Source organism: Peribacillus simplex NBRC 15720 = DSM 1321, assembly GCF_002243645.1.
GTDB classification, from domain to species: domain Bacteria; phylum Bacillota; class Bacilli; order Bacillales; family DSM-1321; genus Peribacillus; species Peribacillus simplex.
In genome coordinates this window covers 655,172-885,857 of record NZ_CP017704.1, presented here as the reverse complement: position 1 = coordinate 885,857, position 230,686 = coordinate 655,172, and the positions used below count along the sequence as shown (strand labels likewise).

Sequence of the window (230,686 nt, the reverse complement as noted above, 5' to 3'; positions counted from 1 at the left end):
AATTGAAAAAAGAAAAAAATGTCGTCTACGAAGAAATCAAAATGTACGAAGACACACCCGATGACATTGTCCATGACCTCTTAAGCAAGGCAGTATATGAAAATCACCCCCTTGGCTATCCTATACTTGGGACGGAAAATACGCTTGAAACGTTCAATAGTGATACATTAAAAAAATACGTCCATGACATGTATACACCCGATAAAGTGGTAGTGTCCATTGCTGGGAATGTGGATGAAAAATTGATTCAGGAAGTCGAAAACTACTTTGGCTCGTATCAAGGAGGGGAAGACCGTCTTGAATTGGTCAAACCGTCCTTCCATGAAAATAGGATCACCCGTAAAAAAGATACGGAACAAGCCCACTTATGCCTTGGTTACAAAGGGTTGGAAATCGGTAATGATAAAACATACAGCCTGATTACCTTGAATAACATTCTTGGAGGAAGCATGAGTAGCCGCCTATTCCAGGACGTTAGGGAGCAACGCGGCCTTGCCTATTCCGTTTATTCCTATCATTCCAGCTATCAAGATAGCGGTATGGTGACAGTATATGGGGGGACAGGCACAAATCAGCTTGACAGCCTGTATGAAACCATTCAGGAAACACTGGATACTTTAAAAAGGGATGGCATTACGGAAAAGGAATTACGAAATAGTAAAGAGCAACTTAAAGGAAGCTTGATGCTCAGCCTTGAAAGCACGAATAGCCGCATGAGCCGGAACGGAAAAAATGAGCTGATGTTGGGTGAGCACCGTTCCCTTGATGATATCATCATCAAGATTGACGCGGTGACAGAGGATACCGTCAATGAATTGGCAAATCAGATCTTTACGAAACATTCCTTGTCATTAGTGAGCCCGTTGGAAAACTGGGACAAATAATAACGAACAAGTCTGCACCTTCCTTTTATTAATGGGAGGTCAGGCTTTTTTTCGTTGAATGTGGGAGGGTCCTATGTTATGGACAATATTTGGATAAATTCCTTCTAAGTTTACCTTTTTCGGATATAGATTGAATAGAAGGCGAAAAAGGGGGAACCAAAATTGAGGTTGAGCGAATTGAGCGGAAAGGAAATAGTCGATGTGAATAGGGCGGAAAGATTAGGAATCCTTGGTCAGACGGATTTGGAGATAGATGAAACTGGACAAATTACCTCGTTGATCATCCCATCTGTTAAATGGTTTGGCCTTATAAGGAATGGCAGTGAAATAAGAGTGCCATGGGAACATATAAAAAAAATCGGTGCGGATATGGTCATCATTGATTTTCAGGAAGGACTTTCACTTAAAGACGGAGAGCATATGGACGGTTAAATGACGCACGCCCCATACTCCTTGGAACTTTTCGAAATGCACTCTCGAAAACGCCTTAGCTGCCAATAGCTAGGGCGTTTTTTCTTTTCTTATCACCGTTTTTTAAGTGAAAACATAAGATGGCAGGGTAACTAGAGAATGTAGGAAAAACCGAATTGCTTCCTGAAGGAATTGTATCATGAGGCAAGGAATGTTTAGGATCTTTTATATAAAGAAGGTGACGGTTTTAATGCTCACAGGCTTGCAAATCGCTGTAATTGGTGGAGATGCGCGTCAGCTTGAAGTTGTCCGTAAACTGACGGAGCTTGATGCAAAGCTATTATTGGTAGGTTTTGAACAGCTCGACCATGCTTTTACCGGCGCAGTTAAGGAAAAAATGGAAGATATAAATTTCATGGAATTAGATTCAGTTATTTTACCTGTCCGGGGCACGGATTCAGATGGGAAAGTAGAAACGATCTTTTCCAGTGAAGAGGTTGTTTTGACTGAAGAAATGATAAAAAATACCCCGGCACATTGCATTTTTTATGCAGGAATCAGTAACGATTACCTCGATGAGATATTCAAGAAAGTGGATCGCAAACTCGTTCTATTGTTCGAACGTGATGATGTGGCTATTTATAATTCGATTCCCACTGTTGAAGGTGCGATCATGATGGCCATTCAACATACGGATTTTACTATCCATGGATCGAATGTAGCCGTTCTCGGACTGGGAAGGGTCGGTATGAGTGTAGCCCGGTCATTTCAGGCACTTGGAGCAAAAGTAAAGGTGGGGGCAAGAAAAAGTGAAGATATTGCAAGGATCAGTGAAATGGCATTAACCCCTTTTCATTTAAATGATCTTGCTGCAGAAATGAAAAATGTTGATATATGTATCAATACGATTCCTTTTCCGATAATTACCGCAAAAGTTATAGCTAATATGCCCGTTCATACATTAATCATCGACCTTGCTTCAAAACCGGGGGGGACGGATTTTCGTTACGCTGAAAAAAGGGGAATTAAGGCGCTGTTGGCACCGAGCCTGCCGGGTATAGTTGCCCCGAAAACAGCTGGTCAGATATTAGCGAATGCACTGGGACTATTGATTCAAGACGAGTTCTTGAAAAGGAAGGGGAAAATAATATGAGTCTCAAAGGGAAAAGGATTGGTTTCGGATTAACAGGATCACATTGCACATATGATGAAGTGTTTCCGGAAATAGAAAAACTTGTAAATGAAGGGGTGGAAGTCATTCCAATCGTAACATCGACAGTACAAAACACGGAAACCCGTTTTGGAAAGGGCGAGGACTGGGTCGAAAGAATAGAAAAATTGACGGGGAATCATGTCGTTGATACAATCGTCAAAGCAGAGCCATTAGGACCTAAATTGCCACTTGATTGTATGGTGATCGCTCCTTTAACGGGTAACTCAATGAGTAAAATGGCAAATGCTCTTACCGATTCGCCTGTACTTATGGCTGCAAAAGCGACGATGAGAAATCATCGTCCAGTCGTGGTCGCGATATCAACAAATGATGCACTTGGGTTAAATGGTGTCAATCTAATGAGGCTGATGGCAGCAAAAGATATTTACTTTGTTCCATATGGCCAGGATAATCCCACAGGCAAACCAAGTTCCATGGTTGCAAGGATGAGCATGATAAGGGATACGATCATATCGGCACTGGAAAGGGAACAGATTCAACCTGTCATCGTCGAAAGGTTCAAGGATGATTTAGCCTGAACAAGTTTCTGCCACGGATCCAGCTTTGTAACGACTGACATATATGCATAAATTTGTAGGTTGAAGTTATAAAAAACCACTCCACTACCAGAATATTTTGTTAAAGTGCGACCCTTTGGAATGTTAATGTGATAAAATAAATGATATTCTGAACAAGAAGTAATAAATCCAACAAATAACTAATTTAAGAGATAGAAAAGGAGTATGTATAAATGACTGAGACACAGGGATTGCGTATTGCAGTTGTGGGAGCAACTGGAGCAGTAGGACAACAAATGATTTCAACACTCGAACAAAGGGACTTACCGATTAAGAATATCATCTTTTTATCATCGGCTCGTTCTGCAGGAATCAAACTTACGTTTAAGGGCGAAGAAATCGAAGTGCAGGAAGCAAAACCTGAAAGCTTTGAAGGCATCGATATCGCTTTATTCAGTGCTGGAGGAAGCGTGTCTAAGGAATTGGCTCCAGAAGCAGTGAAACGCGGTGCGATAGTAGTGGATAATACGAGCGCTTTCCGCATGGATGAAAATGTGCCGCTAGTCGTTCCTGAAGTAAATGAAGAAGACTTGAAACAGCATAATGGGATCATTGCAAACCCGAATTGTTCAACTATCCAAATGGTTGTGGCATTAGAGCCTATCCGCCAGACATATGGCTTATCAAAAATTGTTGTTTCTACTTACCAGGCTGTTTCTGGTGCAGGTGCTGCAGCGATAAATGAATTAAAGGAACAAGCTCGCGACTTGCTTGATGAAAAAGAAATAGAACCGAAAATTTTACCGGTCAAAGGGGACGAAAAGCATTATCAAATCGCATTTAACGTCATTCCCCAAATCGATAAATTCCAAGATAACGGGTACACATTCGAAGAGATGAAAATGATTAATGAAACAAAGAAAATCATGCATATGCAAGACCTTCCAGTAGCTGCAACTTGCGTAAGGCTTCCTGTGGTTACAGGTCATTCGGAATCTGTATACATTGAAGTTGAAAAAGAAGGCATAGCGGCTTCTCAAATCAAGGATTTAATGAGAACGGCACCTGGAATTGTGTTAGAAGATGAACCGGAACAACAAGTATACCCAACTCCTGCTTCATCCGTCGGCAAGAATGATGTATTCGTCGGTCGAATTCGCAAAGATTTGGATGAAGATAAAGGCTTCCATTTATGGGTGGTTTCCGATAATCTATTAAAAGGAGCAGCTTGGAATTCCGTTCAAATTGCTGAAAGCCTTTTGAAATTAGGTTTGGTTACCGTTAAGTAAGAATTTGAACTCGACACAAAATTAATTTCCAATAGAGATAGAGAGTTTTTGTCAGCTTCCCGGATCGGGAAGCTGGCTTATATTTGGGGTGCATATTATGAAAATTATCGTCCAGAAATACGGAGGGACATCCGTTCGAGATGAGGCAAGCCGTTCATTTGCCAAGGGACATATAGAAAATGCGATTAAAGAAGGCTATAAAGTGGTGGTTGTGGTTTCAGCAATGGGAAGAAAAGGCGATCCTTATGCAACGGATACCTTACTTTCCCTAGTAAATGGAGCGAAAGCCAGCCTTTCAAAACGAGAACAGGATTTACTTATGTCAGTAGGAGAAACGATATCATCTGTCGTATTTACGAATATGCTCTTGGAAAATGGTATTGATGCAGTCGCTTATACTGGAGCTCAAGCGGGATTCTTGACGAATACCGACTATTCAAGTGCGAAAATAATCGAAATGAAGTGCGATCGTCTCATGAAAGAACTTGAAGTGAAGGATGTCGTCGTTGTAGCAGGTTTCCAAGGAGCTGCTAAAAACGGGGACATCACGACCATCGGCCGTGGTGGAAGTGATACTTCAGCTGCTGCATTAGGTGCTGCATTGCAAGCGGAACGGGTCGATATTTTTACGGATGTGGAAGGAATCATGACGGCAGATCCACGTATTGCCGATCAAGCTCGTCCATTATCAATCGTTTCGTATACGGAAGTTTGCAACATGGCTTATCAAGGGGCGAAGGTCATTCACCCGAGAGCCGTTGAAATTGCGATGCAGGCAAAAGTCCCGATTCGGATAAGGTCAACATACAGCGAAGGTTTGGGGACACTTGTTACAAGCGTGACCAAGGGAAGCCAGGGCAGTGACATACGTGAAAGGCTCGTAACCGGGATTGCCCATGTTCCAAAGATTACTCAAATCAAGGTCCGTGCGAAAAAAGATCAATATAATCTACAGGCAGAAGTTTTCAAAGCAATGGCCAATGCCTCCATTTCAGTGGACTTTATAAATATATATCCAAGTGGTGTAGTTTATACCGTTTCAGAAGAGATGACAGAACTTGCCCTCTCGATTTTGGCCGAGCTTGGTCATGAACCGGTCATAGAACGGAATTGTGCCAAGGTTTCAGTAGTTGGTGCAGGCATCAACGGAGTGCCGGGCGTTGCAGCGAAGATTGTCACAGCGCTTTCCGAAAAGGAAATTGCCATTCTCCAGTCAGCGGACAGTCATACGACAATTTGGGTACTCGTAAAAGAAGAAGATTTAATAGAAGCTGTTAATTCTCTGCACTATGCATTTCAATTGCATGAAAGTGAAATACATTAATCATAGGGTTTTTAATAAATAAAGGTTTTAAAGAGGTGTTAGATGATGATATTTGGTAGAGTATCAACCGCAATGGTCACCCCTTTCGATAGCAAGGGAAATGTTGATTTTCAAAAGACGACTTCATTGGTTAATTACTTATTAACTAATGGAACCGATTCGCTTGTGATTTCGGGAACGACAGGTGAATCTCCAACTTTATCTTCGGAGGAGAAAATTGCGTTATTGCGTCATGTTTCTAAGGTTGTTGAAAAACGTGTACCCATCATCATGGGTACAGGAAGCAACAATACGTATGCTTCCATCGAGTTGACAAAAAAAGCGGAACAAAATGGCGCCGATGCGATAATGCTAGTTGCCCCGTATTATAGTAAAACGAATCAAGAAGGTCTGTACCAGCATTTTAAGGCTATTGCAGCTAGTACGACTCTTCCTGTTATGGTATATAATATCCCTGGGCGCGCTTCGGTTAACATTGAACCGGAAACGATCATCCGCCTTTCGAAAATTCCTAATATCGTTGCCGTTAAGGAAGCGAGCGGGGATTTAAACGCTATGACCCAAATCATAGCCGGCACGGATGAAGATTTTGCATTATATAGTGGGGACGACGCTTTAACACTCCCAGTATTGGCGATTGGTGGTGTGGGTGTAGTTTCGGTTGCTTCACATATTGCTGGTAATGAGTTGCAGAAAATAGTGGAGGCCTTCATCAGTGGGAATTTGAAAGAGGCAGCCCGGCTGCATCAGGAACTGTTACCGCTTATAAAAGGTTTGTTTGCGGCGCCAAGCCCTGCACCTGTCAAAACAGCGCTTCAGTTATATGGAATTGACGTTGGATCGGTGAGACTTCCAATCGTGCCATTGACGGAGCAGGAGCGCCTTGCATTAACAAAGGTATTAAAAAAATAAAAAGACACGGAACAAGCTGATCGTTGAAGATTGGCTTGTTTTTACATAATGATGTATATGAATGGGATTTACTTTCCGATTTCGGGATGAAAATATTTGGATTTTTTTATGATCAATCGAAACTCGATAAAAGTACAAAGGATCTCTTACATAATAGGTTGTTTTTTTGAATTAAATGAAAAAGTCCCTCTGAAAATGGTAAGTGTTGTCATGTTTTTTGAACATCGGTTATAATGAAATCATTGGGAAATTATGAACGGGATTTTTAAGGAGGATATTCGATTGGGTAAAGATAAAAATAATGGAATAAAAGTGATTTCTCTTGGAGGACAAGGGGAACTTGGTAAAAATATGTACGTCGTCGAGGTGAACGAGGACATCTATCTTCTTGATGCAGGGTTAATGTTGCCAGAAGACGAAATGCTCGGAATCGATGCGGTTATCCCTGATATTTCTTATTTGATGGATAATAAGGAACGGGTGCAGGGGATATTCATTACTCATGGTCATGAAGACCATATGGGAGCGCTTGCTTATGTCTTGAAATATTTACCAGTACCTGTTTATGGAACAAAGCTTACACTTGCTTTAATCAAAACGAAATTAAAAGAAGATGGCTTTAACGGCAGGGCAACATTCACTGAAATCGATTCGGATTCTCTTTTAAGTTTCCCTCAAGCAGCCGTGTCTTTTTTCCGGACTAACCATAGTATTCCTGATTCCGTCGGAATCGTGATCCACACTCGTGAAGGTGCAATCGTTTATACAGGGGATTTCAAATTCGACCAAGCAGCAACAGATCTATATAAACCGGAAATCGGTAAAATGGCTAGCATCGGTGAAGAAGGTGTCCTATGCTTGCTTTCGGATAGTACCGGTGCCGAGAGGCCAGGTTATACGACATCAGAAGCAGTTGTGGCCAAAGATATTACAGAGGCTTTTCATGCTGCATCCGGAAGGATCATCGTTGCGTGCTTCGCTTCGAACATCAATCGGATTCAACATGTTTTCAATGCAGCGGCAGCAAGTCGCAGAAAAGTGGCAGTTGTAGGAAAAAGCCTGCAACGCGTTTATGAAACTGCCTTGAACCTTGGCTACTTAAAGGTCGAAGAAGAGCTGATAATCCCAATTAATGAAATTAGTCAGTATGACGACCGTGAAATCGTCGTGTTATCGACAGGTCATCAGGGGGAGCCCATTGCGGCACTTCAAAAAATGGCTAAACAGACCCACAAGCAGGTAACGATCAAAAAGGGAGATACAGTTTTGATCAGTGCATCACCCCTACAAGGCGGCGAACTTATTTTATCCAAAACCGTCGATTTACTATACAGGGTAGGTGCGGAAGTGGTATCTGCAAATAAATATAAAGTGCACGTAACAGGGCATGGCAGCCAGGAAGAACTTAAAATGATGATCAATTTGATGAATCCTAAATTCTTCATCCCTGTACATGGGGAATACCGCCATTTATATGCCCATCAAAAAGTTGGGATAGCCGCGGGGATTAAACGAGAAAACATCATAATTGCCGAAAAAGGTGATGTCATTGAACTAAAGGGCAATAAAATGGGTCTTTCCGGCAAAGTCTCTGCAGGAAATATCTTGATAGATGGCAGCGGTGTTGGAGATGTGGGTAATATCGTTCTTCGTGATCGGCGCTTATTATCCCAGGATGGCATTTTGATTGTAGTGGTCACGTTGAACCGTCAGGATAAAAGCATTGCAGCTGGCCCTGAAATCATTTCAAGGGGCTTCGTATATGTTCGCGAATCAGAAAAAATGATTGGGGAAGCAACTGAAATAGTAAGTGAAATCGTAAAGAAAAATGGGTCGCGCCAACCTTTTGATTGGTCCACGCTGAAGCAGGAAATGCGTGATGCGTTAAACCAATTCTTCTATGAAAAAACGAAACGACGCCCAATGATTTTACCAATCATTATGGAATATTAAGTAAGGAACCCCTGATTTGAACAGTCAGGGGTTTTTTTTTCTGTGTCAAACCTCTTTTATCTTGAAGAATGAAGTCCGAGACTCGAGACATAATAAAGCTATAGGCTTAAGAGAAAGGGGTTGGCATAGTGGATAATGCACCATTACCAAATGAAAATGAAGGCAAGCAGGAAGGTAAGAATTCAACTTTAATCGAAAAGATCCAGCAGCTGGGGGCTACTAATGTTCCGCAACTATCTCAGGACTCAAAAATCCATTGTTTGACGATCATTGGACAAATTGAAGGACATATGCAGCTGCCGCCTCAAAATAAAACGACCAAATATGAACATGTTATTCCGCAAATTGTGGCAATTGAACAAAATCCCAATATAGAGGGGCTGCTTGTCATTTTAAATACAGTGGGAGGAGATGTCGAAGCGGGACTGGCCATCGCAGAAATGCTGGCTTCCCTTTCAAAGCCATCCGTCTCCATTGTACTTGGCGGGGGGCATTCGATCGGTGTGCCGATTGCGGTTTCGTGTGACCATAGCTTTATAGCAGAAACAGCAACGATGACGATTCATCCCATTCGTTTGACAGGGCTAGTCATTGGCGTGCCTCAAACCTTTGAATACTTGGATAAAATGCAGGAAAGAGTCATTAAATTTGTTACGAGGCACTCTAACGTTACGGAAGAAAGTTTTAAGGATTTAATGTTTGCTAAAGGAAATTTAACCCGTGATATTGGCACGAATGTAATCGGGGCAGAGGCAGTTGAAATCGGTATGATCGATGATGTAGGAGGAGTAGGCCAGGCCATGAGAAAACTAAATAGCTTCATGGAAGAAAGAAGGCCCAAAATTGCTGGGGAAGAGGAGGGGCTTCTGCAATGACGCTTTATACGATCGTTCCTGAAGAAATAATTTTCCCTCATCACCATGAGAAGACGGCAAATTTAATAGAAATGATCTATAATGGTGTACATGTGATGGTTGAACATGACGGTGGCCGCACGTTTCGAATTGATCGAATTGTAAGCACGGATCCTGAAGATTATATGAATGTACACATTCAGCCGGGTGCTGTCATAAATGTGTTCGAACAGATGAATCCTTAGTAGTAACGACTAACTGAGGTAAATTATGATATACTGGAATGAAAATCAGCAGCCGCTTGGCTGCTTTATTCATTATATGGGAAAATTGTCCGCCTTAAGAGTAAATGGTATATATATCAAGGACAGGGACATATTTATTTGGTATAATCAGTGAGCGAACGTTTGTTTCGTGAAGGGAAATCATGTAGAGATGTTGAATAGGAAAGTTAGAATAGTTTCATGAAGAATCAGGTGATATTATGGCAAAGAAGAAACGCAGAAAAAAGAATAGTACAGAGAAGTTAAAACTAACGCTTAAATATGAATTGATTGGCCTAACTTTAATAGGTCTGGCCATCATTGCCATTGCCAAGCTTGGAGCAGTGGGAAATGGGACGGTCTTTTTAATCCGCTTCTTCATGGGGGAATGGTATATCCTCTTTTTATTGGGAGCAATTGCAGCTGGCTTCTATTTGATGATAAAGAGAGAGGTCCCTTACCTGTTAAAACGGCAATTCGTCGGGATGTACTTCCTTGTCGCGAGCATGCTCCTACTAAGTCATGTGACGCTGTTTAACATGCTTGCAGATGGAGGACCGTTTACGAAGCCCAGCGTCATTTCGAATACATGGGAATTATTCTGGATGGAAGTGACCGGCAAGGCCAGCACAAAGGACCTTGGGGGCGGTATGATTGGAGCAATATTATTTGCAGCCTCATACTTTTTATTCGACGAAGCTGGATCGAAAATCGTTTCATTCCTTTTTATCATTGTAGGTGCCGTCCTATTGACCGGGAAAACTTTAGGTGAAACCCTCGGGAAGTTTTTCATGGGTCTCGGCGGCTTTTTCAAAAAACAATGGTCCGCATTCAGAGATGATATGAAAACGTGGAATGAAGACAAAAAAGAAAAGAAAAAGAATCCCGTGAAAAAGAAGAAACGGGAAAAAGATCCGGATGAAGAAACTGTTCAGCCCCTTCATCAAGAAGAGGAAACACAGCAAATGGCGACGGAACGGATCATTTCCAGCTTTGCTGATAAAGCTTATAGCGACGAAAATGAAATAATTCCGGTTGTTCCGGAACCTGCAGCTGAAAGTACAGAGGACCAAGATGATGCCGTTCCACCTATGAATTTTACGGAAGTGGAGAATAAAGAATATCTTTTGCCGCCTCTTTCATTATTATTGCAGCCCAAAAAAACGGACCAAAGCGGAGAGTACCAATTGATCCATGAAAATGCGGCAAAACTTGAGCGCACCTTTCATAGCTTTGGAGTGAAAGCGAGGGTCACGCAAGTTCATTTAGGCCCAGCCGTAACCAAGTATGAAGTTCATCCGGATGTAGGGGTGAAGGTAAGTAAAATTGTCAGCCTATCCGATGACTTGGCGCTTGCACTGGCCGCAAAGGATATTAGGATCGAAGCTCCGATTCCCGGAAAATCGGCTATCGGTATAGAAGTGCCTAACTCCGAAGTGGCAATGGTGTCATTAAGGGAAGTATTAGAGGCCAAAGAAGTTGACAAGCCTGACGCAAAACTGCAAATAGGCTTAGGGCGGAATATTTCTGGTGAAGCGGTTAAAGCGGAGCTCAATAAAATGCCGCATTTACTAGTGGCTGGTGCTACTGGCAGCGGGAAATCCGTTTGTATCAACGGGATTATCACGAGTATTCTGATGCGGGCAAAACCGCATGAAGTGAAAATGATGATGATCGATCCAAAAATGGTGGAGTTGAATGTCTATAATGGAATTCCCCACTTACTCGCACCTGTAGTGACAAATCCAAAGAAAGCTGCACAGGCTTTACAAAAAGTTGTCAGTGAAATGGAAAGGCGCTACGAGTTATTTTCCCATTCCGGTACACGTAATATTGAAGGCTACAACGATTATATTAACCGGTATAACATAGAAGAAGATGCAAAACAACCGCTCTTGCCTTATATCGTAGTCATTGTCGATGAGCTGGCGGATTTGATGATGGTCGCCTCAAATGATGTAGAGGATGCCATCACACGTCTTGCACAAATGGCACGTGCAGCTGGCATCCATTTGATTATTGCCACTCAGCGGCCATCCGTAGATGTAATTACAGGGGTCATTAAAGCGAACATCCCATCTCGGATTGCTTTTAGTGTCTCTTCAATGACCGATTCGAGAACGATACTCGACATGGGCGGAGCCGAAAAACTGTTAGGCCGGGGTGACATGCTCTTCCTGCCTGCAGGAGCTTCAAAACCGGTTCGCGTCCAAGGGGCCTTTTTATCCGACAATGAAGTCGAGGAAGTTGTCACATATGTCATTTCACAGCAAAAAGCACAATATAACGAAGAAATGATACCGGATGAAATTGCAGAAACTTCAAATGGTGAAGTCGAAGATAGTTTATACGGGGATGCGGTGTCCTTGATCGTAGAAATGCAGACTGCATCTGTTTCCATGCTGCAGCGACGTTTCCGGATTGGATATACACGGGCAGCAAGATTGATTGATGAAATGGAAGCGAGGGGAATTGTCGGTCCATATGAAGGCAGTAAACCACGAAATGTATTGGTTACTAAAGATGAACAGGATGAAGCGCATTCATCATAGAAAAAAAAACCGGGCTGCAGCCCGGTTTTTTAATTATTCATCGCCTCGTTTAAATGTTTAAGGCAGAAGTCGGTAATCATCGCTTCTTCATCTTCTTCTAAATCGAATTCAAGTGCGCCTTCGTTCCCTTTTTCAAAAATATCATATTTAATCAATTTGCCTATTTGTTCTTCCACAGCAAAAAGCACCCGGATATATAAACCATTTTCTGAAAAGAGCTCATCCTCTTCAGGCACTTCAATATCCAAGAACAACTCGTAACGTTCCCCGGACAAAATACCAAATGGATCATTCAATTTTTCGATCGTGTATTCTGTAATCTTTAACATCTTGTGTACATCCCTTCAAAGAAGATAAATCCTATTATACAGGAAAACAGCATCTTGAACAGAGCTGCATTCATTTTGCATTTTCAAAAATTAATTTATCTGATTTAGGAGAATAATCGTACAAATTCCGCGGCCTTCTCTAGATTGAAAGACACAGGGAAGGGTAATTTCTCCTAAATTCTTTTAAAGTAAATAGTAAAACACTATTTATTTATATCAAAAAAAATGTTATATTATTTTCGATTAGTAGGAATGATTCAACATCAGAGGTCTGATGTCTTAAGAAATTAGCTGGGGGAAACTGTATGTCAATAAAATCAGATAGTCGACATTTATATTTGCAGGTCATTGATTACCTGAAGCAGGATATTGAAGCAGGGGTCTATCAGGAAAATGAAAAATTCCCTTCAGAATTCGATCTTGCAAAAAAATTGGGAGTGAGTAGGGCGACACTTCGAGAAGCGCTGCGAATTTTAGAAGAAGAAAACATCATCATTCGCCGCCATGGAGTTGGGACTTTCGTCAATCCGAAACCTCGGTTCACTTCAGGTATCGAGCAATTAAAAAGTGTCACGAACATGATTGAAGAGGCAGGAATGAAGCCGGGTACGATTTTCTTAAGCTCGACGGCCCTAGAACCTACAGAAGAGGATATACGCAGGTTTTCTTGTTCAACAGATGAACGCATCGTCATCATCGAACGTGTAAGGACAGCGAATGGGGAGCCAGTTGTCTACTGTATTGACAAAATTCCTGAATCTATACTATCAGAAAATTTTGACCGTAATGATGAGTCTCTTTTGGATATTTTGGAAAGAGATGCGCATCGAAAAATTACGCATGCCGTAGCAGAGATTGAGCCTATTGGATATCATGAGAAAGTTTCTCCTATCCTTAAATGCTCGCCAGAAGCCGCACTACTCGTTCTAAAGCAGATGCATCTGGATGATTGGGACCAGCCTATCCTGTATTCTGTTAACTACTTTAAAGCCAATATGTTCAGCTTTCATGTTCTTCGTAAACGTGTGTAGGCCTTGACCCTGCATACGGGTGAATGCAAGCGTTTGTTTCAATTCCGTAAAAGTCGATCAAACGCGTGCAAAAAAAATTAACGAGAAGTGAAAACGCAAACATAAATGACTTTTCAGAACATTCCTGCTCAAAAAACTATGTATATTAGGGGGATAAAAATTGAAAAAGCGCAAATTAGGTCTAGCTCTTTCACTTGTTCTTGCAGCCGGTACGCTACTAGGGGCATGTGGTAATTCAGAGAATGATGATAAAGAATCTTCAAATGGGAAAGACAAAAAAGATAACTTCACGGTTGCGATGGTAACTGATACTGGCGGCGTGGATGACGAGTCGTTCAACCAATCCGCTTGGAAGGGCATTCAGGAATTCGGTAAGGATAATGGTCTGGAAAAAGGTAAAGATGGCTATAACTACCTGCAATCTAAATCTGATGCCGATTACGCTAAAAACCTGAATACGCTTGTACGTGAAGATTACCAACTAATCTATGGTATCGGTTTTCTTTTAGCCGAAGCTGTTGGTGAAGTGGCTGACCAACGTCCGGATTCACAATTTGCTATCGTGGATACAGTTGTTGATAAAAAGAATGTAGCCAGCATTAATTTTAAAGAGCAGCAAGGTTCATTCCTTGTAGGAGTAATTGCCGGATTGCAAACGAAAACAAACAAGGTCGGTTTTATCGGCGGAGTTGAATCTGAATTAATCAAGAAATTCGAAGTTGGCTTTAAGGCTGGGGTTTTATCTGTAAATCCGGATGCGAAAGTTGAAGTTAAATATGCCGGAGATTTCAATAAAGCTGATATCGGTAAATCCACTGCAGGCTCCATGTATTCTTCAGGTATTGATATTATTTATCATGCTGCTGGCGGAACTGGAAAAGGTGTATTCACAGAAGCTGTCGAGCAAAAGCAAAAAGATCCAAAGAGAGAAATCTATGTTATCGGTGTAGATAGCGACCAAGCTAAATTAGGGGCAGTTCCTGGAACTGACGACAACATCACACTGACTTCCATGCTAAAACGTGTTGACGTAGCAGTTAAAGACCTTTCCGAGAAAGCGAAAGAAGGAAACTTCCCAGGCGGAAAAGTAATTGAGTACGGTATCGAAGAAAATGGTGTAGGCATTTCCGATACAAAAGATAACGTAACAGAAGAATCTTTAAAAGCGGTCGAAGAGTGGACAGAAAAAATTAAATCAGGTGAATTCGTAGTTCCGGGTACGGATGAAGAATTCGAAAAACTTGGTTTATAAGCTGTAATACCAGAAAGAATAGGGAGGCAGAATTGCCCTCTATTCTTTCTTTTCCCAATTGCCTCTTTGCAACTGAAAAATATCGAATGAAAAACTATGATAGAATCGTAGTTTTTCATTTGGTTTTTTTAAAAAAATCAATAAGCTAGTAGAAGCAATTAAAAAATTTAAGAATATTTACACTCATTCTAGGAGTTGATAATACGTGGAATATGTAATTGAGATGCTTAATATCCGTAAGGAATTCCCCGGCATCGTCGCAAATGATAACGTTACCCTTCAGGTTAAAAAAGGGGAGATTCACGCATTATTAGGTGAAAATGGCGCGGGTAAATCCACTTTGATGAATGTTTTATTCGGCTTATATCAGCCTGAGCAGGGAGAAATCCGTGTGAATGGCAAGCCAGTCAAGATTACCAGTCCTAACATTGCCAATGATTTAGGGATTGGGATGGTCCATCAGCATTTTATGCTCGTTGACCCTTTTACAGTAACAGAAAATATCATTTTAGGAAAAGAACCATCAAAAGCGGGTAAGATCGATTTAAAAGAAGCGAGCGAGGAAGTTAGGAAACTATCAGAACAATATCAGCTTCGTGTTGACCCCTATGCAAAAATTGCCGATATTTCAATAGGGATGCAGCAGCGTGTCGAGATTCTTAAAACGCTTTACCGTGGTGCGGAGATATTGATTTTTGATGAACCGACCGCTGTATTGACTCCTCAAGAAATCAAGGAATTGATTTATATTATGAAAGCCCTTATCAAAGAGGGTAAATCCATCATTTTAATTACACACAAACTTAAGGAAATCATGGAGGTTTGTGACCGGGTAACGGTTATACGCAAAGGGCAAGGAATTGGTACAGTGAATGTCAACGAAACGAATCCTAACGAATTGGCCAGCTTAATGGTCGGTAGGGAAGTTCTATTTAAGACGGAAAAAACGTCAGCTACTCCTTCGGATGTAGTTCTCGAAGTTCGGGAACTGGAAGTCATGGATTCCCGGGGCGTTTCAGCTGTTCGGAACTTGGATTTAACTGTCTGTGCAGGAGAAATTGTCGGTATCGCTGGTGTAGATGGGAATGGTCAATCCGAACTAATTGAAGCATTGGCTGGCCTAAGGAAGACAACAGCAGGTTCGATAAAGCTAAATGGAAAAGAGATCAGGAATCTTAAGCCGCGTAAAATCACTGAAGCAGGTGTCGGTCATATTCCAGAAGACAGACATAAGCATGGTTTGGTTCTCGATTACAGCATTGGGGAAAATATTGTCTTGCAAACCTACTATCAAAAGCCATTTTCAAAAGCGGGTATCTTGAACTCAAAGAAAATATTTGAAAAAGCCCGTTCATTGATCAAAAGTTACGATGTTCGCACTCCGAGTGAATATACCCCGGCAAGGGCTCTTTCTGGCGGGAATCAGCAAAAAGCGATCATCGGCCGGGAAGTTGATAGGAACCCGGATTTATTGATTGCCGCACAGCCAACACGCGGGCTTGATGTAGGAGCGATCGAATTTATCCATAAACGTCTAATTGAACAGCGTGATGCAGGAAAAGCGGTACTCCTCATATCATTTGAATTGGAAGAAATCATGAATGTGAGCGACAGAATTGCCGTTATATACGAAGGGGAAATCGTCGCAATTGTCGATCCAAAAGAAACGACTGAACAGGAGCTTGGCCTTCTTATGGCCGGCAGTAAACGGACGGAAGCAGGTGGAAAACAAAATGTCTAAGTATTTATCTAAATTAACGAGTCCGTTAATAGCAGTTATCCTAGGCTTAGTCGTTGGGGCCATAATCATGTTAGTAAGCGGCTATGACCCAGTTGCCGGCTATGGCTCCATGATAAATGGAATTATTGGTGATTCTTATTATGTAGGGGAATCCGTCAGGACAATCATCCCTTATATCCTTGCTGGTTTGGCAGTGGCTTTTGCTTTTCGTACGGGCCTTTTCAATATCGGTGTAGAAGGGCAATTAATTGTAGGTTGGCTGGCGGCAGTTTGGGTCGGAATCGCTTTTGATCTTCCAAGGATCATCCATTTGCCGCTTGCCATCTTAGTTGGTGCAGCTGCTGGCGCCTTGTGGGCATTTATCCCTGGTTATTTAAAAGCTAAGTTCCGTGTACATGAAGTAATCGTTTCGATTATGTTGAATTATACTGCTTTATATGTGACGAATTATTTAATTCGGAATGTAATGACTGACAAGCTGGATAAAACAGAAAGAATTGCTGATACAGCATCACTGCGGTCTCCTTTTTTTGAAAGCATTACGGATTTTTCCCGGATGCATTGGGGAATAGTGGTAGCGATTATTTGCGTAATCATCATGTGGCTCCTTCTTGAAAGGACAAAAACTGGCTTTGAACTGAAAGCGGTAGGTTTTAATCAGCACGCTTCCGAATATGCAGGGATGAGTGTAAATAAGAACATCATACTTTCCATGGTTATATCAGGTTCGTTTGCAGGGCTTGCAGGTGCGATGGAAGGCCTTGGGACTTTCGGTTATGCCGCAGTTAAAGGCGGGTTCACAGGTATGGGCTTTGATGGGATTGCAGTAGCCTTACTAGGAGCGAATACGGCTATTGGTGTTGTGCTGGCAGCCTTATTATTTGGGGGACTGAAAGCCGGGGCCTTAAATATGCCGCTAGAAACCGGAATACCTAGTGAAATTGTAGATATTGTCATAGCATTGATCATTTTCTTCGTCGCATCCAGTTATTTTATTCGTTGGATTGCCGCTCGATTTAAGAAAGGGGTGAAATAAGTGGATTTTTACCAAGTATTACAAATTATTATTCCATCTATGATTGCTCTAGCTGCTCCACTTATTTTTACTTCACTCGGAGGAGTGTTTTCTGAACGGGCAGGTGTCATAAACATCGGTTTAGAAGGATTGATGGTCATTGGTGCCTTTACAGGGATTGTTTTTAACTTAATGTTTGCTGATGTATTTGGGGAATGGACTCCTTGGCTCGCAGTCTTAGCGGCAATGATTGCCGGCTTGCTGTTTTCCATTCTGCACGCTGTGGCATGCATTACGTTCAGGGCGGACCAAACGGTTAGTGGGGTAGCCATCAACTTGTTGGCAGTAGGTCTGACCATGTTTTTGGTGAAGCTGATTTTTGACAAAGGTCAAACTGATAGAATCACAGAAACATTCCCAAGGATTGATGTTCCGTTACTAAGTGATATTCCATTTATAGGACCCATCTTTTTCGCAAATGGTTATTATATCGTATATATAGCGATTCTAATATCTTTTGTCGTTTGGTATGTACTTTATAAAACACCATTCGGGTTAAGGATCCGTGCAGTGGGTGAGCATCCCATGGCTGCTGACACGATGGGTGTCAATGTTACGAAAATCCGCTATGCCGCCGTTTTATTATCAGGTGCTTTTGGAGGTATCGGCGGAGCGATTTATGCTACCATCTTTTCGAATGAATTCAATCATGCGACAATCAATGGTCAAGGTTTCATGGCCATTGCCGCCATGATTTTTGGTAAGTGGCACCCGATCGGGGCAATGGGTGCTGCGTTATTCTTTGGGTTGGCTCAAAGTTTAAGTATCGTTGGCTCGAGCCTTCCCTTCTTCAAGGATATTCCATCGGTTTACCTCTTGATCGCTCCTTATGTTCTGACGATCATTGCACTGACTGGTTTCATTGGACGTGCAGATGCTCCAAAAGCATCCGGACAGCCTTACATCAAAGGGAAAAGATAAGTATTTAACCGGTCAGCAAATTGCGCTGGCCGGTTTTTTCTTTTGAGATTGAGCAGTAAGTGATGGTGAGCTGGTGAATAACCAAAAAAAGTAGCTGTAACTTGCATGATTTTTCCTTTCACATGTATATTTTAAGTAGATGTTTAAAAGAGTTCCAATCTACAAACAATAAGCTAATAAAGGTGATTTATATAATGAGGAGGATTATTCATGTCTATTGCTTCCGATACAATTACGGAAAAAAGCGGCTACAAGCTTCATGTGGTCCGGACGGATAAATATAAAACGAATACTCTAGTGCTGAAGATGAAAGCCCCGTTGACAAAAGAGGACGTTACATATCGTGCATTGCTGCCATATGTATTACAAAGCAATACAAGTAAATATCCTACAACACCCGAGCTTCGATCTTATCTTGATGATTTATATGGAGCAGGGTTTTATGTCGATGTAGCTAAAAAAGGAGAATATCAAATCATAAGTTTTACGATCGATATCGTAAATGAAAAATTCCTTAGTGATTCAACCCCGCTTCTCGAAAAGGCTTTTGGGCTATTATCAGAGGTGATCTTTAATCCGAAGAAGAACGGCGAAGCCTTTGACTCTAAAACGGTTTCCAATGAAATCCGTTCTTTAAAACAGCGGATTCAATCCATTTCCGATGACAAAATGCGATATTCAGCTACACGCCTTGTAGAGGAAATGTGCAAAAACGAACCATATGCTTTAGAAGCGAGCGGTAATCTTCAAGACTTGGAAACGATAACTCCAGAGTCCCTTTTCGCCTATTATAAAAAAATGCTGACTGAGGATGAAATCGATTTATATGTAATCGGTGACATCGATGAATCGGAAGTGGAGGCTCTAGCTGACAAGTATGTGTCGTTGCAAGAACGTGTGCCTGTGAGACTGCCAAGTAAGACGGGCAAGGTAGTGGAGAAGGAAAAAGAAATCATTGAGAATTCGGATGTGAAACAAGGGAAATTGAATATCGGTTATCGAACCCAAGTTGCATACGGTGATCCGGATTATTATGCTCTTCAGCTATTCAATGGGATTTTTGGTGGCTTTTCACATTCGAAACTTTTCATTAATGTCAGGGAGAAAGCCAGCCTTGCTTATTATGCAGCTTCAAGGCTCGAAAGTCATAAAGGACTTTTAATGGTCATGGCCGGCATTGAAAATGCCAACTACAAACAGGCATTGGATATCATTCATGCACAAATGAAGGAAATGAAGCAAGGGAACTTTTCCGAAGAAGAATTGGCACAGACAAAGGCGGTTGTTAAGAACCAACTCCTTGAAACCATTGACGTTTCGAGAGGACTTGTGGAAATTTTATATCATAATGTGGTTTCCGGGCAGGATATATCACTCGACGAGTGGTTTGCAAAAACAGAGCAGACCACAAAGGAAGAAATCATTGCAGTTGGTCAAAAGATTCAGCTTGATACGATTTATTTCCTAACGGAAGCGGAGGTGCAAGGGTAATGGAAAAAATAGCATTCACTCAATTGAAAGAAGAACTTTTCCATGAAAAAATGGATAATGGTCTCGAAGTATATATTCTTCCGAAAAGTGGGTTCAATAAATCATTTGCGACTTTCACGACGAATTATGGTTCAATCGACAACCATTTCAAACCATTGAATGAAACGGAATTCTCTAAAGTACCTGATGGGATTGCCCATTTTCTTGAACATAAGCTATTTGAAAAGGAAGATGGTGATGTTTTTCAGCAATTTTCAAAGCAGGGAGCATCTGCAAATGCCTTTACTTCTTTCACCCGTACAGCTTATTTATTTTCCAGCACGTCCGATTTCGATAGGAATCTAACTACCTTAATTGACTTTGTCCAGGATCCTTACTTTTCGGAAAAGACGGTAGAGAAGGAAAAAGGAATCATTGGGCAGGAAATCAATATGTATGATGATAATTCAGACTGGCGATTATATTTCGGGACGATAGCCAATATGTATCATCAGCATCCAGTGAAAATCGATATTGCCGGTACTGTGGAATCCATTGCAGATATTACGAAAGATATGCTTTATGAATGTTATAATACGTTTTATCATCCTAGCAACATGCTCCTATTCGTTGTAGGACCGGTAGATGTCGAAAGTACCATGAAACTGATTCGGGATAATCAAAATAATAAAGGGTACAACGAACAACCTGAAGTGGAACGTAAATTTGACGAAGAGCCGGAAACCGTTGCCAAGGATAAGGAAGTCTTAAGGATGAATGTCCAGACACCAAAAGTGATGCTGGGCATCAAGGCCATCAATGTGCACCAATCCGGATTACAGCTTCTGAAAAGGGAATTGGCGACCAATATTTATTTAGAAATGCTGTTTGGCAAGAGTTCACCTTTGCATGAGGAGCTATATGAGGAAGGGTTGATCGATCAAAGCTTCTCTTATGATTATACACAGGAACAAGGCTTTGGGTTTGCGTTAATTGGCGGGGACAGTGCCAAACCTGATGAGTTGACGGAGTCTTTATTTGGTATCCTGCAAAAATCAAAAGCCGGAACCGGCCTGAATGAAAAAAGCTTGCAAAGGACAATCAAGAAAAAAATTGGTTCTTTCCTTCGTTCCCTGAATTCGCCGGAATATATAGCGAATCAATTCACCAGATATGCATTCAATGACATGAACTTGTTCGATGTTGTATCGGTATTGGAAAAACTAACGATCGAAGATATCATGGAGGTCGCCAAGGACTTAATATCCGATCAACGGATGACTGTCTGCCAGGTACTTCCTAAATAATATAAAGGGGGCGGGAATGTGGGGAAACGTTTTGCCCTTATTACTGGAGCCAGTGGAGGAATCGGCAGGGAAATCGCTATAAAGCTCGCAGAGGAGAATTACTCACTTTATTTACATTATAACAGCAATGAAGAAGCGATACTTGAACTGATTGAAGAACTGAAGCCTCATCAAGTCGAACTTATTCCGGTTCAAGCGGATTTGGCTGCACCGAACGGCTACAAGAAATTGGCTGAAAGTATTTTTGCCCTCCATGCAATCGTCCTTAATAGTGGCAATAGCTATTATGGGCTTATATCGGACATGGATGAGACAATCGTTAATGAAATGGTCCAGCTGCATGTAACGAGCCCTTTCCAATTAACAAAGGAACTACTTCCAAAGCTTATGTACCAAGAACAGGCTGCCATCGTTGCGGTCACATCGATTTGGGGGCAGACAGGTGCATCTTGTGAAGTATTATATTCTATGGTCAAGGGCAGTCAAAATGCTTTTATCAAGGCTCTTAGCAAAGAAGTATCGCTTAATGGAATCCGGGTGAATGCCGTTGCCCCCGGTGCGATTTCCACTTCCATGCTCGAATCATTCAGTGCAGAAGATCTGGAGATCATCAAAGGCGATATCCCGATGGGCAGGATGGGGCATTCCAAAGAAGTCGCCGAGGCCGTATATTATTTGCTTTCCGACAAGTCGTCTTATATAACCGGGCAAATCTTAGGCGTAAATGGCGGTTGGTACACATGATTTTTTTTAGACATGTATAATTTTCTCGGTTCCTTCACAAAATATCTATGTACTATTTTGAAGGAAAGGGTGACCATTCATGTCTGTACTGGACAATTGGGATCAATGGAAAAATTTCTTAGGCGACAGATTAAATCAAGGTGAACAACAAGGTTTGTCAGAAAGTGCTGTTAACAACTTGGCTTTCGAAATCGGTGATTACCTGGCTAATCAGGTTGAGCCCCAGAATGATCAAGAGAAAGTGCTTTCCGATCTTTGGTCGGTCGCAAGCGATGAAGAAAAACATGCCATGGCAAATGTCATGGTCAAGTTAGTCGAGAACAATGGAACGAAGTAAAATATCAATCCAAAAGGCCCTGTTATTAATTAACAGGGCCTTTTGGATTGAAGTGGATGACTATTTAACATCTTATATAAAAATGAATATTTTTCTAGGGTTTTTCCTTTTAACTTATCACGAAATGCTATATTATAGAAGCTAGACAATTAATATTAAAGTGTTCAGACCTTGAAATTTACGATGGATAAGTTTTTTGCCCCTGAGTAGGGTAAAAGCTTTTAGGCTTAAGGAGTGTTATCGTGGAGAATAAAGAATGGTATTTTGAATATGAAATTCAAGTCAACCGTCCTGGTTTATTAGGGGATATTTCATCCCTTCTGGGTATGCTTTCCATTAATATCATCACCATTAACGGGGTCGATGAAGGCAGGCGTGGTTTACTTTTGTTGGCGAAAGACAGCCGTAATATAGAAAGATTCGAGTCAATCCTCCGTACGATGGATACGATTAAGGTTATTAAGCTTAGGGAACCTAAATTGCGTGATCGCCTCGCAGTCAGGCATGGACGTTATATTCAGCGCGATGCCGATGAGAAAAACACCTTTAGGTTTGTTCGTGATGAACTAGGCTTGCTTGTCGATTTCCTGGCCGAGCTATTTAAACAGGAAGGTCATAAATTAATTGGGATACGAGGGATGCCTCGTGTCGGGAAAACTGAATCTATCGTAGCCTCGAGTGTATGTGCTAATAAGAGATGGTTGTTTGTGTCATCGACCCTTTTAAAGCAGACTATCCGCAGTCAGCTTATTGAGGATGAATATAATAATGATAATTTGTTCATTTTAGATGGAATAGTTTCCACTCGCCGTGCAAATGAGCGTCATTGGCAGTTGATCCGCGAAATAATGAGGCTTGATGCTGTCAAAGTAATCGAACATCCGGATGTTTTTGTCCAAAATACGGAGTATACCCTCGAAGACTTTGATTATATTATTGAATTGCGAAACAATCCTGAAGAAGAAATAACATATGAAGTTGTCGACCAAAAAGACCAGTTTTCAGGGTCCGATTTTGGTTCCTTTGACTTTTAAAATGGCAGGTGTTTTATTTGACTGAGTTAGGTAATCGATTAAAGGAAGCTAGGGAAGCTAAAGGTCTTAGCTTAGAAGATTTGCAGGAATTAACAAAGATTCAAAAGCGTTACCTCATTGGCATTGAAGAGGGAAATTACAGTATGATGCCTGGAAAGTTTTATGTACGGGCATTCATAAAGCAATATTGTGAAGCGGTCGGACTGGATTCAGAAGAGATTTTCGAACAATATAAGAGTGAAATACCATCGGTCTATAGCGAGGAATTGCCAGAACAGCTTTCAAGGGTCCAATCCAGAAAAACGATACCGGCAGGGGATTCGAAGGTTGTAGAAATGTTACCGAAGATCTTGGCAGTCGTTTTAGTAATTGGTGCGGCCGTTTTGATTTGGGTGCTGGTATCGAACTATATGAGTAACCCGGATAATGATGATAAAAAGAACGCTAAAGAGAATGAAGCCGTGGGCTACAATAAAAGTGATGGGTTTAACGAAGAAAAAGAGAATGCAGACCAAAAACAGAATGAAGAAAAATCGGATTCATCTGATGAGAAGAATGAAGATGATGCAGTTGTCAAAGATGAAAAGAAAGAGCAAAAACTTGCCGTCACCAATTCCAGCGGTAAAAATAGTACGTATGAATTAAAAAATACCGATACCTTTAAGTTAAAGGTGACCTCCAAAGGTTCACCATGGGTCGGCATAAAAAATGGTGAAGGTAAATTACTTTTCCAGGGCACTATCGACAAGGACAAAAGCCAGGTAATTGATTTCACCAATGAAAAAGAAGCTGTCATCAATATAGGCAGAGCATATGAAACTGAGATTTATGTGAATGATGAGAAGCTGGAGTATTCCATTTCACCGACTGAAGTGAATACGCAATTGGTTACGATACAATTTACGAAAGCCGAATAGTCATCTTTTAGATGACTATTTTTGCTCTTATAATAGTAAGGCGACGGGAAATGGTTTACCCGGCATATAAGATTGGATTTTGAGTTAAATTATACATATAAGCATTATTTCAGATCTAAGACGCATTGCCCAAATGGCAGGCGTAAATTTTGGAGGTAAAAGTTTTGAATCTGCCTAATAAGATTACAGTAGCAAGAATCTGTTTAATACCCGTATTTTTAATCATCATGCTCGTTCCTTTTTCATGGGGAACGCTGACTTGGGGAGAATACAGTTTGCCAGTGGCGCACTTAGCTGGAGCCATCCTCTTTATTATCGCTTCCACTACGGATTGGATCGATGGCCATTTTGCCAGAAAATATAATATGATTACTGATTTAGGGAAATTTTTAGATCCATTGGCTGATAAACTTCTGGTTTCGGCTGCCTTGATCGTTTTGGTTGATCTAGATTTAATGTACGGCCAATCTTGGATTGCCATCGTAATCATAAGTCGCGAGTTTGCAGTCACCGGATTGCGTCTGGTGTTAGCGGGTACAGGGGAAGTGGTTGCAGCGAACCAGCTTGGTAAAATTAAAACATGGGCACAAATTGTTTCTATTTCGGCATTATTGCTGCATAACCTTCCTTTTGCCCTCATTTCACTTCCATTTGCTAATATCGCGTTATGGATTGCATTAATCTTTACAATCTGGTCAGGTTTGGATTATTTTATAAAAAACAAAGAAGTATTTGTTAATTCAAAGTAAAACGAATGGTGGTTTTGAAAAGATGGATGCAGAAATCATTGCAGTGGGCTCAGAGCTTCTTTTAGGACAAATCAATAACACTAATGGAAGATTCTTATCGCAGCAGTTTGCGGAAATGGGGATCAACGTTTTTTACCATACTGTGGTCGGGGATAACGACCGCCGTTTACAACAAGCTATAGAAATCGCTGAATCGAGGGCAAACTTGATTGTCTTTACCGGCGGACTTGGTCCTACCAAAGATGATTTAACAAAAGAAACGATTGCTCGCCATATAGGGAAAAAGCTCGTTTTTAATGATGAAGCTTTGCAATCCATTGAAGCTTACTTCCAAAAACGGGAACGGCCGATGACGGAAAACAACAAAAAGCAGGCCCTTGTCTTAGAAGGCAGTGAAGTGTTAGCAAACGATCAGGGCATGGCACCGGGAATGGTCTTGTCCAAATCTGGGATTACATATATGCTTCTGCCTGGCCCACCAAGTGAAATGGAGCCGATGTTTTTAAGTTATGGTTATGAAAAGATCATGAATAAATTGGAAAAGCATGAACGGATCGATTCCAAGGTTCTTCGGTTCTACGGTATAGGTGAAGCCGAACTGGAAACGGTGATTGAAGATCTCCTTGTCAATCAAACGAATCCGACAATTGCTCCGCTGGCAGCCGAAGGGGAAGTGACGTTAAGGATCACTGCTAAAGACTCTTCTAAAGAAAAATGCGAGGAGCTTATTTTAGAAGCGGAAAAAGAAATTCTCAGCAGGGTCGGCAAGTTCCATTATGGAAGTGATAATACTTCGCTAATAAAGGAACTTGTAAAAGAATTAACGGTCCGCAAGCTTTCAATCGCGGCAGCTGAAAGCTTGACCGGAGGGATGTTCCAAGAACAGCTGACAACCATCCCGGGTGCCGGTAAAGTCTTCAAAGGCGGAATTGTCTGCTATACGAATGATGCGAAGTCGAATGTCCTCGGCGTCAGTGATGATACGATATCTGAGCATGGGGTGGTCAGCGGTGAGTGTGCAATGGAAATGGCCTCTAATGTCCGGAGCAAGCTCGATGCGGATGTAGGCATAAGCTTTACGGGTGTTGCAGGGCCGGATGAACAAGAAGGCAAGCCTGTAGGGACAGTATTTATTGGCATTTCCTATCGGGATGGGAACACTCATTTCAAGGAGTTGAATCTTTCCGGAAGCAGGGCGCAAAACCGTATTCGGAGTGTGAAGTACGGCTGTCACTACCTATTAAGGGATTTATAAACGCTAAAAGCAGAGCTTTTTACAGCTCTGCTTTTTATTTGGTTTGAGAAGTTTGTTTCTTGAAAAATAGGGAAAAAAGAAAAAAGTTAATTCAATGAAAATGTTTTTTTTAGGGAGTAAGTGAAAGGAAATGGAGATTTCCTTAAGATAAAACGCTTTTTTACAAAGAATATCCCGAAAGAAAAAAACGAATGAATGTTCGACTTTTTGCTTGGCAAAATAGTAAAAAGAGTATATAGTAAAGATAGGTTTTGAGACAGGATACAAACCTTGATCTCAAATAATTGCTAACGTAAGTACAACTTTAATCGGACAGCCGATTATTTGAATATAGAGGAGGAAATTGAGTGAGTGATCGTCAAGCGGCTTTAGATATGGCGTTAAAACAAATTGAAAAACAATTTGGTAAAGGTTCCATTATGAAACTTGGGGAACAGTCTGATCGTAGAATTTCAACGATTTCAAGCGGTTCTTTAGCATTGGACGTAGCATTGGGAGTGGGCGGATATCCAAGAGGCCGGGTCATTGAGATATATGGACCTGAAAGCTCCGGTAAAACGACTGTTGCATTACATGCTATTGCAGAAGTACAAAAGACTGGCGGCACGGCTGCATTCATTGATGCCGAACATGCCTTAGATCCAGCATATTCAGAAAAACTTGGTGTGAATATCGATGAGTTACTGCTTTCACAGCCTGATACGGGTGAACAAGCCTTAGAGATCGCTGAAGCGTTAGTTCGAAGTGGAGCGGTGGATATCATTGTCATTGACTCGGTGGCAGCACTTGTTCCTAAAGCTGAAATCGAAGGCGAAATGGGAGATTCCCATATGGGTCTTCAAGCCCGGATGATGTCTCAGGCACTAAGAAAACTGTCTGGTGCCATTAATAAATCAAATACCATTGCCATTTTCATTAACCAAGTCCGTGAAAAAATCGGTGTTATGTTTGGGAATCCTGAAACGACTCCGGGAGGCCGGGCATTGAAGTTCTATTCAACTGTTCGTCTGGAAGTGCGCCGTGCGGAACAACTAAAACAAGGAAATGAAATTGTCGGTAATAAAACCAAAATCAAAGTTGTAAAAAACAAGGTTGCTCCACCATTCCGTCAAGCGGAAGTTGACATTATGTATGGTCAAGGGATTTCCCAGGAAGGTGAAATCATCGATATGGGTGCAGATCTTGATATCGTCCTTAAAAGCGGCTCGTGGTATTCATACAATGAAGAGCGTGTCGGACAAGGCCGCGAAAATGCGAAGCTGTTCTTGAAAGAAAATCAGGATATCGCTAAGGAAATTTCTCAGAAAATCAGAGATCACTATAATCTCGATGGAGAGCATGAATTACCACCAGAAGAAAATGAACCAGAAGAGCATTTTGAATTGCTTGATTAATGGTATGGCCTAAGCTTGTTCGCTTAGGCCTTTTCTATATATTTTGAGAAAAGTGCGAAATTTTAAGAGGATTAAATGGCATTGAAATCAGATTTACAGACTTCTTCCATAATGAATGCTGTACATTATGATGGTTAATATTAAGAAAACTTGAATAATCATTGATACATAAGGGACAAACGCTTGACAATAAAAATTCTCAACTATACAATTAATATGTATATTTTACAATTTTTCAAACTAAAATTTTGAAAATTAAGTGCTGTATATTGAATTTATGTGCAATGTACTTGCCGACAGTTCAACATTTTATGTAAAAAGTTCATAGCAAGGGGAGGTGAAACGATGGAACCCATGACAATCATCTTCACTTTGCTTGGCCTAATCGTCGGTGCAGTTGTTGGTTATTTTATTCACAAATCAAAATTTGAGAGTAAAATAGCAGGGGCAAAGGGCTCTGCAGAACACATCCTTGAGGATGCAAAACGTGAAGCGGAAGCACTTAAGAAAGAAGCCTTGTTGGAAGCAAAAGATGAAATTCATAAAGTTCGTGCCGATTCGGATCGGGAAGCCCGTGAAAGAAGGAACGAATTACAAAAACAAGAAAATCGGTTATTGCAAAGAGAAGAGAATCTGGACCGCAAGGATGAAACGTTAGACAAACGTGAAAGCCTTTTGGAGAAAAAAGAAGATTCTCTAAACCAAAGACAACAGCATATTGAAGAGATGGAAAGCAAAGTGGACGAGACGGTTCGTAAGCAGCAAACAGAGCTTGAACGTGTTTCCGGTTTAACTCGTGAAGAAGCTAAAGCAATCATTATAGACCGAATGGAAAACGAGCTGGCTCACGATGTAGCGCTTATGATTAAAGAAAGTGATACCCGTGCCAAAGAAGAAGCTGATAAAAAAGCAAAAGAAGTCCTTTCTCTTGCCATTCAGCGTTGTGCGGCTGATCATGTTGCAGAAACCACCGTTTCTGTAGTAAATCTTCCAAACGATGAAATGAAAGGACGGATAATCGGACGTGAAGGACGAAATATCCGAACGTTAGAAACGCTAACAGGTATTGACCTTATTATTGATGATACTCCTGAAGCTGTCATTTTATCTGGATTCGATCCAATTAGACGGGAAACGGCACGCTTGGCTCTTGAGAAACTTGTTCAGGACGGACGGATCCATCCGGCTCGTATTGAAGAAATGGTTGACAAAGCAAGACGTGAGGTAGATGAACATATTCGTGAAATTGGTGAACAAACAACTTTTGAAGTTGGAGTTCACGGTCTCCATCCAGATCTCATCAAAATACTAGGACGTTTGAAGTTCCGTACCAGTTATGGGCAAAACGTACTTAAACATTCAATTGAAGTGGCACAGCTTTCAGGTTTACTGGCCGCTGAGCTTGGTGAGGATGAAGTTCTTGCCCGCCGTGCAGGTTTATTGCATGATATTGGGAAAGCGATTGATCATGAAGTGGAAGGCAGTCACGTCGAAATTGGCGTTGAATTAGCCACCAAATATAAAGAGCATCCAACTGTCATTAACAGCATCGCTTCACATCATGGCGATACGGAACCAACTTCCATCATTTCAGTGCTTGTGGCTGCCGCTGATGCATTATCAGCTGCAAGACCGGGAGCTAGAAGTGAAACGCTTGAAAATTACATTAGAAGACTTGAAAAACTTGAGGAAATTTCCGAATCCTATGATGGAGTGGAAAAATCCTTTGCGATTCAAGCCGGACGAGAAGTGCGGATTCTAGTGAAACCAGAACAGATCGATGATCTTTCGGCCCATCGACTCGCACGTGATATCCGGAAAAGGATTGAAGAAGAGCTCGATTACCCAGGTCATATAAAAGTCACGGTCATCCGTGAAACAAGAGCAGTCGAATACGCCAAATAATTGTTAATGAAAGACGAAGTGGTGCAAACCACTTCGTTTTTTCTATTTCCGATATTAGTCGTTTAGCGTAATTCCTATAATTACCCCAAATTATGTTACAATACATACTTGAATAATTCATATATTAGGTGAATCTAGAAAGGATTTTACAATGAAATTGCTATTTATTGGAGATGTAGTGGGGTCTCCTGGTCGTGACATGATCCAAGAATACCTTCCTAAGTTAAAAGAAAAGTATCGTCCGCATATCACGGTCATCAATGGCGAGAATGCAGCAAGCGGCCGGGGAATTACTGAAAAGATTTACCGCAGTTTTTTAGAATGGGGAGCGCAGGCGGTGACCATGGGAAACCATACATGGGATAATCGTGATATTTTCAATTTTATTGATGAAGCGAAATATCTCGTCCGTCCGGCAAACTTTCCAGACGGGGCACCTGGGGAAGGAATGAAATTTTTAAAATTTAACCAGCATGAAATAGCGGTCATCAATTTGCAAGCGAGAACGTTCATGCCGGATTTGGATTGTCCGTTCAAAAAGGCGGAAGCACTCGTAGCGGAGGCTCAAAAAAGGACACCAATCATCTTTGTCGATTTTCATGGAGAAGCTACAAGTGAAAAGCAAGCTATGGGGTGGTTCCTGGATGGGAAGGTTACAGCCGTTGTCGGTACACACACACACGTCCAGACAGCCGATAACCGTATATTACCTGCAGGCACCGCTTACATATCAGATGTAGGCATGACAGGACCATATGATGGCATCCTTGGTATGGAAAGAGAGGCAGTCATCCATCGGTTCCTAACTAGCCTTCCTGTTCGTTTCGAAGTGCCAAAAGAGGGGCGGACCCTATTAAGTGGGGTTCTCCTTGAAATTGATGATAAAACTGGCAAGGCAAAAAAAATAGAAAGGATACTGATTAACGAAGATCATCCCTTTTATCATTGATTCGAACGGATGGACAGTAAAACTGGCCATCCGTTTTTCCATTAATTAATAAATGGTGTACAATCCCGGTTTTCTTTGTCATACAAGTTTTACTTGATGAATATAGTAGCAGTGGAAAGTGTTATAACTATTGAGCCAAGTTAGAATCGGCAGGGAAAACAAGGAGGACTAGGAATGGAAATATTAAAAGTTTCAGCAAAATCTAATCCTAATTCTGTAGCAGGCGCACTAGCGGGAGTGCTCAGGGAAAGAGGAGCAGCCGAAATTCAAGCAATCGGTGCAGGTGCGTTAAATCAAGCCGTCAAGGCAGTAGCAATCGCAAGAGGGTTTGTCGCACCTAGTGGAGTTGACTTGATTTGTATTCCTGCCTTTACAGATATACTTATTGATGGCGAAGAGAGAACGGCAATAAAACTAATCATTGAACCAAGATAATTTCATGTTTGGGTGTCCTGTTTGTCGGATGGCGAGCAGGCTCTTTTTTGTCGTGAAATCCAAATGACGAAAGACCAGTGTCCCTTTATAATGGAATATATAATCATAAAAAAGGTACAGGAAGGGGGATTACATTGGAGATTTTTGATGCACATTGTGATGTGCTGATGAAGATGTTCATCGATCCGGATATTTCTTTTACGAATAGTGATAAATTACATATAACAAAGCGGGGGTTATTGGATGAAAGGGGAAAAGTCCAATGTTTTGCAATATATATTCCTGAAAAAGTCCACCCTGATATGAGATTTCAAGCGGCTTTGGCGATGGTGGATATTTTTCATGAAAAGATTTTATCAGAGCCGGAAATGAAATTTATAAAGACCAAGGCAGACATCGAATCTTTAAAAGAAAAGGAAATCGGTGCAATGCTAACTTTGGAGGGGTGCGATTGCATTGGGAATGATTTGTTGAAACTGAAAACCCTTATTCATCTTGGAGTGTCCTCCGTAGGTCTAACTTGGAATTACGCTAACTTGGTAGCGGATGGGGCATTAGAAACAAGAGGGGGAGGCTTGACAGGATTTGGAACGGAGGTGGTCGCGCTATTGAATGAGAAGTCGATTTGGTGTGATTTATCCCATTTGTCCGAAGCTGGATTTTGGGACACCCTAAAGTTGGCGAAGTTCCCAATTGCCTCTCATTCGAATGCTTATCATCTTTGTCCTCATCCGCGAAATTTAAAAGACACCCAGATAAAAGCCCTTTTGCAGAAAAATGGGGTGATCGGCGTAACTTTTGTCCCGCAATTTCTAGCAAATGGTGATTCGGCTACGATAAAGGATATCTTGAAACATATAGAGCATATATGCAGTTTGGGCGGGGAAAGACAAATTGGATTAGGGTCTGACTTCGATGGAATCGATCATATGGTAGAAAATTTAATGTCATATAAGGATTATCATAACTTAATCAATGAACTGAACAGGCTTTATTCAAGTGAGTTTGTAAAAGGTCTACTTTTTGATAATTTCACTCGTAATTTTCCGCTTGAAAAGGAAATATCTTAAGTGATTTTCAATTCTTACTATATTGATATGAATAAATATTCTGAAAATATAAAAAATAAAAGCAAAAGGGTTGCAATTTAATGATTTAACCGATAGAATTGAAAGCGTTTAGTACACCTTTTCTAAAATAGAACGATTAATTATACATAGTTTAATGTTCTGAAGAGAGGTGCGGTTAAATGCATTTATATACGAACGTCCTAAAGGAGTGTAAGACATGATCAATCAACTTTCATGGAAAGTTGGCGGACAACAAGGTGAAGGTATTGAAAGTACAGGAGAAATATTCTGTATTGCCCTCAATCGCTTAGGTTATTACTTGTATGGCTACCGTCATTTCTCATCCCGAATCAAGGGTGGACACACGAATAACAAAATTCGTGTAAGTACTACTGAAACTCGTGCTATCTCTGATGATTTAGACATCTTAGTTGCTTTTGACCAAGAAACAATTGACGTCAATTATAAAGAATTACATGAAGGTGGCATCATAATCGCAGATGCAAAATTCAAACCTGTCTGCCCAGAAGATACAAAGGCGGAATTATATATTGTTCCATTTACGGAAATAGCAGCCGAATTAGGAACATCATTAATGAAAAATATGGTCGCCATCGGTGCGACATGTGCTGTTCTAGGAATGGAAATTTCCGTATTCAACGATGTGGTTGATGAAATATTCGGCCGTAAAGGTGAAGAAATAGTTAAGAAGAATATGGATGCCATTACTGCTGGCTATAAGGCAATGGAAGTGATGCTTGGGGAAAAACTGGGCGCAATGGAGCTGGAAAAGGCAGACGGCCAAAAACGAATGTTCATGATCGGAAACGATGCCATCGCTTTAGGCGCAGTTGCAGGCGGTTGCCGCTTCATGGCAGCTTACCCGATTACTCCGGCCTCGGAAATTATGGAATATTTAATTAAAAAACTTCCTCAATTTGGTGGGACGGTCATACAGACTGAAGATGAAATCGCAGCGGCTACAATGGCAATCGGTGCAAACTATGGCGGTGTACGTGCCATCACAGCTTCAGCTGGACCTGGACTTTCCTTAAAAATGGAAGCGATTGGTTTAGCGGGCATTACCGAAACGCCAATTGTAATCGTCGATACTCAACGTGGCGGCCCATCTACGGGACTTCCTACAAAACAGGAGCAATCCGATTTAATGGCCATGATTTATGGTACACATGGTGAAATACCTAAAATCGTCATGGCTCCGAGTACTGTTGAGGAAGCTTTTTATGATACGGCAGAAGCGTTCAACCTTGCAGAGGAATATCAATGTCCAGTTATCGTTTTATCCGACTTACAGCTATCATTGGGTAAACAAACGGTTCAGCCGCTTGATTACGGCAAAGTGGAGATAAGACGCGGAAAATTGGTTGACTTTGAAATTGAAGAGGCTGAAAACAAATCTTACTTCAAGCGTTATGAAGTAACGGAAGATGGAGTCTCACCACGTGTAGTGCCTGGTATGAAAAATGGAATTCACCATGTTACAGGTGTTGAACATGATGAAACGGGCAGGCCTTCTGAGACTGCATTGAATCGTAAATTGCAAATGGATAAACGGATGCGTAAGCTGAATAATTTAACTAACACATTCCAAACACCAGTATACAAAAACACACCGCATGAAGAAGCGGATTTATTAATTCTTGGCTTTAACTCAACACGCGGGACGATTGATGAAGCGATCGGCCGGTTAGAAACGGATGGAATGAAAGTGAATCATGCGCAAATTCGTTTGATTCATCCTTTCCCAGCTGATGAAGTCCTATCATTGGTGCAAAGTGCTAAGAAAGTAGTAGTTATTGAAAATAATGCGACTGGACAATTGGCTAATATTATCAAGATGAATGTCGGACATGTTAATAAAATTAAAAGCATCCTAAAATATGATGGCAACCCATTCCTCCCGCATGAAATTCACACACAATGCAAGGAGATGTTCGAATATGGCAACGTTTAAAGAGTTTCGGAATGATGTAAAACCTAACTGGTGTCCTGGCTGCGGAGATTTCTCCGTTCAGGCTGCCATGCAGCGTGCGGCAGCCAATGTAGGATTGGAGCCGGAGAATTTGGCCGTTGTTTCCGGTATCGGCTGTTCAGGGCGTATATCAGGCTACATCAAGTCATATGGTTTCCACGGCATCCATGGCCGCTCACTTCCAATTGCCCAAGGAGTAAAAATGGCCAACCGTGAATTGACCGTTATAGCTTCAGGCGGTGACGGAGATGGTTTTGCAATCGGGATGGGACACACCATCCATGCGATCCGCCGTAATATCGACATTACGTATATTGTCATGGATAACCAAATTTATGGATTGACAAAAGGCCAGACTTCTCCTAGATCCGCTGCTGGATTTAAAACGAAATCCACTCCAGAAGGATCGATAGAACAGGCTGTATCACCTATGGAATTAGCATTGTCAGCTGGTGCTACGTTTGTCGCCCAAAGCTTTTCCACTGACTTGAAAGACCTGACGGCGATCATTGAAGCAGGGATAAACCATAAAGGGTTCTCCTTTATCAATGTTTTCTCTCCTTGCGTAACATACAATAAGATCAATACGTATGATTGGTTTAAACAAAACTTAACTAAATTGAACACGATTGAAGGCTATGATTCATCAAATAAAGAACAGGCCATGCAGACTTTGATGCAACATGACAGCCTTGTGACAGGGATTATTTATCAAGACTCTTCACGCCCTTCGTACCAGGAATTAGTGCCAGGGTATGCTGAAAAAGCGTTAAATAAATCAGATCTGACACTGGATCAAGCGCACTTTGATAAGCTTGTTGCTGAATTTATGTAAAAAGTTAAAAGGTTCACCCCTAAAGATGGGGTGAACCTTTTTTGTAATTAATTGGAAATCTCAAGTGGAGAGAATCACTATACTCTCTAAATTAGCTTACCACCAACCGTTATTGAATCCACAGCCGAAGAAATTGCAACGATTCCTTCTACGACAACAATTGTGATGGCGGTCCCGATCACGGTCCCGATCACGGTCCCGATCGCGGTCCCGATCGCGGTCGCGCCTATTACAGCCCCTCACAGCACGACAAAAATCGTCTGCGATTCTATCGTTATCTCTGTCCCGATCTCTGTCCCTATCTCTGTCCCGATCGCGGTCCCGATCGCGGTCCCGATCATGATGATCGTGATTATTGCATCCACATGACATATAAGTCACTCCTTCATAATTTTGTTTTACAAGATATCTTATTCGAGAGCGGACAAGATGCTATAGAAACATGACCCATTTAACAAAAATGTACGAATGCCCTAAAAATCATCATTATTAATGTGAAAAGGTCGGTACAAAAGCGATTATGGTATTTTTGTGATTGATTTTTCATATCTTTACATATTAAGGTAGATGAAGAGAGCAGCCCTATTTCAGGGGGAATGTACATGTTGAGAGGTAAAATGAAAGCCGTCGTCAAACACCACCGAGGTTATGGGGCCCAATTACAAGTTGTCGATATACCGGATATTCGTGATGACGAGGTCTTGATTCGAGTGAAAATGACCTCGATCTGCGGAACGGATATTCATATTTTCACCTGGGATGAATGGTCACAGGGAAGAGTGAGTCCACCATACGTATTTGGGCACGAATTTGCTGGGGAAGTAATCGAGATAGGAGCAAGTGTCAGCAATGTTTCGGTTGGTGATTGTGTATCTGCCGAGACACATATAGTTTGCGGTACATGCAGGCAGTGCTTAACCGGTCAATTCCATATTTGTAAAAAAACTAACATTATCGGTGTTGATAAACAAGGGTGCTTTGCAGAGTATATAGCTTTGCCAGCCAAAAATTTATGGAAAAATCCAAGTGATATGCCACTCGATATAGCTACCATACAAGAACCGATGGGTAATGCAGTCCATTCAGTGCTAGCTGGCGAGGTGCTGGGTAAAACGGTGGCAATAATCGGCTGTGGTCCAATTGGGCTTATGGCGATTGCTGTAGCAAAGGCCGCGGGTGCTGATAAAGTAATCGCTCTTGATATTAATGATTATCGACTTCAGCTTGCCAAAAAGATGGGTGCTACAGACGTCATTCATTCAATTAAACAGGATCCATTGGAAATCACGAAAAGCCTCACAAGTGCGGATGGGGTGGATGTTGTTTGCGAAATGAGCGGTAATCCTGCAGCTATCCAACAAGGGTTCAAGATGGCGACGAATGGTGGAAGAATATCAATTCTAAGTCTGCCTACTAAGCCCGTAACGCTTAATATAACAGAGGATATTGTATTCAAGGGTCTTACTGTCCAAGGGATAACTGGAAGGAAGATGTTTTCAACCTGGCAGCAGGTTTCAAGTCTGCTTGAAAGTGGCAAGGTTGATGTAAAACCAATGATCACCCACCGGTTTCCACTTAGCGATTTTGAAAAGGGATTTGAACTGATGATCAAAGCTCAGTGTGGTAAGGTTCTCCTTATACCTTAAACATCTGAAAAGGTGGAAATTGCATTGTCTGCATTTAAAAAATCTTGAAAGGGGAAGGCGTCATCCAAAAATGATAAGAAGAGGCTAATTTCGTCATAGCCTCTTATTTCATGTTCTTATTTTCTGTATTTGTGAAAAATTTCTTACAATTGAGGAAGCCACGACAGAATGATTGTTTCTTGCTGTTAAAAGCTTTATACTATGATAATGTGGATATATCACACTTAATAGCTAATATTTACTGGTAATTCTTAAAAAGGAATCCGAATAAATCCATTTGAAGATAGGTCTTGAAATAGTTGGTGAAAGAAATAAACTAACTATTTTGAAAGGAGATTAACTATGAACGAGAAACAACGATTAGAATCACAAAAAGTACAGGCTGAGAATCCAGCGGACAAAAAATCCGAAAAGGACTTCAGTAAATACTTTCAAGCCGTTTATATTCCGCCTTCCTTAAAAGATGCGAAAAAGCGAGGAAAAGAAGAAGTAGAATATCATGATGACTTTGCCATTCCTGAAGGTTTCCGTGGAATGGGAGAAGGTAAAAAGTTTTACATTCGTACTTATGGCTGTCAAATGAACGAACATGATACAGAAGTCATGGCGGGCATATTTATGGCACTTGGTTATCGGCCGACAGACACGGTGGATGATGCTAACGTCATTTTACTTAACACTTGTGCGATTCGGGAAGGCGCAGAGAATAAAGTGTTCGGTGAATTGGGGCATTTAAAATCATTGAAATTGGAAAAGCCGGATCTATTGCTTGGAGTTTGCGGTTGTATGTCACAAGAGGAGTCAGTTGTAAAGCGGATCCTAGAGAAGCACCATTTTGTAGATATGATTTTCGGAACGCATAATATCCACCGCCTGCCGCAAATTCTTAATGAAGCTTATCTTTCCAAGGAAATGGTCATTGAGGTTTGGTCTAAAGAAGGTGATGTAATCGAGAACCTTCCGAAAGTGCGTAAAGGAAAAACGAAGGCATGGGTCAATATCATGTATGGCTGCGATAAGTTTTGTACATACTGCATCGTACCTTACACAAGAGGAAAAGAAAGAAGCCGCAGGCCTGGAGATATTATACAGGAAGTCCGTCATTTAGCTGCACAGGGTTACAAGGAAATAACTCTGCTTGGACAGAATGTGAATGCTTATGGTAAAGATTTTACGGATATCGAATACCGTTTCGGTGATTTGATGGATGAAATCCGCAAAATCGATATTCCGCGTATTCGTTTTACGACAAGTCATCCCCGTGATTTCGATGATCACTTGATTGAAGTATTGGCTAAGGGCGGTAATCTCGTTGACCATATTCATCTTCCAGTTCAATCGGGTAGTACGGATACACTTAAAATCATGGCCCGTAAATATACACGCGAACAATATTTAGAGCTAGTAAAGAAGATCAAGGAAGCTATCCCAAGTGCATCGCTAACCACTGACATCATTGTAGGCTATCCGAATGAAACGGAAGAGCACTTTGAAGAAACGATGTCTTTATACCGCGAAGTTGGTTTCGATGCAGCATATACTTACATCTATTCACCACGTGAGGGAACACCGGCTGCGAAAATGCAGGATAATGTACCGATGGAAGTGAAAAAGGAACGTCTGCAACGCTTGAATGCCCTTGTCAATGAAACGTGCGCATTGAAAATGAAGGAGTATGATGGACAGATTGTTGAAGTGCTCGTTGAAGGCGAAAGCAAGAAGAATGCGGAAGTATTAGCAGGTTATACAACGAAAAATAAGCTCGTGAACTTCAAAGGACCAAAATCCGCTATTGGCCAAATCGTAAAAGTGAAAATCACCGGAACGAAAACATGGTCGTTAAATGGGGATATGGTTGAAGAAGCAACGGCGATTGAGGTGGAGTAATATGACTAAATATACTAAAGATGACATTCTGAACAAAGCGGCCGAGCTTGCTGAAATGATCGCCAGCACGGAAGAAGTCGATTTCTTTAAACGGGCAGAAGCTCACATCAATGAAAACCAAAAAATCCGTGAAATGATCGCCAGCATCAAGAGCTTGCAAAAACAGGCTGTAAACTTCCAGCATTACGGCAAAGAGAAAGCATACAGTCAAGTTCAGGCCAAAATTGATGCACTGGAAAAACAATTGGATGAACTTCCGATCGTGCAAGAATTCAAACAATCCCAAGTGGATGTAAATGATCTTTTACAAATGGTCTCATCACAAGTTTCAAATAAGGTGACAGACCTGATTATTGAATCGACCGAAGGAGACATCCTTCGCGGTGAAACAGGTTCACAAGTACAAGCAGGCGGCGGAAGCTGTTCATGAATATAAAAAAGCCCTTCTGAATTCAGAAGGGCTTTTTACTATGCGGAAATCCTTATACAGTGCCCATTCGTGACACATATCCCAAAACATGCGCATAAAATAACCTAGGTTTAAAACATTACAGCAGTTTTCAAACAATTAAAATTCTACGCACAATAGACTTTTACCACGCATAGGATGAATGGAAACTGTATGAGGAGGGTTCGCTAGCATGTCACAATATAGAGAGATAATTACTAAAGCGGTGGTGGCAAAAGGACGTAAATTCACAAAGTCCTCTCACACCATTTGCCCGGCTCATCATCCTTCTAGCATTCTAGGTTGTTGGATCATCAACCATAAATACGATGCAAAGAAAGTCGGCAAAAAGGTAGAAATTCACGGCAGCTACGAAATCAACGTCTGGTATTCTTATAACCATAATTCGAAGACGGAAGTTGTAACTGAAAAAGTGCAATATACCGACGTTATTTCGCTGAAATACCGTGATCCCGATTATCTTGATGACCATGAAATCGCTGCAAAAGCTGTCCAACAGCCGAATTGTTTAGAAGCTTGCATCTCCCCATGTGGACAAAAAATCATTGTCCATGTGGAAAGGGAATTCTTTGTGGAAGTCGTCGGCGAAACGAAAATTTGTGTCGCTGTAAGTCCAGATGGCCGCTGTGAGGATGACTGGGGCTCTGATTTCGATGATGAGGATTTCGAAGATTTAGATCCGGATTTCCTTGATGAATTCGAAGACGAATAGAATATAGAAATTAATACCGGATGACATTCCCTTCATCCGGTTTTATTTAATTTGAAGCGGGACAAGTTCCTTGCTGGACTGGCGATGAGAAAAAAAGGAATGTAATGTTACTATATCCGTGCGTATGGCTTTGCAGATACAGCTAGCTCACAATTTAAAGGATAATTGATTTTCCATGCAATTTCGAATACAGGCAATGTTGCTTTCCCGTATGTTATAATGAAGGACATAAATGTGTAATAGATTTTAGTTTGGAAAGGTTTTGAAGGAATGGCTGGATATACTCCAATGATACAGCAATATTTAAAAATTAAGGCAGAGTATCAGGATGCCTTTTTATTTTTTCGTTTAGGCGATTTTTATGAAATGTTTTTTGACGATGCACTGAATGCATCACAAGAGCTCGAAATCACATTAACGAGCCGAGAAGGCGGTAGTGAAGAGCGAATTCCGATGTGTGGCATTCCGTATCACTCGGCTGCTAATTATATTGATATATTAATAGAAAAAGGTTTTAAAGTAGCTATTTGTGAACAGACCGAAGATCCGAAACAAGCCAAAGGTGTGGTACGCAGGGAAGTTGTCCAACTGATTACTCCGGGAACGAAAATGGATAGTAAGGGTCTTCGAGAAAAGGAAAATAATTATATTGCTACCATCACTTATTTCACGGATGGTCAGTTTGGCTTTGGATACAATGATTTATCGACAGGGGAAAACAAGGTCACTTTGATTGAGAGTTTTGAGGAAGTCCTGAATGAATTTGCCATCCTTGGTGCGAGTGAAGTGGTCATTGCCGAGGATTTCAATGAAGAATGGAAAAAAAAGCTGCAAGAACGGGGTGCTGCCGCTCTATCCCTAGAGAATAATTTGGTTCAAAGCGAGTCATTCGTTGCATTGCTTCATCTGTTAAAAGACCAGAAACTGGCGACAACGACCTCACGTTTATTGAATTATCTATACCGTACCCAAAAACGCAGCCTGGATCATTTACAGCCTGTGCTTGCATATGAAACTTCACAATATATGAAAATTGATTATTATAGCAAACGCAATTTGGAATTAACTGAAACAATTCGTTCCAAAGGTAAAAAAGGCTCATTATTATGGCTGCTTGATGAAACAAAAACAGCCATGGGCGGAAGGATGTTGAAACAATGGATTGATAGACCGCTCATTAATAAAAAACAGATCGAGCGGAGACAAAGCCTTGTTGAAACCCTGAAAAATCAGTACTTCGAACGGCAGGACTTACGTGAACGCCTGAAGGAAGTGTACGACTTGGAACGGCTTGCCGGAAGGGTAGCCTTCGGGAATGTAAATGCTCGGGACTTGATTCAATTGAAACGTTCATTGCAACAGGTGCCAATCATTCGTGAAATCGTGAAGTCAATGGCTTCCAATCAGGATATTTCAATTCTGGCCGATAAATTGGATCCTTGCGAAGAAGTGACGGATTTGCTTGAAACGGCGCTTGTAGAAAACCCGCCATTGTCCGTGAAGGAAGGGAATATCATTCAGGACGGTTTCCATAAGGAGCTGGATACATACAGGGATGCCAGCAGAAACGGGAAAACTTGGATTGCACAGCTTGAACGCGAAGAGCGGGAACGCACAGGGATCAGATCATTGAAAATCGGATATAATCGTGTTTTTGGCTATTATATTGAAGTCACACGAGCCAATTTGCATCTGCTTGAAGAAGGCCGTTATGAACGGAAGCAAACTTTAACGAATGCCGAACGTTATATCACACCTGAATTGAAAGAAAAGGAAGCTTTGATTTTACAAGCAGAGGAAAAAAGCATCAGTTTGGAATATGACCTATTCCTCAATCTTCGTGAAGAGGTCAAAAGCTATATCCCACGCTTACAGGATTTAGCGAAAGGCGTCAGTGAACTGGATGTCCTGCAGTGCTTTGCGACGATTAGCGAAGAACGCCATTACGTGAAGCCTGTCTTTTCTGATGATCGAAGAATCGTCCTGAAGGAAGGCCGGCATCCAGTGGTCGAGAAAGTCCTTCAATCACAGGAGTATGTCCCCAATGACTGCTTTATGGATGGAGACCGGGAGTTACTCTTGATCACAGGGCCCAATATGTCGGGGAAAAGTACGTATATGCGTCAGATTGCGCTAACATCGATTCTAGCGCAAATTGGATGCTTCGTGTCCGCAAGTATAGCTGAATTGCCTATTTTTGATAAGGTATTTACTAGGATTGGCGCGGCTGATGATTTGATTTCCGGTCAAAGTACATTCATGGTAGAGATGCTTGAAGCAAGAAATGCCATCATGAATGCGACAGAAAACAGTTTGATATTATTTGATGAGATCGGGCGAGGAACATCGACTTACGATGGAATGGCGCTTGCTCAGGCCATCATTGAATATATTCATGAGGAAATTGGAGCAAAGACACTCTTTTCGACTCATTATCATGAATTGACTGTATTGGCAGCGGATCTGCCAAAATTGAAAAATATCCATGTCAGTGCCATTGAGCAAAATGGAAATGTCGTTTTCCTTCATAAAATTAAAGAAGGACCAGCAGATAAAAGTTATGGAATTCATGTGGCTAAGCTAGCTGATTTACCGAAGCAGTTAATTGATCGGGCAGCGGCCATTTTAGCGCAGTTAGAGAATGAAAATGGACAGGCAAAGGCGTTACCTGAACAGCCGGCTGCTGCTGTAAAAGCACCTGTTGCCGAAGAAGCCGCTCCTGTAACATCCGTCAATGAGGCACAGCTGTCCTTCTTTGGGGAAGAGTCTCCTAAAGGCAGAGTGAATTCTTCTCCTAAGGAAAAAAAGGTGCTGGATGACATAAAATCTCTGGATATCCTTGAAATGACGCCGCTTGAGGCAATGAATACCCTTTATAAATTACAAAAGAAACTTAAATGAGAATTAAAGCGAGGCGATAAAAATGGGGAAAATCATACAGCTTGATGAGGCTTTATCTAATAAAATCGCAGCTGGAGAAGTTGTTGAACGCCCAGCCTCAGTCGTTAAGGAACTTGTGGAAAACGCAATAGATGCAAACAGTACCATTATAGAGATTGAATTGGTGGAGGCTGGACTTGGTTCCATTCGGATCGTGGATAATGGCGATGGGATTTTGGCTGATGATATAGAAGCGGCATTTAAACGCCACGCCACAAGTAAAATAAAAGATGAAAATGATCTTTTCCGAATCCGAACACTTGGCTTCCGCGGTGAAGCAATGCCCAGTATTGCTTCAGTTTCCCGTTTTGAATTGAAAAGCAGCACTGGCGAAGGTGTAGGAACGCGCATACTTCTTGAAGGCGGCATGGTTAAGGACCTCGAGGCTTCATCCAGCCGTAAAGGAACGGATATCCTGGTTTCCGACTTGTTTTACAATACTCCTGCAAGGCTGAAATATATGAAAACCATTCATACAGAGCTAGGAAATATTACAGATGTCGCTAACAGGCTCGCACTTTCGCATCCTGATGTTTCTATACGGTTATCTCACAACGAGAAGCGTATTCTGCATACGAATGGTAACGGTGATGTCAGGCAGGTGCTAGCCGCAATCTATGGTACGAATATTGCCAAAAAGATGATTCCGGTTCAGGCAAGCTCCTTGGACTTCAAATTATCCGGATATATCGTTATGCCTGAGGTCACCCGGGCTTCAAGGAATTATATTTCAACCATGATAAACGGCCGCTTCATAAAAAACTATGCACTTGTGAAAGCAATCCTGGATGGGTATCATACACTTCTTCCAATTGGACGTTTTCCAATTGCTTTGTTGAATATTGAAATGGATCCGATTCTTGTCGATGTCAATGTACATCCATCCAAAATGGAGGTAAGGCTCAGCAAGGAACAGGAATTGTACAGTCTTGTATCGGAAACGATTAAATCTTCGTTTAAAAAGATGTCTCTAATACCAAGTGGATATACACCAACAGCAAAGCCGGAACAGGTGAAAAGTGAGCAAACTAAGCTGGAATTGGACCATGTTGTGGAAAGCGGCAAGCGGGTCCTTGAAGAAGCCAAGAAAGAAGCTTCACTCTTGAAGGATACCTTGATTCGGGAAAAGCAGGAACAAAAGAGTTACGTGGATCATAATGAAGATTTCAATCTTGAACCAATAAAGGAAATAATCTATAGCAATGAACAGCAGCAAATGGAAGATGCCTATATACCGGTTTTACAAGATGATGAAAGCAAAACATATTTCGAGTCAGCTGAAAAGTATACAACCTACACTGTCGAAAAAGAGGAAGAAATCGAGGCGAATGAACCGGATAGCCGCATCCCTCCGATGTACCCGATTGGGCAAATGCATGGAACATATATTTTCGCCCAAAACGAAAAAGGTTTGTATATCATAGACCAGCATGCTGCCCAGGAACGGATTAAATACGAATATTTTAAAGAAAAGGTCGGACGTGTTGAAAACGAGCTACAGGATATGCTTGTACCCATAACCCTTGAATTTTCAACAGACCAATGTATCCGGATAAATGAATATCGGCATGAATTGGAAAAAGTGGGCGTCTATTTAGAGGAGTTTGGCTATAACGCCTTTATTGTCCGATCGCATCCACAATGGTTCCCTAAAGGAATTGAACAGGAAATCCTTGAAGAAATGATCGAACAATTGCTATCGATGAAAAAGGTCGACATCAAAAAATTGCGCGAAGAAGCAGCTATCATGATGAGCTGTAAAGCCTCCATAAAGGCAAACCGTCATCTGCGGAATGATGAAATCCAAGCACTATTGGATGAACTAAGGCGGACAACAGATCCCTTCACATGCCCTCATGGAAGACCTATCATCATCTCTTATTCCATTTATGAAATGGAGAAAATGTTCAAGCGGATCATGTAATTAAAAGCAATGGAGAACCCTTATGTAATGGGGTTCTCCATTTTCGATTCCGATTTTTTAGACTTCATCCATGAAGGTGTATAGGCTTTGAACAGGCCATGGACAGGGTCATCAATAATAATAATATGGGGGGGGAGGCTGGAATTGATAGTTGTAAGCCGGGGCAGTATACATTTGGTTATCATAGTGATTAATATATTGCGGATATTGCTGCATGTCTTCTTCGGCCGCTCGATGGCAGTTTGCTGACGGACCGATGAATGTTGAGGGTTGAACCGGTGCAATTGCTTTTTTCCATTGGTTTTCATCCATGCAATACGTATGTGCCATAATATTTGCAGGTGTCAATTTCAAGATATCTGAACCAAGGATTACCTCAGGTGTTGGTGCATTAAAAATGGCCAGCAGATGAGTATTATCAGTATTAGCCACTTCATAATGCCACCAACCTTGTGGAACGTTGGCTACTTGGCCAGGTTTAATGGGATAATTTTGTATTTGCTTAGTAAAAGGGTTCAGTAATGAAACGGTTGCCGCTCCAGAAATGCAATACACTAGCTCTGCAGCATTTTGGTGATAATGCGGTTCTACGACATTGTTTACACTAAGGTAAATATCTAATAAAGAAACATTTTCGAGTGTATTCAATTGTTTGATACCTAATACATTTATATAGTTTTGATTGTCTTTTTTCATTAAATTGCTTTTATTAACATCAAAAAAGTATTGTGTTGATGGTGAAGTATAGTCCATATAGGAGACCATGGATTTATCATTCCTTTTTTTAAGACTTGATTTTTCAAGATATGTTAGAGCTCATTTTAATGTGCAATAACCCAGTGGGTTATTTGCTTATGGAGCTAATGAAATGAATGAGATGCATTGATTTCGTGTAACGTATTAGCTATGTTATTAGATGAATATTATTTTTATATATTTTAAAACTAAAACTACTAATCTGAATATTTGATGTAATCAAACTTTTGATAAGCAGATTTTTCCCATTGCGTGACTTTAAATTACAGTGATATAATGTTCTCTGTGATTTTAAAGTTTAACATAGGAAGTGGCTAAATTGTCGAACAATTCAAAAGAGAGTAAATTCGTTCCGTACGTCTCTGCATCTAAATCTCTACCGGAATTAACTGCAACTGCAATCATTCTAGGGATCATTCTTGCAATCGTATTCGGGGCGGCAAATGCATACTTAGGCCTACTTATTGGTTTAACTGTCTCTGCTTCAATACCCGCAGCGGTAATTTCAATGGCTATCTTAAGAGGGGTTTTTCGCAGGGATTCAATATTAGAGAACAATATTGTGCAAACGATGACCACGGCAGGTGAGGCTATTGGTGCCGGTGCTGTATTTACCATTCCAGCATTGTTCATGTGGGACATGGACGTGAGTCAAGCATTCATCATTTTCGTTGTATTAACTGGGGGATTTTTAGGGGTCTTCATGATGGTTCCCCTTCGCCAGCTTTTGATTGTAAGGGAACATGAAACATTACCTTATCCGGAAGGTACGGCATGTGCCGAGGTCCTGAAGTCAGGAGAAAAGGGTGGTACAAGCGCCAAGCTAATCGGAGCCGGTTTGGTTATCGGCGGTGTGGTTAAAGGGCTTGGTGATGGGTTTAAGCTTTTCAAGACAGAGGTTGAAACAGGAATCACGAATTTTAAAAATGCAGTGGTTGGTCTTGATGCCTTTCCTTCCCTTTTGGGTGTAGGTTATATTATTGGACCGCGTGTTGCAGGACAAATGCTAGGTGGGGGTTTATTAGCCTGGGTCGTTCTAATACCAGCCATCAGCTTTTTTGGCGGAAGCAATGGTACAGCCATTTTCCCTTCTGATGTACCGATCGGTGAATTGGATGCATGGGGAATTTGGGATAATTATATACGCTATATTGGAGCTGGTGCTGTTGCAACTGGCGGATTGATCACATTGATCAAAACATTACCAATACTTTTCAGTTCAGTTTTTGATACTCTTAAAGGCGTAAAAGCCAATAAAGGACAACTAAAATCAGGTTCGATCCGTACAGAACAAGATATACCGGCTAAATACGTTTGGTTGGGAACGATCATCGTTATTTTAATCATTGCTTTCACACCTATAACAGATGTGGGAATCATCGGTGCGATTGCAATTGCGATTTTTGGATTTTTATTCGTGACAGTGGCTTCAAGGGTTGTCGGGATCGTCGGAAGTTCTTCTTCCCCTGTTTCTGGAATGACGATAGCTACGCTATTGATTGTAGCGATTGTCTATAAAGCTACTGGTTTTACTGGTACGACTGGAATGGTAGCCGCTTTAACTGTCGCTGCGATCATTTGTACAGCACTTGCGGTTTCAGGTGATGTTTCTCAAGATCTAAAAACAGGATATATCGTCGGCGGAACACCATGGAAACAACAAGTTGCCATGATGATCGGTGTTGTTGCGTCCGCTTCTGTCATTGGTTTTATCCTGGTTCTAATGGATAACGCATATACGATGGGATCTGCAGAACTACCTGCACCTAAAGCGGCACTAATGAAAATACTTGCTGAAGGTGTTCTTGGGGGAGATTTACCTTGGACTCTCATCTTTATCGGTGCGGCTATTTCCATCACATTAGAGTTTTTCGGTCTGAATTCACTTGTTGTTGCAGTCGGCATTTACTTGCCGGTTCATACTAGTGCCCCAATCATGATTGGTGGATTTATTCGATTCTTCGTTGAGTTCTTCTCGAAAACAAAAGAAGCGCTTAAAGCACGGGTTGATAGAGGTGTATTATTTGCCTCTGGTTTAATAGCGGGTGAATCATTGATTGGTGTACTTATTGCCATATTGATCGCAGCAGGTGTCCAAGTTCCGGCTGTGGCTAAATTAGCCAGTAATTTGCTACCTTTCCTACTATTCCTTGCTCTAGCTGGATTGCTATGGTTCGTATCCAGCAAAGGGAAAAAAGAAGATGCTTCGTAAACGCCAATCAAAAAAGCGGAACCTGTTAACCATGGTTCCCCTTTTGGAAAAACGCGTCACTATGGTACAAGAATCTTCGGAATCAACTTTTTTAGTCATTCAAAGGACCAATTTTGTGGAACGAATTACAATTCGTTTCTTTAAACAACCATCAGTCCGTAAAATCAAGCTTGATAAGTTTGGGGCATATGCCATTAAACAGATGGATTTCCAAAGGAATGTAAATCAGATTTCTGAAGCGATGAGTGAACATTTTGGTGAGGAAGCAGAACCAGCCTTACCGCGGTTGATGAAATTTCTGGAAATTCTTGAGGTTCATGATTGGATCATATGGGATGATGAAGAAGAAAAATGAAAAAAGCTGAAGCTCTTTTTGATGCTTCAGCTTTTTTCTGTTTTGGATTTGGTAAACAAAATTTTCATTAGGGTTACGACATTCTAATAATCTACATTTTACGGAAATGAACTATAAGTATAATTATTTGTAACAGCTTTATATATATTGTATTCTTGTACTGTTAGTCATGATTAATAAAGCAGTAATATTCAATTTTGAAGAGCAGGTGGGTTATTATGGGAAGAGTACAAGGTAAAGTAACATTAGTGACAGGTGGAGCTTCAGGTATAGGGTTATCCATATCCACGCTAATGGCTAAAGAAGGCGCAAAAGTTGTGATTGCTGATTTTAACGAAGCAGGAGCAAAAGAAGCAGCCGAAAACATTTAAAAACAAGGTGGGGAAGCAGCTGGAGTGTTCTTGGATGCTGGACAAGCAGATTCCATCCAGGCAGCAGTTGACTTTACAATTGAACAATATGGAACGGTTACGGTACTTGTTAATAATGTGGGTTTAACTAACCTACATAAAGATCTGGATGTCGTGAATTTAGATTTGGAAGAATGGGACCGACTTATGGATGTGAATTTAAAAAGTGTCCTATTGGGAAGCAGGTTTGCAATTCCTCACATGATTAAAGCGGGAGGAGGATCGATCATCAATACGGCCTCCATGGCTGGATTTACAGGTGACTCCGTACGTTCTGCATATGGTGCCTCTAAAGCGGGGGTAGTGAATTTGACCCGTTATATCGCTGCACAGTATGGTAAAGATCATATTCGTTGTAATGGAGTGGCACCAGGCCTTATTTTAACTCCTGCAGCGAAAAATAATATGCCTCCGGCCGTACTCGATATTTTTGCCAAATTTAATGCATTGCCATATCATGGTGAAGCGGATGATATCGGATATACAGTTCTATTCCTTGCATCCGATGAGTCCAAATTCATTACAGGTCAGACTATCCAAGTGGAAGGCGGTCACTATATGGCCAATCCAAGCATCTCTGATTTTAATGATTATGTAACTAAAGCAAAATCCAATTAATTGTCTGGACATTCATATATAAAGACTTTACCCTGGATAAGATCAACCTTATTCGGGGTTTTTAGTTAGGAATCCCTTTATCGAAAAAACCATGAAGCAGGTGCAGATAACAATGGAAGAAACGAATTATGATGAAATGCTGAACATCAAGACGGAAGGTGAACAAAAAAATTTCAATGATTCTTTGCATTATCACCGATACGAGCCTACGCCATACAGCGCATTAGAACATTTATTCAAAAAATATGCACTGAAAAGAAATGATCGCATTGTGGATTTTGGATGCGGTAAAGGACGCTTGAATTTTTTTATCCATCACTTATATCAATCATCTGTGGTTGGCGTGGAGATGAATGATAATTTCTATAAAGAAGCGATCGAGAATCTGAATGGATACATGAAGAAAAGGAAAAACAATAATGGCAATATAGAATTCCAATGTTGTTTGGCAGAAGAATATGATATTGATACGAAAGACAATCGTTTTTATTTCTTTAATCCGTTCTCGGTACAGATTTTCATGAAAATCATCAATAATATATTGCTTTCCTATGAAAAAGAACCGCGCCAAATCGAACTTATATTATTTTATGCTTCACAGGATTATATTTTTTTCCTCGAAAATCAAACCGCCTTCGAGCTGAAAAACGAAGTGATGTTACCTGGCTTGACTGAATCTAATCCTTTTGAGAAATTCGTCATATACCAATTGTTAAATTGATTGGATACTCGTTTTTGGGTGATAATCAAATAAAAGGCACCCAAGCAATCATTCATTGATGCTTGGGTGCAATGAGTAAACAAGCCAATAAAGGTGCTTAATTTACAGCATATTGTAAAAGCTTTTGGGGCTCATATTGTTTTTCTATATAAATTTGATGCCAAATCATAAAAGTTAAAATAGTCCAGAGCTTCCGGCTATTGTCCGCTTTATTATTTACATGGTTTTCAAGTAATTTCATAATTTGCGCTTTGTTAAATAGATAGTCAGTCGGGCTTTCCGGGATTAACCTTACTGACCAATCGTATAATTCATCCTTTAACCAATGGCGTATCGGAACAGGAAAGCCTACTTCTTTCTGCTCCATACATGTTCCGGAACTATCCCACGGGCAGCTTTTCGGAGCATGTATTTGGTCGTTCCATTTCTAACCTTTTGATCCATACTAAGTTTTGAAGCTGTATTGAAAACACAAGTGCACAAAAAAATGGGATGCCTTAATTAAAAGGGCATCCGTCTTATTTTATCTATTAATAATCAATAGTTCCGCTCGATGACAAAGTGTGCACGATCGCCTCTAAAGAGAGTTTTAGAGAATTCAATGACCGATCCATCATTCTCATATGTGTAAGTTTCTAAGGAAAAACAAGGTGAACCGTTCGGTACATCCAATTTATCAGAAATGGAATCGTCGGCAAGTGAAAACTCCAAGTGTTCAACCGTTTTTTTTACTTTTAAATTGAATTGTGTTTCAAGTACTTTAAAGAGTGATTTTTCACAGGCTTCGATATTAAGCCCGGGTGTTTTATACCAAGGGAGAAAGGCAATTTCATATTGAAGGGGGATGTCGTTTACGTAACGTATCCGTTCCAATTTGTTTACGGGGTCTCCAATATTTTGTTTAAAAAGCTTGGCAAGGGTAGCATTTGCTTCAATCACTTTTAAGCTAATGACCTTTGTAGAAGGGTTTTTTCCTTGCATCGTGACTTGCTCAGAGAACTTTTCAACCGTGCTTGTAAGAAATTGTTTCACTTTATTCTCCGAAACGAAGGTACCTTTTCCTTGAACACGGTAGATATAGCCTTCGACGTTCAATTGCTGTAAGGCCGTGCGAACTGTTGTCCTGCTTACTCCGTATATTTTACAAAATTCGGCCTCAGTCGGTAATTTCGTATTTGTTTGATATTCGCCATTTTTTATGAGATCGATAATCGATTCCTTAACTATGGAATGCAATGCCGCTTCTTTATTCATGGTCTCCACAGTGATTCCTCCTAAGTTCATTCCCATTATATACATATAGATTATCTCGGATAAGTACAATAATCAACTTTAATTCACAAATTTGTAGTAACAAATTAAAAATTGTGTTGATATTTTTTCGATTTGTAACTACAATGTATGTATGGAGGTAATAATACCCATTTCATATATCTTTTCAAAGGAAGTGATAAAACAAAGTAACATCCATTATTATAAAAGTGCGGTTTAGTCTTACTTAAAAATACTGAATAATCAATCATTAAAAGGGGGGTAATTTCAATGAATATCTTATTATGTTGTTCTGCAGGTATGTCTACTAGTTTATTAGTTACCAAGATGGAGGAAAGCGCTAAAAAACAAGGGATAGAATGTCATATATGGGCTGTAGGTTCTACAGAAGTGAACAATGAAATAGATAAGGCTGATGTGATTTTATTAGGTCCGCAGGTAAGATATCTTCTTTCCAAGTTACAGGAAGGCGGAAAAGAAAAGGGAATTCCAGTCGCAACCATCAATCCAATGTTCTATGGACTATGTAATGGTGAAGAAGTACTAAAACAAGCCACTACTTTAATAAAAGGAGAATAAGGATATGATGACTTTTATTGATAAGTATATTATGCCTGGGGCGGTAAAGGTAGGAAATAACCGGCATTTGCTTGCGATTCGTGACGCATTGATTGGAATGATAGCGATTACAATGATCGGGTCATTCGCCGTCCTGTTTAATAATCTTGGGCAAGTCATCAAGCCTTATGGAAGAATGATGGAGGCTATCTTCGGTCCTGCATGGAATACGCTGGGCGGTGATATTTGGTTTGGAACGTTTGCATTCATGACTGTATTCGCTGTATTCGGAATCTCTTATAAATTGGCACGATCATACGGTGACGATGGTTTTGAAGCGATGCTGGTTTCCGCAGCCTGTTTCTTTTTATTATTACCTCAAATCGGAAATGTCACTATAACTATCGATGATAAGGATGTTACAGGCGGGGCATGGGGTTTTGTAAGCGTGAACTATTTTAATGCTACTGCCCTATTTACGGGAATTGTCGTTGCCTTAATAGCCACTGAAATCTTTGTGAGACTTTCCCGAGTGAAATATTTAGTCATCAAGCTTCCTGATGGAGTACCTCCAGCGGTAGCCCGTTCATTTGCAAAGTTAGTGCCGGGTATGGCAACGATCTTTATCGCTGGTGTATTTGGACTGCTTTTCCGTAAAGTTACGGATGGGCAGGTACTGAATGACTGGCTGAGTAAAGTAATTGTATCTCCATTACAAAGTGCAGTAGATTCATTGCCATTCGCTATTTTACTAGTATTTCTTGTTCACTTATTATGGATGATCGGTTTGCATGGACCCAATATCCTTGGCGGGATAACGACACCGCTTTTTGAAAGTTCGGGAGTGAAAAATATCGATTTATATGCAAAAGGCGTCAAAGACATGGACCAATACGGGGTATTGGCGGGTTCTTTCCTGGATGCATTTGTTTATTTAGGCGGATCTGGTGCAACATTGGGCCTTATCATTGCAATGATCATTGCCGGTCGGAAACGGTATAAACAGATGATTGCACTCGGAGGGGCACCTGGAGTGTTCCAGATTAACGAACCCATTCTTTTCGGATTGCCTATCGTTCTGAATCCAATGTGGTTCATCCCATTTGTTCTCGGCCCGGTAATTACAACGGTGATCTCTTATATCGCGGTAAGCAGCGGAATGGTTTTCCCGATCGTTGCTAAGATTCCATGGGTTACCCCTCCGATTGTGGGTGGGTTCCTGGCCACAGGCGGGCATGTGTCTGGAGCGGTCTTGGCTGCAATCAACTTAGTCATTTCAACAGCGATTTATTTACCATTCGTTTATGCTCAAGTGAAGATAGACACCAAAAACAAAAAAGAGCTTACAAAAGATTCAGAAACGCTAAGCGTTTAAGAAAGTAGTGATGAAAATGGAAAAAGAAGAATTATACCAACTATCCTTTCAATTGATTTTATATAGCGGGAATGCGAGAAGCTTTGCAATGGAAGCGATGCAGGAAGCAAAGAAAAGGAATTTTGATTCTGCTCGCGTGAAAATAGCCGAGGCTGAAACGGAATTATTGCAAGCCCATAAATACCAAACCCAATTAATCCATGCTGAGGCGGGCGGGGATCATTTTGATCTTCCCATTATCCTGGTTCATGCACAAGATCATTTAATGACAGCGATGACTATAAAGGATCTTGCAATTGAAATGATTGATCTACGCGAAGAATTCTTACATGCAGATGCTGTGAAGGAGAGGACTGCTGAATGAGCAAGGGGCTGAAGATTGTCACGATTGGCGGAGGTTCGAGCTATACACCTGAGCTGATCGAAGGTTTCATCAAATATCATGAAGAACTTCCTGTGAGTGAAATTTGGCTCGTGGACATTGAAGCGGGAAAGGAAAAGCTTGAAATTGTCGGGAATTTGGCAAGAAGGATGATTGAAAAGGCTGGTGTGAATATTGAAGTCCATCTCACGCTAGACAGAAAGAAAGCGCTTAAAGGTGCTGATTATGTAACAACCCAATTGCGGGTTGGCCAGCTCGCAGCAAGGGCGCTTGATGAAAAGATTCCATTGAAACACGGAGTGATCGGACAGGAGACGAATGGACCAGGCGGGCTTTTCAAGGCTTTTAGAACGATTCCTGTCATTCTGGACATTGCTCATGAAATGGAGGAATTATGTCCGGAAGCATGGCTGATTAACTTCACGAATCCTGCAGGGATGGTAACGGAAGCAGTTCTGCGTCACAGTAATATTTCCAAAATCATTGGCCTTTGCAATGTGCCGATTGGTATGGAAAGAGGTGTTGCAGATTTGATGGATGTAGAGCCATCAAGAGTCCGGATCGACTTTGCTGGCTTGAACCATATGGTTTACGGCTTGGATGTATTCGTTGATGGCGAGAGTGTAAAAGATCAAATCATCCATTTGATTACAGATCCAGCTAAAGCTGTCACGATGAAGAACATCCATGCAATGGGATGGGAACCGGAATTCCTTAGAGCGTTAAACCTGTTTCCGTGTCCATACCACAACTACTATTATAAAACGGGAGATGTGCTAGCCCAAGAATTGAAGGATGCAGAAAATGGGGAAACACGTGCAGAGGTCGTTCAAAGACTTGAAGCAGGATTATTCGAGCTATACAAAGACCAGGATCTGGCTATCAAGCCGCCGCAGCTTGAAGAGCGCGGAGGTGCGTACTACAGTGATGCAGCTGTGCGGTTGATTTGCTCGATGCATACGGATAAGCGAGATATTCAAGCGGTAAATACCGTAAACCATGGTGCGATTGAAGGCATCCCTTACGGCTCGGCGATTGAAACCAGTTGCGTGATAACTAAGGATGGTCCTAAGCCAATCAATGTAGGAGAGCTTCCTGTCGCTGTCCGCGGATTAATTCAGCAAATCAAATCCTTTGAAAGGGTAGCCATCGAAGCTGCAATTTCAGGGGACTATGATACTGCGTTGCTTGCCATGACGATCAATCCACTCGTTCCAAGTGACCGGGTTGCAAAACTTATCTTAGACGAAATGCTGGAGGCACATAAAGATTATCTGCCGCAGTTTTTTGAAAAAAAGGAGTTGCAGGATAATTTATCATGATTGAAGTCCTTGTAAATGCAGATGATTTCGGGTTAACTAAAGCGGTGAATTATGGGATTTTGGATAGCCACAAATATGGAATTGTCAATTCGGCAACGATCATGATGAATGCGATAGCAACGGAGCATGCGATTGAAATCGCAAAGAAGACACCTTCGTTGAAGATAGGTATACACTTAGTGCTGACATGGGGTAAACCTTTATTGAGTGATGTTCCGAGTTTAGTAGACGAATCTGGTTTCTTTAAGAAGCAAGGGGAGGTATATGGGGATCCTACCGCTATTTCCTTGAGCGACTTGGAGAGGGAGTGGTCAGCACAAATCGAAAGATTCTTGGAATTTGGTCTATTTCCGACTCATTTCGACAGCCATCATCATGTACACGGGATCACAGCATTTCTACCTGTTATTAAAAAGCTGTCTGAGAAATACGGATTGCCAGTGCGTAATGCCGGAAGGCACCTTGCTGGGATTCAAACCGTTACAGATGTATTCCTCGATGATTTTTATGGAGAAATGGTGGTTGAAGATTACTTTCAAAACTTGAAAGGGAGGGTAATGGATGGGTCGAGCGTGGAGATAATGACCCATCCTGCTTATATGGATGAAGAATTGATGGAAGTCTCCTCCTATAATGATAAACGCTTAAAAGAAACCCGGATATTGACAAATGCAAAATTACCTGAGGGATTTTACCTTAGATTCAGCATCAACCAAGTTAAGATTTGATTTCTTTAAATAGCCCTTTAATTACAAAAGAGGACCATTCATCAAATGATGAATGGTCCTTTTAAATTCAATGAGTGCTTTATCTTAAAATTAATAAGCCAGGCTGAATAGGGCTTTGATGTGTGATAGATAGCGAACATTACTTGCTTCTTTCATCAATGTAGCCGGCAGACCTTTAAGGGACGTGTTATTTGCCCCAACGGTTGCCACCGCATCCTTACGTCCAAGGCTCGCAAGTGTACCTGAGTTTACAGGTGAAAATTCTTCAAGTTTCTTGCCTTCAAAGGCTGCATATAGGTTGTATCCAACAAGCTCACCCATTTGCCAAGCATTTTGTGCAGTAGGAGCGTATGGACGGCCGCCTTCTGGAGGGAAGGCAACGGCACTGTCCCCGACAACGAATACGTCATTATGGGATTTGGATTGCAAGAACTCATTAACGGTTGCTTTGCCGCGATCCACTTCAAGGCCTGATTCGCCTACGATAGGAAGAGCCGCAACTCCGCCTGTCCAAACAAGCGTATTGGCAGTTATCGTTTGTCCATCTTTCAATTCGATTTGATTTCCTTTAACACCCGTTACAGGCAGACCTGTCAAGAATTCAACGCCGCGTGCTTCCAAGCTTGTCATCGCACGTTCGATTAAGTGATCAGGCAGGACCGGAAGGATTTTTGGACCAGCTTCAACAAGCTTGATTTTCAAATCCTTGAAGTCCACTCCGAACTTTTTAGCGATTTTAGGGAAATGATCCACGATTTCACCGATTAACTCAACGCCCGTCAATCCGCCGCCGCCGATCACGATGGTTGCGTCCGCTTCATTATTGGTTTGTGCATATTCGCGGATGCGATCTTCGATATGTTTGTAAATCTTGTTTGCATCATTTACGGATTTCAAGACCATGCTGTTTTCCTCAAGTCCCGGAATGCCGAAGAATCCTGTTTGGCTTCCCAAAGCAACAACCAGGGCATCATAAGATAAAGTGGAACCATTGGCAAGTTTCACTTCTTTGTTATCGACTGAGAAAGACTCCACTTTGGAAATGATAAGGTCGATATCTTTTCCTTTGAAAAGCTTTTCCAAAGGAATGGAAACGGCTTGTTCAGAAATGGATCCGCCTGCAAGACGGTGCAATTCGGTGATGATTTGGTGCGTTGGAAATTGATTCACCACTGTAACCTGAACTTCATCTTTATTGTAATATTCACGTACGGATAAGGCAGATAGCAATCCTGCGTAACCTGCACCTAAGATGACGATTTGTTTTGACATAGTTAATCCCCCGTTCTTACTGAAAGTTTATCAAATTATTTTTGGTTTTTACGTTCTGAAGAGACTTCAAGAAAAGCTTGGGCGAAACGGAAAAGTTTTTGTGCTTGAGGATCTTTCATCATCCTTAACAGACCAAAAAGACCGATTACATCATTATTCACATCAGCACGATCCTTAGCTTCGATGGCATTAGCCGCAAGCCCTTTTACTGAATGTACTACAGGTGTCGCAATCTCCGAAATGGCGCTGACCGTATCATTTTTCAAAACATCATCAGTCGCAACCGATTGAGCGAAATCATAAGACTTTGTTAAAATATTCACTAACTCAGTCAGTTTTGGTAACTGCTCAACTAAAGTGTTCAATGATTCCTGAACCTCAGGCTTTAAAAGCTGATCAAGGATATCCAATTGTTCTTGGTTTGCAGAAATATTAAGTGTTTCATGTTCAGGTTTTGAGACTACATCTACCATATCTAATTCCCCTTTAAACTTAATTATTTTGATTTATGTGTTTTCCGCCGATACTACTAATCATACGACTCTAATCTCTTAATTTCAAATATTTCTTTTGTGATACGAATATAATTTTTATCGTTATAATAAAGAGATATTAGGTGGGCTTTATGATTTATCTTAATATTCCAAAAAAATATTAAGATTATTCTGGTTATAATACCTTAAATAAAGAGACATCCTATAAGATTACGAATCGGATTCACCGCATTTTTAAGAGGAACAACCTTGTCATTTCCTATAATAATAGATCTATAGGTTGTCCAAACAATAATGCCAGTTACCGGCAGCGATTACTCTGTGAATATGTAGACATCTTTTGTTTAGCATGTATGTTTGTTTTGCTATAATGTCCATAATCTGTGAATATGCCATTCCTGAATGAGCCTCAAGAATTTTTTATCCGATTTAGGGTAAATAATATTATCGGAATTGGAGATGATGCCCTTGGTAGAACGCAGGATGTTAAAAGTACGTGGTGAGATTATCGAAATATCCTCTAGGTATAATGAAAAGTATAGTAAATGGAATTGTACAGCTAAAATTCCCAATAGTTCCATCATTGCTTATTGTCGTGATAAGAATAAGCTTCGTGCTGAGACAGTTTCTATGAGCAGGTTATTAATTACTTATGATGACTATAAAGTTGTCTGAGATGTAATGGGATTAATTCATGGCGCACAACCTCGAAGATGATGGTTGGGCGCCTTTTTTTATTGAATATTATAAGGAAGAATGAATAATGCTAAGTTTCATTTATCTGCGAAATCGGGAATATATCTTCGAAAATGGACATATATCTACGAAAATACCTGATTTATCTACGAATTATACGATTTATCGATTTTTCGGTAAAGACTCTTTTTTAAAAAAAGCTATTTTCTTAATGAAAAGAAACGAAATTGTCAAAAAAAATATCAGAAAATACTGAAAAGGATAGTAAAATTATGTTAATATATTTAAAAAAAGTATTATTTTCTAAGTAATTATGAATAAATTATTTTTAAGGGATCTCCATTAAGAAAAGTAAATTTTAGATTAACAGAGTTGTAATGGAGTGTAGAACCCGGCCATTTTATAAACTGCAATTAGCAAGTGAAATAGAATAAGATTATCAATTGATTTTACTACAATAAAATGAAATGGAGTCGATACAATGGTGAATATTACTGGATATGGCAAAGCGACACAAGAAGCAGTGAATAATTTTCAGGAATTTGTGGGTTTTGAAATCCCTGCAGATTATAAACAATTTCTACTTAAGTATAATGGCGGCACAACTGCGGTTCAAAACTGTAAGTTTTATGTGGATGGATTAGACACACTCGTTTGCTTAAATGTACTTTATGGATTAGAGCTTCAAGATAAAGAACGGGATTTACAGAAATGGCATGAAGAAAACAGAAAAGACTTACATAAGAATTGCATTATAATAGGTAATGATACATGTGCAGGTAAAATCTTGCTGATAAATAACGAAGAGGAAAAGGGAGTTTACTTCTGGGATCAGGGTTGGTATTCAGATCCATCAAGCCAGGATGAAAATATTTATAAAGTTGCATCCAGTTTTAAATCCTTTATTGAGGGATTGAAAATCCCGGAGGAAATCTAATTTTATTGAAATCCCCTTGATTGGCTCATACCATTCAAGGCTTTTTATTTTCATTTCAAAAGTCAGATTAATATGTAGGATTGTCATGTTAATGAGGAGAAAAAGATGTATAAAATATTATTGGTTGAAGACGATTTCAAAATAGCTGGAATCTTGGTCAATTTTTTAAAAAGGTATGGGTATGAGGTTTTTGAAGTGAAGCAACTGGACCAAGTATTTGCGGAGTTCCAAGAGATAAAGCCAGATTTGGTTTTATTGGATATTAATCTGCCCTTTTATGATGGATTCCATTGGTGCCGACTAATAAGGACGGTGTCAAAGGTTCCCATTATATTCATCTCTGCAAGGACAGATGAAATGAACCAAGTCATGGCCATTGAATATGGGGGAGATGATTATTTAACCAAACCGTTTCATTTGGAAGTGGTACTAGCGAAAATAAAGAGTGTCCTACGTAGGGTTTATGGTGAATATGCGGAAATATCTTCATTAGACCACCAAATAAAGGAAATGGATGGATTAACGCTTTATACGGAAAAAGCGATGATTGAATATCAAGACAATCAGGTAACGTTAACTCAAAATGAGTTGAAATTATTGAGTTGTTTACTACGACAGTATGACACCATTGTCTCGCGTGAAGATTTACTTGAAGCATTATGGAATGATGATTCATTTGTTGATGACAATACATTGACCGTCAATGTCACAAGGGTACGGAGAAAACTAGAGGATATTGGCGTAAAGCATGCCATAACAACCAGCAGGGGAAAAGGATATCGACTAAAAATAGTGCAAGGTGAAGAAAAGTGAAGCTAAAATCCTTTATTATAGACCGTCTTTATTTTATATTTTATACCGTTCTATTGGTAAGCCTGCTTATTATTGCTTATTCATTAGCCGTTCTGGAAGCGGGGAATCACATATCGATTTCAAATATCATCTATTTAATTATTCTCGCGTTGTTTATGATGATTCTATTTTTAGCGGCCGATTACATAAGGCATTACCGTTTTCTTAATCAATTAGCAAGGATGAAGCAAGAACCAAGCTTGTCGTTTGAATATGTCGAAGCCTTTAGGGACCCCTTGTCAAATGAACAAAAGTTGTGGATGGAGCTTTTTCAACAAATGAACCAGGAAACAATTGGACAATTACAAGAACAAGTCAAACAGAAGGAGCAATATGAGCTGTTGATTCATCAATGGGTTCATCAAATGAAGACACCTGTTTCAGTCATTTCCTTACTGATTCAAGAAGGCAGAAGGACATTTTCGAATGAGCCGATGAAGGATTATCTTAAAGAGATAGAAGAAGAAAATGATCGATTTCGCAGAGGGCTGGAAATTATATTGCATGGAGCAAGGCTGCAGCGTTTTTCGGAGGATGTAAAATCGGAGCGGGTTGACTTAATTAATCTAGTCAAGCAAGTGATTAACGAGGAAAAAAAACAGTTCATCAAACGGTTCATATACCCCAGGCTTGAAACGGAGCTTGAGAATTTATATGTGCATTCGGATCGTAAGTGGCTCCACTTCGCCATTAGTCAGGTGATCTTTAATGCACTGAAGTATTCAAGGCAGGAAGAGCATGACAGCATAACGTTCAACTTTGTTGAAAAAGAGTCGGAGATTTTCCTAAGGATAACAGATCAGGGAATTGGAATTGCCCCACATGATGTAAAACGAGTGTTTGATCCATTTTTTACTGGAGAGAACGGGCGAGTCCAACAAGAGTCAACCGGAATGGGACTATATCTAGTGAAGGAAATCGTCAAGAGACTTGGGCATGGCGTTACCATTCAATCGACTGTATCCGAAGGGACTACTGTGGAATTTCTTTTTAAGATAAATACCTTACATGAAAGGTGACAGAATTGTAAGGGTGTTAAACGATTATGTAATAAACTTCGATGGGAGCCTCCCGCTTTATTCATTATACTTACGGTAAGAAAGGGAGGTATTCAGGATGTCGATTTTAAAAGCGGAACAACTATCCAAAACTTATTTTCAAAAGCAGGGGAATTTATTTCATAAAGCGTTACATAATTTCACCATGAATGTACAGAAAGGGGAATTTGTCGGAGTGATGGGTCCATCAGGCAGCGGGAAAACCACTCTGCTTAACTTAATGGCCACGATTGATAAACCCACCACAGGTAAAGTCATTCTAAATGATCAGAATCCTAATGAATTAAACAATCAGGACCTGGCTTTGTTTCGCAGGAGGGAAATTGGATTTGTATTTCAAGACTTCAATCTTCTTGATACACTTACCGTTCGCGAAAATATCCTTCTTCCTTTAGCGTTAGATCAGTATAAACTGCAGGAAATGGAAAATAGGATAAGCCAATTGGCGAACCTTCTTGGTATAGAAGGGATATTAGAAAAGCGGACTTTTGAAATTTCCGGAGGTCAGAAGCAACGAACAGCTTGTGCAAGAGCGATCATTCATGAACCTTCCATTATTTTAGCGGATGAACCTACTGGTAATTTGGATTCCAAATCTGCCAAGCAGGTAATGGATACCCTCACGACACTTCAAGAGAAAAAGGGAGCAACAATCCTCATGGTCACTCATGACCCGACTGCCGCCAGTTTCTGTGACCGGATTCTATTCATAAAGGATGGCAAGTTCTTTTCGGAGGTTCACAGCGGAGGGGAAAGACAGAGCTTCCATCAAAGGATTTTAGATACGTTAAGCGTTTTGGGAGGAGTCTATCATGAACATCCGACTTCTCGCTAAGAGAAATATCCAAGGAAATGCACAACGTTATCTAGCATATTTTTTCAGCATTGTCCTTTCCGTCTCCATTTTTTTTATTTACGCATCATTTATCTTTCATCCTGATGTGGTCCATGCGAATATCCCTGGGGGACAGCTAATTAGTAGGGGACTCATTGCAGCTGAAATCGTGATCATCATATTTTCAGTTTTCTTTATTGCTTATTCGAATGCAGCATTTATTCAGCCGCGAAAAAAAGAGTTTGGATTGCTGACACTGCTTGGAATGTCCAAATCCCAACTAAGAAAACTGATTTACCTGGAGCAAACGATGGTTTCCCTCATATCTATCCTGATCGGAGTAGGCTTGGGGTTGTTGTTCTCAAAGTTATTCTTAATGGCAGTTTCTAGGTTATTGGCTGTAGAGCAACCAATATCATTTGTCTTTGTCCCTGAGGCCTTTATTTATACCATTGTTGGTTTCGTTTTGCTATTTCAGCTATTATCGCTCCTTTCATTGTTCCACATTGGAAATGCGGAGGTAGTCGATTTACTAAAAGATAAACAAAAACCAAAAAAGACGCCCTTCGTTTCAAAGTGGTTAATTGCACTATCAGCAGTTTGCTTAAGCATTTCTTATTATTTGGCAGGCACGATGTCGTTGAACAATTCTTATATTCGAGTAATGCCCATTTTATTCTTCGTACTGATCGGCACCTATTTTCTATTCAGCCAAAGTATTGTCGCTCTATGCAGCAGGCTTTACCGGAAGAAGAAAAGCTTATATGGTGGAACGAATTTAATTACTCAAACAAACCTGATATTTAATATTAAGGACTATTCCAGGTTATTCTTTTTGACCTCGATCATTACAGCCGTGATTTTGACATCTGCAGGAACACTTTTCATGTTCAGTGCAGATTTAAAAAAGCAAGGGGTGGATAACATTCCGCAATCAATTGGCTGGGTTGAAAATGATGCTTCCATTTATTCCGTTATTGAACCATCCGCAGTAGAGAAAACATTAAAGGAAGATGGATTCAAGATCCTTTACGAAGTAAATATGACAGGTGTGCCGATTACTCACATGTTACCTGATATGAGAACGGGAGAAGCCAATGAAAATAGGTCATTATTAATCTCGGAATGTGATTATAACGATGCGGCTGCATTGCGAAAAATTGATCCAGCAAAGTTATCCGGAAAAGAAGCGTTATACATTTTTCCTTATGGAGGACTGGACTTTCAATTCGTCCAAAAGGGAGAACAAAAGGATCTTCACTATGGTAAACAAATCATACAGGTAACAATGACCGGTCAGCGCAATCAATCCATAGTCGCACCCATAAAATCAGCAACGACCCTGATGGTAGTCGATGATAAGCTGTATCATGAAATCACTGCTGATGTTCCTTTAAAAGAGATGGTAAGAGTACGAGGGTATGAAGTTAAAGATTGGGAAGATTCAATGGAAACATCTAGTGAAATCGAAAAAATGTCTAATAATCCTGATCATAATCAACTGCAAACAAGAGCTCCGATTTATCAAGAAATGAAACAGGGAAGCATGTTGATTCTTTTTATCGGCTTGTTTGTCAGTTTATTATTCTTTATCGTCCAAGGGAGCATGATGTATCTGCGAGTTTTTACGAATTTAGAAGATAAAAAAATCCAAATTCATGCCCTACATCGATTGGGACTGACAAAAAAAGAAATACGGCAAATTTTAAGTGCGGAAATACGTATCCTCTTTTTCGCTCCATTTCTGATAGGGATGATTCATGCCATAGTCGCCTACGTGGCATTAAGCAATTTATTGGGATCCAATTTGTTTGTCTATTCGGCTGTGGTCATCGTAACGTATTTTCTTTTTCAACTGCTATATTATCAAGTAACTAAAAAGATGTATGAGCGGGCAGTCATTAATTCGATTAAATAAAAGCTATCATATGTAAATGGAATCAGGGGATCAGGCTCTGATTCCATTTTTTTAATTAAGGAAATCTTCTCGTTAAAATGATGTTTTCCTTAATGAAAAATTAGTTAATATGCACTATTGAAAGAGGAGTAGTCCGCTATTTTTGTGCAATTTAATACAATAAATATTAATTATGGTGTGATTTTACATATGGAACCTCTATGTTCTTGTAATATTTTCATATAAAGGGTAAAATTATTTTTTTGAAGCGGAAATACCGAACACAACTCTTTTATTTTTTTCATTTTCTTATAAAAAGTTATATTGATATAATTAACTATTTGGGAATAAAAAGTTTTATTGGTAATAATTATTAGTTGATTTGGTGTAGATTAAAATATGAAAAGTTAAAGGATTGAAAATTAGTGGGTGATCTGTTAATTACTTGATTAATTATAGTATTATATGCCTGGGATGATAGAGAATATTAGATTTATCTCTATTTCTTTGTCCCTTTATATAGTAAACTCAGAATAGGTTCGTTAACTTTTAGCTGCTAGAGATGAGGTAAGTTTAATCCTATGAAAAATAAAAAGTTAAGGGCATTTCTTTATTTGACCATTCTTTTATTGATTGTTTTCATTCTTCTAAATATGTTTTCAACATATTTAAGCATTAAAAATTCTGTACAAAAATCTGTTGCTAATCAAAACTTGGTAGCTGCTAGATCTATTGCCGACTCGATGGATATAGAAGCCTATCAGCGATTTCTTAATAACCAAGTAAAGAGCCGGGATTATAGGGATATAAAAGCTTACTTAGAGGATGCCCGTGAAAAAATAGGAGCATTATATGTTTATACCATCATGATTGATAATCCGCGAGTATCTAAAGCTATGATTACTGGATTTTCTAAAGAACATAAAGGGGATTTTCCTATCGGTGGTGTATGTACTGTTCCGTCGGAGCAGGTCAAACAGGCGTATGAAGGGAAAAGCTTTATTACCGGGATTCTAGAAGATCCGGAATATGGCGAGTATTTGACTGTGGGAGTGCCAATGAAAAATCAAGATGGCACCATTGTTGGTTTTTTGGGCATTGATATGAGCGTAGAAGATATTAATGCCATTAACAGCAAGGTATTGAAAAGCAGCATTGCCATTCTTATTTATAATGGTGGATTTGTTATCATGCTGCTGGTTACCTTTTTTGTCATTCAAAAATGGTATCAAAAGGAACTGACACGTGAAGTGGGGGATACGGAAGATACGTATCAATCAGAATTTCAATCGCTCATTGCTTCAGTCCGCTCATTAAGGCATGATTTTTCCAATCATATTCAGGTGATACATGGACTGCTTAAATTAGAGGAGAACGCAAAAGCACTTGAATATTTAACCGGTCTTTCAAAAGAAGTGCATTCGATTGAATCGATGAAATTGGATGTGATTCATCCGGGCTTATCTGTCCTGTTAGAGACTAAAAGGCTCTCGGCTCAGAATTATAACATCGATATTGAGATTGATGTTTCAACCGAATCCTTCAATCGGGTCAAAACAATCGATTTGATAAAATTATTATCAAATGTTATCGACAATGCTATTGAAGCAACAATTGAATTGTCAGAGCAAGAACGCCGAATGAATATTGCCTGCAAAGCTGATGAAGAAAAGTATACGTTTATGGTCACGAACACCGGACCAATGATTTCAGAATTAGATCTGGAGAATATATTCGCCAGCGGTTTTTCAACCAAAAAGGCACAAAAGGGCAAAGTTCGCGGACAAGGATTGTTCATCGTTAAAGACTTAGTGAACAGATATGATGGAGATATTCATGTACAATCCTCTGAAAAAGAAACGACCGTTACGATGGTCATACCCGTAAATGGAAAAATTGGCTAAATTGATCCAAAGGAAACACAATTGATAAAAAGGTATGATTCCTCAAATGTAGAAGGAATCATACCTTTTTTTACGATTCTATTATCGGGATTATATTCCCCTTCTACAATGAGAAGGGGATTTAAAAATCACGTTTTTTCTCCATTGTCGCAAATGGAGCTGTGAGCTTCAAATGTATTTTTCAATATTTTAGACTCTGACAATCTAAGAGATATAAAGATGACAATTATTACGGGGAAAAAGTTGAATAAAAGTACCTGAATTGGACATAATGGGTTGATGTTTAGCTGCTTTCATCGAGATTATGATAAGATAGGGAAAAAATCATTTAAGGCAGTGAGATTGTGAAACAACAAAAAGGAAAACTTCTCGTTATCATTGGGCCGACTGCTGTTGGCAAGACAAAGATGAGCATTGAGATGGCAAAGTTATTTAATGGTGAAATTATTAGCGGAGACTCCATGCAGGTTTATAAGGGGATGGATATTGGGACTGCAAAAATCAAGCGGGAAGAAACAGAAGGAATTCCTCATTATTTACTTGATATTAAAGACCCTGATGAACCATTTAGTGCGGCAGAGTTCCAGGAGCGGGCTAATGCTTGTATCGAGGATATCCAAAGCAGAGGTAAACTCCCTATTATCGTCGGTGGAACAGGATTATACATACAATCGGTCATTTATGATTATCAATTTTCGGAGGCACCATCCGACCCGGTTTATAGAGAGGGCCTCGAAAAACAGGTAAGGGAGTTAGGGATTGATCCTGTTTTTGAACAATTACGCAGCGTTGACCCGGAAAGCGCGAATCGGATTCATCCTAATAATGTAAGAAGGGTGATCAGGGCACTTGAGATTTTTCATTGTACTGGTAAAACGATGAGTGAGCAGCTGAATGAACAGCCTACAGAATTGAAATATGATACGTGCATCATTGGATTGACAATGGAGCGTGAAAAGTTATACCAACGCATCGATCAACGTGTTGATGGAATGGTAGAAGAAGGGCTGATTCAAGAGGTGGAGTCATTTTATGAAAAAGGTTTGAGGGATTGCCAATCGATCCAGGCTATAGGCTATAAAGAAATCTATGATTTTTTTGACGGAAGGGCTTCATTGGATGAAGCGGTTGAAACATTAAAGCAAAACTCCCGTCGATATGCAAAAAGGCAATTGACCTGGTTTCGGAATAAAATGGATGTAATTTGGTTTGATATGACCGATCTCGAGGGTTTTCCAAAAAAAATACATGAAATATCTGGATTTATAGCAGGAAAGCTTTTCAGTGAAGGCGAATACATAAATTTAGAGAGAAAAGAGGAGGACTAATACATGAAACAATCAGTAAATATTCAAGATCAGTTTCTTAATCAATTACGTAAAGATGGTACGTATGTGACGGTATTTTTATTAAACGGGTTTCAGATTAGAGGACAAGTGAAAGGGTTCGATAATTTTACCGTTTTATTTGAATCAGAGGGCAAACAGCAATTAGTCTATAAACATGCGATCTCTACATTTGCTCCACAACGTAATGTTCAGATTGATTACGAAGTGAAGGAATAATCATATATATGAATGTAAAAAACAGGTTTAGCTTATAGCGACCTGTTTTTTTTTGCATGCACTTCTCTGTTCTTTTTCTAAGAATCGATAATTTTACGTACCTGTTTTGAATATATATTTAGGGACGGATTATTTTCCGGGAAACCGCAGGAAATGACATTAACCCATATAAATTGGTGAACGGGAATGGAGTTTGTCGTAACAAATCCTCCAAGGAAAAAATCCTGTCAGAATAAGTCGCTTTTCAAGAAGGGAATTAGGCTTAATCATGAAAAGAAATAAACGAATTTTCCGATGGGTTTGTTTTGGCTATGCAGCATATGCCTATGACCATCATAAATCGAAAATTGTGGTGTTAGAGTTAGGGTCCAAGATGGAGAGGTGAATGCATTGGAACAACCGATCCGTATGAAAAATAACGGGCAAATCAATATTGTGTTTAATGCGGAAAATAGAAAAGCGCTACAAAAGGATCTGCCGATAAAAGAAATTTTGGTGCAGGAAATCCCCCACCAGCATGTGGCATTGAAAGAGATTGAAGATGAGTTGAAATCGCTGGTCGGAATGGAAGAAATGAAACGGATGATAAAAGAGATATATGCCTGGATTTACATCAATAAACAACGTGAGGCAAAGGGGCTGAAGACTGGCAGGCAAGCGCTGCATATGATGTTTAAAGGAAATCCCGGAACAGGGAAAACAACGGTTGCACGTTTAATCGGTAAGTTGTTTCAAAAAATGAATGTACTTTCGAAAGGGCATTTAATTGAAGCGGAGAGGGCGGATTTGGTCGGGGAATACATTGGTCATACTGCCCAAAAAACAAGGGATTTAATTAAAAAGGCCATTGGCGGGATCTTATTTATTGATGAAGCCTATTCCTTGGGAAGAGGCGGCGAAAAGGATTTTGGAAAAGAAGCCATAGATACTCTTGTCAAGCATATGGAGGATCGGCAGCACGAATTCATTTTGATCCTTGCTGGATATTCGAGGGAAATGGATTATTTCCTCAGCCTAAATCCTGGCCTTCATTCCAGGTTCCCGCTTGTTATTGATTTTCCGGATTATACGATTGAACAGTTAATGGAAATAGCCGATCTGATGCTACAGGAAAAGGAGTATCTAATGAATCGGGATGCCGAAAGGAAATTAAAAGAACATCTAATCATATTACGTTCATTCCGGGGGCCTATTTCATTTTCTAACGGACGCTATATACGAAATGTACTTGAAAAGTCGATTAGGGCGCAGGCAATGCGGCTTTTACTGGAGGATTCGTTTGAAAAATCCGATTTACTGACGCTTACCAGCCAAGATTTGATTTTCGAGGATGATGAGAAAGAATGACATGGAAAAGCCCACCAAGATGGCGGGCTTTTCAAATTTATGTTTTAGGCACCCATTTTTTATTAGGAAGATGCCAATTATTGGTGTAAGAAAGGACTCGCAATATCGTGATGACGGCAAAGAGCGAATAAAGCTGCCATGACTGGGATAATACACCACTGCCTAAAGCCAAGCCTGCAATGATGGCCCATACTACATAGATTTCTTTTCTGAAGACCAATGGCTTTCTTCCGGCCAGCACGTCACGGATTATCCCGCCGCCGCATCCAGTTAATGCAGCTGATACAATGATGGCGCTTATTGGATGATTAAGTTCCACGGCATACATAGCCCCTTGGATGGCAAAGGCTGAAAGGCCAATGGCATCACTGAAGTTTCCCCATCTGTCCCAGTGCTTTGAAAGGTTTGTAGGAAAAACGAAAACGATGGTGATGGATACTAAAGCGATGACAAAGTAGAAACTTTGATCCCATAACGCTGAAACGGGGACACCGATCAGCAGATTACGGATTGCCCCTCCCCCAAAGGCGGTTATGATTCCTAAAATATAAACTCCTAAAATATCATACTCTTCTTCCATGGCGATGATGGTCCCGCTAATAGCGAATGCAATCGTACCTATTAAGCTTAATACTTCCCATGTCATATGAATGTCCCTCTATGTCTTTTCGATTTTGATAGTAAAGCCAAATTTGATTTTAGCATGTTATCGGAATTTTTAAAACGGTTAAAAGCTTCGTTTTGAGGAAATTTTTATATATTCAATTTTTTTGTTATGATTAACTAAAATCTTCGAGAAGGTGGTGCATTTGATTTGGAAGAAGCAATTAAGGAAACGGCCGTGTTGATTGGGTGTCAAACAACTGAGACCAATGAACGTTTTGAATATTCACTCGATGAGCTGGCTTCATTGGCGAAGACGGCGAATGGTGAGGTTTTAATGACCATTAGCCAGAAAAGGGAAAGTGTCGATCCGGCTACATATATAGGAAAAGGAAAAGTGGAGGAACTTCGGAATCTGGAAGAGGAGCTGGAGCCGGATTTATTTATCTTTAATGATGAACTATCTCCGAGCCAGATTCGGAACCTTTCAAAACAATTGGATGCAAGGATCATTGACCGGACACAGCTAATATTGGATATATTCGCTCAGCGGGCGCGATCCAGAGAAGGGAAGCTGCAAGTTGAACTTGCTCAGCTCCAATATTTATTGCCGCGTTTGGTCGGACAGGGTACGGCAATGTCCAGGCTTGGAGGCGGAATCGGCACCAGGGGACCAGGGGAGACGAAGCTGGAAAGCGACCGCCGCCACATTCGTGGGAAAATAGATGAAATCAAGCAACAATTAAGTGGCATAGTGAAGCATCGTGAACGCTATCGTGATAGAAGGAAACGTAATAAGGCATTTCAAATAGCCCTTGTGGGATACACGAACGCAGGTAAATCAACGCTGTTCAACCGTCTGACGGAGGCGAATTCATACGAAGAGAACCAGTTATTCGCTACGCTGGATCCCATGACACGAAAGGCGATTCTTCCTAGCGGATTTACCGTGCTGCTGACGGATACGGTTGGATTCATTCAAGATTTGCCGACATCTTTAATTGCTGCATTCCGTTCAACCCTGGAAGAAGTGAAAGAAGCGGATCTATTGCTCCATGTGGTTGATTCCTCAAGTACAGATTACTTTAATCATCAGAAAACGGTGCATGATTTACTAAATGACTTAGATGTCCCTTCCATTCCACAGCTAACGTTGTATAATAAGAAAGATAAGATTCACGCAGATTTTGTCAGGTCAGCCAGTCGTGCTTCATTAATGATCAGTGCCTATGAACAATCAGACCTGAATCTAATCATGGAAGAAATTGAAAAGTACGTGATTGAAGAAATGGTCCCGTATCATGTTTTCCTGCCATCGAGTGAGGGTAAACTATTATCACAGCTGAAAAATGAAACCATATTGCGCACTCTCTCCTTTAATGAAGAATCGGAAAGATATGAATGCAAAGGTTTTTGTCTAGCTGATCATCCAATAACCGGGCAGCTGGAGAAATATTCATTATAAAGGGGAATTTTGATGTATCAGCAGTTAACAAATGGAGAAGTGTTGAAAAACATTGCCCAGGAAGTGGAAGCAATGATTTCTCCGTTACATAAGCAAGTGGACGAACGAATTGAAGAAAATCAATTTCGTGTATTACAAAGTTATCAAGCACATAGAGTGAGTGATTCCCATTTCATCCCGACTACAGGGTATGGATACGATGATATGGGCCGAGATACGCTGGAATTGATATATGCAGATGTTTTTGGAGCGGAGGCTGGATTGGTGCGCCCCCAAATTATTTCTGGCACACACGCCATCTCAACCGCTCTGTTCGGCATATTGCGCCCAGGGGATGAATTGTTATACATAACTGGAAAGCCGTATGATACTTTGGAAGAAATTGTCGGTATCCGAGGATCGGGTATTGGATCTTTGCGTGATTTCCAAATAAGTTATAAGGCCGTTCCGTTAGCGGAAACTGGAACCGTTGATTTCGAAGCCGTCAAACAAGCCATTCAACCAAATACGAAGATGATCGGTATACAACGGTCAAAAGGGTATGCTACACGACCTTCCTTTACGATTGATGAAATAAGCGAAATGATTTCCTTTGTAAAAGACATTAACCCTGAAATCGTCGTGTTCGTGGACAACTGTTATGGAGAGTTTGTTGAGACACAAGAACCATGTCATGTCGGAGCGGATTTAATGGCAGGTTCACTCATTAAAAACCCCGGTGGCGGAATAGTGAAAACCGGTGGCTACATTGTTGGTAAAAAGGACTTGGTTGAAGCTTGTTCTTATCGATTAACATCACCAGGAATAGGGGCGGAAGCAGGTGCGTCGCTTTATAGTCTGCAGGAAATGTACCAAGGATTCTTCCTTGCACCGCATGTAGTGGGCCAAGCTGTTAAAGGAGCTGTATTCACAGCTGCCTTTTTAGAAAAACTCGGTATGAATACATCTCCTAAATGGGATGCGAAGCGAACTGACTTGATTCAATCCGTCCAATTTGATGACCGGGATAAAATGGTTGCCTTCTGTCAGGCCATCCAATATGCATCACCAATCAATTCGCATGTGACACCATATCCTGCCTATATGCCAGGATATGAGGACGATGTAATCATGGCTGCGGGCACCTTTATACAGGGGGCAAGCATTGAGCTGACGGCAGATGGTCCGACAAGGGCTCCATATGTTGCCTACGTTCAAGGCGGATTGACATATGCCCATGTTAAAGTTGCTGTATTGACTGCTGTGAATGCGCTAATGGACAAAAAGCTGATTCAATTGTAAATGAAATTAAGTTAGGTATGTAATGGGAATCCAGATACAATTGGATTTCTGTAAAAAACAATTGTCATAATATTTGAGTAGTATCAAATCATTTAATTTTTCTGATAAAAACACGTCATAAAATGTAACATCATATTGACAAGTTTAATAACATGATATATGATTATTTTAAGTTAAACAAAAGGAGGATGCTAAGAATGAGCGGCAACAACATTCGGCGTTCGATGCCTCTTTTTTCCATCGGAATCGTCATGCAGCTAACTGAGTTGTCTGCACGCCAAATTCGGTATTACGAAGAGCATCAACTTATTACTCCTATGAGAACAGATGGAAATCGTCGGGTTTTCTCTTTAAACGATATCGATCGACTGCTTGAGATTAAAGATTTAATCGAACAAGGAGTCAATCTGGCCGGCATAAAAAAGATTTTCACTGTAAAGGAACAGAATTTACCTAAAACTCAAGATTTAGAACAAGCGGAAAAAATAAGACAGGACCTTAGTGACGAGGAGCTTCGCAAGCTTCTGCGTGCCGAGCTTTTACAAGGAAGCAAGCATCGAACATCTCTTAGACAAGGGGATATGTCTCGTTTTTTCCAATAAAAAATATGATTTATGAATGATTATTAGGGGGAATAGAAATTGGCAAAGTTCACACGTGAAGACATCACTCGTTTAGCGAAAGAAGAAAATGTTAAGTACATTCGTTTACAATTTACTGATATTTTAGGGACAATTAAAAACGTTGAAATCCCAGTCAGTCAATTAGAAAAAGCACTTGATAATAAAATGATGTTTGACGGATCTTCCATTGAAGGCTTCGTACGTATCGAAGAGTCTGATATGTACCTATATCCTGATTTAAATACATGGGTTATCTTCCCTTGGACTTCCGAAAAAGGTAAAGTCGCACGTTTGATCTGTGATATTTACAATACGGATGGAACACCTTTTGATGGAGATCCACGTGCAAACCTAAAACGTGTTCTTGCAGAAGCAAGAGAAATGGGCTTCACAGATTTCAATCTTGGACCTGAACCTGAATTCTTCCTATTTAAACTGGATGCAGCAGGCGAGCCGACTTTAGAATTGAACGACAAAGGCGGATACTTTGACCTTGCACCTACTGACCTAGGAGAAAACTGCCGTCGTGATATCGTTCTTGAGCTTGAAGAAATGGGATTTGAAATCGAAGCATCCCACCATGAAGTAGCTCCAGGACAACATGAAATTGACTTTAAATATGCAGATGCAATCTCAGCTTGTGATAACATCCAAACATTTAAATTGGTTGTTAAAACAATTGCCCGTAAACATGGTTTACACGCAACATTCATGCCAAAACCATTGTTCGGTGTTAACGGATCTGGTATGCACTGTAACGTTTCTCTATTCAAAGGAAACGAAAACGCATTTTATGATACAAAAGGTAAATTGGAATTAAGTAAAACAGCTGAGCAATTTATCGCAGGTATCATTAAGCATGCTCCAAGCTTCACTGCGGTAACAAACCCAACTGTTAACTCATACAAACGTCTAGTTCCTGGTTACGAAGCTCCTTGTTATGTTGCATGGTCCGCTAAAAACCGTAGCCCATTAATCCGTATCCCAGCTTCACGTGGAGTAAGTACTCGCGTAGAGGTACGTAGTGTCGATCCAGCAGCAAACCCATACTTGGCACTTGCAGTTCTGCTGAAAGCTGGTCTTGACGGTATCAAGAACGACTTGACTCCTCCAGCTCCAGTTGACCGCAACATCTATGTTATGAATAAAGAAGAGCGTGAAGAAGTAGGTATCGTTGATCTACCAGCTACTTTGTATGCTGCATTGGAAACATTAAAATCTGATGAAGTAATCAAAGAAGCATTAGGTGAACATTTACTTGAACACTTCATCGAAGCAAAAGAAATCGAGTGGGATATGTTCCGCACACAAGTTCACCCATGGGAACGCGAACAATATATGTCAATGTATTAATATCTCAAACCCTTGGCACCTCTGGTGTCAGGGTTTTTTTATTTGGTGGGCAAATCTAAGTTAAATAAATGAAATAGATATTTGCCCACCATTTGTCCACCAAATTTATCGAAAAATTTAATCGATTATTGCCTTGGTGTATTCTTCAAACTTGTCCATGTTTTTCTTTTCGAGTTTTTTGCTTATATGGGCGTAAACATCAGAAGTAATAGCAAGGCTGCCATGACCTAATCTTTCCTGAACATATTTCATATCGGCTCCAGCTTCTAGTTGGAGCACTGCATGTGTATGACGTAAGGAGTGGATGGGAAGAGAAGGCAACTCAGCTTTTTTTAGGATACGACTGAATGCATTAAATAAAGTAGACTTTGGCATGAAGCTGCCATCATCCCTGCACAGTACTAGATTTAGATCATGGTGGTATAATTCATTCAAGGTAAGTTTATGTTGGTTTTGATGCCGAAGGTGATGTTGAAGCACTTGAGTATGTGTCTGGCTAATAGAAATAACCCGCTTAGAATTAAATGTTTTTGGATCGCCAAACAGTTCTTGTTTGGATTTAGCTTTAAAATCTAGAGTCTTTGTTATAGAAAATGGTTTGTTCTTTTAAATCTATATCTGTCCATCCCTTTTATCTTTTAAAGAACTTACGCACCTTGGTTGAACAGGATTTTTTTATTTATGTTCTTTAATTGGCATAAACCCAAAATCTAGATGCAAAAAAACCGGAATGGTAGATGGAGTGAATGTAGGTACCTCTACCGCACTCACTGCTATAACCAACTTTTCCTGGTTAGTCTGTAACATTACTCATATTTATGCCTTTTTTATTTATGCTGTAGGAGACGGGAATCTAGCTCCTTCAAAGCGAGTTGCTTTCCCTGGCAAAAGGACACCCGGAGTTGTACTTGAAGCAAAAACTTCTACGGTATCTCCGGCATTTAAATTCACTTTGGCACTAACTAGAGTGAAATCACCAGAATCGCCTCTAGTAAATTCATCATCAGTACCGACTGATGAACCATTAACTTGAATTTGAACTCGAACCTGATAAGGAACCCCGGTAGGATCAGGGGAAAAATTAAGAGATGTAATAAAAAGATATACACCTGAATTTTTTGCGGTGAAGGTAGAAGTAGATGGGTCATATTCATTTTCTAAGTCAAGTAGTTCATTTGGAAAAAATACCTTAGCTAAAGGAAGTGTTCCAGCTAGTGGTTGAAGAACGGTTGAACCTTGGGTAGCTGCACTAAAAGCTGAATTAGTTTGTGGAATAGAGCGGCCATTTGATGAAGTATCATTGGATACATTTACATTCACAACTGGATTACCTACATTTGAAATAGTATCGGTATCATTTTGAGTCTGGGCCTGAAGTTGAGCTTGGAATTGAGCCTGAAGTTGCTCTTGTTTTTGTTGCTGTTGTTGAAGTTGGAATTGAATATTTTCTAATTTACACTTACAATCATCGTGATGATCATAATCGCAGCGTTTCTTCTTCTTACAACAATCATCGTGATGGTCATAATCGCAGCGTTTCTTCTTCTTACAACAATCATCGTGATGGTCATAATCGCAGCGTTTTTCCTTCTTACAACAATCATCGTGATGGTCATAATCGCAGCGTTTTTCCTTCTTACAACAATCATCGTGATGGTCATAATCGCAGCGTTTCTTCTTCTTACAACAATCATCGTGATGGTCATAATCGCAGCGTTTCTTCTTCTTACAACAATCATCGTGATGGTCATAATGGCAGCGTTTTTCCTTCTTACAACAATCATCGTGATGGTCATAATGGCAGCGTTTTTCCTTCTTACAACAATCATCGTGATGGTCATAATCGCAGCGTTTCTTCTTCTTACAACAATCATCGTGATGGTCATAATCGCAGCGTTTCTTCTTCTTACAACAATCATCGTGATGGTCATAATGGCAGCGTTTTTTCTTTTTACAACAATCATCGTGATAAGACATAAAAATATTACTCCTTTTTTGCTATACTTTAAGTTACTTTTCAAGGTCGCATTCTTTTGGACAATTATCCCTGATTCCTATTATATGAACATTTTCAAAAAATGAATGAGCACTCTCCCTATTTTGATTTTTGATACTAAAGACAGGTGGGATTTATGTATGAAAAAATGGATTTATCAATAATTTTCCATTTGATTTTACATTATCTACCTCAGAGAATATTGTTTTATAAGTGTTACAATTATCTTGAGGTGGTAACTTTGTTTATTTCTCCAATGCTCTTGCACAAAACAGAGCAACCCTTCGAGGACAATGATTTCATTACTGAACTGAAGCTTGATGGAATTCGTTTAATTTTTTCTAAGTTTGATGATCAGATTAAATTGTATACTCGCCACAAAAATGATCTCAACGTTAACTATCTATGGCGACATTGGTGATTCATGTTGGAATGAATCTACTTCTGCAGTTGATGTTGAAAGGGAATTGAAAAACATCACATCAGATACCATTACAGTTAAGCTCAGCAGCGGCGGCGGAGATGTATTTGATGGGATAGCTATTTACAATTAATTGAAAAACCATTCAGCAGAAATTATCGTTCAAGTCGACGGGTTAGCAGCTTCATTAATTGCAAGGGCAGCTGATAAATTAATCATGAATACAGGTTCTATGATGATATGATACATGAAGCTTCTACAGTTGCCTGGGGAACCAAGGCTGATATCAAAAAGACCTTAAATGCTCTTGAAGGAATCGATAAGTCAATTGCTGATATTTACATGACGAGATTCAAAGGAGAACGTTCTGAAATTGTTACATTGATTGAAAATGATACATGGTTCACTTCTAATGAAGCTATGGATGTAGGATTAGCAGATGAAGAAAATGAAGTAAAAGAAGTAAAAGAAGAAACAGTTGATTCAGAGGAATACAAAAATAGTATCCTTGCAAGGTTGCGTAAAAAAGAACAACCGGCACCGGTTGCAGCAAGTACAAATAAAAACATATTGGAAAAATTCAAACGCCAACAATAATAGGCGTTTTTAATTTGTCTAAAAACAGGATGAAAACAAATGAAATCATTACTTAAACTAGATCTTCAATGCTTCACAGATGGGATTAAAAACTTAGATCGTCCTGTAATTGGATAATAAGGTAGAGCAAATCAAAGCGATGCAGAAAGCTTTTGAAAGTGGAGATTCCCAGATTGTTGCACAAAAAGTGGTAGAGAATTATTTTCCAATAGATCACGCATATAGATTTACTATGGAAGTTGTAAAATAATAAAAAGAATAAGAAATTAATTGTTCTAATGGGACACCAGAAAGCCCTAGCATACGACATAGACCACTGCTTGGGGGACCTCTTAGTAACTATAGCTGAAGATCGGAGCTGCCTTAAGGGGAGCCTTTTTCTTTTGCAACTATCGGGGTAGTTTTGAGGAAGAAGGATTCCCTCTTACTCACGAACAAATATTAGAAAAAGCATGTAAAGGTGTTACTGAAGAATTAATATAAGGATCTCACATATAGTAAAATGTGGAATTTTATATCTAAAAGGTATCCCTAAAAATATAGTTTTAATGTTGAAAGGAACCATCAGGTGATACTTGAATTTTAGGTAAAAATTAACATCAAATTCCTAGAGGAAACAAATTAGTAAAGGGTGTGATGAGCATACCACTCGGTTACCTTATTTCTGTGCTTTTTGTCGCTTGGTGCACGTATTTCGTAGTGGCACCATCCAACTTTCCTCGAATTTTTAATTCTTTAGGTTCTTACTTTGGCGTAATAAATGAGTTACCATTCTTTGCACTTTTCTGGTTGATTGCTTCAACTTCGTTAGCCTTTATTGAAGGCGACGTTCATTCTCCGGTTGGGTGGATGGCTTTTGGAATAACAATTTTGGCAGTGGGAATGCTCTTAGTGATTATCCATAGGGGATTAAAAACTTCTCCTGTAGTCAGTCAAGCCATGAATGATAGTCTGGAGAAAAAGTGGCGAACTACTATTAACCCTAAGATTGAGCGGCGATTACAAAAGAAATTTAGTTTCACAGCTTTACTCGGTCCATTCTTTAAAAGACGATACGATATAGAGAGGATTGCAAACATCAACTACGGTAATGCAGGGATGAGAAATCAACTAGATGTTTATCGCCATCGCTCTCATCCGACGGGCTGCCCCACGTTGGTGCATTTGCACGGTGGGGGATTTGTAGGCGGTAAAAAGAACAGCCAATCTCTCCCTCTTATTTACCAGCTCGCGAGCAAGGGATGGGTGTGCATCAGTGCGAACTACCGCTTAAGTTCTGACGTGAAATTTCCAGACCAATTGATTGACATTAAGAAAGTGATTGCTTGGGTACGCGAGCACGGGTCCGAGTACGGTGCTGACCCTACGACGATATTTTTAGCTGGTAATTCGGCAGGGGCTCATTTGACTGCTATGGCTGCACTAACTCCAAATTCCCCAACATTCCAGCCGGGTTTTGAGTTTGTGGACACGTCGATAACTGCCGCCATTTGTCTATACGGCTATTACGGCTATATCGATACAAAACCTGGTTTATTCTCTTCTCCTATGGCTTACAGTGGAAAAGAAGCACCGCCATTCTTCGTGGCGCATGGTGATCAGGACAGGTTAGTGTCCGTGGAAAATGCCCGACGCTTCACGGAGCATCTGCGTGATACCTCATCTAATCCGGTTGTTTATGTCGAACTTCCTGGTGCTGAGCACAATTTTGATTTGTATCATTCCATACGTACCGAAGCAGTCGTGCATGGCATTGAAGCCTTTACCGCTTGGGTTCAAGCCAATAACAAACATGATTCAAATAAAATCTTTCCTTAATTGTTTGCGAAAGTATGTACTTAAGCTATAGGGTACGTTAGCTTAAGATCAGAGCTGTCTATAAGGCAGCTTTTCTTTATGCAACGATCGGGGAAGGGGTGTTGAAGAAGATGATATAATCAATTCTATATAAATGAGAACTATCGGAGTGTCAATGGGAAGGAAAAGAGCGTTAATCCTTATTTGATCAACACTCCCATTAGTACAGTACCATTTAACGTTATTATTCTAGGATTGCTTTTATTAATAATGAAATCTTTTGTTCATCTGTATTTGAAATTTGTTCTAGCTGATTAACAATTAACTCTTCTTTGCAATGGATGATTTTGACTTAACTTTGCTTTCCCTTCTATTTTGGTGATTTTTATTTTGAATCCTTGAACTCCTTTGTTCATACCAGCGAGAAACTAAGCATCCATCTTGCAAACTGTATGAACTGTCAGGGGCTTCGTACTTCGATACCATATCAAGTAGGGAGCTCATTAACTCATTTTCATCCTCTTGCAGTTCGACTTCTCCGGAAACATGAACGGTCACATAATTCCATGTTGGTACTGCTTTTTCCGTCTCATACCAAGATGGAGAGATATAACAATGCGGGCCATGAAAATAGCTAAGACCGGTTGATTTTTGATGTCTTTCTAAGATAAGTCTATATTCATGACAACTTCTCATCTATACAATTCAGTCCTTCTATAAGATAACTTTCATGCAGTTAGCTTTTCCCTGATACAGCTCCGCTTTTTGATACGTGAGCATTTTTTCCTAAAATAACAGAAAAGACAACAATCACTGCTGTAACAAGAGTGAAAAATGTGATGGATTCATCAAGAAATACGGTTGCAAATAGAATCATCAAAAATGGTTGTAAGTATTGAATCTGACTAACTCTTGCTATCCCGCCCATAGCCATTCCGCTATACCAAGCAACATATGCTAAAAATTGACTAACCACTGCGAGATAAATAAAACTAACCCAAGCTTGGATAGGGGCATGGAGCATTTCAGTTGTAAGGTTTAGCCCAACTGGAATAATGAAAAATGGAGCACCAATCATTATTGCCCAAGCAATCACTTGCCAGCTGCCCAATTCTTTCGCTAATTTCCCCCCTTCTGCGTAACTAAGCCCCAGTATGATCACTGCTGTTAGTAAAGCTAAATCGGCAAATTGCAATTGACCGAATCCAAGATGAAGTGCATACATAATGACAGCTAAAGAGCCGATTATACTTGAAACCCAGAATTTAATTGAAGGGATTTCACCTGCTCTAAACAGAGCAAATCCCGCTGTCGCTAACGGTAACAGGGCTACTTCCACAGCTCCATGAGAAACAGGCAATGATTCCATTGCCCAAGAAGTGAGGAGAGGAAATCCTAAAACTGCACCAACAGCAACAATAAATAGACTTTTGAATTGGCCTGGAGAAGGCAGTTTTTCCTTTCGAACGATCAATACTACAGCTACTAAAATAGCAGCAACAACTGTTCTTCCTAAACCGACGACTGTAGTCCCAAAATACTCTACAGCAATACGTGTAGCGGGGAGCGTTAAGCTAAAACAAATGACGCCTACTAATCCCAACAATAATCCTAATTTCTCCCTGGTTACTCCCTGCATCTTATCCAACCCCAATCTTTATATTTTGTATCACATCTGTACCATTGTTTATTTATCATAAAAAACAGTTTTGCTATAATTAACATACTATGAGTACATACAATAAAAATAAACCCATTTTTTACCCATCTGTCCTGGTACAGTTCAAGGAGGATTAATTGATGAACTCAAAATATATTAAGATAATGGAAGACATTAAGCTTCGACTAGAAGATGGTTCGCTAATTGCAGGCAGTAAACTTCCTTCTGTTCGTCAGTTATCTGAGTATTTTTCATGTAGCAAAAATACGGTCATTAAAGCATACGTAGAACTTGAAAAAGAGCATTTAATTTATTCTGTTCCTAAAAGCGGTTACTATGTTGTGAATGAATATCAAAAAGCGACGGAAGAAAATGAGGTGATTGATTTTTTGTCTGCCGGTCCAGATAAAAACGTTATGCCTTATGTGGAATTTCAACATTGTATGAATCAAGCAATTGACCATTATAAAGAAGAGCTTTTTACATACTCTGATCAACAAGGGCTTTATTCACTACGAGTACAGTTGGTGAAATATTTGCAAAATTTACAGGTTTTCACTCAACCCGAAAGATTAGTCGTTGTATCTGGCTCGCAGCAAGCCTTAAATTTATTAGTTTCTATGCCATTTCCAAATGGAAAAAACAATATTCTAATTGAACAGCCTACTTATTTCGGAATCATTGAGTCCATCAATCTGCATCAAGCCACTACTTTTGGAATTGAATTAACAATGGAGGGGATTGATCTTGAGCGTCTGGAGTACATTTTTCGAAATAATGATATCAAGTTTTTCTATATTATCCCGAGATTTCACAATCCACTTGGACATTGTTACACGAATAGCGAAAAGAAAAAAATCGTTGAGTTAGCTGAAAAATACGATGTATATATAGTGGAGGATGATATTTTAGGAGACCTTGATCCAAATCCAAAATCAGATCCTTTATTTTCTTTTGATCCTTCTGGGAGAGTGATTTATATTAAAAGCCTTTCGAAAATTTTTCTCCCAGGGTTAAGGATTGGTACTGTCGTTCTTCCTGCATTAATGATTAACATTTTTTTACGATATAAATTTAGTTCCGATTTTAATAGTTCAGCACTTTCTCAAGGTGCGCTAGAAATCTACTTAAAAAGCGGTATGTTTAATAGCCATCTCAAAAAAGTTAAAGAGGTATATCGTAATAAAATGCAAATCCTTCAAGAAGCATGTGAATTATTGCTGCCGGCTAACACTTCTTTTTCTAAACCGACTTCAGGATTCTATCTATCCATTAGTTTGCCCGAGAATGTGAAAGCAAAACAGGTAGTTCATATGCTAAACGAGCAGCATATATATGTTGATGATGCCTCTAGAATGTTTTTAGCTGAATATAAAAAGGAAAATCTCGTACGATTAAGCATCTCTCAAGTGAACGAGAGTCAAATTAAACCAGGGGTAGAGCAATTGGCTCACTGTATTGCTTTAATTGACAGTAGAAAAAATCGTATTACTCCAAATAACTTTTTACTTATTTAGAAAGTGTTGGGTCTTTCCCGTCAAACGTACTTCAATGAAATATAACCACAATAGATCTTTAGAATAATTATGTGTATTTCCATAAATGATTTTAACTTGTCCCTCCCTTAATTCCTTAATTCCTTAATATAAAGTTATTAAAAAGTAACTTGTTAATAAGGGGAGGTTCTGATATGATTGTTTGATAAATTTTTTAAGGGGTTTAGAGAGGGTGAGTCAATTGACTAAAAACCTTAGACAATTGAAAAACGTTTCAGTGTTCCAAACGCTTCTAACTTAGAAAAATAATTTAGAAGCGAGGAATAATTATATGAAAAATCAAAGAATCTTTAATAAATCATTTCTTTTTTTATTTATAAGCAACTTTTTGGTTTTTATTGGGTTTGAAATGTTACTTCCTATTTTGCCTGCCTATATGTTAAGCATGAATGCATCTTCCATTCAGGTTGGTCTAGTAACATCATTATTTACGATAGGTGCTGTTTTAATCAGACCTTTTGTAGGTTACTATTTAATTGATAACCAAAGGAAAAGTCTAGCCATTTGTGCAAGTGTGGCTTTAATGATCATTACAATACTGTATCCGTTTCTTAATATTATATGGCTTCTTCTATTGTTACGACTTTTCCATGGTGCAGCGTGGGGGGTATCAACAACAGCTAATAGTACAATAGTAGTGGATTTAATTCCTAAGACACGCTTAGGAGAAGGAATAGGGTATTTTTCTATATCCACAACGGTCGGGGCTATCGTTGCACCGAGTATAGGGATCCTTATCTATGACTCTTTTTCCTTTGATATTTTAATATGGTCATCAGTAGTACTGAGCCTATTGGCAGTAATTGCGCTTCAATTTATATATTCACCTACTATTGTAAAGCGTGAGAAGAAACCATTTCGATTTTTGGATATGATTTTTGAAAAAGACGTATGGTTCCCAGCGTTACTTACGGTTATTACAACACTTGGTTTTGGAGCGATCATTACATTTTTAGTTCTTTTTGGAAAACAAAAGGAAGTAGATCATATTTTTCTATTCTTCCTTATCAATGCAACTGTCGCAACTTTACTACGTCCGTTTACCGGAAAATGGTATGACAAAAAAGGACCTTGGTCTATTATCATTATGTCAGCTGTGTTAGGATTTTTTTCACTTGTTATACTGTCTTATACGACAAATGATTCTCAACTTATCATTGCGGCGATTTTATTTGGGGCAGGTTATGGAACTGTTATGCCATGTTTACAAACATGGACTGTTCAAAAGGTAAGGGAAGAAAAAAGAGGAGCAGCCAATGCAACCTTTTTTTCCAGTTTTGACGTTGGTGTTGGAGTTAGCGCATTTGTATTAGGTATTTTAGCTGAATGGATCAGTTTAGAGATAATCTTCAGGTTTGTTAGTCTAAGTTTTATTGTTGTTGCTGTTTTAGTCTATAAGGATTATATAAATGAAAAGATAAGGCATAAATAAATCGCTCTAAAACAAATCCACCTCTATGTTAATAGAGGTGGATTTGTTTGCTGGATTATAATATGGCTTTTACGAAGGCTATTCAAAAAAACAAACCTTTAATACCAATACGACTAAAACTGGAATACATCTAGTTCAACTAGTACGCATATATGGGATGTTTAAAAAGCAATGACCTAGTCAGCAGGACAAGTGTTAAAAATCAACGATTCATTTTTTATTTGACCAATTCTACAGTAATTTTCTTGCCAGTAGAAGTGCTTTGATTTACGAATCTCAAGCTCCACAGCTTATACTAATTACGTTAGGTACGAAGTTTGAGTTATAATAGTAAAAAACATCCGTATTTATAGGATACATGTAAGTGAGCTTCTTGATTGAAATACATAAAAAGGATTGGTGAATAAGAATGGCAATAGTTGATGTAACGGTTATTCCTGTCGGCACACAAACTCCAAGTGTTAGCAGCTATGTGGCAGATATTCAAAGAGTATTAAAGCAATATGAAAATAAGGGAGAAATTCGTTTTCAACTGACTCCCATGAATACAATCATTGAAGGCGACCTGCCTAAATTGTTTGAAGTTATCCAAGCGATGCACGAAGTACCTTTTGAAAAAGGTCTTGCTAGAGTTTGTACGAATATCCGAATCGATGACCGTCGTGATAAAGAACGCAAGATGGAAGACAAAGTAAAGCGAGTGAAGGGCATGCTTGAGGAATAACAGCTTCTGTATGTAATGGGTCTCGCAGAATGTAATGTGGAATAATCCACTTGTTATTTATCCAGGATTTAATGGGAAATAAACATCTAGAATTTACTATAAACAGATTAAATTAATAAAGTTATTGGATTAATGTCAATGTATTAATAGCTTTAAAGCCTTGGTATTACTGATTTTTCAGTTACCAAGGCTTTTTTTATTTATTATATTATGAAAGGGAACCAGCTATTTTGATCACATTTCACACTACCCCATATTAAATGAGCATTATCCATGTATTTAAATAACCATCTACACTTTTTTCTTCGAGTACCTTTGACACGCGAGCAATAGATATCTGCTTCTGTATGTATCCTACCGTGTCAAAGCGCTCTTGTATATATTTCATGCTTTACCGGCTTCTATCTAACTGCATGAGAATGAGGATAGGTAGTGTGTGTAGATAACTTATAAACGTTCGCCATAAAGTTCTTTTTCTTCAATTGGATGAAAAAGAGTGAATCCTTTTGAACAAAACACAAACCTTCTATCTATCTCGAATCCAGCCTTATTCAAAATTTCAACTGTTCCATGTGAACCAGGTCCAGGATACCCGCAACTACAACCAGATAGGTGTAGCTCATTTCCTTTTTTGTCTATAAGGATGAGATCGCTATGAAGCAAAATATTATCTTTATTAATTTCTTTAACAATTTTTGCAATTTTAAAACGGTCAAAATGATCTTTAACTGCTTCGAATACCGCAATACTTTTATTGGTGATACCGCGGTCATCACCGTAATCTTTTATGACGAATACTTCCCGCTCATATGCTTTCTTAAATAGATGGTACTTTTGGTAAGTGACGTCATTAATTTTACAAATAAGTGGACTATTACTATCCAGTTCTTGATTAAACATTGCACGCCTCCTAAATAGTTAGTTTATTAAGTTTATTAGGAGAAAAAGAGATTAGTACTAAGAACCGGATAAGAGGCAAAATTTTTTCATTTTTGATTCTCGTTTGTTTAATTAATAGGAATGAAACGTGATACCTATAAGGTATGAATGAAGCTGTTAGGAGGAAGTGAAATTGTGAAGTCAAATTAAAAAGCACCAAAATAGGTGCTTCCTAGTTATATATCTTCTTAAAGTAATGAACAAACATAATGTTCATCACAATTTCGACTATAGCATTAATAATTACATCGATAATATTAGTTTCCTCAAGTGAATGATAAGGGGCAAATAAGACAATATAAATAGAGCAATGATAGTTAAAAGTATGGTCCATAAGCTGTTACGTAAAAATAGTGGAATCATTAAGCTAAAAAAGGGCAAGAAGAAATCTAATTCTTTTCTACTTCTCTTTTTATAAATAACTATTAAAAGATAGATTGCAATCACATTGATAATAATAAATAAAATTAGATCAATAACATCATATCTATTCATAGATGCAGGGGTATAAACTCCAGGCAGTGAAAACACTGTAAGAGCAACTAGTACCCAAAAAGTTATCCGGTATCTTTTCTTTTGTTTGCCAGTAATTGTTTCTGCCTGTAACGCCATGACGAGTTTGTTAATATTCCAAATATACATTGTTGTCTCCTTGTGTAGATTATCAGACTAATTATAGGGTAGGGTCCACGTAAAAGCCATCTTTATTAAAATTTCCTGTCCATACTTATTACATGTTTCGAAACATAAAAAAATCCGGATAAGGGACACTTTTTAATGTGTGTCCGTTATCCGGGATATAATTCAAGGTTATACTAGAGCTCTTTTTTATTAACTTGGGTGGAGTAGTTTTGTTCACTTTGTTTTTTTTCCATATATTTTTTTCCCCACTCTCCCATAATGTCCAGTACTGGGATAAAGCTTTTCCCTTGAGGTGTTAGCGAGTATTCTACTTTAGGAGGAACTTCTTTATACACTTCTCTGTGAACCATTCCATCCTCTTCCAATTCTCTCAGTTGTCTTGTCAATATTCCTTTTGAAATGCCCGGTAACAACCTTTGAAGTTCGTTAAATCTTCTTGTTTGTCTACTTAGATGCCATAAAATAACAATTTTCCATCTTCCGGCAATTACATTTTGAGTAAGTGTCAAAGAGCAAACTTCTTCTTTTTCTTCAGGAGGCGGTTCTCCTTGAAAATTGAATCGAGCCATTGATTGTATTTTCCCTCTCTCTCATAATGGTACTATTTTTGTGACTATGTCATAAAAAAATGCCTACTTTTATTATTGTGACTGTGGATATAGTATATACCTGTACTAAATAATTCAACAAGTACAAGTATATTTCTGAAAAATGAAGGGGGCTATATCAATAAACTCACTTTAAAAAGTTTTTTTACTTTGTTGAACGAATTATTAAGATTGCTATTATCGACTTTCTAATACGAAAAAATTAATTGGAGGAAAAAAGATGAAAATATTAGTTACTGGTGCAACAGGAAAATTAGGATCAAAAGTTGTAGAAACGTTATTAAAAACTGTACCGGCAAGTCAATTAGCTGTTAGTGTTCGAAATCTAGAAAAAGCCGAAGATTTACGAGCTCGCGGAGTAGAAGTTCGACATGGAGATTTTGATCAACCAAAAACATTAGATTCTGCTTTTTCAGGAATTGATCGGCTTTTAATTATATCTACAGTTGGGGATGATGAAACAGTAATTAGACAGCATTCTAATGCTGTAGCTGCTGCTCAACGTAATCAAGTTAAATTTATTGCTTATACTAGTGTAACAAATGCAAGTGAAAGTAACTTATTCCTTGCCTCAGCTCATAGAGCTAGAGAAGAAGCTATTTTGAAAACAGGTATTCCATACTCGTTTTTACGAAACAATTGGTATTTAGAAAATGAAATTGGGAGTATACAAGGTGTGATGGCAGGAGCACCTTGGATTACATCTGCAGGAACAGGAAAGGTGGGTTGGGCACTTCAACAAGATTATGCGGAGGCAGCAGCAAATGTATTAACCGGGAGCGGACACGAGAATACTGTTTACGAGCTTTCCGGCAAGCTTATGACTCAAGAGGAATTAACATCTGCTCTTGGAACTGTATTAGGAAAAGAAGTACCTGTACAACAAGTCGATGATGCTACGTATACCGATATTATGAAAGGTGTAGAGGTACCAGAAACCTACATTTCTATGCTCGTAAACATGCAAAAAGGCATTAGAGATGGTGAATTAGAGATAGCGAGAAACGATTTAGAAATATTACTTGGTCGCCCTTCTACACCAATAAACAAGGCCTTGAGCCAAATTGTTAGTCAAAGCATCCAAACAGGAAAGTAAGTTAAATCAAAAACGACCTCCTCATATTTTAGAAGCTTATTATGTCCGATACTAACAGAAAGCAGTTTTATTAAGAAAGACCTGATGCAGAAGAATATGACAACCTCTCTTTGTCATACCCTTTAGAAAAAGATAAGGGTGTGACAATGCTGAGTAGCAAGAAAAACAATCAAATCGTTATTTATATAATAAAAGGCTCAACAATTAAAAGGTTTTTAATCCTAGATCTAATTATTGGATCAGGAATTTTTTATGTGGTTAAATTCATTTCTTCAAGCGTATTAATAGCGAGTGCGAGCAGTTTTATTGGAACAGAAGGAATTAAAAAGGCACCGAAAGTTCTAAAAAATGCAATTAGATTAATATTCTAAAGTCTAATGCATTCCACATAATGGTGCGTTGTTTAACAAGAAGTAAAAGGAGAATACATATTATAAGCGTCTAATATGTATTCTCCTTTTTATTCAATAAAAGCACCCGGTTGTTCAGAATGATACAACGTTGGCATGGATTTAAAATGGAAGAACAGGAAGGAAAACAGTTAGTCTTTTATGGTAGAAGGCATACGGGTTAAATTTTAAGCTGTTTATCCTTATTGTATTTGCTTAATAGTAAGTGGTTTTGCAATGCCGGAAATGCTAATGGAGATAGATGTAGAAGTTATGATTATTAGTGAAGGAAGCAGTGAAAATTAATAGACTAATGCTATCTGGATTGAATGCAATCAATCAAAACGCAAACCCTTGAAATGTAAGGATTTGCGTTTTTTTTATGTCAGGAATGGATGTAAACATTACAGTGAAGTTACAACGGTTACAAAAGACATCACAGATTTATATTATGAACATGTAGCGTGCGGGAGTTTTAATCCCCTCTTTTTATAATCGATATATTAATAGGAAGAAATACGTCTTTATTACCGCAAACAGATGTATATGCTGTTAAAAAGTTTGTTAGCAAAGTAAGTAAAATAGGAATTTTGACTTATTGGAAGAAATAACTTCATTGTTAAATTATTGTTATTATATTATAATTTTCTAGAAACATATGAAATGTTATGAATAGGAGAAAAGTATGAAAAAACTGTGGACCATTTTAGTTTCATTTACGTTGTTAATTAGCTTATTCCCGCAATTAGCATCGGCAGCACCAAGCAAAAATTTTGAGAAAGAACTTACAAAGTATTTAAAAGAGATAAGCCTTGTTAGGGGTTTTGAAGTGACAAAGGATGATATTGAAACATCTCTTTCTTTTTACGATGAAAGTATTAAAAACTTTGAATCTATTGGTGATCTAAAAGATGCCTTGGGAGAAGTTATTAAAGCAGATTTAAGTAATTTAGATACCATTTATGAAGATTATAATCTAACTAATGAGAGCCTAATTAAACTATTGCGCGAAAATGGCGAAGAACTAGACGATTATATCTTTATCTGGGACCTCGATGAAGCTGTTTATTTCTATACAGAAGAGGGCGATTTTGAACGCGATCCAAACTTTGACAAAGAATTAGTCAATTATTTAGCCAAGGTTAGTAAGGAAAGAGGCTTCGAAGTAACAAAAGAAGATATCGAAGCGTCATTGGAACTTTATGATTTTAGCACGGAAGAATTTGAATCTGTCGAAGAGCTTAGTGAATTCTTAGGTGACGTCATAAAGGCAGATCTAAGCAACTTAGATTATTTTAATGAGAATTATGGAATGGATAAACAAGCCTTGCTCCAAATGTTGGAAGAAAATGGAGAAGATATTAACGATTATATATACATAGATAATCTTGAAGAAACTGTTTGGAACCTTTCTGATGGGGCGTTGGATGGCGAAGTTGCCGAGGATCTTCTTCCTATTTTCGAGGAAGAACTCGGTCTAACGGAAGAAGAATTACAGAGGCTTGAAGACCACTTAATGTCTTTGGAAGACCACCTTTCCAATCCGGAAACAGTCAAGCGACTTGAAGAATTGGGCAACCGCATGATGGCTTTCGAGGAATTTGATGTAGCAACCGAGCTTACAGCTGAACAGATAGCTGAAATGGCATCAATCTATGAAGAATTACTTTCCATCTTTAAGCTTAATGTATCCTATTCCCTTGTGAAAAGTGGCTCGGAATCACCTGTATCCCTTTTGGATTTAATGAAATTGGAAGAACTGAAGGGCGCTAACCTAAAAATAGCTATATACTCTACTGACGGGAAGTTCTTGGCTGATCTTTTAATAACAGGTGATATGGTCGATTCTGACACTCTTACTAACGCAGGCGGGCAAATAAAGGAATCTGCAAAAGAGGTGCAAAAAACCATTGAAAAGGCACCGGTAGCTAAACCAGTAAAACAAAAGATCAGCACTCATACTAAATCGGAACATCAAACGGTAAAAGGGGCTAAACTGCCAAACACCGCTTCCGATTATATCCCTAATGCCCTTTTAGGACTATGCATTATCCTGTTCGGAAGTTTGATGTATCGAAAAATTAGGAAAGCTTAATATGAAACAATTAAAGAAAAGGCGGTTGCTACTGATTTCATGTACAATTGCCATCATTTTATTTGGGGTTTGGTTTTCCACATCCAATATGTATAAGTTTGCAAAAGGCTACTTTCTTTATAAGACTCATGCTCCAAGTAGCCAAGTAAATGAAACAGTACAGAAACCACCAAGTAATAAACCACCAAGTAATAAAACAACAAAGAAAGAGCTATATCCTGTCCGCCCTGAAACGGGTGAAGAAATCGGGGAACTGTATATACCCAAATTAAAAGCAAAACTCCCTATTTTCCATGGCACAAATGAGGATGAATTGGAAAAAGGCGTTGGTCACTTTGCAGGAAGTGTGCTACCAGGTGAAAATGATAATTCCGTTCTTTCCGGTCATAGAGATACGGTATTCCGTAAACTTGGGCAAGTTGGTGAAGGAGATTTGTTGATAGTAAGAACGTCGGCAGGAGAGTTCACATACAAAGTCAGCAAAGTTCGAATAGTGGATGAGGATGATCGAACCGTAATCGTACCAAAGCCACGGGCAACGCTAACCGTAAGTACCTGTTATCCCTTTGATTATATCGGGGCGGCACCTGAACGCTATATACTTGTCGCTTATTTGGCTTCAAAAAAATTAAGTTAATCAGCTAATGTTCTAAAACAAGCGTCCCAATAAGGAAAACCCTATTGGGACGCTTGTTTATTTTATTTCTACAAGTTCTATTTAGAAAATGAAATCGAAGTTGAAAGCATATATCATTCCCTCATCTTTTAGAGAAAAAACACCGATCATCGGTGTTTTTTCTTTGCCAATTCATTTATATTTTTAAGCTATCCTTATTGCTCAATGTAATGTTCGATGTAGCGGATTTTAATATTTTATGATGGTAAATATAAGAGCCGGCTATCAAAATATATCCAATAATGAAAAGCAGCCATCCACTGGCAGGGTCGCCCACTGAAATGCTTGAATACATAGCACCCGTCAAATCAAATACAAAACCGGCATAAGCCCATTCCTTAATTCTCGGAAAACCTGGAATAAGTATTGCCACGACACCTAATAATTTGGCAATTCCAATAAAGGGTAGGAGGTAGGTAGGATAACCTAAATGATTAAATAAAGCGACTGCATCGGGAACAGACATTATATCTGGAATAGAACCTAAAACCATTAGTGCCACCAAAAGCCCTGTGAAAATCCAATATATAATTTTTATTTTTTTCATTTATTCTCATTCCCTCCCTTAGATTGACATTTTAATCATATTCCATTTTCCTTTTATAAATGCATTCTATAAAAAATTATTGCACTTCAACAGTCGTGTCGCGATTATTTAAAAATCGCTTGACTGTAGGCTAACTCGAAGAAAAGAAAGTTTGCCTACAGTTTTTTCTTAAAAAATATTCGGTTGATTTCAGAAATCCGCTCCCTTTCCAATGCCAATAGCAGTGGTGGTACTTCTTATTCGTCCGTTGAAGAATGGAAGAAATTATATCCCTTCTTAGGTTTTAGACGGATATAGAGAACGGAGGAACAGTGTATGGAGCCAACCCAAAAGAAAAATCTCATTTTTCTCATTTCATTAAAAAGGGAGCCGTAAGAATAGAAACTCAAGGATCTTGGACTGGAAATACGGTTGCTTTTAGAAATCCAGAGGGATCTACAGTTATTGTTTTATCTGATCCATTTAATGATGAAAGAGAGCTATTTCTAAATGATGGTTTTACAACAAATTGTTTTATCTTAGAACCTAACTCATTTAATACAATTATCCTTTCATAGATGTAGGGACGAAAACAAATAAGAGAGGTCTTTACTCTAGGTAGAGAAAGACCTCTCCTGTTACCTTAGGAAAGATATTCAGACATCTATCATCTATCCTCTGATATAAATTAGCTTGTGGTAACATTTAAAAAATGATCGATCACAATTGAAACAGCTCCTAATGCAGGTGCATTTCTTCCTAATGAAGAGGGCAATAGTTCACACGTACTTTCTAAATGAGAATATACCCTAGAAGAAACCTCATTCTTAATGGTATTTAACACAATCGGGTGAGATTCGATAATGTTATTTCTCAGAATAATAGCCTGTGCGTCAAATGTATTGAGAATATTAGTTAAGCCAATACTGACGTAGAAGCCAAATTTCTGGAGTGCATTTAAGACGGCTACATCATTTTTATTTGCACGTTCAACAATTTCTTTTCGTAACCTATTCTTTTCGTCTATAGAAAAAGAATCCAGTAATGCTTTTTCTGAAGCATATAATTCCCAGCAGCCTCGGTTCCCACAGCTGCATTTGGGGCCGTTAAAATCTATCGTCATATGACCCATTTCTCCAGAAAAGCCATTTACTCCTTTATATAATTCATTATTAATAATAATCCCGACTCCAATTCCTACGTTAATACTGATGTAAATGATGTTTTCATAGTTTTTAGTAACCCCAAACACTTTTTCACCGCATGCGCCTGCATTAGCCTCATTTTCAACAAAAACAGGTACATTGAACTCGCTTTCAATTAAGAGTTGCAAATCTTCAATATACCATTCCAAGTTGGGCATAAAAATAATTTTTTGATTGCTATCCACAAGACCTGGTACACAAATACCTATTCCCACCAAACCGTAAGGAGAGTCGGGCATATGAATTATAAAATCATGAATAAGTGCAAACAGAATTTCTTTCACTTCACCAGCTGAAGGACTAGACAAGTCAGAAGCCTTTTCAAGGATAATGTTGCCTTCTAAATCGGTTAGAATTCCATTAAGGTAATCAACACCTATATCGATGCCTATTGAATAGCCTGCATTTTTATTAAAAATAAGCATCACAGGTCTTCTGCCACCTCTAGATTGTCCTGCTCCAATTTCAAAAATAAAATCTTTTTCAAGTAATGTATTTACTTGGGAAGAAACAGTAGATTTATTTAACCCTGTAATCTCAGAAAGGGTTGCTCTTGAGATTGGAGAGTTTTTTAAAATTTCATTTAATATCAACTTTTGATTCATTTTCTTTACTAAAGCTTGATCTGCTATCGGAATGATAATCGCTCCTTTGTTTTACCATTGAACTAAGTGTTTTTTTATTTTTAACTAAAATCCAGTATAGTAATAGTATATTTCATATTATAACTAAATTTTCTAAAAAAAACATTGAAATAAATATTTATTTTGTATATCATGAAATAAAGTTAGTTTATTGACACAACAAACTTTCTAAAATGATACTTTTAAAAATATTAATTTGGGAAGTTTTTCATTTTAATTAAAGGGGGAAGTAACACATGATTCAAACTGATACTAATAAAATTAATTATTTTGAAAGCGTAAACAAAGTCTCATATGAGGGAAAAGATTCTAAAAATCCTTTAGCTTTTAAATACTACAACCCAGAAGAAGTAGTAGGCGGTAAAACAATGAAGGAACAACTGCGTTTCTCAGTTGCTTACTGGCATACATTTACAGCTGATGGGACAGATCCTTTTGGTGCAGCTACGATGCAAAGATCATGGAATAAATATGATGGAATGGACTTAGCAAAAGCTAGAGTAGAGGCAGCTTTTCAACTTTTTGAAAAATTAGAGGTTCCTTTCTTTGCGTTTCATGACCGAGACATCGCACCTGAAGGAAACACATTAAAAGAAACAAATAAAAATCTTGATGTAATCGTTAGCATGATTCAAGAGTATATGAAAACAAGTAACGTAAAGTTATTGTGGAACACAGCTAATATGTTTACAAATCCTCGCTTCGTTCACGGTGCAGCTACTTCTTGTAATGCAGATGTATTTGCTTATGCAGCAGCTCAAGTAAAGAAAGGGCTTGAAACGGCAAAAGAATTAGGAGCAGAAAACTATGTGTTCTGGGGCGGCCGTGAAGGCTATGAAACACTGCTCAATACAAATTTAAAGTTAGAGTTAGATAACTTGGCTAGATTTATGCATATGGCTGTAGATTATGCTAAGGAAATTGGATTTATAGGTCAATTCTTAATTGAGCCAAAACCAAAGGAACCAACAACGCATCAGTATGATACCGATGCAGCTACGACCATTTCGTTCCTAAGACAATACGGATTAGATAACCATTTTAAACTAAACCTTGAAGCTAACCATGCTACTTTAGCTGGGCATACGTTTGAACATGAATTACGCGTAGCCAGAGTTCAGGGCTTCTTAGGATCAGTGGATGCAAACCAAGGTGATCCTCTTTTAGGATGGGATACCGATGAGTTCCCAACAGATTTATATTCTACAACTTTAGCAATGTATGAGATCCTCCAAAATGGAGGATTAGGTAGTGGAGGATTAAATTTTGATGCTAAAGTGCGCAGAGGTTCCTTTGAACAGGAAGATTTAGTATATGCTCATGTGGCAGGGATGGATGCGTTCGCTAGAGGTTTAAAAGTGGCTCATAAATTATTAGAAGATCGTGTTCTTGAAAACATCATTGATGAACGCTACAGCAGTTTCAAAGAAGGAATTGGTCTTGAGATTGTTGAAGGAAGAGCCAACTTCCATACACTAGAGCAGTATGCATTACAAAATCCAAACATTACGAATAAGTCAGGAAGACAGGAACGATTAAAAGGCATCTTAAATCAATATATTTTAGAAGTTTAATGGATAAAAGAGAGTAGAAACAATTTCTACTCTCTTTTATAAAAGTGGAGGAATCAAGATGAAATATATTATAGGAATTGATCTAGGAACGAGTGCTGTCAAAACTGTTTTAGTTAATACGAAAGGTGAGATCTGTGCAGAAGCTTCTAAAAATTACCCTCTTCTGCATGAAAAAACAGGATATAGTGAACAAAACCCAGAGGAGTGGATTCAGCAGACTGCTAGTGCTTTAAATGAGTTAATCTCCAAATCTGATGTAAGACCAGAAGATATAGAAGGAATTAGTTATTCTGGACAAATGCACGGTCTAGTACTGTTGGATAAGAATCATAATCTTTTACGTCATTCTATTTTATGGAACGATACAAGGACGACAGCACAATGTCATCAGCTATATGAAATGATTGGAGAAAAGCGTCTTTTAGAAATAACAAAAAATCAAGCTTTGGAAGGGTTTACACTACCTAAGCTGCTATGGGTTAAAGAGCATGAACCAGAGATATTTGATCAAGTAGCTGTATTTATGCTGCCTAAAGACTATTTACGCTTCAAAATGACTGGCTTTATTCATAGTGAATATTCAGATGCTGCCGGTACATTATTGTTGAACGTGAGTGAGAAAAAATGGAGCGAAGAGATTTGTCAATTAGTGGGCATTGATATCAGCATTTGCCCATCGCTAGTGGAATCTAGTGAATGCGCTGGAACAATTAATGAAGAATTCTCTCAAAAATCTGGGATAACATTATCGACTAAGGTATTTGCGGGTGGAGCTGATAATGCTTGTGGAGCAATTGGAGCTGGCATTCTATCATCAGGAGAAACGTTATGCAGCATCGGAACATCTGGTGTCGTACTTTCTTATGAGGAGCGAAATGATAGAGACTTTGCTGGGAAAGTGCATTATTTCAATCATGGAAAAGAAAATGCTTTTTATACGATGGGAGTTACATTATCTGCTGGCCACAGTTTAAGTTGGTTTAGAGATAATTTTGCTGAAAATGAGTCATTTGAAGAATTACTGGCTGATATAAACAATGTTCCAATTGGCTCAAATGGGCTTTTATTTACTCCATACTTAGTTGGGGAACGAACACCACATGCAGATGCTACTATACGCGGAAGCTTTATAGGAATGGATGCTTCCCATAAAAAGAGGGATTTTACAAGGGCAGTTATTGAAGGAATTACCTTCTCATTAAATGAATCAATTGAAATTTTTCGAGAAAATGGAAAAGAAATTACGTCTATTGTATCAATTGGCGGGGGAGCAAAAAACGATAGTTGGCTTCAGATTCAAGCAGACGTTTTTAACACAAAAATTATAAAGCTATCTACTGAGCAAGGACCTGCACTAGGGGCAGCCATGTTAGCCGCTTATGGTTGTGGGTGGTACAACTCATTAGAAGAATGCGCAGATTTATTCATTGCTTCTTCAAAAACATATCATCCTAATTTAGAAAATGTTCCAGTGTATAAACAACTTTATGCTTTATATAAAGAGGTATATTCCCAAACAAAAGACTTAAGTAAAAAGCTGAATCAATTTAGCAGAAAGTAACAGGTTGCATTTGAATCATGCATCCCTTTCTTCGAAAAGGAGATTAACATGAAAATAGAAGAGGGAATTTTCGGTGAAATAAATAGAGAACTGGTAAAGTCTTATTCAATCATGAACAATCAAAACATTAAAGTAACCTGTATTGATTTTGGATGTACGATTACTAGAATCGATGTACCAGACAAAGAAGGGAATATAGAAAATATCGTGTTAGGATTTGATTCTGCAGAAGATTATTTACATTATTCCCCTTATTTTGGTGCAGTAATCGGTCGAGTGGCAGGGAGAGTTAATCCACCAAGCGTTGATATAGAAGGCTTTACATACCTCCTCCCTGAGAATGAAGGGAGAACTCATTTACACGGTGGACCTGATGGATTCCATAACGTGGTCTGGAAATCCTCTACTAGTGAGAGTGTAGATGAGGCTAGTGTGACATTTACTTATATGAGTCCTGATGGAGAAGCTGGTTATCCTGGAAATCTTGAGGTAAGTGTCGTTTACACTCTCACTAATAATAATGAACTTATAATAACCTATCATGGTATTTCAGATAAAAATACGTTATTAAATTTAACCAATCATACTTACTTTAATCTGAGTGGCAATTTAAAAGAAGATATCTTACAGCATGAATTAACTATGAAAAGTGATAAGTTTTTAGAGCTTGATCCGTCCTTACTGCCTACAGGCAATTTAATAGACGCTGAACATACACCTTTTGATTTTAGAACAGGAAAGCGAATTATTGAAGGAGTAAAATCCACACATAAACAAAATGAAATAGTTGGAAATGGGTATGACCATCCATTCTTATTAAGTGAAAATCATCAAAAAGAAATTTGTTTGGTTAATCCTTCTAACGGACGGAAAATGATAGTGGAAACAGATGAGCCATATGTTGTTTTATATACGGGAAATATGCTAGAAGATACTTTTCGAATTAGAGGAATTCCTTGCCAAAAACATCTTGGCTTATGTCTCGAAACTCAACATCCGCCAAATGCCATTCATAATCAGCAATTACCTTCTATTTTATTAGAAAAAGATAAAGAGTATCATTCTAAAACTCGTTTTACTTTTACCGTCGTTTAAAAACATTTGGTTTTCATTGGTTTAATGTTGTTTTAGTGAAATGAAAATCTACAATGGAAGGGAGGATAAAAGCAGTTAGTAGAATGGGTGAGGGAAGAGATGTCCTTCATGTTCATTAATTTTGAAAGCGCAACCAAAAGTATGCGCTTTAATAATAAATAGACTTTCCCCCATCCCGTCATTCTTAACTGTTTTTAGTAGAACATGAAGCAAAAACGAAACTCATTATATATCTTTTCTATTACATTAGTGGCCGCAATTGGAGGGTTACTGTTTGGATATGATACAGCCGTAATATCTGGAGCTGAAAAATCATTAAAGGTTTATTTTATCGATAGCTTAGGGTTAGGCTCTTTGGCACATGGCGTCACCGTATCAAGTGCTTTAATAGGATGTATTATCGGAGGATTAATATCCGGCTATTTTGGATCAAGACTAGGACGTAAAAAATCACTTATACTTGCAGCAATTCTTTTTATAGTATCAGCATTAGGTGCTTCTTATCCTGAATTTTTATTTTTTACAAAAGGTGAACCAACACTTTCTTTATTACTAGCTTTTAACTTTTATCGAATTATAGGGGGAATTGGTGTTGGATTAGCGTCAGCTATTTGTCCAATCTATATAGGAGAAATTGCTCCGGCAGATATTCGCGGCAGATTGGTATCATTTAATCAGTTTATGATTATTTTTGGTATGTTAGTCGTTTACTTTGTAAACTGGGGTATTGCAAATGGTGAAACGTTAGAATGGATAAATGATGTAGGGTGGAGATACATGTTTGCTTCAGGAGCTATACCAGCTTTACTCTTTGCTGTACTTTTGTTTTTAGTTCCTGAAACACCTCGCTATTTGGCAATACAGAATCAAGATCAAAAAGCTTTAGCTATACTTACAAAAATTAATGGATCTTTAGAAGCGAAAGCGATTCTGGGTGATATTAAACAATCGACTACTATCAATATTTCTTCTGAAAAATTATTCGCTTATGGAAAATTAGTTATTATTGTAGGTGTACTGCTTTCTGTATTTCAACAATTTGTAGGTATAAATGTAGCTTTATACTACGCTCCGCGTATCTTTGAAAGCATGGGAGCAGCTAAAGATTCTTCTATGCTGCAAACTATTATTATGGGATTAGTAAATGTTATCTTTACAGTTATCGCGATTTTAACAGTTGATCGATGGGGAAGAAAGCCTTTATTAATAGTAGGTTCTATTGGAATGGCAATTGGAATGTTTGGTGTAGCAAGCATGGCTTTTTCTAATATTATTGGAATAGGGACGCTTGTATTTATCATTATTTATACAGCTTCATTTATGATGTCGTGGGGTCCAATCTGCTGGGTGCTAATTTCAGAGATTTTCCCTAATAAAATTCGAGGTCGGGCTGTAGCTATTGCTGTAGCTGCCCAATGGGCGGCTAACTATTTTATTTCTTCTACATATCCTATGATGATGGAATATAGTGGGGGACTAACATACGGTTTCTACGGTTTAATGAGCGTGCTTTCTGCCTTATTTGTTTGGAAAATGGTTCCTGAAACCAAAGGCAAGACTCTTGAACAGATGGAGAATATATGGAGAAGAAATGTCAAAAATTCAGAAGATAGTCAAATTATTTAAATAGTAAAATTCACTTAAACTGGACACATAAGTGGATAGGTATAATATAAAAGGAAAATTTCTTAATTAAATTTTTTCTTATTGTTGGGATAGATGAATGGGGATTATAAACAGGTTAAGACCAATACCAATGCAAAAACTTGAAAAAAGCAGAGTAACAAACTTTTTCATAAAGCATTCCCCTTGTCCAAATCATTATCTTAAAATATATGAGAGGAATGCAAATTTATACTCAGCTGATTGAAAGTTACTATTGATATTTGTGTATTGTTGGCTTTGTTCTTCAAATAATGTTCTGAAATTTAGCCACACGCGAGTGCAGCAGGATTAAAATAAAGGCCGTCTCCTTGAGGCCATGAAGTAATTAGGGCCAAAAAAAGAGACACTCATAAAAAGTGTCTCTTATTTTTGCATTTATATGTCTACATGGGGAAAGTCAGTTTAATAATATAAGAATTTTTTTTCCTTGGAAAATAGGTTGAATTTAGCTTTGATTATTCAGCTGCTTTTTTTGATAGGCGATTTGTAATGGTATCTTCTTGTGGTGAAGTTTGCCGTATATAAAAGGCCAGTATGAATGCAATAATGGTCAAACCTGTTGCTATCATGAATGCATCATCCACTCCCATTACGCTGCCTTGTTTAATGGCCATGGCCATTTGTGATGTATTATCTGCCGATATGTTTCTTTGAGATAAGATTTCCTGAACATGTTTCGTTCCCTGGTTTGTCATGATCGAAACAAAGAATGCCATGCCAACAGCGCCTGCTACCATTCTCAATGTATTGACCATTGCTGTTCCATATTTATTTAGGCTAAGTGCCAATTCATTTAATCCAGCTGTAAAGATAGGCATCATCAGTATCGACATTCCGAACATTCTAATTGTATATACCCACACTACATAAGAATAAGACGTATCTGTTTCAAGCCGCGTTAAAAGATAGGTTGTAATGATAGTGATGGCAAGTCCGCTCACCGCAAGCCATCTCGCACCAAATCGATCAAACAGTTTACCCGTGATAGGAGACATGATCCCCATTAAAATCCCGCCTGGCAATAGCATGAGACCGGATTCCATTGGAGTAAACCCACGGATATTCTGCATATAGATTGGCATGATGATCATTCCGGAGAACATACCCATAGTTGCGATGATGTTGATGATTGTCGTTAAAGTGAACATCCGATACCGAAAAATTCTAAATTCCAAAATAGGATGAGATACAGTAAATTGCCTCCAGACAAATAAAACTAAACTGATTCCTCCAACAAGGAACATCGTCAGTACTTCGGGACTGCCCCAGCCCTTGGTACCGCCTGTAGCAAATCCATATAGAACACCGCCGAATCCGATAGTGGATAGGATTACACCCATTTTATCGAGTTTAGGCCGGCTGGTTTTCCCCACTTTTTTAATGATGAAAATTGCAAAGATGAAGTCAAGCAGGGCAAATGGGAAAATGATAAAAAACAGAACCCGCCAAGAATAGTTTTGTATAATCCATCCTGATAACGTCGGTCCTACAGCTGGGGCAAAATTCATCGCGATACCAAATATGCCCATTGCGAAGCCGCGTCTGTTAGGTGGAAATAATGTGAAAATTACATTTGTAATCAAAGGGAATAAAATCCCCGCACCTGCAGCTTGAACCACCCGTCCGATCAATAAGACGGAGAAGCTGGGGGCAATTCCACATAAAAAAGTTCCTAATGCAAAGAGTCCCATTGAAGCAAGATATAATTGTCTTGTATTAAATCGTTCCATTAAGAAAGCAGTAATCGGGATGACAATCCCATTGACCAATAAGAAGATAGTAGTAAGCCAATTAGCTGTTGCAGCCGATATTTCAAAATGAGTCATTAATTGAGGCAATGCGATATTGATTAAAGTCTGATTTAAGAAAGCGACTAGAGCACCAGCTAACATCACTGCAAACATGGGGCCTGTACGAATTTTAGTGATTGCTGTTTTGTCGTGATTCATTATTAGGGAACGTCCTTTCCGCTAGGGTAGTACAAATTGTACTGCCTGCTATTTTTTTAAGTTATAGAGTTTTTAAGTGAATCAACCTATAATTTCCAATAATATACACCATCTTAAGGAGAGTAACCTCAATTTACGGCTTTTGGAGGTGTTTATTCTTTATTAACAACTCACTCGACAATATTTCAGGATATATTCTCTTGTTTAAGAAATCCCCCAGTTAACATCCATTCTACATGTATATCATATTTCGAACAATAATCACCAATATAAGACTTACTTTATGTAAAAGTGAAACAAAAATCGGATCTTTAACTCCAGGGTTACTGCTATCGATTTACGAAGGAATGCTGTTTCTCCTAATTTTATGAAAAAATCAAGGATCTAAAATTGTGGTGGCCACTTTAGGTGAAAATGGTTCACTTGCCTATGATGGTATTCAAATTTATCAATGCGGTGTACTCGAAGCGGATATGGTGGATACTATGAGAAGGAGGGGAATCCTGGATGATACCTAATTCTCGGATTTTAAGAAGTGAGGTCATACCAGCACCAAATGATATTGCAGGTCATCTCCTCATTGATGAAGGAATTCCCGTTCTCGAACTTGAGCGGCTCATGTATGTAAATGATCGTCCGCTTTTCTACGATACAGCTCATTATTCGTTAATTCGTTTTCCGGATTTAGAAAAGAAGATTGCAAGGGATGAATCAACATATAAAATCCTTTTGGAAGATTACCATACAGAAATAGTCAGTAACGATAAAATTATAGACGTGATTGGTGCTACAAAAAACTATGCTGAATTTTTAGAATGTGATATTGGCGCCAATTTATTTAGAAGATTAAAGATTGCTTTCGATGCAAACGACCAACCTGTGCATCTCTCAACGTTCATGTGTGAAACCAACATGGTCAATCTGACTGTTCTCGGGCAAAATAGGTCATGCCAAATTATCGGCATGACCTATTTTGAAGTTTTGAAAAATGTTTTCAAACTAGCTGTTATAACTCATGAAAGAATTGCCGAAGCAACTCCCTTAATGAAGTGAAACTTTTAAGGTCAATCAGACACTCAACTCATTTTGATTTGGTGTATTACTCCTTCAACTCTCCTCTTCCAATCTTTCTTCTTTGACCATTGCATATAAAATTTCCTTACATTTAAAACATAAGATTTTCTTGTTATCTAACAGAATACCGTTCAGAAAACCAGCCGTACAATATACATCATTTGCACAGTGAACACAAGAGCCAACTAGTTCATCCATCGATACATCCCCCTATTCAGGAAATGGTATATAGTTTGGTGTTCTATTTTGAATAAAGATAAAGGCCATAATCTTGCATAACGGAAGTGTGCCCCATTTGCCGCAACATGGTAGCTATATTGCCGCGATGATAGGAACCGTGAGTGACAACGTGTAATACCGATTCGGAAATGGAAGTTTCAAGCAACCCAGCATATGGGTTATCCACGACAATTACCTTTTTCATATCCTCTGTACTCAGAAGTGCTTTGTTTCTTTCGAATAGGTCTATGAATATTTTTTTCATTTCCTCAATACTTTTCTTCTCCACCTCTTCTCTTAATTGATTAGAAGATGCCATTGCTTCATCCATACTTTTACCTGAGATAATGTCAAACCACGCATAATCTGTGAGATAAATGTGAGACAACACTTTTGATACCGACGAAAAACCACTCTGAATTTCCTTATGGTAAATGTGCTGTGGAAGTTCATTTAACCGATCGATGATGACTCCATTTGCCCACGCGTGATAGTTATACATTTCTAATACTTGCTCGGGATGATTCATTTAAAAAACCTCCAGATACCCTAGTTTTTTCGTATTGAACAATTTATGCAGTTAGAACAAAAAAAAGTTGGGTGAATTCAATAAAGTATATGTTGTTCTCTTGTATATATAACAATTCCTCCTAATGATTCTTCTATCGGTATGTGTGCACAACGCGAATGTACAATGTATAAAATAAGTGGTTTTGAGATAATACGAACTACTTATCATTCTGATTATAAAAATGAATAGTTAGTGGAGCACCACATAAGGTCATTTATTCTTGCAGGAAAATAGCTCCTTATATCGAACTGATAGTAAAGGAGATGGTAATATGAATCTGAGGATCAAATATAGGCTTTATATCCAAGTAGACGGAAAACTTATTCCAGAACAGTATGACCGATACGAGATACTAAACGTCAAAGAAAGTATAGATCCAAATGATACTAAGGATTACCAAGAGCTTATTAAAAAATTGAGTAAATCGATTAATCGGCCCGTAAATGAATTTGAAATAAAAAACTATGAAACAATGTAGTTGCATCCCTTCAGGGGTTGAACGAATGTTACGTATTCAAAATTTTCTCCTTCATTAGAACGAAATTCTTAAAGTTTAAAAGTGAAAATAAATAAAGAGAACCTCTGATTTATAAGTAGCGTGCTAAATGAGCCTCCTCCTTATATTAATTAATGTAAGGAGAGAGGAGATTTAAGATTATGCGCATATTCAGTAGGTGCAGTGGTGATTGGAATAAAGAAATTGGGTTTAAATATCAAGCAAAATCTTCGTTTTCATTGCAAAAACCTTTTAAAGTTTTTTGAATTAAATGAAAAGTAAGTTGTGGTTTAGCAATAAAGTTTAGCTGCGTTTAAAGCTAAACTTTACTAGTAGGTTTCTGCGCACGGTTGGAAGTGTCTTTAAAAATAAGGGTTTTGTTTATTTTGAAATAGACCACGATAGAATATGTAATGTAAACAACATCCACAAATAGAAAGGAATTTCAGCCCTTTGCTCGGGTAGTGGAATTGACGAATTATTGAGCTAAAGTTAATAAAATATGACGCTATATTTATTTCTTCTCCACTGAAATTTTTACAGGAAAAGGTAAAAAAGTGCTTCCTTTTCATTGGGAGATGGGGATGATTTAATTGTATGTTAAATTCCTTCTAAGAAGGTTATAGATTGTTTGTTTCATGAATGAAAAGGTGTGAATATTTTGGTGTTACTTGGCAGTTTAGCTAATGCAATAGGTATAGTGCTCGGAACACTAATTGGGCTTTTGTTAAGAAGAATTCCAGATCATATGAAACAAACGGATGATTGCTATTGGTGTGGCTGTTTTAGTTCTTGGTCTTGAAATGGCATTGAAGAGTAACGACTTTTTTATTGTAATTGTTAGTTTAGTAGTGTGCGCTATAATTGGGGAATGGTATTGGCATTCGCTCCATCATAGTTTAATAAGCTGCCCGCTTCGGTGAACAACCTTAGCGATTTCCACAATTTATTTTTCAAAAAGTCCAAGGGTATTCGGATTTGTCAACATTAGCGCAGCTGTATCAGGTCCTACATGTTTCTTTAATTCTTCAAGGTTAACTAATCCATTTTTATCGGATGGGATCGTGATCGTTTGAAAACCAGCAACACTTGCACTTGCAGGATTTGTACCGTGCGCGGAGTCTGGAACAAGTACTTTCGTTCTGGTTTCACCTTTTTGGACATGATACGCCTTAGCCATCATTAAACCTGTCCATTCCGCTTGAGCCCATGGAGCTATAAAGAAGGAATCCCTGTCGTAATTTTCTGATTCCTGTAAAATTTACCTTACGGAAAATTCCGCCCAGAACAATTATTATTTATAGCCACATTGATAATTCTATCTGTTTAATAAGATCTATGTAAAACTCTCTTGTATCAAGAGAGTTTTTTGCATGAAAAGTTATTTAGCTAACCGGGAGCTTTGTTAACGACGAGCTAAAAAGAGAGGTAAAAGGGTGATATGTTTGAATAAAAGTTGTTCACATTCTCTTTTATAGACTTGCATATACTTGATCCTGTTTGCGGACTGTTGTTAATACTTATGAAGATAAAAGCTGATGAGTTGGAGAAATAAAGAGTTGATTTACAAAATCTTAACATTTGGTTTATGTGGAATTAATGTTTTCAGATTATGATTAAACCGTAATAAACAGTAATAAACATTAAAGATTCCACACTAAATGGAGGCACTTTTTATGAATCGCACATTCAAGAAGAATTGTTACAAGTCTATTCAAGCTGTGATGTTAGGAGTGAGTGTACTGGGATTAGCTGCTTGTGGAGCTACTAATGAGGAGGCTGCTCCAGTGGTTAAGGATCCAAGTTCGTTAACCTTGAAAGAAATTGAAACAAAGGCAAAAGAAGAGGGGACTATTAATAGTGTCGGTATGCCTGATTCATGGGCTAACTGGGGAGAAAATTGGAATGAAGTGATGAAAAAATATACATTGAAACACAATGATACAGATTTGTCCAGTGCCGAAGAGATTGCCAAAATGGAATCTGAAGGAGAGAGTGCAACAGCTGATATCGGCGATGTAGGGATTTCCTTTGGGCCAATCGCGGAACAAAAAAAATTAACGATGCCATATAAAACTTCCTATTGGGACGAGGTACCTGAGTGGGCAAAAGATGACAATGGAGATTGGGTTGTTGGCTACCAAGGAACGATTGCATTCTTTACTAATAAAGAATTAGTAGATAACCCGCCTAAATCTTGGGATGACATATTAAAAGGGGATTATAAAGTAACAGTTGGAGATGTTCAGCGTGGTACACAGAATCAAATGGCCGTACTTGCTGCCGCTATCGCTAACGGCGGTGATGAAACAAATCTCCAACCAGGAATTGACTTTTTTGCTAAGCTTGCCAAGCAAGGCCGCCTTAGCTTAACTGATGCCAAGCCAGCTAACATCGAAAAAGGGGAAGTGGAAGTTGCCCTTGTTTGGGATTTCAATGCTCTTGGTTACGCTGACCAAATTAACCGAGATCAATTTGAAGTCACCATTCCAACTGAAGGTTCAGTCGTAAGCGGCTACGCAACTATTATTAACAAATTTGCAAAGCATCCACATGCGGCGATGGCAACTAGAGAATATATCTTAAGCGATGAAGGACAAATTAATTTAGCTAAAGGATTTGCCCGTCCAATTCGCGATGTAGAACTTCCGAAAGAAGTAGCTGAAAAAATGGTTCCAGAAGAACAGTACAAAAATGCAAAACCAATTGGAGATTACAAAGCTTGGGAAGAAACGGCTAAAAATTTACCGCAGATTTGGCAAGAAGAAGTGTTAGTCCATGTCAAATAAAGTAATAGCAATTGTTGTTGATGGTATGAGATATGATAAAGCATGTGAGACACTTGGATTTATTCAACATCTAGTTGAAACAAATCAGGCAGCACTTTACAAAGTAAAGTCGGAACTCCCAAGTCTTTCCCGTCCATTATATGAAGTGTTACTAACGGGTACACCGGCATCAGTGAACGGAATTACGTCCAATCAAGCCGTTCGCTTATCTACAGAGAAAAGTCTCTTTCATCTTACGAAAGAAAATGGCTTAAGAAACGGAACGGTATCTTATTACTGGGTAAGCGAACTTTATAATCGCGCGCCATTCCATTTTATTGAAGATCGTGAGCAAGAAGATACATCCAATCCTATTCAATACGGAAAATTTTATTGGGACGATGACTATCCAGACAGTCATGTGTTAATGGATGCAGAAGCTTTGCGTAGAAAGTATGACCCACACTTTTTATATATTCATCCGCTCGGTGTAGATGTAAAAGGAGAAATTTTTGGCTCGGAATCAAAAGAATATCGTGAGCAAATCCTAAAAATGGGAAGCTTGTTGGCACAACTTTTGCCAATTTGGATCAAAGAAGGTTACCACATATTAATTACATCGGATCATGGCATGAGTGAATATGGCAACCATGGCGGCATAACTGATGGTGAGCGTGATGTACCGCTATTTATCATTAGTTCAAAAGGTGAGCCTGGCGTTTACAGTGAAGTGGTTCCGCAATTAGCTTTTGCACCGCTCGTTTGTGAACTTTTAAATATTGAGCCGTCCGATAAAATGATTTCATATCAATTTCCAGGTCTGAAAGGAAAAGTTACCCTTTAAAAAAGACACACTATTCAACATTAAAATGAAGAATGAAGGTTGACTGGAATTGGTTTAACGAACGTACTGTTAAACCAATTCCCAAATTGTTAGAGAACATAGAGGAGCGAGAAGTCTTGCGAAAAATAAAAAAACAAAAAATTTACTTATTAGCTCTTTTACTGCCATTTATTTTGTTTGTGATTGGATTTGAAATAGGCCCATTAGTGGCAATGATTAAAAATAGTTTTTATGCAGACGATGGAATTCAAGTTACGCTTAATCAATATATCACCATATTTAAAAGTGAATTTTACTTACAAGCCATTCAAAATAGCCTTGTCATTTCTTTAATTTCTGCTGTAATTTCAGTGATTGTAGCAGTCATTGTAGCCTATTCGTTTACAAAGTTCTCACAAAAAATAAAAAATCGCTTACTGATGATTACCAATATGGCGTCGAACTTTGAGGGGATTCCCCTTTCATTTTCATTTATTATTTTACTTGGAAACAATGGGTTGTTTACGTTGCTTTTTTCTAAGATTGGTGGGGATGTGTTTGCGGATTTTAATTTATATTCATGGACAGGCCTCATTCTTGTTTATATATATTTTCAAATTCCGCTTGCTATTATGCTCATCTACCCGTCTTATCAAGGAATTAAGAAACAATGGAAAGAAGCCTCTTCATTATTAGGAGGATCAACATTATCATTTTGGCTTCACATTGGGATTCCAGTTCTTTTACCTAGTATTGTAGGTACATTCAGTATTTTGTTTGCTAATTCGATGGGAGCTTACGCTACAGCCTATGCATTAGTAGGCAGCAACTATAACTTATTGTCATTGCAAATTGCCTCACTAGTTGCTAGTGACGTTGCATTAAAGCCACAGCTAGGTAGTGCGTTGGGAGTTCTTCTAGCAGCGACAATGATAGGGGCGATGTGGTTCAATGAACGAATGATGCGCCGCATTAGGAGGGATTTACGATGAAATCTTCATTGACTTTTCATAAAGTGATTGTTGGGTTACTAGTTATATATTTATTAATTCCGCTTGTAGGAACATTTTTATTCTCGATTGCCGGTAAATGGGATCATACCATTTTACCTGAGAGTTATACAATGAAATGGTATATTGAATTATTTCAAGATGAACGGTTTTTTGATGCTTTTCGACGAACGCTGTTTTTAATTGTCATGTCTGTAGGTCTTAGTGTTGTTATTATGCTTCCGACTATCTTTATCATCACGGTATATTTCAGTAAATGGGAAGGATTACTTCAAGCAGCAGCTATGCTTCCTTATGGAATTCCTCCCATTGTTGGAGCTGTTGGATTAATCAAGGTATATTCAGATGGACCGATTCAAATTGCCGGAACACCCTGGATTTTAATAGGTGCTTATTTCATAACGATTCTGCCATTTATGTATCAAGGTATTCGTAACAGTCTTCGTACGCTTAATGCTGTGCAGCTTGTTGATGCAGCTGAATTACTCGGTGCTACAAAATTCCAGGCATTTCGCACAGTGGTGTTTCCAAATATTATATCTGGTATTTTAGTGTCTACCTTATTATCAGTCGCTCTTTTATTTAGTGAGTTTGCTTTTGCCAATTTGCTTGTCGGGGGCCGATTTGAAACCCTTCAAATTTATCTTGCCGACAAACTAAACAGCAGTGGTCACTTAACAAGTGCAATTGTTATTACTTATTATTCAATGATTTTACTTTTAACGGGGACTGTATTAAAACTTACGTTTAAAAACGAAAAAAATCCTGTCGGGTCAAATAAGAAGCGAATTCTTTCATTTTTAAAAAAACATAACTGTAATAAAAATACTGCTTTAGAAGGTGAAAAATAATGAGCTATGTAACCATCGATCAAGTGACTAAGGGGTATGAAAATCAAGTCGTTTTAAATAACATTTCTTTAACATTAAAAAAAGGAGAATTTGCTACACTTCTTGGGCAAAGCGGATGCGGAAAAAGTACATTATTACGTTCCATTGCGGGGCTTGAAGGTGTTGATGTAGGAAGAATCTTAATTGATGGAAAAGATATTACTAATTTATCACCGCGTCAGCGTGAAGTCGGTATGGTGTTTCAGTCTTATGCGCTTTTCCCGAATATGACCGTTTTTGACAATATCGCGTACGGCCTTAAAATGAAGAAGGTAAAAAATATTAATTCAAGAGTGAAAAAGATGATTGATATGGTTGATTTAATAGGAAAAGAAGAGTCTTATCCTCATCAGTTATCTGGCGGACAACAGCAGAGGGTTGCTCTTGCCCGAGCGCTTGTCATGGAGCCGAAAGTACTGCTTTTGGATGAGCCGTTAAGCGCATTGGATGCTAAGATTAGAAAAAGTTTGCAAAAAGAATTAAAGAGAATACAGAAAGAATTAGATATTACAACTATTTTTGTTACTCATGATCAGGAAGAAGCAATGACGATGTCTGATCGAATTTTTGTCATGAATAAAGGAAAAGTTGTACAATCCGGTTCTCCATCAGAAATTTATACTTCTCCAGTCAATACATTTGTTGCAAAATTTATCGGAAATTATAATGTTTGTAATATGGAAGTTTTCCATAAACTTGTTCGCAGCACAGAATTAATAGGGAATGAAGTCGCCATTCGTCCTGAAGTTTTACAATTAGTTTCTGTTGTTGAGGATAGCTTGGATTTACAAGAAAACTGGGGAATTAAAGGGTTTATTAAAGATATTACTATGACAGGGAATGTTTTAAGATATGAAGTAGAAACAGAGGAGTCCGCTTTTCATGTAGACTATCTTCACCACCGTGGGGAAATGTTTGAGCAAGGAGCACGCGTTCAAATTCTTGTACCTAAGAAAGAATGCATTATTTTATAAATTATTAATGATCGAGGTGGAGAAATATGTCTGTTTTGCCCGAAGAAAGAAAGAATGAAATTTTAAAAGAACTTAACAAAATGGGAAAAGTAAAAGTTATAGAATTAGTTGATCAATTTAATGTTTCCGAGGAAACGATTCGACGCGATTTGATGATATTAGAGGAAAAAGGACTTTTAAAGAGGGTTTACGGTGGAGCGATTAAAACAGTCTTTGAATTTGAGGAGCCTCCATTTACACAGCGTACAACGGTGAATCAAGAAGCGAAAATCAAGGTTGGGAAAAAAGCAATAGAACTCATTTCTAACGGAGATGTGATTGTCATTGATGTAGGGACAACCATGCTTGAATTTGCCCAGTGTATTGAAAATAAAAAAGACATTACGATTTTAACCAATTCTCTTCCTGTGTCGTCTGTGTTAACCGAATTGCTCAATCAAAATAAGTTTACAGGACAAATTCTATTACTAGGAGGACAAATTGATCCAAAGCATCAATCTATATGCGGCGGTCTCACTGAACAAATGTTAAATCAATTTAATATTGATAAAGCGTTCATTTCAGCTGGTGGTGTTTCCATTCAAAGTGGGGTTAGTAATTATCATTTACGTGAAACATTAGTTTCACGCAAGATGGTCGAGGTATCAAAGCAAGTTATATTGCTAACGGATTACTCTAAAATTGGTGTCGACACATTTTGTAAAGTTTGTCCTCTAGAAAAAGTCGATGTGATTGTCTGCGAGCAACCCTTTCCAGAGGAATGGAGAAATCATTCAAAATTAGAGGAAGTCAATTGGATTCAAGCATAGCCCATAAAAGGGAAGAGGGAGTACTCTCTTTTTTGATTAGATATTTATTGATAGCAGGTAAAAAAGCTAGAAAGAGAATTTAATAGATTGAATGAGAAAAGGAGCTATATAGCATGAGTTTCATTGCGATAGATTTAGACGGAACATTATTAAACGACCAGAATGAAATTAGTGAAGAAAATATAAAGGCGATTCAATATGCCCAAGATAGAGGCTTTGAAGTAGTTATTTCAACAGGACGAGCTTATTTTGACGTTCAAACAATTTGTGAAAAAGCCGGGATTTCCCCATTTGTAATCGGGACAAATGGCGCAACCATTCATTCAAAAAGCGCAAAGTGCATTTCTTCTATTACCATAACTAAAGATCGTGTCGAATCTATTCTCCAATGGTTAGATGAACGGAATTATTATTACGAAGTGTTTACTGATAAAGCCATTTATACTCTTAAAAAAGGAAGAGAACATTTTCATAATGAGATTAAAAGTTTGAAAAGCGCAGATTTGAATACAGATATGAAAGAATTAGTTGAAGTAGCAGAAAGGCAATTTGACCAGTTTGGATATGTTTTAGTTGAAAACTATCATGATATCTTAAAACAGGAGGAAGAATTCTATAACATTTTAGCATGTTCTTTTGATGAAAAGAAATTAGAGGAAGCCTGGAACCAATTCAAAAAGTTTGATGAGTTGATGGTTGTTTCATCTGCTGATCACAACATTGAAATTACTAGTAAAAGAGCTTCAAAAGGAATGGCCCTTGAAAAATTGGCTTTCTTGATGAATGGCTCATTAGATAAGGCTATGGCAATCGGGGACAGCAACAATGATTTATCCATGTTCCAGAAAGTTGGATACAGCGTAGCGATGGGAAATGCAAAAGATGTCATAAAAACTGTTTGTACAACGACAACCCTTAAAAATGATGAAAATGGGGTAGCTTATGCGATTTATCGATATATGGAGAACTTCGTGGTTCAAAAATAAGTGTCAATGCCAAAGGAGAGAGCGATAAAATGGCATGGATATATATCATAATGGCAGGACTTTTGGAAATTGTCTGGGTGATCGGTCTTAAATATTCACACGGATTCACGAAAATTATACCTAGTACAGTAACGGTAGTTATTATAATCTTTAGTTTCTTTTTACTTTCAAAAGCTTTACATTCAATACCCTTAGGAACTGGTTACGCCATTTTCACTGGATTGGGAACAGTGGGAACTGTAGTAACTGGGATGCTTTTTTTGGGTGAGACCATTAATCCACTGAAAGTATTTTTTATGGCTTTAATGATATTAGGGATAATTGGAATAAAAGTCACTCCAGCACAACCTAAACATTAAAGGAAATGAACTGATTTATACAAGGTTAGGGGATAATTCAATGGCTTGGTTTTTTCTTATTATTGCCGGATTTGCCGAGATTGGTAGTGTTATAAGCCTGAAACGTGCAGACGGGTTTAAAAAATTGCTACCCTCTGTAGCGTGTCTTTTTTTGGGAAGTTTAAGCTTTTATTTTCTATCCTTGTCATTAACTTCACTTCCAGTGGGTACTGCTTATGCAATATGGACTAGTATCGGCTCTGTTGGAAGTGTTTTAGCAGGAATGATCTTCTTTAATGAACCCAGAAGTTTAAGATTAAACCTATTCATTATGTGTATCATTGCAGGGGCTATAGGTATCAAAATGACTTCTGGACATTAATCAAAAAAGACCTTTAATTTAAGAAGCTAATAGATGACTCCCATATGTTGCGGGAGTCATTATATTTAGGCTTCATTGGTAACGAATTTTATTCTTCCATATATTCTTAAATTGATTAGTATAACTCATCAAAATTACCAAAATGGTATGTTAAGCGGACCGGTAGGCGATTTCTTGCTGATAAAAAGTTCAAATCTCCATCTAAATATTTGAGGGGGGTTTTTGCAGCATCGATCATCGGAATGATTATATTTATTCTCTTACCTCATCAAACTCTTAATGTATATGTTGGTGTAACCTTTTCGCCTACGGTTCGATTATCATTACTCAAAGAGCTGTATTCTTTGCTCCTATTGAAGAAGTAGGAATCCCGCGAGAAATAAGTGGTGCAGCAGTTTCTATAGCCTGCTTAGTTGGATATGCCCATTCTATGTTTGCATTTATTCTAAATGGAAGCATGTTAGATCAATCACCAGGAATAGAAGGCAAAAGACTTGTCTTTTTGACAATGATCGCGTTCGCAGTCAAAGGTTTTATTATAAGCAGCTTAGTTAAAATCGTAAACAAGAAAAAAGAAATAAATACTTAATTAAAGGTGGGGAAAAAAATGAAAATTGGATTAGAAACAGAAAGCTATCACTTGCAATTTATTACAGGTCGAATGGATATTTTCGGTTTTATCAGAAAAACAGCTGAATTGGGATTAGACGGAGTCATGATCAATATTGTTCCATGGCCAGGGTTGCCAGGATGGGGCACTTTAGAATCATTTGAACCGGAATATTTAGAGAGAGTAAGAAAAGAAATTCAAAAGTATGGATTTTTCGCTGAAATAGACACAAATGGAAGCGATCCGGAACATCTAAAAGAGGTAATTGAGGCAGCATATAGAATCGGAGCGGATGTGATTCGCACGTATACATGCTTAGGAGAGTATGATCCGGAAAGATTGAAAAAAGCACCAGGAGATATCAAACAAATTGTACCATTATTAGAGAAATACAGGATAAAACTAGCTGTGGAAAATCATGAGGAAGAGTTAACAGATGAGGTTATTCAAATTATTAATGAAGTCAACAGCCCTTGGGTTAGCGCTCATTGTGATGTGGGCAACGGAATGATGGCATGGGAGGATCCGGTTGAAGCTGTAAGAAAATTAGCACCATATGCATTCACAACCCATTTTAAAGATCATATTATCATTCATGATGGCGAGGATTATAGGGTATGTGGTGTACCAGTAGGGACAGGCAATATTGATACAGAAGAATGTTTTAAAATACTGGTTGAGAAATCTACCCTAACTAGAATCAACGTTGAAATGTGTTTTCCATATGCCATCAATTTTAAGAGAGAGCTTGGTGCAGGCGGAGTCTTTGCGGTTGGAGAAGGAGCTTTCAAAGTTGAACAACCTCCTTATGATTTAAGTGTCATTAAACCATTGGATTACTATTATCCTCCAAAAGAACTTTTAGAACAAATGATTGAAGATCAAGAAAAAGGTACAGAACAATCGGTTAAGTATACCCTTGCTTTACGCGATAAATATTGCCGATAAATTATATGCAGAAAGTTGGGGTCAAGAGTAAAGCTTCATTGCTTTACTCTTGATCATTTTTACAAAGTGAAGGAGGATGCCTTATATTATCCCATAATCCATTGTTAGTTGTTCGAAATAGCTGATTGTTGTATAAATTTGTTCATATAAAGGTGATATGTTTAAAATTAGTGCAGCAGTTCCAGCTTATACTCTCTATTGGTTCGTTAGAGAGACTCTTTTGATTGCCATCATTACTGTCACTTTGCTTTACGAATTTCAACACACGGTTCTTTAATAAGTGTCGCATGTCTTGTTGAAGTAACGGGTACGTAGTTCAATAAGACATTAATAACTAACGCTTTAAACCAGCCCCTCTCAATTAAGAGAGGGGCTTTATCTTATTCTCAAGTGATTTTTGACTATTTCTACACTTTTACTGATTCAGTATATACTTATGATGTTTCATCCTGCCGTGAATTTTTTTGTAAAAGATCACGGATTTCCTTTAAATATTGCTCGGATGCCGGTACCGCTTCCAATACCTCTTCCTCGTTCGCTTGTTTTTTTCTAATAAGAGAATTCGCTACCTTCATAAACATGAAAATCGCAAATGAAATGATCAAGAAATCAATCACAGCTTGGACAAATTCACCGTATTGAACAACTGCGTTTCCAACTGTGATAGATAACGAAGAAAAATTGACCCCTCCTAATAAAATTCCTATTAGCGGTGTGATAATATTATTGACTAGTGATGAAACGATCTTCCCAAAAGCAGCACCCATTACTACAGCTATTGCAAGATCGAGAACGTTTCCTTTGGTAATAAACTCCCTGAATTCCTTTATCATCGTAACTACACCTTTCTTTTTTTAATTGATAAAAGCATATCAGAAACATGGTGAAAATTGAATAGAGTATGAGGCATCCATTATTTCCAAAGATAGGACCATCCATCCGTTTAATCATTTGAATCCGTTAATATAATGCAATGACGGCACTCCGAACAAGGGAAATAGAACGCTATTTTCCATTCAAAAAACATTAAAGAGCCGTTATAATAGCAGGTCTTATTGTAGAAGGATTTAAGAATGGGCATAGAACAAATCAAAAAAAGTAATTGAAGGCAGAGGGGGAACGACTAAGGCGTCAATTTTCAATGTCTATAAGGCAAAGGCAGGTAAAGCCGTTTTCAACCACTTGAGGAAGGGGGTGAATATAAATGTATTCGTTTGGCGATAATTATATTATTGTACTACCCCCTAAGTGGTACTCCTCCATTGTTAAAAGCCCTTCTCTTAATCGAGAGGGCTTTTTTTGTTTAGCACTTTGTTAAATAATTTTTGTTTATAGGAGCTTTTTGGACTGCAATTAGATTGATTTGGATTTTTTATACTTCTGTCCAACCAAAAATATCAACGGGGAACCTATAATGCTTGGAAGAAACCAAAAAATTAATGGGTTCCATTGATTCAAGATAGTTATATTGGATACATTTACTACAAGAATTGCAGTACAAATAGCGATATAGGAACCGAGCATCCCGCTTATATGAGAGGCAATCCAGTTTTTCCATTTCTTCTTAGCAGATACATAGCCTAAAAATGCGAAAGAATATGAAAATATCCCAATGAAAAATAAATATGCGCTGCTTTCCCAATTCAATATTGCCATTGTCAGGGATGTGACAAAGACTACAACATATGCACTGTGATAAATTTCACCACAAATTGTATGCATACCTCTTTTTTTCTTTGAAGACATAGCACCTATTCCACTAATAAGACATGTTGCTCCAGTGCAAATGTGAATGTACAGAATGATTTCAAAGATAAGCAACCTTCCCTTCGTTAAATAATCATTTTCATAACGTAACAGATTAAATATTTATTTTATTATAATACAAATATTTACCAAAAATATGAATGTTGATTTGCAAAGAACAAAATCAATTCAGTTATGGCAGATAAGTTTCCATACAATGGAGCACCCTTTGCAAAAATGGTCAGGCGCTGTATTCGTTGCGGGAAATCGTCAGTGAATCTGGTTTTTATGTGTTAATTTCTATATTTGGAATAAAGGGTCAGTGCGGTACTCAAAAGGGTAGTGTGTATCGTCCTTTTTAAGGGAAAAGGAGGATTTTACGTTTCGTTTGAAGAATGTTTTGACGATGGGGGTGGAATAATTGCGACAACATAAAGAACACGACTTATCTAAAGAGGACATTTTTAGAATGATTGTTAAGCACCTTGATGTATTTCCATTGACAAGTCTAGAGGCTATCAAAGAAGTGATTAGAAGTTCATTAAAACAACGAGGCTTGATAGGGGGGATAACCAAACAAACAGGAGCCGCTCCTGTAATATATAACCGGAAAATATCAGACCAGGATATCCAGTTAATAAATGATTGTATATGTGACCTTTTAAATAGCTGTGTTATCCAACCTGGTATTAATGATGATAATCTGGATTTACCATGGATTCATGTTTCTGATAAAGAGAAACTTAAAACATTGGTGAACTCCCTGTCTTAACTTTTTACATATAAAAGCCCTTCTCTAAATCGAGAGGGGCCTATTTTAGGTTAGAATTTTTTTATCCGATAATTGCAATTTTCTATATCAGTCATACTCAATTAATTGTATTTTTATCCTGTAAGATGGGATTCAAACATATCGATAATTTCAAGGAAACGTTCGGCTTCACGGAAAACATGATCAGCCAATAGTGGATGGATAATGCTCTTGATTTTGCATTCTTCGATTAAATCTCTGGCGGTTTTCTTAAAGTCTCGAAGTGATACGACGGAAACACGGTTCTGATCTAGAAATTGATCCAAAAGAGGGGCCGTTTGAGATTGAGGTTTCATGGACTCTAAGTCTACTGCTTGAAAGACTAATTGATCAAAATCATTACTAAAGTTTCGCGCCATATCCACCAGCTTTCTTTCCGATGGATCAAGGAGATGTCCGATGAATTTTGCATGATCCGCCATGATCCTTAAAAAGAAAACATTTTCTTTGATGATGGCATCTGCAAGTGGTTTCAATTTACCCTCATTTAATTCTTTTAATCGTTTTCTAAAATAATTGGCTTCCCTGCTTGTATGGTCGACTAAAAGTGGGAAGTTGTTTGCACCAGGCAATTTACAGGTGAGTATTAATCCTAATACCTTCCTTTTAAATAAAAATATGCCTGTAGCAGCCTGTTGCACTTCCGCATTAAATCTTCTAATCTGTTCTGGATCAGTTTGACTTGTAAATGAATGGGATTGCTGTTCTATCCGTTCAAATAAATGATAAAACTGATTAGCTTCCTCAATTAGCTGTGTATCTTCACATCTAAACCCTAGTCTTAGAAATAACGAATGTTCCTTCATTATTCTTGACCAAAAACGAATCTCATCTAAAGAGCGTTCAACAAACATTCCAAAGTTATTCCTCATATTAGCTTCCTGTGTGTTCTCACTCATAACTAAAGCCTCCTTTAATAAGACACAACCACCATTTAAATCTTATTAAAAAGGAGTCATTAGTATTCTAATTAATCTGCATATAAGTCAAATCAATTCAAATACCATGTAACTTTCTTGGAAAAACTTCGGCAGACACTCTGTATCTGAAAAAACCCTTAGAGTTAATACATTCTAAGGGTTCCCGTATTTTAATCCAGCAGTTTCATTAAGTTACTTTTGAAAGTCATTTGTCACAAAGTTCATTTATTTTTTTCGTAAGCTCATTAAACTTCTGGTCGAGTTCTGTGTAAGCTTTATCGTTTGGAGTCATAAAGCTAAGCTTTCCCAAAACTTCTTGTCTTTCTGTTTCAAGTGTTAATCGTAGTTCTTCCAGATCATCTCTTTTTGAGGAGGATGATTCATACAATTGCTTTTGTATGTGATTATTCGAAATGATGAGTTTGCTGCTTGTCGTTTTTTCGAGAAAATATCGATCATGCGAAACGACGATTAGCGTTCCAGTATACTGTGCTAAGGTATCTTCAAGTTGTTCCCGTGAAGCTAAGTCCAGGTGATTTGTCGGCTCATCCAAAATGAGCACATCTTTTTCTTCCAAGATATATTCCATTAACTTACATTTAACTCGCTCACCCATACTCATATTCTTAATGGGTTCTGTCCAATGAGATGCCGTGAAGCCTAAATGCTTCATTAAAGTTTGAACGTTCCCTCTCGACTCGAAAGTTTCTTTATGAAATAGCTGGGAGGGTGTTAGTTCAAGTGGTAAATCAAACACTTCTTGCGTCAAATAGCCAATTTTTGCAGATGGTGAAATCCATATATCGCCCGCAAAAGTTTCATGTCCAAGAATTATTTTTAATAATGTCGTCTTTCCACTGCCATTAGGACCTATTATGGAAACCTTCTCACCATGCTGAATCGTGAAATTGACGTTTTTAAATAGTGTTCGCCCGTTAAAAGACTTAGTTAAATTCTTAACTTCCAAAAAACGTTTTCCCGTCTTGTTTTTTGCTTTAATTGAAAAGCGTACAGTATATTCTGATTCAACAGGTTCAACTTTTGCCTTTTCAAGCTCTTTTTCAAGACGCTTTTGTTTAGATTTTACTTGTGCATCCATTCGCTTTGCTTTTACGCGATAGTATTCCTTAACTCCTTCCTTTTTCGTCGATTGGGAATGGGCTTTTTTTGACCAAGAATTGATTTCATTCATTTGTCCCTCGATCCGTTCAACCATTTTTTGCTGTTTTTCATATTCACGTTGTTGTGTAAGTCTTTTCTGTTTACGAACCTCCATATAACTAGAATAATTCCCTCTGTGTTCAATTAGCTTTTTATCTTCAATCGACCAAATTTTCGTTGTTACAGCATCCAAAAAATAACGATCGTGCGAAACAAAAATAATGGTGCCTCTATAATTTTTAATTTGTCCTTTGAGGAATTCTAAACTTTCCTCATCAAGATGGTTCGTCGGTTCATCTAATAGTAAAAGGTCTGCATCTTTAGAAAGACCTTTTGCAAGTCGGGCTTTCAGTTTTTCTCCCCCGCTTAATTGTGGGAAGTCATGGCTTGGTACATGCATCTTATCTAGTAATTTAACTTCGGAAGAGGTCTTTTCTTCTGAAGAATGCGACTCGACTTCTTGTTCTACCATAAAAACTTTCAAGCCTTGCTGCAGCCATTGGAATTGTCCATGTGCAGGCTCTAAATCATTATTAATTAATTGCAATAACGTAGATTTACCGGTACCATTTTTACCAATGATACCGATGATCTCCCCTTGTTGAACACTAGCGTTTACATTTTCAAAAATGTTAAGGTCCAATAATTCATAGCTAATATTGGTTAATTTTAACAGTTCTTTCATATAATCTATCCCTCTCCTTAAAGGGAGAACAAAAAAAATCCTCCCAGTTCATATGGAAGGATTAGTCATACCTGTGCATTATCAAATAAGAGCTATTGTGAATATAGCTCTGTAATTTATAGAAAATGGGCAGACTAATCCTATTTCGTATGATTTGAAATATGTGATTTCAAATTTTAAAAATAAGATTAGTTAATCATCGGCCACCCATCATCCCTTCTGATATTAATAAAATCAGTATAGCATAAAATAATCTTTGAAAACAAAAGGAAGCAGCATAATACTTTGCTTTCAATCTAATTTTAAAGATTTATAATTGTTTTAACTCGATCAAATACCTTATTATAAGGTGGGCAATAGTACAGCATATTTCCTATATGATGTGTTTATAAGGGCTATGATAAAATCATAAACATTTACCACCATAGGGTTGTTTCCTTGAGGAGGACATTAATATGGAATATATAAAGGGAATCGATGTTTCACATTGGCAAGGTGCTATTAATTGGGAGGAAGTTGCAAAGGCAGACGTGAAGTTCGTGTTCATTAAAGCAACAGAAGGAACGAGTTATTCCAAGCTATCCTATTTCAAAGAAAATGCACCACAAGCATTGGCAGCAGGATTGAAAGTCGGGGCGTATCACTATGCAAAGTTTGCAACTGTTGCAGAAGCAAAGGGTGAGGCTGCTTATTTTTTAGATTCTATCAGCTCTTTTGCTTTAAATTACCCTGTTGTTCTTGATCTTGAAGAAAATAAAAAAAAGGCAAAGAAAAAAACTCTGACCGATGCAGCAATAGCTTTTTTAGAAGCTATTGAAGAGGCTGGATACACGGCTATGCTGTATACAGGTAAATACTTTCTCGAAAATACTTTAGATGAATCAAGGTTGACGAACTACGCTTTGTGGATTGCCAGATACAACAGCACGTTGGGACGTAGCACAGATATTTGGCAGCATTCTGATTCAGGTAAGATAAGCGGGATCAGCACAAAGGTGGATTTGAATATAGCCTATAGGGATTTTACAAATACAATAAATACTTTTAGGACGCACAACACCCGTGCATTGAAAACCGAAACATCCACAACTTATACTGTAACAAAAGGCGACACGCTTAGCTTCATTGCAAAAAACCATAAAACAACGGTAAAATCTCTTGTTAGTCTTAACGGAATTAAAGACCCCGACAAAATTTATATCGGTCAAAAGTTAAGGCTGAAATAAGTAAAGGCTCTTCTCATTACGAGAGGAGCTTATTTTTGATATTCCTTATATTTCTTTAAGTTCGTCAATTGCTACTTCTGATCTTTCCTCTAATGGTCCTCTTAGATGAACTGTAGCCGTTCTTCCATCTTCATTTATATTATCAATCCATACTGAAGTGCCATTATATCTCACCTCAATGTCAGATGAAGAAGAAAGTATTTGTTTTACACGCTTTACATCCACATATATCCCTCCCTGCTAATTGGTCTACCTATTATTTGGGGAAAGGCTTAATTTTATTCGTTTATTCAGGGGATTAATATTGCAACTAAATCATATAAGGCGCAATGATGTTTAATCTTCCAGGTTATCCGTCGTGAATATTTAAAGTAAGTGCTTTTTGAAAAGGTGAGAATTCTTAATCTTAAAAATATTGAGTTTATCTGCTAGAATGGATAGGATTGTAAAAAAAATCTTTGAGGTGATGAATTTGAAAAAACGTAGGCTTCTGGCAGTCCTTTTAATACTTTTTGGAGCAACCGTATTATTTACATGCATGCAACAGCCAAGTGGAGCCAATGCCGCCAAAGAGAAACTCAACATTAAGAAGCTCGATGTCGATGAATTTTTTGCTGAACGTGATGGAACTTTTATATTACGTGAGGTGAAAAAAGGCAAGACTTTTATCTATAATAATGAACGGGCCGAACAAAGATTTGCGCCGCAATCGACTTTTAAGGTGCCTAATGCACTCATCGGATTACAGGTAGGGGCTGTCGAGGATGAATATGACATTAAATATTGGGATGGAGTGAAAAGGGAAATCGAGATATGGAACCAGGATCATACGCTTGGATCTGGTTTAAGGAACTCCGTTGTTTGGTATTATCAAGCAATGGCCCGTGACATTGGAGAAAGTCGAATGGAGAAATGGATTCATAAGATTTCCTATGGCAACCAAGATATTAGTGGAGGGATTGATCAGTTTTGGCTAAGTAGCTCCCTCAAAATTTCTCCTATTGAACAAGTGGATTTTATGGAAAATTTATATAGAGAGAATCTTCCTTTTGATAAAGATGTCATGAAAACCGTTAAAAGGATGATGATTCAGAATGAAGGGGACAACTATACACTTTACGGAAAAACAGGGCAGGGGTCCAACATTGGCTGGTATGTTGGTTTCATTGAAACCAAGGAACGTGACTATGTTTTTGTAACGAATATCTCCGGTACATCGGCAGACGCCAGGAACATCACAAAGGACATTTTACAGAAATACCATTTAACGAAAGAGTAGGGAGGAATTAAAGTATTTTGAAATAGGTCGAAGATTTAAATCCCACTTTTTCTTAAATGGAACGAAGTCTAAGCATAAAAGAATAATATAGAGCTTACGGATGCTTTACTATCAATAGGGGAGTTAAATGGGTACCTCCTATTCATATGGAGCTAATGGAACGGAAGGGTTGAATAATGATGTAGATAAGATGGGACAATATTGGAGGAGAAAGTGTTGTTGGGTTTAAAGTCATATACGCATTTTACATGCTTTAGGGGGGTATCATGGAACTATCGTTATTATTGGAATATGGCTGGGTGTTAATTATTCTAATTTTTTTAGAAGGTTTATTATCTGCTGATAATGCATTGGTTTTAGCCATCATGTCAAAGCATTTACCAAAAGAACAGCAAAAAAAAGCGATTAATATTGGGTTGCTTTTGGCTTTTATATTTAGGATTGGTGCAATCTTTATTATTTCGTACCTTTTCCATGTTTGGCAAGTTCAAGCAATTGGGGCTGCATATTTGATTTTCATCGCATTAAAGCATTTACTAAAAAAGGACCACGGGGAAAAAGAGGAAAAAGGGAAAAGCTACCGTATGACCGTTGCGCAAATTGCATTAGCTGATATTGCTTTTGCTATTGATTCCATTTTAGCTGCAGTCGCTCTTGTCATTGCCTTGCCAGATACACCAATGGGTGATATAGGAGGTATGGATGGGGCAAAATTCATTGTTATTTTATTAGGAGCAATTGCAGGTTTAATCGTCATCCGGTTTGCAGCAGGGTACTTCGTTAAGATACTGACTGAGCGACCTAGCCTCGAAACGGCAGCCATGTTAATCGTTGGTTGGGTAGGGGTTAAGTTATTAATGCATACCCTTGCGCATCCAGCCGTGCACATTATCCCTCACGATTTTGTTGAAGGACCGATTTGGAATATAATCTTTTGGTCAGTCATGCTTCTTATTGCTATAGGCGGATGGTTTTTATCTGGAAAAACGGTGAAAAATGATAAGCAAAATGACTAATGTTATCAGAAGAAAAAGAGTTGAGATACCTTGGTGTTGATTTTGTAAACCTTATGTTTGCGAGGATTTTAAGACCGACTTCCAATTTCGGTCTTTTGCCTCCAGGCACTTGCTTTCCGTGGCGGTCCGGGAGCCTCCTCGGCTCCTGCTGGGAAGCAGGAGTCAGGCACATCTGTTCCAATCAACATTGTATTAACTTTTAGAGAGAACCCTTTTGCCTACAAACTGAGGAGACCACAATAAGTGGTCTCTTTTATTAATGTTTAACAAATCCTTTTTGTAAAACATGTATGAAATAAATAACCTTGATTTATTTATCCATTGCTAAAATCTGTGTAATGTGCACTATGCGATGATGAGGATACTAGAAGATTTATGGGTAACGTTCAAAAAGACCACAGGCAGCACTGCCGAAATGTAAGGAAGGGCACAGCATCGTTTTTATATCCCCCCCGATGACCAGCTCTGATCGGCTAGTATCTACTTTCCATCCTTATGGCACCGCCGAAAATCCAAATGAATAAGCCCACTTATATTTATGATATATTTTTTAATGAATCAATTATAAAGGTCTAAATCTTTACAGTATTTCCGCACTAACCGTGATGCTTTTGATTGGCTAATGGATAAATGATGAGCGACTTTCCTTGTATTCCTGAATTTTGTATAAGAGGTAACAATCAGGTTTCTTTCAAGTTCCTCTAACGCTGTATCTAATGAATAATCTTGGGGCATTTGACTTGATTTGTTCTGGATTGTGCTGTTTTGACTAAGTGACATTTCTTGACTTGGGGTTTCTTGAGCATTTTTTTGTTGCAGTATTATCGGTAAATCAGATACTTGAATGATAGCATCACTCGTTACAACTAAGCTTTCTATTAAATTCTCTAATTGTCGTATATTTCCAGACCATGGATATTCATAAAAAATATCGAGGACTTCCTTCGATATAATACGATTAACTTGATACTTTTTATTGAATACTGAAAGAAAATAGTAAGATAGCGGGATGATATCTTCTTTTCTTTCCCTTAATGGCGGTATTTGTAAATTAACCACATTAAGTCGATAATATAAATCTTCCCTAAATCGTTTTTTCTGCACCATCTCAACTAAGTCTCGATTGGTAGCGGAAATAATACGAATGTCCACTTTCTTTAGTTCTCTGCCCCCGACAGGAAGAAATTCAAGGTCTTGAATAACCTGTAAAAGCTTAGCCTGAATATTAAACGGGATTTCTCCTATTTCATCCAAAAATACGGTACCGCCGTTTGCCATTTCAAGTAGTCCTTTTTTTCCGCCTTTGTTTGCCCCGGTAAAAGACCCATCCGTATATCCGAAAAGTTCTGATTCTATTAATTGTTCCGGTATGGTGGCACAGTTAATTGATAAGAAAGGGGAATTCCTTCGAGGTCCTCTATTATGAATGTATTTAGCTAACACTCCTTTCCCTGTACCAGACTCCCCTTGAATCAAAATGGTCGCATCAACCATAGAAATCTTATCGCATACCTCCATTACATTGTTCATCTGTTCGTTGTTCGTAATTACGCTTTCTTTATAAGCATTCTTTTCACTTAGTACTTCTGGTTCCTGTTCCTCTGGAATGTATAGCCCTTTATAGTTTGGTTCTTGTGCTGTTGTAATAATTAGTTCAATTTCCTGTTCATCGTTGAGTAAAGGAATAGCTGTTGTAATCATTTCCTTGCCAATATATGAAACTTGCTTGATTGTAACCGGTTTCTTTTCTTTCAAAACAAAGGGTAAAATACTTGGTTTCCAATACCCTTTGGAGAATATTTCATTATTATGTTTTCCAACTATTTCGCTTAACTGCTTTCCATAATGCCTTTCATAAGCTTTATTTGCGTAAATAATGCAGGCATCTTTGTTAAGAACATAAATCTCATTAGGTGAATGATCTAAAATTTTTTTCAATATCTCAGTACTCATTTCAATTTTTTCTTCATTATTCATTAAGTTTTGCATGAGTTAGCTCCCTTCATTACCTTTTAAGATGTTAAATGAGTCTATATTAACTAGAATGAGTCTATTATGGTTAAATTGAGTCAATTATAAATCATATTTATACAATAAAGAAGGGGGAATAGTAAAATATCGGTAATAATAGGGAGCTGTTGAATTGGCATTATCCTTGCATAAGAGTTAAGTAAAGCATGCTATAGATATAAGGAAATATGATGCCAATTGGCAGAGGAGGTTTAAAAGTAATATCTGGATCCTTATTCAGAGCAAGTCTTTATAATTAAAAGGAGGAACTGCCATTATGTCTACAAAAGAAGATATGAAAAAGTTGGACTACACACTACCTTATAATCATTATGTGGATCCTGAAGTCATGAAGGAGGAAAAGGAAAATATTTTCTACAAAAACTGGATTATGGTTGGGCATACAAGCCAGGTAGAGAAGGTTGGAGACTTCTTTACATTTGATTTGGTCGGGGAGCCGATTATTGTAACACGGGGCAAGGACGAAGAGTTGCATGCTTTTTATAATATTTGCCCTCACCGTGGTGCGATAGTCGAGCGTACAGAACAGGGCAATAAAAAAATTCTCCAGTGTATTTATCATGGATGGACATTCCATTTAGATGGTAAGGTGAACAGGACTCCAAATTTCAAAACAAATGATATAGAAAAACCTAGCTGCATGACTCCAATTCGTTTAGAGGTACATCAGTCGATGATATTTGTAAATCTAAATCAGGATGCACCTGCTTTCGAAACAGATTATGAATCTTTTTTAAATAACATAAATGAATATACATTTCTTAGTTCCTTAAAAAAGGTCAGGGAAAACCGTCGAATCGTTCAAGCTAACTGGAAATCGATCATTGACAATTATTTGGAATGTGATCATTGTCAAATTGCACATCCTAGCTTCTCGAAGGCCTTCGATTTAACTAAATATAGTATTACCCCTTGTGATAATTTTTCCTATCAGTGTACAACAGCTAGTGATGAAGAAGAAGGTCCTGGTGCACGTTTTTACTGGGTTTGGCCGAATACCATGATAAGTATATACCCAGGTACTGGAAATATGACGACGAGCCATATCATCCCGGTTGATGAAAAAAGTTCATTGGCAATTTATCGTTATTATTTTGCTGATGAAAACTTGACTGAAGACGAGGAAGATTTAATAAAATTTGTAGATCAAGTACGGGAAGAAGACTTCGAATTAGTTGAGTTATTACAAAGTGGATTACATTCTAGGGCTTGTGGAAGAGGAGTATATTCTCCGACCGAACACGGTTTGAAACATTTTCATCAATTAGTCACAAAGGCGATGCAAAGCTAGTCTGTAATCTATAAATGACCTAATGTTTGATAAAATGAAAGCGCTTATATGTTGGTCATTCGTTAGGTGAATTATATTAAAGCTGGAGCTGAAAGTGTAAGTTATCATACTATCAAAAAGCAATGAAAGAGGGGTTCTTTTATGAAACAATCAAATGTTGATAAAGCAATCTTTTGGCCGGCTCTAGCTATTCTTGCTGCTTTATCAATTCCTGTACTATTAAATCCGAAACAAGGGACTGCAATCCTCGGAGACCTTCATCATCTAATCGCCGAGAGTTTGAGTTCATTATATTTATGGGCTGTGGTGGCGGCTTTAGGTTTCTTGATTTGGCTGGCATTTAGTAAATATGGAAAGATAAAATTTGGTGAGCCTGATACCAAGCCGGAATTTTCGACATTCAGTTGGTTAGCTATGTTATTTACGGCGGGAATTGGTGCAAGTATCACGTACTGGAGCGCGATTGAATGGGCGTATTATTACACTGCTCCGCCTTTTGGGGCCGAACCAAAAACAGCGGCTGCGGCAGATTGGGCGTCTACATATGGATTATTTCATTGGGGCTTTAGTGCATGGGTACTATATTGTCTACCTGCTTTGCCGATTGCCTATAACTTATATGTGAGGAAAAATCCGAGTGTGAAATTGAGTACAGCGTGTGAAGGTGTTCTCAAAAAGGGAGCAAATAGCTGGTTAGGAAAAGCGATTGACGTTTTTTTCATGGTTGGCCTGGTTGGAGGAATAGGAGCTGCTCTAGGCTTGGGACTTCCGATGATTTCTGAAGGTATTTCTGAATTATTTAATATACCACGAAGCTTTATGTTAGATATGTCGCTAATAGTAGTCTTGACATTAATCTTCTGTGTTAGCACGTATTTTGGTCTGAAAAAGGGCCTGAAAAGATTAGCTAACATCAATACGTACCTTTTTTTAGCACTTTCTGCATTCGTTCTTTTAGCTGGTCCAACTTTGTTTATAATATCCAGATTCACGGATAGCGTTGGGATTTTGTTACAGAATTTCTTTCGTATGAGTTTCTACACCGACTCTGTTGCCAATTCTGGCTTTCCAGAAGCTTGGACGATATTCTACTGGGCCTGGTGGTTTGCTTGTGCTCCTTATATGGGCATATTTGTAGCGAAAATCTCGAAAGGAAGAACGATAAGACAAGTCATTTTTGCTGAATGTATTGGAGGAACAGTAGGGTGTTGGGCGGCGTTTTCCATCATGGGTAATACAGGTCTTTACTTTGAACTTAATAAACTTGTTCCTGTCATTGACATATTAGAGAAAAAAGGTGGGGAAGCAGCCATTGCTGCCATTTACCAGGGGCTTCCCGGCGGCAGTGTAGCCTTGCTTGCGATTATGATTATCACCCTTATTTTTCTTTCTGCTACACTAGACTCTTCATCATTCACATTAGCAAGCGCAGCATCAAAAAAGTTGTCAATAGATCAAGAGCCAGCTGGATGGCACAAAATATTTTGGGCATTGGTCATAGAGCTTGTAGCGTTTTCCATGATGTTCGGTGGAGGACTTCATGCTCTTCAATCAGTAGTAGTCATTACTTCCGTTCCACTCATCTTAATAATGGCGATGGCATCGATATCGCTCATTAAATGGATAAAAGAGGATCAGGCAGGAAGCAGCAGTATAGAAAAAACTATCAATGAAGAACCTACAAAGCTAACATCTTAAAGTATCAATCAAACTGGGAGGATACAATATAAGGGAGAAATGCAAACAGGCACCAGCTAAAAAACAGCTGGTGCCTGTTGGGCGTTCGATGAAACCGTACAAAACTTTTCTGATTTGTAAACAAAAAATGTCTCTCTAAATTATTTATCGCAAAGCCATAAATGGCAGTTGATTCAGCGGAGCTTCTTGACGGGAGGGGACGTTCAAATACCTATCTGTCCATTAAAGAATTGATGCACCGTATGAATAAAAACAAAAATGCCTCCTCATATTAAAAGAGAGGGGATGTGTCACATGATAAAAAGTATATCTACTTTTCAAGCGACAATGGTGCTGATTCTATCTATTGGGTTGATGAACCATGTTATCGTTTTGCCTTCACTGCTTGGGGCATCCGGAAGAGATTCATGGATCAGTAATTTAGTCACCGGGATGCTTTTTCTTTTATGGCTTCCCATGGTTTATTGGATCATAAATAAAACAAAACAGCAGCATATCATTGGCTGGCTTCATACTCACAGTCACCCGCTCGCCGCCTGGTCCATAAAAATCCTTCTTTTCTTCTATATTTTATTAAACTTGTTTGTCACTTTATATAGCACATTTTCCTGGGTAAACAGTACTTATATGATTCAAACGCCAGAATATATATTATTTATACCTTTCATCATCCTATGTTTTATTGCTGCAGAGGCTGGAATCAAAACAATAGCCATTGCCGGAGGATTGGTTTTACCCCTTGTTGTGGCACTTGGATTTATGATAATGACGGCAAATATACAGTATAAGGATTACTCCTTGCTTTTCCCTATTTTTGAAAATGGAATTACACCTGTTTGGGACGGGGTCGTAATACTAGGTGGAGGTTTTACAGAGATATTTCTTCTCGTTTTGATTCAACAGTTTGTAAAGACAGAAATAAAGTTCAGGAGTTTACTTTTTTTAGGTTTATTTCTTTTGTTTATCAGTATGGGACCCATAATAGGCTCTATTACAGAGTTTGGTCCGGTACAGGCTGCAAAAATCAGCAATCCTGCATACGCTCAATGGCGGTTACTAACCATGGGTAAGTATTTGAACCGGCTGGATTTTTTATCAATATACCAATGGCTTTCAGGTGCATTTATCCGTGTATCGTTATCGATATTCCTAATGGGGGAACTGTTTCAAATTAAATCAAGGAAAATAAAAAATATTGTATTGCTTGCTATATCAGTCTCCTTAATCATTGCGCTTTGTATACCAATCGACATTCCAGCATACAGGAATTTTACGGAACGATATTATTTTAAATTGAGTGTGATTAGCATTTTGGTTATAACCTTTTTTATTAACATGGTCATTTTTTTGAAAGAAAGGGTGAAAAAGAATGGAGCCTCTATTGAACAAGGTAAATAAGGGGAGTTCTTCGGAGATCCAACTAAAGACGGAGTATTTCAATGAATTATTCGGAATGAGCTCGGATGTAAAATTCAAAAAGCATACCATTACATCTGAAGGGAAAACCGATCCGCCCCTTATTTGCACTTTGATTTATTCAGAGGTGTTGGTCGATGTCAAAAAGTTGTGGGAATCAGTAGCACGGCTTGAAGGTAGTGTATTCATAAATTCTAAACTGAAGGAAGAAGAGGTTATAGAGGATCCGCAAGACGAATTTAAAGTCAGTAGGGTTTTCCCTTCCTCCACTTTAAAAGAAAATGTGGAGGAAAACGTATTTTCCGGGATGGTCCTGATGCTATTTGAAGAATTGGAATTATTATTCATGTTTTCCCTACCAAGCATCCCGAATCGAAGTCCCGAGGAAACAAGTAGTGAAATTTCCATCCGAGGTCCACGTGATGGATTTATTGAAGATATCTCTGTTAATTTAGGGTTGATCAGAAAAAGATATAAAACTGCATCACTCGAAAATCAAGCATTTACCATTGGCAAAAGGAGCAAGACAAAAATCAATTTATTATATGTGAAGGATGTTGTAAATCCAGAAACCATTGAAAAAGTAAAAAGGAAAATCTCCTCAATAAACACAGATATCTTGTTGGGAACTACTGAACTTGAAGAATTTTTATCAGGCAGTAAGTTCAACCTGATCCCGTTATTTGATTATACAGGGAGGCCGGATTATGCTGTAGCCAGTTTAAATAATGGGCGCTTTGCCATTTTAGTGGATGGGTCACCAACAGTCTTAATTGGGCCAGGTAATATTACACTCTTGTTAAAAGCCGCGGAAGATCGTCATACTCCATCTTACTATACAAATTTCGAATATTTCTTTCGCATTATCGGACTGGTGGTATCAATATTTCTGCCAGGTTTTTATATAGCACTAATATCATTTCAATTAGACCAGCTCCCCTTTCCATTTTTGGCGACGATAACCGTATCTAGATTTGGGTTGCCTATATCACCTCAACAAGAGGCTTTCTTGATTTTGGGTTTATTTGAGTTGTTTCGGGAGGCAGGGATCACACTCCCAAAAGCAATCGGTCAATCACTGGCTGTTGTGGGTGGATTAATTATAGGTGATGCGGCAATTAGGGGCGGGATTACATCCCCGACGATGTTGGTGGTGGCAGGTACTACTGCGGTAGCCACCTATACATTAATCAATCAATCTTTAGGTGGAATTGTAAGCATGGCCAGGTTTTTTGTATTATTTCTCTCTTCTGTTTTAGGTTTATTCGGATTCTTTCTCGGTGTATTCTCTATTGTCCTTTATTTATCAAGGCTGCAGATTTATGGTTTACCCTACTTAGCGCCTATATCACCACTATCCTTGAAAGATCTTCTAGGGGGCGGTGTCTTTGTGAAGCCATATCTCTTTAGAAAGAAACGAGCCGAAATGCTGAAAACTAAGGACAGAACAAAAGGAAATCGCTAATGAAAATGATCCTTAGAATTATACTATTTGTATTGAGCCTTGCTCTTTTAAGTGGCTGCTGGGATACCAAGGATATTCAAGATATTCAATATATAAGTGCAATGGGTATAGATTATCAAAATGGTCAGTATGTCATTTATGTGCAGGTGACGTCTTTTGCAGGTGTGGCTAAACAAGAAGGCTTGGAACCAAAACCAACACCTGTTTGGGTCGCCAAAGGGCGAGGGAAAACAATGAACGAGGCCATGAATGACATTTATAAAAGGTCAAACCAGTATATTTATTGGGCTCATGTTAAATTGATCATTTTCTCTGAAAGCTTACTAAAACATGGATTGGTAAACGTAAATGATCCCATTTTAAGATTTCAACAAATTAGGGAAACAACTTGGTTATATGGAACCGATGATTCCTTAGAAAAGATTCTCTTTGTCAATAGTCTATTCGGCTCATCAGTGCAAACAAGCATTTTCAATCCGAAGGATATTTATAAATTAAGATCCTTTGTCGAACCCATCCGGATCCAAAGATTTTATACGCAAAATTATGAAACAGGAATGACAATAAAACTACCGAAGATTTCGTTAAAAACTGAGGTATGGAAAGCAAAAGAAAAAACACAGAACACCGTAAAACTATCAGGGGCCTATTTTATTAAAAATAATCAGCTAAAGGGGGAGATAGCAAATAAACATCTTGGGGGGATGAGATGGTTAACAAAATCAACGGTAAGGTCCCCGATTGGAATAAAAATCAACAAAAACAACTATGTTCAAATATCGCTAATGAGGCCAAAATTCAATATAAAGCCAATCAATGTAAATGATGAAGTCGAATTCGATATTTCAATTGAAGTAGAAGGTGCCGTAATGGATATGGAAGAAAACATCTCCTTAACCCACCTTAAAGAAAAAATACAGAGGGCATTAGAGAAAGAAATTAGGGATACTTACAAATATGCTCTTAAAAAAAATATAGACATCTATAATTTAGAAGGAGTTATCTACAGAAAGGATTTGAAAAAATGGAAAGAAGTTTCTAAAGAGGATTTTAGCCTTAATGAAGAATCCATTCGTAATATTCAGGTGGACGTTACTATTAAAAAAACAGGCGATTATAAATATGAGTACATGAATTGATACCTACAGAAGTGGATCGCAGGCTGCCATGACAGAATCTTTCTTCAAAGTCGTTTCCAATGATTATGATATGGCAGCCACTGTAAATGATATATTCAACAACTAACTATGTAAGGATTTATTTTGACTTACATAACGATTAAAGGAAATCAGATTTTACTTTAATAGACCAAAACGAAATCCATAGACTACGACTTGTGTACGGTTCTTGGCTTTAAACTTTGTCATTAAACTGCTTATATAATCCCTTATAGTATGCTCGCTTAATTGCAATAATTCGGCCATCTTTTTATTGTTAAACCCCTCCGCCAGCAAATTTAAAACCATGGATTCCCGTTCCGTCAATTGTAGATCTATATCAATGGATACCTCATCATCCTTTCTTGATAAATATAAGCCTAACCGTTTTCCGACCTGTTCAAGTAAAGTTAGTTCATCTTTTGAATAATCGAATTCCTCTCCTAATTGATCAAAGGTCAGCCAGCCAAAAACTTGCTGGTCATGAACAATCGGCACAAATATAACAGATGAAAGATTAAACAAGGCTATATGTTCCTTTTTAATATAATGATTGGGATTCTTTAAAAATACAGGCTTTTTTGAATTGAAAACAAAGGATTGCTTCAAGCTGAGTTGTCCTCTCATGCTTTGAACCTTAGGCAGCTCCAATCCAATGGTGCCATAAAATTGATTGGACCAAGGAATATAAGCATAAAAAACACATCTTTTATAGTGAAAGAACTCTTCACATTTTTTTAGGATATGAGCAAAATCCTTAATTCCTGATGAGTTAATTAGAAGCTCATCCAACTGGTCTAATAGTTGCAGCCTTTTAAGTTCAGCATTTTCTTCGTGGGTTTTTGAAAGTTGCATTGGTTCGACATCCATCCATTTGTTATAGCTATGGATGAGATGAGAGAAAATGGATAATAAGAACATTAGAATGGAAATGGTATGGGCATGTTTCAGGTTGGCCATTAAGGTAACGATGGACTTTTCAAAGATTAATCGGAACATGCTGAAATGGTTCACATTTAAAATGGGTAAATGTGATTGAAGCCAAGTTTCCAGATACTTATCGTACGTTTCATTTATGTCTTCGATTTTTGGAGCGGATAAAAATAGTAGAAATGATTCCAGTAATGTTTGTATCACCTTCCGTTCATTTTCTAATATAAGGGGCTCTAGATTTAAATAAATATTGATATTTTCTTCAATCTGTTTGTTATGGCTTTTTATGAATAAGATGAATTGCTGAAACGATATCTCTTCATAAGCATGAGAGTGCTGGGTCATACGAGTCTCTTCTCCTTAAACAAAATAACCCTATATAAGGGGGATACTTACCCAATTATTATACAGCATATTATAGGATAGTATTTCAAATTACGAGGAGTAAAATAAAGGCATAGACAGACAATGAAGCTTTTTTAGCGGCATTCCATTTAAAGGGGTGGACAATTGTTAAAGTCAGCTTTATTTACTTGTATAGGAATACTTGTCTAGTGAGAACCTCTAAGGTTGGCAGTATCAGTAAAATAAGTAAAGGAGATCTGATGAAATCATGAGACTTGAAAACAAAGTGGCAATCATTACAGGCGGGGGTACTGGAATCGGGAAAGAAACAGCTTTGCTATTTGCTAGGGAGGGAGCAAAAATCGTCATCACAGACATAAACCAGGAATCCGGTGATCAAGCTGTGAAAGACATTCAGGCAATCGGCGGGGAGGCCCTGTTCATCCGTCATGATGTCAGCAATGAAGAAGATTGGAAAAAGGTTGCAAAGGAAACGATCGATACTTTTGATAAGGTGGATGTTCTGTTCAACAATGCGGGTATTTATATCATTAAACCGGTTGCGGAGATTGAACTGGAGGAGTGGAATCGTCTCATGTCGATAAACGTGACCGGCGTATTCCTGGGAATGAAGCATATTATGCCACTGATGGCGAAACAAAATAAAGGTTCAGTCATAAACGCTTCTTCCATAGCAGGCTTGATTGGAGCCCCTGGTCATGTTTTATACGGTGCAAGCAAGGGAGCGGTCCGGACAATGACTAAAGATGCTGCTATCGAGTATGCTTCAAAAGGGGTCCGTGTAAACTCGATTCATCCAGGATATATCGATACCGGGATGGCGGACTATGCATCTGAACAAACGGGCAGTTCAAAAGATGAATTGGGTAAAGAATTCCCGTTGGGACATCTGGGCAGCGTCAACAATGTGGCGAATACAGTGCTTTTCATTGCCTCGGACGAATCTTCCTATACGACGGGTACCGAATTTGTGATAGATGGCGGAGCAACTGCTCGCTAAAATGCCTACTATTCTAGCGGATATAAAAAACTAAAACCAAGGAGTGTTTAAATATGAGATTGGAAAATAAAGTGGCGATCGTAACAGGGGGAGCAAGCGGAATTGGTGCAAGTACGGCTCAATTATTTGCAGAAGAAGGAGCAAAGGTGGTCATTGCCGATTTTGCTGATCATGGACAAGCTGTATCAGATGAGTTAAATGGAAAAGGGTATGATACTCTTTTTGTTAAAACTGACGTGACGAATGAAAATGACGTAAAGAATATGATCGAAGAGACGGTTAACAAATATGGAAAACTGGATATCATGTTCGCAAACGCAGGGATTGCAAGAGACGGAAACATCCATGAGTTAAGCTATGAACAATGGCAAAAAACAATTGATATTAATTTATCCGGTGTCTTCCTATCCGATAAATATGCGATAGAGCAAATGCAAAAACAATCTACTGGCGGCGCCATTGTCAATACAGGCTCCATCCATAGTCATGCAGGGAAACCGGGGGTAACAGCCTATTCTGCTGCGAAAGGCGGGGTCAAACTATTAACACAAACGTTAGGTTCGACTTATGCCAAAGATGGCATTCGTGTCAATGCAGTTTGCCCAGGATATATTGATACACCACTTATTGCGGAAGCACAAGGTGAAATAAGACAAGGTTTGATCGATTTACATCCAATCGGCCGTTTAGGAAGAGCGGAAGAAGTGGCGAAAGCTGTTCTCTTCCTTGCAAGTGACGATGCATCTTTTGTTACAGGCACAAGCCTTATTGTAGACGGCGGTTATACGGCAGTATAAGTTTTTATTCGCTGGTTCAGAAAATGAATAAATAACAAAAGGCGTACACGATGTACGCCTTTTATATTTATTTATTAGCCATAATCTTTTCGAAAACACCCTTTATTTTAGAGATTTGATTCGGGTATAGTCTGTGATTTTAGCTTGATGTTTACAAACAAAATACTAATCAAAATAAGCAAAAGACCAACTAATAAATTTAGTGCAATATTTTCATGCAACAAAAAAGAACTGAAAAGGATAGCGATAAGTGGGATGAGAAACGTAAAAGAACCAACTTTGCTCGCGTCTCCTGAATTTACAAGTGTAAAGAATGCAAGCCACCCAAATGCAATTACAAAGAAAGAGATGAAGAGTAAATTTATTATAAACGGCATTTCCCATTGGATATTTGACCAGCTTTCGACACTTGTACCTACTATTAATAAAAAAAGACCTCCCATAATAAGTTGTAATGTAACCATCCAAATGGAGTCAACACGATCACTTGTTTTCTTAATAAAAACCGTACCTAGTCCCCAGGATAATGCAGAGCCAAAGGCTAGAATAATAATAAAAAAACATATACTTGTTTAAAATAACCAATTGCTAAACCATACTGAGCTGTTATGCATAGTACTGACACGTCTCAGTGAGATTTTTCTTCCTTTAGGTAAGCGTGTATATTCTTTGTAAACTAGGCATACATTCTTACATGTTCACTAACAGTTAACGTTCCTTAATAGTCTTGTGAATAGATTAGATTGAATAAATACCGGTGAATAGTCCCTTTTGTCGAATTTAGTAGTCAAATAGGAGGGAATGAAGAGTATGAAAATTTCAGACGTAGGATTTAAAGGTCAAGTTTTTGGATTTATAAAGTTCACACCTTTTGTTGAAAGTTTCTTGTCTGGAGATTTATATATGAACAATTTCAAAAAGTATATTGATATGGAGAGCGCTTCGGGAGAAAAAGGTGTAGGAGACAAATTTGAAGCTGCACATGTTTTTACGGAATTAACAATGAATTTCTTTACTCAAGATACCCATGAATTAATAATGTCAGGTCGAACTAAAAAGATGAATTTCAGAAAAAATATAAATGAAAAAAGACCATTATATTGTATGTTTGCTATTGTCGGCGATATGTTAAAAGTGGTTATGGAGGATGAAAAGTATTACTATACCAAATTTGATTTACCTAAAGAACAAATCGATAAAATGATCAGCGAGTTCGGAGATAGATTAATTTTTGTTACCCCATCGCAATTTATTGACAGACTTACTAAAACACTCAATGAAAAAAGGTATGCTTACAGAGGTGGGTTGGTAAAATATGATGATTATAACATCAATTCCACAGCTAGGATGAGATCTTATAAAAATCAAGGGACAGATATTTATTTTTGGAAAGATAAATACTTTGAAAATCAATATGAATATCGCATAGTTCTCACAGATCAAGAAGTTGATGAAGCTTTAATTGTGAACGTAGGCGATATTTCAGACATTAGTACTATATTTAATGCCAATGAATTTTTCAGTGATAAATTTGAAATAAGATTACGAAAGAAAGGAAATCTAAGCATCCATTAAATGGGGTGCTTTTATTTGTAGGAGGGAAAAAGATGTTGAACTTTTTAAAGAATGAAATAGAAGAGTTAAAATAACCGCAAAGTCTAGGATTATTGTATCCACATGGTTAAGGCAAAAAACATGAATTATAATAACCCATTTAAATTCACTAGTATTGTTATCGGTAATTTAAAACGAAAAAAAGGAAAAACTTACCTAATGGGTAAGTTTTTCGGATATAAAGTTATTTTTTATTCCTATACACATGCCTTTTTAATCTGAAAGTATCCGTATATCTAGTTTTAGAATAATAATTGTAAGTCCTCGCACACGAACCTTACGATGCATATGCTTAAAAAGAATAGGTTCATCAAAAGGTGAACTCTGCATAAAGTCAAAAACGATCGAGGTTACTTTTTTTCGTTACTTCGAGAGATAAACGCGCGCTTCATAAGGTTTTAATGTATTAGAAGAAATTTCATCACTGTTTTGATCCGCGTAGTTATTGATTAGCAGTTGGCTAGCTTCACAGCTAATGTGTTCTGGTAATTCAAAGTAGGCTGCTTCCCCTGTAAAGTTGCAAATAACAAGTAATGTTTCGTTATCTAAAGTACGTATATACGCATAAATTTGCTCATTTTCTTTTAAAATAAGATCATATGCACCGTACACAATTACGTCATATTTTTTTCTTAACTTAATTAGTTTTTGATAGTAGTAAAAGATAGAATTCGAGTCTTCTAATGATTGTTTCACATTAATTTCTCTATAGTTTGGATTTACTTTTAACCAAGGAGTACTTGTTGTAAAACCAGCATTTTTACTATCGTCCCATTGCATAGGAGTTCTAGCGTTATCACGGCCTTTAATATAAATGGATTCCATTACTTTAGCTTTATCCTCTTGACCCTCTATAACTTTTTCACGGTACATATTCAGAATCTCAATATCCTTATAATCATCAAGACCAAATTTAACATTTGTCATACCTATTTCCTCACCTTGATAAATATAAGGCGTTCCCTGCATCATATGAAGGAATGTTCCAAGCATTTTTGCGGATTCTACTCGGTAAGATGTATCATTGCCAAAGCGAGAGACCATTCTTGGTTGATCATGGTTGTTTAAATAAAGGCTATTCCATCCTTTTCCTTCCAATCCTTTCTGCCATTTTGTCATGCATTCTTTAAGATCGTCCAGCTTTAAAGGCCTTACATCCCATTTTCCGCCTGGTCCTGAGTCTAAATCCATATGTTCGAATGTGAAAATCATATTTAGTTCAGTACCTTCACTATTCGCATACTTAGTGGCATCTTCAACGGATGCCCCAGGACATTCACCGACTGTCATCATGTCATATTTCGAAAGTACCTCACGATTCATCTCTTGTAGATACTCATGCACACGAGGACCATTCATAAAGAAATCGCCACCCCAGTCGTATCGCTTTCCGCCTGGAGTGCTGGGCAATCCTTCCGCTTTGGAAATGAGGTTAATCACATCCATTCGAAAACCATCAATGCCCTTATCAAGCCACCATATCATCATGTCATGAATTTCTTTTCTTACTGTAGGGTTTGCCCAATTTAAATCAGGCTGTTTTTTGCTAAACAGATGAAGGTAGTATTCATCTGTTTCTTTATCATATTGCCAAGCTGGACCACTAAATACTGATGTCCAATTGTTTGGCTCTTTTCCATCTTTGCCGGGGCGCCAAATATAGTAGTCTCTGTACGGATCATCTTTTGATGATCGGGATTCAATGAACCATTTATGTTCATCTGATGAGTGATTAACAACTAGATCCATCATTAATTTCATATTGCGTGAATGTAATCCTTCCAAAAGTTCATCCCAGTCATTCAGGGTACCAAACTCATCCATAATGTCTTGATAGTCACTAATATCATAGCCATTATCATCGTTTGGAGATTTGAAAACAGGTGATAGCCAAACGACATTAACTCCTAATTCATTTAAATAATCAAGTTTTGAAATAATGCCACGTAAATCTCCAATTCCGTCCCCATTACTATCCATGAAACTCCGAGGATAAATTTGATAAACAACACTTTCTTTCCACCATTTTTTCTCCAATTTCATCTTCCTTTCACTTCTAATTTGTTTCTTAATCAGTCTCATATTCCCCTTATTTAACAGCACCTTTTGTCACACCACTAATAATCCATTTTTGAGCTATGATATAAACAAGGACCATAGGGGAGAGTGCCATTAAATAGGAGGCAAATGCTAAGTTATAATTTGTTGTAAACTGTGACTGGAATACATATTGAACAAGCGGCAATGTCATCGAATCACGATCACTTAAAATAACAAGTGGTAACATAAAATCATTCCATGCCCACAAACATGTTAAAATTCCGACTGTTGCGTTTATTGGGCTTAATAATGGAAAAATAACTTTCCAAAATACTGTCCAAATACTTGCTCCATCTACATAAGCTGCTTCTTCTAATGACTTGGGAATCGAACGTATATAGCCCACATAAATAAAAATATTAAAAGCCAAACCGTATACAATATACAGAAAGATAAGTCCTGTCATATTATTTAATCCGAATAGGCTAGTTTGCTTTACAACAGGCAACATAATGATCGGAAAAGGTACAAACATCGCACTAACAAAATAGTAATAAAGCAACTTAAAGAATCGTCTATGCATATTCCGTGCAATGGCATAAGCCACCATCGAATTTGTCAGTAATGTAAGAGCAACTGTAAAAACTGTAACGATAAAGCTATTTTTAATAGATTGAAAAAAATTCGTCAGGCGAATGGCTTCAGCGAAGTTTTCCCATCTTAATGTATGAGGCAGAGACAAAAGGGATTTACTCATTTCATCTGGTGACTTGAATGCTGTCACGACTGTTAGGTAGAGGGGAAATAAGATAACCAGTGAGCAAAAAATTAGCAGTATGGTTATAGGCCAATTTACTTTTTTACTTTCCATTACATATCCACCTCACGTTTTTGAAGGAATTTAATTTGCAGGATTGATATAACCACAATTAAAATAAAGTAGATCACAGAATTTGCTGCCTGATAAGCGAACTCCCCCCCTGAGAAGCCCCCTTTATATATCAATACCGAAATGGCTTCCGTGGATTGACCTGGACCTCCATTTGTCATTGCAATAATATGGTCAAATACCATCAAAAAGTTTTTCATTGCAAGCACCATATTTATGGTGAAGAAAGATGCAATAAGTGGAAATGTAATGTGTTTAAAACTTTTCCATTTTCCCGCACCATCTAAACTAGCAGCTTCGTACAATTCAGTTGGAATCGTTTGTAATCCTGCTAAATAGAGAATGGTATTAAATGCAACGGCTTGCCATACAGCCACAATCACAATTCCAACCCATGCTAAATCTGGGTTACCAAGAATATTTTGTGTTAAAGATGTGATGCCCAACTTTTCAGCAATTTGAGGGATAAAAAATGCAAATAAATAATTAAAGATAAACCCAACGATTAATACGCTTAGAATATTCGGCACGAAAAACACAGCTCTAAGTGTATTTTGAAATTTAATCTTTGCATTAAGTCCTATGGCAATTGCCAAACTAATGATATTTACGAGTAAAGTGGAAACAATGGCAAATTTAAATGTAAAGCCATAGGAAGCCAAAATACGTTGGTCTTGGAATAAATTCACATAGTTTTTTAAGCCAACAAAATTAAAATCCCCATACCCTTTATAATTTGTAAAACTATAAATCATTCCTTGAAAAACTGGAACTGTATGAAATACAAAAAATATTAAAAATGCTGGAAGCACCATCCAGTAATAGGCTTTGGATTGTTTAACCACTCGTTTTTCCCCCTTGTTATTCTCTCGCTTTGACTTTATTCCACTCATCATCCAGTTTTGAAAGGAACGGTTTGACTTCTCCTTTAATTAGAAAATCCTGTACTAAATTGGCTGCTTGCATACTAGCAGGGAAATAGTGTTCCGGAAAACTAGTGATTTTTTGTTGTACAAAATAAGGGTTTAACTCTTTTAAAGCTTCATCATTTTGTAAAACATTTTTAACTGCAGAAAAACTGTTTTGTTCTTGAATGTAATACTGTGAATTTTCCTTTTCTAATAAAAAATGAATAAACATTAACGCTTCTTTTTTATGTGGTGTATCCTTTGACATCGTTAATGCAGTATCTACACCTGATACGAGTTTGTTTTGAGATGAATCATTGGATGCAGGTAAGGGAAAGGAACCGAGTTTTATATTTGGGTTAATTGCTTTAATTGATGAGATTGCCCAGCTTCCTTGGATATACATAACTGATTCACCATTTGCAAACGCCCGATTGCCTGCATTATAGTCACGGCCAAAATTATCCTTATGACCATAATCGAGCAATGTAAGCATTTTTTCTAAAGTTTCCTTGTAATGCTCTGTAAAAGTTGTTTTATTGGAATTGCGATCCTGGATAAAGTTGTCACCTTGCAAGTTTCCTGCTAAGGCATTAAATGAGACCATTGCAGTCCAAGCATCTTTATACGTAAAATAAAAAGGTAATTCTCCTTGTTTTTGAATCCGTTTTGAAACGTTAATTAGCTCATCCCATGTTTTGGGAACTTGTAACCCTAACTCTTTAAATTTATCCTTGTTATATAAAAGCATATTTGCATTCGTCGCAAAGGGAATTCCATTATCCTCATTATTCGTTCTACCTAATAAATTAAGCATATTAACATAGTCTGGTATAACTTTATTGATGGCTGAATCCTTTGAAAAATCATAAAATAATCCTTCTTCTGCAATATCGCCATACGTAGCATTGCCTCCGATCGCTAAAAGGTCTGGTACATCTTCTTTCACCAATCTCGTCCGTAATACCGTCTCGGAATCAGGAACGTTATTCTGTTCAATATCAATATTTGGGTGCAATTTTTCAAACCTTTCAATTAAATGATCAAATGTCGCTACAGCTTCCGGCTTATTTTGAAAAAATTCAATATGGATTTTTTCATCAGCTGTTGTTTGATTAGTACATCCTGTAAGTAAACTGGCTATAAATGCTGTAGTACAGAGGTAACGCCACTTATTCTTCATATACGTATCTCCCGTCTGAAAATTTCGTCTATTTTATGCATAAGTAAACGTTTACTCTAATGGAATCATCAATGATAGTAAACGTTTACGTTAAGCCGTTTATAATTGGAGTGATAATAGTGTAATCACCCCAACTTGTAACTTAACCTTTATTCGCTATATGAATGGACTGTATCACGTTCAGCAATATGATGAGGATAAAGCTGGTTTATTTTTAAAGATGGATCCAATAAAAGTTGAATGGAATCTTTACCCATCTTATATAAGGGCTGCGCTACCGTCGTAAGTGGGGGAATGGCCTTCTCAGCTGTAGCTGTATTATCGTATCCTATAATGGATATACTTTCCGGTACTCTGATTCCTTTTTTATATAAAAGTGATAAGGCTCCTACAGCCATTTCATCGCTTGCACAAAATACAGCTCTTACTTTTGGGTAACTTTTCAATAAATCGTCCATCCCCTCAATACCACTCTTGAAAGAAAAATCTCCATACGTGATCATTTCATTGGTCACTGTTATTCCCACGTGATTTAATGCGTCTGTAAAGCCTTTTACACGTGGAGTTGTCGAAATGATATCGCTTTTTGTTCCTGCAATCATTCCAATATGTGAATGCCCTTTTTCTACTAAATAGGTCGTGGCATCGTAAGCAGCTTGATAATCATCTACTTTAATAAAGGGAAGGGGATAGTCTGATTGTGTTGCCACTAATACAACCGGTACATTGTTTGTTTCAATCGCTTTATAGTAATCTAGCGTGATAAATTCACTGACGATAATAATTCCATCCACCCGTTTTTCATACAATGCCTGCAAGTAGTTGATCGTTCGTTTACCATCATGATTGGTTTTACATATCATTACACTGTAACCAAACTCATGAGCTTGTTCCTCAATTCCGGCTAAAACCTCACTTGCAAATAAATCAGATACATTGGGAACGAGTACACCTATCGTTTTTGTTTTGCGATTAATTAAACCTCTTGCAACGGCATTAGGTTGATAACCAAGTTCTTTGATTACCTTTTTTACTCGTTGTTGTGTTTCATCCGAGTAGCCAGGCAAATTATTTAAAATACGAGAAACAGTCGCAACGGATACATTTGCTTGCTTTGCTACATCTTTAATGGTAATCGACATGTTTCACCAACTTTCTACGTAAACGTTTTCTAAAAAACCTTAACATATAAATAAAGCGTTTTCAATACAATTTATTTCAAAATTTGAATATTCTAACTTCCGTCAAACGACTTGTTTCATATGTAAACATTTAATCCGTTAATTTCACGATTATGTGAATGAAAAATATATGAAGCATATATTTTGAAAAAAGGGTTAATAGAGGTGGATGTAGATGTAAATGAAGGTTTTCGAAAACAAATGCCTCAGATAGAAAACGAAAACATAATATGATGTGATGTTACACACATACACAATGATAAATATACAGTTGCAAATAGTTGGAGTGAAGAGAGGTTAACATAAGCGAAATCAAAAAACCATTCACAGAAAACCGAAATTACCAACACAAAATAGGCGACTATTTCTGCCATCTTAGGGGAGAGAAACAGACTCGTTGGAGATGGGAAATGAAAGAAATCATAGGAAGCACAGCCTATAAAAAGAAGAGTCTCCAGGATAGAAGATGTGTCTTTAGAAAGCCGAAGTTCGTGGATAAAAGTAAGCGCGACTTCCGAAAGTTCACGTGAGATAGTTAAAAGATTGCTAATGCTAATTGTACAGGTAAAACAACATTCTTTCAGCTAACGGGCGCGGGTTTTATTCAAGAAGGAAGAAGCATAGTTTATCCGGACTGATCATCAATCGAATAAAAAATTTTTACCTTTGAATCTAAGCCCCAGATAAGTCATTCTATCCTTTGATTTGAAGTAGCTATTTGTGCAAGAATAGTTCCCCTTTTTATAGTAATTTTTCTGTCTGTACATGCTTTTCAAGCTTAGACACTCATTTTCCATAAACACTATACAAATATACCCATAAAGGGGTGATACCACTTTTTTTTGCAGTAACAGAATATCTTATAAAATAAATAAAATTCAAAAATATCTGAAAAATCGTTGAAAAGGTTTTACACATGTGCTAGTGTGTTTTTAGAAAACGTTTACGTAGAAAGTTGGTGGAAATTACAATTATTGATGCAGCAAAGAAAGCCAGTTTTATCTGTTTCTGGCATTCAGAAAAGTGATTGACGAGATTGGTTATCAGGCTAAGGCTGTTGTACTAGATATATTGCTTACTGGTTCTCAAAGTATCGAAATAATTAACAAGTGAAGTTTTAACAGGAATTGATGTTGGGATGAATGCCGGAACAAAAGGAGATTTCATTTCGACAATTCCTCGTGTAAATGGATTTAAGGACGCTATAAATGATGTTGGTGTTACGGTAACCATTCAAATGAGTACATATGGGTATTATGGTCTTCAACGTGGAATAGAAAGGGTGGTTCAAGTTTGGACTATCCAACATTTACAGCCGTATTCTGTTCAAGTGATGTAATGGCTGTTCCACAACTCACGGGCATTGACAGCCGTTATCCGCTATCCGCTATGAGGAAGACTACAGTACCATTAACGTAAACGTTTACGTTGTTTTTAACGACTTAATTCAGTGCAGTCCATAGAGTGATAGGTTGGCAGGCAGACCTCTAAAGCAAATACTTTAGAAAGCGGTTGGGCAGTCAAATCGACAGCTTATGTATTGTGAAGTTGGAGATTTACGGATAATAATTTCAATACATCAAATCAAAATGAGAGGGAGTATTTATGATGGTAAAAGTAACTGTATGGAATGAAAATCGACATGAACAAAAAAATCCAGTTGTAAGAGAAGTCTACCCTGAAGGTATTCATGGTGCTATTGCAGCATTTTTAAAAGAAAGCGGATTTGATGCAAAAACAGCTACATTGGATGATCCCGAACACGGTTTAACAGATGCTGTATTAGAAGAAACAGATGTGCTGATTTGGTGGGGGCATTTAGCTCACGATGAAGTAGACGATGTAATTGTTAAAAAGGTAAAGCAGCGTGTATTAGATGGAATGGGCTTAATCGTATTGCATTCAGGCCATTTCTCCAAAATTTTCAAAACATTAATGGGTACAAGTTGTGATTTAAAATGGCGCGAAGCAGATGAAAAAGAGCGTCTTTGGGTAACAGATCCTAGTCATCCGATTACTGAAGGCATTTCAGAATATATCGAGCTAGAACGCGAAGAAATGTACGGGGAACATTTTGATATCCCGGCTCCAGACGAATTAGTCTTTACGAGTTGGTTCGAAGGTGGGGAAGTTTTCCGCAGTGGTTGCACATATAAACGAGGCAATGGAAAAGTCTTTTATTTTAGACCAGGCCATGAAACGTATCCAACATATCACAATAAAGATATTCAACGTGTCATTATAAATGGCGTGAAATGGGCACACCCAGTTGACAGAAAACGTCCTATATACGGAAATGCAACACCACTGGAACGAATTGCAGTGAAAAATTAAGGATATTAAAGGGGAAACTGATTATGAAAACAGTAAAAGTAGGGATTATAGGTTGTGGAAGTATCGCTCAACTTCGTCATTTACCAGAATATAAAATGAATAAAGAAGTAGAGATTGTAGCAGTTTGTGATATAGATGAACAGCGCGCCATTGAAGTTTCCAGGCAGTATGGTGCAAAAGTATATAAAAATTATGAAGAATTACTCGCAAGCGAAACGGTAGATGCAGTGAGTGTTTGTACACCAAATTATTTGCATGCGCCCATATCAATCGCAGCTTTAAACAAAGGCGTTCATGTATTGTGTGAAAAACCAATGGCTACGTCAAAAGAAGAAGCTCAGGCTATGATTCAAGCAGCAAAAGAAAGTGGCAAAAAACTTATGATCGGTCACAATCAACGCTTCGTTTCATCCCATCAAAAAGCACGTCAGCTTATTGAATGTGGTGAAATTGGAAGAATATATAGCTTCCGTACCGCATTTGGTCATGGAGGACCTGAGCAATGGAGTGTTGACGGTAAAGAGAGTTGGTTCTTTAAAAAGAATGAAGCGTTTATTGGAGCCATGGGAGATTTAGGTGTGCATAAAACAGATTTACTTCGTTACATTCTTGGTGAAGAAATCGTTGAAGTAGGTGCATTTGTGCAAACGAACGCTAAAGATTTTGCTAATGTCGATGACAACGCAGTATGTGTGTTAAAAACAGAAAGTGGAATTATTGGAACGCTCGCATCTAGTTGGGCGTACGTGGGTCAAGAAGATAACTCCACGATTATTTACGGTGAGAAAGGAATTCTTCGTTTAGAAGATCATCCAACGTATTCCTTAATCGTTCAATACGCAACAGGTGAGGTTGCAAATTATGAGCTTGGCAAAATTCAATCAAACGATGAGGGCGGCCAAGACAACTCACATGTGATTGAACAATTCGTAAATGCTATCGTAGAGGATAAAGAGCCAGCCGTTTCAGGAGAGGAAGGGGCAAAATCTCTATCTGTTATTCTAGCCGCTATTGAATCTCATGAAACCAAACAAATTGTAAGTACCTTTTTAGCGATAAAAGAGCCAGCAGTTTAAAATCTGCTTTATAAAAATATCTTACCATATTAAGAATTTGGGACCTATAGGAGGAAAACAACGTGAAATTGGGTGTATTTACTGTTCTATTTGCAAACTATTCATTTGAAGACATGCTAGATAAAGTGCAAACAGCTGGGTTACATACCGTGGAAATTGGGACAGGCTGCTATCCAGGAAACCATCATTGCCCGTTAGATGAATTATTAGAAGATGCGAATGCGAGAGAAAGCTATAAAAAGAAAGTAGCGGATCGTGGATTGACGATTAGTGCATTTAGTTGTCACGGAAATCCTATCTCACCAGAAGAAGGGTTTGCAAAAGAATCCAATGAAACCTTACGTAAAACGATTAAGCTGGCATCTTTACTTGATGTACCTGTTGTCAACTGCTTTTCAGGAACAGCTGGTGATCACGAGGGGGCTAAATACCCAAACTGGCCGGTTACTCCATGGCCAAATGAATATGGTGAGATCTTAACTTGGCAATGGGAACAAAAGCTCATTCCTTATTGGAAAGAGGTAGGAGAGTATGCAAAAGAGAATAACGTGAAAATCGGATTAGAATTGCACGGAGGATTTTTAGTTCATACACCTTATACCTTGTTAAAACTTCGAGAACAAACATGTGATGCAATTGGAGCGAATTTAGATCCAAGTCACTTATGGTGGCAAGGAATTGATCCAGTGGCAGCCATTAAGATTTTAGCCAAAGAAAATGCCATTCATCATTTTCATGCCAAAGATACTTATTTAGATCAAGAAAATATTAATATGTTTGGGTTAACCGATATGCAACCATATGGAGAAGTTCGCTCGCGGGCATGGACGTTCCGTTCAGTTGGTTGTGGACATAGTTTAAAAGAATGGTCAGATATGATGAGTGCATTACGCACATACGGGTATGATTATGTGGTAAGTATCGAGCATGAAGATGCGATCATGTCTATTGATGAGGGATTCGAACGTGCAGTGACAAACTTACAAACGGTTTTAATTGAGGAATCACCTTCACAGATGTGGTGGGCATAACAAGTTAATTTTATTGAAAGATCGTTGTGGTATGAATCTACTTGATCCATATCACAATATTTATTCAAAATCAAATTATCATAAAATTCTAATCTATTACAAATTAAAAAATCTGATTCAAGAAGGAGAAAACAATGGCCGAGTTAAGTTTAAATCATATTTATAAAATCTACGATAAAAACGTAACAGCAGTGAAAGATTTTAACCTTCAGATTGAAGATAAAGAATTTATTGTCTTTGTTGGTCCATCTGGTTGTGGTAAGTCAACTACTCTTCGCATGATTGCAGGACTTGAAGAGATTTCAAAAGGCGATTTTTTTATCGATGGTAAACGTGTCAACGACGTGGCACCAAAAGACCGAGATATTGCAATGGTCTTCCAAAACTATGCTTTATATCCCCATATGAGCGTCTATGACAATATGGCATTCGGTCTGAAATTACGTAAATTCGCGAAAGAGGAAATTGATCGTCGTGTACAAGAGGCTGCCCATATCCTTGGTCTAGAGCAATACTTACAGCGTAAACCAAAGGCCCTTTCGGGTGGGCAACGTCAACGTGTTGCTTTAGGTCGTGCAATCGTTCGTGATGCAAAAGTATTTTTAATGGATGAACCTTTGTCCAATTTGGATGCAAAACTGCGTGTCCAAATGCGTTCTGAAATTGCTAAACTACATCAACGCTTACAAACCACCACAATTTATGTAACGCATGATCAAACAGAAGCGATGACCATGGCAACTCGTCTTGTTGTTATGAAAGATGGAATTGTTCAACAAGTGGGTGCACCAAAAGAAGTATATGACGAACCTGCAAATGTATTTGTTGGCGGGTTCATTGGTTCTCCTGCGATGAACTTCTTTAGTGGTACCTTAAAAGAGGGTATCTTCCATATCGGACCGGTACGTATTGAGGTGCCAGAGGGAAAAATGAAAGGATTACGTGAGCAAGGATATATAGGTGAACAAATAATTTTAGGTGTACGTCCAGAAGATTTTCATGATGAGCTGATTTTCGTTGATGCCTCACCGAATACAACAATAAATATTAAAGTGGAAGTGGCAGAATTAATGGGTGCTGAAATAATGGTTTATTCACAAATTAATGATCAGAACTTTGTTTCGCGCGTGGATGCTCGTACAGAAGTGAAAGCAGGTCAACAAATGAAATTAGCTATAGACATGAACAAGGTACACTTCTTTGATAGTAAAACGGAGACTCGTATTCCACTTCCTATGAAAACACATAAAAGAAGAGAAGCTGGTGTCTTATAACAGATGTATGAACTACGAGAAATAAGTTTTTTAATTTCAATTAAAAATATAGATAAATTAGTAAGGGTAGAGTAAGGATTAATGGTAGAAAAAAATTGACGTACTTCTTCGTCATGGACTCCAATCTCGATCTGGTGCTGAAATTTGTAGGAAAAGCATCATCTTTTAACAGTGACATTAATATTGTGAAAAAGGAAAAAAGGTAGTTGAGAAAAGTAATATCGGGGGAATGGCCCTGACAGTTAGACATGGCAAAGGAGTTTAAATTTACTGCAGATGGAGACGATGAACAAAGGGCTATCGTAGCTCTAGAAAAATTTCGATTGAACAAGGAAAGATAGGAGTTAAACTTCTTAATTACTATATAAAAAAGTAAAGCTGTATAGTCGATAGCTAGTACAAGATTAACGAATTTAATCTTAACTTGCCGTAAGGTGAAGGCATACAGTTCCTTGCCAACTTGAATGAAAAAGGGTGAGTATTGATGGATGAAAAATGGTTAGTGGGTGCAGATATAGGCGGTACAACTATTAAAATGGCATTTATCAATCAAAATGGTGAGATTATATATAAATGGGAAATCCCTACCAATATAAATGAAAAAGGGAAAAATATTCCTAAGGAGATGGCTAAATCAATAGATCAAACATTAAGTGAGTTGGGGCAAGAAAAACAGAAGTTAATTGGTATTGGGGTTGGAGCACCCGGTCCTGTTAACTTGGGGAATGGTTCTATTGATGTCGCAGTTAACTTAGGGTGGAATAACTTTCCTTTGAAGGATCTTCTTGAAATGGGAACATCTTTGCCAGTCATAGTTGATAATGACGCAAATGCAGCAGCCATTGGGGAGATGTGGAAAGGTGCTGGACAAGGGTCAAATGATTTATTATGTATCACCTTGGGAACGGGCGTTGGTGGTGGAATTATTTCCAATGGGCAAATTGTACATGGAATAAATGGGGCAGGTGGCGAAATAGGGCATATTACCTCTCTCGTAGAGGATGGGGCACCTTGTAATTGTGGGAAAACGGGATGTATTGAAACCATAGCATCTGCCACAGGTATTGTTCGTTTAGCGATTGAAGAATTATCTTTTACCGAGACACCAAGTAGACTGAGGGATTTTTACAATGAACATCAAATATTATCATCTGAGCTAGTATTTGAAGTAGCGAATGAGGGTGATGAATTAGCTAATAGAGTGATTGGGAAAGTTACCCTTTATTTAGGATTAGCATTAGCTCATCTTGCGAATGGTTTAAATCCTGAGAAAATTATCATTGGTGGAGGAGTTTCCAAAGCAGGGGATGCACTGTTAGTACCTTTAAAAGAGCAATTTACTCGTTTTGCTTTTCCAAGAGTATTGCAAGGAGTGGAGTTAGCCAATGCCACGTTAGGAAATGATGCAGGAATTATGGGAGGCGCTTGGTTGGTGAAAAAAAGATTACTAAACAGGAATGGAAATACACCTTTATATTTGTGATAGCACAATGAAAAGGTATAAGAATCAGAAAATAATAAATAATAATTTTATTTTTTACTATTTAAAGAGCATCGGTATTTTCAAAGTGCTCTTTTTTAATTTCAGCACAAAACTTATATTCTACAAGGGGATACAATGTAAATGACGAAATGGGTAGGGAAGACTAAAGATAAGAACACTCTGGCCATTCATCAAGCGGTAACCTACTTTATAAAATGACATTATCCTTAGTTGACAATATTTATACAAGAAGAAACCGAGAAACGAAAAATTACTTGAAAGATGAGATCATATATAACCAAGGATAAAATAGTCTTGGTCCTACGAATGTATGACAGTAAGGAATACTCCATTAAAGGAATTATTTCACAGGTTTTTTTATACAGAGCTATTCAGAAACGGACCCTATAAACAACATAAGGAGCATACACTTTGCTCCTGTGTTCCCCATCATCTCTCTACTTATCTGCTACTTTGCGGTCTGTGACAGCAACCCTATGACCAGGCCAATAGAAAGTACATCAATTGCAGCTGGTTCTTCAAAGGAAATCCCCTTTTATTTTGTAGGGAAAGTAATTATTTAATGCCGACTTTATTGCTTTCATTTTAACAGCAAATAAGTGGATATCTGATGTAAATTCGTGTAATCTACAAAAGTATGTTTTTTTCCTAATCGTAAAGGGGGATCATAATTGAGTTCAACAAATAGTAAACAGTCAACAATTGTTGCCCTTTTGCTCGCGGGTACATTTATTGCGATCTTGAATCAAACATTAATGATTACCGCGATACCTCCTGTAATGGAGGAAATGAATATTACGGCAAATAGTGCACAGTGGCTAACAACCGTTTTTATGCTGGTCAATGGGATCATGATCCCTGTGAGCGCGTTTTTACTGGAGCGCTTTACCACCAGACAGCTCTTCCTTTCAGCCATGGGGATTTTTGCTACTGGTACATTGGTAGCGGGGCTAGCTCCTAATTTTGGAATGCTGCTGCTAGGAAGGGTGATTCAGTCGAGCGGAGCCGGAATTATGCTCCCGTTAATGCAAACAGTCTTCCTAATGATTTTCCCTGTTCATAAACGGGGTGCAGCTATGGGACTGGTCGGTCTGGTCATTTCCTTCGCGCCGGCTATTGGGCCCGCTTTGTCGGGATTGGTTACCGAGACCTACTCATGGAGGGTGTTATTCTTTATCATTCTTCCAATTGCTATTATTGATATCATAGTTGCGTTCTTCGCTTTAAAAAATGTAACAGAAGTTACACGGCCAAAAGTGGATGTGCTTTCGATTGTTTTATCTTCCGTGGGTTTCGGTGGATTATTGTATGGATTTACAGCTGCTGGTAATTATGGCTGGACAGACGAGAGTACTATCATATCCCTAGGCATTGGAACAATTTCACTTGTTTGGTTTATCAAAAGGCAATTGCGATTGAAGCATCCAATGCTGGAGTTCCGTGTGTTCACGTATTCATTATTCCCGCTTGCCATTATTATTGGAGCCATTACCTTTATGGGTCTGATAGGTGCCGAAACGCTTATCCCACTATTTATGCAAAACATGCGAGGATTTACTGCGTTTGAAGCTGGATTAGCCATACTCCCTGGAGCACTTATTACCGGAATAATGTCCCCGTTCATTGGACGTATTTTTGACCGGATTGGGGCCAGGTGGTTGGTTATTGGCGGATTACTCCTCATAACCGCTTCCTCCTTTACTTATATAGATGTTGGTCCTTCGACAAGTTTTACATTTATTATGGTAATGTACAGTGTTCGGATGTTCGGATTAGCCATGGTTATGATGCCTGTTTCAACGGCCGCCTTAAACCAGCTGCCTAAACGGTTAATTGCCCATGGTGCAGCAATGGATAATACGATGAAAATGATTGCTGCATCTGTAGGTACAGCAATACTTGTTACTGTAATGACATCAGCTACCGAAAATGCTCAGCAGCGTCCCGAGATAGTCCATCCTGATATGTATGGCGCGCAAATTTCATTTATTGTCATCGCTGTACTTTCGATAATTAGCTTCCTCATTTCTTTTAAAATAAAGGATCAAAAATCAGCAGGAAAAGAGTTCGGAGAGAAGAATTAAAGATTTGAATCCGAGTTTTTTAAATTAAATATTAGAACTCCATTTTTTAACTTGTTATGAACATTTTCCAACGCCGCCCCTGGTAGCTTTTCCTCCCAGGCCCTATCATTCCTTCGTCATGCCTACCTAAGGGATTCTAAAAAAGAGGGAGAACAAGTCATCCAGATGATTTGTTCTCCCTCTTTCATTTTTTCTTTCTTTATAAAAAAAGTAAACATACATGAATTAGATGTAGGTGTGGAATTATCTTTTATTAAATCTGGACTTTTGATCCCCTATAACGTTCCGTTCGCACGGTTAGGTAATCTTTTATGTCCTGCATAGACGGAGGGGATACTGCCACTACATCCTTTTTTCCACCCTTACGTAAAACGTGTATTTGTTTTTCCTCAAAATCCAAGTCCCGTAGCCTTAAGTTGGATAACTCATTTACCCGGATGCCGCTTCCTAAGAAGAGGGATAAGATCGCAAAATCACGTTCCTTGTCCCTTTTAAAATATATAAGTTTTCTGGACTTTTCAGGTAGCTGCTTTTCATAGTTATGCTTCACGAATTCAAGAAATCGCGCATCCTCATCATTGGGGAAAAAAATCATCCCTATATTAAATACCCTTAGATTTTGAAAAAATCCCTCTTGTTTTATTGGATAATTTTGAATTCGAGGTTATTGCTAATCTTTTCAGCCGTTTCTAAGACGCAGGGGGGGTTCATTGATTACTTTATTAATGTCTACTCTTCCGGAATGTGTTGGGCATTTTACCGCAGCAACAATTTCTCCTCGTAAAATAAATTAAAATGGGATTCCCTCCTTTGAAAGAATAGAGGCAATCCCATTTTTTATAGGAAAGGCAGAATAAAACCGACCAATTGGTATTGGTGTTTTATGCGTATATATACAAGTCGTAGTTCATAATTTCGGATAGTTTAAACTGTTTTGTGGATTGTTTAGAGGCTAAGTTACCAGTAAAGTTAGGATATAACTAAAAGGGAGTGTGGGAAATGAAAAAAAGTATAAGCAAAATCATATTTTTATGTTTATTGTTAGCGCTTTCACTAGCGGCGTGTTCATCGGACGATAAGTCGAGTGATGGGAAAAAATCAAATGAATTGACGGTATATTCTCCACATCCGCTTGAATTCACAGAGCCGTTGATTAAGGATTTTGAAAATGAAACCGGTATCAAAGTGGAATTGATCTCTGCTGGTTCGGGTGAGCTGTTGAAGCGGGTTGAATCAGAAAAGAATAATCCTTTATCAGATGTATTTTGGGGTGGTTCCATTTCTACGCTGGATTCGAATAAAGAGTTGTTTGAAAAGTTTACTTCAGCTAATGACGACCAGGTAGCTGATGAGTTTAAAAATAAAGATGGCTATATTACTAGGTTTTCTGTCGTTCCAAGTGTGATTATGGTGAACAAGAATTTAATCGGTGATATTAAGATTGAAGGATATGAGGATTTACTCAATAAAGAGCTAAAAGGTAAAATTGCCAATGCAGATCCGTCAAAATCTTCTTCTTCATTGGAGCAATTAATCAATCAATTATTTGCGATGGGAAATGGTGATCCAGAAAAAGGATGGGATTATGTTACTAAGCTGATTAAAAACTTAGATGGCAAACTGCTAAGCGGATCATCCGCTGTCTATAAAGGGGTAGCTGATGGGGAATATACCGTCGGATTAACTTTTGAAGAAGCAGCACTGAACTATATTAAAAATGGTGCACCTGTAGAAATTATTTATCCTAAGGAAGGTGTCATCGCGAAAGCTGACGGCATGGGCATTATCAAGAATGCCAGCAATAAAGAAAGTGCTGAGAAATTCGTAGATTATGTAACAAGCAAGGAAGTTCAGCAGAAACTTACTTCTGAATTAAACAGACGTTCAATCCTTAAAGATGTAAGTATTGATAAAACGACTGGAATGAAAGACTTAAGTGAAATTACAATCATTAAAGATGATGAAGAATGGTCCAATGCACATAAAGAAGATATGTTGAATGAATACAAAGATATTTTCACCAGCAACTAAGAAAAAAGAAAGTTGAGCCGTCACTCTCTCTTTAGAGCAAAGGCGGCTCTTTAATAGGAGGAAAACGAATGCCGACACAAATAACATTTGATAATGTAACCAAAAAATATGGAGAACTTACAGTGATTAGCCAGCTTTCGTTAAAAATTAAAGAGGGCGAGCTCTTTACCTTGCTGGGGCCTTCTGGCTGTGGAAAGACGACTTTGCTTCGGATGATTGCGGGCTTTCATAGTGTGGATGGAGGCAGCATTTCGTTTAATGAACAGATAATTAATCATATTCCAGTCAATAAACGGGACATTGGCATGGTGTTTCAAAGCTATGCAATTTTTCCCCATATGTCCGTTAAGGATAATGTGAAATACGGATTGAATGCGCGTAAATTATCTAAAGTAGAAAAAGCGAAGCGCTTAGAAGATATTCTTGAAACTGTGCAAATTACTCAGTACCAGGACCGTCTGCCGGCCATGCTTTCAGGGGGACAGCAGCAGCGGGTAGCTTTGGCTAGAGCTATTGTTATTCATCCAAAGGTCTTATTAATGGATGAACCGCTGTCAAATTTAGATGCTAAGTTGCGAATAGATATGCGGCGTGCCATTAATGAAATTCAACAAAAGATTGGAATTACAACGGTTTACGTGACACATGATCAAGAGGAAGCGCTAGCCATATCTGATCGAATTGCGGTCATGAACAACGGGGTCATTCAGCAAGTCGGGGCACCAACTACGATTTATCTGCGTCCAGCAAATAAATTTGTGGCGACTTTCATTGGTCATTCTAATCTATTCAAAGGAAAAGTGAAGAAAGCTGCCGGCAAAGATATCATCATTCTTGAAGGGGGCTTTAGCTTTGAAATGACTAACCTAAGCAGTGACGTTGAAGATGGTCAGCTTGTTACTGTTGCCGTTCGTCCAGAAGAGTTTGCTATTGCAGAGTCGGATGAAGGGATTGATGGGAAAATTGTTTTCAGGAATTTCCTTGGTAAATACATTAATTACGAAATTAAGCTGCCTAATGAAAGCAGAGTTGAGCTTAGTCAGGATACTAATACAGCCAAGCATTTCTTTGATGTAAATCAATCTATTAAGCTGGCCTTATTAGTGGATAAAATAAATGTATTCACGGAGGATGGTGAGCAAAGCCTTATCGAAGGAGTGAAGAAATATGAATAGAAAGAAATTTAAAATCAATTTAGATTTTTGGAATATCATGATTATCCTTTGTTTAGCTATCTTTATCATTTTCTTGGTTTATCCCTTATCCTCACTCATTATAAATAGCTTTAAGGATCCAGCGAATAACACCTTTACATTTGCAAACTATCAAACCTTCTTTGAAAAGAAGTATTATTACGAAGCATTGCTTAATAGCTTTTCCATTACCATTTTAGTAACGATATTGGCAGTTTTACTTGGAGTTCCTTTGGCTTATTTAATGACTACGCTAAAAATCAAAGGAAAATTTATTCTTGAAATATTAATTATTATTTCGGTGCTTTCGCCGCCGTTTATCGGTGCCTATTCTTGGATTCTATTATTAGGGAGAAGCGGGGTGGTCTCGACTTTTTTCAGAGAACACTTCAACATTCATACACCCAGTATATATGGCTTTGCCGGAATCTTGATTGTTTTTACCTTTAAGCTGTTTCCTTTCATTTATCTATATGTATCGGGTGCGCTTAAGAAAATGGATTCATCATTGATTGAAGCAGCTGAAAGTCTTGGAACCACGGGGATTAGAAAGGTATACACATTGATTCTACCGTTAATCCTGCCGACGATTCTTGCTGGTGCTTTACTAGTCTTTATGAATGCGTTAGCTGACTTTGGTACACCAATGCTGATCGGTGAGGGCTTCTCCACGATGCCTGTTTTAATTTATTCGGAATTCATTAGTGAGGTTGGCGGTAATGCATACTTTGCTGCTGCATTAAGCTCAATTATGATTGTGATTACGGCCGTTTTTTTCATTGGACAAAAATATATCGTTAATAAAAAATCCTTTGAAATGAGTTCGCTGCGTCCAATTAAGCCAGTGAGAATAAAAGGTATGAAGAATTTTCTTGCGCATGGTTTTATCTATCTTACGATTGCGATTGCGATCATTCCACAGGTTACGGTTATATATACCTCATTTCTAAAAACACAGGGTTCCATTTTCGTTTCGGGCTACTCATTTGACAGTTATATTACAGTCATGGACAGAATGGGTGATTCAATTTTGAATACGTTTCTGTATGGCGGGGTAGCCATTATTATTATCATTATTTTAGGAATGCTGATTGCTTATGTTTCTGTAAGAAGAAAAAATGTTTTCACTTCGTTATTGGATACGATCGCGATGTTTCCATACATTATTCCTGGATCTGTTTTGGGGATTACCCTTTTGGTTACCTTTAATGATCAGCCGCTTATGCTCAGCGGAAGCGCAGCTATATTGATCGTTGCTTATGTAATCCGGCGTCTTCCCTATACCATGCGTTCAAGCGCAGCGATTATTTATCAGTTAAGTCCGAGCCTTGAAGAAGCATCTATAAGCCTAGGTTACTCTCAATTTAAAACCTTCATTAATATTACAGCAAAATTAATGATGCCAGGCGTCTTAGCTGGTGCTCTCCTGAGCTGGATTACGGTCATCAATGAGCTGAGTTCCTCAATCATCTTGTACACAGGACATACAAGGACTATGTCAGTCGCCATTTATTCCGAAGTTATACGAGCAAGCTATGGGACAGCCGCGGCTCTGTCTACTATTTTGACCGTAACGACGATCATTACCCTATTAATCTTCTTTAAGTTTAGCAAATCGAAGGAAATTAGTATTTAGAGAAAGTAGGAGGATCAGTATTGAGCTATTCCATCATTGAACAATTCACTCAGGCGAAAACAGGGAACGAAGTAGATAATGAAGATAAAATAGTTATAACAGACTATTTTGTAGCAGTAATTGATGGAATGACACCTCTGAATAAGAGTCTTTATTCTGGGGTGTCTCCAGCTAAATTATGTACCGAGCTGTTAGCTGATTGTATTAGAGGGTTTTTAAGCATGGTAACTTGTTCTGAAGCGGTTGCACAGTTAACAGATTACGTCAAAGGATACTATGAAAAAAATGATATCCTTGAGGAGGTTTATACTTTTCCTCATAAGCGAATGGGCGCAAATATAATCATTTACAGTCACAAAAGGCAGGAAATATGGTTTGTGGGGGATTGTCATTGTCTGATTGATAGCAGGCATATTACCAATGAAAAATTGGTCGATACGTTATTAGCTGCCATGAGGAGCTCCATCATTCGTGAATATTTATTGACCTGCGACATCTTGGATTTACTAAATGAGGACTTAAGTAGCAATGATCTTAAACCGTTCCTTCAGCAGCAATACCGGTACCAAAACAATCAGCTATCATCTCCGCTATCATACACAGTAATAGACGGATTTCCCGTGATAACGAATATGATTAAAGTTGTAGATGTTAGAAATGCCTCAGAGATCGTATTAGCAAGTGATGGTTTTCTGATTTTGAAGGAAAGTCTTCGAGAATCTGAAAACGCTTTAAGACACTTATTAAAAAATGATCCGTTATGCTATCAACTCATACCAACTACAAAGGGATTAAGAAAAGGAAATGTATCCTTTGATGACCGTTCTTATATTAAACTCATAAAATAAAGATATATTTAATATTTGGATATAGCATTATAATGAAGTGAAGTGTTGACACTTGAATAAGAGCAAACTTGCTGTTTGGAGCTTTTATAATGAAAGAAAATATGTCTCTAAAAAAAATGTATCGAGAAAAACTCAGCCGTTCTCTTTTACTATTTGCTATTATCCCAACAATTCTGGTGACAGTCTTGTTTTTTCAATTATTCTTTTCCATTGGTAACTATTTCAGTAATCAAGACTTAATAAAAAGAAATAAGGAATTATCCAATTTTCTCACAAAAGAAATCACTTCCTATAAAGAAGATATGCAAATTCTGCAAGCGAATCCATCCTTACCTACAGTCTTTCAAAGTGATGATTTACATACACAGGTTTATACTGAGTTGTATCAGATTGTGACGAATCATCGACTTAAAAGCAAGTTTTATATTGTGAATGTAGATGGCGATATTTTATTAACCAATTCTTATAAAAACAATGCTATTCAGATCTACCATAAGAAATATCTTTCCTCTCTTAATTTAAAACAAAAAGAGGATATTACCATATATAAAGAAAAGGATAATGAGCAGTTAGATTACGCCTTTTTGAAGCTGACTACACCGATTTATCAAGGGAATGAAGTGAAGGGTTTTATCATTTTTGATTTACAATCCACTTACTTAAAGCGATTCTTCGAAGAATCCAATTACACGGATATTGTGATAACGGATCCTTTTGGCTATCAGTTGTTCACTTCGAAGAAATCCCTCATTCTCAATAATGGTAAGATGAGGGCATTTACTAAGAAAGAATATAGTGTCGTTTCAACCGATATCGTAAATGAGGAATTAAGAGTACATACAATTCGGTATATGGGTTTATTCAACAAATTATATATCATTGGCTTTTTAGGATTATTGGTGATTAGCGCAATTCTTATAATGATTACGAGATTATTTGCTAATCATGCTGCCAAAAGAAAAACAAAATCAATTGACACAATCCTCTCAACCATTTCTGATGTAAATGAAGGGACATATAAAGGATATAAAGAGTTAGAAGAAAATGATGAATTGGAGTATATCAATTATTACTTAAATGAAATGATTCAGTATAGAGACAGCTTATTATCGGAAAATAAAGAAATCCTTATTCGTAAGACTGAGGCCGAAATTAAGGAACTTCAAATGCAATTCAATCCTCACTTTTTATTTAATACCCTAGAAAACATAAAATTTATGATTCGATTGAATCCCAGCTCAGCTGAGAAGTTGCTATTAATGCTATCTTCCATACTTAGATATTCAATCAATAATACTGAACAGGACAGTCCGCTTAAACATGATTTATTGTATATTAAGGATTATTTAGAAATACAGAAATATAGATTTGAAGAACGTCTGGATTATTCAATCGACCTTCCTTTAGAGCTCGAAGACTGCTTGATTCCCAAGCTGATTACGCAGCCATTAGTTGAAAATGCGATTAAATATGGAATTGATGAAGTAAGTGAACTGACTATTAACATTAAGGTATCAAGAACAAAGAAAAGTTTGCTTTTCATCATTGCCGACACCGGTATAGGGTTTTCAGAAGAACGCCTTCAAGAGATTCGTTCATTATTAAAGACATCTAATAACCATTCAAATCATATTGGCATCTATAATGTGCATAGAAGGATTCAGCTGAAATATGGAAACTCCTATGGAGTAAGAATATTTAGTTTACAAGATAACGGAAGTCTCTTGCTTATTAAGCTCCCCATTAGAGAGGAGGCAGAATTTTGATAAACTTATTAATTGTAGAAGATGAACGAATGATTCGGCAAGGTCTGCTATATACAATTGATTGGACTGCACTAGGCGTGTCCATTATTGGAGAGGCAAGTAATGGGCTGGAGGGCTATGAGAAAATTATCGATCTGAAGCCTGATATTGTCCTGACAGATATAAAAATGCCCAAAATGAATGGAATTGAGATGCTCGAAGCAGCAAGCCAGTCGCTGTTCTTTCACAAAATCATTTTGTCCAGCTACAGTGACTTTAGCTATGCACAGAAGGGAATCAAATTAGAGGTTTTTGATTATATTTTAAAGCCTGTGGATGCAAGGATCCTAAACGAAACAATAAAGAAGCTGACAGTTAAGATAGCCAATAATCGTGAAATAGAAAATAGAGCAAAGAAAATGCCTTACTTTGAAGAGTTGCTTGAAGGTGCCGGTTATACTAAGGATTCGATGAATATCTATGTGAAGCAATGCATTGAATATATCAGAGAAAATTATGCTGAGAAAATCAACAATGAAGAAATGGCTGATCGCTTAAACGTCAGCTCCAGCTATCTCAGCCGAGTATTCAAGAAAGAAACAAGCCATACCATTACAGATTACTTGAATCGTTACCGAGTTATGAAGGCCATTTCGCTCCTGCAAACCAATCATTATCGGATCTACGAAGTCGCCTATCGAGTAGGATTTTCCAATTATAAGCATTTCTGTACGGTCTTCAAAAAGTATGTTTCCTATTCTCCCAGTGAGTTTATGAATAGGGAGGGTAAATGATAGCAGTAATAAGGAATAGAATAATAGGTGCAGAGGGCTGCACCTTCTTTTTGAAAGGATAATGATAATCTGTATCAAAAACTGAGAATTACCGAAATGGTAAACTTAAAATATAACCTATATAGAAGAATAACTCTCGGAGGAAAAAGGGAGTACTCAATCTTCCGCCATGAGGAGATCCTTAGCAATTATTACAGGCATTTAGCTACCATTTATATAGCCTTACCAAGTGAAAGAAGTATAGATGGTATCTTATGTTTTCATTTCTACACACATACAAAAAAGAAAAGACTAGAAAATCTTCTCCTTTTTCAATCAATCCTTTTCACGAAAATTGACTCTTCTCTCTCCCAGCTGTTTCGCAGCCTTTTTAGCCTTCTCCTGCTCAGGAATAGTATAGAGGGCAGCCGTTGTGGTTGAAGTATGACCAAGTTGAGTCATCAGCAAATGGATGTCTCCTGATTGCTCCATTAAGTTCGTCCCGTATGTATGCCTAAGTTTGTGTGGGGACATGGATTTATTGGACTTAAATGCCTTCGTGTATTTCTTTACTAGAGCCTCGATGGCGCGGTTGGAAAGAGGGGTGGCTCCATCATTCACCCTAGTCAAGAATACATAGGCCGTATCATCATTTGAGCCCCTATAACGTTCCGATCGCACAGCTAGGTAATCTTTTATGTCCTGCATATACGGAGGAGAGACTGCCACTACATCTTTTTTTCCACCCTTACGTAAAACGTGAATCTGTTTTTCTTCAAAATCAAGTCTCGTAGCCTTAGATTGGATAACTCATTCACCCGGATGCCTCTTCCTAAGAAGAGGGATAAGATCGCAAAATCACGTTCCCTAATTAATCTAATGGAGGAGTGTTAAGACCTATATCTGGTGAAAGGGAAATGGATGTACCAGTATCGTGCAGTAGAGTCCGAAGGAAGGACTGCAATCTAAGTTTTTATTAATGTATAACTTTGGTAAAATTAGATTATAAAAATAACCAATGTTCTTAGGGAGGAAGCAAATGAAGGTAAAAAAAATACATCATGTAGCTATAATTTGTTCCGATTATGAAAAATCAAAAAACTTCTATGTAAACATTTTAGGATGTGATATTAAGCAGGAAACATATCGGGCAGAGAGGAAGTCCTATAAATTAGATTTAATGGCGGGAGGGGAATATCAGCTGGAATTGTTTTCATTTCCGGATAGCCCCCATCGTCCAAGTTATCCTGAAGCAAGAGGGCTTAGACATCTTGCTTTTGAAGTGGAAGATATTCATCAAGCGATTGAAGATTTAGAAAAAGAAAAAATTCCAGTCGAACCTATCCGTGTTGATGAAATAACAGGAAAAAGGTTTACGTTTTTTTGCGATCCTGATGATTTGCCTCTTGAACTATATGAAAAGTAATAATTACAGTAGGGTTATGTATATTTTGATATAATAAATCGTGGTACCCTAAAACCAAAATAGTATTTAAAACGAAAATGGCAATCATTTTGTGATTTCCATTTTCGTTTCTTTATTTTTTAGGTCATAAAATCCGAATTAACCTATTGTATTTATTTTTCCTTTACCTGGAATGAAGATAGGGTTAACATCTTCTCCGACAAATGCTTTCCCTGTACGGGTATTTCCAGTCATAACTTTCTTGATTGATTATATGTAAACATTTGATGTAGCCTTTTACTGCTAAAAAAATAAGAGAACCCCTTTGATCAAATGCCACGCCATCTACCACAGCATAAAATCATCCAATATGAATTTTTGAAAATTATCATTTTTTTCCATGTATATTCCGATTACTTTGCCTTCAAGTATAGTACCTGTATCGTGCAGTGGATTCCGAAGGTTAAGGTTTATCTAAGTGAATCCAGAGATAAACAAGCAGCCCAATGCTTTCTCAAGAAAGTATTGGCTTTTTTGTCTGTTTCCAGACCCCTGTCATACCAGTGGATAAAAAACCAGCGTATCCTGTAGCCATTCATGAGTTAAAAGAAGAGAAGAGTAGCCCGAAGGCATACAAATAAGGCAAGTTAGATATCTCAACAATATCGTGGAGGAGGATTATCGATTTATTAAAAAGCGTATTGCACAAAATGCTTGGCTTAAAGTTCTTTCGAACGGCTAAACGGATTATTGCGGGGATTGAAGCTATGCACATAATCCAAAAAGGACAAACGATCCAAGGGGAGAAGTCTGTCCAAAATCAGGTGAATTGTATCCACGAGCAGTTTGGATCAACCGCATAAAGTAGCATTCCGTTAGAAATCCTATTAGTTTTTTCAAATTCACATTATGTTTGCACCAGAACTAAATCCCATTAATTGAATCTTTTCTTCTTTTGCAAGTGCAATCAAACTTACGTTCTTTTTTAGGTTATTGATTCTTAATTATTTGTACAAATAATAGAATTGGGAATTCTTATAGAAGGGAGTCTTTATCTCAATTAGTAGATTAAGGGCAGTTCAGCAGCTGAAATTTAGGTTTAATTCTTTATCTAGGAATAAAAACCATAAAACTTTTTTACTAAAGCTTTACGGTTTTTATAGCTGTTAGGCAAGCATCAGCCTAGTTTTCTGTGAGAAAGAATTCTTACCCTATAACTTTTTGACAGACATATTATTCAGTGAATTAATATCTTCTATTGATTCAGGATATACAAAGTTAGGCATCGTAATTTCAAGAAAATTTTTAATCACCAATGCACACGCACCCAATTCACATGCTTTTTCTCCAATTGAGGATATTAATAATTCTCGATAATGAATTGTGGAGGAAGAAAGATTTTTCTTAATTTCATTTATAGAATCTGGGTATAGAGAAAGTAATTCACTATCAATTATTAGAACTTCAGGGTTATATATGTTGATGATATTATTCAAACCGATTGAAATATAATAGAGGAAGTTTTCCATTTGTCTATGTAGTTCAGTATCGTTTTGATTAAGCCATTCTTCAATATGTTTATAAGTTATATTACTAACTTGTTTTTCTTTAGAAAGTTGTTTTAAAAAGATAGACTCAGAAGCATATCTTTCCCAGCAGCCTTTGTTGCCACAAGCACAAAGGTCTCCTCCTGGTTGGATAATCATGTGACCAATCTCTCCAGCATAGCCATCATGTCCTTTAGATAATTTGTTATTTATTAATATACCAAGGCCTATACCTGATCGAAGTGTTATGCATACCAAATTATCTGATTTATGATATGTGTAGGATCGTTCAGCAAAAGCTGAAAGATTTGCATTATTTTCAAGATATACGTTAACGTTTAACTCTTTTTCTAAATCATGCTTTAAGTCCACATCATACCAGTTTAACCGAGGAATATAATGAATGAGTTCATCTGTAGAGACAAGACCATGAATTGAAATTGCTACACCAATAAGTCCGTATCTAGACTTAAGGCATTCATTTTTATATTTATTAATTTTTTCAACTAGTATATCAAAGATATCCGAATAACTTGTCGTATGTATTTTAATAGTATCTGACGAAACAGGATGACCAAGAAGGTTAGAAAGAGTGAAAGAGATTTGACTATAATCTAAATCAATACCTAATGCATATCCTGCTGCTCCATTTAAAGATAGCATTATAGGTTTTCTTCCAACTTTTGAATGATCCTGCTGTGTCTCAATAATAATATCTTCATCAATTAAGCTTGCAATCTGTACTGAAATAGTGGCTTTTGTTAATGTTGTAATCTTAGACAATTCTGCCCTTGAAATTATTCCTGCTTCTACAATTTTACTAATAATTAAAGATCGATTTAATTTCCTGATATAAGCTGCATCACCAGTAGGCATAAATGTGTCCTCCAAATCTTAACTGACATTGTTCTTTATTATAGCATTTTCATTTGAAAAATATTGACACTTAAATTAAAGAATTTTAATTGACTGAATTTTATAAACATGATAAATTACTTCTTATAATTAATTAGTTTACTAATCGAACAAATTAAATTAACCAAAAATGAAAGTGTTTACATTGAGAGTTTTAATCTTATAAATTTAATTTTATTCCCCTAGGAGGAAAATAATATGAAATATTTTTTAGGAGACGATTTCTTACTTTCCACACCTACAGCAGTTCATTTATATAAAAATACTGCAAAAGAAATGCCAATCTTTGATTTTCACTGCCATTTAGATCCAAAAGAAATTTTTGAGAATAAACATTATGAAAACCTTACTCAACTATGGTTAGCAGGCGATCACTACAAGTGGAGAACTATGCGAATGAATGGTATAGGGGAGCATTTTATAACAGGAGAAGCTAGTGATTGGGAAAAGTTTTTTGCTTGGTCTCAGACGGTACCATGTTTAATTGGAAATCCACTCTACCATTGGACTCATATGGAATTAAAGAGCTTTTTTGACATTGATAAAAGACTTAGTCCCGATACCGCGCTGGAAATTTGGGAAGAATGCAATAAAAAATTACAAGATACGGAGTTTACACCTCAATCTTTTATTAAGAAATCTAATGTGCAATTTATTGGTACTACAGACGACCCTATATCTACTCTTGAATACCACCAATTATTAAACCATGATTCTACGTTTAAAACAAAGGTTGTACCAACCTTTCGACCTGATGGAGCACTGTTTATTGAACGTCCAACTTTTCAAGATTGGTTAAAGGAGCTAGAGCAAGTAGTTCATCAACGAGTGACATCTTTAGCAGAATTAATTAAAGGACTTCAATACCGAGTTGACTTTTTTCATGCAAATGGAGGCAGGGCAGCCGATCACGATATTCCTTACATGGAGTATAAAAAAGTAACTCTAGCAGAGGCAGAAACAATTTTTACAAAACGTATGAATGGAGAGTCGCTTTCACTAGAAGAATTGATCAAGTATCGATCTTTTCTTCTAAAAGAACTAGGGAAAATGTACGCTCAAAAACAATGGGTGATGCAATTACATATTGGGGCTATGCGAAATAATAATACAAAAATGAAAAATCTTTTGGGCTCGGATACAGGGTTTGATTCAATTGGAGAAGCAAACATCGCACGAGGATTATCACATCTTCTTGATGCGCTTGACCAAGAGGATGCGTTGCCAAGAGTCGTATTATTTAATTTAAATCCTAAAGACAATCCGGTATTAGCCTCCATGATGGGGAATTTTTATGAAGAAGGCGTTCCAGGAAAAGTTCAGTTTGGTACAGCTTGGTGGTTTAACGACCACATTGATGGAATAGAGAAACAAATGAAAGATTTAGCTAACGTCGGGTTACTTAGTCATTTTATCGGTATGCTGACAGATTCTCGCAGCTTTCTTTCCTATGAAAGACATGATTATTTCCGTCGTATCCTATGCAACCTAATCGGGAAATGGGTAGAACAAGGAAGGGTTCCAAACGATAATGTGCTTCTTCAAACACTGATTGAAAATATTTCCTATTACAATGCAGAGAAATACTTCTTACAGCGTTAATAGAGGAATGCTCTTTTTGCTTATTAAAGATATTGCAAGCATCAAAGGGGGTGATAGTGCTTAAGGGTTAAAATAAACACTATTTCTGCTTCTTTATGAAAAGGTTTACAATACAGGGGTTATATATGGGAGAAAGAAGGGGATGGTTATATGGGATTACCAGTGGATCCAGTTAAAAAGACAGCGGTCACCGCTTCTAAAAAGCTCACTTTTAAAGAAAAGGTGTCTTACGGTTTTGGTGATATTGGTAACGGTCTTATGTTTGATATGGGACAGTTATACCTTCTGAAATTTTATACAGATGTTTTAGGAATCTCCGCTTACTGGGGAGGCTTGGTGTTTTTAATTTCAAAAATTTTCGATGCATTTGCAGATACAAGTGTTGGTGCATTTGTAGATTCAAGAACAAATATCTCAAAACGAGGAAAGTTCCGCCCGTTCATTTTATGGGGAACTGTTCCACTGGCATTAATGACGGTCATCTCATTCTTAGCTCCAGACTTTTCGGATAATGGGAAGATTGTGTGGGCGTTTATCACCTATATGGGGTTTGGTCTAGCTTATTCAATTGTTAATATCCCGTACGGATCATTATCTGCTGCCATGACGCAAGATCCAATTGATCGAGCATCTTTAGGTTCATTTAGAGCAATTGGTAGTCAAATGGCACTTCTTATTTCTGGAATGGCAGTTATTCCCATTGTAGTTCAGTTTGCTAATAAAGAAGTAGGATACATCGTTGCTATATCTGTAATGGTAATATTCGGAATATTATTTCATCTTATTTGCTATCACAATACAACAGAAAATGTTATTAGAGCACCAAAAAATGAAAAGGTACCGCTGTCTACGTTATTCAAGGCATTGGTTTCAAATCGACCTCTTATTGTATTGTGTTTAGCAGCTTTGTTCATGATTACTTCATCCAATATTCGCAACGCTGTTCAATTGTACTACTTAGAATACAATTTAAAGAATCCGGAACTTATGTCAATACTATCATTTTTAAGTATTGGGCTCGCTGTAGTTGGTTCAATGTTCATTCCAACAATGGTAAAAAGAATTGGTAAGAAAAATACCTTCATGCTTGGACTTATGGTTTGCATTGCTAGTGATGTATTAAATTTTGTATTGCCAACCAGTACGGCTACGTTTTTAACTATTTTCTCTTTGGGAAACTTTGGGTTATCGTTTGCACTTGGTCTACCTTGGGTAATGATAGCTGATTCTATTGATTATCATGAGTGGAATTCAGGAGAACGTACAGAAGGGATTGTTTATTCAACGTACAGTTTCTTCAGAAAGCTTGCACAGGCTCTCGCTGGTTTTATTCCAGGGGTAGCACTAGGGCTTATTGGATATGTTCCAAATATTCAACAGTCTGCAGATACACTGCTAGGTCTTAAAGGACTGTTATTTCTCGCTCCAGCAGCCCTCAATATTATTGGATTAATTATTCTATTTTTCTTCTATAATCTTACAGATAATTTATACAGTAAAATTGTAGCTGACTTAAAAGAAAGAAATAAAGATAATCAGCTTGACTTAAACTAAACCTAAGAGGAGACGTGATGAAAAAATTTCTTAATTATTTTTGTATGCGTTTTATTAAAGGCAGTACTTTATTCTTGCATCAAATAGCTATTAGAGAGCATCTCTGATATTAGCTTAATCTTATACTATTTGATCTATAATATACACACAGAGAAGGAGATATCAAATGAGCATTAAGGAGAACTATCAGTTTACTTTCATTAAAGAGAATAACAATATTCTTGACTTTAAATTACTAGATGGAAACACATATGCAAAAATTATGGTGCTTGAAAAAGACATCATTCGAATCTTAATTACAAATGGAGAAAAATTAAAACTTGATAAAACCTGGAGTGTGGCACCAGGACAAGCAGACGTTCCATTGGAGGGCCGTGATCGATTGGATACAAGCGGTTTTTCACTACCAAATTATGAATTTAGACAAGATGATGATGAATTCATAGTAGAAACTTCACGCTTAAAGATTCAGGTGAAGTTAAATGGATTTAAGATCAGCTGGTTTTATCGTGAGAATTCTGAGTGGGAGAACTTTGCGAATGATCGACAAACTCAGGCATATAACTTTGATGGCTCACTTTGTAAGGACATAGTTCATTATTTAAAGCGCGATTTAAATGAACAATATTTCGGATTAGGTGAAAAAACGGGCTCAGTTGATAAGCATGGAAAGCGCTATCGGATGCAGACAATTGATGCGATGGGTTACGATGCAGAATATAGCGATCCCCTTTATAAACATATTCCATTTTATATTACTCGACAGAAGAAAACTGGATTTTCATTTGGAATTTTCTACGACAATTTGTCAAGCTCTATTTTTGAATTAGGTACAGAGCTTGATAATTATCATGAGTTATACAGATATTATCAAGCGGAACATGGTGATTTAGATTACTATATCATCGCAGGTCCGAAAGTTAAAGATGTCACTCGCAAATTTTCGTGGTTAACTGGACAAACAATCTTTCCACCAAAATGGAGTTTAGGCTATTCTGGATCGACAATGAGTTACACTGATGCTCCGGATGCGCAAGTGCAGTTAAATAAATTCCTAAAGCTTTGTGAAGAACATGATATTTTATGTGATTCGTTCCAGTTGTCATCAGGATATACATCAATCGGCAATAAACGTTATGTGTTTAATTGGAACCGTTCAAAATTTCCGTCTCCTAAAGAGATGGTACAGAATTTTCATGATAAAGATGTACGATTGTGTGCAAATATTAAACCATGTTTATTAAAAGATCATCCTTTATTTAATGAGTTAAAAGAAAAAAAGATGTTTATAACAAACAGTAAGACAGAAGAACCTGAAATGGCACAATTTTGGGATGATATCGGCGCTTATTTAGACTTTACAAACAAAGATTCGTATGATTGGTGGAAAAGTCAAATAAAAGAAAAATTGTTGTATTATGGAGTTGATTCAACTTGGAACGACAATAATGAGTTTGAAATTTGGAGCAAAGACGCTACTTGTCAAGGCTTTGGCAAAAATAAAGAGTTTGAGCTAATTCGTGCGGTCCAGCCCCTCCTTATGATGAAAGCTTCTTATGAAGCGCAGTTAGAATACAATCCTGAATTGCGCCCATATCTAATATCACGCTCTGGTTCTGCGGGAATGCATCGTTATGTGCAAACATGGACTGGAGATAATCGTACCAGTTGGAAAACATTGAAATTCAACATTAAGATGGGAATAGGGCTAAGCTTATCAGGTATTTACAATTTTGGCCATGATGTAGGAGGATTTTCGGGTCCTGCTCCTGAACCGGAGTTGTTTGTGAGATGGGTGCAAAATGGAATTGTTCATCCAAGGTTCACTATACATTCTTGGAATGACGACCAAACAGTTAATGAACCTTGGATGTATCCTGAAACACTGGAATCGATCAGCGCATTGATTAAATTTAGAACAAAGATCATTCCATATCTATATACTGCTCTGCACGAAGCCTATGATAACTATCAGCCTATCATCCGACCGACGTTTTACGATTTTGAACATGATGAAACTACCTTTGAAGAAAACGATGACTTTATGCTAGGCGAGTCACTCTTGGTTGCATCTGTTGTCGAAAAGGGGAAGAGAGAGCGGGAAGTTTATTTACCTAAGAATCCTGATGGGTGGTATGACATTCATACGGGAAAATGGTATGAAGGAGGGCAAACAGTTGTAATTCCAGCGCCTTTATCTTATACGCCATTACTAGCCAAAGCAGGATCAATACTTCCAATTAATCAAGCAGAAGCCACTTTTGCAACTAAGAAAGAGGATGAAAGGGGATTTTTATTATTTCCTTCTAAAGGAATAGGAAAGTCCTCTTACAAATTATATGAAGATGATGGTTTAACAAACAACTATATGCATACATTTGCCTACATTAATGTTGAAATGGAAGCTGAAGAAAGTGAGATTCAAGTGACAATTCATAAGAAAGGATCCTATAAATTGCCATATGATCAGGTCACATTCCACCTCCCAGAAAATGAACAGAGAAAATTAATCGTCAATGGAATAGAACAGGACCGTGATAAAGGCAATTTTAATTATAAATTAAACTAGATTTTCGCTGAATACTTTATCAAACAATCTAAAGTTTATCATCCTCTTATAACGATTATGAGTTTATATTTCGTTTTTTTATTTGGATGCCTACCGGCATCTTTTTGAACTTTATCTTTTTGATTTTCCTACAATAACCCAAATTGGCCCTTTATTTTGCTCTAGTCAGTATATATTATTGCTTTTTGAAGTGACTGGTCTACGGCGATTATTTTAATGGTTATTCAATTTCTTTTATGAAGTACATAAGAACATAGAAAAAGAATTCCTATCGAATGCTATGTATCATGAAATTAGATTGATGAACAATCAGCCTTAAAAAGAGGTATCTCACTGGAATATCCATATGATAAGGATCAAAAATAAAGAATGAAATTTAACTCCTAGCCTCTAGTATGCTGGGAGTTAATTTTATTTCCTAAAATTAACAGCTTGATCATAGGTTAATTCTTGTAGGTGTAAGTCAGAAGATTAAACCCAGTTATGAAGAAACATTCATTCTTTGTTCGTAAAAGGACACTTTTGCATACGGTTATGTTTTATGTGTCACATTAGGAGTTATTTTACACTTATTTTGCACTATAAGTAAATATAAAAAAAGCGATTATATCTAACGGGGTAATCGATCTCCATTTGCATATTCCATATATCAATCCGAATGAACCTAACACTCAATGATTCTAAATGAGTGTTTTTTTGTACGGGAATCCACTGAATTATCTAAATTTTCCAAAATTACAATTGACCATAATGGGACAGCTGATTTAGAATTGATATGTATATGAAATTAAGTTTCGTATATAAAACAAAAAAAGGAGGAAATATTGATGTCTAATGGACAATTTTTTATTGTGTTCTCGAAGTTAGGAATTAAGTAGAAAAAGATTTAGGGAGGTAAGTTATATGTTTAAGAATAAATTATTGGTTCTACTTTGTTTGGTTTTTATGGTATCTGCATGCAGTTCAAGTGACGAAACAACTACAGAAAATAAGGGGAATTCAGGAGGGAAAGCGGTCAAGCTTACTTTTACAGAACCTGCACGGTTATTGTCAGTTGCCCCTTTATATGTAGCCATTGAGCAAGGATTTTTTGAAAAAGAAGGAATTGAAGCTGAGATTGTATCTGGTGGTGGTGGAGCACAAGTAATTGCTTCTGTATTATCAGGTGAAGCTCAATTTGCGGTCTCAGGTCCTCGAAGTATGTTTACTCCTCTTGACAAAGGTGAAGATTTATTGGCGATTCAATCTTTAAATTCGGCGCTAACCTATCAAATTACTCTCTCTAAACAATATCAAAAGAAAAAGAGTGTTTCTAAAGACTCATCATTTGAAGATAGAGTTGCTTCATTAAATGGCGCAACTATTGGTACAAACCTTGTTGGTGATTCTGGAGATGTATACACTCGTTATTTAATGCAATTACATGGTGTGGATCCTGATACTCTTAAAACCGTTAAATTGGCAGGTGATGGTTCGAAGATTGGCGGTATGCAGGAGGGGATTGTTGACGGGGGTATAGCATCACCACCAATGGGTTTACAAGCGGAAAGTAAAGATGTTGGTGAAATTGTAATCAATACAAGTGAAGAGCCAATGTATGGGAATATGGTCTGGGAAGCTGTTTTTGCTAAAAAAGAATACTTAGAAGAAAATCACGAAACATCTTTGAAAGTAGTTCGGGCAATTGGGAAAGGTATGGAATTTACACGTAATAATCCAAGAGAGGCAGCGGAATCAATCGAATCTTATTTTGATGGAATTGATGTTGATATTCTAGAGGAATCTATAATCGGATTGAAAGACACTTTTAAAGGCTATGGAGAAATGAATCAAGAAGCTTGGGATAATGCCCAGGATCCATTAGTTGAATTTGGCAAGTTATCAGGCGTTTCTACTAAACAGGATACAACTGAAGATGTTATTTGGACAAATAGTTATATAGAAGAGGCTTTTAAAAAATAATTAGAATAGAAGGGAGATGATAATGAAGATGGAAAATGCACAACTGGAAAATTTCAAATTGTCTACTCGTTTTTTAGACGTTACTTACGTAAATAATAAAACTGGTGCAGAAGTGATTGCCCTACAGAATATTAACTTAAATATTAAAGATGGTGAATTTATATGTATTGTTGGGCCAAGCGGCTGTGGAAAAACCACTTTTTTAAATACTGTAGTTGGATTACTAAAGCCAAGTAAGGGAGAAATTCTATTAGATCAGCAAAAAATTGATGGACCCGGCAAAGACAGGGCAATGGTTTTCCAAAACCCGAGTCTATTACCATGGAGAACAGTTTTGGAAAATGTTCTCTATGGAGTTGAACTATTAAAGCAAGTAACCGCAAAGAAAAAGAAAGAGGCCAAAGAATTTATTGAAATGGTCGGTTTAAAAGGTTATGAAAATCATTATCCCCACGAATTGTCAGGGGGGATGCAGCAAAGGGTAAACTTGGCTCGAGCATTAACGGTAAACCCGTCATTGATATTATTGGATGAACCATTTTCGGCATTGGACGCACAAACTAGGGAATTTATGCAAGGTGAGTTACTTAGAATATGGGATGAGACAAAAAAGACAAGTCTTTTTATTACACACCAAATTGATGAAGCGGTATTTTTAGCTGATAGAGTTTTTGTTTTTGGGGCAAGACCAGGACGTGTAGTGGAGGTTGTGGATGTTGATATACCTAGACCGAGAGATCTCCATGTGAAGCGGAGCCCAGAATTTTTAGAGTTTGTAGATCATATATGGTCCATTATTGAACAGGAATCTTCAAAACAAGGTTTCGATAATAAAGAAAAATAATAAGGTGAAAGGAGAATAATATGACAAAGGGTACTATCCAACTTACACAATCAAAGCACAAGATAAAAAAGGCGAAGAAAATAAAAAAAGAAAAGAAGTCATTTTTTATCAGTGTTGCTTCTGTTTTAATATTCCTGTTGCTTTGGGAAGTTGCCTCTCAAAATGAATGGATAAATCCATTGTTTATTAGCTCACCAATTGAAATTGCACAAGCGGCAGTTTTAATGGTCCAAGAAATTTCTTTTTGGGAAAATATGAAAGTAAGTGGTTACGAATTTGTTGCAGGCTTTGTTTTAGCAATACTTATTGGAATTCCAATTGGTGTGTTATCGGGCTGGAATTCTAATTTTAATGCAGTAGTTAACCCTTTCATTTCAGGATTATATGTAACTCCTAAAGTCGCTCTTTTACCAGTGATCATAATTGCATTCGGAATAGGACCAGCATCAAAAATTGTTATAGTATTTTTGATGGCCTTCTTTCCAATAGTGATGAGCGCTCAAAAAGCTATGTTAACATTAGATCAAAACTTAATAAAAGCAGCAAGAACATTTAGTGCAAGTGAATTTCAGATTTTTAAAACAATTGCTTTGCCTTCGACGGTACCATTCCTTTTAAACGGTATTCGCTTAGGTATTGGTCAAGGATTAATTGCTGTAGTTGTAGGTGAATTATTCGCTTCGACAGCTGGTATCGGATATCAATTGACAAGCAATGGTCAAAATCTACAAACAGATCGTATGTTTGTTGGAGTGTTGGTCATTACCATTACGGGAATCATTCTTACTTCATTATTAGGCATTATTGAAAGACGCTTTTCATCTTGGAAACCAGAAAATAGTTAAATAATTTAATAATGTTAACTTAATTTAACAGTATTGCTGCACAAAACTGTTACAGAGTAAAAGCCTCAAGACAATATTTCAAGTAAGCTTAAATGTGGAAAAGATAATTGTAAACGAGTTTGTAGACAAAAGGGGTTCCATCTGCAAAGTTGATTGGAACGGAAGGTACGAGACTCCTGCGGGAAAAGCGCGTCCAAGGGAGACCCCACAGGCGCCAAGAGCGCCGAGGAGGCTCCCGGACCGCCCGCGGAAAGCGAGTGCCTGGAGTGGATATCAACGTTCATATTTTACACTCCCTCAAAAAAATGTAGGCAATCTTATTATCGAGTTTGTCTACAGTCTGAACAAAAGGTGCTTCCTATACGAAGCACCTTTTGTTTAGCATGCTTTTCAAACCTAATCCATCTTTAAATGAAGATTTCCAATCCAATCCAATCCCATATGGAATAGAATTTCTTCAGCGTTGATTACATCTCAGAATGTACTCTAATTCGTTATTTTACTGTGATACTTCACAGCGAGATAGAAATTTTATTGAAGTTCTCACGTATCCATGATACCTTCAGATTATAGTGAATGGTTGGGAGGAATAGGTTTTGAACACTAAGGCATTTTTATTGGCATCAATTACAGTTATTATTTGGGGATCTACATTCGCTGCTATTCGTGCAAGCTTACATGGCGGGTATTCAGCTGGCCATTTGGTACTTGTTCGTTATCTTATAGCATCAGGGATTTTTGTCCTTTATGCTCTATGGCCTGGGGTGAAATTTCGACTCCCGAAAAAAGAGGATTTGTTGAGGATATCGATCCTTGCATTTATTGGTATAAGTATTTACCATATCGGGGTGACATTCGGGGAACAAACAGTTTCGGCGGGAACGGCTGGAATGCTGATTGGTTCAGCACCTGTCTTCATCGCGATCATTGCTGCTTTCGTTTTAAAAGAACACCTCGGCCTATTCGGATGGATTGGTTTAGGAATAGGATTCACAGGGATCACCTTAATAACATTAGGTACTGCAGGCCCTTCCCTGAACATTTCTGAAGGAGCCTTTTTAGTGCTGATGTCAGCTATCGCTTCTGCGGTGTTTTTTGTTTTCCAAAAACCTCTGTTTAGTCGCTATAATCCGATTGAATTGACAGCTTATTTCACTTGGATCGGTACAATACCCTTTTTAATATTTATTCCTGGGCTATTTCAAGAAATTCAAAATGCTACAATGGAAGGTCATTTATCAGCGATTTTTGTCGGTATTTTCCCTGCGGCCATCGGTTATGTAACTTGGGCAGTCGCACTATCATTAGGAAAAGCCAGTACCGTTTCTAGTTTGTTATACCTTGAACCTGTGATTGCCATTTTCGTCGCTTGGGTTTGGCTGCGGGAAGTACCTAGTACTCTTTCGGTCATTGGCGGCGGAATTGCGATATTAGGAGTTCTTGTCGTTAATGGGTTAGGAAAGTATAAATCAGTAATGAAAAAAGCAGCATGATAGTTGTTTAAACCAACTAGAAAAAATCGTAGCATTATTGATTCATCATCAAGAATGAACGTTTATCCTTCTTGTACAAACACATAGGAGGACACCAATAAAGGAATTCACCCAGGTGTAGAGATCGAACAGGTACACCTGGGGAATTGGATTTTTTCCTCCTCTTTTAATTACCTAAAATTAAATCTATTTTTAAAGTCCCAATCCAATTTAAATGAATTATTTTCACCTGTTAAAAATTTATAATCGATATAGGATTTTTCTTTTTTAGACATTTCGTCGACAAATGGGGAATAGGTACGGAATACCAATCCATTTTTCTTTTCATCAAATTCTACAAGTCTTAGCCAGCCATTCCCCCCTCGATAATTCGTTTGGTAATTGACCAGCATTTGTATGACATCATTTCCTGCAGAGTTTTGTTTTACCCGATGTGCTATCCCAAAATAATGTCCATTAACCGTCATGAACACTTGATTATGGTCCTTTACGAGTTCATCCCAAATCAGCCGGCCATTAGACGACTCGACGGCAATGGTTTTATCATCCTTAACCTTCGGAAATATAATATCATGCGAGACGAGGATTGTCGGTTTATCTTTATGCTGATCTAGAACCTTTTTTGACCATTCAAGGTCCTTATGCAGATTTTTCATATCCACTATTAAAATTAAGTATTCATAACTCCCAGCCTTCGCGATTGCATATGAACTATACCCAGAGTGAGAAGACCCCTTATAGTATTTTTTATTCAAAAAACGCTGCGGCCCATAATGTGTTAAGAAAGGATCTCCGTCCGCATAGTCATGATTCCCAGCCGCCATCATATATGGAACTTCCTTTTTATCCAAATGGGAAATGGCTTCGAGGGAATTCTGCCATTGTTTTTCTGAATCACTATCGACAATGTCCCCAACAAATGTATTCATGATAATATTGTTCTTCTTGGTGTTATTGGAAATCCAGTTCATTTGGCTATTGAAAATCTCTGGATTTTGGCTTGAGTATTTCTGGGTATCTGGTACAAAAAGAAAATTATAATTCTTTTTATTCGTTAGAAAGGGTAAAGTTTTGTTTGATCCTTCGAATGGTTCATCGTCACGAGCATCCTGCACAAGCCATTCTTTTTCAGTTAAAGCCTTATTAGCAATTCGTATTTCCTGGATATTCCCTTTGAATAGTGCATTAAACTTATTTCCCCACTCAGATGCTCCGATGTTCCAGCCTTTACCTTTAACTGCTGCAATACCTATTACTTTTTCTGATTTTCCGTAATCACTAACGCCATTCAAAGTTAAAGTCGTCGTGTTACCATCATTAACAACCGCCAAATGGTACCATTCATCAGCATTTAATGATCGAGACCAATTGCTTACATTATAATTTAAATTGGATGGATGGCTGGTCCAGTGAATTTTTTGATCACTGGATACAGTTAAAGCAGAAAGGATTTTCTTCTCGCCTTCCATTTTATTAAGATCGGCAGCCTGTCCTTGTCTAGAAAAAAGCCCCATGACACTCTTGGAATCACTTGGCAACTTAAATATCGCTTCAATGGTAAAACCCTTATCGAATTTCTCCGAATTGATAGGTGAACCCTTTTTGGTTTTGAAATACCTTCCAGAAGGGGCGTTTTCGTAATTAGCGAACTCCAAGCTATCCACTTTTTCTTGATCATGATAATCTTCTTCAGACCATTGAATCATATTTTTTAATTCAGTCGAGGCAGGATCACCAATCGTCACTAGCTCTAAATCATTTCCATGTTTGCTTGTATCTTCTATAATTAAATTACCTTTATCGATTGAACCGCTTTTAACATGTTGTTTTGTGAATTTCCAATTTGCCACGATATTGCTACGGTTATTTTCAGCAACGGAATCAGCCGATTTGGCAATACCAGGAACAATCATACATAAGAGTGAGAGACCTATTAATGCTTTTTTCATTCTCATAAAACATTCACCCCATTACATTTTGATTAAGCGATATACATTTATCCTTTTACTACCTGGATTAATTTGTAGCGAACTTAGCCTAGGTAGATTCCGTATAGCTGTAATATGGTATAGTTTGCTTATTTTTTTATAACTTATTAAGGATGAGTAAAAAAGTCTTATTCCTAAAAAAGACATTAGGAGATAAGACCTAATTCGTACAATTTACAACTAATCGTCAAAAGAGATCTATAGGAAGTATTGTTGTTTGAAGGAATTTGAACTTAAGATGAGGAGTTGGGAAAACAAGCAGTGGGTTAGTAAAGGGACAGTGATTCATCAAAAAAATGAGGTGAAACAGATGGTGAGAAGGAGATAGGTAGCCTCCTGTAATAGAAGTGGTATTAATCTTAGGAGGCTATCTTGATTTATAGGAGATGTATGAATATGAAACAAAACAAATATGATGATGCAAATTTTTTTTTTGCGTATGAGCAAATGCGACGATCAGTCAAAGGACTTGAAGCTGCTGGAGAATGGCACATATTAAAAGATCTATTGCCAAATCTGACGCCTAAAAATCCCCTTTTTTAAATTTGAAAATGAACAAGAGTTTTTTCAGTTCTATGAAGGCGTTAAGTAAGCTTTAAAAGTTCTACTTCAGCTATTTTTATCCCCTCTCCTCCTCGCCCAATTCAGGTATATTTCCCCTATTACAAGGTTATCCTAATCAGCATATGTAAGCGTTATTAATGAAGGAGACCTAGAAACCAAAATGGCAATTCAACGTGGTCTAATAAATGAAAATATTGAACAATTTAAGGTATATCTAGAAAAAGAACTAGGGGCTAATTCAGACCTTTTAATTAGAGAATTTCAATTACATAACCGTGTAGATTTAATCATTGTCTATATTGATGGAATCTGTGATAAACAAGTGATTGAAACTTCTATTATCAAACCTATTTTGGAAGTATGTAACGATTCTTTTTATTTCAATGAACCTAATAGAACAACTGATTTAAACAAATATCTAAAAGACCAGGTATTATCTGCTTCAGAAGTAGAAATATCGTCTACGTGGGATACTATTTTATCTTCTCTTGTTTCAGGAAATACAGTTATCTTTTTTAACAAGAGTTCAGAAGTGTTAGTGATAGGGACTAAATCGATTGATTCTCGCTCCATTAGCGAACCTACTACACAAGTTCTTGTTCGCGGTCCCAAAGACAGCTTTACAGAAAAAATCCGCACGAATACGTCTCTCGTGCGTTCACGTATTCAACATCCTAGTTTACGCATTGAATTTTCTAAATTAGGGGAAAGGACACAAACGGATATAGCTATCCTTTATATTGAGGATGTTGTAGACGCATCTATATTAAAAAAAGTAAAAGAAAAAGTAAAAAATATTAAAATAGATGGCATTTTGGAATCGAGATATATCGAAAGTTTTTTAGAGGATGAAACATACTCTCCCTTTCCCCGTACGTTTAATACAGAACGGCCAGATGTAATGGCTGGTAACTTGTTAGAAGGGAGAATAGGCATTTTAGTGAATGGGACACCATTTGGGCTTATCTGTCCTACGCTATTAATGGATCACTTCAAAACCGCAGAAGATTATTATGAAAAGTCTGATATTAGCTCATTCATGCGCTTATTGAGGATATTTTCTTTTATTATCTCATTGTTAACACCAGGTGTGTACGTAGCTTTAGTGACACATCACATTGGAATGATTCCAACTAACTTAGCTGTTAGTATTGCAGCACAACGAGAAGGAGTACCTTTTCCAACTGTTGTCGAAATCTTTTTACTTGAAGTGACATTTGAGATTCTAAGAGAAGCAGGCATTCGGATACCCCGAGCTTCAGGACAGGCAGCATCCATTGTAGGTGCGCTAATTATTGGGCAAGGAGTAGTAGAGGCCGGATTTGTTTCTTCTGTTTCAACAATTATCGTAGCTTTAACGGCAATCAGCAGCTTTGCTGTCCCTCAATATTCCATTGGAGCAACGGGCAGAATCTTGCGATTTGTTTTTTTATTTATGGGAGCTTTTATAGGTTTATATGGTATTATGCTATCTTTATTTTTTATTGGTTTTCACATCGCTAAGCTAAATTCTTTTGGTGTACCTTATTTATTACCTGTGACTCCTTTTAATCCTGCTGCTCAACAAGATAACTTCATTCGAATGCCTTGGCGTCAAATGAAGCGAAAAAATAATAAGATAAGAGATGAAAAATAAGAGGTCTAAAAGAGATGGTGAGAGTCATGATCGTAACGTTTTCTAAAGGGTTTAAAGTTCTGGCAATCATTTCGTTATGTAGTTTTATTGCAGCTTGTAGTGATTATAAAGAAGTAAATCAGATTAGTTTTGCAATCGGTGTGGCCTTGGATAAAGAAAAGGACGGAACATATAAGGCTACTCTACAGGTGGTCAATCCTTCCAATGTTACTTCAGCTAGCAGTACAGGAGGACAAGGTCCGGCCATATTAAATTATCAAGGACAAGGAAGAACCATAGGAGAAGCTATGTGGAAGAGTTTCGAGAAACTCCCTCGTCCAGCTAGTTTTCCTCATTTAGAGATAGTGGTAATAAGTGAGGAGATAGCGAAAGAAGGTTTACTTAATGCTCTAGAGTTGTTTGATCGAGAGCCCGATGTCCGTTTATCAACGGCTGTGACAGTTTCCCATAATGCATCTGCACGTTCTATTTTAAATGCGCTCACACCTTTAAATAAGATACCAAGCAACTCGTTAATTTCTAATCTAGAGAATATTAAAAAAGTAGCAGGTACGGGTCAATCGTTAACTATTAGTCAAATTATTCAATATATTAAAGATGATGGGCAGGAAGTAGCGATCTCAACTGTAGCATTACCTAAAAAGCAAAAAAGTACAGGTGATTTATCTAACCTAGAAAAAGCATCTCCTACTTCTCCTGAGATAGATGGGACAGCCTTTTTTAAAGAAGATAAATGGGTAACATGGAGTAAGAATCATGAAATACGTCCTGTATTAATAGCTTATAATGAGATGAAATCTTCGTATATAACCGCCTCTTTTGAAAAACATAAATTTGTTACCGCTCGTTTACTAACTGTAAAATCTAAAAAGTACACAACTGTCAAAGATGGCATACCCTACCTTAAGATGGATGTAAAAGGGATAGCAGAGATAGAAGAGATAAAGGGCTTATATACCTTAGAGAATGATAAAGACCTTCAACCTATTGAAAAATGTGTAGAGGAAGAAATAAAGAAGGAAATAAAAAAGATGATTGCCCTTACCCAGAAATATCAAACAGACACATTAGGATTTGGTAAACAATTATCCTTTCAACATCCTTCTCAATGGAAAAATTACCGTAAATCATGGAGTTCTCTTTACCAAAAAGCCCAAACAGAAGTTCACGTTGATATTTCGATTAAAACAGCAGGATCACGTACACATTCAAACCAATTCCAAAGGGGTGAAACACAATGAAAGAGAAAATAAATACGATTCAATTTTTCTGCCTCATTGTGTTATTTGAAATAGGAAGCGCTCTATTGCTTGAAGTAGGGCGACCTGCGGGTAAATATGGATGGATTGCCTTGATGGCTGCAGGCCTATTAGGGTGTTTACTTTATCTAGTATACACAAAGCTTCATACCTATTACCCTTCCTTACCTCTTACTCAATATACTCAATTAATCTGGGGGAAGCATATTGGAATAATAATTAGCTTCCTGTATGTCCTCTATTTCATGTACATGGCGGCACGTATCTTGAGAGACTTTACAGCCTTATTATTAATAATGGCCTATCGTAATACTTCTCCAGTTATACTTGCAGCATTGATGATGGGAGTATGCATGTATGGTATTAAACAAGGGATACAAACAATAGGAAGAGTAGCTTTAGCTGGATTTGTTCTTCTTTTTTCTATTTTATTTTTAATCATTATCTTTCAATGGATTAATGGGTTATTGGAAGTAGATAATGTACGGCCTATAATCCCAAGAGATTGGTCTCCAATCCTCCATACAATTTTCCCAACAGCGTTAACCATTCCATTTGGAGAGATGATTGCTTTTTTAATGATTTTTCCTGTTCTAGATCAGAAATCGAAAGTAAAAAAAATAGGATTATATGCCATTATAGCTAGTTGTCTCTACTTGGCTTTTTCCTCTATTGTTAATATTATGATATTAAATGAAGATATTGTAGAATCATCTATTTTTCCACTTCTATCAGCTGCTTCTCTTGTGGATATTGCTCATTTTATTACCCGTTTGGAAGCGCTAGTTGTTATTACATTGGTTACGTTAGGGATTTTTAAACTGTTGGTTTTCTTCTATTGTACTGTTATTGGAATAGCAGATATCTTACAGATAAAGAACCAAAATAAATTAATCTTACCTATAGGACTTTTAATTTTAACTTTGTCATTTGCTATTGCGCCTAATTATATTGAACATATTTATATTGGAGTTCATAAAGTACCTTATTACCTACATATTCCTTTGCAAATTGTTGTGCCTATACTACTTCTTTTGACAGCTTTTATAAAGAATAGAAAAAAAACATAACTATATTATCTTTAAGAACGTAGTATGTGCTACCCATTTTTGACTACAATATTTATAAAAAAATATTGTATCCATTACCTTTATATAGAATGTGTATTATCATTTATCTTTTTCGATATTATGATTTATCATTTTAGTCTACATCCAATAAAACTATATTTTGTACACAATAAATAAAAAAGTTACCTCGGGTCGTCAGGTGGTATGCTCGCCTTATAGCAGACAAGTAAAAGAAAGTTACTGTCTACTATGGAGGGTTTTTTTTATGGGGAAAAAGAAGAGAACGTTCGACATTGAGTTTAAGAAAAAAGCAGTTGATTTATATCCTTGGGGTGGTATGAGCTTTTTTATTATTTCATTCTCAGCTTCTACTCGTTTTATTTTCGTTTCTGTATTCTGAATAAGTAGGTGAATGCCCTATTGTGGGGCCTTTTATTTTTCCTCGTTTTTCTTCAAGGCCTTTCATGCCTTCAGCTTCAAAGTGTCGAACCCAACTCACAACGGTTGTAAGATTTATCCCTAATTCTTTTCAAACGGCCTAACAATACAAGACAGTTAGCCCCCATAATAGACCTACTATCCTATTGATTATTATCTAAATTTAATGAAAGTAGGGACGACTTTTATTTATTATCATCAATTCTTAAGCAATAAAGCGTTGATTATCGGCTTTAATTAGGTAATGATTAAAACAGTAAAATATGGAAAAGAGGACTTTGGAGGAGGGAAATAGGATGGAGAAGGTATTTCCGCTTATTGAAACACGACGATTGATTTTAAGGGAAGTAACAATTGAAGACGCGGGTGATATGTTTAAATATCTATCTGATACGGATGTAGTGAAGCCAATGGGGTTAGATCCATGCCAAACAGTAAATGACGTATGGGATGAAATTAAATGGTACGAATCTATATTCCAAGAAGGTTCGGGAATTAGATGGGGAATTACATTAAAAGATTCCAATAGGGTTATAGGAAGTTGTGGTTTTCTGAATATGGTCACCAAACATCATCGAGCTGAAATTGGGTATGAATTAAGTAAAGATCATTGGGGAAAAGGCATTGCTAGTGAAGCGTTGAAAGCCGTTGTTATGTATGGTTATCGTCACTTTCACCTAGAAAGGATTCAAGCTTTAATTGAACCTGATAATCACCCATCCCAAAAACTAGTGGAAAAACAGGGGTTTAGAAGAGAAGGATTGCTAAGGCATTATGAATATACTTGTGGCAAATTCGATGATTTATATATGTACTCACTCATAAAAGAAGATCTAAATGACATGTCCTTTAATTAATTATCATGATTTTAAAAGAAAACTTGGTTATGTTTTTTACTTTTGATGGTTTATAAAATTTGAACGTTGATTGGAACGTAGGGCACTCGCTTTGCGCGGGCGGTAGGGGAGCATCCTCGGCGCTCTTTGCGCCTGTGGGGTCTCTCCACTAGGTGCGCTTTCGAAACGTTTATTAAAGAAAAAACTGCAGGCAAACTCGCTTTTCTTCGAGTTTGTCTACAGTCTGAGACCGCTAAAAAAGCGGTCTTTTTCAATGGCTGAAATGCGTAAAAAACCATGTATGTACATGAAAACTTAGTTTCCTTATTTGCTTGTATAATCCCTTTCAACCTTGCAAATTCGGGTTGAGTATGACGAGTACCAATCTTTCATACCTTTTTCTTGTGCCTTTTTGTGAGCAGCATTTTCTTTCCAAAGCTTTATGGCATCCAGGGACTTCCAATAGGATACTGTAATTCCTAACCCGTTTTGATCTCTTACGCTTTCGACGCCTAAATAGCCATCTTGTTGAGCGGCAAGTTCGTCCATGATTTCCGCGGTTGAATTGTAGCTTGCGGCATCCTTATCGCTTCTTTGAGAAGTGAAAATACAAGCGTAATAGGGTGGTTCGGGAGTATTTGCAAGAAACATGAAATGATGCCTCCTTTTAACTTAATATTCAAAATAATACCACATAGGCGAGAATATGAATAGATGCCCGGTAAAGCGGGACCTTGATATCCAGCCAAGAAAACAAGGAGGTAAGAAGCAGTATAAATCACTGACACGGCAATACTACGGAAGGATTTTATTCCTGATTCACGAATATATATTACTTTGACGATTTTACAAAAAAAGGAGATGGTTTTGTGTGCGGGATTCGTTAGCAAACATATAGAAAGAGATGTATTTTTACCGAAACAACGCGATATTCTTTTGGAAAATGCATTTAAAGATTTATCAGCAGATACTGATGTTTTGGCTATTTACCTAGCCGGTTCCTTAGCAAAAGGAAACGATGATAACTACTCTGATATAGATTTGCACACCATTGTTATTTCAGAGCGGCAAGCAGATTTTTTAAAGAGAAAAAGGAATAGAGCCAATAATTGGGGAAATGTTACATTTTACGAAGACTACAATCCTTCTTCACCGTATGTCGTTACTCATTATAATACCTTTGTGAAAGTAGATAGCTGGTATCACGCACCTGAGGAAATTGTTCCCTCCATCTGGTTAAAAGAGGTTGAAGTCATTTATGATCCTTTTAATATTATGAGTCATGTTATTAAGGAATCCGAAAAGCTAGTTTATAAACCTTCACCTAATGAAGTTGAGCATTGGAGAGGAAAGGTGCTTGCTTTTGTCCATGAAACCTACAGAGCCGTTATGAGAAGAGAAATGTTATATGCACTATCCAATCTTGATAGGATACGGTGGCTGATTGTGTCTGGGTGGTATATGGAAATGGAAGAACATGTAGATGTGCCATATGGAGTATGGACAAAAATCGAGGGCAATAGAAGTAAATTAGATGGAACGCAATTATCCCTGTTGGAAAGTTGGGATTGTGGCCGCAATTCAAATGAAATTATTAAAACGTTGAGACGTATGATCCCGGAATTCCTTAGACTTAATAAATACCTATGTACTCAAGTGGGTGTCGAAACAAATGAAGACCATATCAAAAGAATAATGGATATGGCTATCTGATACCTTTTATAAAGATTATGGGACATCGTTCATATGAGGCTAATGAAATTACGTCAATGTAAAATGTGTAATCACTTTTGGAGGGATGACTAAGTGGCAGAATTGGTATATCATGTAGCCGTTTCACTGGATAATTTCATTGCCGACCAAGCAATGTTCGAAGGGAATATCAATAATTCTTTTTTCTTATTTGAAGGAGATCATGTCCCAGACTTTTTATCCGATATCCAACAATATGAAGCGGTATTGATGGGAAGTAAAACATATGAATTTGGATTTCAATTCGGAGCTAAACCGGGTGAACCAGGTTATAAGGGTTTGAAACATTATATATTTTCAAGCTCCCTTCAGTTTGAATCGAATGAGGAGGTAGAACTTATCGAAGGAAACGCCGTTGCGTTTATTGAAAACCTCAAGCAGCAAGGTGACGGAAAGCTATGGCTTTGCGGGGGCGGAGAACTGGCTGGAACGTTATTAAAACATAAACTCATTGATCAATTGGTGCTTAAAGTGAATCCAGTAATAATCGGTGAAGGCATCCCTCTTTTCGGCAGCGTTAAGCCAAGTCTAAAATTAGATTTAGTTGAAATGAAACAATATCCTAACGGAGTGATTAAACCCACATATAATATTATTTATACTTAGGAATATGGTAGAGGGCTGCTAATACTTCATTCGTAAATTCAGGGGGGCTTTCCTTCAATAGTTAAGGCTGCGCTTGGCGCAGCTTTTTCTAATGTAAATTCACTGGTCATTGATCATTGTCGTTAAAATTTTTCTTAAGTGAAAAGTGTAAATATAAAAGAAAATTAATTAGAAATTTATTTTTAACATATATCCTTTCTGTATCACTTGAAAGGAGTTTTCTATATGGGAAAAATGTTGAAAGTATCAAAGAATATATTTTTTACCTTCATTGCTATTATCATATTTGTGGCAATGGCTGTTTTTATTTACCATAATTATCAAAAAGGCAAGGAATCATCATTAATTAGTGAAGGAATGTCCGTTGATTTTAATAACAAAGAAATTAATGTATATACTGAAGGCAGCGGTGAGGATGCATACGTTTTTATGTCAGGTTCCGGGATTGCTGCTCCTGTTTATGAATTGAAAGGGTTATATAGTAAGTTTGCAAAAGAAAATAAGATTGCAGTCATTGAAAGAGCTGGATATGGATATAGTGATGTTTTTCATGATGATAGGGATATTGATACAATATTGGAACAAAGTAGGAAATCGTTAATTGAAAGTGGAAATAAACCTCCTTATTTTTTGGTTCCACACTCAGTATCAGGTATTGAAGCTATTTACTGGGCACAAAAATACCCAAGTGAAGTAAAGGGAATTATTGCTTTGGATATTGGTTTACCGCACCAATATGTAACTCATAAAATGGGTATGGTAGATTCATTGACTGTAAGAGGAGTGAATATGTTAACGAAAATGGGTTTGCACCGTCTTGTTCCTTCTGCTGTTTATAATCCCGAAGTGATTCGGCAATCATTCTTAACTGACCATGAAAAGGAAATGTATAAAGCACTATCATATAAACAGTTTTTTAATGATGATATGGAGCAAGAGCTTTTCCAGAGTTACAATAATGGTGAAAAATCAGTTAACTTGCCGATTCCAAAAGAAACACCCATTTTATTTTTAGATGCGATTGCCGATGAAAATAAAAATTCAAAATATACAAAACAAAAGAATGAAGATTATGAGGAGTTTGCAGAGAAACTATTAAAATCGGATGTAATAAAACTGAAAGGGACGCACAGCATTTATTTATACGTGCCTGATGAGATATATGATCTTGCCATGGAATTTATCAAATGAATTGAACAAAGAAAGGCCCTGTGATGAAAAGATATAATATTTTAATTGTTGAAGATGATTTGATGATTGGTGATTTATTGAAAAAAATTTTGCAACGTGAAGAGTACAATGTATGTTGGGTGAAAGAAGGAAAAGATATTTTAGATATAATCCATGAGGTGGATTTAATCATTATGGATGTTATGCTGCCAGGAGATGATGGCTATCAAATAACAAATAAAGTAAAAAGTCTAGGATTAAATATTCCAGTTATTTTTCTATCCGCCAGAAATGATATGGATAGCAAACTCCAAGGCTTGGCAATTGGTGAGGATTATATGACTAAGCCTTTTGATCCTAGGGAGCTATTACTAAGAATGCAGAAATTGCTGGATAATCAATATGGTACTTTTACGCAAATTAAACATTTATATATTGATGCTGAACATAAAAAGGTATTCAATAATGACTTGCATCATGAAGTGGTTTTTACTGCGATAGAGCGTAAAATATTTTTTTATTTATATGAAAATAGGAATCGGATTTTAACGAAGGAACATTTCTTTGAATATTTATGGCAGCTCGAAGATAGGAATCAAAATATCATTAATGTACACATCAAAAAAGTTAGAACAAAAATCAATGATAACACCGGTGAGATCATCCAAAATATATATGGAGAAGGGTATAGATTGAATACCTATATAAAGAAATGAAATTAAAGAAAAAATACCAGCTATTGTTATTTATCGCCGTTATTAGCGTGCCATTTATATTACTGTTAATCAGTATCCTTATGTCAGTAATTTATGATTTGGCCTTTAAAACCAAAAATAATGACATTCCTTTTCATGAATCCTTTGCATACCCTACAATGCTGGGAGTATTTATTTTATCATTATTATTGTTAGCCTTCTTATTTTCCAAATCTATTAACTCGCTATTAAATAAAATAAATCTATTGAATGAAACCATCAGGAATTTAGCTAGTGATGAGGAGGTTCCGAATAAATTAGAGATTAAAAGCAATGATGAAATCGGGAACTTAACTAAATCGGTGAACTTACTAATTGAAAGAACGACCTATCGAGAATTGGAACTAAAGCAACAAGTGGAAATGAAAAAGGAACTCTTAAATAAATTAAGGCATGACATCAATACACCTTTAACAGCAGTAAGATTACAATTATTTTATTTAGAAGGTCAATATACGGATCAAGCTCCACTATTACAATCACTATATCAACAAATAGATTATATTTCAGAATTAACAAATGAATATAATATTCAATCCACAGATGCGTTAGATAATTCTTATATCTTAAATGATGAAGTGAATATGAACGATTTATTAGAAATGATGGTAAAAAATGGGGTTATTTGTATAACATGAATGGTATTGAATTAATATATCATCCATTAATTGGAGAGCTGGAATGGATAAGTAATGACTTGTGGCTCCAAAGGTTATTCGATAACGTTTTCCAAAATGTGTTGAATCACTCGAGGGCTGATAAACTTGTAATAACCATTGAAAATAATGTGGTCAGTATCAAGGATAATGGGATTGGTTTTGATATCGATAGTAAAAGTAAGGGGCTTGGCTTAAAAATAATTAAGGATATAGCTAAGACACTACATATAAAATATATTTTGCAATCAAACGAAAGCGGAACTTTATTTTGTTTTACAGTCGAAAAAACGATATAAATCTCACTTAATTCGTTATTTTGCGGCATTGACATCCGGGGATTTTATCAAGGGTTTATCAATATTATTCTTTTCAGATAGTTTGCCTTATGCAACATAGTTATATATCACTTACTTATATAAAGCGATACAAAAAGGTTGCTATAGACCCACCCATTTTTAAGTTGATATGATATTAAGGTACTTAATTGTGGGGGGAAGTTGAATGGAAGAACAAAAATATAATGACCTCAAATTAGGCGAACGTGGTGCAATCATTAGTATAATTGCTTATATTTGTCTATCAATCATGAAGCTGGCTATCGGATACATAAGCGACTCAGCGGCCTTAAAAGCGGATGGTTTGAACAACACGACTGATATTATCGCGTCCATTGCTGTACTGATCGGTTTAAGGCTAGCTCAAAGACCCCCCGATAAAGATCATGGTTATGGTCATTGGAAAAGTGAAACCATTGCTTCGATGGTAGCTTCATTTATCATGTTTGCTGTTGGTGTACAAGTTTTAATAGATGCAGTTGCTTCCATGCTTAAAGGTGGTAAGGAATCACCTGACATTATTGCAGGGTATGTAGGTGTTTTATCAGCAATAGCCATGTATTTTGTATACCGATATAATAAAAAGCTTGCTATAAAAATTAATAGTAAAGCTGTTATGGCAGCTTCAAAAGATAATATTTCCGATGCTTGGGTAAGTATCGGAACAGCTATTGGGATTTTCGGTTCCCAATTAAATATGCCTTGGCTTGATTCCCTTACTGCCATCATTGTTGGATTATTAATATGTAAAACAGCCTGGGATATTTTCATTCAAGCCTCGCATGAACTTTCTGACGGGTTTGATGAAAATAAAATTCATCTATATAAGGATGTAATTACAAAAGTGGATGGAGTCAAGGGAATAAAAGAAATTAAAGGGAGAAATTACGGGAATAATGAAGTGATTGATGTTGTCATCCTTGTCAATTCTACCTTGGATATTAAAGAAGCACATGATATAGCGACCCATGTAGAGAAAGTAATGATGAAAGATCATGGAGTGTATGATGTTCATGTCCATGTTGAGCCCAATTAGTTCTCTCTTTTTTATGATATTAATAAAAAAGGGAATAAATCCGCTTTACAAACATATGAATAATATGTAATCATTAATTCATTACATTGGAAGGAAAAGGTACCTCATACAATGAAGCAGTAATCTTATCAAATAAACAGTAAATCTAAATCTATTTCAATGGGTGTAATCGGTTAGATATGTTCAATGAAAATACGCTTCACTATGTTTTGCTTACCGGATTTATTGGTGAGTAAAGTGAATTCACTTTTTCATTTGAACAAGAATCTTTTTAGATACCCTTGTGAGATTTTTAATGATTATGTTTAGAGATGGGATTCGTCTGTTCGTTTATAGGTACTAATTCATATACAACTACTTTTTCTGTTATCAAATCAGATGAGGTATATTTGGTTTATGTATATTAATTTAGTAACAGGCGATCTCTCTCTAGAAAAATAGAGGGGGATTTTTTATGTTATTTTTAAAAGCGAATGATTTAAAGAAATGCTACGGGAACCGTGAAGTGATTTCCGTTGATTCACTTCATCTTTACAGTCATGACCGTGTTGGTTTGGTTGGTAGGAATGGAGAAGGAAAAACGACCCTTCTTTCTATACTAGCGGGGTTTAGGGAACCCGATTCCGGTCATATAGAGAGCTATGGAACAGTCAGCTATATCCCGCAAATAGAAGAAACTGAACAAGAAATAAGCGGGGTATTGACGAGCATATGGAAACTGCCCAATGAGAATCAAGAAATCATAAGCGGCGGTGAACGTACTCGAAGAAAAATCGCCGCAGCTCTGTCTTCCAATGCGGATGTATTGATTGCGGATGAACCTACCAGCCATTTAGATATATCCGGAATTGAACAATTGGAAAAGGATTTAAAGTCTTTTAATGGCGCTATTTTGCTTACTTCACATGATAAAGCATTCTTAAATCATCTGTGTAATACAATATGGGAAGTTGAGCAAGGAAAGGTAACTGTATATGAAGGGAATTACGAAGCGTATATCAAACAAAAGCAAGCAAAAACAGAAAAGGAAAATAAGCAATATGAAGAGTATACCCGCGAAAAGAACCGGTTGAAACAGGCTGCACAAAACCTCCAAGCCAAATCTGATTCAATTAGGAAAGCCCCTAAACGAATGGGCAATTCAGAAGCAAGGCTGCATAAACGCAGTGCTGGGAAACAGAAGGCGAAATTAAACCGTTCTGCTGAAGCGATTGAAACTCGAATCGAAAAATTAGCAAAAAAAGAAAAACCGAGGGAAGATCCCCCTATCATCTTTGATATTTCCGAATTTCCATCTTTGCATAGCAAAAGGGTCATTCGATTTAATGGTTGTTCCCTAAAAGTAGGATCAAGGATGCTGAAACAACATATTTTGGGAGATGTCCCCCTAGCATGCAGACTCTCCATCAATGGTCAAAATGGTTCAGGAAAAACGACATTATTGAAAAAGATAGTAGAACGGCACCCAGATTTATATGTCGCGAAGCCAGCAAAGATTGGATTTTTTGCCCAACAACAAGAAAATTTGAATGAAAGTAAAACGGTTCTTGAAAATATATTGGATGACAGTCCCTACAATCAAGCTTTTATTCGTACGCTATTATCACGATTAGCTTTTAAAGGAAATGACGTTCACAAACAAATATCACTTTTAAGCGGTGGGGAAAGAGTCAGGGCTTCCCTAGCAAAAGTTTTTTTGGGAAACTATAATGTACTGGTTTTGGATGAACCTACAAATTATTTAGACATTCATACTAAAGAGGCTTTAACCGAAGTGTTAAAAGCATATCCAGGAACCATCGTTTTTGTGACTCATGATCGTTCATTGATCCAATCGCTTGCAACCCATTCACTTTCATTTGAAGATGAACCTCCGAGAGTAAGTGCGATCAATCAGGAATCAACAAAATTGGCTACTCGCAAGGATGGTCATCAAGATAAACAGGCTGAACTTCTTATGATTGAAGTGCAAATCATCGAGACACTTGGGAAACTGTCCAGTGTTATGAAGGAAGAGGAAATAGAGGAATTGGATAGGGAATATCTCCAACTCTTAAACAAGAAGAAGGAGCTTGAAAGTTAAGTGCAATCCATTAAAGGCCCCTCTCAATCGAGAGGGACTTTTTAATGGATAAAGAGCGGTTAAAGTAGGTAGAGAGTTATTTTACACTTAAAATACTAATAAAATGGATTAGTAAAATTAATGAAAAAAAAGATGGGGAATGTTAAAATTAACCAAGTGTATGAAGGAGGGACTCATTGATTAGGACTCGTTAAATTTGATCATTTTAGATTGACAAAAAATTTGTTTACTTTGATCTGGTTTGAACTAAATGCATTGGTAACCAATAGAAGGAGAAAGTAAGTAAGAAGGGGGGGCAATCATGAAACCACGTATTACTGTAATTACATTAGGTGTGGATGATTTGGAAAAATCGCTGGAATTCTATCGGGAAGGCCTTGGATTTCAAACAGAAGGAATAGTGGGCAAAGAATTTGAGCATGGAGCTGTTGCCTTTTTCGACCTGCAAGGTGGCTTAAAGCTTGCCATATGGAATCGAAGGGATATAGCTCATGAGGCCAAGGTTCCTTTGTCTCCGACAAGTTCTACTGAATTTACCATTGGTCACAATGTAGGTAGTAAAGAAGAAGTGAATATTGTGTTGGAAAAAGCAAAAAAAGCTGGCGCGATCATAACCGATCCGGCACATGACACTTTCTGGGGAGGATACTCTGCACATTTTCAAGACCCTGATGGACACCTTTGGGAAGTCGTTTGGAATCCGCAGTGGGACATTAAAGAATAATGAATGCCTGAGTTGGCAGCGTCATCTCCAGAATAAGGAGAATGCAGAAAGCGAATGAGGTAAAAAATTAAAAAAAGCACTTTACCTAGGGGTTAAGTGCTTTTTTTTTTGCAACAAAGCATGACTTTTGGTTGGTCCCTCACACTGTCAAGGTTTCCTAACATTTTTATCAGTTACGGCGGCATCTACCGTTCCAGCTTATCTTTCTTCTTTAGTAATCGCATATTTCGCCAACCTGCGCATAAATAATGACTGAGTAACGCCCAGTGCTTTTGCCGCATCGCGGGTTGTTTTATGATGATGGAATGCTTGTGTGATCATTCTTTTTTCGACGCTTTCCAAAACTTCATGTAAAGAATTTCCTGCATTTAAAGAGATTGAAACGTTTTCGCAGACTGAATCGATCAAGCGTTTTGGCAAATCCTGAATTGCAACTTCATTCTCTTTTGCCATAATGACAAGCTGCTCAATTATATTTTCCAATTCTCGTACATTTCCAGGCCAATGATAGTTTTGAAGCACTTCGACCACTTTTGTAGAAAGCACTCGTTTATGGTTATGCAAGTAATTAAACTTCTCCAAATTATACTGAAGGAGACAAAAGATGTCTTCCTTCCGCTCACGAAGCGAGGGTACGCGGATCGGTAAAATATGGAGGCGATAATATAAATCAGCCCGGAATTTCCCTTCTTTGACCATATCCTCCAAATTACAGTTGGTAGCTACAATGATACGCACATCGGCTTTTACCGTTTGGGAAGCTCCAATCGGCATGTACGTTTTATTTTGCAGCAATTGAAGGAGTTTGGGTTGTAAAGAATGTGAGAGTTCGCCAATCTCATCTAAGAAAAGGGTGCCTTTCTCCGCAAGTTTGACAAGTCCGGTTTTGCCGTTCGCATTTGCTCCGGTAAACGCTCCTTTTTGATAGCCGAACAGTTCGGATTCCAGGAGCAATTCCGGAATCGCTGCGCAATTAAGATGGATAAACGGACGATCTTTCCGGTCACTCAGATGATGAATACGTTCCGCTATAAGCGTTTTTCCAACACCTGTTTCCCCTGTAATAAGAACGGTCGTTTCCACACAGGCAACTTTTTCAATTGTTTCCTTGAGCATATCATAGACCCGGCTTTGTCCGATAAAAAAAGGGACTTCTTTGGTCCGTACAAGTTTCGCTTTGAGTTTTTGTAATTCTTGTAAATAATACCGAAAAGCAGAATCCAATTCTTCAATTTTAATTTGAGAACTATAACCGACGAAATCTGGAATATCATAACCCAATGTGACTGCATATTTTGGTTCATCATTCTTGTCCAATATGAGATGTCCTGTAATTACCCCTGTTCCTTCTCCACCTTGTTGAATGACGCTGACATTTTGTTTCTTATCTAAAACTATTTTTGCAACAGACGGCTTGAAGAACCCCTCTTTTTCCAATTGTGAGACGTTTTTTCCGATTAGCTCCTCTTTCTTTTTCCCAATCAGCTTACAGCTCATGTCGCTAACAAAAAGAATCATACCGTTCTTATCGGTTATATAAATAGGTTTATTCATAAAGTTCATGATTTTGAATAAATATTCCGGTTCGATGGTTGACATATTCTGATTCATCACTTGTCTCTCCTTTGATAACGGATGGATCCACCGTTTATTTTGAATCGAAAATAATTCAAAGTTCATCATTATTTTGAGTAGCGTTGATTCAATTTCGATTCATTTGAATCGATTCATAAAAATTATACTCTAAATATTTAGAAGATTCACATAAAACAACCCGTTTACGTCCTTTTTTTATTGTAAAGTGATCTTTTTCTTGGCATAAAACTTGCATAAACAATTTGGTGTAAAGGAGGTTATGAGATCCATAAGAAAACAAAAAATAATGCACTTGAGTTAGTAAATTCGTAAAGAACTAAATTGAAGAACTGTCGTAAGAGGAAGTTGCCTTTTTACAGAAACTTGGTGCAAGCTGCAATCCATTATTTGCTGGGCATCATAAAGGGGAGGTTATGATTTGTGAAGCGTATGGCTGTTCAAGGGGACAACAGGAAGTTCATTTTGTCTCTCCTATTTGTGGGTTATATGGTTTCTTATATGGACCGGTTAGTTATGACTCTTGCTGTGGTACCGATCGGTCAAGAATTCAATCTTAGTCCGGCTGCCACGGGAACAGTAATCAGCGCCTTCTTCTTGGCTTACGCCATCATGCAAATTCCGGCCGGCTGGCTGACAGATCAGTTGGGTTACCGAAGGGTGATTATTTTTTCTATTGTCCTCTGGTCGCTTTTTACAGTCTTCACCGGTTTCGCTTGGTCGTTTACCGCTTTAATCGTGATTCGTTTTTTGTTCGGAATTATGGAGGGGGGATATCCTGCTGCCTGTGCAAAAGCCATCGCTGAGTATTTCCCTCAGAAAGAACGAGGTAAGGCACAGTCCATCTTAATGTCATCGAATTCGTTTGGCGGTCTAATTACGGGTGTTCTTGTGCCAACACTCCTGATCTGGTTAGGCTGGAGGAACTTGTTCTTTGCTCTTGGAGCAGCAGGTGTGATTATTGGAGTACTGCTTTGGAAATACATTCGGAGTCCGATTCAATTGGAAGAAGCAAAAGAACAACAACCAGTAAACAAGGATTCCATGCTCTCTTTATTGAAAATTCGTCAGACATGGGCATTGGTCCTAACGTGGTTTTCAATCAGCATTGCTTCGTGGGGCACGTCTTCATGGTTGCCCATGTATATGGTAACAGAACGCCATTTAGATTTGGTTTCCGCAGGGTTGTTGGGACTCCTTCCGACTACGGCCGCAACTCTGGGAACGGCAGCGGGTGGTTGGTTGCTGGTCAGATTTTCCGGTAGGGAGAAAATGTACTTTTTAATGAATGGACTTTTTTACACAGTATTTTTATTTTTAGCACTCTTCGCACCTAATGTTGGAATGGTCTTTACCTATTTAACACTGTCATCAATCTTTTATGGTTTTGTGTTTAGTGCAGTATACGCACTCCCTCACAAATTGTTTGACAAGAGTGTGATTGGTTCCGCCATTGGAATTATGAATTTGGGATCGATGATTGGTGGATTCATTGCACCGATCATGATGGGTGTACTCATCTCAGCATTAAAAGGTTCTTATGACGGCGCTTTCTGGTTCTTAATTGCGGCTGGTTTGTCCTCCGCGCTGTTCGGACTAACCATTCGAAACAGCAATCATGTTTCTCACGGGGACGTGGCTGATCAAATACAGTCGAATGTCAAAGTAAAATAGTGGTCTTTGGCTAATGGGAATACAAATTTAGTAAGGTGGAATGGAAATGTTGATCACGAATATCAGCAATCCGATGGATTAATGCTATAACAAATAACGGGGTGATAATGATGCTAAAAAACTTATTTAGTAGACTTCAAGGGGTATATCCGGAGTTGGTTAGATTTCGCAGAGATCTTCATATGTATCCCGAACTATCCTTCCATGAGGTAAATACCCCAAAAAAGATCGCTGATGTATTAACAAACTTGGGATTGGAAGTAAGAACTGAAGTTGGCGGAAGAGGAGTAGTTGGAATCTTGAGAGGAGGGAAACCGGGCAAAACAGTAGCGCTGCGGGCGGATTTCGATGCATTGCCGATATCAGACGAGAAAGACGTGGAATACAAGTCCCGTATTTCTGGGGTGATGCATGCCTGCGGCCATGATGTTCATACAGCTGCTTTGATTGGAGTAGCCAAAGTATTAAGCGAAGTGAGGGATGAGCTCGAAGGAAATGTTGTCTTTATCCATCAGTTTGCGGAAGAGGTAATTCCAGGAGGAGCAAAGTCCATGATTGAAGATGGCTGTCTGGATGGAGTCGATGTCATTTATGGAGCCCATGTATCTTCCATTCTCCCGCTTAGTATTGTTGCAGTTGGAGAGGGATATATAATGGCGGCCGGGGATACATTTGAAATTGAGATTTATGGGAAAGGCGGGCATGGAGCAGCTCCTCATTTGACGGTAGATCCAATTGTGGTGGGCAGCCAACTGGTGCTCAATTTGCAGCAAATCGTAAGCCGCCGCGTTGATCCATCTAAAACAGTTGTTGTCTCGGTTGGTTCTTTTCAAAGCGGACAGGCTTCTAATGTCATTCCCGACACGGCCAAAATTACCGGAACGGTACGAACCTTCGAGGAAAGCGTTCAAGATTTGATAGAAAAAGCCATTGGGCAAATTGCAACATCCACCTGCGAAGCCGCAGGAGCCACTGTGAAATTTAAGTACGAGAGAGGATATCCCACTTTGTGGAATCATCCGGATGAAACAATAAAAGCGGACAAGTTAGCAAAAAATCTTCTGGGAGAGGAAAAAGTGATACAAATCCCGCCGTATACGTTAACGGGAATGGAAGATTTCGCCTTTTATCTGCAGAAGGTTCCTGGAACATTTTTCTATGTGGGAGGTGCGAATCCGGCGATGAATGCGATATACCCGCATCATCATCCGAAATTTGATGTAGATGAAGAGTCAATGTTGTACATCGGAAAAATGTTTATTGCATTGGTTTTTAATTATCTCTCAAACAGTATTATTGATGCTGATTATATGACTCAAGTAGAAGCTTAGTAGAAATCAATTACGTTTTGTAGGTTGAATTGGCTGAAAAACTAGAATCCCACAAAGCATAGTCATTAGAACTTGTTTATAGAAAAATAAGAGGTGATCGTATGTTTGCTGATGTTGTATTTTTAAACGGACAAGTCATTACCGTCGATTCGGGCAATCGGATCGCAGAAGCAGTTGCCGTTAAACGTAACCGAATAGAAGCCGTCGGAACAAACAAGGAAATCAAACGTTGGATTGGAGAAAGCACCAAAGTGATGGATTTGCAAGGTAGGACTCTACTGCCAGGATTTATAGATTCGCATTTGCATCTACTCAGTTATGGACTTACAAGGCTAGCGATTAATTGCAAAGACGCATCGATTCAATCCAATGCAGATCTTATCGGTGAATTGAAACGGAAGGCGGAATCTACCCCTGAAGGAGGGTGGATCGTAGCAGTAGGTTACAACGAAATGTTCATGTTGGAAGGGCGGTACCTAACCCGCAATCAGCTGGATGAGGTGTCGACGGAACACCCGATTCTAATTGTGCGACAATGTGGCCACATTATGATTGCGAACAGTAATGTGTTGGAATTGACAGGTGTAAACGACCAATCGGTCGATCCGGAAGGTGGAGTGTTCGGTCGGGACGAGTCCGGGAGATTAAACGGGCTACTAGTGGAAGCAGCCATGGATCCGGTAAAACGTGTCATGAATCCGACGGAAGAGGTCTTGGCCAGAGCGGCGGAAATCGCTTCGCGCGATTTCGTATCGTTAGGCATTACGACAATTCATGATGCGGGTGGGTACGAGCCGGTCAATCTTCGCATCCTGCAGCAAGCGGTTCGTTCTGGCCGCTTAAAGGTTCGAGTGTATGCAATGGTCGTTCACGAGCCTAACTTTATCCGAATGAGAGAGACGTGCCTGTCCACTGGGTTCGGCGACGATCGATTTCGTATCGGTCCGGCGAAAATCTTTATAGACGGAGCCAGCACCGCGCCGACGCTTGCGACGCGTCAGCCATATGAGACGAATCCGGAAGACAGCGGCATTCTGTACTACACGCAAGTGAATATGAACGACGCGCTCATCGCAGCCCATCGAGATGGTTATCAAATTACGGCTCACGCCCAGGGCGATCGGGCGATCGAGATGTTGTTGAATACGTTTGAAGAAGCGCTTAGACAATATCCGCGACACAATCACAGACATCGAATCGAGCATGCCGGTTTGGCGATGCCCGATCTCATCGAGCGAATGGCTAAATTGGGCATAGTGACCGTTCCTAACCCGAACTTTTTCACTGAATTTGGAGATATATACATTAAACACTTCGGCGCTCGCAGCGACTATTTTTACCCAATTGGAGCCTGTTTAAAAGCTGGCATTGTCGTAGCAGGCGCCTCGGACAGCCCGGTCTCGAACTGCAATCCGCTTATCGGCATTCATGGGGCGGTCAACCGACTGACGCCGTCCGGCGCGGTCATTGGGGAAGAGCAGAAAATTTCCGTCATGGAAGCGATTAGGCTGTACACTTGGAACGGAGCCTACGCAAGCTTCGAGGAAGACCAAAAAGGAAGCATCGAGGTAGGGAAATTAGCCGATTTGATTGTGCTAAACGACCGAATATTGGATGTAACAATCGACAGTATTGATCAATTACGGGTTGAAATGACGATGATTGACGGGGAAATCGTTTACGAGCTGGGGAAATCTCCGGATGCAAATGATGCGTTGGAAGAAACCATTAATTTCATTATGTAAATATTCAACTACGCTATATCATTCTATTTTAAAAAGTGTAAAGAAAATATATGAATTTGATACTAGGAAAAGAAAAAAATGAGCTCTAGACTAGGCTAGTCTAGGGCTACAGATTGTCATAAAAAATTCCTTTTAAAAAAATGTGATTTCAAAAAAGAAAGCAGGAAATTGACAATGATCAATTTCCTGTTTTTTTTTAGTGTTCTAGGGGAAGCCACGAGAACACCTCTTTTTTCAGCAGAGGCTAATTAACTGCACTATGTATTCCTATGATTTAAAAGTTTGTAACAGAAACCATATTTTCAATAAAAATATTGACATAATCAATATAACGTTATAATGTTTATTTATTGTAATTGTTTGTTTTTTCAGACTCTTATTTAAAAGGAGGAAAAGTTATTGAATAATTTTATGGGGATACTAGAAATGAAAGTGCTTCCAGTTGCAAACAAAATTGGTTCACAAAGACATCTACTGGCAATCAGGCACGGTGTTCTAGCAACACTTCCACTGACGATCATTGGCTCATTTTTTGTTATTTTGTTAAATTTTCCAATTGATGGATATGATGAATGGATTGCACCTTATCGTGCTGCTTTGGATGTTCCGTTTCGGTTTACAGTGGGAGCAATGGCTTTATATGCAGCTTTTGGGGTGGGATCAGCGCTTGCTGGCCATTATAAATTAGATCAGCTCAGTGCAGGCCTTCTATCAGTCTTAGCTTTTCTGATTACATGTGTTGTGCCTACCCAAGTCATGGAATCCGTTCCAGGAGTAATAGAAGCGGGTCGCTGGTTACCTATCAGCTCTTTGAGCGCAGCCTCATTATTCGGAGCAATAGTAACATCCTTGATTTCCGTAGAAATTTTTCATTTTCTTATTAAGCGGGATATAAAAATCAAATTACCTGAAAGCGTTCCGCCAATGGTTTCGAATTCCTTTGCAGCCCTTATTCCAACATTAGTCGTGGTCCTTCTTTTCTGGGGCATTCGTTATGGTTTAGGATTTGACATTAACTCGATCATCACTACATTGGTGTCACCTCTCAAAAATTTATTGGTTGGTAATAGTTTAATAGGAGGTCTGCTTACAGTCTTTCTCATCGTTTTCTTTTGGTCGCTGGGTATTCATGGACCAGCAATATTAGGTCCGATCATACGGCCAATGTGGGATTCGGCGATTCTCGAAAATATGGATGCATTTGCAAGAACAGGTAATGCGGCGAATTTGCCCAATCTATTTACCGAACAATTCATTCAATGGTTCGTATGGATTGGTGGGGCAGGATCAACTTTATCACTTGTTGTACTGTTCTTATTTTCAAAATCGAAGTATTTGAAAGAGTTGGGTAAACTGTCATTTGTTCCAGGGATTTTTAATATTAACGAACCTATCATTTTTGGAGCGCCAATTGTTATGAACCCCATTTTAATGGTTCCATTCATCATTGCCCCATTGGTAAATGTCATAGTTTCTTATACATTCTTTCAATTAGGATTAATACCGATGATAATGGCTAAGCTGCCGTTTACGGTCTTTAGTCCAATCGCAGCTGTCATCAGTACAAATTGGACGATCATGGCCGGGGTTCTGGTTTTATTGAACTTCTTCATCTCATTAATGATCTATTTTCCATTTTTCAAGATGTTCGAGAAGCAGCACTTGCGTGATGAAAATAAAATAGAAGAAGGACCAGAAGAAAAAAAAGCAGGCATTAAATATGCTTGAAATAATATTCGCAATCCTATCATTTGTAGGAGCCCAAATCATTTTTTCCCGTACTGGGCTAGGTGAAAGTTTAACACCCTGGAAATCAGTTGGCCTGTCTATTTTAATCATTAGCTTTTCTATCTTTTTGTTTACCGTAATGGGATCAACTTATTATTTAATTGTCATTGTACCAACGATTATTTGTTCTGTAATGGTATCCTCCCGCTACCGTGATTATTTAATGGGTTTACAGGCTAAGAGGGCTCAATGGAAAGAAAGTAGAAAAGGAGTGAATGAAAGCTTATGAGAAGATTAGGTATTTCAATTTATCCGGAACACTCTACACCGGATAAAGACAAGCAATATATTAAACTTGCACATAGTTATGGTTTTGAACGAATATTCACGTGTTTATTATCGGTTTCAAAACCATATGAAATTGTCATGGAAGAATATAAAAATATTATTTCTTATGCGAAAGCGCTACATATGGAAGTCATTCTTGATGTTGCTCCAGCTGTTTTCGACAAGTTTGATATAAGTTATGATGATTTAAGTTTTTTCGCAGAAATGGGAGCTGACGGCGTTCGTTTAGATCTTGGATTCGATGGCTTGAAAGAAGCTAAAATGACATATAATCCTTATGGATTGAAAATCGAATTGAATATGAGTAATGATGTTGATTATTTATCGAACATTCTGACGCATCAAGGGAATAAAAATCAAATGATTGGCTGTCATAATTTTTATCCCCAAAAATTCACAGGTCTCCCTTATGAATTCTTCATCGCCTGCAGTAAACGTTTTAAAGAACAGGGAATTCGTACAGCTGCATTTGTTACATCACAAACTGGTGATATAGGTCCTTGGAGTATTAATGATGGATTATGCACATTAGAACAGCACCGTGAACTTTCAATTGATGTACAAGCCAAGCATCTGTGGGCAACGGGTTTAATTGATGATGTCATCATCGGGAATGCTTACGCGAGTGAAGAGGAACTAAGAATGCTGGGGTCCTTACAGCGTGACATGATCGAGTTGAAAGTGGATCTCCATTCAGATGCGTCACCAATTGAGCAAAAAGTTGTGTTGAATGAATTACACCTTCGCCGTGGTGATATCAGCGAGTATATGGTCCGTTCAGTGGAGGTCCGTAAAAAATATGCGAATGAAGATTTTGCAATCCGGGAAAGTATCCCACAGCGAAAAGGGTCCGTTTTCATCGGCAATGATACTTTTGGAAAATACAAAGGCGAACTTCAAGTCATTTTAAGGGATATGCCATTGGATGAACGAAAAAATGTAGTCGCCAATGTTGCAAAAGAGGAACTTTTTTTGCTGGATTACATTAAACCTTGGGGCACATTTAGATTGATTAAATAACCTGAACCTAATTTTTAAGGAGGAATAATGATGAATATACTATTATGCTGTTCTGCAGGAATGTCCACTAGTCTATTGGTTAATAAGATGGAGAAAGCGGCGGTGGAAGAAGGATTGAACGTGAAAATCCAGGCTGTTGCCACTATGGAAGTAAGAAACCATATAGATGAGGTGGATGTTATTCTTTTAGGTCCTCAAGTTCGTTATTTACTTAATGATATAAAGAAAATAGGGGATGAAAAAGGAGTACCGGTAGATACGATTAATCCAATGCATTATGGATCATGTAATGGCAAGGAAGTATTGCGTACGGCCCTCCAATTAATTTCAAAATAACTTACTATCAAAAATTTTAAGGGGTGTTAATATGGCGAAAACGAAAGAGGATCTATCAGAATTATCATTTCAATTAATTCTCCATAGCGGGAATGCCCGCAGTTGTGCAATGGAAGCCATCGCCTTGCAAAAACAAGGTAAATCAAGCGATGCCCAAGATAAATTAAAGGAAGCGGAACAAGAGTTTGTTGCGGCACATAAAATCCAAACCGCATTGATTCAACAAGAAGTGAATGGTGAGAAATTCGATATTCCAATGCTCCTGATCCATGCTCAAGATCACTTGATGACATCCATGACAACAAAAGATTTAGCAATAGAAATCGTGGAATTACATGAGAAAACACAAAAGAACTAACAATATTCAGGAGGTTGCTGCGGCAGCCTTTTTCTTATGTTCTTAACGTGTGAACTTGCACGAGAAGGCGGCGATATATTTCTTCATGAACCTAAGCTAAAAAAATATGGCATAAAAGGGTCACTCAAGATTAGGATTCTCCGAAATTTTAAATTATACTAAGGTTCATGGTAGCAGCGAATGATACTGACACAAATTAACCCAAGGATAATCATGATAGAAAAACAAACAAACAATCAATTAGCAAGATCAAAGGGGAGAAAAACATGCAAAGAGTCAATCTAACTGAAGAGCTTAGTCTTTCACGCATTGTACACGGTATGTGGAGATTGGCAGATTGGAGATTTTCTACCGAGGAAATCCTATCTCTTATTGAACACGGAATGGATCGGGGCGTCACTACATATGATCACGCCGATATATATGGAAGCTATACGTGTGAGGAGATTTTTGGGAACGCTCTTTCATTAAAGCCATCTTTACGCGATAAAATGGAAATTGTTACGAAATGTGGCATAGTTCTTCAATCAAAAAACCGTCCATCCCATAAAAGTCACCATTATGACACTAGTAAAGCCCATATCATAAAGTCTGTTGATCAATCTCTTATGAATCTTAAAACGGATTATATTGATCTGTTACTTATTCATCGTCCGGATCCCCTGATGGACCCGGCGGAAACGGCTGAAGCGTTTAATCAATTAAAAGAATCAGGAAAGGTCCGTAACTTTGGAGTATCGAACTTCAAAAAACCGCAGTGGGATATGCTTCAATCTTATCTAGAATATCCGCTTGTGACGAATCAACTTGAGCTTTCTGCATACAATCTGGAAAACTTCGAAGACGGAACCATGAACTTATGTCAGGAAATGGGCGTTGCACCGATGGCATGGTCACCGCTTGCAGGAGGAAGCATTTTTGAGGAATCGAATGAAAAGGCTGCCCGCTTAAGAAAAACGTTAGAAATCGTAAAAGAAGAAATCGGGGCCAATGGAATAGATGAAGTGATGTATGCCTGGCTGTTGAGACATCCTGCAAAAATCATGCCGATCGTTGGATCAGGTAAGAAAGAACGATTGGACAGCGCCATTGATTCACTAAACCTAAGCATGGAAAAAGAGCAATGGTTTAACATATTAACAAGCTCGATGGGACATGATATTCCGTAATGAATTGTACCTTTGAACAAGAAACCTTGCCTTCATTAATGGGGACCTCCGTAAAGAGGTCCCCATTCTTAAATTTCAAACAATGACGAGATGGACTTTCACTTTTCAAAGCATGATTTTTGGTGAATTTTTTTTAGTGCTATTAAGATTTTGCCATATAATAAAAATACTATTTGATTTTCGAGGTGAAACAACATGAAAATCGGGGTAATAGGCTCAAAGTATTTTGTTGGAATCCATATCAATCCACTTTCCCATGTTTCCTAAGGTACAATTCATTTCCTTTCAATATGTTATGTGGAAGAAAGCAGTCTATTAATAGAAAATGCGGGAAAACAAACCGATCTATTAGTTTTCAGGTTCCATACCTTTTTTATGGATACGAAAAGGTTAAAAGGAACTTAATAGAAACTATTTATGTCCCATCTTCTGGACTTTCAGATAATTCTTGCTCAATACCTTCTATTTGACTTTCACTAACTGTGGTCTTTGTGGCATTCTTCAATAATTTTAAATATTTTTGAGTATTACACTTCCAGGGTTCGGTCAAATACTAAACAGTAAATTTTTGCATCAAAACTCTTGTGACAGTCGTTTTTCCATTTCTGTTATTGAAGGAAGGGCAGACATTTTCAATGATGGAATCTCCTGATTATTCAAGCCAGTAGCAATGATAATTACTATAAAAGTTCATTGAAATTACCTTGTTCCAAACTATTCAAATATGTAGCTGAAACACTCATTCATTTTATTCGAAATGTTTTGTCTTTCTTATATTTAGATTTAGCTAAAGAAGAAGGCATTGTCGTTTGCAGTCCCGTAAAGGAGACTTCTAACGACAATGCCTTTCATAAAGACCTTCTATTATTTGTTAAAATTAAATGGGATGTACAATGACCTGCGCGTAAGCGGGATTTTGCTGGGGATTGCCATGGGTTGGTACGGTAAATAAGCACCGTGCTGGATCCATTCGTATCCGCCTTATACGCTACGCCCAGAATCGCCTTGCTGCCGCTGCTGATGATTTCTTTCGGATTGGAATGGGCTCAAAAATTGCCTTTATATTTTTGGGATTGATATTTCCTATCCTGGTAAACACCGTTACGGGATGCGAACGGTCGATGCCGATTTGATCAAAGGCGTTCGATCCTTCGGGGCGAAGGATCAGCAAACCTTTCTGACGGTCGCTTTTCCCGCAACGATTCCAGTAATCTTGACTGGCTGCGCTTAGGATTGGGGCATACCCTGATCGGGATTGTTGTTGGGGAACTCTATGCGGCAACCGCCGGAATCGGGTTTATGATGGCGGTCGCCGGATCGACCTTCCAAACGGATAAACTGATGGTAGGCATTCTCATCATGCTTTGTCTGGGGTGGCTTTGACTGAAGTAGTCCGCAAGATTGAAAAAAGATTTGAGAAATGGAGGCAATAGTCCTACAAGAAATCGCCAAACAAGTTGGGTTTGTACAGCGATCTATTAAGTATCAAGCAGATGAACTCATCTCTCTTTGTGTGTGGCTCAGCCAAGAAGCGTTCGTCATCACTTATGCAAATATGTAGTCGATTAGAGGCTTCGACGGGTGTACTATAGAAGAAACTCGTCAACAAAAAGTCTTTGCTCATTAGAGCAAAGGCTTCTTTATATTCTAAAAAATTTATCGTTCTCTGATAATTCAATAATTTTAGCTTCTTCGATTAAACCTTGGTCAATACTTGACACTCATTCTCTTAAAATAAGGACTATGTATTGTCTCTTTATATCTTTTGATAATTTAAAAATAGTATCAAGTTTTTTAATAAGTAATATAATCAGGTTTTTACGCATATAAAGAAAAAACACTATGTTCTCTTAATAGTCCATACAGCAAATCCTTCCTCCGCTTGTGATTTTATTGTGGGATTTAAGAAAAATGATAGGTAGAAGGTGACAAATATGGAAGCAATCGTCCTAGCTGCTGGATATTCCAGCCGAGCGAATGCATTTAAAATGACTTTGCCGATGGGGCAAATGAGCGTGTTGGAGCAAACGATCTCTAAATTTGAAGGATTATGCAGCAGGGTCATCGTCGTAGCTGGATTTCAAGCGGAAATCATCCAAGAGGAAATTGTCAAAATTATCAGTGAAAATGCCTATTCATTTCAGATCAAGTTTGTTTATAATGAAAACTTTAACCAGGGAATGTTTCATTCCATTCAAAAGGGCTGCAACGAAGTAAATGCCCCAACCTTCTTTATAACACCCGGCGATTGTCCGCTTGTAAAAAAAGAGACTGTTCAGCTACTAGCAAAACACAAAGGAAACGTGGTTATTCCCAGCTTTGATTATAAAGGCGGCCATCCCATTAAATTATCAAGCGAAGTGAAACAGAAAATTCTCGAAACCAATCCAGAAAGTAATTTGCGTGTGGTACTGGGCGGTTACGAAAAGCAATACATGAATGTAGATGATGCGGGAGTATTAATGGATGTTGATACACCGGAGGATTACCAAAAAGCCATTGATTATGATAATGCTTTAAATTTCTCGAAGTAAAAATAAAAATAAAAACTACGAAAATCTTGAATAGAAATGAATCATAAAAGATCATTCTCATTGATAAAATCATAGGAAGAGGTTTCTATTCAGAATATGTCCCATTAAAAAAATGAGTCGAAGGGTGTTGTTGCAATGAATCTCAAAGACATAAGCACCTCAGTGCCCAAAAAGGACCATAAAGGTAAAGTATCGGGCCAGTTGCCCTATATTAGTGACGTAAAAGTGGAAAATATGGTTTATGGTGTTTTGTATCGATCGCCAATTGCTTATGGAAAAATAATATCCATTCAATTACCTAACCTTCCGGAAGGGTATGAAGCTGTTGGAGCAGAGCATATCCCGGGACCGAATTATGTCAAAATTATCAAAGAAGATCAGCCCATTTTTGCCAATGAGTGGGTCAATTATATTGGTGAGCCAATTCTCATGCTCACGGGCAAAGACCTGGATATCCTATACAGTTTGTTAAATGAAGTGAAGGTTGAATTTGAAGAACATCAGGCTATCTATACATTGGACGAAGCGATCAAGCAAAAATCAGTATCCTTAGTTTTGGCAAGCTATGAATTTGGGGAAAGCTTAGAAAACATTTCAGCTATCGAGCAGGGAGCCCATCAAATCATCGAAGAAGAATATGATACGGGTTATCAGGAGCATGTCTATCTTGAGCCGCAAGGAATGCTCGCCGTTTATAAGGATGATGAAATTGTCGTCCAGGGATCGATGCAATGTCTTTATTATATAAAAAATGCATTGCTAAGCGCATTAGCCTGTGGTGACGATGAAGTCAGAGTTGTTCAAAGTCCTACCGGCGGAGGTTTTGGCGGCAAAGAAGATTATCCTTCTATGATGGCTTGTCACGTAGCCGTTGCTGCAAGAGCAGTCAAAAAATCGGTAATGCTCGTGTTCGACCGTTCTGAGGATATGCTGGTAACGACGAAAAGGCATCCGGCCAAACTCAAATATAGGACGGCCCTTGATAAGGAAGGAAATATTTTGAGCATGTGTGTTGACATCTTTCTCGATGGAGGGGCAAATGTTGGATTGAGCTCTGTCGTGCTGCAGCGCGCATTAATAAACAGTGCCGGTGTTTATAAAATTCCGCATTTTCATGCAAAAGGCTATGTCTTAAAAACCAATACCGTTCCGAACGGCGCCTTCAGAGGCTTTGGTGCTCCTCAAAGCTTTGCCGGAATCGAAAGTCATATTGGACATCTTAGTAAACTGGCAAAAATAGACCCGCTTGAATATAAACGAAAATACCTCGTCAAACAAGGAGACCCCACCATCACCAAAGGTAAATTCCGCGACTCGATATTAGTGGAAGAAATGATTGAGGACGTACTCAACGTGTCAGAATACAACAAGAAAAAAGAAGTCTTTCAGCGCTTAAATCAACAAAATCAGCGCTATAAAAAAGGCATAGGAACTTCGCTGTTCCTCCACGGCTGTGGATTTACTGGCAGTGGCGAAAGAGATCATATTAAAGCAAAGGTGAAACTGGTTAAATCAAAGGACGACCAGGTATCACTAAAAATCTCAAACTCTGATATGGGACAAGGTATTTTGACGACGTTGTGTAAAATTGTCGCCAAAGAACTTAACCTCCCGTTCGAAGATATTTTGTACCCTTATCCCGACACAAAAGAGGTTCCCGACTCGGGTCCGACCGTAGCTTCCAGGACGACGATGATTGTCGGAAAATTGCTTGAACGGGCCGCAAAAAAACTTAAGAATCAGTGGCAAACAGGGGTGGAACAGGAAGTAGTTGAGCACTATGTTCACCGTGAAATGATTCCTTGGGACGAGAAAACCTTCACTGGAGATGCCTACCCGGCTTATTCATGGGGCGTTAATATCGTTGAAGTAGAAGTTGATACGTTAACAGGTAATTTAAAGTTAGAAAAAGTATACGGCAATTATGAAGTTGGGAAGGTCATCGATGAACGGATTATGAAAGGCCAAATTGACGGTGGTTTGGCTCAAGGGCTAGCTTACGGTTATCTAGAAAAGATGACGTCAAAACAAGGTAGAATCCAACAAAAAAGCATATCGGATTATGGACCGCCGACTTCATTGGATATTGTTTCAATTGAAAGCAAGGTCTTTGATAACCCCTATGCTGATGGTCCATACGGGGCGAAGGGCGCAGGTGAATTGACTTTAATCGGAGGCGCTCCAGCAGTCCAAGCTGCGATTGAGGATGCCCTGCACACTTCTTTTCAGCAAATTCCGATTACACCGGAAGTCATTATTGAAAGTCTTTGGATGAAAGAAGGTGAAGAGGGTTGATTAAATTCACACTAAATGGAAGAACGGTAGAAACTGACGCCCCTGCTACAGCAAGATTACTAGATTTATTAAGAGATGAGTTTGAGTTAATCGGAACAAAGGAAGGCTGTGGTGAAGGGGAGTGCGGAGCCTGCAGTGTTTTTGTGAATAACCTCCTGCAAAACAGCTGCCTTATTCCAATTGGCTCGATTGCTGGTGCCGATATTCAAACGATCGAAGGCATCATTGAAACGGAACAATTTAAAATTTTAGATGAAAGCTATTCCATAGCCGGGGGAGTGCAATGCGGCTATTGCATACCGGGAATGATTATGGCAAGTGCAGCTTTGTTATCTGAAAATCCTCATCCTTCAGAGGCTGAAATTCGTGAGGGTATCTCCGGAAATCTGTGCCGATGTACGGGCTACAATATGATTGTTGAGGCGATTAACCTAGCAGCTAAAAAAGGTGATGGCTTATGATAGAGAAAATAACAGCGTATCGCTTCGAGCGTTTAGACGAAACTTTGAGCCAATTGAATAGAGAAGATTGTGCAATCATAGCCGGGGGCACCGATGTTATGGTTCTTCACAAAAGTAGAAGGGGAGTACCTCCAAAAATCCCTAAACCGATTGTTTTTATTAATCATCTTTCCGAATTAAAGCAGGTGTATCAACATCACAAGGATCTCCACATCGGGGCCTGCTGTACCTATAGTGAATTACTTGAAAATCCGTTGATTCCTTTTGCTTTAAAGAATGCAATTAAAACAATTGCTGCCCCGGCAATTAGAAACCGGGGAACATTAGGTGGTAATATTTGCAACGCCTCTCCAGCCGGTGACATGCTTCCTTTATTATATGTATACAATGCAAAGCTTCTGTTGCACTCCGTAAATGGTGATCGCATGGTTGCGATTAGCGATTTCATTCAAGGTCCACGACAGGTTCAACGCTTTCACAATGAAATAGTAACGGAGATTATTCTGCCGTTCGTATTAGGAGATTCACATGTCGTTTTCGAGAAAGTCGGCAACCGCAACGCAGATGCCATTGCCAAAGTATCGTTTGCGGGTTTCGTCCGGATAAGCAAAGATCGAATCGATGACATTCGATTTGCCTTCGGGGCGGTCGGACCTACGATGGTTCGTTCCATTGATATTGAGAAGAAGCTGGTTGGAAAAACGATACCATTAGCCGATGCAGACATCGCTGAAATTGTGGCAGCCTTCGATAAGATCATTAGACCAATCGACGATCAACGCTCCACTGCGGCTTACAGAAAAACCGTTGCGTTACATCTTTTACGTTATTTTCTTAGCATGAAGCAATATCAACCGAATTAATGTTTAAAGATAGGGGGGAGCTTTTCATGCAGCTGATGGAAAAAGTGGCCATGCTGACGCGTCAAAACGAAACCTTTGCTTTAGCCATGATTATTGAATCAAAGGGCTCGACTCCCAGGCATGTTGGAAAAATGATTGTCTACCGGGATGGTACCATTGAAGGGACTGTCGGAGGAGGCTTGGCTGAACACTATGTGATCGAAGATAGTGTAAAGGCGATCCAAAATGGCCAATCGAAAATCGTTGAATATAAATTGAATAAACATGCAAAAGACGGAATTCAGATGAATTGTGGCGGCACGTTACGGGTCTTTATTGAAGTCTATACAAGCAGGCCTGAACTCATTCTGGCTGGGGCCGGTCATTTAGGCCATGCGTTGGCAAAGCTCGCTGATTTCCTCGAATATCCTTATTGCATTGTCGATGATCGCGTTGGTTATTGTACAAAGGAACGCTTTCCGAATGCGACAAACCTTTTTGTGAACGAGGATATTGGAAAGGCTTTGCTCGCAGCCAACCTAAATGAAAAATCATATGTGGTAATTGTTACAAAAGATTGTGATGATATTGTATTAAAAACGGCACTGCAATTTCCGATTGCATATGTTGGGATGGTAGCCAGTAAACGCAAGGTCATAAGCATATTTGAAAAGTTAAAAAGTGAAGGGGTCACGCAAGAACAGTTGGAGCAGGTCCATTCTCCAATCGGATTGGAAATTGACTCGGAAACATCAGAAGAAATTGCCATCAGTATTATCGGTCAAATCATCAAATTAAGCAAGGAAAAAAAGCCTGTAAAAGTGAAACAATTAAATAGATAAGTAGAAAGGTCAGATAAAGCTAAAATCAAAATGTCTAATAGACAATTAGGTCAGTCCCCACTGTGTTAAAGTATTAACTCAGTGGGACTGACCCTTTTTCTTTGATAAAAGCTAGAAGCAGGCCCTTGCTCTTCAGAGTGGGCTTTTTGTCGTTTTGATTAATTCATTAATATGGTAGGAATATTTTACTTTATATGCTACTACTATCATACTATACACAAAGGAAAACTCCGGGAGGGATTTTGTATGGGGATATTAGATGGACTTATGGGAAATGGGTTCTGGTGCAAAGATTACATCCATTGGAAAGAGGTATATAGATTCCTATAGAATCAGCTATTATGCAGCCATTCCAAATAGTGATGAATGAACTTCACTTGATTTTGGACAGACTTGTTCTGTAAAGTAAGCTGTCCTTTTTTAATGATATGTATCGCTCTATGGATGAGAGTGCATAACATAGTTTGAAATGATAGCTGATAGGTAGTGCAAGTATCCAAAAGCAAATTTAACCTGAAGAAAAGAAGTGAATTAAATGGCTGAGCCTTTAAAGGATTTATATAATGAAACGTTCATTCGTGAATTCGGTGAAAAAGTAAAGGGTGTTCATCCGTCCTTCTCTACTGAATCGTTTATAGGGGAAGTAATTGATGAGCATTGGGACGAGAGGAAGTTAAAAGAACGGATAAGGCACATTTCCATTACTCTTGGAAAGCATCTTCCAAGTGATTATCAAGAGGCTTTGGATATTTTGTATCGGCTTGATAAGGATTGTGAAGGGTTTAGATATTTATTTTTCCCGGATTTTGTAGAGGTACATGGATTGAATAAGAAAGATTGGCCGTTATCGCTAGATGCGTTGGAGCGTTTTACAGCAAGGTCATCCTCTGAGTTTGCAATCCGTGCTTTTATCATGCTTGATCCCGTTTTAATGATCGAGAAGATGAAGGAATGGACCAATCATGATGATGAGCATGTCCGCAGGCTGGCTAGTGAGGGATGCAGGCCCAGGTTACCTTGGGGGCAAGCTTTACCGATGTTCAAATCCGATCCGGCACCCGTCTTGGAATTACTTGAGAACCTGAAAAACGATCCATCCCTATATGTTCGCAAAAGTGTTGCCAATAATTTGAATGATATTGCCAAAGACCATCCGAAAACCGTAATAGAAACAGCCAAGCGCTGGCATGAAAGCGGAGAACCCAACACTATTTGGATTATTAGACGGGGATGCAGGACCTTAGTTCGCCAAGCAGATCCAGAAGTCCTTTCTTTATTTGGATACACGGATATATTGAATAATTCGAATATCATTATAAACGCATTTATTAGAAATGAACCAGACTCGATTTTTATTGGGGAAACGAGTGAACTTCATTTCGGCTTTCTAGTTCAAGAAAAGAACTCTGTGAAACTTCGCATCGAGTATGCCATCGATTTTGTAAAAGCGAATCAGAAAACTTCCCGTAAAATTTTCCTTTTGGCAGATAGGGATTTCTCAGATGGTGAAGGAGTTGAAAGAGTGAGGATTCACAATTGGAAAGACCTGACGACACGTCGACATTACATGGGGATCCATCGAATATCACTCCTTGTGAACGGTGTGGAAGTTGCAGAAACACAAGTCAAACTAAATGATGGTTGATAAAGGTTATTGAAAAGTGTGGGAGATCTTAATAAGAATACCAGCACTTATAGCTGACAAAAACGAGGAGCCTGAGCGTTCCTCGTTTATTATTTCATGATAGTGAAACATTGCAAAATTATGCTTTATCTCATAACACATTAAAAGCAATCAAATCCAAAAAGTTGGATAGCTCCGATTGCTGCGCAAATTATTAATTAACAATGCCAGTAAAACGATTATCACAGCACCAGTTAAAACAGGAGTAAATAAATAACTCCAGCTATACTGGCCAAGCATGACTACAAGCGGGTCTGCTCCAGCTGGCGGGTGCGTCGTTTTTGTCAGCATCATCACCGCAATTGCTAATCCGACAGCCAAGCCGATTGCCCAAGGTTCATCGCCAAAAAAATGATAGGAAGCTAAACCTACGAATGTTGAAACAAAATGACCGCCTATAATATTCCGCGGTTGTGATAATGGTGCGTTCCACAGACCGAACGCCAGCACACAGCTGGCACCAAATGGAGCCATTAACCACACTGCTGATGTTATTTTTGTTAAGAGAATTAAGGCGAATATAGTTAAAAATCCCCCAATCAACCCCGTTATTGCGTCCTTTACATTTATTTGTAAAGGGCTTCTTCCTTTTCCCTTCATCTTCGATAAATAATGAATATGAAAATAGCGTTTTTCTTTATGCCTCGCGGCTGAAATACGGTCCAAAGTGAACCCTCCTTTTTTATATAATTAGACTTTATATGAAATAAACTAACCTGTCAAAATTATTTTTAGTGGTTAGTTTAAAAATCCATAAAAAAAGCCAACTCAATGTGTCGACAAGAGGAGGTTCAGAATAGTTTCATCCCGAATCATTTTACTGTTTTATGAAATCCTAAATGGATTTGAAGAAATTTACGACACTCCTGCCGAATGACTGGCTAGCCAAGACCCCACAGTCGCTCGCTTTGAGGAGGCATGGCAGACAGTCGGCGGAAAGGGATTGGATCTCTGGGATTAACTGGAATGATTTTATAATGAATAAACTGGCAGGCAACCAGCTTACTTCAAATTTGTTTACATTCTGACAAACTTATTTAATAAGGTAGATTTTCATTCATCATCAGATTTCCGGTGTTGAAATCTGGCTACCTTTTTCCTATTCCCGCATATTTTCATTGAACACCATTTGCGTCTTCCGCTTTCATCGATAAATAACAGGACGCAATCATCATTCGAGCATCGCTTTAATGATGACAGCTTATTTTTTTCAATTAAAGTTAATGAGTCAAAGGCAATATAAGATTGCAGGATATCTTCCGCTTCTCCAACAGGTATGGGAACCAGTTTTTGATCACTTAATTTATATGTGAAAGGCGATTTTTCGATTTTTTTTTCTAAATAGGCGATAAACTCATCCGGAATCGGATTCCCATCTGCTATTAATTCAAATTGTTTTCTTAAAATAGTACGCATTTCTAGAATGCCTGCAAATACTCGTTGAATTCTCTCTTTAATTTTTGAGGATAACTGATTATCCAAATATGAGTTATTCCCTTTTATTACAGTAAGCCAGTCCAGCACATCACGTTCTGATAGTAATAAGTCTTGCCGTTGGCCACGACTGACCAGTTCCGTATTCACTAAATCCAGAGAAAGATTACCTGATATAAGTGGAAATTTATTAGTTTCAGACATAAGTTCATCTCCCATTTCCCTGCTAAATTCTAACCATTAAAATATTAATTGAGAGGTTATATCTTCATTATACCTTATTTCTGAATTTTTCAGCTACTCGTCTTAAATTACGGGATAATATGAATGCTATCAAAATCCAAATGAGCAAGAACAGAATCGTAAATGAAAGTCCATGATAATCAATTCTTTTAAAGTCAGGGAAAAAGTTCTTGACATAACCTGTACGTACAGGATAATATGAAAGCGTATACAGAACCTATACGTACAGGTTATAAAATCAACTATATTTTGCTTTCTAGGGAAGGGAAGTATTGGAATGGGTAAATACACAGAACCAGCAAGGGATTTGCTCCAACATGTCGGAGGGAAGGAAAATATTGCGACGGTTACGCATTGTGCGACAAGAATGCGATTTGCGTTGAAAGACCCCGCTAAGGCGGACGTAACGAATATTGAATCGATTAAGCTAGTAAAAGGAACCTTTACACAAGCTGGCCAGTTTCAGGTCATAATCGGGAATGAAGTATCATCATTTTATAATGAATTCGTTTCCATGGCTGGTTTACAAGAAGCGTCAAAAGAAGATGTGAAAAAAGCGGCTAAACAGAATATGAGCTGGCTGCAGCGTATGATTGCACATCTAGCTGATATTTTTACCCCACTGATTCCTGCCATAGTCGTTGGAGGTCTCATTCTTGGATTCCGCAATATCATTGGCGATATTAAAATGTTCGAAGACAGTACGAAGACTCTTGTTGATATTTCACAATTTTGGGCAGGGGTCCACGCCTTCCTTTGGTTGATAGGTGAAGCTATTTTTCATTTTCTTCCTGTTGGGATTACATGGTCCATCTCGAAGAAAATGGGCACAACTCAAATTCTCGGCATCGTCCTAGGTTTGACCCTGGTTTCTCCACAACTTCTTAATGCATATGCAGTGGCAAACACAAAGGCAAGTGACATACCCTTTTGGGATTTCGGTTTTGCCCAGGTCGATATGATCGGCTACCAGGCTCAAGTTATCCCAGCGATACTTGCAGGGTTCGTCTTGGCGTATTTAGAACGGTTCTTGAGAGATAAAGTGCACAATTCCATTTCCATGATCGTCGTTCCATTTTTCGCTTTACTTCCAACTGTAATCATTGCCCATACCATTTTGGGGCCATTAGGCTGGAAAATCGGTTCAGTCATTTCAACGGTTGTATATTCCGGACTGAATTCATCAGTTGGCTGGCTATTTGCTGCCGTCTTCGGCTTTGCCTATGCACCACTTGTCATCACAGGCCTGCATCATATGACAAATGCAATCGATCTTCAGCTTATGAGTGAACTAGGCGGAACGAACCTATGGCCAATGATCGCTTTATCTAATATTGCTCAAGGCACGGCCGTGCTTGCGATGATTTACATCAACAGAAAGGATCAGGAGGAAAGACAAGTTTCCATCCCCGCCACGATTTCATGTTATCTAGGTGTAACAGAGCCAGCCATGTTCGGAATTAACCTGAAATACGGCTTTCCGTTTTTAGCCGGTATGATCGGTTCACTTTTCGCAGGCATCATTTCAGTCGGATCTGGAGTAATGGCAAACTCAATCGGTGTTGGGGGGATCCCAGGTATCCTTTCCATCCAGCCAAAGTACATGGGAATGTTCGCGCTCGCGATGCTGGTTGCTTTCGTTGTGCCATTCATTTTGACTATAGCATTTTCCAAGCGTCCTCAAATGAACTTGAAAACAAGAACGAAAACAACGAAATTAAATGCGTAATAATGCGGAGGGTGAGCATTCTCCCTCTTTTTTATCATAGAGACAAAAAGATACATCCGGGAAAGCAGAGGAGGATTTACAATGAAGGATTTTAAAAAAAGTACCATCTATCAAATATATCCGAAGTCTTTTAAGGACTCCAACGGCGACGGCATCGGGGACATAAATGGTGTTATAGAAAAACTTGATTATCTGAATAAACTGGGAGTGGATTATATTTGGCTGACCCCATTTTATCGTTCACCTCAGAATGATAATGGATATGATGTAGCGGATTATACTTCCATTGATCCTGTTTTTGGGACGATGGATGAATTCGAAAGATTGGTGAAGGAAGCTAATTCACGGGATATCCAAATCATGCTGGATATGGTATTCAACCATACATCAACAGAGCATGAATGGTTCCAAAAAGCATTGGCTGGAGAAAAAGAATATAAGGACTATTATATTTTCAGGAAATCGAAAGATGGAGAGGCTCCTACGAATTGGATTTCGAAATTCGGAGGCCCTGCATGGGAATATGTAGCCGAACATGATGAATATTACCTCCACTTGTTCGATCGGACACAAGCTGACCTTAACTGGGAAAATCCCAGAGTAAGGCAGGAAATCTTCAATGTAGTAAACTTCTGGATGGATAAAGGTGTCAAAGGATTCCGTTTGGATGTCATCAATCTTATTTCGAAGCCTGACTTCTATGAAAATGACAATGATGGAGATGGACGATGCTTTTATACAGATGGTCCCAAAATTCATCAATTCCTTAAAGAGATGAATGAAGAAACTTTTGGGAAGGATGAAGAGGTGATGACTGTAGGGGAAATGTCATCGACGACCATTGACCATTGCATCAAATATTCATCTCCAGTTGAAAAGGAGCTGTCCATGGTATTCAGTTTCCATCATCTAAAGGTGGATTATAAGGATGGGGAAAAATGGTCACTTGCAGATTTTGACTTCAGGCAGTTAAAGGAGATCCTAAGCAGCTGGCAATATGGGATGCAAGAAGGAAATGGGTGGAATGCCCTGTTCTGGTGCAACCATGACCAGCCGAGGATCGTATCAAGGTTTGGGAATGATCAAGAGTATCAAAAGGAATCTGCCAAGATGCTGGCAACAGCCATTCATATGCTTAGGGGAACCCCTTATATTTATCAAGGGGAGGAAATAGGGATGACCAACCCGAAATTCAATGATATAGGACAATATCGGGATGTGGAATCGATTAATTATTACAATATTTTAAAAGAGGCAGGCAAGGATGAAAAGGAAATAATTGAAATCCTTCAAGCTAAATCCCGTGATAACTCGCGAACTCCCATGCAGTGGGAAAATGCGGAGAATGCAGGCTTTACAATAGGGACGCCATGGATTTCAGTACCTGATAATGCTAAGATCATCAACGCTGAGCAGGCAATGAAGGATCAGGATTCCATTTTTCATCATTACCAAAAACTTATATTCTTACGCAAGAATCATGATATCATTGCATATGGGGACTATCAGGAAATTCTTGGTGATCATGACCAATTGTTCGCTTATATACGCAGTTATGAAGACGAGAAACTTTTGGTCATCAATAACTTTTATGCAAAAGAAGCATCCTTCGAAATACCAAAGGATATAGGCCTATCCGGATACAACTCAGAGCTCCTTCTCTCAAACTATATCGATTCGAATGAACTTGCAGGTGCTTTTATCCTCCGTCCCTATGAATCGGTTGTCTATTTGTTGAAAAAGGACGAGTAGCAGACTAAGAAAAATATATTGTGGTGATGAAATGAACAGCAAATATCTATCGCTATATGGTGATATCGTTTCAAAAATTGAAGAAGGAACCTTTCCGACAAATTCAAAGCTTCCTTCTGAAAGCAGCTTTATGGAAGAGTATGACATATCCAGGGATACTGTGAGAAAGTCCTTACAGTTGCTTGAACAAAATGGATATATCCATAAAATCAAAGGTAAGGGTTCCTTTGTCTTGGATTTCAGCAAATTTAACTTTCCTGTAGCAGGGTTGATTTCCTATAAAGAAATGGTGGAAAAGTTGAATTTGCATTCCAAAACGATCATTCATAAATTAGAGCTTGTGACCCCCGACTCAAAAATGGCCAAGCTTCTTGACTCAACTGATGATGGTGAAGTATGGAAAGTATTCCGGGTAAGGCAAATCAATGGGAAGAAAATCATACTGGATAAAGACTATTTCAAAAGCGAGTTCATACCTAATCTGACAAAGGAAATTTGTGAGGATTCGATTTATGGATATATCGAAAAGGAACTCGGTCTCCAGATTGGTTTTTCCAATAAGGAAATTACCGTGGAGCCATGCAGTGAAGAAGATAAACAATTATTGGACATTGAAGACTTCGATATGGTGGCAGTTGTGAAAAGTACGGTCCATTTAATCGATGGAAGCTTGTTTCAATATAGCGAATCCAGGCATAGACCCGATAAATTCAAGTTCACGGACTTTGCACGAAGGACTTGGTGAAGGCTGCTAAGAAAGAAATGAAAAGAACAATTAGGTTTATCAAGGAAAATGACTGAGGAATTATATTCAATTGAAGGACTGATTCTCGAAAGTTCAGCTCCATTCAAAAATAGAAGGTTGCAGTGGCGGCCTTTTCTAATGTAGTTCAAGGTATCGTGTTTTTCTTTTAGACATGTTTATTTTTGAATGAGCGGGGGGAGGAGGAGAGTCAAACCATTAGTTTGACTCTCCTTCTGCTTGTTTGGGGGTATGGGAAGCATTTAGTAAAACCACTCCCCCAATGATTAATACTAAGCCACCAAATGTAGTGATACTAAATGGCTCATTCCATAATAGTACGCCAATTAATGCTGTTAAAGCTGTGCCTATTCCTGCCCAAATGGCATATGCTAAACTTAATGGAATTGTTTTTAGGCATAAAGATAAGCTATAAAATGCTATTCCAAATCCTATTATAACCCCTAATGAAGCGAATAAATGAGTGAATCCTTCAGACAACTTAAGCATGGTCGTACCAAATACTTCGCTTATGATAGATATTCCTAAAGCTATGTATCCTTTCATAATATAACCTCCAATTACTAGTATGTTAATGGGAGCTCCCACTTGAGAGTTTCAAAACAACCACTCCTCCTATGATCAGGACTAAACCTAAAAATTTTTTCAGGTTAAAGCTTTCTTTATAAACGATAACTCCCACCAAAGCAGTTAAAGCTGTGCCTATTCCCGACCAAATGGCATAAGCCGTTCCAAGCGGAATGGTTATTAGAGATAACGACAAGCAATAAAAAGCCAAACCCATTCCTATTACCACACCAATGGAAGGGAATAACTTTTTAAATCCGTTTGATACTTTTAACATCGAACTGCCAAACACTTCACTTAGGATGGCTATTGCCAAAAATGCATAAGGATTCAAGATGAACTCCTCCTAAATATTGATTACTATTTTCAATCACTTCCCCCAAGAATCTTATCATCTAAAGGGCTCATATTAAACTAATACCACCTATAAGTTAGTCTCATATTTTCTATCATTGCAGAATATATCCTGTTACGTTCAAAATTAGGCTGAAAGTGATACAATAAGCCACTTTAGTCTTGGAACCTGATAGCAACATATAAGAAGGACAAACAGGAATTTTTAGCATAGCTGCAAAAGAGTTTTATAAGAAACAAAACTTTAAAAAGTATAGTGAGTTTGCATTTAGATGGTTGTAAATCCTTTGAATGTCAATTTTCAAAGGTTGAAGGAAGGAATTAATAAAAACCCCGAATGGGGGTTTTTTAATTAATATCTTAACATTTTTCTCGAAAAACTAGGGGGTTGAGGAACTCCACAAACAAAGCTTTGGGTATAACACTCTTTCACGATACTTCGGGTATGCGGTATATATGTGGTGAAGTATTTATTCACGGTAGTTGTATGTGTCGGGTGAAAAACCGGAATCACAGTGTTAATGACATTAGTTTTAACATTTTGCTTTGTAGGGGAGATTTGAGGAGGATTATACTGAGTGGGCATTCTGTGCGGTGGGCAATATTGTGGTGGACATTGACCGCCTTTCGGATGCCCCCAGGGCTTATTATACATTTAAACACCTCCTGGATTTCTTTGGAAGTCATTGTTAGTTTATGAAAATAATTGAAAAAGGGACTGGTATAAATGCCTTTATCAAAAATTCTTGGGCATATCAGATCTTTCACTCATTATAAAAAAATTGAATAAACATTAATTTAAACGAATTCGGTTAATCGCTTGACGAACAAATGACTTGTGTCTTTTCCGCCAGTTATTTTCCTTGCTTTTTTCCAAGCCCCATTCAGGAAATGTAGATAACCGTAATGCGGCAAATAATTGCCAGAAGGGTAAGTTTGTAAAATTCACCTCCGGCATCATGGATTTATATTGATTGGTGAATTCATTCATTGCTTGCATTCCATAATGATATGAAATTTCGAGTTGACTATTGGCAAGGTCAGCCAAAGGGTCCCCTAAGCCTGAGTCTTCCCAATCAATTATGGAAACTAGTTTACCGTCTTTCCATAATATATTTCCTGGCCAATAATCACCATGAAGGATCACTTCTTTATTGATGGAGCGTAAAGGCATGATAGATTTTAACAAATCTCTAATCAAGCTCAGATTTAATGTTTCGTCCAGGATTACCCTATCTTTATTATTTAACATCTCGACATATGTATTTTCTAGTTTAGGCAGAAATGATAAAGATAGATTTGCACAATCAACACGATGGATTTTTGCTAGATTGATTGCCAATTGTAAGATATGATCATTAAGATTTGAGGGGGTGAATTCTGACTTACCCTCAATAAACTCGATAAGTATGCACGGCTTGGAAAAAAATTCGCAGGATTGCTCGAAGTAATATGGCATCGGTACAGGCAAACCGGCAGCTTTCAATATCCCTAAGAGCTTGTATTCATCTGATGCAATATTTGGATTCCGTTTCAAGTCATTATCACCATGCTGACGAACGATCATTTTTACGATCCGCCCTGAAGATTGTAATATTTCAAGTCCTGTCACTTGTGCAGAAATACCACCTTTTAATTCCCATGCACGAATTAGCTTATTTCCTTGATCAAACTTTTGAACCAATTGTTCAAACTTACCATATTCATTTATCATACGATCTCTCCTTTTAAAATCCAGTTCAATGTTTAGGAATTTAAGTTCATTTTATCTATGGGGTAATTGTCCATTTTTCCAATAACTTTCTTAAAAAAGAATACATTTAGCATTTGTCTAAATCTTCAATAAATGAAACCAAAAGCTTGATACACACGTAAAGCAATGTAAACAAAGTGAGGTGTGCAGACATTGAAAATAGAAAAATATAAAGTGGAAACACCAAAAGGGACGTTACAATATAATATTAGTGGAAACGGCAAACCTAATATAGTTTTAATTAACGGTGGTTCGGGACCGATAGAGGGGTGGATAAAAATCCTACCTGCAATTTCGGAATCCTCATCAGTATTTTCCTATAATCGTTTTGGTGTTGCTGGCAGCGATAAACCGAAGGAAAGCCAAGACGGGATAAATATTGTTAACACTTTACGTGTAGCATTAACAATCGTGGGGTTTGAACCTCCATACTTATTGGTTGGACATTCGCTAGGCGGATTATATGCTAATTTATACGCCCGACTATACCCAAATGAAGTAGCTGGAATCGTTTTTTTGGAATCCAGTACCCCGAAAGATATTAGCCTTAATGAATATCAAGGCAAGGCAGTTAAAACCATTAATAAGATGTTCAAGATGTTTGATTCCTTATCTTCACATAAACAATTCAATGAAGTTAATTTTGTGGAAAAAACCGTGAATCAAATCCATCAAACTGATACGTTTCCCGAAATACCTGTATTTGTCATTACTGGTGGACAGGAAAATCGAATGATGCCAGAGGAAGTTCGAAGAAAACGACTTGAGAATCAATTGGAATTACTTTCATTGTCAAGCAACAGCAAACACATTGTCGCTGAAAAAAGTGGACATTTTCCGCAATTATCAGAACCAACTATAGTGATTGACTCAATCAAAAATTGTGTAGAAGTAATAAATAAAACAAACAATAACCAATAAATGAAAAGCTGTTAGAGTATTTTTGTTGATGTTGACTTATTTTAAAAATCTCTCTATCTTCTTCCATCACTTTGTTTATAGATGGGTAATGCGCCAATAATTCCTAATACCAAAGTGAAAAAATGAAAGAAAGCTTTTTCAAAAAGTTCTCGTCCATTGGGCGAATGTCTTAATATAATATGCCATAAACACCTTTAGGGGTGTATTTTTTTTGGAACGGCAGCCAAGAAGAAGAATTCTATATTATTTTGAAATTTCTTTAATCCGATAGTTATGTGTACAAGCATTTGTTAATACGTAACATAAGATTAATAGAGGTGATAGAAATGGTAAAAGTATTTATTGATCCCGGCCATGGCGGTACGGATTCAGGCTCGGTGGGGAATGGATTGAGAGAAAAGGATTTAACTTTATCCATTGCAACTCGAATCAAAAACATCTTATTAATAGAATATAATAACGTTTCTGTAAAAATGAGCAGGACCCAAGATACGTACCCCTCCTTAAACGATCGTACAAATGCAGCGAACGCGTGGGGAGCTGACTTTTATCTCTCCATCCACATTAATGCTGGCGGCGGAACTGGGTACGAGGATTACATTTATACGTCCTCTAACCAGATAACGAAAACGTATCAAGATCATATTCATTCAGAGGTCATGAAGCTTATCAACATCCAAGACAGAGGACAAAAAACAGGAGATTTACATGTGCTCCGTGAAACGGACATGCCTGCACTCCTGACTGAAAATGGATTTATCGATAATGTCAATGACGCAGCCAAATTGAAAGCGGCATCATTTATTGAATCACTGGCTCGCGGACATGTAAACGGTTTAGTTAAATGCTTCAATCTTACAAAGAAAAGTACAGCTGTATACCACACTGTTGTAATTGGGGATACCGTATATTCCTTAAGCATTGCTTATGGCAGTACGGTTCAGCAAATTAAAGATTGGAACGGTCTTGACAGTCAGTACACCATTACAGTAAACCAGAAATTGCGGGTGAAATGAATAATTAATAATTGACTGGCTAAATTATTCATAACTTCAGAAAGCACACCACGCAGGAAGCCCTTCTCAAAAAGAGAGGGGCTTTTCTTGGTTCAGGAATATGCATGTAATGAAATAATCATGTACATTCTACCGTCCTGATTTGATCCATTACTTCGATAATAGCGGAAGGAGTGTAAGGGAATATTATGACCAAAATATTATTAGCCTCTAATATTAAAATATAATTCTTAAAACTGATATACGGGGAAAAGATTTAAGAACTGACATAGATACTAGCATCCTCACAAAGGGAAAATAATGAATTTGCACAGTAGGCAAAAGTGGACTTTGTGCAAATGGGAGTCACTTTCTGGCAGTATATATAATTGCAGTCTATCAGGAAAAAAGCCTCTGACGGGATTCGAACCCGCACTCCTTTCGTAAGCATAGGCTAGGGGAGAACACGCTTCCCTACGGATTTTCACCAGCAGGAATTCCACCTGCCTCAGCTTATTTGCTTTTCGGTGCTTCTGAAACCCTTACCTTGCGACCCGGTGGCTACAATGTTTTCCGGCGCTCTTCCCTTCTAGAGCTACAGAGGCAAATGCTTATCGTTCAATTATAAGATTTTATATGAGATTGTGAACCCAATAATAAAAATATGATAATTTGATTACCCAATATAGGAAATTTTATTCTTTCTGCATGTAAAGAAAATTCACTGGAAAAAGCGTCCTAGGACGCATATAGTTTCCAAATACATTCACTCAATGTAATCTGGGGGAAAATACTAAAAAGCACAAACCATGATGGCTTGTACCTAATATGTAGAATTGAATCTATGTAGTGTTGCTCATTATTCATTTATTTTCATTTCCGTAAAGAAACCCGAGATGGATATTAATCGTATATTTTAATGGCTTGAACCACTTTTCCTAAAATTCGGACCCTATCATTTTTGATGTTATAGGTTTTTTCTTCATAAAAAGGATCCGTGCTGCAGGGAGTGAGTGTGATGTTTTCTTCATAGATATTCACTTTTTTGACCGTAGCATCGTGACCATTTACTAAAACCACACCAATTTTTCCGTTTTCGACGTAGGTTGTTTTTTCAACGAGAATCAATGACCCGTCTCTGAATTCTTTGTTCATGCTATTGCCATTCACTCTAAGGAAAAAATATTCTTTATTCGATTTTAGCATCGAATTTAATGTCGGCATATAGGCTTCTATATATTCGTTGGTAAAATTAGGATCTCCAGCAGGGATACTTCCGTAGACACCAATTAATCTTACATTCTTTTCATTTAGAAATTCCATTCCAGGATTATTTCTAACGATGGGTGCTCCTTCAATGAGGTGGGATAGCGGTATTTCAAAGCATGTCGACATCATGCTCAATTTATCCATTAAAGGTTTATTCCGTCCGGATTCCCAAGCGGATACCGCCGTTGGGGCCACTTTTAATATATTTGCCAAATCTTCTTGTGTCATTTTTCTTTCTTTTCTTAACATTTTAATCCGTTCACCAATGTGCATATTTCTTCACCTCTTACTTGAATATACACTATGAGTGAAAGTGAGTAAACTTAAAGTGCGTGAATTTTGCGAAAAATTGTTGGTAACTATACTTCAAGTGTGATATTATTTTTTTAGACAGGTGGTGACAAGATATGACAAACGTTAAGTTCACACTTAAACAAGCGAGGAAGTATAAAGGATTGACTCAAGATGAAATGGCTAAAGTGCTGAAGATGGCCAAGAGGACTTACATTGACTATGAGCAATATAAGATTCCTTTGCGAATCGATAAGGCTTATTTATTTGCTGAATGTGTAGGATTCTCGATCGATGATATCATTTTTTTTGATCCTCACCTACACTTCAAATGTAGTTGAAGGTTCAAGTGTACCATCATTTCTTTACCAGATTGGCCATTCGGAATGTAAAGTCTAATCAATACAATCCTAACTTACATGGTACAAGATTCAAGAAATGATGGAAAGAAGGTGAAAAAAGTGGAAAGGGAAATTAATTCTTTTGAAGTTGCAGTAGGAGCTGCTGCCGTTAGTATATTTAAGATTGGAAAGGAAATTCGTGGAGAGGTCATTGAGGATATTATCGTACACGACGGTGTTGTCAAATTGTACAATCGGAAGGACGAGCTTATCACTGAAATTATTGATACTGTTCTCAGGGGGAATACGGGGATGTAGGAGGGGGGATTGCTTAAAGGAGAAAAAATCCAAACTTCTCACGTTCTTAAAAAAAGGGCCAGCTGTATCCCCTAATTGGAGCATGCTGATATTTTGTATAAAATAGAAGATTGCTACTGAGATCCTCATGAATGACAGCCGATTGCTGTGAAAGAATTTTATTTACTTAATGTATAGGACGGACTTCAAAACACCATGAATAGGAGCAATTGGACAATGGCATATTCGAAGGGAAAAGTCAATATGGATGAACAAGCCCTCTATCCTTTGCAGGATAAGGGCTTGTTCTCTTTTTTCGTGAATTTGAAGCATTCGATTTAATGATTTCCTCCGTAAGTACGTCTTCATAAACGGTAAAAGACTGCATCCATAAATGAATTGAAGGTTAGTCTTCATACTTTATCTCCATTTTTAATGAACTTCTTCTAGTTTTTTTCTCCCATCTTTATGAAGATAGCAGGTAATGGTATGCAAACGTACAAATATATACTAATGAAGGCCTGGGAAGGAGGGGATTGATAATAGGATGAGTTCGAAAAAATACCACAGGATATTGGAGGAGATAACAATTGAAAAGGAATGTAATCAATTATGTCGTTTTTCTTGTCCTCATTCTAACCATAGTAATTATGGCTAAGCCAGACATTTCCTCAGCAGGAAAATTGAAACCGCCCTCCGAAACCTTCAGTCCAGGGGATTGGTTTCTAGGCAGCATTCCTCCCAATCTTGACACAGAGAAACCACCGATCGTGTTTGTTCAAGGGAAAAACAGCAGTTCAACCAGCTGGTACGGTGAAACGGAATATCATGGTGTCAATGATATGTATACCAAGGCGTATGAAGCAGGCTACCAAACTGTTTTTGTTCAGCTTCATGATTCAGCTGGAAACGGATCAGTGAGCCAATATGCTAATGGAAGGCTTTTAGCTCAAATGCTTTCAGAAATCAGTAACCATTTCGGGGGCGAAAAAGTAAATATTATAGCTCACAGCAAAGGAGGGCCAGACACCCAATCGGCTCTAGTGCACTATGGAGCACACCAATATGTTGGAAGGGTCATCACTTTAGCTTCCCCTCATCATGGTTCTTACCTAGCTGATTTGGCTTATAGCTGGTATGCGGGCTGGCTTGGTTCCTTATTAGGTCAAAAAGATGAAGGAACTTATTCTTTACAAGTTGGTAAAATGGCGGAATTTCGTTCTGTCACGGATAACCATGTTAACTCACGTAAAAACATGTATTTTACTGTGGCAGGTATGAACAGAGGCCCGGTTCTTTCAGCTTTATCAATGGGGGGACAATATTTATCTTCATATGGAGAAAATGATGGACTAGTGAATGTATGGAGTACAAAAATACCCTACGGAACACATTTATTTACGGATGCCAACTTTGATCACGACAATATTCGAGTCGGTTCAGCTGTATTTTCAAGAATTGAACCCTATTTAAGAAGCACTTCCATCGCTGGGGTTCCTGAATTTAATGTCAACTATAAAGAACGAGTAGAAGATGATGTCATCACAACCGAACTCGCTCAAACCGTTTTGGGTGATGTCCTGAAACAAAATGTCTGGATCGAACAAAGTTTCCATGTAAATGAAGCAGCCCCAGGTAATATAACCATATATACAGCCTCAAATGATGTTGAGGTTGAATTAATTTCTCCATCCAATAAAAAGTATTCACCTTCCTTAAAAGTTCATTCAGCCAAAAATGAAACTTCCTTTTTTAATGGCGCAACCATCCAATCATTCTATAGAAATAACCTTGAAATTGGGGACTGGAAAGTGCGAATGAAGACTAAATCGCCAAAAGACGCCTACTTGTTCACAGCACAATTTAACGAAAAGCATCCCATTACATTAAGTATGGCCGGTAAAGTTAAGCAAAAAGATGCAAAATTTTTAATAAAGAACCCAATGAATGATAAAAAAAGGCCGATCAGCACAACATTTTTGGTTCATCTAATAGATGAAAGCGGTAATGAAATTAGTGAAAAAAGCTCCATTAAGGTAATGGATACCGAAAATTTTACTGGTGCCCTTCCAGAAGTACCTAAGTCAGGTGTTTATAATGTAACAATTGATGTCAAGGAAAAAAATGTGGATGGTACTGAAAGAATCCGGACGCTGATTCGTTCGGTCTATATTGAGAAATAGGTGAAAGGCCTTCTCTTAATTGAGAGGGTATCAGAATGTAGACAAATTCGCAGAAAGTCTGTTTGCCTACAGTTTTTTTCTGAAAAACATTCCAGTTGATTGGAACGGAAGGTACGAGACTCCTGCGGGATAAGCGCGTCTATGGGAGACCCCACAGGCGCATAGAGCGCCGAGGGCGGACCGCCCGGGAAAGCGAGTGCCCTACGTTCCAATCACGTTCAATTTTAAGAAACCCTCAAAAAAAATTCCAGCCGTTTTCAGAAATCCGCTCCCTTTCCGCCAACTCACTGCCAAGCCTCCTCGCCGCATGCGTCTGTGGGTCTCGTATAGCCAGATATTCGGCAGGAGTGTCACAAATTACTTCAATCGAGTGGGGGTTTCCTCAGTATAAACGAGTAAAAAAACATGAAGGAAGTTTACTTTTAAAATCATGTTTCGAGGTGAGAGCATTCCGAACCTCCTTTTGTCGACAAACTGATACCTTCTCTTAATTGAGAAGGTGTTTTTTGGATGAAATGAGAGGGAGGTGTGAAATGATAGGGTTAACAAGGGTGATGGCTATTCAGCCAAAGGAAACAGCCAAGTCGTAATTGTTAATTAATGTGTTAAATTTATGGGCGTTATATGGGGATATAAGCAAGTCAGGTCTCCTAGCAATAAAATAGATTGATGAAATGCAACGAGGATAACCTGTATAGATTTAATCCGCCTTTGGATAGGATTCTCTATATGACAAAATACCAGTTTTGAGTGCAGCATAATTGCCTATGCTTGCATAGCCATAAAACCAGCCCATGAAAATTCCAGCAACCAAATGATGACGATGGCTTATGAAAATGGAAATGAATAAGCCAAGTCCCAAAGCGATGCTTGGGATGAATTTAGGAGGAATCCGAAACATGACCTTTATAAGTTGAGTAAGAATCATGATGGTAGGAATGGCTATCACTGCATCCCAAAAGTTTGTATGGATGGTTGGGAAGTCCATAATTTCACCACCTTAACACTGAAAGTTTTTAAAATTAATTTTTACTATTTATCAAGGTTTTATACCATAGTATATGAATACATATTTAAAAATTAATTATTGAAAGGTTTTACAAAATAAGTTTTGAAGATTTTCAGAGTTCAATTTAAAATCCATAAATCCATTGATTTTCTGGATTGACGTCTTTTTCTGTAATGGTTTTAATAAGACGCGGAGCGAGCCACTTTAGGTAAATACAATTTTCCGAACTTTCTTTGTTGGACAAGCTGTAACTTTCCCATAGTTTAGAGTAAAAAATAAAGTGATTCTAATAATGGGAGGTTCTTATGAGCAAGGAAACGTTTATTAAGGAAATTGCTCCTTATGCCCAGAAATTCAAAAGGAATTTAAAATTTTACCTTCTGTTGTCATTGCACAAGCTTGTTTGGAGAGTGGAAATGGGACAAGCTTATTAGCAAATCAAGGAAAAATATATTTGGTACAAGGTGACTTTAAGGGAGAGTCTGTCATTATTCAAACAATGGAATATGTCAACGGTGTGCCCGTTCAAGTATGGAACAAATTCAGAAAATACCCAACTTGGGAAGAAAGTCTTCGAGATCTTGCCAATCTATATGAAAAGGGGACTTCGTGGAATAGAGGTCTATATACTGCTGTCATTGGAGAAAAAGATTACAAAAAAGCACTCAAAGCAATATTCGATTCGGGCTACGCCTCGGACCCGAAATATATAGAAAAACTGGTAAACCTAATCGAAACAAGCGATTTAACTAAATATGATGTAAGCATCGAAGAGGTTTATCATATTGTCAAAAAGGGGGATTCAGTCTCAGGGCTTGCAAAGGCATATGGTTCGACACAAGTGTAGATACAACAGTGGAATGGCTTGATCGACTTTAACCTTATTAAAGTGAACCAAAGATTAAGAGTGAAATGAATTTTGACTGAGAGCGGTAATTTACCGCTCTCCTTTTTTATTTGAAATAGGTTTTCTTTCGAAAGTACATATATCAAGACACCTTTCATCCGTTATAAAGGAGGTTAATATTCCCATGGAAAACTTGATTCTATTAAAAAATATTTCAAAATCTACTCTTCCATATGCATATTGAGAGAATTTGGGACATAAATTAAACAAACAAAAAAAGCGCGGTTAGCGCTTTTAGTGTATTTGTCTATATAAGCCTATTACTTTTCCAAGTATCGAAACATCTCGTAAAATAATTGGTTCCATATTTGAGTTCTCAGGCTGAAGCCTTATGTAGTCCGGTTCCTTAAAGAATCGTTTTACAGTGGCTTCATCATCTTCCGTCATGGCCACGACGATATCTCCATTATTGGCACTGCTTTGTTGTTTCACGATGACATAATCTCCATCATGAATTCCTGCTTCGATCATACTTTCACCCATGATTTCCAGCATGAATACATGGTCATCATGTGGAACCATGCTTTCGGGAAGCGGAAAGTATTCTTCTATGTTCTCAATGGCGGTTATTGGCATGCCCGCTGTTACTTTTCCAAGTAACGGCACGTTCACGACATTGGCTTTGGGAATATTGTTCGCTTCCTCCGAATTCATTATTTCAATGGCCCTTGGCTTGGTTGGGTCACGTCTAATCAGGCCTTTACTTTCCAGGCGGGATAAATGTCCGTGTACTGTTGAACTTGAAGCAAGTCCCACTGCTTCGCCAATCTCCCGTACGGAAGGTGGATACCCTTTTTGGCGGACCTCTTCTTTAATGAAATCAAGAATATCTTGCTGCCGTTTTGATAGTTTAGTCATTTGTGCACCTCTTCCCCAATGTTCTTTGCTACATTATAGCATGGCCCCCAACTCTATACAAACATAAGTTCGAATTTTGTTGTTGACTGAAACAAACGTTCGTATTATAATTTTACCATAACATACGAACGAACATTCGCTTTGGAGGGATATTTATGAAAAAATTATACAAAAATTATATTTATACGATTCTATTAGCGGGATCAGTATTCATCTTTTCAATTTTATTCTCTTGTACATTGAACAATGATCAAAAAAAAGATTTCCTTTCTATAGAAGTAAGTGAAGGTGACACCTTATGGGGAATTGCCGAAGAATATGAAGAAGCAAATTTGACAAAAAAAGAATTCATTGGTTGGATAGAAGAGCATAATGGAGTCATGGCGGATTCGATAAAACCTGGTCAAGTCATCGTCATACCGGTTAAAGGGGAAGAACTTGTCCAGAATTTGGCCAGTGAGCAGTAAGTAGTGAAGGTAGGGTATTATGAAGGCGGTAATCTATTGTAGGGTCAGCACAGAAAAAGAGTCACAGGAAACATCATTGGCAAGGCAGGAAGATGAATTAGTCAAATTGGCAGAAAAGATGGATGTGGAAGTTGTTTCCATAATTAAAGAACAGGCAAGTGGTTATGAGTTGAATCGGGATGGTATTTTTGACATGCTCGAACTATTTAAAACCAAAGAAGCTGAAGTACTATTAATCCAGGACGAAACAAGACTGGGAAGAGGGAATGCCAAAATAGCCCTTTTCCATGTCATCCTTAAAGAAGATGTGAAAATTTATACGCTCTCACACGATGGGGAGCTTGAGTTATCGGATTCGGATGCCATGGTCATCCAGATAGTCGGTATTGTAGAAGAATATCAAAGGAAACTACATAATCTTAAAATAAAGCGCGGGATGATAAGAGCCGTTGAAAAAGGGTACCGTCCTCAAAAAAATCTTCATAATCAAAGGAATTCCACTGGAAGGGACCGCATGGAGATTCCTATTGAAGAAATTATTAAACTTCGGGCCAATGGATTGACATTCTCAGAAATCGCAGCCACATTAAGGGGCTTTGGATACAATGTATCTAAGGCTACTGTGAACAGGCGTTTTCTCGAACATCAAATGAATACAAAGGAAAGTAAATCATAGAACTTGTAATTTCGCTTTTTTTTTAATACCATGACAATATCCGCAGATTATGAAGGAGCGAAATTATGTTATCAAAAGAAAAAATAGCCCGTATTAATGAACTTTCTAAAAAGGCAAAGGCTGAAGGTTTGACGGAAGCTGAGGCGAAAGAGCAAACTCAATTGAGAAGTGAGTATTTGGAAACTTTCAGAAAGTCCATGACCGATACGTTGGAGCATGTGAAAGTCGTTGATCCAGAAGGTAATGACGTCACTCCTCAAAAGATAAAAAATATAAAAGAAAAAAGAAATTTACATTAATTCTTGGATTCTTCTGATGGAAAATTCCCTTTGAGGATTCTATTAGCATTTAGGAATGAAAAGAGAGTGCATTCATGTATGTATTCTCCTATTTAGTTTAATCTAAATAGGGGACTTCTCTTATTTCTAGAAAATTGTAATATTAGGGCAGTAAATGGTGATTTTAGTTGTGATATTATGCTTGTCACTATAATATAAAGAGGTACATTACAGGAAGGGATGTTTTTACGATATGTTAGATAAATTAGATGCACTTTCTATTAATACGATTCGTACATTATCGATTGATGCAATTGAAAAGGCTAATTCTGGCCATCCAGGTATGCCAATGGGTGCAGCGCCGATGGCGTATAAACTATGGACCGAATATATGAACCATAACCCTAAAAATCCAGATTGGTTTAATAGAGACCGCTTTGTTCTTTCAGCTGGTCATGGGTCTATGCTGTTATACAGTCTTCTTCATTTATCGGGCTATGGCTTATCTATCGATGATTTG

Annotated in this window: 201 protein-coding genes and 17 pseudogenes (2 of these 218 cut by a window edge); 168 read left to right on the top strand and 50 right to left on the bottom strand. The window is 38.0% G+C overall.

Annotated features, from left to right (window positions below; genetic code table 11):
- From BS1321_RS04025 to BS1321_RS03975, 11 genes are all read left to right on the top strand, one after another.
- Window positions 1-884: the 3' portion of a M16 family metallopeptidase gene (locus BS1321_RS04025; protein ID WP_063231829.1), read on the top strand. Its footprint begins 343 nt before the window's first position; 884 of the gene's 1,227 nt are visible here — the last part of the coding sequence; its start codon lies beyond the left edge, outside the window; the stop codon is at window positions 882-884.
- A 162-nt stretch (window positions 885-1,046) separates the two neighbouring features.
- Window positions 1,047-1,316 (top strand): YlmC/YmxH family sporulation protein, encoded by a 270-nt coding sequence (locus BS1321_RS04020; RefSeq protein WP_063231828.1) that lies wholly within the window; start codon window positions 1,047-1,049, stop codon window positions 1,314-1,316.
- Between the two features lie 229 nt (window positions 1,317-1,545).
- Window positions 1,546-2,448 (top strand): dipicolinic acid synthetase subunit A, encoded by a 903-nt coding sequence (gene dpaA / locus BS1321_RS04015; protein ID WP_063232124.1) that lies wholly within the window; start codon window positions 1,546-1,548, stop codon window positions 2,446-2,448.
- Complete coding sequence (locus tag BS1321_RS04010; RefSeq protein WP_063231827.1) at window positions 2,445-3,047, top strand: dipicolinate synthase subunit B; 603 nt, start codon at window positions 2,445-2,447, stop codon at window positions 3,045-3,047. Before dpaA ends, BS1321_RS04010 begins: the two co-directional genes overlap by 4 nt.
- 212 nt (window positions 3,048-3,259) lie before the next feature.
- Window positions 3,260-4,315 carry an aspartate-semialdehyde dehydrogenase gene (asd, locus tag BS1321_RS04005; RefSeq protein ID WP_063231826.1) on the top strand — a complete coding sequence of 352 codons (1,056 nt, stop codon included), beginning with the start codon at window positions 3,260-3,262 and terminating at the stop codon, window positions 4,313-4,315.
- 97 nt (window positions 4,316-4,412) lie between these two features.
- Entirely contained in the window at window positions 4,413-5,639 is a 1,227-nt protein-coding gene (gene dapG / locus BS1321_RS04000) for an aspartate kinase (RefSeq protein ID WP_063231825.1), read from the top strand.
- Between the two features lie 42 nt (window positions 5,640-5,681).
- Window positions 5,682-6,551: a 4-hydroxy-tetrahydrodipicolinate synthase gene (gene dapA, locus BS1321_RS03995; RefSeq protein WP_063231824.1), complete on the top strand. Its 870-nt coding sequence runs from the start codon at window positions 5,682-5,684 to the stop codon at window positions 6,549-6,551.
- A gap of 282 nt (window positions 6,552-6,833) precedes the next feature.
- Entirely contained in the window at window positions 6,834-8,504 is a 1,671-nt protein-coding gene (locus tag BS1321_RS03990; RefSeq protein WP_063231823.1) for a ribonuclease J, read from the top strand.
- A gap of 128 nt (window positions 8,505-8,632) precedes the next feature.
- Complete coding sequence (locus tag BS1321_RS03985) at window positions 8,633-9,379, top strand: ClpP family protease (RefSeq protein ID WP_094246577.1); 747 nt, start codon at window positions 8,633-8,635, stop codon at window positions 9,377-9,379.
- Complete coding sequence (locus tag BS1321_RS03980; RefSeq protein ID WP_063231821.1) at window positions 9,376-9,603, top strand: YlzJ-like family protein; 228 nt, start codon at window positions 9,376-9,378, stop codon at window positions 9,601-9,603. Before BS1321_RS03985 ends, BS1321_RS03980 begins: the two co-directional genes overlap by 4 nt.
- Window positions 9,604-9,842: 239 nt before the next feature.
- Entirely contained in the window at window positions 9,843-12,173 is a 2,331-nt protein-coding gene (locus BS1321_RS03975) for a DNA translocase FtsK (RefSeq protein ID WP_063231820.1), read from the top strand.
- A gap of 29 nt (window positions 12,174-12,202) precedes the next feature.
- Here the strand turns inward: BS1321_RS03975 and BS1321_RS03970 are convergent, their stop codons facing one another.
- Window positions 12,203-12,502: a DUF6509 family protein gene (locus BS1321_RS03970; RefSeq protein WP_063231819.1), complete on the bottom strand. Its 300-nt coding sequence runs from the start codon at window positions 12,500-12,502 to the stop codon at window positions 12,203-12,205.
- Between the two features lie 305 nt (window positions 12,503-12,807).
- On the opposite strand from BS1321_RS03970, the gene BS1321_RS03965 reads away from it, so the two are divergent.
- From BS1321_RS03965 to mutL, 26 genes are all read left to right on the top strand, one after another.
- The gene (locus BS1321_RS03965; RefSeq protein WP_063231818.1) at window positions 12,808-13,533 is read left to right on the top strand and encodes a GntR family transcriptional regulator; all 726 of its coding nucleotides are present in this window, start codon (window positions 12,808-12,810) and stop codon (window positions 13,531-13,533) included.
- 160 nt (window positions 13,534-13,693) lie between these two features.
- Entirely contained in the window at window positions 13,694-14,785 is a 1,092-nt protein-coding gene (locus tag BS1321_RS03960; protein WP_063231817.1) for a BMP family lipoprotein, read from the top strand.
- A 205-nt stretch (window positions 14,786-14,990) separates the two neighbouring features.
- Window positions 14,991-16,526 (top strand): ABC transporter ATP-binding protein, encoded by a 1,536-nt coding sequence (locus BS1321_RS03955; protein ID WP_063231816.1) that lies wholly within the window; start codon window positions 14,991-14,993, stop codon window positions 16,524-16,526.
- Entirely contained in the window at window positions 16,519-17,562 is a 1,044-nt protein-coding gene (locus BS1321_RS03950; protein WP_063231815.1) for an ABC transporter permease, read from the top strand. Before BS1321_RS03955 ends, BS1321_RS03950 begins: the two co-directional genes overlap by 8 nt.
- Window positions 17,563-18,522: an ABC transporter permease gene (locus BS1321_RS03945; protein WP_094246576.1), complete on the top strand. Its 960-nt coding sequence runs from the start codon at window positions 17,563-17,565 to the stop codon at window positions 18,520-18,522.
- 210 nt (window positions 18,523-18,732) lie between these two features.
- Window positions 18,733-20,013, top strand: a complete 1,281-nt coding sequence (yfmF, locus tag BS1321_RS03940; RefSeq protein WP_063231814.1) for an EF-P 5-aminopentanol modification-associated protein YfmF — start codon at window positions 18,733-18,735, stop codon at window positions 20,011-20,013.
- Window positions 20,013-21,299: an EF-P 5-aminopentanol modification-associated protein YfmH gene (gene yfmH, locus BS1321_RS03935; protein ID WP_063231813.1), complete on the top strand. Its 1,287-nt coding sequence runs from the start codon at window positions 20,013-20,015 to the stop codon at window positions 21,297-21,299. Before yfmF ends, yfmH begins: the two co-directional genes overlap by 1 nt.
- A gap of 18 nt (window positions 21,300-21,317) precedes the next feature.
- Window positions 21,318-22,043 carry an elongation factor P 5-aminopentanone reductase gene (gene ymfI, locus BS1321_RS03930; RefSeq protein ID WP_063231812.1) on the top strand — a complete coding sequence of 242 codons (726 nt, stop codon included), beginning with the start codon at window positions 21,318-21,320 and terminating at the stop codon, window positions 22,041-22,043.
- A gap of 79 nt (window positions 22,044-22,122) precedes the next feature.
- Entirely contained in the window at window positions 22,123-22,380 is a 258-nt protein-coding gene (locus BS1321_RS03925) for a DUF3243 domain-containing protein (protein WP_063231811.1), read from the top strand.
- 242 nt (window positions 22,381-22,622) lie between these two features.
- Window positions 22,623-23,414 (top strand): DUF3388 domain-containing protein, encoded by a 792-nt coding sequence (locus BS1321_RS03920; RefSeq protein ID WP_063231810.1) that lies wholly within the window; start codon window positions 22,623-22,625, stop codon window positions 23,412-23,414.
- A 17-nt stretch (window positions 23,415-23,431) separates the two neighbouring features.
- Entirely contained in the window at window positions 23,432-24,331 is a 900-nt protein-coding gene (locus BS1321_RS03915) for a helix-turn-helix domain-containing protein (protein WP_063231809.1), read from the top strand.
- Window positions 24,332-24,495: 164 nt separating this feature from the next.
- Window positions 24,496-25,080: a CDP-diacylglycerol--glycerol-3-phosphate 3-phosphatidyltransferase gene (gene pgsA / locus BS1321_RS03910; protein ID WP_034313524.1), complete on the top strand. Its 585-nt coding sequence runs from the start codon at window positions 24,496-24,498 to the stop codon at window positions 25,078-25,080.
- Between the two features lie 22 nt (window positions 25,081-25,102).
- The gene (locus BS1321_RS03905; RefSeq protein ID WP_063232123.1) at window positions 25,103-26,335 is read left to right on the top strand and encodes a competence/damage-inducible protein A; all 1,233 of its coding nucleotides are present in this window, start codon (window positions 25,103-25,105) and stop codon (window positions 26,333-26,335) included.
- A gap of 347 nt (window positions 26,336-26,682) precedes the next feature.
- Complete coding sequence (gene recA, locus BS1321_RS03900; protein ID WP_063231808.1) at window positions 26,683-27,729, top strand: recombinase RecA; 1,047 nt, start codon at window positions 26,683-26,685, stop codon at window positions 27,727-27,729.
- A gap of 345 nt (window positions 27,730-28,074) precedes the next feature.
- A complete protein-coding gene (gene rny / locus BS1321_RS03895) occupies window positions 28,075-29,634 on the top strand; it encodes a ribonuclease Y (RefSeq protein WP_063231807.1) in 1,560 nt (519 codons plus the stop codon).
- A gap of 151 nt (window positions 29,635-29,785) precedes the next feature.
- Window positions 29,786-30,583, top strand: a complete 798-nt coding sequence (locus tag BS1321_RS03890) for a TIGR00282 family metallophosphoesterase (RefSeq protein WP_063231806.1) — start codon at window positions 29,786-29,788, stop codon at window positions 30,581-30,583.
- 174 nt (window positions 30,584-30,757) lie between these two features.
- Window positions 30,758-31,018 carry a stage V sporulation protein SpoVS gene (spoVS, locus tag BS1321_RS03885; RefSeq protein WP_029281188.1) on the top strand — a complete coding sequence of 87 codons (261 nt, stop codon included), beginning with the start codon at window positions 30,758-30,760 and terminating at the stop codon, window positions 31,016-31,018.
- A 134-nt stretch (window positions 31,019-31,152) separates the two neighbouring features.
- Window positions 31,153-32,088, top strand: a complete 936-nt coding sequence (locus BS1321_RS03880; RefSeq protein ID WP_063231805.1) for a dipeptidase — start codon at window positions 31,153-31,155, stop codon at window positions 32,086-32,088.
- A gap of 217 nt (window positions 32,089-32,305) precedes the next feature.
- On the top strand, window positions 32,306-34,063 hold the full coding sequence (locus BS1321_RS03875) for a 2-oxoacid:acceptor oxidoreductase subunit alpha (protein ID WP_063231804.1): 1,758 nt from the start codon (window positions 32,306-32,308) through the stop codon (window positions 34,061-34,063).
- Window positions 34,050-34,916: a 2-oxoacid:ferredoxin oxidoreductase subunit beta gene (locus BS1321_RS03870; protein ID WP_057278380.1), complete on the top strand. Its 867-nt coding sequence runs from the start codon at window positions 34,050-34,052 to the stop codon at window positions 34,914-34,916. Before BS1321_RS03875 ends, BS1321_RS03870 begins: the two co-directional genes overlap by 14 nt.
- 605 nt (window positions 34,917-35,521) lie before the next feature.
- A complete protein-coding gene (gene tdh, locus BS1321_RS03860) occupies window positions 35,522-36,562 on the top strand; it encodes an L-threonine 3-dehydrogenase (protein ID WP_063232122.1) in 1,041 nt (346 codons plus the stop codon).
- A 342-nt stretch (window positions 36,563-36,904) separates the two neighbouring features.
- Complete coding sequence (gene miaB, locus BS1321_RS03855; RefSeq protein WP_063231803.1) at window positions 36,905-38,449, top strand: tRNA (N6-isopentenyl adenosine(37)-C2)-methylthiotransferase MiaB; 1,545 nt, start codon at window positions 36,905-36,907, stop codon at window positions 38,447-38,449.
- A gap of 1 nt (window position 38,450) precedes the next feature.
- A complete protein-coding gene (locus tag BS1321_RS03850) occupies window positions 38,451-38,879 on the top strand; it encodes a YlbF/YmcA family competence regulator (RefSeq protein ID WP_063231802.1) in 429 nt (142 codons plus the stop codon).
- Window positions 38,880-39,090: 211 nt separating this feature from the next.
- A complete protein-coding gene (locus BS1321_RS03845; RefSeq protein WP_057278378.1) occupies window positions 39,091-39,630 on the top strand; it encodes an outer spore coat protein CotE in 540 nt (179 codons plus the stop codon).
- 270 nt (window positions 39,631-39,900) lie between these two features.
- Window positions 39,901-42,531, top strand: coding sequence for a DNA mismatch repair protein MutS (gene mutS / locus BS1321_RS03840; protein ID WP_063231801.1), 2,631 nt, complete (start codon window positions 39,901-39,903; stop codon window positions 42,529-42,531).
- 22 nt (window positions 42,532-42,553) lie between these two features.
- Complete coding sequence (mutL, locus tag BS1321_RS03835; protein ID WP_063231800.1) at window positions 42,554-44,494, top strand: DNA mismatch repair endonuclease MutL; 1,941 nt, start codon at window positions 42,554-42,556, stop codon at window positions 44,492-44,494.
- A 111-nt stretch (window positions 44,495-44,605) separates the two neighbouring features.
- Here the strand turns inward: mutL and BS1321_RS03830 are convergent, their stop codons facing one another.
- Entirely contained in the window at window positions 44,606-45,259 is a 654-nt protein-coding gene (locus BS1321_RS03830; RefSeq protein WP_063231799.1) for a cupin domain-containing protein, read from the bottom strand.
- Between the two features lie 310 nt (window positions 45,260-45,569).
- On the opposite strand from BS1321_RS03830, the gene BS1321_RS03825 reads away from it, so the two are divergent.
- The 4 genes and pseudogenes from BS1321_RS03825 (at window position 45,570) to BS1321_RS03810 (ending at window position 49,566) form a co-directional block, all read left to right on the top strand.
- Complete coding sequence (locus BS1321_RS03825) at window positions 45,570-47,462, top strand: OPT family oligopeptide transporter (RefSeq protein WP_063231798.1); 1,893 nt, start codon at window positions 45,570-45,572, stop codon at window positions 47,460-47,462.
- A complete protein-coding gene (locus BS1321_RS03820; RefSeq protein ID WP_063231797.1) occupies window positions 47,452-47,817 on the top strand; it encodes a PqqD family protein in 366 nt (121 codons plus the stop codon). Before BS1321_RS03825 ends, BS1321_RS03820 begins: the two co-directional genes overlap by 11 nt.
- A gap of 218 nt (window positions 47,818-48,035) precedes the next feature.
- A pseudogene (locus BS1321_RS03815) lies at window positions 48,036-48,845 on the top strand (SDR family NAD(P)-dependent oxidoreductase).
- 112 nt (window positions 48,846-48,957) lie between these two features.
- A complete protein-coding gene (locus BS1321_RS03810) occupies window positions 48,958-49,566 on the top strand; it encodes a methyltransferase (protein ID WP_063231796.1) in 609 nt (202 codons plus the stop codon).
- Window positions 49,567-49,663: 97 nt separating this feature from the next.
- Here the strand turns inward: BS1321_RS03810 and BS1321_RS03805 are convergent.
- Together BS1321_RS03805 and BS1321_RS03800 are read right to left on the bottom strand one after the other, a co-directional pair.
- A pseudogene (locus BS1321_RS03805) lies at window positions 49,664-50,067 on the bottom strand (asparagine synthase-related protein); the annotation flags it as partial.
- A gap of 36 nt (window positions 50,068-50,103) precedes the next feature.
- On the bottom strand, window positions 50,104-50,820 hold the full coding sequence (locus BS1321_RS03800; RefSeq protein WP_057278475.1) for a GntR family transcriptional regulator: 717 nt from the start codon (window positions 50,818-50,820) through the stop codon (window positions 50,104-50,106).
- 288 nt (window positions 50,821-51,108) lie between these two features.
- Here BS1321_RS03800 and BS1321_RS03795 point away from each other — a divergent pair, with 288 nt between their 5' ends.
- From BS1321_RS03795 to chbG, 5 genes are read left to right on the top strand one after another with little or no spacing between them, the layout of a single operon-like run.
- A complete protein-coding gene (locus tag BS1321_RS03795; protein WP_063231794.1) occupies window positions 51,109-51,417 on the top strand; it encodes a PTS sugar transporter subunit IIB in 309 nt (102 codons plus the stop codon).
- A 4-nt stretch (window positions 51,418-51,421) separates the two neighbouring features.
- Window positions 51,422-52,771: a PTS sugar transporter subunit IIC gene (locus tag BS1321_RS03790; protein ID WP_063231793.1), complete on the top strand. Its 1,350-nt coding sequence runs from the start codon at window positions 51,422-51,424 to the stop codon at window positions 52,769-52,771.
- 16 nt (window positions 52,772-52,787) lie between these two features.
- Window positions 52,788-53,135 carry a PTS sugar transporter subunit IIA gene (locus BS1321_RS03785; RefSeq protein WP_063232121.1) on the top strand — a complete coding sequence of 116 codons (348 nt, stop codon included), beginning with the start codon at window positions 52,788-52,790 and terminating at the stop codon, window positions 53,133-53,135.
- Window positions 53,132-54,475, top strand: coding sequence for a 6-phospho-beta-glucosidase (locus BS1321_RS03780; protein ID WP_063231792.1), 1,344 nt, complete (start codon window positions 53,132-53,134; stop codon window positions 54,473-54,475). Before BS1321_RS03785 ends, BS1321_RS03780 begins: the two co-directional genes overlap by 4 nt.
- Window positions 54,472-55,203, top strand: a complete 732-nt coding sequence (chbG, locus tag BS1321_RS03775; RefSeq protein ID WP_063231791.1) for a chitin disaccharide deacetylase — start codon at window positions 54,472-54,474, stop codon at window positions 55,201-55,203. Before BS1321_RS03780 ends, chbG begins: the two co-directional genes overlap by 4 nt.
- 90 nt (window positions 55,204-55,293) lie before the next feature.
- Here the strand turns inward: chbG and BS1321_RS03770 are convergent, their stop codons facing one another.
- Complete coding sequence (locus tag BS1321_RS03770; protein ID WP_094246575.1) at window positions 55,294-56,475, bottom strand: NAD(P)/FAD-dependent oxidoreductase; 1,182 nt, start codon at window positions 56,473-56,475, stop codon at window positions 55,294-55,296.
- Between the two features lie 35 nt (window positions 56,476-56,510).
- Complete coding sequence (locus BS1321_RS03765; protein ID WP_094246574.1) at window positions 56,511-56,948, bottom strand: helical membrane plugin domain-containing protein; 438 nt, start codon at window positions 56,946-56,948, stop codon at window positions 56,511-56,513.
- 1,198 nt (window positions 56,949-58,146) lie between these two features.
- Here BS1321_RS03765 and BS1321_RS03750 point away from each other — a divergent pair.
- From BS1321_RS03750 to spoVK, 9 genes and pseudogenes are all read left to right on the top strand, one after another.
- On the top strand, window positions 58,147-58,602 hold the full coding sequence (locus tag BS1321_RS03750) for an SMI1/KNR4 family protein (protein ID WP_063236409.1): 456 nt from the start codon (window positions 58,147-58,149) through the stop codon (window positions 58,600-58,602).
- 105 nt (window positions 58,603-58,707) lie between these two features.
- Entirely contained in the window at window positions 58,708-59,415 is a 708-nt protein-coding gene (locus BS1321_RS03745) for a response regulator transcription factor (protein WP_063236408.1), read from the top strand.
- Window positions 59,412-60,473, top strand: coding sequence for a sensor histidine kinase (locus tag BS1321_RS03740; protein ID WP_063236407.1), 1,062 nt, complete (start codon window positions 59,412-59,414; stop codon window positions 60,471-60,473). Before BS1321_RS03745 ends, BS1321_RS03740 begins: the two co-directional genes overlap by 4 nt.
- Before the next feature lie 97 nt (window positions 60,474-60,570).
- A complete protein-coding gene (locus BS1321_RS03735) occupies window positions 60,571-61,347 on the top strand; it encodes an ABC transporter ATP-binding protein (RefSeq protein WP_063236406.1) in 777 nt (258 codons plus the stop codon).
- A pseudogene (locus BS1321_RS28690) lies at window positions 61,325-61,807 on the top strand (FtsX-like permease family protein); the annotation flags it as partial. The gene BS1321_RS03735 and the pseudogene BS1321_RS28690, both read left to right, overlap by 23 nt.
- Window positions 61,808-63,825: 2,018 nt before the next feature.
- Window positions 63,826-65,148, top strand: a complete 1,323-nt coding sequence (locus BS1321_RS03725; protein WP_063236404.1) for a sensor histidine kinase — start codon at window positions 63,826-63,828, stop codon at window positions 65,146-65,148.
- A 407-nt stretch (window positions 65,149-65,555) separates the two neighbouring features.
- Complete coding sequence (gene miaA, locus BS1321_RS03720; RefSeq protein ID WP_063236412.1) at window positions 65,556-66,476, top strand: tRNA (adenosine(37)-N6)-dimethylallyltransferase MiaA; 921 nt, start codon at window positions 65,556-65,558, stop codon at window positions 66,474-66,476.
- Between the two features lie 3 nt (window positions 66,477-66,479).
- A complete protein-coding gene (gene hfq / locus BS1321_RS03715; protein ID WP_034313436.1) occupies window positions 66,480-66,713 on the top strand; it encodes an RNA chaperone Hfq in 234 nt (77 codons plus the stop codon).
- 390 nt (window positions 66,714-67,103) lie between these two features.
- On the top strand, window positions 67,104-68,060 hold the full coding sequence (gene spoVK, locus BS1321_RS03710) for a stage V sporulation protein K (protein ID WP_063236403.1): 957 nt from the start codon (window positions 67,104-67,106) through the stop codon (window positions 68,058-68,060).
- 37 nt (window positions 68,061-68,097) lie between these two features.
- On the opposite strand, the gene BS1321_RS03705 is transcribed toward spoVK, so the two are convergent.
- Window positions 68,098-68,706 (bottom strand): trimeric intracellular cation channel family protein, encoded by a 609-nt coding sequence (locus BS1321_RS03705; RefSeq protein WP_063236402.1) that lies wholly within the window; start codon window positions 68,704-68,706, stop codon window positions 68,098-68,100.
- A 168-nt stretch (window positions 68,707-68,874) separates the two neighbouring features.
- Here BS1321_RS03705 and hflX point away from each other — a divergent pair, with 168 nt between their 5' ends.
- The 4 genes from hflX (at window position 68,875) to glnA (ending at window position 73,385) form a co-directional block, all read left to right on the top strand.
- Window positions 68,875-70,128, top strand: a complete 1,254-nt coding sequence (hflX, locus tag BS1321_RS03700) for a GTPase HflX (RefSeq protein ID WP_063236401.1) — start codon at window positions 68,875-68,877, stop codon at window positions 70,126-70,128.
- Between the two features lie 12 nt (window positions 70,129-70,140).
- Window positions 70,141-71,409 carry a methionine gamma-lyase family protein gene (locus BS1321_RS03695; protein WP_063236400.1) on the top strand — a complete coding sequence of 423 codons (1,269 nt, stop codon included), beginning with the start codon at window positions 70,141-70,143 and terminating at the stop codon, window positions 71,407-71,409.
- Between the two features lie 197 nt (window positions 71,410-71,606).
- On the top strand, window positions 71,607-72,011 hold the full coding sequence (locus tag BS1321_RS03690; protein ID WP_053345434.1) for a MerR family transcriptional regulator: 405 nt from the start codon (window positions 71,607-71,609) through the stop codon (window positions 72,009-72,011).
- 39 nt (window positions 72,012-72,050) lie between these two features.
- Window positions 72,051-73,385, top strand: a complete 1,335-nt coding sequence (glnA, locus tag BS1321_RS03685; RefSeq protein ID WP_063236399.1) for a type I glutamate--ammonia ligase — start codon at window positions 72,051-72,053, stop codon at window positions 73,383-73,385.
- A gap of 117 nt (window positions 73,386-73,502) precedes the next feature.
- Here the strand turns inward: glnA and BS1321_RS03680 are convergent.
- From BS1321_RS03680 to BS1321_RS03670, 3 genes and pseudogenes are all read right to left on the bottom strand, one after another.
- Window positions 73,503-74,010: pseudogene (locus tag BS1321_RS03680) on the bottom strand (site-specific integrase); the annotation flags it as partial.
- A gap of 206 nt (window positions 74,011-74,216) precedes the next feature.
- On the bottom strand, window positions 74,217-74,705 hold the full coding sequence (locus BS1321_RS03675; protein WP_094246573.1) for a C1q-like domain-containing protein: 489 nt from the start codon (window positions 74,703-74,705) through the stop codon (window positions 74,217-74,219).
- A 128-nt stretch (window positions 74,706-74,833) separates the two neighbouring features.
- Window positions 74,834-75,406: a hypothetical protein gene (locus BS1321_RS03670; protein ID WP_157732797.1), complete on the bottom strand. Its 573-nt coding sequence runs from the start codon at window positions 75,404-75,406 to the stop codon at window positions 74,834-74,836.
- 216 nt (window positions 75,407-75,622) lie between these two features.
- On the opposite strand from BS1321_RS03670, the pseudogene BS1321_RS28070 reads away from it, so the two are divergent.
- From BS1321_RS28070 to BS1321_RS03655, 3 genes and pseudogenes are all read left to right on the top strand, one after another.
- Window positions 75,623-75,784: pseudogene (locus tag BS1321_RS28070) on the top strand (ATP-dependent DNA ligase); the annotation flags it as partial.
- A gap of 258 nt (window positions 75,785-76,042) precedes the next feature.
- Window positions 76,043-76,399 (top strand): ATP-dependent Clp protease proteolytic subunit, encoded by a 357-nt coding sequence (locus BS1321_RS28065; protein ID WP_232522768.1) that lies wholly within the window; start codon window positions 76,043-76,045, stop codon window positions 76,397-76,399.
- Between the two features lie 636 nt (window positions 76,400-77,035).
- On the top strand, window positions 77,036-78,217 hold the full coding sequence (locus BS1321_RS03655; protein WP_198319688.1) for an alpha/beta hydrolase: 1,182 nt from the start codon (window positions 77,036-77,038) through the stop codon (window positions 78,215-78,217).
- A gap of 223 nt (window positions 78,218-78,440) precedes the next feature.
- Here the strand turns inward: BS1321_RS03655 and BS1321_RS03650 are convergent.
- Window positions 78,441-78,858: pseudogene (locus BS1321_RS03650) on the bottom strand (FMN-binding negative transcriptional regulator); the annotation flags it as partial.
- A gap of 74 nt (window positions 78,859-78,932) precedes the next feature.
- On the bottom strand, window positions 78,933-79,835 hold the full coding sequence (locus tag BS1321_RS03645; protein WP_063234528.1) for a DMT family transporter: 903 nt from the start codon (window positions 79,833-79,835) through the stop codon (window positions 78,933-78,935).
- Window positions 79,836-79,996: 161 nt separating this feature from the next.
- Between BS1321_RS03645 and BS1321_RS03640 the strand changes: the two genes are divergently transcribed.
- The 3 genes from BS1321_RS03640 (at window position 79,997) to BS1321_RS03630 (ending at window position 83,568) form a co-directional block, all read left to right on the top strand.
- Window positions 79,997-81,373 (top strand): aminotransferase-like domain-containing protein, encoded by a 1,377-nt coding sequence (locus tag BS1321_RS03640; protein ID WP_063234529.1) that lies wholly within the window; start codon window positions 79,997-79,999, stop codon window positions 81,371-81,373.
- A gap of 310 nt (window positions 81,374-81,683) precedes the next feature.
- Window positions 81,684-82,844 carry an MFS transporter gene (locus BS1321_RS03635; RefSeq protein ID WP_063234530.1) on the top strand — a complete coding sequence of 387 codons (1,161 nt, stop codon included), beginning with the start codon at window positions 81,684-81,686 and terminating at the stop codon, window positions 82,842-82,844.
- Window positions 82,845-83,253: 409 nt separating this feature from the next.
- Window positions 83,254-83,568, top strand: coding sequence for an MTH1187 family thiamine-binding protein (locus BS1321_RS03630; protein WP_063234531.1), 315 nt, complete (start codon window positions 83,254-83,256; stop codon window positions 83,566-83,568).
- A gap of 447 nt (window positions 83,569-84,015) precedes the next feature.
- Here BS1321_RS03630 and BS1321_RS03625 read toward each other — a convergent pair whose 3' ends face one another.
- The 3 genes from BS1321_RS03625 to BS1321_RS03615 form a co-directional block, all read right to left on the bottom strand.
- Entirely contained in the window at window positions 84,016-84,468 is a 453-nt protein-coding gene (locus BS1321_RS03625) for a hypothetical protein (protein WP_063234532.1), read from the bottom strand.
- A 282-nt stretch (window positions 84,469-84,750) separates the two neighbouring features.
- Window positions 84,751-85,149, bottom strand: a complete 399-nt coding sequence (locus BS1321_RS03620) for a hypothetical protein (RefSeq protein ID WP_063234533.1) — start codon at window positions 85,147-85,149, stop codon at window positions 84,751-84,753.
- Window positions 85,150-85,322: 173 nt separating this feature from the next.
- Complete coding sequence (locus BS1321_RS03615) at window positions 85,323-85,718, bottom strand: winged helix-turn-helix transcriptional regulator (protein ID WP_063234534.1); 396 nt, start codon at window positions 85,716-85,718, stop codon at window positions 85,323-85,325.
- A gap of 259 nt (window positions 85,719-85,977) precedes the next feature.
- Here BS1321_RS03615 and BS1321_RS03610 point away from each other — a divergent pair, with 259 nt between their 5' ends.
- From BS1321_RS03610 to BS1321_RS03595, 3 genes are all read left to right on the top strand, one after another.
- Window positions 85,978-86,853 (top strand): SDR family oxidoreductase, encoded by an 876-nt coding sequence (locus BS1321_RS03610; protein ID WP_063234535.1) that lies wholly within the window; start codon window positions 85,978-85,980, stop codon window positions 86,851-86,853.
- Window positions 86,854-87,927: 1,074 nt separating this feature from the next.
- Window positions 87,928-89,337 carry a processed acidic surface protein gene (locus BS1321_RS03600; protein ID WP_063234537.1) on the top strand — a complete coding sequence of 470 codons (1,410 nt, stop codon included), beginning with the start codon at window positions 87,928-87,930 and terminating at the stop codon, window positions 89,335-89,337.
- A gap of 1 nt (window position 89,338) precedes the next feature.
- Entirely contained in the window at window positions 89,339-89,974 is a 636-nt protein-coding gene (locus BS1321_RS03595) for a class D sortase (RefSeq protein ID WP_063234538.1), read from the top strand.
- A 175-nt stretch (window positions 89,975-90,149) separates the two neighbouring features.
- Here BS1321_RS03595 and BS1321_RS03590 read toward each other — a convergent pair whose 3' ends face one another.
- A complete protein-coding gene (locus BS1321_RS03590) occupies window positions 90,150-90,560 on the bottom strand; it encodes a DoxX family protein (protein ID WP_063234539.1) in 411 nt (136 codons plus the stop codon).
- Window positions 90,561-90,871: 311 nt separating this feature from the next.
- Between BS1321_RS03590 and BS1321_RS03585 the strand changes: the two genes are divergently transcribed.
- Entirely contained in the window at window positions 90,872-91,117 is a 246-nt protein-coding gene (locus BS1321_RS03585) for a glycoside hydrolase family 30 beta sandwich domain-containing protein (protein WP_063234540.1), read from the top strand.
- Between the two features lie 110 nt (window positions 91,118-91,227).
- Here BS1321_RS03585 and xylR read toward each other — a convergent pair whose 3' ends face one another.
- Entirely contained in the window at window positions 91,228-92,382 is a 1,155-nt protein-coding gene (gene xylR / locus BS1321_RS03580) for a transcriptional repressor XylR (protein ID WP_063234541.1), read from the bottom strand.
- Between the two features lie 242 nt (window positions 92,383-92,624).
- Between xylR and xylA the strand changes: the two genes are divergently transcribed.
- The 4 genes from xylA (at window position 92,625) to xylE (ending at window position 98,244) form a co-directional block, all read left to right on the top strand.
- On the top strand, window positions 92,625-93,962 hold the full coding sequence (xylA, locus tag BS1321_RS03575) for a xylose isomerase (RefSeq protein WP_063234542.1): 1,338 nt from the start codon (window positions 92,625-92,627) through the stop codon (window positions 93,960-93,962).
- A gap of 58 nt (window positions 93,963-94,020) precedes the next feature.
- Window positions 94,021-95,523 carry a xylulokinase gene (xylB, locus tag BS1321_RS03570; protein WP_063234543.1) on the top strand — a complete coding sequence of 501 codons (1,503 nt, stop codon included), beginning with the start codon at window positions 94,021-94,023 and terminating at the stop codon, window positions 95,521-95,523.
- Between the two features lie 48 nt (window positions 95,524-95,571).
- A complete protein-coding gene (locus BS1321_RS03565; protein ID WP_063234544.1) occupies window positions 95,572-96,618 on the top strand; it encodes an aldose epimerase family protein in 1,047 nt (348 codons plus the stop codon).
- A 204-nt stretch (window positions 96,619-96,822) separates the two neighbouring features.
- Window positions 96,823-98,244, top strand: a complete 1,422-nt coding sequence (gene xylE, locus BS1321_RS03560) for a D-xylose transporter XylE (RefSeq protein ID WP_063234545.1) — start codon at window positions 96,823-96,825, stop codon at window positions 98,242-98,244.
- Between the two features lie 494 nt (window positions 98,245-98,738).
- Here xylE and BS1321_RS03555 read toward each other — a convergent pair whose 3' ends face one another.
- Window positions 98,739-100,232: a DHA2 family efflux MFS transporter permease subunit gene (locus BS1321_RS03555; RefSeq protein ID WP_063234546.1), complete on the bottom strand. Its 1,494-nt coding sequence runs from the start codon at window positions 100,230-100,232 to the stop codon at window positions 98,739-98,741.
- A 371-nt stretch (window positions 100,233-100,603) separates the two neighbouring features.
- On the opposite strand from BS1321_RS03555, the pseudogene BS1321_RS28490 reads away from it, so the two are divergent.
- A pseudogene (locus tag BS1321_RS28490) lies at window positions 100,604-100,720 on the top strand (fructoselysine 6-kinase); the annotation flags it as partial.
- Between the two features lie 19 nt (window positions 100,721-100,739).
- Window positions 100,740-101,162 (top strand): annotated as a pseudogene (locus BS1321_RS03550) (UTRA domain-containing protein); the annotation flags it as partial.
- Between the two features lie 177 nt (window positions 101,163-101,339).
- On the opposite strand, the gene BS1321_RS27760 reads toward BS1321_RS03550, so the two are convergent.
- Entirely contained in the window at window positions 101,340-101,504 is a 165-nt protein-coding gene (locus tag BS1321_RS27760) for a hypothetical protein (RefSeq protein WP_169803982.1), read from the bottom strand.
- 43 nt (window positions 101,505-101,547) lie between these two features.
- On the bottom strand, window positions 101,548-102,054 hold the full coding sequence (locus tag BS1321_RS03545; RefSeq protein ID WP_063234547.1) for a DinB family protein: 507 nt from the start codon (window positions 102,052-102,054) through the stop codon (window positions 101,548-101,550).
- Window positions 102,055-102,367: 313 nt separating this feature from the next.
- On the opposite strand from BS1321_RS03545, the gene BS1321_RS03540 reads away from it, so the two are divergent.
- Complete coding sequence (locus tag BS1321_RS03540; protein ID WP_063234548.1) at window positions 102,368-102,574, top strand: hypothetical protein; 207 nt, start codon at window positions 102,368-102,370, stop codon at window positions 102,572-102,574.
- 679 nt (window positions 102,575-103,253) lie between these two features.
- Window positions 103,254-103,467, top strand: a pseudogene (locus BS1321_RS03535) (DUF554 family protein); the annotation flags it as partial.
- Here BS1321_RS03535 and BS1321_RS03530 read toward each other — a convergent pair.
- A pseudogene (locus BS1321_RS03530) lies at window positions 103,463-103,799 on the bottom strand (aminotransferase class V-fold PLP-dependent enzyme); the annotation flags it as partial. The pseudogenes BS1321_RS03535 and BS1321_RS03530 overlap by 5 nt on opposite strands.
- A 469-nt stretch (window positions 103,800-104,268) precedes the next feature.
- Between BS1321_RS03530 and BS1321_RS03525 the strand changes: the two are divergent.
- The 10 genes from BS1321_RS03525 (at window position 104,269) to BS1321_RS03480 (ending at window position 113,130) form a co-directional block, all read left to right on the top strand.
- Window positions 104,269-105,381, top strand: coding sequence for an ABC transporter substrate-binding protein (locus tag BS1321_RS03525; RefSeq protein WP_063234550.1), 1,113 nt, complete (start codon window positions 104,269-104,271; stop codon window positions 105,379-105,381).
- On the top strand, window positions 105,371-106,204 hold the full coding sequence (locus BS1321_RS03520; protein ID WP_063234551.1) for an alkaline phosphatase family protein: 834 nt from the start codon (window positions 105,371-105,373) through the stop codon (window positions 106,202-106,204). The genes BS1321_RS03525 and BS1321_RS03520 overlap by 11 nt, the downstream gene beginning before the upstream one ends.
- Window positions 106,205-106,320: 116 nt before the next feature.
- Window positions 106,321-107,175: an ABC transporter permease gene (locus BS1321_RS03515; protein WP_063234552.1), complete on the top strand. Its 855-nt coding sequence runs from the start codon at window positions 106,321-106,323 to the stop codon at window positions 107,173-107,175.
- Window positions 107,172-108,044, top strand: coding sequence for an ABC transporter permease (locus tag BS1321_RS03510; RefSeq protein WP_063234553.1), 873 nt, complete (start codon window positions 107,172-107,174; stop codon window positions 108,042-108,044). The genes BS1321_RS03515 and BS1321_RS03510 overlap by 4 nt, the downstream gene beginning before the upstream one ends.
- Complete coding sequence (locus tag BS1321_RS03505; protein WP_063234554.1) at window positions 108,044-109,057, top strand: ABC transporter ATP-binding protein; 1,014 nt, start codon at window positions 108,044-108,046, stop codon at window positions 109,055-109,057. The genes BS1321_RS03510 and BS1321_RS03505 overlap by 1 nt, the downstream gene beginning before the upstream one ends.
- A 26-nt stretch (window positions 109,058-109,083) precedes the next feature.
- Entirely contained in the window at window positions 109,084-109,866 is a 783-nt protein-coding gene (locus BS1321_RS03500) for a DeoR/GlpR family DNA-binding transcription regulator (RefSeq protein WP_063234555.1), read from the top strand.
- Window positions 109,867-109,979: 113 nt separating this feature from the next.
- On the top strand, window positions 109,980-110,852 hold the full coding sequence (locus BS1321_RS03495) for a Cof-type HAD-IIB family hydrolase (protein ID WP_063234556.1): 873 nt from the start codon (window positions 109,980-109,982) through the stop codon (window positions 110,850-110,852).
- A gap of 29 nt (window positions 110,853-110,881) precedes the next feature.
- Window positions 110,882-111,211, top strand: a complete 330-nt coding sequence (locus tag BS1321_RS03490; protein WP_063234557.1) for a DMT family transporter — start codon at window positions 110,882-110,884, stop codon at window positions 111,209-111,211.
- Window positions 111,212-111,251: 40 nt separating this feature from the next.
- Window positions 111,252-111,572 carry a DMT family transporter gene (locus BS1321_RS03485; RefSeq protein ID WP_057276213.1) on the top strand — a complete coding sequence of 107 codons (321 nt, stop codon included), beginning with the start codon at window positions 111,252-111,254 and terminating at the stop codon, window positions 111,570-111,572.
- A 607-nt stretch (window positions 111,573-112,179) separates the two neighbouring features.
- Window positions 112,180-113,130, top strand: a complete 951-nt coding sequence (locus BS1321_RS03480) for a sugar phosphate isomerase/epimerase family protein (protein WP_063234558.1) — start codon at window positions 112,180-112,182, stop codon at window positions 113,128-113,130.
- Window positions 113,131-113,564: 434 nt separating this feature from the next.
- On the opposite strand, the gene mscL is transcribed toward BS1321_RS03480, so the two are convergent.
- Window positions 113,565-113,963: a large conductance mechanosensitive channel protein MscL gene (gene mscL, locus BS1321_RS03475; protein WP_063234559.1), complete on the bottom strand. Its 399-nt coding sequence runs from the start codon at window positions 113,961-113,963 to the stop codon at window positions 113,565-113,567.
- 520 nt (window positions 113,964-114,483) lie between these two features.
- Window positions 114,484-114,876, bottom strand: a complete 393-nt coding sequence (locus BS1321_RS03470) for a fatty acid desaturase family protein (RefSeq protein WP_419555873.1) — start codon at window positions 114,874-114,876, stop codon at window positions 114,484-114,486.
- Between the two features lie 421 nt (window positions 114,877-115,297).
- On the opposite strand from BS1321_RS03470, the gene BS1321_RS03465 reads away from it, so the two are divergent.
- Window positions 115,298-115,648, top strand: coding sequence for a hypothetical protein (locus tag BS1321_RS03465; RefSeq protein ID WP_063234561.1), 351 nt, complete (start codon window positions 115,298-115,300; stop codon window positions 115,646-115,648).
- Window positions 115,649-115,761: 113 nt separating this feature from the next.
- Here BS1321_RS03465 and BS1321_RS03460 read toward each other — a convergent pair whose 3' ends face one another.
- Window positions 115,762-116,541, bottom strand: a complete 780-nt coding sequence (locus BS1321_RS03460) for a DUF2935 domain-containing protein (RefSeq protein WP_094246679.1) — start codon at window positions 116,539-116,541, stop codon at window positions 115,762-115,764.
- Window positions 116,542-116,812: 271 nt separating this feature from the next.
- On the bottom strand, window positions 116,813-118,453 hold the full coding sequence (gene abc-f / locus BS1321_RS03455; RefSeq protein WP_063234563.1) for a ribosomal protection-like ABC-F family protein: 1,641 nt from the start codon (window positions 118,451-118,453) through the stop codon (window positions 116,813-116,815).
- Between the two features lie 455 nt (window positions 118,454-118,908).
- On the opposite strand from abc-f (BS1321_RS03455), the gene BS1321_RS03450 reads away from it, so the two are divergent.
- Window positions 118,909-119,679 carry a GH25 family lysozyme gene (locus BS1321_RS03450; protein ID WP_063234564.1) on the top strand — a complete coding sequence of 257 codons (771 nt, stop codon included), beginning with the start codon at window positions 118,909-118,911 and terminating at the stop codon, window positions 119,677-119,679.
- Between the two features lie 45 nt (window positions 119,680-119,724).
- Here the strand turns inward: BS1321_RS03450 and BS1321_RS03445 are convergent, their stop codons facing one another.
- Window positions 119,725-119,904 carry an H-type small acid-soluble spore protein gene (locus BS1321_RS03445; protein ID WP_063234565.1) on the bottom strand — a complete coding sequence of 60 codons (180 nt, stop codon included), beginning with the start codon at window positions 119,902-119,904 and terminating at the stop codon, window positions 119,725-119,727.
- Window positions 119,905-120,151: 247 nt separating this feature from the next.
- Here BS1321_RS03445 and blaOXA point away from each other — a divergent pair, with 247 nt between their 5' ends.
- Both blaOXA and BS1321_RS03435 read left to right on the top strand, forming a co-directional pair.
- Window positions 120,152-120,958 (top strand): class D beta-lactamase, encoded by an 807-nt coding sequence (blaOXA, locus tag BS1321_RS03440; RefSeq protein WP_081113006.1) that lies wholly within the window; start codon window positions 120,152-120,154, stop codon window positions 120,956-120,958.
- 266 nt (window positions 120,959-121,224) lie between these two features.
- Window positions 121,225-121,974 (top strand): TerC family protein, encoded by a 750-nt coding sequence (locus BS1321_RS03435; protein ID WP_063234566.1) that lies wholly within the window; start codon window positions 121,225-121,227, stop codon window positions 121,972-121,974.
- A 558-nt stretch (window positions 121,975-122,532) separates the two neighbouring features.
- Here BS1321_RS03435 and BS1321_RS03430 read toward each other — a convergent pair.
- Entirely contained in the window at window positions 122,533-123,963 is a 1,431-nt protein-coding gene (locus BS1321_RS03430) for a sigma-54 interaction domain-containing protein (RefSeq protein WP_232522766.1), read from the bottom strand.
- Window positions 123,964-124,261: 298 nt separating this feature from the next.
- Here BS1321_RS03430 and BS1321_RS03425 point away from each other — a divergent pair, with 298 nt between their 5' ends.
- The 5 genes from BS1321_RS03425 (at window position 124,262) to BS1321_RS03405 (ending at window position 131,014) form a co-directional block, all read left to right on the top strand.
- Window positions 124,262-125,296, top strand: coding sequence for an aromatic ring-hydroxylating oxygenase subunit alpha (locus BS1321_RS03425; RefSeq protein WP_063234567.1), 1,035 nt, complete (start codon window positions 124,262-124,264; stop codon window positions 125,294-125,296).
- Window positions 125,297-125,437: 141 nt separating this feature from the next.
- Window positions 125,438-126,994: a BCCT family transporter gene (locus tag BS1321_RS03420; protein ID WP_063234568.1), complete on the top strand. Its 1,557-nt coding sequence runs from the start codon at window positions 125,438-125,440 to the stop codon at window positions 126,992-126,994.
- 294 nt (window positions 126,995-127,288) lie between these two features.
- Entirely contained in the window at window positions 127,289-128,392 is a 1,104-nt protein-coding gene (locus tag BS1321_RS03415) for an endospore germination permease (RefSeq protein WP_063234569.1), read from the top strand.
- A complete protein-coding gene (locus tag BS1321_RS03410; protein ID WP_063234570.1) occupies window positions 128,364-129,875 on the top strand; it encodes a spore germination protein in 1,512 nt (503 codons plus the stop codon). The genes BS1321_RS03415 and BS1321_RS03410 overlap by 29 nt, the downstream gene beginning before the upstream one ends.
- Window positions 129,875-131,014, top strand: coding sequence for a Ger(x)C family spore germination protein (locus BS1321_RS03405; protein WP_063234571.1), 1,140 nt, complete (start codon window positions 129,875-129,877; stop codon window positions 131,012-131,014). Before BS1321_RS03410 ends, BS1321_RS03405 begins: the two co-directional genes overlap by 1 nt.
- Before the next feature lie 156 nt (window positions 131,015-131,170).
- Here BS1321_RS03405 and BS1321_RS03400 read toward each other — a convergent pair whose 3' ends face one another.
- The gene (locus BS1321_RS03400) at window positions 131,171-132,310 is read right to left on the bottom strand and encodes a LuxR C-terminal-related transcriptional regulator (protein ID WP_063234572.1); all 1,140 of its coding nucleotides are present in this window, start codon (window positions 132,308-132,310) and stop codon (window positions 131,171-131,173) included.
- Window positions 132,311-132,578: 268 nt separating this feature from the next.
- Between BS1321_RS03400 and BS1321_RS03395 the strand changes: the two genes are divergently transcribed.
- Window positions 132,579-133,331: an SDR family NAD(P)-dependent oxidoreductase gene (locus BS1321_RS03395; protein ID WP_063234573.1), complete on the top strand. Its 753-nt coding sequence runs from the start codon at window positions 132,579-132,581 to the stop codon at window positions 133,329-133,331.
- 53 nt (window positions 133,332-133,384) lie between these two features.
- The gene (locus BS1321_RS03390) at window positions 133,385-134,128 is read left to right on the top strand and encodes an SDR family NAD(P)-dependent oxidoreductase (RefSeq protein WP_063234574.1); all 744 of its coding nucleotides are present in this window, start codon (window positions 133,385-133,387) and stop codon (window positions 134,126-134,128) included.
- 107 nt (window positions 134,129-134,235) lie between these two features.
- On the opposite strand, the pseudogene BS1321_RS03385 reads toward BS1321_RS03390, so the two are convergent.
- Window positions 134,236-134,679 (bottom strand): annotated as a pseudogene (locus BS1321_RS03385) (EamA family transporter); the annotation flags it as partial.
- A gap of 259 nt (window positions 134,680-134,938) precedes the next feature.
- On the opposite strand from BS1321_RS03385, the gene BS1321_RS03380 reads away from it, so the two are divergent.
- Window positions 134,939-135,703: a hypothetical protein gene (locus BS1321_RS03380; RefSeq protein WP_063234576.1), complete on the top strand. Its 765-nt coding sequence runs from the start codon at window positions 134,939-134,941 to the stop codon at window positions 135,701-135,703.
- Between the two features lie 402 nt (window positions 135,704-136,105).
- Here BS1321_RS03380 and BS1321_RS03375 read toward each other — a convergent pair whose 3' ends face one another.
- From BS1321_RS03375 to BS1321_RS03355, 5 genes are all read right to left on the bottom strand, one after another.
- On the bottom strand, window positions 136,106-137,779 hold the full coding sequence (locus BS1321_RS03375) for a glycoside hydrolase family 13 protein (RefSeq protein ID WP_063234681.1): 1,674 nt from the start codon (window positions 137,777-137,779) through the stop codon (window positions 136,106-136,108).
- Between the two features lie 52 nt (window positions 137,780-137,831).
- Window positions 137,832-138,653: a carbohydrate ABC transporter permease gene (locus BS1321_RS03370; protein ID WP_063234577.1), complete on the bottom strand. Its 822-nt coding sequence runs from the start codon at window positions 138,651-138,653 to the stop codon at window positions 137,832-137,834.
- On the bottom strand, window positions 138,653-139,486 hold the full coding sequence (locus BS1321_RS03365; protein ID WP_230162282.1) for a carbohydrate ABC transporter permease: 834 nt from the start codon (window positions 139,484-139,486) through the stop codon (window positions 138,653-138,655). Before BS1321_RS03365 ends, BS1321_RS03370 begins: the two co-directional genes overlap by 1 nt.
- Before the next feature lie 46 nt (window positions 139,487-139,532).
- Window positions 139,533-140,762, bottom strand: a complete 1,230-nt coding sequence (locus BS1321_RS03360) for an ABC transporter substrate-binding protein (RefSeq protein WP_063234579.1) — start codon at window positions 140,760-140,762, stop codon at window positions 139,533-139,535.
- 149 nt (window positions 140,763-140,911) lie between these two features.
- The gene (locus BS1321_RS03355) at window positions 140,912-141,904 is read right to left on the bottom strand and encodes a LacI family DNA-binding transcriptional regulator (protein WP_063234580.1); all 993 of its coding nucleotides are present in this window, start codon (window positions 141,902-141,904) and stop codon (window positions 140,912-140,914) included.
- Between the two features lie 1,332 nt (window positions 141,905-143,236).
- Here BS1321_RS03355 and BS1321_RS28485 point away from each other — a divergent pair.
- The 8 genes and pseudogenes from BS1321_RS28485 (at window position 143,237) to BS1321_RS03315 (ending at window position 151,246) form a co-directional block, all read left to right on the top strand.
- A complete protein-coding gene (locus BS1321_RS28485) occupies window positions 143,237-143,362 on the top strand; it encodes a hypothetical protein (RefSeq protein WP_257790332.1) in 126 nt (41 codons plus the stop codon).
- Window positions 143,363-143,551: 189 nt separating this feature from the next.
- Window positions 143,552-144,277, top strand: coding sequence for a ThuA domain-containing protein (locus BS1321_RS03345; RefSeq protein ID WP_063234582.1), 726 nt, complete (start codon window positions 143,552-143,554; stop codon window positions 144,275-144,277).
- A 23-nt stretch (window positions 144,278-144,300) separates the two neighbouring features.
- Window positions 144,301-145,353 (top strand): Gfo/Idh/MocA family protein, encoded by a 1,053-nt coding sequence (locus BS1321_RS03340; RefSeq protein WP_063234583.1) that lies wholly within the window; start codon window positions 144,301-144,303, stop codon window positions 145,351-145,353.
- Between the two features lie 62 nt (window positions 145,354-145,415).
- Window positions 145,416-146,384: a sugar phosphate isomerase/epimerase family protein gene (locus tag BS1321_RS03335; RefSeq protein ID WP_063234584.1), complete on the top strand. Its 969-nt coding sequence runs from the start codon at window positions 145,416-145,418 to the stop codon at window positions 146,382-146,384.
- Window positions 146,385-146,518: 134 nt separating this feature from the next.
- The gene (locus BS1321_RS03330; protein ID WP_063234585.1) at window positions 146,519-147,658 is read left to right on the top strand and encodes an ABC transporter ATP-binding protein; all 1,140 of its coding nucleotides are present in this window, start codon (window positions 146,519-146,521) and stop codon (window positions 147,656-147,658) included.
- Window positions 147,659-148,142: 484 nt separating this feature from the next.
- Window positions 148,143-149,141 carry an ROK family glucokinase gene (locus BS1321_RS03325; protein WP_063234586.1) on the top strand — a complete coding sequence of 333 codons (999 nt, stop codon included), beginning with the start codon at window positions 148,143-148,145 and terminating at the stop codon, window positions 149,139-149,141.
- Window positions 149,142-149,426: 285 nt separating this feature from the next.
- Window positions 149,427-149,552, top strand: a pseudogene (locus tag BS1321_RS28055) (recombinase family protein); the annotation flags it as partial.
- Window positions 149,553-149,833: 281 nt separating this feature from the next.
- Window positions 149,834-151,246 carry a DHA2 family efflux MFS transporter permease subunit gene (locus BS1321_RS03315; RefSeq protein WP_063234587.1) on the top strand — a complete coding sequence of 471 codons (1,413 nt, stop codon included), beginning with the start codon at window positions 149,834-149,836 and terminating at the stop codon, window positions 151,244-151,246.
- A 253-nt stretch (window positions 151,247-151,499) separates the two neighbouring features.
- Here the strand turns inward: BS1321_RS03315 and BS1321_RS03310 are convergent, their stop codons facing one another.
- Complete coding sequence (locus BS1321_RS03310; protein ID WP_063234588.1) at window positions 151,500-151,841, bottom strand: tyrosine-type recombinase/integrase; 342 nt, start codon at window positions 151,839-151,841, stop codon at window positions 151,500-151,502.
- Between the two features lie 404 nt (window positions 151,842-152,245).
- On the opposite strand from BS1321_RS03310, the gene BS1321_RS03305 reads away from it, so the two are divergent.
- From BS1321_RS03305 to BS1321_RS03280, 6 genes are all read left to right on the top strand, one after another.
- Window positions 152,246-153,277, top strand: coding sequence for an ABC transporter substrate-binding protein (locus tag BS1321_RS03305; RefSeq protein ID WP_063234589.1), 1,032 nt, complete (start codon window positions 152,246-152,248; stop codon window positions 153,275-153,277).
- A gap of 68 nt (window positions 153,278-153,345) precedes the next feature.
- Window positions 153,346-154,452, top strand: coding sequence for an ABC transporter ATP-binding protein (locus tag BS1321_RS03300; protein WP_063234590.1), 1,107 nt, complete (start codon window positions 153,346-153,348; stop codon window positions 154,450-154,452).
- Window positions 154,445-156,106, top strand: a complete 1,662-nt coding sequence (locus BS1321_RS03295) for an ABC transporter permease (protein WP_063234591.1) — start codon at window positions 154,445-154,447, stop codon at window positions 156,104-156,106. Before BS1321_RS03300 ends, BS1321_RS03295 begins: the two co-directional genes overlap by 8 nt.
- Window positions 156,107-156,126: 20 nt before the next feature.
- Complete coding sequence (locus BS1321_RS03290) at window positions 156,127-156,954, top strand: hypothetical protein (protein WP_063234592.1); 828 nt, start codon at window positions 156,127-156,129, stop codon at window positions 156,952-156,954.
- 89 nt (window positions 156,955-157,043) lie between these two features.
- Window positions 157,044-158,720, top strand: coding sequence for a sensor histidine kinase (locus tag BS1321_RS03285; protein WP_063234593.1), 1,677 nt, complete (start codon window positions 157,044-157,046; stop codon window positions 158,718-158,720).
- Entirely contained in the window at window positions 158,717-159,493 is a 777-nt protein-coding gene (locus tag BS1321_RS03280) for a response regulator transcription factor (protein WP_063234594.1), read from the top strand. The genes BS1321_RS03285 and BS1321_RS03280 overlap by 4 nt, the downstream gene beginning before the upstream one ends.
- A 315-nt stretch (window positions 159,494-159,808) precedes the next feature.
- Here BS1321_RS03280 and BS1321_RS03275 read toward each other — a convergent pair whose 3' ends face one another.
- Window positions 159,809-160,237, bottom strand: a complete 429-nt coding sequence (locus tag BS1321_RS03275; RefSeq protein ID WP_305791077.1) for a tyrosine-type recombinase/integrase — start codon at window positions 160,235-160,237, stop codon at window positions 159,809-159,811.
- A gap of 274 nt (window positions 160,238-160,511) precedes the next feature.
- Here BS1321_RS03275 and gloA2 point away from each other — a divergent pair, with 274 nt between their 5' ends.
- Together gloA2 and BS1321_RS28050 are read left to right on the top strand one after the other, a co-directional pair.
- On the top strand, window positions 160,512-160,898 hold the full coding sequence (gene gloA2, locus BS1321_RS03270) for an SMU1112c/YaeR family gloxylase I-like metalloprotein (RefSeq protein ID WP_063234596.1): 387 nt from the start codon (window positions 160,512-160,514) through the stop codon (window positions 160,896-160,898).
- Window positions 160,899-161,311: 413 nt separating this feature from the next.
- Window positions 161,312-161,740, top strand: a pseudogene (locus BS1321_RS28050) (DDE-type integrase/transposase/recombinase); the annotation flags it as partial.
- Between the two features lie 348 nt (window positions 161,741-162,088).
- Here BS1321_RS28050 and BS1321_RS03260 read toward each other — a convergent pair.
- Window positions 162,089-163,300 (bottom strand): ROK family protein, encoded by a 1,212-nt coding sequence (locus BS1321_RS03260; RefSeq protein ID WP_063234597.1) that lies wholly within the window; start codon window positions 163,298-163,300, stop codon window positions 162,089-162,091.
- A gap of 237 nt (window positions 163,301-163,537) precedes the next feature.
- Between BS1321_RS03260 and uxaC the strand changes: the two genes are divergently transcribed.
- The 7 genes from uxaC to BS1321_RS03225 all read left to right on the top strand — a co-directional run bounded on the left by uxaC (window position 163,538) and on the right by BS1321_RS03225 (window position 174,208).
- Window positions 163,538-164,941, top strand: coding sequence for a glucuronate isomerase (gene uxaC / locus BS1321_RS03255; RefSeq protein WP_063234598.1), 1,404 nt, complete (start codon window positions 163,538-163,540; stop codon window positions 164,939-164,941).
- Window positions 164,942-165,091: 150 nt separating this feature from the next.
- Complete coding sequence (locus BS1321_RS03250) at window positions 165,092-166,495, top strand: glycoside-pentoside-hexuronide (GPH):cation symporter (RefSeq protein WP_063234599.1); 1,404 nt, start codon at window positions 165,092-165,094, stop codon at window positions 166,493-166,495.
- 166 nt (window positions 166,496-166,661) lie between these two features.
- A complete protein-coding gene (locus tag BS1321_RS03245; RefSeq protein ID WP_063234600.1) occupies window positions 166,662-169,064 on the top strand; it encodes a glycoside hydrolase family 31 protein in 2,403 nt (800 codons plus the stop codon).
- A gap of 903 nt (window positions 169,065-169,967) precedes the next feature.
- The gene (locus tag BS1321_RS03240) at window positions 169,968-171,026 is read left to right on the top strand and encodes an ABC transporter substrate-binding protein (RefSeq protein WP_063234601.1); all 1,059 of its coding nucleotides are present in this window, start codon (window positions 169,968-169,970) and stop codon (window positions 171,024-171,026) included.
- Window positions 171,027-171,048: 22 nt separating this feature from the next.
- On the top strand, window positions 171,049-171,870 hold the full coding sequence (locus BS1321_RS03235; protein ID WP_232522764.1) for an ABC transporter ATP-binding protein: 822 nt from the start codon (window positions 171,049-171,051) through the stop codon (window positions 171,868-171,870).
- Between the two features lie 20 nt (window positions 171,871-171,890).
- The gene (locus BS1321_RS03230) at window positions 171,891-172,715 is read left to right on the top strand and encodes an ABC transporter permease (protein ID WP_063234602.1); all 825 of its coding nucleotides are present in this window, start codon (window positions 171,891-171,893) and stop codon (window positions 172,713-172,715) included.
- Between the two features lie 596 nt (window positions 172,716-173,311).
- A complete protein-coding gene (locus BS1321_RS03225; RefSeq protein WP_063234603.1) occupies window positions 173,312-174,208 on the top strand; it encodes a DMT family transporter in 897 nt (298 codons plus the stop codon).
- Between the two features lie 170 nt (window positions 174,209-174,378).
- Here the strand turns inward: BS1321_RS03225 and BS1321_RS03220 are convergent, their stop codons facing one another.
- Window positions 174,379-176,163, bottom strand: a complete 1,785-nt coding sequence (locus tag BS1321_RS03220; protein ID WP_063234604.1) for a laminin G domain-containing metallophosphoesterase family protein — start codon at window positions 176,161-176,163, stop codon at window positions 174,379-174,381.
- A gap of 429 nt (window positions 176,164-176,592) precedes the next feature.
- Between BS1321_RS03220 and BS1321_RS03215 the strand changes: the two are divergent.
- From BS1321_RS03215 to BS1321_RS03190, 6 genes and pseudogenes are all read left to right on the top strand, one after another.
- A pseudogene (locus BS1321_RS03215) lies at window positions 176,593-176,733 on the top strand (class I SAM-dependent methyltransferase); the annotation flags it as partial.
- A 187-nt stretch (window positions 176,734-176,920) separates the two neighbouring features.
- The gene (locus BS1321_RS03210) at window positions 176,921-178,396 is read left to right on the top strand and encodes a spore germination protein (RefSeq protein ID WP_063234605.1); all 1,476 of its coding nucleotides are present in this window, start codon (window positions 176,921-176,923) and stop codon (window positions 178,394-178,396) included.
- A 26-nt stretch (window positions 178,397-178,422) separates the two neighbouring features.
- On the top strand, window positions 178,423-179,637 hold the full coding sequence (locus BS1321_RS03205; protein ID WP_157732795.1) for a Ger(x)C family spore germination protein: 1,215 nt from the start codon (window positions 178,423-178,425) through the stop codon (window positions 179,635-179,637).
- Window positions 179,634-180,725 carry a GerAB/ArcD/ProY family transporter gene (locus BS1321_RS03200; RefSeq protein ID WP_063234607.1) on the top strand — a complete coding sequence of 364 codons (1,092 nt, stop codon included), beginning with the start codon at window positions 179,634-179,636 and terminating at the stop codon, window positions 180,723-180,725. Before BS1321_RS03205 ends, BS1321_RS03200 begins: the two co-directional genes overlap by 4 nt.
- Before the next feature lie 265 nt (window positions 180,726-180,990).
- Window positions 180,991-181,125, top strand: coding sequence for a hypothetical protein (locus BS1321_RS28480; RefSeq protein ID WP_257790331.1), 135 nt, complete (start codon window positions 180,991-180,993; stop codon window positions 181,123-181,125).
- Window positions 181,126-181,459: 334 nt separating this feature from the next.
- The gene (locus BS1321_RS03190) at window positions 181,460-182,020 is read left to right on the top strand and encodes a GNAT family N-acetyltransferase (protein WP_063234608.1); all 561 of its coding nucleotides are present in this window, start codon (window positions 181,460-181,462) and stop codon (window positions 182,018-182,020) included.
- Window positions 182,021-182,323: 303 nt separating this feature from the next.
- Here BS1321_RS03190 and BS1321_RS03185 read toward each other — a convergent pair whose 3' ends face one another.
- Window positions 182,324-182,650: an antibiotic biosynthesis monooxygenase family protein gene (locus BS1321_RS03185; RefSeq protein WP_063234609.1), complete on the bottom strand. Its 327-nt coding sequence runs from the start codon at window positions 182,648-182,650 to the stop codon at window positions 182,324-182,326.
- Window positions 182,651-182,836: 186 nt separating this feature from the next.
- On the opposite strand from BS1321_RS03185, the gene BS1321_RS03180 reads away from it, so the two are divergent.
- The 8 genes and pseudogenes from BS1321_RS03180 to BS1321_RS03145 all read left to right on the top strand — a co-directional run bounded on the left by BS1321_RS03180 (window position 182,837) and on the right by BS1321_RS03145 (window position 191,119).
- The gene (locus tag BS1321_RS03180) at window positions 182,837-183,712 is read left to right on the top strand and encodes a nucleotidyltransferase domain-containing protein (protein ID WP_232522763.1); all 876 of its coding nucleotides are present in this window, start codon (window positions 182,837-182,839) and stop codon (window positions 183,710-183,712) included.
- Between the two features lie 93 nt (window positions 183,713-183,805).
- Window positions 183,806-184,357, top strand: coding sequence for a dihydrofolate reductase family protein (locus tag BS1321_RS03175; protein WP_063234610.1), 552 nt, complete (start codon window positions 183,806-183,808; stop codon window positions 184,355-184,357).
- Window positions 184,358-184,582: 225 nt separating this feature from the next.
- The gene (locus BS1321_RS03170) at window positions 184,583-185,548 is read left to right on the top strand and encodes an alpha/beta fold hydrolase (protein WP_063234611.1); all 966 of its coding nucleotides are present in this window, start codon (window positions 184,583-184,585) and stop codon (window positions 185,546-185,548) included.
- A gap of 23 nt (window positions 185,549-185,571) precedes the next feature.
- The gene (locus tag BS1321_RS03165; protein ID WP_063234612.1) at window positions 185,572-186,243 is read left to right on the top strand and encodes a response regulator transcription factor; all 672 of its coding nucleotides are present in this window, start codon (window positions 185,572-185,574) and stop codon (window positions 186,241-186,243) included.
- Window positions 186,240-187,237 (top strand): annotated as a pseudogene (locus BS1321_RS03160) (sensor histidine kinase). The gene BS1321_RS03165 and the pseudogene BS1321_RS03160 overlap by 4 nt, the downstream one beginning before the upstream one ends.
- Window positions 187,238-187,442: 205 nt before the next feature.
- Entirely contained in the window at window positions 187,443-188,312 is an 870-nt protein-coding gene (locus tag BS1321_RS03155; protein ID WP_063234613.1) for a cation diffusion facilitator family transporter, read from the top strand.
- Between the two features lie 454 nt (window positions 188,313-188,766).
- On the top strand, window positions 188,767-190,395 hold the full coding sequence (gene abc-f, locus BS1321_RS03150; protein ID WP_063234614.1) for a ribosomal protection-like ABC-F family protein: 1,629 nt from the start codon (window positions 188,767-188,769) through the stop codon (window positions 190,393-190,395).
- A gap of 301 nt (window positions 190,396-190,696) precedes the next feature.
- Window positions 190,697-191,119, top strand: coding sequence for a VOC family protein (locus BS1321_RS03145; protein WP_063234615.1), 423 nt, complete (start codon window positions 190,697-190,699; stop codon window positions 191,117-191,119).
- 198 nt (window positions 191,120-191,317) lie between these two features.
- Here BS1321_RS03145 and BS1321_RS03140 read toward each other — a convergent pair whose 3' ends face one another.
- Entirely contained in the window at window positions 191,318-192,730 is a 1,413-nt protein-coding gene (locus BS1321_RS03140; protein ID WP_063234616.1) for a sigma-54 interaction domain-containing protein, read from the bottom strand.
- Between the two features lie 414 nt (window positions 192,731-193,144).
- On the opposite strand from BS1321_RS03140, the gene BS1321_RS03135 reads away from it, so the two are divergent.
- The 17 genes and pseudogenes from BS1321_RS03135 (at window position 193,145) to BS1321_RS03065 (ending at window position 209,395) form a co-directional block, all read left to right on the top strand.
- Complete coding sequence (locus BS1321_RS03135; protein ID WP_069981745.1) at window positions 193,145-194,386, top strand: MFS transporter; 1,242 nt, start codon at window positions 193,145-193,147, stop codon at window positions 194,384-194,386.
- A gap of 110 nt (window positions 194,387-194,496) precedes the next feature.
- On the top strand, window positions 194,497-195,717 hold the full coding sequence (locus BS1321_RS03130) for a M20 family metallopeptidase (protein ID WP_063234618.1): 1,221 nt from the start codon (window positions 194,497-194,499) through the stop codon (window positions 195,715-195,717).
- A 101-nt stretch (window positions 195,718-195,818) separates the two neighbouring features.
- Window positions 195,819-197,462 carry an amidohydrolase gene (locus BS1321_RS03125; RefSeq protein WP_063234619.1) on the top strand — a complete coding sequence of 548 codons (1,644 nt, stop codon included), beginning with the start codon at window positions 195,819-195,821 and terminating at the stop codon, window positions 197,460-197,462.
- Between the two features lie 399 nt (window positions 197,463-197,861).
- Window positions 197,862-199,190 carry a PTS sugar transporter subunit IIC gene (locus BS1321_RS03120; RefSeq protein WP_063234620.1) on the top strand — a complete coding sequence of 443 codons (1,329 nt, stop codon included), beginning with the start codon at window positions 197,862-197,864 and terminating at the stop codon, window positions 199,188-199,190.
- Entirely contained in the window at window positions 199,183-199,479 is a 297-nt protein-coding gene (locus tag BS1321_RS03115; protein WP_063234621.1) for a hypothetical protein, read from the top strand. The genes BS1321_RS03120 and BS1321_RS03115 overlap by 8 nt, the downstream gene beginning before the upstream one ends.
- The gene (locus BS1321_RS03110; protein WP_063234622.1) at window positions 199,476-200,558 is read left to right on the top strand and encodes a DUF871 domain-containing protein; all 1,083 of its coding nucleotides are present in this window, start codon (window positions 199,476-199,478) and stop codon (window positions 200,556-200,558) included. Before BS1321_RS03115 ends, BS1321_RS03110 begins: the two co-directional genes overlap by 4 nt.
- Before the next feature lie 30 nt (window positions 200,559-200,588).
- Window positions 200,589-200,894: a PTS sugar transporter subunit IIB gene (locus tag BS1321_RS03105; RefSeq protein WP_063234623.1), complete on the top strand. Its 306-nt coding sequence runs from the start codon at window positions 200,589-200,591 to the stop codon at window positions 200,892-200,894.
- A gap of 31 nt (window positions 200,895-200,925) precedes the next feature.
- On the top strand, window positions 200,926-201,252 hold the full coding sequence (locus BS1321_RS03100; RefSeq protein ID WP_063234624.1) for a PTS sugar transporter subunit IIA: 327 nt from the start codon (window positions 200,926-200,928) through the stop codon (window positions 201,250-201,252).
- A gap of 266 nt (window positions 201,253-201,518) precedes the next feature.
- Window positions 201,519-202,421, top strand: a complete 903-nt coding sequence (locus tag BS1321_RS03095; protein WP_063234625.1) for an aldo/keto reductase — start codon at window positions 201,519-201,521, stop codon at window positions 202,419-202,421.
- A 926-nt stretch (window positions 202,422-203,347) separates the two neighbouring features.
- Window positions 203,348-203,554, top strand: a complete 207-nt coding sequence (locus BS1321_RS27755; protein WP_144479610.1) for a hypothetical protein — start codon at window positions 203,348-203,350, stop codon at window positions 203,552-203,554.
- Window positions 203,530-203,652 carry an ABC transporter permease subunit gene (locus BS1321_RS28685; protein ID WP_081113002.1) on the top strand — a complete coding sequence of 41 codons (123 nt, stop codon included), beginning with the start codon at window positions 203,530-203,532 and terminating at the stop codon, window positions 203,650-203,652. Before BS1321_RS27755 ends, BS1321_RS28685 begins: the two co-directional genes overlap by 25 nt.
- A 189-nt stretch (window positions 203,653-203,841) precedes the next feature.
- Window positions 203,842-204,010: pseudogene (locus BS1321_RS27325) on the top strand (IS4 family transposase); the annotation flags it as partial.
- A 345-nt stretch (window positions 204,011-204,355) separates the two neighbouring features.
- The gene (locus tag BS1321_RS03085) at window positions 204,356-204,955 is read left to right on the top strand and encodes a nucleotidyltransferase family protein (RefSeq protein WP_063234626.1); all 600 of its coding nucleotides are present in this window, start codon (window positions 204,356-204,358) and stop codon (window positions 204,953-204,955) included.
- Window positions 204,956-205,090: 135 nt separating this feature from the next.
- Entirely contained in the window at window positions 205,091-207,250 is a 2,160-nt protein-coding gene (locus tag BS1321_RS03080) for a xanthine dehydrogenase family protein molybdopterin-binding subunit (RefSeq protein WP_063234627.1), read from the top strand.
- Window positions 207,247-207,711, top strand: coding sequence for a (2Fe-2S)-binding protein (locus tag BS1321_RS03075; RefSeq protein ID WP_034312987.1), 465 nt, complete (start codon window positions 207,247-207,249; stop codon window positions 207,709-207,711). The genes BS1321_RS03080 and BS1321_RS03075 overlap by 4 nt, the downstream gene beginning before the upstream one ends.
- Complete coding sequence (locus BS1321_RS03070) at window positions 207,708-208,574, top strand: FAD binding domain-containing protein (protein ID WP_063234628.1); 867 nt, start codon at window positions 207,708-207,710, stop codon at window positions 208,572-208,574. The genes BS1321_RS03075 and BS1321_RS03070 overlap by 4 nt, the downstream gene beginning before the upstream one ends.
- Before the next feature lie 26 nt (window positions 208,575-208,600).
- Window positions 208,601-209,395 carry an XdhC family protein gene (locus BS1321_RS03065; RefSeq protein WP_063234629.1) on the top strand — a complete coding sequence of 265 codons (795 nt, stop codon included), beginning with the start codon at window positions 208,601-208,603 and terminating at the stop codon, window positions 209,393-209,395.
- Between the two features lie 339 nt (window positions 209,396-209,734).
- Here the strand turns inward: BS1321_RS03065 and BS1321_RS28600 are convergent.
- Window positions 209,735-209,832 (bottom strand): annotated as a pseudogene (locus BS1321_RS28600) (IS6 family transposase); the annotation flags it as partial.
- A gap of 98 nt (window positions 209,833-209,930) precedes the next feature.
- Here BS1321_RS28600 and BS1321_RS03060 point away from each other — a divergent pair.
- Complete coding sequence (locus BS1321_RS03060) at window positions 209,931-211,040, top strand: DNA alkylation repair protein (protein WP_063234630.1); 1,110 nt, start codon at window positions 209,931-209,933, stop codon at window positions 211,038-211,040.
- Window positions 211,041-211,190: 150 nt separating this feature from the next.
- On the opposite strand, the gene BS1321_RS03055 is transcribed toward BS1321_RS03060, so the two are convergent.
- Both BS1321_RS03055 and BS1321_RS03050 read right to left on the bottom strand, forming a co-directional pair.
- Window positions 211,191-211,745, bottom strand: coding sequence for an HPP family protein (locus BS1321_RS03055; RefSeq protein ID WP_063234631.1), 555 nt, complete (start codon window positions 211,743-211,745; stop codon window positions 211,191-211,193).
- Window positions 211,746-212,132: 387 nt separating this feature from the next.
- Window positions 212,133-212,717, bottom strand: a complete 585-nt coding sequence (locus BS1321_RS03050) for a CGNR zinc finger domain-containing protein (RefSeq protein ID WP_048685936.1) — start codon at window positions 212,715-212,717, stop codon at window positions 212,133-212,135.
- Between the two features lie 316 nt (window positions 212,718-213,033).
- On the opposite strand from BS1321_RS03050, the gene treP reads away from it, so the two are divergent.
- The 3 genes from treP (at window position 213,034) to treR (ending at window position 216,982) form a co-directional block, all read left to right on the top strand.
- Entirely contained in the window at window positions 213,034-214,485 is a 1,452-nt protein-coding gene (gene treP, locus BS1321_RS03045) for a PTS system trehalose-specific EIIBC component (protein ID WP_063234632.1), read from the top strand.
- An 81-nt stretch (window positions 214,486-214,566) separates the two neighbouring features.
- Complete coding sequence (gene treC / locus BS1321_RS03040) at window positions 214,567-216,237, top strand: alpha,alpha-phosphotrehalase (protein WP_063234633.1); 1,671 nt, start codon at window positions 214,567-214,569, stop codon at window positions 216,235-216,237.
- A gap of 31 nt (window positions 216,238-216,268) precedes the next feature.
- Complete coding sequence (gene treR / locus BS1321_RS03035) at window positions 216,269-216,982, top strand: trehalose operon repressor (protein WP_063234634.1); 714 nt, start codon at window positions 216,269-216,271, stop codon at window positions 216,980-216,982.
- Between the two features lie 216 nt (window positions 216,983-217,198).
- On the opposite strand, the gene BS1321_RS03030 is transcribed toward treR, so the two are convergent.
- The 4 genes from BS1321_RS03030 to BS1321_RS03015 all read right to left on the bottom strand — a co-directional run bounded on the left by BS1321_RS03030 (window position 217,199) and on the right by BS1321_RS03015 (window position 219,635).
- Window positions 217,199-217,546, bottom strand: a complete 348-nt coding sequence (locus BS1321_RS03030; protein ID WP_063234635.1) for a DMT family transporter — start codon at window positions 217,544-217,546, stop codon at window positions 217,199-217,201.
- A 25-nt stretch (window positions 217,547-217,571) separates the two neighbouring features.
- Complete coding sequence (locus tag BS1321_RS03025) at window positions 217,572-217,901, bottom strand: DMT family transporter (RefSeq protein WP_063234636.1); 330 nt, start codon at window positions 217,899-217,901, stop codon at window positions 217,572-217,574.
- Window positions 217,902-218,273: 372 nt separating this feature from the next.
- Window positions 218,274-218,507: a CotD family spore coat protein gene (locus tag BS1321_RS03020; RefSeq protein ID WP_230162021.1), complete on the bottom strand. Its 234-nt coding sequence runs from the start codon at window positions 218,505-218,507 to the stop codon at window positions 218,274-218,276.
- Between the two features lie 207 nt (window positions 218,508-218,714).
- Entirely contained in the window at window positions 218,715-219,635 is a 921-nt protein-coding gene (locus BS1321_RS03015; RefSeq protein WP_063234638.1) for an aminoglycoside phosphotransferase family protein, read from the bottom strand.
- Between the two features lie 192 nt (window positions 219,636-219,827).
- Between BS1321_RS03015 and BS1321_RS03010 the strand changes: the two genes are divergently transcribed.
- Both BS1321_RS03010 and BS1321_RS03005 read left to right on the top strand, forming a co-directional pair.
- Complete coding sequence (locus BS1321_RS03010; RefSeq protein WP_063234639.1) at window positions 219,828-220,595, top strand: alpha/beta fold hydrolase; 768 nt, start codon at window positions 219,828-219,830, stop codon at window positions 220,593-220,595.
- A gap of 326 nt (window positions 220,596-220,921) precedes the next feature.
- The gene (locus BS1321_RS03005; RefSeq protein WP_063234640.1) at window positions 220,922-221,611 is read left to right on the top strand and encodes an N-acetylmuramoyl-L-alanine amidase family protein; all 690 of its coding nucleotides are present in this window, start codon (window positions 220,922-220,924) and stop codon (window positions 221,609-221,611) included.
- Between the two features lie 882 nt (window positions 221,612-222,493).
- Here BS1321_RS03005 and BS1321_RS03000 read toward each other — a convergent pair.
- Window positions 222,494-223,132: a LexA family protein gene (locus BS1321_RS03000; protein ID WP_063234641.1), complete on the bottom strand. Its 639-nt coding sequence runs from the start codon at window positions 223,130-223,132 to the stop codon at window positions 222,494-222,496.
- Window positions 223,133-223,266: 134 nt separating this feature from the next.
- Between BS1321_RS03000 and BS1321_RS02995 the strand changes: the two genes are divergently transcribed.
- From BS1321_RS02995 to BS1321_RS02985, 3 genes are all read left to right on the top strand, one after another.
- Entirely contained in the window at window positions 223,267-223,491 is a 225-nt protein-coding gene (locus BS1321_RS02995) for a helix-turn-helix transcriptional regulator (RefSeq protein WP_063234642.1), read from the top strand.
- A gap of 120 nt (window positions 223,492-223,611) precedes the next feature.
- The gene (locus BS1321_RS02990; protein WP_094246571.1) at window positions 223,612-223,809 is read left to right on the top strand and encodes a hypothetical protein; all 198 of its coding nucleotides are present in this window, start codon (window positions 223,612-223,614) and stop codon (window positions 223,807-223,809) included.
- 629 nt (window positions 223,810-224,438) lie between these two features.
- A complete protein-coding gene (locus BS1321_RS02985) occupies window positions 224,439-225,971 on the top strand; it encodes an esterase/lipase family protein (protein ID WP_063234684.1) in 1,533 nt (510 codons plus the stop codon).
- Window positions 225,972-226,671: 700 nt separating this feature from the next.
- On the opposite strand, the gene BS1321_RS02980 is transcribed toward BS1321_RS02985, so the two are convergent.
- Window positions 226,672-226,959, bottom strand: a complete 288-nt coding sequence (locus BS1321_RS02980; RefSeq protein WP_063234644.1) for a hypothetical protein — start codon at window positions 226,957-226,959, stop codon at window positions 226,672-226,674.
- A gap of 326 nt (window positions 226,960-227,285) precedes the next feature.
- On the opposite strand from BS1321_RS02980, the gene BS1321_RS28475 reads away from it, so the two are divergent.
- Window positions 227,286-227,414 carry a hypothetical protein gene (locus BS1321_RS28475; protein ID WP_257790337.1) on the top strand — a complete coding sequence of 43 codons (129 nt, stop codon included), beginning with the start codon at window positions 227,286-227,288 and terminating at the stop codon, window positions 227,412-227,414.
- Window positions 227,384-227,827 (top strand): glucosaminidase domain-containing protein, encoded by a 444-nt coding sequence (locus BS1321_RS02975; protein ID WP_232522762.1) that lies wholly within the window; start codon window positions 227,384-227,386, stop codon window positions 227,825-227,827. The genes BS1321_RS28475 and BS1321_RS02975 overlap by 31 nt, the downstream gene beginning before the upstream one ends.
- A gap of 294 nt (window positions 227,828-228,121) precedes the next feature.
- Here the strand turns inward: BS1321_RS02975 and lexA are convergent, their stop codons facing one another.
- Window positions 228,122-228,745 carry a transcriptional repressor LexA gene (gene lexA, locus BS1321_RS02970; RefSeq protein ID WP_063234646.1) on the bottom strand — a complete coding sequence of 208 codons (624 nt, stop codon included), beginning with the start codon at window positions 228,743-228,745 and terminating at the stop codon, window positions 228,122-228,124.
- Window positions 228,746-228,900: 155 nt separating this feature from the next.
- On the opposite strand from lexA, the gene yneA reads away from it, so the two are divergent.
- The 4 genes from yneA to tkt form a co-directional block, all read left to right on the top strand.
- Window positions 228,901-229,212 carry a cell division suppressor protein YneA gene (gene yneA / locus BS1321_RS02965; RefSeq protein ID WP_063234647.1) on the top strand — a complete coding sequence of 104 codons (312 nt, stop codon included), beginning with the start codon at window positions 228,901-228,903 and terminating at the stop codon, window positions 229,210-229,212.
- 19 nt (window positions 229,213-229,231) lie between these two features.
- Window positions 229,232-229,888: a YneB family resolvase-like protein gene (locus tag BS1321_RS02960; protein ID WP_063234648.1), complete on the top strand. Its 657-nt coding sequence runs from the start codon at window positions 229,232-229,234 to the stop codon at window positions 229,886-229,888.
- 65 nt (window positions 229,889-229,953) lie between these two features.
- Window positions 229,954-230,187, top strand: a complete 234-nt coding sequence (locus BS1321_RS02955; RefSeq protein ID WP_063234649.1) for a DUF896 domain-containing protein — start codon at window positions 229,954-229,956, stop codon at window positions 230,185-230,187.
- A gap of 232 nt (window positions 230,188-230,419) precedes the next feature.
- Window positions 230,420-230,686, top strand: the 5' portion of a protein-coding gene (tkt, locus tag BS1321_RS02950) for a transketolase (protein ID WP_063234650.1). The gene runs 1,737 nt beyond the window's last position; the window shows 267 of its 2,004 coding nt (coding positions 1-267); its start codon is at window positions 230,420-230,422; its stop codon lies beyond the right edge, outside the window.

Bases quoted from the DNA above. Each gene is read 5' to 3' on its own strand.
- treC (WP_063234633.1), top strand. From the start codon at position 214,567: ATGAAGGATTTTAAAAAAAGTACCATCTATCAAATATATCCGAAGTCT.
- uxaC (WP_063234598.1), top strand. From the start codon at position 163,538: ATGAAATATTTTTTAGGAGACGATTTCTTACTTTCCACACCTACAGCA.
- BS1321_RS03205 (WP_157732795.1), top strand. From the start codon at position 178,423: ATGATCGTAACGTTTTCTAAAGGGTTTAAAGTTCTGGCAATCATTTCG.
- BS1321_RS03950 (WP_063231815.1), top strand. From the start codon at position 16,519: ATGTCTAAGTATTTATCTAAATTAACGAGTCCGTTAATAGCAGTTATC.
- BS1321_RS03640 (WP_063234529.1), top strand. From the start codon at position 79,997: ATGAACTCAAAATATATTAAGATAATGGAAGACATTAAGCTTCGACTA.
- BS1321_RS03520 (WP_063234551.1), top strand. From the start codon at position 105,371: ATGTCAAATAAAGTAATAGCAATTGTTGTTGATGGTATGAGATATGAT.
- BS1321_RS03185 (WP_063234609.1), bottom strand. From the start codon at position 182,650: ATGTTTCTTGCAAATACTCCCGAACCACCCTATTACGCTTGTATTTTC.
- BS1321_RS03875 (WP_063231804.1), top strand. From the start codon at position 32,306: ATGATCAATCAACTTTCATGGAAAGTTGGCGGACAACAAGGTGAAGGT.
- BS1321_RS03705 (WP_063236402.1), bottom strand. From the start codon at position 68,706: ATGACATGGGAAGTATTAAGCTTAATAGGTACGATTGCATTCGCTATT.
- BS1321_RS03485 (WP_057276213.1), top strand. From the start codon at position 111,252: ATGGCTTGGTTTTTTCTTATTATTGCCGGATTTGCCGAGATTGGTAGT.
- miaA (WP_063236412.1), top strand. From the start codon at position 65,556: ATGAGCATTGAGATGGCAAAGTTATTTAATGGTGAAATTATTAGCGGA.
- BS1321_RS03380 (WP_063234576.1), top strand. From the start codon at position 134,939: ATGAAAATTTCAGACGTAGGATTTAAAGGTCAAGTTTTTGGATTTATA.
- mutL (WP_063231800.1), top strand. From the start codon at position 42,554: ATGGGGAAAATCATACAGCTTGATGAGGCTTTATCTAATAAAATCGCA.
- BS1321_RS03600 (WP_063234537.1), top strand. From the start codon at position 87,928: ATGAAAAAACTGTGGACCATTTTAGTTTCATTTACGTTGTTAATTAGC.
- BS1321_RS03310 (WP_063234588.1), bottom strand. From the start codon at position 151,841: ATGATTTTTTTCCCCAATGATGAGGATGCGCGATTTCTTGAATTCGTG.
- BS1321_RS03345 (WP_063234582.1), top strand. From the start codon at position 143,552: ATGGTAAAAGTAACTGTATGGAATGAAAATCGACATGAACAAAAAAAT.
- BS1321_RS03115 (WP_063234621.1), top strand. From the start codon at position 199,183: ATGCTTGAAATAATATTCGCAATCCTATCATTTGTAGGAGCCCAAATC.
- BS1321_RS03240 (WP_063234601.1), top strand. From the start codon at position 169,968: ATGTTTAAGAATAAATTATTGGTTCTACTTTGTTTGGTTTTTATGGTA.
- BS1321_RS03645 (WP_063234528.1), bottom strand. From the start codon at position 79,835: ATGCAGGGAGTAACCAGGGAGAAATTAGGATTATTGTTGGGATTAGTA.
- BS1321_RS03510 (WP_063234553.1), top strand. From the start codon at position 107,172: ATGAAATCTTCATTGACTTTTCATAAAGTGATTGTTGGGTTACTAGTT.
- yfmH (WP_063231813.1), top strand. From the start codon at position 20,013: ATGGAAAAAATAGCATTCACTCAATTGAAAGAAGAACTTTTCCATGAA.
- BS1321_RS03750 (WP_063236409.1), top strand. From the start codon at position 58,147: ATGGTGAATATTACTGGATATGGCAAAGCGACACAAGAAGCAGTGAAT.
- BS1321_RS03110 (WP_063234622.1), top strand. From the start codon at position 199,476: ATGAGAAGATTAGGTATTTCAATTTATCCGGAACACTCTACACCGGAT.
- BS1321_RS03030 (WP_063234635.1), bottom strand. From the start codon at position 217,546: ATGAAAGGATACATAGCTTTAGGAATATCTATCATAAGCGAAGTATTT.
- BS1321_RS03790 (WP_063231793.1), top strand. From the start codon at position 51,422: ATGATGACTTTTATTGATAAGTATATTATGCCTGGGGCGGTAAAGGTA.
- BS1321_RS03630 (WP_063234531.1), top strand. From the start codon at position 83,254: ATGGCAATAGTTGATGTAACGGTTATTCCTGTCGGCACACAAACTCCA.
- BS1321_RS03540 (WP_063234548.1), top strand. From the start codon at position 102,368: ATGAATCTGAGGATCAAATATAGGCTTTATATCCAAGTAGACGGAAAA.
- BS1321_RS03020 (WP_230162021.1), bottom strand. From the start codon at position 218,507: ATGCCCACTCAGTATAATCCTCCTCAAATCTCCCCTACAAAGCAAAAT.
- BS1321_RS03780 (WP_063231792.1), top strand. From the start codon at position 53,132: ATGAGCAAGGGGCTGAAGATTGTCACGATTGGCGGAGGTTCGAGCTAT.
- dpaA (WP_063232124.1), top strand. From the start codon at position 1,546: ATGCTCACAGGCTTGCAAATCGCTGTAATTGGTGGAGATGCGCGTCAG.
- xylA (WP_063234542.1), top strand. From the start codon at position 92,625: ATGATTCAAACTGATACTAATAAAATTAATTATTTTGAAAGCGTAAAC.
- BS1321_RS03285 (WP_063234593.1), top strand. From the start codon at position 157,044: ATGAAAGAAAATATGTCTCTAAAAAAAATGTATCGAGAAAAACTCAGC.
- BS1321_RS03390 (WP_063234574.1), top strand. From the start codon at position 133,385: ATGAGATTGGAAAATAAAGTGGCGATCGTAACAGGGGGAGCAAGCGGA.
- BS1321_RS28480 (WP_257790331.1), top strand. From the start codon at position 180,991: ATGGGGAAAAAGAAGAGAACGTTCGACATTGAGTTTAAGAAAAAAGCA.
- BS1321_RS03065 (WP_063234629.1), top strand. From the start codon at position 208,601: ATGCAGCTGATGGAAAAAGTGGCCATGCTGACGCGTCAAAACGAAACC.
- BS1321_RS03405 (WP_063234571.1), top strand. From the start codon at position 129,875: ATGAAAATGATCCTTAGAATTATACTATTTGTATTGAGCCTTGCTCTT.
- mscL (WP_063234559.1), bottom strand. From the start codon at position 113,963: ATGATAAAGGAATTCAGGGAGTTTATTACCAAAGGAAACGTTCTCGAT.
- hfq (WP_034313436.1), top strand. From the start codon at position 66,480: ATGAAACAATCAGTAAATATTCAAGATCAGTTTCTTAATCAATTACGT.
- xylE (WP_063234545.1), top strand. From the start codon at position 96,823: ATGAAGCAAAAACGAAACTCATTATATATCTTTTCTATTACATTAGTG.
- BS1321_RS03080 (WP_063234627.1), top strand. From the start codon at position 205,091: ATGAATCTCAAAGACATAAGCACCTCAGTGCCCAAAAAGGACCATAAA.
- BS1321_RS03220 (WP_063234604.1), bottom strand. From the start codon at position 176,163: ATGAGAATGAAAAAAGCATTAATAGGTCTCTCACTCTTATGTATGATT.
- BS1321_RS03250 (WP_063234599.1), top strand. From the start codon at position 165,092: ATGGGATTACCAGTGGATCCAGTTAAAAAGACAGCGGTCACCGCTTCT.
- BS1321_RS03305 (WP_063234589.1), top strand. From the start codon at position 152,246: ATGAAAAAAAGTATAAGCAAAATCATATTTTTATGTTTATTGTTAGCG.
- mutS (WP_063231801.1), top strand. From the start codon at position 39,901: ATGGCTGGATATACTCCAATGATACAGCAATATTTAAAAATTAAGGCA.
- BS1321_RS03735 (WP_063236406.1), top strand. From the start codon at position 60,571: ATGTCGATTTTAAAAGCGGAACAACTATCCAAAACTTATTTTCAAAAG.
- BS1321_RS03135 (WP_069981745.1), top strand. From the start codon at position 193,145: ATGGCTGTTCAAGGGGACAACAGGAAGTTCATTTTGTCTCTCCTATTT.
- dapG (WP_063231825.1), top strand. From the start codon at position 4,413: ATGAAAATTATCGTCCAGAAATACGGAGGGACATCCGTTCGAGATGAG.
- BS1321_RS03140 (WP_063234616.1), bottom strand. From the start codon at position 192,730: ATGAATCAGAATATGTCAACCATCGAACCGGAATATTTATTCAAAATC.
- BS1321_RS28475 (WP_257790337.1), top strand. From the start codon at position 227,286: ATGAGCAAGGAAACGTTTATTAAGGAAATTGCTCCTTATGCCCAGAAA.
- treP (WP_063234632.1), top strand. From the start codon at position 213,034: ATGGGTAAATACACAGAACCAGCAAGGGATTTGCTCCAACATGTCGGA.
- BS1321_RS03325 (WP_063234586.1), top strand. From the start codon at position 148,143: ATGGATGAAAAATGGTTAGTGGGTGCAGATATAGGCGGTACAACTATT.
- abc-f (WP_063234614.1), top strand. From the start codon at position 188,767: ATGTTATTTTTAAAAGCGAATGATTTAAAGAAATGCTACGGGAACCGT.
- BS1321_RS03800 (WP_057278475.1), bottom strand. From the start codon at position 50,820: ATGAATAAAGAAGCGGCATTGCATTCCATAGTTAAGGAATCGATTATC.
- abc-f (WP_063234563.1), bottom strand. From the start codon at position 118,453: ATGAAAGAACTGTTAAAATTAACCAATATTAGCTATGAATTATTGGAC.
- BS1321_RS03395 (WP_063234573.1), top strand. From the start codon at position 132,579: ATGAGACTTGAAAACAAAGTGGCAATCATTACAGGCGGGGGTACTGGA.
- BS1321_RS02955 (WP_063234649.1), top strand. From the start codon at position 229,954: ATGTTATCAAAAGAAAAAATAGCCCGTATTAATGAACTTTCTAAAAAG.
- BS1321_RS03625 (WP_063234532.1), bottom strand. From the start codon at position 84,468: ATGTTTAATCAAGAACTGGATAGTAATAGTCCACTTATTTGTAAAATT.
- BS1321_RS03810 (WP_063231796.1), top strand. From the start codon at position 48,958: ATGGAAGAAACGAATTATGATGAAATGCTGAACATCAAGACGGAAGGT.
- BS1321_RS03555 (WP_063234546.1), bottom strand. From the start codon at position 100,232: ATGAATCACGACAAAACAGCAATCACTAAAATTCGTACAGGCCCCATG.
- BS1321_RS03505 (WP_063234554.1), top strand. From the start codon at position 108,044: ATGAGCTATGTAACCATCGATCAAGTGACTAAGGGGTATGAAAATCAA.
- BS1321_RS03300 (WP_063234590.1), top strand. From the start codon at position 153,346: ATGCCGACACAAATAACATTTGATAATGTAACCAAAAAATATGGAGAA.
- BS1321_RS03655 (WP_198319688.1), top strand. From the start codon at position 77,036: ATGAGCATACCACTCGGTTACCTTATTTCTGTGCTTTTTGTCGCTTGG.
- BS1321_RS03770 (WP_094246575.1), bottom strand. From the start codon at position 56,475: ATGTCAAAACAAATCGTCATCTTAGGTGCAGGTTACGCAGGATTGCTA.
- BS1321_RS04010 (WP_063231827.1), top strand. From the start codon at position 2,445: ATGAGTCTCAAAGGGAAAAGGATTGGTTTCGGATTAACAGGATCACAT.
- BS1321_RS03060 (WP_063234630.1), top strand. From the start codon at position 209,931: ATGGCTGAGCCTTTAAAGGATTTATATAATGAAACGTTCATTCGTGAA.
- BS1321_RS03230 (WP_063234602.1), top strand. From the start codon at position 171,891: ATGACAAAGGGTACTATCCAACTTACACAATCAAAGCACAAGATAAAA.
- gloA2 (WP_063234596.1), top strand. From the start codon at position 160,512: ATGAAGGTAAAAAAAATACATCATGTAGCTATAATTTGTTCCGATTAT.
- BS1321_RS03470 (WP_419555873.1), bottom strand. From the start codon at position 114,876: ATGTCTTCAAAGAAAAAAAGAGGTATGCATACAATTTGTGGTGAAATT.
- BS1321_RS03005 (WP_063234640.1), top strand. From the start codon at position 220,922: ATGGTAAAAGTATTTATTGATCCCGGCCATGGCGGTACGGATTCAGGC.
- BS1321_RS03725 (WP_063236404.1), top strand. From the start codon at position 63,826: ATGAAAAATAAAAAGTTAAGGGCATTTCTTTATTTGACCATTCTTTTA.
- BS1321_RS03620 (WP_063234533.1), bottom strand. From the start codon at position 85,149: ATGTATATTTGGAATATTAACAAACTCGTCATGGCGTTACAGGCAGAA.
- BS1321_RS28065 (WP_232522768.1), top strand. From the start codon at position 76,043: ATGATACATGAAGCTTCTACAGTTGCCTGGGGAACCAAGGCTGATATC.
- BS1321_RS03905 (WP_063232123.1), top strand. From the start codon at position 25,103: ATGGATGCAGAAATCATTGCAGTGGGCTCAGAGCTTCTTTTAGGACAA.
- BS1321_RS03200 (WP_063234607.1), top strand. From the start codon at position 179,634: ATGAAAGAGAAAATAAATACGATTCAATTTTTCTGCCTCATTGTGTTA.
- BS1321_RS03495 (WP_063234556.1), top strand. From the start codon at position 109,980: ATGAGTTTCATTGCGATAGATTTAGACGGAACATTATTAAACGACCAG.
- BS1321_RS03595 (WP_063234538.1), top strand. From the start codon at position 89,339: ATGAAACAATTAAAGAAAAGGCGGTTGCTACTGATTTCATGTACAATT.
- BS1321_RS03590 (WP_063234539.1), bottom strand. From the start codon at position 90,560: ATGAAAAAAATAAAAATTATATATTGGATTTTCACAGGGCTTTTGGTG.
- BS1321_RS03410 (WP_063234570.1), top strand. From the start codon at position 128,364: ATGGAGCCTCTATTGAACAAGGTAAATAAGGGGAGTTCTTCGGAGATC.
- BS1321_RS03415 (WP_063234569.1), top strand. From the start codon at position 127,289: ATGATAAAAAGTATATCTACTTTTCAAGCGACAATGGTGCTGATTCTA.
- yneA (WP_063234647.1), top strand. From the start codon at position 228,901: ATGAAAAAATTATACAAAAATTATATTTATACGATTCTATTAGCGGGA.
- asd (WP_063231826.1), top strand. From the start codon at position 3,260: ATGACTGAGACACAGGGATTGCGTATTGCAGTTGTGGGAGCAACTGGA.
- BS1321_RS03635 (WP_063234530.1), top strand. From the start codon at position 81,684: ATGAAAAATCAAAGAATCTTTAATAAATCATTTCTTTTTTTATTTATA.
- BS1321_RS03525 (WP_063234550.1), top strand. From the start codon at position 104,269: ATGAATCGCACATTCAAGAAGAATTGTTACAAGTCTATTCAAGCTGTG.
- BS1321_RS03295 (WP_063234591.1), top strand. From the start codon at position 154,445: ATGAATAGAAAGAAATTTAAAATCAATTTAGATTTTTGGAATATCATG.
- BS1321_RS03890 (WP_063231806.1), top strand. From the start codon at position 29,786: ATGAAATTGCTATTTATTGGAGATGTAGTGGGGTCTCCTGGTCGTGAC.
- yfmF (WP_063231814.1), top strand. From the start codon at position 18,733: ATGTCTATTGCTTCCGATACAATTACGGAAAAAAGCGGCTACAAGCTT.
- BS1321_RS03460 (WP_094246679.1), bottom strand. From the start codon at position 116,541: ATGTTTGTTGAACGCTCTTTAGATGAGATTCGTTTTTGGTCAAGAATA.
- BS1321_RS03965 (WP_063231818.1), top strand. From the start codon at position 12,808: ATGTCAATAAAATCAGATAGTCGACATTTATATTTGCAGGTCATTGAT.
- BS1321_RS03545 (WP_063234547.1), bottom strand. From the start codon at position 102,054: ATGAATCATCCCGAGCAAGTATTAGAAATGTATAACTATCACGCGTGG.
- BS1321_RS03260 (WP_063234597.1), bottom strand. From the start codon at position 163,300: ATGCCTACTGGTGATGCAGCTTATATCAGGAAATTAAATCGATCTTTA.
- BS1321_RS03745 (WP_063236408.1), top strand. From the start codon at position 58,708: ATGTATAAAATATTATTGGTTGAAGACGATTTCAAAATAGCTGGAATC.
- spoVS (WP_029281188.1), top strand. From the start codon at position 30,758: ATGGAAATATTAAAAGTTTCAGCAAAATCTAATCCTAATTCTGTAGCA.
- BS1321_RS03795 (WP_063231794.1), top strand. From the start codon at position 51,109: ATGAATATCTTATTATGTTGTTCTGCAGGTATGTCTACTAGTTTATTA.
- treR (WP_063234634.1), top strand. From the start codon at position 216,269: ATGAACAGCAAATATCTATCGCTATATGGTGATATCGTTTCAAAAATT.
- BS1321_RS03850 (WP_063231802.1), top strand. From the start codon at position 38,451: ATGACTAAATATACTAAAGATGACATTCTGAACAAAGCGGCCGAGCTT.
- BS1321_RS03970 (WP_063231819.1), bottom strand. From the start codon at position 12,502: ATGTTAAAGATTACAGAATACACGATCGAAAAATTGAATGATCCATTT.
- BS1321_RS03145 (WP_063234615.1), top strand. From the start codon at position 190,697: ATGAAACCACGTATTACTGTAATTACATTAGGTGTGGATGATTTGGAA.
- BS1321_RS03235 (WP_232522764.1), top strand. From the start codon at position 171,049: ATGAAGATGGAAAATGCACAACTGGAAAATTTCAAATTGTCTACTCGT.
- BS1321_RS03975 (WP_063231820.1), top strand. From the start codon at position 9,843: ATGGCAAAGAAGAAACGCAGAAAAAAGAATAGTACAGAGAAGTTAAAA.
- chbG (WP_063231791.1), top strand. From the start codon at position 54,472: ATGATTGAAGTCCTTGTAAATGCAGATGATTTCGGGTTAACTAAAGCG.
- BS1321_RS03490 (WP_063234557.1), top strand. From the start codon at position 110,882: ATGGCATGGATATATATCATAATGGCAGGACTTTTGGAAATTGTCTGG.
- BS1321_RS03450 (WP_063234564.1), top strand. From the start codon at position 118,909: ATGGAATATATAAAGGGAATCGATGTTTCACATTGGCAAGGTGCTATT.
- BS1321_RS03070 (WP_063234628.1), top strand. From the start codon at position 207,708: ATGATAGAGAAAATAACAGCGTATCGCTTCGAGCGTTTAGACGAAACT.
- BS1321_RS03105 (WP_063234623.1), top strand. From the start codon at position 200,589: ATGAATATACTATTATGCTGTTCTGCAGGAATGTCCACTAGTCTATTG.
- BS1321_RS03000 (WP_063234641.1), bottom strand. From the start codon at position 223,132: ATGCACATTGGTGAACGGATTAAAATGTTAAGAAAAGAAAGAAAAATG.
- miaB (WP_063231803.1), top strand. From the start codon at position 36,905: ATGAACGAGAAACAACGATTAGAATCACAAAAAGTACAGGCTGAGAAT.
- BS1321_RS02985 (WP_063234684.1), top strand. From the start codon at position 224,439: ATGGCTAAGCCAGACATTTCCTCAGCAGGAAAATTGAAACCGCCCTCC.
- BS1321_RS02980 (WP_063234644.1), bottom strand. From the start codon at position 226,959: ATGGACTTCCCAACCATCCATACAAACTTTTGGGATGCAGTGATAGCC.
- BS1321_RS03610 (WP_063234535.1), top strand. From the start codon at position 85,978: ATGAAAATATTAGTTACTGGTGCAACAGGAAAATTAGGATCAAAAGTT.
- BS1321_RS03980 (WP_063231821.1), top strand. From the start codon at position 9,376: ATGACGCTTTATACGATCGTTCCTGAAGAAATAATTTTCCCTCATCAC.
- BS1321_RS02960 (WP_063234648.1), top strand. From the start codon at position 229,232: ATGAAGGCGGTAATCTATTGTAGGGTCAGCACAGAAAAAGAGTCACAG.
- xylB (WP_063234543.1), top strand. From the start codon at position 94,021: ATGAAATATATTATAGGAATTGATCTAGGAACGAGTGCTGTCAAAACT.
- BS1321_RS27760 (WP_169803982.1), bottom strand. From the start codon at position 101,504: ATGGATGAACTAGTTGGCTCTTGTGTTCACTGTGCAAATGATGTATAT.
- BS1321_RS03015 (WP_063234638.1), bottom strand. From the start codon at position 219,635: ATGATAAATGAATATGGTAAGTTTGAACAATTGGTTCAAAAGTTTGAT.
- BS1321_RS03355 (WP_063234580.1), bottom strand. From the start codon at position 141,904: ATGTCGATTACCATTAAAGATGTAGCAAAGCAAGCAAATGTATCCGTT.
- BS1321_RS03365 (WP_230162282.1), bottom strand. From the start codon at position 139,486: ATGGTGCTTCCAGCATTTTTAATATTTTTTGTATTTCATACAGTTCCA.
- BS1321_RS03690 (WP_053345434.1), top strand. From the start codon at position 71,607: ATGAGCGGCAACAACATTCGGCGTTCGATGCCTCTTTTTTCCATCGGA.
- BS1321_RS03330 (WP_063234585.1), top strand. From the start codon at position 146,519: ATGGCCGAGTTAAGTTTAAATCATATTTATAAAATCTACGATAAAAAC.
- BS1321_RS03425 (WP_063234567.1), top strand. From the start codon at position 124,262: ATGTCTACAAAAGAAGATATGAAAAAGTTGGACTACACACTACCTTAT.
- BS1321_RS03695 (WP_063236400.1), top strand. From the start codon at position 70,141: ATGTATCAGCAGTTAACAAATGGAGAAGTGTTGAAAAACATTGCCCAG.
- BS1321_RS03245 (WP_063234600.1), top strand. From the start codon at position 166,662: ATGAGCATTAAGGAGAACTATCAGTTTACTTTCATTAAAGAGAATAAC.
- BS1321_RS03190 (WP_063234608.1), top strand. From the start codon at position 181,460: ATGGAGAAGGTATTTCCGCTTATTGAAACACGACGATTGATTTTAAGG.
- BS1321_RS03845 (WP_057278378.1), top strand. From the start codon at position 39,091: ATGTCACAATATAGAGAGATAATTACTAAAGCGGTGGTGGCAAAAGGA.
- BS1321_RS03165 (WP_063234612.1), top strand. From the start codon at position 185,572: ATGAAAAGATATAATATTTTAATTGTTGAAGATGATTTGATGATTGGT.
- BS1321_RS03210 (WP_063234605.1), top strand. From the start codon at position 176,921: ATGGCAATTCAACGTGGTCTAATAAATGAAAATATTGAACAATTTAAG.
- BS1321_RS03500 (WP_063234555.1), top strand. From the start codon at position 109,084: ATGTCTGTTTTGCCCGAAGAAAGAAAGAATGAAATTTTAAAAGAACTT.
- dapA (WP_063231824.1), top strand. From the start codon at position 5,682: ATGATGATATTTGGTAGAGTATCAACCGCAATGGTCACCCCTTTCGAT.
- BS1321_RS03400 (WP_063234572.1), bottom strand. From the start codon at position 132,310: ATGACCCAGCACTCTCATGCTTATGAAGAGATATCGTTTCAGCAATTC.
- BS1321_RS03360 (WP_063234579.1), bottom strand. From the start codon at position 140,762: ATGAAGAATAAGTGGCGTTACCTCTGTACTACAGCATTTATAGCCAGT.
- BS1321_RS03870 (WP_057278380.1), top strand. From the start codon at position 34,050: ATGGCAACGTTTAAAGAGTTTCGGAATGATGTAAAACCTAACTGGTGT.
- BS1321_RS03155 (WP_063234613.1), top strand. From the start codon at position 187,443: ATGGAAGAACAAAAATATAATGACCTCAAATTAGGCGAACGTGGTGCA.
- BS1321_RS03170 (WP_063234611.1), top strand. From the start codon at position 184,583: ATGGGAAAAATGTTGAAAGTATCAAAGAATATATTTTTTACCTTCATT.
- BS1321_RS03420 (WP_063234568.1), top strand. From the start codon at position 125,438: ATGAAACAATCAAATGTTGATAAAGCAATCTTTTGGCCGGCTCTAGCT.
- BS1321_RS03100 (WP_063234624.1), top strand. From the start codon at position 200,926: ATGGCGAAAACGAAAGAGGATCTATCAGAATTATCATTTCAATTAATT.
- BS1321_RS03125 (WP_063234619.1), top strand. From the start codon at position 195,819: ATGTTTGCTGATGTTGTATTTTTAAACGGACAAGTCATTACCGTCGAT.
- BS1321_RS28685 (WP_081113002.1), top strand. From the start codon at position 203,530: ATGCGAACGGTCGATGCCGATTTGATCAAAGGCGTTCGATCCTTCGGG.
- BS1321_RS03615 (WP_063234534.1), bottom strand. From the start codon at position 85,718: ATGGCTCGATTCAATTTTCAAGGAGAACCGCCTCCTGAAGAAAAAGAA.
- BS1321_RS03085 (WP_063234626.1), top strand. From the start codon at position 204,356: ATGGAAGCAATCGTCCTAGCTGCTGGATATTCCAGCCGAGCGAATGCA.
- BS1321_RS03095 (WP_063234625.1), top strand. From the start codon at position 201,519: ATGCAAAGAGTCAATCTAACTGAAGAGCTTAGTCTTTCACGCATTGTA.
- BS1321_RS03830 (WP_063231799.1), bottom strand. From the start codon at position 45,259: ATGGTCTCCTATATGGACTATACTTCACCATCAACACAATACTTTTTT.
- BS1321_RS03430 (WP_232522766.1), bottom strand. From the start codon at position 123,963: ATGCAAAACTTAATGAATAATGAAGAAAAAATTGAAATGAGTACTGAG.
- BS1321_RS03480 (WP_063234558.1), top strand. From the start codon at position 112,180: ATGAAAATTGGATTAGAAACAGAAAGCTATCACTTGCAATTTATTACA.
- lexA (WP_063234646.1), bottom strand. From the start codon at position 228,745: ATGACTAAACTATCAAAACGGCAGCAAGATATTCTTGATTTCATTAAA.
- BS1321_RS03925 (WP_063231811.1), top strand. From the start codon at position 22,123: ATGTCTGTACTGGACAATTGGGATCAATGGAAAAATTTCTTAGGCGAC.
- rny (WP_063231807.1), top strand. From the start codon at position 28,075: ATGGAACCCATGACAATCATCTTCACTTTGCTTGGCCTAATCGTCGGT.
- BS1321_RS03435 (WP_063234566.1), top strand. From the start codon at position 121,225: ATGGAACTATCGTTATTATTGGAATATGGCTGGGTGTTAATTATTCTA.
- BS1321_RS02995 (WP_063234642.1), top strand. From the start codon at position 223,267: ATGACAAACGTTAAGTTCACACTTAAACAAGCGAGGAAGTATAAAGGA.
- BS1321_RS03340 (WP_063234583.1), top strand. From the start codon at position 144,301: ATGAAAACAGTAAAAGTAGGGATTATAGGTTGTGGAAGTATCGCTCAA.
- BS1321_RS03565 (WP_063234544.1), top strand. From the start codon at position 95,572: ATGAAAATAGAAGAGGGAATTTTCGGTGAAATAAATAGAGAACTGGTA.
- BS1321_RS03820 (WP_063231797.1), top strand. From the start codon at position 47,452: ATGCTTCGTAAACGCCAATCAAAAAAGCGGAACCTGTTAACCATGGTT.
- BS1321_RS03370 (WP_063234577.1), bottom strand. From the start codon at position 138,653: ATGGAAAGTAAAAAAGTAAATTGGCCTATAACCATACTGCTAATTTTT.
- BS1321_RS03050 (WP_048685936.1), bottom strand. From the start codon at position 212,717: ATGTCTGAAACTAATAAATTTCCACTTATATCAGGTAATCTTTCTCTG.
- BS1321_RS03130 (WP_063234618.1), top strand. From the start codon at position 194,497: ATGCTAAAAAACTTATTTAGTAGACTTCAAGGGGTATATCCGGAGTTG.
- BS1321_RS03785 (WP_063232121.1), top strand. From the start codon at position 52,788: ATGGAAAAAGAAGAATTATACCAACTATCCTTTCAATTGATTTTATAT.
- BS1321_RS03765 (WP_094246574.1), bottom strand. From the start codon at position 56,948: ATGGTAGATGTAGTCTCAAAACCTGAACATGAAACACTTAATATTTCT.